Origin of the sequence: Klebsiella sp. LTGPAF-6F (genome assembly GCF_001753185.1) — a bacterium.
Classification (GTDB): Bacteria; Pseudomonadota; Gammaproteobacteria; order Enterobacterales; family Enterobacteriaceae; genus Klebsiella; species Klebsiella michiganensis.
The window spans coordinates 1094539-1325224 of the sequence record NZ_CP017450.1 but is presented as its reverse complement, the minus strand read 5'-3'; the positions used below and the strand labels follow the sequence as shown (position 1 = coordinate 1325224).

At 55.8% G+C, this 230686-nt stretch carries 201 protein-coding genes, 4 tRNA genes, 3 rRNA genes and 3 pseudogenes (1 of these 211 cut by a window edge); 97 read left to right on the top strand and 114 right to left on the bottom strand.

The annotated features are described in order from the left end of the window. The first annotated feature begins 273 nt into the window (after window positions 1–273). Window positions 274–1047, top strand: coding sequence for a Zygote formation protein zyg1 (locus tag BJF97_RS06205; protein ID WP_088168442.1), 774 nt, complete (start codon window positions 274–276; stop codon window positions 1045–1047). Between the two features lie 310 nt (window positions 1048–1357). Beyond that, window positions 1358–1831, top strand: coding sequence for a hypothetical protein (locus BJF97_RS06200; protein ID WP_032693194.1), 474 nt, complete (start codon window positions 1358–1360; stop codon window positions 1829–1831). A 268-nt stretch (window positions 1832–2099) separates the two neighbouring features. Here BJF97_RS06200 and BJF97_RS06195 read toward each other — a convergent pair. The 6 genes and pseudogenes from BJF97_RS06195 to BJF97_RS06175 all read right to left on the bottom strand — a co-directional run bounded on the left by BJF97_RS06195 (window position 2100) and on the right by BJF97_RS06175 (window position 5169). Beyond that, window positions 2100–2449, bottom strand: a pseudogene (locus BJF97_RS06195) (type II toxin-antitoxin system VapC family toxin). Between the two features lie 62 nt (window positions 2450–2511). Next, window positions 2512–2676, bottom strand: a pseudogene (locus tag BJF97_RS34650) (type II toxin-antitoxin system VapB family antitoxin); the annotation flags it as partial. A gap of 27 nt (window positions 2677–2703) precedes the next feature. Further along, a complete protein-coding gene (locus BJF97_RS35015) occupies window positions 2704–3450 on the bottom strand; it encodes an SAM-dependent methyltransferase (protein WP_223226754.1) in 747 nt (248 codons plus the stop codon). 408 nt (window positions 3451–3858) lie between these two features. Beyond that, window positions 3859–4236 (bottom strand): annotated as a pseudogene (locus BJF97_RS35010) (class I SAM-dependent methyltransferase); the annotation flags it as partial. Window positions 4237–4349: 113 nt separating this feature from the next. After that, complete coding sequence (locus BJF97_RS06180) at window positions 4350–4901, bottom strand: GNAT family N-acetyltransferase (protein ID WP_032693191.1); 552 nt, start codon at window positions 4899–4901, stop codon at window positions 4350–4352. A 10-nt stretch (window positions 4902–4911) separates the two neighbouring features. Next, on the bottom strand, window positions 4912–5169 hold the full coding sequence (locus BJF97_RS06175) for a YjhX family toxin (protein ID WP_004110819.1): 258 nt from the start codon (window positions 5167–5169) through the stop codon (window positions 4912–4914). 675 nt (window positions 5170–5844) lie between these two features. On the opposite strand from BJF97_RS06175, the gene uxuA reads away from it, so the two are divergent. The 5 genes from uxuA to foxA all read left to right on the top strand — a co-directional run bounded on the left by uxuA (window position 5845) and on the right by foxA (window position 12868). Beyond that, window positions 5845–7029, top strand: coding sequence for a mannonate dehydratase (gene uxuA / locus BJF97_RS06170; protein ID WP_014228054.1), 1185 nt, complete (start codon window positions 5845–5847; stop codon window positions 7027–7029). A 73-nt stretch (window positions 7030–7102) separates the two neighbouring features. Then, window positions 7103–8578 carry a fructuronate reductase gene (locus BJF97_RS06165; RefSeq protein ID WP_014228053.1) on the top strand — a complete coding sequence of 492 codons (1476 nt, stop codon included), beginning with the start codon at window positions 7103–7105 and terminating at the stop codon, window positions 8576–8578. A gap of 138 nt (window positions 8579–8716) precedes the next feature. Then, complete coding sequence (uxuR, locus tag BJF97_RS06160; RefSeq protein WP_004847986.1) at window positions 8717–9493, top strand: Uxu operon transcriptional regulator; 777 nt, start codon at window positions 8717–8719, stop codon at window positions 9491–9493. Window positions 9494–9645: 152 nt separating this feature from the next. After that, complete coding sequence (locus tag BJF97_RS06155) at window positions 9646–10638, top strand: helix-turn-helix transcriptional regulator (protein WP_014228052.1); 993 nt, start codon at window positions 9646–9648, stop codon at window positions 10636–10638. 121 nt (window positions 10639–10759) lie between these two features. Then, window positions 10760–12868 carry a ferrioxamine B receptor FoxA gene (gene foxA, locus BJF97_RS06150; protein WP_086073898.1) on the top strand — a complete coding sequence of 703 codons (2109 nt, stop codon included), beginning with the start codon at window positions 10760–10762 and terminating at the stop codon, window positions 12866–12868. A gap of 41 nt (window positions 12869–12909) precedes the next feature. Here the strand turns inward: foxA and BJF97_RS06145 are convergent, their stop codons facing one another. Further along, the gene (locus BJF97_RS06145) at window positions 12910–13119 is read right to left on the bottom strand and encodes a zinc ribbon domain-containing protein (RefSeq protein WP_232393372.1); all 210 of its coding nucleotides are present in this window, start codon (window positions 13117–13119) and stop codon (window positions 12910–12912) included. Between the two features lie 267 nt (window positions 13120–13386). Here BJF97_RS06145 and gabD point away from each other — a divergent pair, with 267 nt between their 5' ends. The 13 genes from gabD to BJF97_RS06075 all read left to right on the top strand — a co-directional run bounded on the left by gabD (window position 13387) and on the right by BJF97_RS06075 (window position 28753). Next, window positions 13387–14835, top strand: coding sequence for an NADP-dependent succinate-semialdehyde dehydrogenase (gabD, locus tag BJF97_RS06140; protein WP_014837484.1), 1449 nt, complete (start codon window positions 13387–13389; stop codon window positions 14833–14835). 340 nt (window positions 14836–15175) lie between these two features. After that, complete coding sequence (locus BJF97_RS06130; protein WP_014228048.1) at window positions 15176–16579, top strand: undecaprenyl-phosphate glucose phosphotransferase; 1404 nt, start codon at window positions 15176–15178, stop codon at window positions 16577–16579. Further along, complete coding sequence (locus tag BJF97_RS06125) at window positions 16569–17855, top strand: outer membrane beta-barrel protein (RefSeq protein WP_009654184.1); 1287 nt, start codon at window positions 16569–16571, stop codon at window positions 17853–17855. The genes BJF97_RS06130 and BJF97_RS06125 overlap by 11 nt, the downstream gene beginning before the upstream one ends. Beyond that, complete coding sequence (locus BJF97_RS06120) at window positions 17852–18406, top strand: polysaccharide biosynthesis/export family protein (RefSeq protein WP_004847971.1); 555 nt, start codon at window positions 17852–17854, stop codon at window positions 18404–18406. Before BJF97_RS06125 ends, BJF97_RS06120 begins: the two co-directional genes overlap by 4 nt. Before the next feature lies 1 nt (window position 18407). Beyond that, the gene (locus BJF97_RS06115; protein ID WP_064388562.1) at window positions 18408–20495 is read left to right on the top strand and encodes a GumC family protein; all 2088 of its coding nucleotides are present in this window, start codon (window positions 18408–18410) and stop codon (window positions 20493–20495) included. A gap of 5 nt (window positions 20496–20500) precedes the next feature. Beyond that, complete coding sequence (locus tag BJF97_RS06110; protein WP_014228045.1) at window positions 20501–21718, top strand: lipopolysaccharide biosynthesis protein; 1218 nt, start codon at window positions 20501–20503, stop codon at window positions 21716–21718. After that, the gene (locus BJF97_RS06105) at window positions 21709–23091 is read left to right on the top strand and encodes a hypothetical protein (RefSeq protein ID WP_032693188.1); all 1383 of its coding nucleotides are present in this window, start codon (window positions 21709–21711) and stop codon (window positions 23089–23091) included. The genes BJF97_RS06110 and BJF97_RS06105 overlap by 10 nt, the downstream gene beginning before the upstream one ends. Further along, window positions 23084–24109 (top strand): glycosyltransferase, encoded by a 1026-nt coding sequence (locus BJF97_RS06100; protein ID WP_014837478.1) that lies wholly within the window; start codon window positions 23084–23086, stop codon window positions 24107–24109. Before BJF97_RS06105 ends, BJF97_RS06100 begins: the two co-directional genes overlap by 8 nt. Further along, entirely contained in the window at window positions 24090–25304 is a 1215-nt protein-coding gene (locus tag BJF97_RS06095) for a glycosyltransferase family 4 protein (protein ID WP_032693186.1), read from the top strand. The genes BJF97_RS06100 and BJF97_RS06095 overlap by 20 nt, the downstream gene beginning before the upstream one ends. After that, window positions 25301–26416: a glycosyltransferase family 4 protein gene (locus BJF97_RS06090; protein ID WP_014228041.1), complete on the top strand. Its 1116-nt coding sequence runs from the start codon at window positions 25301–25303 to the stop codon at window positions 26414–26416. Before BJF97_RS06095 ends, BJF97_RS06090 begins: the two co-directional genes overlap by 4 nt. Further along, window positions 26413–26823: a hypothetical protein gene (locus tag BJF97_RS06085; protein ID WP_014228040.1), complete on the top strand. Its 411-nt coding sequence runs from the start codon at window positions 26413–26415 to the stop codon at window positions 26821–26823. The genes BJF97_RS06090 and BJF97_RS06085 overlap by 4 nt, the downstream gene beginning before the upstream one ends. A 2-nt stretch (window positions 26824–26825) precedes the next feature. Next, on the top strand, window positions 26826–28244 hold the full coding sequence (locus tag BJF97_RS06080) for a DUF4832 domain-containing protein (RefSeq protein ID WP_032693185.1): 1419 nt from the start codon (window positions 26826–26828) through the stop codon (window positions 28242–28244). A gap of 2 nt (window positions 28245–28246) precedes the next feature. Further along, a complete protein-coding gene (locus BJF97_RS06075; protein WP_014228038.1) occupies window positions 28247–28753 on the top strand; it encodes a serine acetyltransferase in 507 nt (168 codons plus the stop codon). An 82-nt stretch (window positions 28754–28835) separates the two neighbouring features. Here the strand turns inward: BJF97_RS06075 and crl are convergent, their stop codons facing one another. The 3 genes from crl to gpt all read right to left on the bottom strand — a co-directional run bounded on the left by crl (window position 28836) and on the right by gpt (window position 31101). Further along, the gene (crl, locus tag BJF97_RS06070; protein ID WP_004847949.1) at window positions 28836–29234 is read right to left on the bottom strand and encodes a sigma factor-binding protein Crl; all 399 of its coding nucleotides are present in this window, start codon (window positions 29232–29234) and stop codon (window positions 28836–28838) included. Between the two features lie 57 nt (window positions 29235–29291). Continuing rightward, the gene (gene frsA / locus BJF97_RS06065) at window positions 29292–30536 is read right to left on the bottom strand and encodes an esterase FrsA (protein ID WP_014837474.1); all 1245 of its coding nucleotides are present in this window, start codon (window positions 30534–30536) and stop codon (window positions 29292–29294) included. A 106-nt stretch (window positions 30537–30642) separates the two neighbouring features. Then, on the bottom strand, window positions 30643–31101 hold the full coding sequence (gene gpt / locus BJF97_RS06060; RefSeq protein ID WP_004129200.1) for a xanthine phosphoribosyltransferase: 459 nt from the start codon (window positions 31099–31101) through the stop codon (window positions 30643–30645). 258 nt (window positions 31102–31359) lie between these two features. Between gpt and pepD the strand changes: the two genes are divergently transcribed. Beyond that, on the top strand, window positions 31360–32817 hold the full coding sequence (gene pepD, locus BJF97_RS06055) for a cytosol nonspecific dipeptidase (protein WP_014228036.1): 1458 nt from the start codon (window positions 31360–31362) through the stop codon (window positions 32815–32817). A 102-nt stretch (window positions 32818–32919) separates the two neighbouring features. Here the strand turns inward: pepD and BJF97_RS06050 are convergent, their stop codons facing one another. Both BJF97_RS06050 and dinB read right to left on the bottom strand, forming a co-directional pair. Continuing rightward, window positions 32920–33384 carry a GNAT family N-acetyltransferase gene (locus BJF97_RS06050; protein WP_032693183.1) on the bottom strand — a complete coding sequence of 155 codons (465 nt, stop codon included), beginning with the start codon at window positions 33382–33384 and terminating at the stop codon, window positions 32920–32922. 2 nt (window positions 33385–33386) lie between these two features. Then, a complete protein-coding gene (dinB, locus tag BJF97_RS06045) occupies window positions 33387–34442 on the bottom strand; it encodes a DNA polymerase IV (protein ID WP_014228034.1) in 1056 nt (351 codons plus the stop codon). Window positions 34443–34601: 159 nt separating this feature from the next. Between dinB and BJF97_RS06040 the strand changes: the two genes are divergently transcribed. Beyond that, complete coding sequence (locus BJF97_RS06040; RefSeq protein ID WP_014228033.1) at window positions 34602–35459, top strand: glycerophosphodiester phosphodiesterase family protein; 858 nt, start codon at window positions 34602–34604, stop codon at window positions 35457–35459. Between the two features lie 32 nt (window positions 35460–35491). Here the strand turns inward: BJF97_RS06040 and nqrM are convergent, their stop codons facing one another. The 7 genes from nqrM to BJF97_RS06005 are packed head-to-tail and all read right to left on the bottom strand — an operon-like array spanning window position 35492 to window position 41551. Continuing rightward, window positions 35492–35707, bottom strand: a complete 216-nt coding sequence (nqrM, locus tag BJF97_RS06035) for a (Na+)-NQR maturation NqrM (protein WP_004847934.1) — start codon at window positions 35705–35707, stop codon at window positions 35492–35494. A 2-nt stretch (window positions 35708–35709) separates the two neighbouring features. Then, window positions 35710–36933, bottom strand: coding sequence for an NADH:ubiquinone reductase (Na(+)-transporting) subunit F (gene nqrF, locus BJF97_RS06030; protein WP_004847931.1), 1224 nt, complete (start codon window positions 36931–36933; stop codon window positions 35710–35712). Window positions 36934–36944: 11 nt separating this feature from the next. Next, window positions 36945–37541, bottom strand: a complete 597-nt coding sequence (nqrE, locus tag BJF97_RS06025; protein ID WP_004847929.1) for an NADH:ubiquinone reductase (Na(+)-transporting) subunit E — start codon at window positions 37539–37541, stop codon at window positions 36945–36947. A gap of 6 nt (window positions 37542–37547) precedes the next feature. Then, the gene (locus tag BJF97_RS06020; RefSeq protein ID WP_004099162.1) at window positions 37548–38186 is read right to left on the bottom strand and encodes an NADH:ubiquinone reductase (Na(+)-transporting) subunit D; all 639 of its coding nucleotides are present in this window, start codon (window positions 38184–38186) and stop codon (window positions 37548–37550) included. Further along, entirely contained in the window at window positions 38179–38973 is a 795-nt protein-coding gene (locus BJF97_RS06015; RefSeq protein ID WP_004847924.1) for a Na(+)-translocating NADH-quinone reductase subunit C, read from the bottom strand. Before BJF97_RS06015 ends, BJF97_RS06020 begins: the two co-directional genes overlap by 8 nt. Then, on the bottom strand, window positions 38966–40204 hold the full coding sequence (locus tag BJF97_RS06010) for an NADH:ubiquinone reductase (Na(+)-transporting) subunit B (protein ID WP_004847922.1): 1239 nt from the start codon (window positions 40202–40204) through the stop codon (window positions 38966–38968). Before BJF97_RS06010 ends, BJF97_RS06015 begins: the two co-directional genes overlap by 8 nt. A 3-nt stretch (window positions 40205–40207) precedes the next feature. Then, complete coding sequence (locus BJF97_RS06005; protein WP_004847919.1) at window positions 40208–41551, bottom strand: Na(+)-translocating NADH-quinone reductase subunit A; 1344 nt, start codon at window positions 41549–41551, stop codon at window positions 40208–40210. Window positions 41552–41964: 413 nt separating this feature from the next. Here BJF97_RS06005 and dpaA point away from each other — a divergent pair, with 413 nt between their 5' ends. Continuing rightward, window positions 41965–42705: a peptidoglycan meso-diaminopimelic acid protein amidase gene (gene dpaA, locus BJF97_RS06000; RefSeq protein WP_014228031.1), complete on the top strand. Its 741-nt coding sequence runs from the start codon at window positions 41965–41967 to the stop codon at window positions 42703–42705. On the opposite strand, the gene BJF97_RS05995 is transcribed toward dpaA, so the two are convergent. Both BJF97_RS05995 and lpcA read right to left on the bottom strand, forming a co-directional pair. Beyond that, on the bottom strand, window positions 42676–43443 hold the full coding sequence (locus BJF97_RS05995; RefSeq protein ID WP_004847917.1) for a class II glutamine amidotransferase: 768 nt from the start codon (window positions 43441–43443) through the stop codon (window positions 42676–42678). The genes dpaA and BJF97_RS05995 overlap by 30 nt on opposite strands. 149 nt (window positions 43444–43592) lie before the next feature. Further along, on the bottom strand, window positions 43593–44174 hold the full coding sequence (gene lpcA / locus BJF97_RS05990; RefSeq protein WP_004099149.1) for a D-sedoheptulose 7-phosphate isomerase: 582 nt from the start codon (window positions 44172–44174) through the stop codon (window positions 43593–43595). Between the two features lie 238 nt (window positions 44175–44412). Between lpcA and fadE the strand changes: the two genes are divergently transcribed. Together fadE and BJF97_RS05980 are read left to right on the top strand one after the other, a co-directional pair. Further along, window positions 44413–46857, top strand: a complete 2445-nt coding sequence (fadE, locus tag BJF97_RS05985) for an acyl-CoA dehydrogenase FadE (RefSeq protein ID WP_014837468.1) — start codon at window positions 44413–44415, stop codon at window positions 46855–46857. Window positions 46858–47041: 184 nt separating this feature from the next. Next, window positions 47042–47812 carry an amidohydrolase gene (locus BJF97_RS05980; protein ID WP_014837467.1) on the top strand — a complete coding sequence of 257 codons (771 nt, stop codon included), beginning with the start codon at window positions 47042–47044 and terminating at the stop codon, window positions 47810–47812. A gap of 254 nt (window positions 47813–48066) precedes the next feature. On the opposite strand, the gene BJF97_RS05975 is transcribed toward BJF97_RS05980, so the two are convergent. Together BJF97_RS05975 and dnaQ are read right to left on the bottom strand one after the other, a co-directional pair. Continuing rightward, window positions 48067–48143 (bottom strand) — tRNA-Asp (locus BJF97_RS05975). 132 nt (window positions 48144–48275) lie between these two features. Next, window positions 48276–49007: a DNA polymerase III subunit epsilon gene (dnaQ, locus tag BJF97_RS05970; RefSeq protein WP_014228028.1), complete on the bottom strand. Its 732-nt coding sequence runs from the start codon at window positions 49005–49007 to the stop codon at window positions 48276–48278. Window positions 49008–49072: 65 nt separating this feature from the next. On the opposite strand from dnaQ, the gene rnhA reads away from it, so the two are divergent. Further along, a complete protein-coding gene (gene rnhA, locus BJF97_RS05965) occupies window positions 49073–49540 on the top strand; it encodes a ribonuclease HI (RefSeq protein WP_004129160.1) in 468 nt (155 codons plus the stop codon). Here the strand turns inward: rnhA and BJF97_RS05960 are convergent. Then, a complete protein-coding gene (locus BJF97_RS05960) occupies window positions 49537–50259 on the bottom strand; it encodes a class I SAM-dependent methyltransferase (RefSeq protein WP_014228026.1) in 723 nt (240 codons plus the stop codon). The genes rnhA and BJF97_RS05960 overlap by 4 nt on opposite strands. 32 nt (window positions 50260–50291) lie before the next feature. Here BJF97_RS05960 and gloB point away from each other — a divergent pair, with 32 nt between their 5' ends. Together gloB and mltD are read left to right on the top strand one after the other, a co-directional pair. Continuing rightward, window positions 50292–51047: a hydroxyacylglutathione hydrolase gene (gene gloB / locus BJF97_RS05955; protein WP_014837463.1), complete on the top strand. Its 756-nt coding sequence runs from the start codon at window positions 50292–50294 to the stop codon at window positions 51045–51047. Between the two features lie 71 nt (window positions 51048–51118). Then, on the top strand, window positions 51119–52486 hold the full coding sequence (mltD, locus tag BJF97_RS05950; RefSeq protein ID WP_004129156.1) for a murein transglycosylase D: 1368 nt from the start codon (window positions 51119–51121) through the stop codon (window positions 52484–52486). Between the two features lie 57 nt (window positions 52487–52543). Here the strand turns inward: mltD and BJF97_RS05945 are convergent, their stop codons facing one another. The 3 genes from BJF97_RS05945 to BJF97_RS05935 all read right to left on the bottom strand — a co-directional run bounded on the left by BJF97_RS05945 (window position 52544) and on the right by BJF97_RS05935 (window position 55493). Next, the gene (locus BJF97_RS05945) at window positions 52544–53314 is read right to left on the bottom strand and encodes a class I SAM-dependent methyltransferase (RefSeq protein WP_032693179.1); all 771 of its coding nucleotides are present in this window, start codon (window positions 53312–53314) and stop codon (window positions 52544–52546) included. Window positions 53315–53399: 85 nt separating this feature from the next. Further along, window positions 53400–54197 carry an endonuclease/exonuclease/phosphatase family protein gene (locus tag BJF97_RS05940; protein WP_025108464.1) on the bottom strand — a complete coding sequence of 266 codons (798 nt, stop codon included), beginning with the start codon at window positions 54195–54197 and terminating at the stop codon, window positions 53400–53402. A gap of 105 nt (window positions 54198–54302) precedes the next feature. Beyond that, entirely contained in the window at window positions 54303–55493 is a 1191-nt protein-coding gene (locus BJF97_RS05935; RefSeq protein WP_014228021.1) for an MFS transporter, read from the bottom strand. A gap of 104 nt (window positions 55494–55597) precedes the next feature. Here BJF97_RS05935 and yafC point away from each other — a divergent pair, with 104 nt between their 5' ends. Continuing rightward, window positions 55598–56500, top strand: a complete 903-nt coding sequence (yafC, locus tag BJF97_RS05930; protein ID WP_004847906.1) for a DNA-binding transcriptional regulator YafC — start codon at window positions 55598–55600, stop codon at window positions 56498–56500. 30 nt (window positions 56501–56530) lie between these two features. Here yafC and dkgB read toward each other — a convergent pair whose 3' ends face one another. From dkgB to gmhB, 8 genes are all read right to left on the bottom strand, one after another. Continuing rightward, window positions 56531–57334 carry a 2,5-didehydrogluconate reductase DkgB gene (dkgB, locus tag BJF97_RS05925; RefSeq protein ID WP_032693178.1) on the bottom strand — a complete coding sequence of 268 codons (804 nt, stop codon included), beginning with the start codon at window positions 57332–57334 and terminating at the stop codon, window positions 56531–56533. Between the two features lie 163 nt (window positions 57335–57497). Beyond that, window positions 57498–57574: transfer RNA gene (locus BJF97_RS05920), tRNA-Asp, on the bottom strand. A gap of 55 nt (window positions 57575–57629) precedes the next feature. After that, window positions 57630–57745 (bottom strand): 5S ribosomal RNA (gene rrf / locus BJF97_RS05915). A 200-nt stretch (window positions 57746–57945) separates the two neighbouring features. Then, window positions 57946–60848: ribosomal RNA gene (locus BJF97_RS05910) — 23S ribosomal RNA — on the bottom strand. A 178-nt stretch (window positions 60849–61026) separates the two neighbouring features. After that, window positions 61027–61102, bottom strand: a tRNA-Ala gene (locus BJF97_RS05905). Between the two features lie 107 nt (window positions 61103–61209). Next, window positions 61210–61286, bottom strand: a tRNA-Ile gene (locus BJF97_RS05900). 71 nt (window positions 61287–61357) lie between these two features. After that, window positions 61358–62895, bottom strand: a 16S ribosomal RNA gene (locus tag BJF97_RS05895). Together the 16S, 23S and 5S rRNA genes with 3 tRNA genes alongside form the textbook arrangement of a ribosomal RNA operon. A gap of 366 nt (window positions 62896–63261) precedes the next feature. Further along, window positions 63262–63828, bottom strand: coding sequence for a D-glycero-beta-D-manno-heptose 1,7-bisphosphate 7-phosphatase (gene gmhB / locus BJF97_RS05885; protein ID WP_032694375.1), 567 nt, complete (start codon window positions 63826–63828; stop codon window positions 63262–63264). Between the two features lie 188 nt (window positions 63829–64016). Between gmhB and metN the strand changes: the two genes are divergently transcribed. The 7 genes from metN to BJF97_RS05850 all read left to right on the top strand — a co-directional run bounded on the left by metN (window position 64017) and on the right by BJF97_RS05850 (window position 70471). Then, window positions 64017–65048, top strand: a complete 1032-nt coding sequence (gene metN / locus BJF97_RS05880) for a methionine ABC transporter ATP-binding protein MetN (protein WP_004098793.1) — start codon at window positions 64017–64019, stop codon at window positions 65046–65048. Beyond that, the gene (locus tag BJF97_RS05875; protein ID WP_004098792.1) at window positions 65041–65694 is read left to right on the top strand and encodes a methionine ABC transporter permease MetI; all 654 of its coding nucleotides are present in this window, start codon (window positions 65041–65043) and stop codon (window positions 65692–65694) included. The genes metN and BJF97_RS05875 overlap by 8 nt, the downstream gene beginning before the upstream one ends. Window positions 65695–65733: 39 nt before the next feature. Beyond that, window positions 65734–66549, top strand: a complete 816-nt coding sequence (gene metQ / locus BJF97_RS05870) for a methionine ABC transporter substrate-binding lipoprotein MetQ (RefSeq protein ID WP_004098791.1) — start codon at window positions 65734–65736, stop codon at window positions 66547–66549. Window positions 66550–66657: 108 nt separating this feature from the next. Then, window positions 66658–67065, top strand: a complete 408-nt coding sequence (rcsF, locus tag BJF97_RS05865) for an Rcs stress response system protein RcsF (RefSeq protein ID WP_004098790.1) — start codon at window positions 66658–66660, stop codon at window positions 67063–67065. Beyond that, window positions 67062–67769, top strand: a complete 708-nt coding sequence (gene tsaA / locus BJF97_RS05860) for a tRNA (N6-threonylcarbamoyladenosine(37)-N6)-methyltransferase TrmO (RefSeq protein ID WP_032694377.1) — start codon at window positions 67062–67064, stop codon at window positions 67767–67769. Before rcsF ends, tsaA begins: the two co-directional genes overlap by 4 nt. A 110-nt stretch (window positions 67770–67879) precedes the next feature. Beyond that, the gene (gene proS, locus BJF97_RS05855; protein WP_032694378.1) at window positions 67880–69598 is read left to right on the top strand and encodes a proline--tRNA ligase; all 1719 of its coding nucleotides are present in this window, start codon (window positions 67880–67882) and stop codon (window positions 69596–69598) included. 51 nt (window positions 69599–69649) lie between these two features. Further along, the gene (locus BJF97_RS05850; protein WP_032694379.1) at window positions 69650–70471 is read left to right on the top strand and encodes a YaeF family permuted papain-like enzyme; all 822 of its coding nucleotides are present in this window, start codon (window positions 69650–69652) and stop codon (window positions 70469–70471) included. Here BJF97_RS05850 and nlpE read toward each other — a convergent pair whose 3' ends face one another. The 3 genes from nlpE to BJF97_RS05835 are packed head-to-tail and all read right to left on the bottom strand — an operon-like array spanning window position 70472 to window position 72170. Beyond that, window positions 70472–71194, bottom strand: a complete 723-nt coding sequence (gene nlpE / locus BJF97_RS05845) for an envelope stress response activation lipoprotein NlpE (RefSeq protein WP_025107392.1) — start codon at window positions 71192–71194, stop codon at window positions 70472–70474. It abuts the gene before it with no gap. Window positions 71195–71214: 20 nt separating this feature from the next. Next, a complete protein-coding gene (gene arfB, locus BJF97_RS05840; RefSeq protein ID WP_014228012.1) occupies window positions 71215–71628 on the bottom strand; it encodes an alternative ribosome rescue aminoacyl-tRNA hydrolase ArfB in 414 nt (137 codons plus the stop codon). Beyond that, the gene (locus tag BJF97_RS05835) at window positions 71625–72170 is read right to left on the bottom strand and encodes a YaeQ family protein (RefSeq protein ID WP_014228011.1); all 546 of its coding nucleotides are present in this window, start codon (window positions 72168–72170) and stop codon (window positions 71625–71627) included. Before BJF97_RS05835 ends, arfB begins: the two co-directional genes overlap by 4 nt. A 196-nt stretch (window positions 72171–72366) precedes the next feature. Here BJF97_RS05835 and BJF97_RS05830 point away from each other — a divergent pair, with 196 nt between their 5' ends. Continuing rightward, entirely contained in the window at window positions 72367–72567 is a 201-nt protein-coding gene (locus tag BJF97_RS05830) for a YaeP family protein (protein ID WP_004098778.1), read from the top strand. Beyond that, window positions 72554–72814 (top strand): Rho-binding antiterminator, encoded by a 261-nt coding sequence (rof, locus tag BJF97_RS05825; RefSeq protein ID WP_004098776.1) that lies wholly within the window; start codon window positions 72554–72556, stop codon window positions 72812–72814. Before BJF97_RS05830 ends, rof begins: the two co-directional genes overlap by 14 nt. A 15-nt stretch (window positions 72815–72829) precedes the next feature. Here rof and tilS read toward each other — a convergent pair whose 3' ends face one another. The 21 genes from tilS to rpsB all read right to left on the bottom strand — a co-directional run bounded on the left by tilS (window position 72830) and on the right by rpsB (window position 98530). Then, the gene (gene tilS / locus BJF97_RS05820; protein ID WP_032694440.1) at window positions 72830–74131 is read right to left on the bottom strand and encodes a tRNA lysidine(34) synthetase TilS; all 1302 of its coding nucleotides are present in this window, start codon (window positions 74129–74131) and stop codon (window positions 72830–72832) included. A 69-nt stretch (window positions 74132–74200) separates the two neighbouring features. Further along, entirely contained in the window at window positions 74201–74590 is a 390-nt protein-coding gene (locus tag BJF97_RS05815; RefSeq protein ID WP_014228009.1) for a VOC family protein, read from the bottom strand. 62 nt (window positions 74591–74652) lie between these two features. Continuing rightward, window positions 74653–76791 (bottom strand): lysine decarboxylase LdcC, encoded by a 2139-nt coding sequence (locus BJF97_RS05810; protein WP_014228008.1) that lies wholly within the window; start codon window positions 76789–76791, stop codon window positions 74653–74655. Window positions 76792–76866: 75 nt separating this feature from the next. Next, window positions 76867–78657 (bottom strand): chitinase, encoded by a 1791-nt coding sequence (locus tag BJF97_RS05805; protein ID WP_014228007.1) that lies wholly within the window; start codon window positions 78655–78657, stop codon window positions 76867–76869. 190 nt (window positions 78658–78847) lie between these two features. After that, window positions 78848–79807, bottom strand: coding sequence for an acetyl-CoA carboxylase carboxyl transferase subunit alpha (gene accA / locus BJF97_RS05800; RefSeq protein ID WP_004098771.1), 960 nt, complete (start codon window positions 79805–79807; stop codon window positions 78848–78850). A gap of 12 nt (window positions 79808–79819) precedes the next feature. Next, window positions 79820–83302 carry a DNA polymerase III subunit alpha gene (gene dnaE / locus BJF97_RS05795; protein ID WP_014837451.1) on the bottom strand — a complete coding sequence of 1161 codons (3483 nt, stop codon included), beginning with the start codon at window positions 83300–83302 and terminating at the stop codon, window positions 79820–79822. Between the two features lie 38 nt (window positions 83303–83340). Next, window positions 83341–83937 carry a ribonuclease HII gene (gene rnhB / locus BJF97_RS05790; RefSeq protein WP_014228005.1) on the bottom strand — a complete coding sequence of 199 codons (597 nt, stop codon included), beginning with the start codon at window positions 83935–83937 and terminating at the stop codon, window positions 83341–83343. After that, a complete protein-coding gene (gene lpxB / locus BJF97_RS05785) occupies window positions 83934–85082 on the bottom strand; it encodes a lipid-A-disaccharide synthase (RefSeq protein WP_004098764.1) in 1149 nt (382 codons plus the stop codon). Before lpxB ends, rnhB begins: the two co-directional genes overlap by 4 nt. Beyond that, window positions 85082–85870, bottom strand: coding sequence for an acyl-ACP--UDP-N-acetylglucosamine O-acyltransferase (lpxA, locus tag BJF97_RS05780; RefSeq protein ID WP_004098763.1), 789 nt, complete (start codon window positions 85868–85870; stop codon window positions 85082–85084). The genes lpxB and lpxA overlap by 1 nt, the downstream gene beginning before the upstream one ends. Before the next feature lie 3 nt (window positions 85871–85873). Continuing rightward, window positions 85874–86329: a 3-hydroxyacyl-ACP dehydratase FabZ gene (gene fabZ, locus BJF97_RS05775; RefSeq protein ID WP_004098761.1), complete on the bottom strand. Its 456-nt coding sequence runs from the start codon at window positions 86327–86329 to the stop codon at window positions 85874–85876. Between the two features lie 102 nt (window positions 86330–86431). Further along, window positions 86432–87457 (bottom strand): UDP-3-O-(3-hydroxymyristoyl)glucosamine N-acyltransferase, encoded by a 1026-nt coding sequence (gene lpxD / locus BJF97_RS05770; RefSeq protein ID WP_014837448.1) that lies wholly within the window; start codon window positions 87455–87457, stop codon window positions 86432–86434. Between the two features lie 3 nt (window positions 87458–87460). Then, window positions 87461–87946, bottom strand: coding sequence for a molecular chaperone Skp (gene skp / locus BJF97_RS05765; RefSeq protein ID WP_004098757.1), 486 nt, complete (start codon window positions 87944–87946; stop codon window positions 87461–87463). Between the two features lie 130 nt (window positions 87947–88076). Further along, the gene (bamA, locus tag BJF97_RS05760; RefSeq protein WP_032694381.1) at window positions 88077–90506 is read right to left on the bottom strand and encodes an outer membrane protein assembly factor BamA; all 2430 of its coding nucleotides are present in this window, start codon (window positions 90504–90506) and stop codon (window positions 88077–88079) included. 31 nt (window positions 90507–90537) lie between these two features. Further along, window positions 90538–91890, bottom strand: a complete 1353-nt coding sequence (gene rseP, locus BJF97_RS05755) for a sigma E protease regulator RseP (protein WP_032694382.1) — start codon at window positions 91888–91890, stop codon at window positions 90538–90540. An 11-nt stretch (window positions 91891–91901) separates the two neighbouring features. Beyond that, window positions 91902–92759 (bottom strand): phosphatidate cytidylyltransferase, encoded by an 858-nt coding sequence (gene cdsA, locus BJF97_RS05750; protein WP_014228000.1) that lies wholly within the window; start codon window positions 92757–92759, stop codon window positions 91902–91904. A 12-nt stretch (window positions 92760–92771) separates the two neighbouring features. Then, window positions 92772–93530, bottom strand: a complete 759-nt coding sequence (gene ispU, locus BJF97_RS05745; RefSeq protein ID WP_004098751.1) for a (2E,6E)-farnesyl-diphosphate-specific ditrans,polycis-undecaprenyl-diphosphate synthase — start codon at window positions 93528–93530, stop codon at window positions 92772–92774. 242 nt (window positions 93531–93772) lie between these two features. Beyond that, entirely contained in the window at window positions 93773–94972 is a 1200-nt protein-coding gene (ispC, locus tag BJF97_RS05740; RefSeq protein ID WP_032694383.1) for a 1-deoxy-D-xylulose-5-phosphate reductoisomerase, read from the bottom strand. A 226-nt stretch (window positions 94973–95198) separates the two neighbouring features. After that, entirely contained in the window at window positions 95199–95756 is a 558-nt protein-coding gene (gene frr / locus BJF97_RS05735) for a ribosome recycling factor (RefSeq protein ID WP_004098748.1), read from the bottom strand. Window positions 95757–95961: 205 nt separating this feature from the next. Next, window positions 95962–96687 (bottom strand): UMP kinase, encoded by a 726-nt coding sequence (pyrH, locus tag BJF97_RS05730; protein WP_004098747.1) that lies wholly within the window; start codon window positions 96685–96687, stop codon window positions 95962–95964. Between the two features lie 146 nt (window positions 96688–96833). After that, window positions 96834–97685: a translation elongation factor Ts gene (tsf, locus tag BJF97_RS05725; protein ID WP_004098746.1), complete on the bottom strand. Its 852-nt coding sequence runs from the start codon at window positions 97683–97685 to the stop codon at window positions 96834–96836. A gap of 119 nt (window positions 97686–97804) precedes the next feature. Then, complete coding sequence (gene rpsB, locus BJF97_RS05720; RefSeq protein WP_003856207.1) at window positions 97805–98530, bottom strand: 30S ribosomal protein S2; 726 nt, start codon at window positions 98528–98530, stop codon at window positions 97805–97807. Window positions 98531–98853: 323 nt separating this feature from the next. Between rpsB and map the strand changes: the two genes are divergently transcribed. The 5 genes from map (at window position 98854) to BJF97_RS05690 (ending at window position 107033) form a co-directional block, all read left to right on the top strand. Beyond that, complete coding sequence (map, locus tag BJF97_RS05715; protein ID WP_032694384.1) at window positions 98854–99648, top strand: type I methionyl aminopeptidase; 795 nt, start codon at window positions 98854–98856, stop codon at window positions 99646–99648. Between the two features lie 191 nt (window positions 99649–99839). Beyond that, on the top strand, window positions 99840–102503 hold the full coding sequence (gene glnD, locus BJF97_RS05705; protein ID WP_032694385.1) for a bifunctional uridylyltransferase/uridylyl-removing protein GlnD: 2664 nt from the start codon (window positions 99840–99842) through the stop codon (window positions 102501–102503). A 33-nt stretch (window positions 102504–102536) separates the two neighbouring features. After that, window positions 102537–103361 carry a 2,3,4,5-tetrahydropyridine-2,6-dicarboxylate N-succinyltransferase gene (gene dapD / locus BJF97_RS05700; RefSeq protein ID WP_004098743.1) on the top strand — a complete coding sequence of 275 codons (825 nt, stop codon included), beginning with the start codon at window positions 102537–102539 and terminating at the stop codon, window positions 103359–103361. 107 nt (window positions 103362–103468) lie between these two features. Next, window positions 103469–103858 (top strand): DUF3461 family protein, encoded by a 390-nt coding sequence (locus BJF97_RS05695; RefSeq protein WP_004098742.1) that lies wholly within the window; start codon window positions 103469–103471, stop codon window positions 103856–103858. 196 nt (window positions 103859–104054) lie between these two features. Next, on the top strand, window positions 104055–107033 hold the full coding sequence (locus BJF97_RS05690) for a putative mucin/carbohydrate-binding domain-containing protein (protein ID WP_032694387.1): 2979 nt from the start codon (window positions 104055–104057) through the stop codon (window positions 107031–107033). A 36-nt stretch (window positions 107034–107069) separates the two neighbouring features. On the opposite strand, the gene cdaR is transcribed toward BJF97_RS05690, so the two are convergent. The 3 genes from cdaR to dgt all read right to left on the bottom strand — a co-directional run bounded on the left by cdaR (window position 107070) and on the right by dgt (window position 111507). Beyond that, entirely contained in the window at window positions 107070–108227 is a 1158-nt protein-coding gene (gene cdaR, locus BJF97_RS05685; RefSeq protein ID WP_004098741.1) for a DNA-binding transcriptional regulator CdaR, read from the bottom strand. Between the two features lie 191 nt (window positions 108228–108418). Then, window positions 108419–109858, bottom strand: coding sequence for a serine endoprotease DegP (gene degP, locus BJF97_RS05680; protein ID WP_004098740.1), 1440 nt, complete (start codon window positions 109856–109858; stop codon window positions 108419–108421). A gap of 134 nt (window positions 109859–109992) precedes the next feature. Continuing rightward, window positions 109993–111507 (bottom strand): dGTPase, encoded by a 1515-nt coding sequence (dgt, locus tag BJF97_RS05675; protein WP_014227994.1) that lies wholly within the window; start codon window positions 111505–111507, stop codon window positions 109993–109995. Window positions 111508–111591: 84 nt separating this feature from the next. On the opposite strand from dgt, the gene mtnN reads away from it, so the two are divergent. The 3 genes from mtnN (at window position 111592) to BJF97_RS05660 (ending at window position 113890) form a co-directional block, all read left to right on the top strand. Next, on the top strand, window positions 111592–112290 hold the full coding sequence (mtnN, locus tag BJF97_RS05670; protein ID WP_014227993.1) for a 5'-methylthioadenosine/S-adenosylhomocysteine nucleosidase: 699 nt from the start codon (window positions 111592–111594) through the stop codon (window positions 112288–112290). After that, window positions 112283–113083, top strand: a complete 801-nt coding sequence (btuF, locus tag BJF97_RS05665; RefSeq protein WP_014227992.1) for a vitamin B12 ABC transporter substrate-binding protein BtuF — start codon at window positions 112283–112285, stop codon at window positions 113081–113083. Before mtnN ends, btuF begins: the two co-directional genes overlap by 8 nt. Before the next feature lie 183 nt (window positions 113084–113266). Then, window positions 113267–113890: a TRIC cation channel family protein gene (locus BJF97_RS05660; RefSeq protein WP_009654554.1), complete on the top strand. Its 624-nt coding sequence runs from the start codon at window positions 113267–113269 to the stop codon at window positions 113888–113890. Between the two features lie 99 nt (window positions 113891–113989). Here the strand turns inward: BJF97_RS05660 and erpA are convergent, their stop codons facing one another. Both erpA and clcA read right to left on the bottom strand, forming a co-directional pair. Then, a complete protein-coding gene (gene erpA / locus BJF97_RS05655) occupies window positions 113990–114334 on the bottom strand; it encodes an iron-sulfur cluster insertion protein ErpA (protein ID WP_004098733.1) in 345 nt (114 codons plus the stop codon). 81 nt (window positions 114335–114415) lie between these two features. After that, window positions 114416–115834 carry a H(+)/Cl(-) exchange transporter ClcA gene (gene clcA, locus BJF97_RS05650; RefSeq protein WP_032694441.1) on the bottom strand — a complete coding sequence of 473 codons (1419 nt, stop codon included), beginning with the start codon at window positions 115832–115834 and terminating at the stop codon, window positions 114416–114418. Between the two features lie 180 nt (window positions 115835–116014). Between clcA and hemL the strand changes: the two genes are divergently transcribed. Continuing rightward, the gene (gene hemL, locus BJF97_RS05645; RefSeq protein ID WP_025107379.1) at window positions 116015–117295 is read left to right on the top strand and encodes a glutamate-1-semialdehyde 2,1-aminomutase; all 1281 of its coding nucleotides are present in this window, start codon (window positions 116015–116017) and stop codon (window positions 117293–117295) included. Between the two features lie 205 nt (window positions 117296–117500). Beyond that, the gene (locus BJF97_RS05640) at window positions 117501–118430 is read left to right on the top strand and encodes an Rpn family recombination-promoting nuclease/putative transposase (RefSeq protein ID WP_014227989.1); all 930 of its coding nucleotides are present in this window, start codon (window positions 117501–117503) and stop codon (window positions 118428–118430) included. Window positions 118431–118489: 59 nt separating this feature from the next. Here the strand turns inward: BJF97_RS05640 and fhuB are convergent, their stop codons facing one another. From fhuB to mrcB, 5 genes are all read right to left on the bottom strand, one after another. Then, complete coding sequence (gene fhuB, locus BJF97_RS05635; RefSeq protein WP_064388482.1) at window positions 118490–120472, bottom strand: Fe(3+)-hydroxamate ABC transporter permease FhuB; 1983 nt, start codon at window positions 120470–120472, stop codon at window positions 118490–118492. Next, a complete protein-coding gene (fhuD, locus tag BJF97_RS05630; RefSeq protein WP_014227987.1) occupies window positions 120469–121359 on the bottom strand; it encodes a Fe(3+)-hydroxamate ABC transporter substrate-binding protein FhuD in 891 nt (296 codons plus the stop codon). Before fhuD ends, fhuB begins: the two co-directional genes overlap by 4 nt. Beyond that, window positions 121359–122156, bottom strand: coding sequence for a Fe3+-hydroxamate ABC transporter ATP-binding protein FhuC (gene fhuC / locus BJF97_RS05625; protein ID WP_004098728.1), 798 nt, complete (start codon window positions 122154–122156; stop codon window positions 121359–121361). Before fhuC ends, fhuD begins: the two co-directional genes overlap by 1 nt. Window positions 122157–122201: 45 nt before the next feature. After that, complete coding sequence (fhuA, locus tag BJF97_RS05620) at window positions 122202–124451, bottom strand: ferrichrome porin FhuA (protein ID WP_032694389.1); 2250 nt, start codon at window positions 124449–124451, stop codon at window positions 122202–122204. Window positions 124452–124725: 274 nt separating this feature from the next. Continuing rightward, entirely contained in the window at window positions 124726–127281 is a 2556-nt protein-coding gene (mrcB, locus tag BJF97_RS05615) for a bifunctional glycosyl transferase/transpeptidase (RefSeq protein WP_014837437.1), read from the bottom strand. Between the two features lie 572 nt (window positions 127282–127853). Between mrcB and pulS the strand changes: the two genes are divergently transcribed. Further along, a complete protein-coding gene (pulS, locus tag BJF97_RS05605) occupies window positions 127854–128231 on the top strand; it encodes a GspS family T2SS pilot lipoprotein variant PulS (protein ID WP_004098724.1) in 378 nt (125 codons plus the stop codon). A 28-nt stretch (window positions 128232–128259) separates the two neighbouring features. Here pulS and gspB read toward each other — a convergent pair whose 3' ends face one another. Beyond that, on the bottom strand, window positions 128260–128784 hold the full coding sequence (gspB, locus tag BJF97_RS05600; RefSeq protein WP_014227982.1) for a type II secretion system assembly factor GspB: 525 nt from the start codon (window positions 128782–128784) through the stop codon (window positions 128260–128262). Between the two features lie 71 nt (window positions 128785–128855). Further along, window positions 128856–132128, bottom strand: a complete 3273-nt coding sequence (pulA, locus tag BJF97_RS05595; RefSeq protein WP_014837434.1) for a pullulanase-type alpha-1,6-glucosidase — start codon at window positions 132126–132128, stop codon at window positions 128856–128858. A gap of 352 nt (window positions 132129–132480) precedes the next feature. Here pulA and gspC point away from each other — a divergent pair, with 352 nt between their 5' ends. Genes gspC through BJF97_RS05530 form a run of 13 tightly spaced genes read left to right on the top strand, consistent with a single transcriptional unit; the run spans window position 132481 to window position 144093 of the window. Then, window positions 132481–133320 carry a type II secretion system protein GspC gene (gene gspC, locus BJF97_RS05590; RefSeq protein WP_032694390.1) on the top strand — a complete coding sequence of 280 codons (840 nt, stop codon included), beginning with the start codon at window positions 132481–132483 and terminating at the stop codon, window positions 133318–133320. 36 nt (window positions 133321–133356) lie between these two features. Then, the gene (gene pulD / locus BJF97_RS05585; protein WP_050595145.1) at window positions 133357–135303 is read left to right on the top strand and encodes a GspD family T2SS secretin variant PulD; all 1947 of its coding nucleotides are present in this window, start codon (window positions 133357–133359) and stop codon (window positions 135301–135303) included. Beyond that, window positions 135300–136793, top strand: coding sequence for a type II secretion system ATPase GspE (gene gspE / locus BJF97_RS05580; protein ID WP_025107369.1), 1494 nt, complete (start codon window positions 135300–135302; stop codon window positions 136791–136793). Before pulD ends, gspE (BJF97_RS05580) begins: the two co-directional genes overlap by 4 nt. A 1-nt stretch (window position 136794) precedes the next feature. After that, window positions 136795–138000, top strand: coding sequence for a type II secretion system inner membrane protein GspF (gene gspF / locus BJF97_RS05575; RefSeq protein WP_032694393.1), 1206 nt, complete (start codon window positions 136795–136797; stop codon window positions 137998–138000). 20 nt (window positions 138001–138020) lie between these two features. Further along, complete coding sequence (gene gspG / locus BJF97_RS05570) at window positions 138021–138443, top strand: type II secretion system major pseudopilin GspG (protein WP_004098709.1); 423 nt, start codon at window positions 138021–138023, stop codon at window positions 138441–138443. After that, window positions 138443–138949, top strand: coding sequence for a type II secretion system minor pseudopilin GspH (gspH, locus tag BJF97_RS05565; protein ID WP_032694394.1), 507 nt, complete (start codon window positions 138443–138445; stop codon window positions 138947–138949). The genes gspG and gspH overlap by 1 nt, the downstream gene beginning before the upstream one ends. Beyond that, window positions 138946–139311, top strand: coding sequence for a type II secretion system minor pseudopilin GspI (gene gspI, locus BJF97_RS05560; protein WP_009654631.1), 366 nt, complete (start codon window positions 138946–138948; stop codon window positions 139309–139311). Before gspH ends, gspI begins: the two co-directional genes overlap by 4 nt. Then, entirely contained in the window at window positions 139308–139904 is a 597-nt protein-coding gene (gene gspJ / locus BJF97_RS05555; protein WP_032694395.1) for a type II secretion system minor pseudopilin GspJ, read from the top strand. The genes gspI and gspJ overlap by 4 nt, the downstream gene beginning before the upstream one ends. Beyond that, on the top strand, window positions 139901–140881 hold the full coding sequence (gene gspK / locus BJF97_RS05550; RefSeq protein WP_014227974.1) for a type II secretion system minor pseudopilin GspK: 981 nt from the start codon (window positions 139901–139903) through the stop codon (window positions 140879–140881). Before gspJ ends, gspK begins: the two co-directional genes overlap by 4 nt. Further along, window positions 140874–142067: a type II secretion system protein GspL gene (gene gspL / locus BJF97_RS05545; RefSeq protein WP_032694396.1), complete on the top strand. Its 1194-nt coding sequence runs from the start codon at window positions 140874–140876 to the stop codon at window positions 142065–142067. Before gspK ends, gspL begins: the two co-directional genes overlap by 8 nt. After that, entirely contained in the window at window positions 142060–142545 is a 486-nt protein-coding gene (gspM, locus tag BJF97_RS05540; RefSeq protein WP_032694397.1) for a type II secretion system protein GspM, read from the top strand. Before gspL ends, gspM begins: the two co-directional genes overlap by 8 nt. Next, window positions 142535–143293 (top strand): type II secretion system protein N, encoded by a 759-nt coding sequence (locus BJF97_RS05535; RefSeq protein ID WP_032694398.1) that lies wholly within the window; start codon window positions 142535–142537, stop codon window positions 143291–143293. The genes gspM and BJF97_RS05535 overlap by 11 nt, the downstream gene beginning before the upstream one ends. Before the next feature lie 2 nt (window positions 143294–143295). Continuing rightward, entirely contained in the window at window positions 143296–144093 is a 798-nt protein-coding gene (locus BJF97_RS05530; protein ID WP_032694399.1) for a prepilin peptidase, read from the top strand. 97 nt (window positions 144094–144190) lie between these two features. On the opposite strand, the gene hrpB is transcribed toward BJF97_RS05530, so the two are convergent. Further along, complete coding sequence (gene hrpB / locus BJF97_RS05525) at window positions 144191–146620, bottom strand: ATP-dependent helicase HrpB (protein ID WP_064388485.1); 2430 nt, start codon at window positions 146618–146620, stop codon at window positions 144191–144193. Window positions 146621–146692: 72 nt separating this feature from the next. Between hrpB and thpR the strand changes: the two genes are divergently transcribed. From thpR to BJF97_RS05445, 16 genes are all read left to right on the top strand, one after another. Further along, window positions 146693–147229 (top strand): RNA 2',3'-cyclic phosphodiesterase, encoded by a 537-nt coding sequence (thpR, locus tag BJF97_RS05520; RefSeq protein WP_032694401.1) that lies wholly within the window; start codon window positions 146693–146695, stop codon window positions 147227–147229. After that, complete coding sequence (gene sfsA, locus BJF97_RS05515; RefSeq protein ID WP_014227967.1) at window positions 147229–147945, top strand: DNA/RNA nuclease SfsA; 717 nt, start codon at window positions 147229–147231, stop codon at window positions 147943–147945. The genes thpR and sfsA overlap by 1 nt, the downstream gene beginning before the upstream one ends. 164 nt (window positions 147946–148109) lie before the next feature. Then, entirely contained in the window at window positions 148110–148565 is a 456-nt protein-coding gene (dksA, locus tag BJF97_RS05510; RefSeq protein WP_004098689.1) for an RNA polymerase-binding protein DksA, read from the top strand. A gap of 60 nt (window positions 148566–148625) precedes the next feature. Further along, on the top strand, window positions 148626–149507 hold the full coding sequence (gene gluQRS, locus BJF97_RS05505; protein WP_014837424.1) for a tRNA glutamyl-Q(34) synthetase GluQRS: 882 nt from the start codon (window positions 148626–148628) through the stop codon (window positions 149505–149507). A 51-nt stretch (window positions 149508–149558) separates the two neighbouring features. After that, window positions 149559–150956, top strand: a complete 1398-nt coding sequence (pcnB, locus tag BJF97_RS05500; protein ID WP_071881716.1) for a polynucleotide adenylyltransferase PcnB — start codon at window positions 149559–149561, stop codon at window positions 150954–150956. Beyond that, window positions 150953–151432: a 2-amino-4-hydroxy-6-hydroxymethyldihydropteridine diphosphokinase gene (folK, locus tag BJF97_RS05495; RefSeq protein WP_014227964.1), complete on the top strand. Its 480-nt coding sequence runs from the start codon at window positions 150953–150955 to the stop codon at window positions 151430–151432. Before pcnB ends, folK begins: the two co-directional genes overlap by 4 nt. 119 nt (window positions 151433–151551) lie before the next feature. Beyond that, window positions 151552–152343, top strand: coding sequence for a 3-methyl-2-oxobutanoate hydroxymethyltransferase (gene panB / locus BJF97_RS05490; protein WP_004098680.1), 792 nt, complete (start codon window positions 151552–151554; stop codon window positions 152341–152343). 11 nt (window positions 152344–152354) lie between these two features. After that, complete coding sequence (gene panC, locus BJF97_RS05485) at window positions 152355–153209, top strand: pantoate--beta-alanine ligase (protein ID WP_014227962.1); 855 nt, start codon at window positions 152355–152357, stop codon at window positions 153207–153209. Window positions 153210–153302: 93 nt separating this feature from the next. Next, window positions 153303–153683, top strand: a complete 381-nt coding sequence (panD, locus tag BJF97_RS05480) for an aspartate 1-decarboxylase (RefSeq protein WP_032694402.1) — start codon at window positions 153303–153305, stop codon at window positions 153681–153683. Between the two features lie 319 nt (window positions 153684–154002). Continuing rightward, window positions 154003–154608, top strand: coding sequence for a fimbrial protein (locus BJF97_RS05475; RefSeq protein ID WP_014227961.1), 606 nt, complete (start codon window positions 154003–154005; stop codon window positions 154606–154608). 63 nt (window positions 154609–154671) lie between these two features. Further along, window positions 154672–155394 (top strand): fimbrial chaperone, encoded by a 723-nt coding sequence (locus BJF97_RS05470; RefSeq protein ID WP_014227960.1) that lies wholly within the window; start codon window positions 154672–154674, stop codon window positions 155392–155394. A 45-nt stretch (window positions 155395–155439) separates the two neighbouring features. Beyond that, a complete protein-coding gene (locus BJF97_RS05465; protein ID WP_032694403.1) occupies window positions 155440–157995 on the top strand; it encodes an outer membrane usher protein in 2556 nt (851 codons plus the stop codon). Between the two features lie 24 nt (window positions 157996–158019). After that, window positions 158020–158601, top strand: a complete 582-nt coding sequence (locus BJF97_RS05460; RefSeq protein ID WP_014227958.1) for a fimbrial protein — start codon at window positions 158020–158022, stop codon at window positions 158599–158601. A gap of 22 nt (window positions 158602–158623) precedes the next feature. Then, entirely contained in the window at window positions 158624–159181 is a 558-nt protein-coding gene (locus BJF97_RS05455; protein ID WP_032694404.1) for a fimbrial protein, read from the top strand. 21 nt (window positions 159182–159202) lie between these two features. After that, on the top strand, window positions 159203–159829 hold the full coding sequence (locus BJF97_RS05450) for a fimbrial-like protein (RefSeq protein WP_420914704.1): 627 nt from the start codon (window positions 159203–159205) through the stop codon (window positions 159827–159829). Between the two features lie 14 nt (window positions 159830–159843). Continuing rightward, window positions 159844–160920: a fimbrial protein gene (locus tag BJF97_RS05445; RefSeq protein WP_032694406.1), complete on the top strand. Its 1077-nt coding sequence runs from the start codon at window positions 159844–159846 to the stop codon at window positions 160918–160920. 1 nt (window position 160921) lies between these two features. Here BJF97_RS05445 and BJF97_RS05440 read toward each other — a convergent pair whose 3' ends face one another. From BJF97_RS05440 to BJF97_RS05425, 4 genes are all read right to left on the bottom strand, one after another. Next, the gene (locus BJF97_RS05440; RefSeq protein ID WP_025106512.1) at window positions 160922–162175 is read right to left on the bottom strand and encodes a polysaccharide deacetylase family protein; all 1254 of its coding nucleotides are present in this window, start codon (window positions 162173–162175) and stop codon (window positions 160922–160924) included. A 57-nt stretch (window positions 162176–162232) separates the two neighbouring features. After that, window positions 162233–162673: a PTS sugar transporter subunit IIA gene (locus tag BJF97_RS05435; protein WP_032694407.1), complete on the bottom strand. Its 441-nt coding sequence runs from the start codon at window positions 162671–162673 to the stop codon at window positions 162233–162235. A 121-nt stretch (window positions 162674–162794) separates the two neighbouring features. Further along, entirely contained in the window at window positions 162795–163565 is a 771-nt protein-coding gene (locus BJF97_RS05430; RefSeq protein ID WP_004098668.1) for an ABC transporter permease, read from the bottom strand. Further along, window positions 163562–164488, bottom strand: a complete 927-nt coding sequence (locus BJF97_RS05425; RefSeq protein ID WP_014227952.1) for an ABC transporter ATP-binding protein — start codon at window positions 164486–164488, stop codon at window positions 163562–163564. The genes BJF97_RS05430 and BJF97_RS05425 overlap by 4 nt, the downstream gene beginning before the upstream one ends. Window positions 164489–164595: 107 nt before the next feature. On the opposite strand from BJF97_RS05425, the gene can reads away from it, so the two are divergent. Continuing rightward, the gene (gene can, locus BJF97_RS05420) at window positions 164596–165258 is read left to right on the top strand and encodes a carbonate dehydratase (RefSeq protein WP_004098666.1); all 663 of its coding nucleotides are present in this window, start codon (window positions 164596–164598) and stop codon (window positions 165256–165258) included. Between the two features lie 51 nt (window positions 165259–165309). On the opposite strand, the gene hpt is transcribed toward can, so the two are convergent. Beyond that, entirely contained in the window at window positions 165310–165846 is a 537-nt protein-coding gene (gene hpt / locus BJF97_RS05415; protein WP_014227950.1) for a hypoxanthine phosphoribosyltransferase, read from the bottom strand. 203 nt (window positions 165847–166049) lie between these two features. Between hpt and BJF97_RS05410 the strand changes: the two genes are divergently transcribed. Then, window positions 166050–168440, top strand: a complete 2391-nt coding sequence (locus tag BJF97_RS05410) for a glucose/quinate/shikimate family membrane-bound PQQ-dependent dehydrogenase (RefSeq protein ID WP_014227949.1) — start codon at window positions 166050–166052, stop codon at window positions 168438–168440. Between the two features lie 100 nt (window positions 168441–168540). Here the strand turns inward: BJF97_RS05410 and cueO are convergent, their stop codons facing one another. Beyond that, window positions 168541–170142, bottom strand: a complete 1602-nt coding sequence (gene cueO, locus BJF97_RS05405; RefSeq protein WP_032694408.1) for a multicopper oxidase CueO — start codon at window positions 170140–170142, stop codon at window positions 168541–168543. Between the two features lie 146 nt (window positions 170143–170288). Here cueO and BJF97_RS05400 point away from each other — a divergent pair, with 146 nt between their 5' ends. From BJF97_RS05400 to speD, 5 genes are all read left to right on the top strand, one after another. Then, window positions 170289–170636, top strand: a complete 348-nt coding sequence (locus BJF97_RS05400) for a YacC family pilotin-like protein (protein WP_014227947.1) — start codon at window positions 170289–170291, stop codon at window positions 170634–170636. A gap of 343 nt (window positions 170637–170979) precedes the next feature. Next, complete coding sequence (locus BJF97_RS05395) at window positions 170980–171399, top strand: hypothetical protein (RefSeq protein ID WP_032694409.1); 420 nt, start codon at window positions 170980–170982, stop codon at window positions 171397–171399. Beyond that, a complete protein-coding gene (locus BJF97_RS05390) occupies window positions 171396–173159 on the top strand; it encodes an FKBP-type peptidyl-prolyl cis-trans isomerase N-terminal domain-containing protein (protein ID WP_032694410.1) in 1764 nt (587 codons plus the stop codon). Before BJF97_RS05395 ends, BJF97_RS05390 begins: the two co-directional genes overlap by 4 nt. A 165-nt stretch (window positions 173160–173324) precedes the next feature. Continuing rightward, window positions 173325–174188, top strand: coding sequence for a polyamine aminopropyltransferase (gene speE, locus BJF97_RS05385; RefSeq protein ID WP_032694411.1), 864 nt, complete (start codon window positions 173325–173327; stop codon window positions 174186–174188). A 14-nt stretch (window positions 174189–174202) separates the two neighbouring features. Continuing rightward, the gene (gene speD, locus BJF97_RS05380) at window positions 174203–174997 is read left to right on the top strand and encodes an adenosylmethionine decarboxylase (protein WP_004098656.1); all 795 of its coding nucleotides are present in this window, start codon (window positions 174203–174205) and stop codon (window positions 174995–174997) included. 23 nt (window positions 174998–175020) lie between these two features. On the opposite strand, the gene BJF97_RS05375 is transcribed toward speD, so the two are convergent. The 6 genes from BJF97_RS05375 to acnB form a co-directional block, all read right to left on the bottom strand. After that, a complete protein-coding gene (locus tag BJF97_RS05375) occupies window positions 175021–175791 on the bottom strand; it encodes a DeoR/GlpR family DNA-binding transcription regulator (RefSeq protein ID WP_032694412.1) in 771 nt (256 codons plus the stop codon). A 9-nt stretch (window positions 175792–175800) separates the two neighbouring features. Continuing rightward, window positions 175801–176784: a D-threonate 4-phosphate dehydrogenase gene (locus tag BJF97_RS05370; protein ID WP_014837413.1), complete on the bottom strand. Its 984-nt coding sequence runs from the start codon at window positions 176782–176784 to the stop codon at window positions 175801–175803. Continuing rightward, window positions 176774–178045 carry a D-threonate kinase gene (gene dtnK / locus BJF97_RS05365; protein ID WP_032694413.1) on the bottom strand — a complete coding sequence of 424 codons (1272 nt, stop codon included), beginning with the start codon at window positions 178043–178045 and terminating at the stop codon, window positions 176774–176776. Before dtnK ends, BJF97_RS05370 begins: the two co-directional genes overlap by 11 nt. Then, window positions 178042–178995: a 2-keto-3-deoxygluconate permease 1 gene (locus BJF97_RS05360; RefSeq protein ID WP_025106505.1), complete on the bottom strand. Its 954-nt coding sequence runs from the start codon at window positions 178993–178995 to the stop codon at window positions 178042–178044. Before BJF97_RS05360 ends, dtnK begins: the two co-directional genes overlap by 4 nt. Window positions 178996–179176: 181 nt before the next feature. Continuing rightward, complete coding sequence (gene yacL, locus BJF97_RS05355; protein ID WP_004098646.1) at window positions 179177–179539, bottom strand: protein YacL; 363 nt, start codon at window positions 179537–179539, stop codon at window positions 179177–179179. Between the two features lie 175 nt (window positions 179540–179714). Then, on the bottom strand, window positions 179715–182312 hold the full coding sequence (acnB, locus tag BJF97_RS05350; protein WP_004098644.1) for a bifunctional aconitate hydratase 2/2-methylisocitrate dehydratase: 2598 nt from the start codon (window positions 182310–182312) through the stop codon (window positions 179715–179717). A 355-nt stretch (window positions 182313–182667) separates the two neighbouring features. On the opposite strand from acnB, the gene BJF97_RS05345 reads away from it, so the two are divergent. Both BJF97_RS05345 and BJF97_RS05340 read left to right on the top strand, forming a co-directional pair. Beyond that, window positions 182668–184263 (top strand): DUF3300 domain-containing protein, encoded by a 1596-nt coding sequence (locus tag BJF97_RS05345; RefSeq protein ID WP_032694415.1) that lies wholly within the window; start codon window positions 182668–182670, stop codon window positions 184261–184263. A gap of 10 nt (window positions 184264–184273) precedes the next feature. Beyond that, window positions 184274–185074 (top strand): DUF2950 family protein, encoded by an 801-nt coding sequence (locus BJF97_RS05340; protein ID WP_014227939.1) that lies wholly within the window; start codon window positions 184274–184276, stop codon window positions 185072–185074. A 50-nt stretch (window positions 185075–185124) separates the two neighbouring features. Here BJF97_RS05340 and BJF97_RS05335 read toward each other — a convergent pair whose 3' ends face one another. The 5 genes from BJF97_RS05335 to pdhR all read right to left on the bottom strand — a co-directional run bounded on the left by BJF97_RS05335 (window position 185125) and on the right by pdhR (window position 192793). Beyond that, window positions 185125–185409 carry a hypothetical protein gene (locus tag BJF97_RS05335; RefSeq protein ID WP_014227938.1) on the bottom strand — a complete coding sequence of 95 codons (285 nt, stop codon included), beginning with the start codon at window positions 185407–185409 and terminating at the stop codon, window positions 185125–185127. Window positions 185410–185572: 163 nt separating this feature from the next. Continuing rightward, a complete protein-coding gene (gene lpdA / locus BJF97_RS05330; RefSeq protein WP_032694416.1) occupies window positions 185573–186997 on the bottom strand; it encodes a dihydrolipoyl dehydrogenase in 1425 nt (474 codons plus the stop codon). A 207-nt stretch (window positions 186998–187204) separates the two neighbouring features. Beyond that, window positions 187205–189094, bottom strand: coding sequence for a pyruvate dehydrogenase complex dihydrolipoyllysine-residue acetyltransferase (gene aceF, locus BJF97_RS05325; protein ID WP_014227937.1), 1890 nt, complete (start codon window positions 189092–189094; stop codon window positions 187205–187207). A gap of 14 nt (window positions 189095–189108) precedes the next feature. After that, complete coding sequence (gene aceE, locus BJF97_RS05320; RefSeq protein WP_004098634.1) at window positions 189109–191772, bottom strand: pyruvate dehydrogenase (acetyl-transferring), homodimeric type; 2664 nt, start codon at window positions 191770–191772, stop codon at window positions 189109–189111. 241 nt (window positions 191773–192013) lie between these two features. After that, a complete protein-coding gene (pdhR, locus tag BJF97_RS05315; RefSeq protein ID WP_004098632.1) occupies window positions 192014–192793 on the bottom strand; it encodes a pyruvate dehydrogenase complex transcriptional repressor PdhR in 780 nt (259 codons plus the stop codon). 653 nt (window positions 192794–193446) lie between these two features. On the opposite strand from pdhR, the gene aroP reads away from it, so the two are divergent. The 3 genes from aroP (at window position 193447) to BJF97_RS05300 (ending at window position 197351) form a co-directional block, all read left to right on the top strand. Continuing rightward, the gene (gene aroP / locus BJF97_RS05310; protein WP_086544283.1) at window positions 193447–194817 is read left to right on the top strand and encodes an aromatic amino acid transporter AroP; all 1371 of its coding nucleotides are present in this window, start codon (window positions 193447–193449) and stop codon (window positions 194815–194817) included. 177 nt (window positions 194818–194994) lie between these two features. Then, window positions 194995–196401, top strand: a complete 1407-nt coding sequence (locus BJF97_RS05305; protein ID WP_014227935.1) for a glycoside-pentoside-hexuronide (GPH):cation symporter — start codon at window positions 194995–194997, stop codon at window positions 196399–196401. Next, window positions 196401–197351: a glycoside hydrolase family 43 protein gene (locus BJF97_RS05300; protein ID WP_032694418.1), complete on the top strand. Its 951-nt coding sequence runs from the start codon at window positions 196401–196403 to the stop codon at window positions 197349–197351. Before BJF97_RS05305 ends, BJF97_RS05300 begins: the two co-directional genes overlap by 1 nt. A gap of 30 nt (window positions 197352–197381) precedes the next feature. Here the strand turns inward: BJF97_RS05300 and ampE are convergent, their stop codons facing one another. Together ampE and ampD are read right to left on the bottom strand one after the other, a co-directional pair. Next, on the bottom strand, window positions 197382–198236 hold the full coding sequence (ampE, locus tag BJF97_RS05295) for a beta-lactamase regulator AmpE (RefSeq protein ID WP_014227933.1): 855 nt from the start codon (window positions 198234–198236) through the stop codon (window positions 197382–197384). 9 nt (window positions 198237–198245) lie between these two features. Next, window positions 198246–198797 carry a 1,6-anhydro-N-acetylmuramyl-L-alanine amidase AmpD gene (gene ampD, locus BJF97_RS05290; RefSeq protein WP_014227932.1) on the bottom strand — a complete coding sequence of 184 codons (552 nt, stop codon included), beginning with the start codon at window positions 198795–198797 and terminating at the stop codon, window positions 198246–198248. Between the two features lie 200 nt (window positions 198798–198997). Here ampD and nadC point away from each other — a divergent pair, with 200 nt between their 5' ends. The 4 genes from nadC to hofC all read left to right on the top strand — a co-directional run bounded on the left by nadC (window position 198998) and on the right by hofC (window position 203097). After that, on the top strand, window positions 198998–199891 hold the full coding sequence (gene nadC, locus BJF97_RS05285) for a carboxylating nicotinate-nucleotide diphosphorylase (RefSeq protein ID WP_014227931.1): 894 nt from the start codon (window positions 198998–199000) through the stop codon (window positions 199889–199891). Between the two features lie 183 nt (window positions 199892–200074). Next, on the top strand, window positions 200075–200506 hold the full coding sequence (gene ppdD / locus BJF97_RS05280) for a prepilin peptidase-dependent pilin (protein ID WP_014227930.1): 432 nt from the start codon (window positions 200075–200077) through the stop codon (window positions 200504–200506). A gap of 10 nt (window positions 200507–200516) precedes the next feature. Next, on the top strand, window positions 200517–201902 hold the full coding sequence (gene gspE / locus BJF97_RS05275; protein ID WP_032694419.1) for a type II secretion system protein GspE: 1386 nt from the start codon (window positions 200517–200519) through the stop codon (window positions 201900–201902). Beyond that, on the top strand, window positions 201892–203097 hold the full coding sequence (gene hofC / locus BJF97_RS05270) for a protein transport protein HofC (protein ID WP_032694420.1): 1206 nt from the start codon (window positions 201892–201894) through the stop codon (window positions 203095–203097). The genes gspE (BJF97_RS05275) and hofC overlap by 11 nt, the downstream gene beginning before the upstream one ends. A 29-nt stretch (window positions 203098–203126) precedes the next feature. Here hofC and BJF97_RS05265 read toward each other — a convergent pair whose 3' ends face one another. Then, window positions 203127–204170: a GMP reductase gene (locus BJF97_RS05265; RefSeq protein WP_009654638.1), complete on the bottom strand. Its 1044-nt coding sequence runs from the start codon at window positions 204168–204170 to the stop codon at window positions 203127–203129. 348 nt (window positions 204171–204518) lie between these two features. Here BJF97_RS05265 and coaE point away from each other — a divergent pair, with 348 nt between their 5' ends. The 3 genes from coaE to yacG are packed head-to-tail and all read left to right on the top strand — an operon-like array spanning window position 204519 to window position 206086. Further along, the gene (coaE, locus tag BJF97_RS05260) at window positions 204519–205139 is read left to right on the top strand and encodes a dephospho-CoA kinase (RefSeq protein WP_004098610.1); all 621 of its coding nucleotides are present in this window, start codon (window positions 204519–204521) and stop codon (window positions 205137–205139) included. Beyond that, complete coding sequence (gene zapD / locus BJF97_RS05255) at window positions 205139–205882, top strand: cell division protein ZapD (protein WP_014227927.1); 744 nt, start codon at window positions 205139–205141, stop codon at window positions 205880–205882. Before coaE ends, zapD begins: the two co-directional genes overlap by 1 nt. 9 nt (window positions 205883–205891) lie before the next feature. Then, window positions 205892–206086 carry a DNA gyrase inhibitor YacG gene (yacG, locus tag BJF97_RS05250; RefSeq protein WP_004098607.1) on the top strand — a complete coding sequence of 65 codons (195 nt, stop codon included), beginning with the start codon at window positions 205892–205894 and terminating at the stop codon, window positions 206084–206086. 56 nt (window positions 206087–206142) lie between these two features. Here yacG and mutT read toward each other — a convergent pair whose 3' ends face one another. The 22 genes from mutT to ilvI form a co-directional block, all read right to left on the bottom strand. Continuing rightward, window positions 206143–206544, bottom strand: a complete 402-nt coding sequence (gene mutT / locus BJF97_RS05245) for an 8-oxo-dGTP diphosphatase MutT (RefSeq protein ID WP_032694421.1) — start codon at window positions 206542–206544, stop codon at window positions 206143–206145. 61 nt (window positions 206545–206605) lie between these two features. Beyond that, window positions 206606–209311, bottom strand: coding sequence for a preprotein translocase subunit SecA (secA, locus tag BJF97_RS05240; RefSeq protein WP_004098603.1), 2706 nt, complete (start codon window positions 209309–209311; stop codon window positions 206606–206608). A 62-nt stretch (window positions 209312–209373) separates the two neighbouring features. Beyond that, entirely contained in the window at window positions 209374–209883 is a 510-nt protein-coding gene (gene secM, locus BJF97_RS05235; RefSeq protein ID WP_014837406.1) for a secA translation cis-regulator SecM, read from the bottom strand. Between the two features lie 247 nt (window positions 209884–210130). Then, window positions 210131–211048, bottom strand: coding sequence for a UDP-3-O-acyl-N-acetylglucosamine deacetylase (gene lpxC / locus BJF97_RS05230; RefSeq protein WP_004098599.1), 918 nt, complete (start codon window positions 211046–211048; stop codon window positions 210131–210133). Window positions 211049–211148: 100 nt separating this feature from the next. Beyond that, window positions 211149–212300 (bottom strand): cell division protein FtsZ, encoded by a 1152-nt coding sequence (ftsZ, locus tag BJF97_RS05225; RefSeq protein ID WP_004098597.1) that lies wholly within the window; start codon window positions 212298–212300, stop codon window positions 211149–211151. Window positions 212301–212362: 62 nt separating this feature from the next. Beyond that, window positions 212363–213619 carry a cell division protein FtsA gene (gene ftsA / locus BJF97_RS05220; RefSeq protein ID WP_004098594.1) on the bottom strand — a complete coding sequence of 419 codons (1257 nt, stop codon included), beginning with the start codon at window positions 213617–213619 and terminating at the stop codon, window positions 212363–212365. Then, window positions 213616–214449, bottom strand: a complete 834-nt coding sequence (gene ftsQ, locus BJF97_RS05215; protein ID WP_014227923.1) for a cell division protein FtsQ — start codon at window positions 214447–214449, stop codon at window positions 213616–213618. Before ftsQ ends, ftsA begins: the two co-directional genes overlap by 4 nt. Before the next feature lies 1 nt (window position 214450). After that, complete coding sequence (locus BJF97_RS05210) at window positions 214451–215371, bottom strand: D-alanine--D-alanine ligase (protein ID WP_014227922.1); 921 nt, start codon at window positions 215369–215371, stop codon at window positions 214451–214453. After that, window positions 215364–216839 carry a UDP-N-acetylmuramate--L-alanine ligase gene (gene murC / locus BJF97_RS05205; RefSeq protein WP_014227921.1) on the bottom strand — a complete coding sequence of 492 codons (1476 nt, stop codon included), beginning with the start codon at window positions 216837–216839 and terminating at the stop codon, window positions 215364–215366. The genes BJF97_RS05210 and murC overlap by 8 nt, the downstream gene beginning before the upstream one ends. Before the next feature lie 47 nt (window positions 216840–216886). Further along, entirely contained in the window at window positions 216887–217957 is a 1071-nt protein-coding gene (gene murG / locus BJF97_RS05200; protein ID WP_032694422.1) for an undecaprenyldiphospho-muramoylpentapeptide beta-N-acetylglucosaminyltransferase, read from the bottom strand. Next, complete coding sequence (ftsW, locus tag BJF97_RS05195) at window positions 217954–219213, bottom strand: cell division protein FtsW (RefSeq protein WP_004098587.1); 1260 nt, start codon at window positions 219211–219213, stop codon at window positions 217954–217956. Before ftsW ends, murG begins: the two co-directional genes overlap by 4 nt. Continuing rightward, window positions 219213–220529 carry a UDP-N-acetylmuramoyl-L-alanine--D-glutamate ligase gene (gene murD, locus BJF97_RS05190; RefSeq protein ID WP_025106491.1) on the bottom strand — a complete coding sequence of 439 codons (1317 nt, stop codon included), beginning with the start codon at window positions 220527–220529 and terminating at the stop codon, window positions 219213–219215. Before murD ends, ftsW begins: the two co-directional genes overlap by 1 nt. Before the next feature lie 2 nt (window positions 220530–220531). Continuing rightward, on the bottom strand, window positions 220532–221614 hold the full coding sequence (gene mraY / locus BJF97_RS05185; RefSeq protein ID WP_004098585.1) for a phospho-N-acetylmuramoyl-pentapeptide-transferase: 1083 nt from the start codon (window positions 221612–221614) through the stop codon (window positions 220532–220534). Further along, a complete protein-coding gene (gene murF, locus BJF97_RS05180) occupies window positions 221608–222966 on the bottom strand; it encodes a UDP-N-acetylmuramoyl-tripeptide--D-alanyl-D-alanine ligase (RefSeq protein WP_014837403.1) in 1359 nt (452 codons plus the stop codon). Before murF ends, mraY begins: the two co-directional genes overlap by 7 nt. Further along, window positions 222963–224450 carry a UDP-N-acetylmuramoyl-L-alanyl-D-glutamate--2,6-diaminopimelate ligase gene (murE, locus tag BJF97_RS05175; protein WP_004098583.1) on the bottom strand — a complete coding sequence of 496 codons (1488 nt, stop codon included), beginning with the start codon at window positions 224448–224450 and terminating at the stop codon, window positions 222963–222965. The genes murF and murE overlap by 4 nt, the downstream gene beginning before the upstream one ends. Beyond that, window positions 224437–226203, bottom strand: coding sequence for a peptidoglycan glycosyltransferase FtsI (locus tag BJF97_RS05170; protein ID WP_004098582.1), 1767 nt, complete (start codon window positions 226201–226203; stop codon window positions 224437–224439). Before BJF97_RS05170 ends, murE begins: the two co-directional genes overlap by 14 nt. Window positions 226204–226218: 15 nt before the next feature. After that, window positions 226219–226584: a cell division protein FtsL gene (gene ftsL, locus BJF97_RS05165; protein WP_002888550.1), complete on the bottom strand. Its 366-nt coding sequence runs from the start codon at window positions 226582–226584 to the stop codon at window positions 226219–226221. Further along, a complete protein-coding gene (gene rsmH / locus BJF97_RS05160; RefSeq protein WP_004098579.1) occupies window positions 226581–227522 on the bottom strand; it encodes a 16S rRNA (cytosine(1402)-N(4))-methyltransferase RsmH in 942 nt (313 codons plus the stop codon). Before rsmH ends, ftsL begins: the two co-directional genes overlap by 4 nt. Before the next feature lies 1 nt (window position 227523). After that, on the bottom strand, window positions 227524–227982 hold the full coding sequence (gene mraZ, locus BJF97_RS05155) for a division/cell wall cluster transcriptional repressor MraZ (protein ID WP_009654608.1): 459 nt from the start codon (window positions 227980–227982) through the stop codon (window positions 227524–227526). Window positions 227983–228608: 626 nt separating this feature from the next. Further along, entirely contained in the window at window positions 228609–229613 is a 1005-nt protein-coding gene (cra, locus tag BJF97_RS05150) for a catabolite repressor/activator (protein ID WP_004098577.1), read from the bottom strand. A 180-nt stretch (window positions 229614–229793) separates the two neighbouring features. Continuing rightward, window positions 229794–230285, bottom strand: coding sequence for an acetolactate synthase small subunit (gene ilvN, locus BJF97_RS05145; protein ID WP_004098573.1), 492 nt, complete (start codon window positions 230283–230285; stop codon window positions 229794–229796). Window positions 230286–230287: 2 nt separating this feature from the next. Continuing rightward, a protein-coding gene (gene ilvI / locus BJF97_RS05140; protein WP_025106489.1) for an acetolactate synthase 3 large subunit crosses the window boundary here: on the bottom strand, window positions 230288–230686 show its 3' end. 1326 nt of this gene lie beyond the right edge of the window; only the last 399 of its 1725 coding nucleotides appear in the window; its start codon lies off the right edge, out of view — the gene reads right to left on this strand; its stop codon occupies window positions 230288–230290.

Genomic DNA, 230686 nt, shown 5'->3' with positions numbered 1-230686 from the left:
TTGAGACGAATGCATATTATTTTTTAAAAATCGATACGAGTTATAATATTCATTTAATCAATACACATCATGAATTTATGATTAATGAATCGATCCATTATGATTATATTTGACAACATAATGTGAAACACATCACGGATTTATTAACTTTTCAATTCCATTATGAATTACACCAAATGAAAAATGAAACTTAAAAATTAATTCACTATGTTTTTAAGTTGATTTTTATTGTGTAAGCGCAATTCTCTTCTGTTGATTTATAAGGATATGACTATGCTGACCGAAATGAAAAAAAACAGTCCGGTTTTTAAATTCACCTCACCTGAAAAAACAACACTTTCAGAATATTTACGTATATTCAAAACTCAAGAAAATAAGGATAATGTCGGTGGTGAAACTCCTGTTAATTTCATTATGAATCAGACAGGAAATATATACTATGCCACAACCAGTGAAGTGATGCAGGAAAGAACGAAGGAACTGTTTGACTGTGTGACGGTTTTATTTGCGGCGATGACCCGGGCACTTGCTCTTAGCAACAAAACATTATTTGATTATGATGCGTGGGAAAAAATGATCAGCAGCACTGGTTTTTTTGTGCAGGTCCAGAAGTTCAGCAATACACTGACTATCAAGAGTGGATCTCTGAGTGTGGATACCCAGATTGTTCAGAATTTATTACCCGGCCTGACCGCAGGGCGGTCAATGCAAATAGCAAAAGATGTTCTGAACGCTCTCAGTGGTGAATTCACCCGTTCGCAGGAAGACGATAAAGCAAAAATCGCCCATCTTCTGTTTATCTGTGAAGAACTCTTTGGGGCACCAAGCGTGACGGTAAGGCTCTTTTATGCGACAAAGGAATCTCATAAAAAAGTCACCAGTTCACCGTGCCATAAATCTGTGCAGACTTCTTTTGAGCAACTTCAGGAAGCCAGTACATTCCTTTTTGTCGACCCTGCTGCAATTGCAAAATATGGCGTCATACTCAATCAGGAGCCCGAAGAATATACAAAACTCATTGAAAGATTGAAATCTTACGTTCAATAAATTTATTCCATATTAACCAGTATTGGCCTGGATGTGGGATAACGGGAAAATCGGGGGGCCGGCATAGACCCCCTGTCTGAAACTTTACAACCGGCAGCAACACCGGAGAGCAGTTCAACTGCCCAGTCAGAATAAGCAGACATGTATTATTATCATGTTTATTACTGATATCATCACGTCTGGAAAGGAACTATTATTTAAAATTCAACGCTCCCATCCTTGTATTTGTTGGCATGACCTGAATATATCAGAATTAATTATATGATTCTAAAAAAGTGTTGTTTGAGGGGATTTAATTCCGGAGATTAAAATGAATAAATTATTTTTGTATGATGACGGTTCAGTAACATCCGATACGTTAAGGATTATGCGCAGAAAGGGGTATAGTTGCCAGCCATTAACTGAAGATCCCGATTTTTTTTGGACGTCAATATCGGCATTAAAAAATGGTGATGTTTTCGTGTTACTGAGCCATGGTAACGAGAGGGGGCCTTTGGCGGTGAGAGGTGATGAGGGGGATGACATTGATCTTACAAAGTTCAGTAAAGATATTAGTGAGAAAAACATAAAACTATATCTTCTCTCTTGCCATACTGGACTCCCTCCTTGTGAAACTATCCTGACTGCGAATGGTGTCAATTTTGTCGCCCCTCTGGGACTGGCGGTATTCGAGACAGTTGGTGAGGACATGATAAACATCCATTCAAAAGAGGGTCAAACTAATCCTGGATGGGCTGGCCGGCTTAGCCCGGGTAGAGCAACTAAATCTCTTTTTCTGCCATAAAAAAAGAGTTCTTTCTTCAGATCTCTAAATGTTGGAACAGGCAGCAATAATCTTGGGCCCTGTTATATCACTGGCTGACAGGACAGGGCTGGCAGGGTAATAAAGCATTCCGGTCGTACTTAACGATCGTTAATACTGAGTGTTCACTGCACCAGTAGTATCGACTCAGCCAGCATTTACCGGAAATTAGGTTCCTCACACTGACGGGGATATTGCTCAGAATTTCGTGCCACTCACCACGATACCCTTATCGTGACCTTCACTCATTTTATTTTATCCAATCTTCCAGAACCAGGCCCGGCACCCGCGCAAACTCCCGTGTATTATTCGTCACCAGCACGGCGCCGACCGCGATGGCGTGCCCGGCTATCGCGATGTCGTTTGGCCGATTGGCGTCCCGGCGAGGCGCAGCACCACTTTGATGTCCGTGGTGGCGTCCACCGCGGCGCGGTCCCAGGGCAGGACAGCATCGAGGCGCGCGCAGAACGCGTCGACCAGTTGCACATGGCGCGGCGAGGCCTTCGGTCCGGTGGTGCCGAAACGCATCTCGGCATAAATCAGGGCCGAGACCACGATGCGGTGACCGCGCAGCACTGCCTGCTCCAGGCGCTTCAGCAACGTTGCCGGCTACTCAAGCATGATGAAAGAGCAGATGCAGGTGTCGAGCATCCAGCTCTTCTTCATAGCTCAAACCGTCTTTCATCGCTGACCACGTCTTCACGCTCCGCCATAAATTCCGGATCGGCCCTGTCCAGCTGCACGAACGAGCTCCAGGTCGGCCGGACGGGACGCAGAATGATGCTGTCCCCTTCCCGGACGATCTCCAGCTCGCTGATCCCGGCATAGCCTTCCTGCTATGCCGGGTCTTTCAACTACCGCTTGATTAACGCAAATACGCCCCAGCCAAAGTATTCACGCGTATAAGTCGCATGGCGTTTTGGCGCCATCGTCAGCTCCGCCCGGACTTCTGGCACAAACTCATCATCGGGGTTTTCCTCTAACCAACGGCGCATGGTGAGCCATTTCGCCGCTTCGTAGCGGTCCCAGCCTTCCTGGTCCGCCAGCACCATTTCGACGAGGTCATAACCAAGCGCATCGTAAGAGGAGACCAGATCGGCAAGCGTCAGAAAGTCGGCGAGCGAAGAGGCGCCACAGGCCTGTGCTATCTCTTCCGTTGCCGGTACCTGGCGCCAGTACGGTTCGCCGATCAGCAGCATACCGCCGGGCTTGAGGCTTTTGCTCAGCAGCTCGATAGTCCCGGCGACGCCGCCGGCGATCCAGGTCGCGCCCACGCAGGCGGCGATGTCGCATTTTTCCTCGGCCACATAACCGGCGGCGTCCTGGTGAATAAACGTCACGCGGTCGGCAACGCCGAGCTCTTCTGCCCGCAGCTTAGCCTGCTCGCTGAACAGCGCGCTCATGTCGACGCCGATGCCGCGAATGCCGTGATCGCGCGCCCAGGTACAGAGCATCTCCCCCGACCCGCTGCCAAGATCGAGTATCCGGGTTCCGGCCTTCATTCGCAGCACCCGGCCAAGGGCGGCGTATTTTTCCGGCGTAAACGGGTTATGGATGCGGTGAGCGCTTTCACTAATGGTGAAAATACGTGGGATATCCAATGGTTGAATTCCTTTTATGGGTTTTGCGGAAAGAGAATCGGGAACGTTTTTTTCGGCCAGCAGCGCGTACAGCTTGCCGGTAAAGGTTTCGCTGACCGGCCATTCCGCCTCATCCGGGCGGGTAATGGTGGTCAAACCCGCCGTGCGCAGCAGGTCGAGATAAGCGTCATCGTGCCAGGCGGTCATCCGGCTGCCGAAGCGCGTCACCTTGCCGCTCTCTTCAATCGCCATAAACCGCGTGGAGCTGGTTTGCGCCGCCGGATCCCAGGCGTGCTCCGTCAGCAGCAGGTGCGGAACATCAAGAAACAGCCCCTGCGGACAGCGCTGCCAGCCGGGATCGGCCATTCCCTGACGTTTAACTTCAGCATAGGTATGAACCTCGATGAGTAGCTTTCCCCACGGAACCAGCCACTGCGCGCAGCGATGAACCAGCGAGCGGGCCTCAGCCGCGCTGAACACGTTCAGTTCACCGAAGGTCATCATAATGAAATCAAACTGGGTTTCCGGCGCGTACTCGCGAACGTCCTGCTGGTGATAGGTAATATCCAGCCCGGCCGCCTGCGCCTGCTGCCGGGCCCAGGCGATCGACGCCGGCGAAAAATCCACGCCCGTACAGTAAAAGCCGCGCTCCGCCAGCAGGCGGGTGTAAAAGCCCGGCCCGCAGCCGAGGTCCAGAATGCGCGCGCCGGCGGGTAGCTGTCCGGCAATCCACGCGACCTGTTGTTCGATAACCGCCCGCCTGCGGCTGGCCCAGTCGTGCTCCTGCGACAGGTGGTTCTCCAGCATACGCTGGCTAAAAGCCGGTTCATCCCAGGGGATTTTACGCTCCCGGGATGACAACGCGATATGCCTGGAACCGGTAATAATCGTGCCAATAGTCATCATCATCTCCTTATTGATTACTCGCGCCAGTGCTCGGGTTTCATTAACGCCCGGGCGCACTGTATCTGGCCCGTTCGTCCCAGAGGCTGAGACGAAAGCCGCTGCAGCATCCAGCAGGCTTTATGCGCCTCCGGAATCGGATAAGGCGCCGGATAGCCTTTATCTCCCGCGCATGGCTCAAACCCGTGCCTGGGGTAGTAAGCGGCGTGGCCCAGAACAAATACCATCTGGCTTCCCATTGCTTTCAACTGCTCAATGCCGTGCCGGATAAGCTCTCCGCCAACGCCCACGCCCTGGTATTCCGGCACCACCGCCAGGGGAGCAAGGATGTGCATCATCGGCGAGTCCGGCTCCCCTTTGAACGTCGCCCGGGTGAATAAAATATGCCCAACCGCCTCTCCGTTATGCCTGGCCAGCAGCGATAGCGTCGGGCAGGCGCTCTCATCGTTGAGCAAATCGGCCACCAGCCTGGCCTCTTTGCTGTAGCCGAAAGCCCGGGTTTCGACGTCGAGAATGTCATCGGTATCGCCTTCAGAGGCGACATGAAAAGTGAAGCTATGGTTTGTCATCAGAGGCTCCTTAGCGATTGTCCAGCTGTGCGCGGACGTTATTCAGCCCGGTGGTATTGATGCGGTAGGGCTGTCCGTTGACGGACTTAATCAGCTTTTTGGTTTTGAGTTTTTTGAAAACGGCGAGCGTGCAGTCGCTGAGCAGGAGCCCTTCGCGGCTGTAGCATTCAACAGAGGTGACGCGGCCTGATGCATCGCGGATGTGCGCGATCCGGCCACCTTTAGCGAGAACGTGTAAGGTACGTTGTTCCTGACGGGATAGATTCATACTGAAGAAACCTGTTAATCATCATGCGTAAAAACGAGCCAACACCCGCAGGTGTTCGCGTAAGGTTTAAGCGCAGCGATAACCAGTCCGGCCTGAAAAGGTCGGGAAGCTGATTATCTGATGATGACATTCTCCAGCATCAAAGCCTCGGTGAGAGTTGAAAAGGTATTTACCAGCGGAATGATAACACGTAGTTTTTATATGGAAATCGTAATAATCAAAAAGTGTGATCTGCTGCGAGTCCGTACGCGCTCCGGCCGGTATCAATGACCGCCTCCGTTCTTCTGGTCGATAGGTTTGGCACATTGGTTAACCATTTCGCAACACATCGCTACCCGCCGCGCACTGGCCCTATGCCCATGAAGAATTCCACTTCTCCGGTTCTGAGTAATCTCTTGAAGTACATGAAAAATGCTTAACACTAACGCCAGCAGAATCAGCCCGCGCCCCGTGGCGGTTTAACAATGCCGCCCTGTTTAACGTTCCCTCCCCTTCACGCATCTCCGTCACACTTTGGTTTACCAATTTGCCATTCATGGTTGACATGTTCGACCAATTGGAGGAATTTATACGCCATATCGTCTGGTTTCCCCTCCGTTACGATGGTTGACCGGAACCGACGCTACCATCAAAGCAGCGGCCTGAAGCAGGTCAATAACGTGAAAGAGGTTAAGCATGGAACAGACATGGCGCTGGTATGGCCCTAACGATCCGGTCACTTTAGCTGACGTCCGTCAGGCGGGCGCGACCGGAGTGGTTACCGCCCTGCACCATATCCCGAACGGTGAAGTGTGGACGGTTGACGAAATCCTCAAGCGTAAAGCCATCGTGGAAGCCGCCGGGCTGGTATGGTCGGTGGTCGAAAGCGTACCGATTCACGAAGAGATCAAAACCCATACCGGCAACTACGCGAAGTGGATCGCTAACTACCAGCAGAGCCTGCGCAATCTGGCCCAGTGCGGCATCCGTACCGTGTGCTACAACTTTATGCCGGTCCTCGACTGGACCCGTACCGATCTGGAATACGTCCTGCCGGATGGCTCCAAAGCCCTGCGTTTCGATCAAATTGAATTCGCCGCCTTTGAGCTGCATATCCTCAAGCGTCCGGGCGCGGAAGCGGACTACACCGCCGAAGAGGTCGCTCAGGCGAATCAGCGTTTCGCCGCCATGAGCGATGAAGATAAAGCGCGCCTGACCCGCAACATTATCGCCGGTCTGCCGGGCGCGGAAGAGGGATATACCCTCGACCAGTTCCGCCAGCACCTTGCCACCTATAAAGATATTGATAAAGCCGCGCTGCGCGAGAATTTCGCCGTCTTCCTGAAAGCGATTATCCCCGTCGCCGAAGAGGTTGGCGTACGTATGGCGGTACACCCGGACGATCCGCCGCGCCCGATTCTCGGCCTGCCGCGCATCGTCTCGACCATTGAAGATATGCAGTGGATGGTCGACACGGTGAACAGCATGGCTAACGGCTTTACCATGTGCACCGGCTCCTACGGGGTCCGCGCCGACAACGATCTTGTGGATATGATTAAGCAGTTCGGCCCGCGCATTTACTTCACCCATCTGCGCTCTACGCTGCGCGAAGAGAACCCGAAAACGTTCCACGAAGCCGCTCACCTGCACGGCGACGTGGACATGTACGAAGTGGTGAAAGCGATTGTTGAAGAAGAGCACCGCCGTAAAGCGGAAGGCAAAGAGGATCTTATCCCTATGCGTCCTGACCACGGCCACCAGATGCTCGACGATCTGAAAAAGAAAACCAACCCCGGCTATTCCGCGATTGGTCGCCTGAAAGGGCTGGCTGAAGTTCGCGGCGTCGAGCTGGCGATTCAGCGCGCTTTTTTTAGCCGCTAATTCCTGACTGGCGGGGCCGACGTCCCGCCTTTACCTCTTCGGCCGCCTTTTGCGGCCCACTCTGGAGTTTGCTATGACTGCAACCATTGCCGACAGCAACCTGCCGGTGACGCGCCCCGCGTGGGATCGTTCTCGCCTGGAATCCCGCATCGTTCACCTGGGCTGCGGCGCATTTCACCGCGCGCATCAGGCGCTTTATACCCATCATCTGCTGGAAACCAGCGACAGCGACTGGGGCATCTGCGAAGTCAACCTGATGCCGGGCAACGATCGCGTTCTGATTGAACAGCTGAAAAATCAGCAGCTGCTCTACACGGTGGCGGAAAAAGGCGCTGACAGCACCGCGCTGAAAATTATCGGTTCGATGAAAGAGGCGCTGCATCCGGAAATCGACGGCTGTGACGGCATTCTGCGCGCCATGACGCGTCCGCACACGGCAATCGTCTCCCTGACGGTCACTGAAAAAGGCTACTGCACCGATGCGGCCAGCGGCCAGCTCGATCTCAACAACCCGCTGATTCAACACGACCTCGCCAACCCGACGACGCCGAAATCCGCCATAGGATATATTGTCGAAGCGCTGCGCCTGCGCCGTGAACAGGGGCTTGAGGCCTTTACGGTGATGTCCTGCGATAACGTCCGCGAGAATGGCCACGTGGCGAAAGTGGCGGTGCTTGGCCTGGCCCAGGCGCGCGACCCGCTGCTGGCGGCGTGGATTGAAGCCCATGCCACCTTCCCGTGCACCATGGTTGACCGCATCGTACCCGCGGCGACGCCGGAAACGCTGCAGGAGATTGCCGACCAGCTTGGGGTCTACGATCCGTGCGCCATCGCCTGCGAACCGTTCCGCCAGTGGGTGATTGAAGATAGCTTCGTCAGCGGCCGCCCGGCGTGGGATAAAGTCGGCGCGCAGTTTGTTGAAGACGTCGTGCCGTTTGAAATGATGAAGCTGCGGATGCTCAACGGCAGCCACTCCTTCCTGGCGTATCTTGGCTATCTCGGCGGCTATGAAACCATCGCCGATACCATGACCAACCCGGCCTATCGTGAAGCGGCTTTCGCCCTGATGATGCAGGAGCAGGCGCCGACGCTCTCCATGCCGGAAGGCACCGATCTCCAGGCCTACGCCACGCTGCTGATTGCCCGTTTCAGCAACCCGTCGCTGCGCCATCGTACCTGGCAGATCGCCATGGACGGTAGCCAGAAGCTGCCGCAGCGCCTGCTGGATCCCATCCGTCTGCATCTGCAAAACGGCAGCAGCTGGCGCCATCTGGCGCTCGGCGTGGCGGGCTGGATGCGCTATACCCAGGGCATCGACGAGCGGGGGCAGCCTATTGATGTCGTCGACCCGCTGCTGGCGGAGATCCAACAGATCAACCAGCGTTTTCAGGGTGCAGAACGCGTCGCCGCGCTGCTGGCGTTAAGCGGAATTTTTGCCCACGATCTGCCGGACAATAGCGATTTTATTGCGGCGGTGACGCAGGCTTACCACGCGCTGTGCGAACGCGGCGCCCGCGAGTGCGTTGCGGCGCTCGGCGGCGGCCTGTAACGCTCTGTCCTGCCACGGGTCAACTGCACACCAATGTGGTTGACCCGTTTTCCCACTCTCCGCGCACGGGGAGGTGCCAACCCCCTGGCCAGATGCTATAGTCAGCCACCGGGCTATCGCATCTCACAACATAACATCATGAAATCACAAACTTCTCAGCACAGACCCTATCAGGAAGTCGGCGCGTTGATCCGCAATCTGATCGTCCAGACGCCCTATAACCCCGGCGATCGCTTACCGCCGGAACGCGAAATCGCCGAGATGCTGGACGTGACCCGCACCGTGGTCCGCGAGGCGCTGATCATGCTGGAGATTAAAGGGCTGGTCGAAGTGCGCCGCGGCGCCGGGATCTACGTGCTCGATAACGCCGTCGGAGAAGGCGCGGCGGAGAGCGCGGACATCAATCATTGCAATGATGCCGGTCCGTTTGAACTGCTGCAGGCCCGCCAGCTGCTGGAGAGCAATATCGCCGAATTTGCCGCCCTGCAGGCAACCCGGGAAGATATCATCAAAATGCGCCAGGCTTTGCAACTGGAAGAGCGCGAGCTGGCCAGCAGCGCGCCGGGCGGCTCCGAAAGCGGCGATATGCAGTTTCATCTGGCCATTGCCGAAGCGACCCACAACAGTATGCTGGTCGAGCTGTTCAGGCAGTCATGGCAGTGGCGGGAAAATAACCCCATGTGGATCCAGCTGCACCGCCATCTCGGCGATACCCACTACCGTCAGGAGTGGCTGGTGGATCACAAACGGATCCTCGCCGCCTTAATCAAAAAAGACGCCCGGGCGGCCAAGCTTGCCATGTGGCAGCATCTGGAAAACGTCAAACGCCGCCTGCTGGAGTTCTCCAACGTCGATGATATCTACTTCGACGGCTACCTGTTCGACTCCTGGCCGCTGGACAACGCTGACGCCTGATCCCTGCCGCTGGCGCACGGATAGCGGCCGTCCGCGCGCCTTCTGTGCCGCAGCGCAAAAGTTGATAATGATTCTCATCTTTATTGTCGCCCTGCCCGCGCAGTGATAAGGTGACGTCATCCGATGACGCCCTCTCCGGTGCCGAAAACCGCATGAACAAGACAACTACGCAGAACGAACCCGCCCGCCAGGCGCTGAGGAAAACCTTCTCCGTCAGCGAGTTTATGGCGTTTGGTGAACGATACGGTATCGACTACCGCTTCCCGCAGCTGCTGCAAAAGCCGGAGCCTCCGCACGCCAGCCCGGTGCTGCGGGGAGAAGTGGAAGAGATGACCCTGCCCTGCGGCATGTGCGTCACCCATTCTGATGTTCACGTATTGCAGCCTTATGAGACCACCTCCCGCCACAGTAGCCCGCTCTATATGCTGGTGGTGCTGGAAGGCTGCGTCGCGCTGACCCTCAACGGGGAGCAGCACCTGGTGCGTTCCGGGATGGCCTTCACCTCGCGCCTTAGCGAACATCAGGCCATGCGCGCCCGCCACGATGCCGACAGCCGGCTCCGTACGCTCTCCCTCGGACTCTACCCGGACGGCACCTGGCGCGATGGCCTGCTCGATTCATTGATGCGCGAGTGGGAAAGGTGCCAGACGCCAACGCTTATCTGGCAGATACCGGGTTTTCTGCTGAGCGGATTGCAGTACGCGCAGCAGAGCGCGCTGAGTCGCGTGTCCCGACAGCTGATGCTGGAAGGGCTTATCCTGCAGCTGTTCGGCCATGGGCTGAGCGTCTGTCAGGATGAAAGCGCGAAGCACGTCGCCCCAGCGGGCGGCGAACAGCAGCGGCTGGAGAGAGTTCGCCGCCTGCTGGAGCAGGCGCCGGAAAACGACTACACACTCAATGAGCTGGCCCAGCGGGCGGCGATGAGCTCCAGCAGCTTGCGCAGTAAGTTTCGCCAGGCCTACGGCTGTTCGGTTTTTGACTACCTGCGCGATTGCCGCCTGGCGCGGGCAAGAAGCTATCTGCTGGAGGGCTATAGCGTGCAGCAGGCGGCCTGGATGTCGGGCTACCAGCACGCCACCAACTTCTCTACCGCTTTTCGTCGGCGCTACGGCATCTCGCCCTGCGATGTGCAAAAGCCGGGCTAATCCATTTTTCCCCTTTTTGCGAAAAATAGTCAGCGGCTTTGGCAGCGCGCATACGTATCCTGGCATTGCGCATAGCTATAGACAGCATCAAAAAGGTAATAATTCTTATTAACAATTAGAAATGCCTTTGGAGATGTTCATGTTTGCGAAAACTCGCCTGGCGCTACTGGTAGGATGGGTGACCGGCGGCGTCGCCTTCCCGCTGCTGGCCCAGGAAACAACAAAAAACGAAACCATCGTGGTCACTTCGCAGATGCAGAGCGGCGCGACCAAAATTGCCACCCCGGATATAGAGACCCCGCAATCGGTGTCTATTATCACGCGCGAGCAGTTTGAAGAACAGGGCGCGATCAGCGTCCGCCAGGCCGTGAGCTATACCCCCGGGGTTTACAGCAACCAGATTGGCGCCTCCAACCGCTTTGACTATATCGTCCTGCGCGGCTTCTCCGACGGCAGCCTGGATAACGTCTATCTCGACGGCCTGAAAATGATGGGCGATACCAACTCGCACAGCTCGCTGGTGGTCGATCCGTGGTTCCTGGAAAATATCGAAGTGGTGCGCGGCCCGGCCTCGGTGCTGTACGGCCGCTCTTCGCCCGGCGGCATCGTCGCCCTCACATCGCGTAAACCCTCATTCGATCCCGGCGGAGAAATTAAGCTGTTTGCCGGGAATAACAACCAGCGCGGGGCGGCGTTTGACGTTACCGGGGCGCTGGACGATAACGATCGCGTGGCGGCGCGCTTAAGCGGCATGACCCGCTATGCAGACTCGCAGTTTGATACCTTAAAAGAGCAGCGCTACGCGATTATGCCCAGCCTGACCTGGCGCATCACCGACCAGACGCGCCTTGATTTAATGGCCTATCTGCATCGCGACCCGGAGGGCGGCAGCCACTCGGGCCTCCCCTATGAAGGTACCGTGGTGCCGCACTACGGCAAGAAAATCGCTAACACCTTCTTCGAGGGAGAAGATGACTACGACAAGTACGATCGCCGCGAAAATATGGTCGGCTACAACTTCGAGCATCTGTTTGATAACGGCTGGTCGGTGCGGCAGAAGCTGCGCTACCTGCATACCAAAGTCGAGCTGAATCAGGTTTATGCCGCGGGCTGGCTGAACGAAACCGAGCTGAACCGCGGCTATTCCGGCTCGGACGAAAAGATGAACGCCATCACCCTCGATAACCAGCTCGACGGCAGCGTCGATACCTGGGCCGTTAACCATCGCCTGCTGATAGGGATCGACTATCAGGACCGCAGCAACGACACCACCGGCTACTATGGCGCATTCCCGGCCATTGACGCTTTTAATCCGGTCTACGGCGCGAAGCCGGATTACATCACCATGTACAGCCGCGAGAAGCACAAGCTGCGCCAGACCGGCTACTATTTACAGGATCAAATGTCCTGGGAGCGCTGGCGTTTGACCCTCGGCGGGCGCTACGACCAGGTCAGCGTCTCCAACATCGATAAGCTTAATCAAACGCGCAGCGATCTGGATAAGAACAACTTCAGCACCCGCGCCGCGCTGCTGTATCTGTTCGATAACGGGTTTGCCCCGTACATCAGCTACTCCACCGCCTTTACGCCCACCAGCTTCGCCGACGAAAACGGCAACGTGCTGGATCCGATGAAAGGCAAGCAGTGGGAAGCCGGGCTGAAGTATGAGCCGGAAGGAATGAACAGCCAGTTCAGCGCCTCGGTATTCCGCATCAATCAGACCAATATCGCCACCAAAGAAGAGCCGACCGATCCGTATCGTTCGATTGGTGAAATTGAGTCGAAAGGGGTGGAGCTGGAGGCGATAAGCCAGCTAACGGATAGCTTCCGCCTGCAGGCCGCCTATACCTACACCGACATTCGCTATAAGAAAAGCAGCCCGGAAGAGCAAGGCAAGCGTGCCGTTTACGCACCGCGCAATCAGGCCAGCGCCTGGCTGAGCTATGATGTGAAAAGCGGCCCGCTGGATGGCCTGACGCTGGGTTCCGGCGTGCGCTACGTCAACGGCATTACCAGCGACCGCCTGAATACGCACACTCTGCCGTCCTATACGCTGGTGGATATGGCGATCGGCTATGACCTGTCGAAGGTGGGAATTAAAGGCCTCAGCGCCCAGCTGAACGTGAATAACCTGACCGACAAGAGCTACGTTGCCGCCTGTAACTCGCTCTCTTACTGCTACTTTGGCGCAGAGCGCAGTATCGTCGGCAGCGTCTCCTGGAAGTTCTGATCGCGCTAAAAAAGCCCGGAGTTTGCGCTCCGGGCTGCGGGTTACTCTTCCGCTTTGTGGGCCCACGCGGGCATGGCAGTTAAGTAGCGCATCGCCCGCTTGCGCGCTTCCGCGGGGCCGACCTTCTGCCAGGAATCGAGGAACTCGGCCAGGCCGGAGACGGCGTCCTCCCAGGATTTAAGCTTCCCCTCGTTATCGCAGCACCAGGCGCAGTACTCGTCGCTTGCGCTTTTCGCCTCCCCGGCGGACATCGGCATTCCACAGGCCTGACAAAACCGTTCTTGCTGTGACATAGAGCGCTCCTTTCTTGCGAATTGAGCATAAAAAATACAGCATTGTTTGCACAATAACGTTCTGCCAGTTCAAATATCCGCAAATTATTTGTGGTTATTGTTGTATCACCCAGCATTGCTCCCGGTTCTCTGAACGCGTTCGTCTACACTAAACAGGGACAGGTGTTTGACGCAGCTGATTCAGGCGCATCCACGGTTTAAAACAGATTAAGACAGGACGCAACCATGCAACTTAACGACCCTACCCTTTTTCGCCAGCAGGCGTTGATTAACGGTCGCTGGCGCGACGCCAGCAGCAAAGAGACCCTTGCGGTCACGAACCCCGCCAACGGCCAGCAGCTGGGCAGCGTGCCCAAAATGGGCGGCGCAGAAACCCGCGAGGCTATCGATGCCGCCGCCGGCGCGCTGCCCGCATGGCGCGCCCTTACCGCCAAAGAACGCTCCGCTATCCTGCGCCGCTGGTTTGAGCTGATGATGGAGCATCAGGACGATTTGGCGCGCCTGATGACGCTGGAACAGGGTAAACCGCTGGCAGAAGCAAAAGGTGAAATCAGCTACGCCGCCTCCTTTATCGAGTGGTTTGCCGAAGAGGGCAAGCGCATCTATGGCGATACCATACCCGGCCATCAGGCCGACAAGCGGCTGCTGGTGATTAAACAACCGATTGGCGTAACCGCCGCTATCACCCCGTGGAATTTTCCCTCGGCGATGATCACCCGTAAGGCGGGCCCGGCGCTGGCTGCAGGCTGCACGATGGTGCTCAAGCCCGCCAGCCAGACCCCGTTCTCCGCGCTGGCGCTGGCGGAGCTCGCCAACCGCGCCGGGATCCCCGAGGGCGTGTTTAACGTGGTCACCGGATCGGCCAGCGAAGTCGGCAATGAGCTCACCGGTAACCCGCTGGTGCGCAAACTCTCGTTTACCGGCTCGACGGAAATTGGCCGCCAGCTGATGGAACAGTGCGCGAAAGATATCAAGAAGGTCTCGCTGGAGCTCGGCGGCAACGCGCCGTTTATCGTTTTTGATGACGCCGATCTGGATAAAGCCGTCGAAGGCGCGCTGGCCTCCAAATTTCGCAACGCCGGGCAGACCTGCGTCTGCGCCAACCGCCTGTATGTCCAGGATGGCGTCTACGATCGTTTCGCCGAAAAGCTTCAGCAGGCGGTGAGTAAGCTGCAAATCGGCGATGGCCTGCAGCCCAACGTCACCATCGGGCCGCTGATTGACGAGAAAGCGATCGCCAAAGTACAGGAGCATATCGCCGATGCGCTGGGCAAAGGCGCGCGGATAGTAACCGGCGGGAAAGTTCATGAGCTCGGCGGAAATTTCTTTCAGCCAACGATTCTGGTGGATGTCCCCGGTGATGCCAAAGTGGCGAAAGAAGAGACCTTTGGCCCCCTCGCCCCGCTATTCCGCTTTAAAGATGAAGCGGATGTTATTGCTCAGGCCAACGACACCGAATTCGGCCTGGCGGCCTATTTCTACGCTCGCGATCTGAGCCGCGTCTTTCGCGTCGGCGAAGCGCTGGAGTACGGCATTATCGGGATTAACACCGGCCTGATCTCCACCGAGGTCGCCCCGTTCGGCGGCGTGAAATCTTCCGGTCTCGGCCGCGAAGGGTCGAAGTATGGCATCGAGGATTACTTAGAAATCAAATACATGTGCATTGGGATTTAGCCGATAAACGCGCCAGCCCCGCTGGCGCGGATTTTTTAACGCTCAAGTGCGGATCGGCCAGGAACTGTAGTCATGACGGCCGTTCGTTTGCCGCCCGGGTCTCTCCGCCCCTATTTAATCGTAACCGCCATTTTTATGCTTCAGGCAATGATAAAAATATTATTGCCCGTCAGGAAAAGTTATCTCCTCTCAGTCCGGGGCAGGTTCGACATAAGATTAATCGTAGGCTACAATAATCAACGCCGAGCTAAAGCTTAATTTTTGAATAGATTCATAGACATAAATTCAGCTTTAAAGAAGGACAGGACATCATTTTATTGACTATAAAACGAGCAAAAAGATGACGGATAGCACCATTAAAATTTACAACGCCCGCTATAGTAAGCTGATGAAGCTACTGGATTTTATTGCCGTCAACTTGTTCATTTTCGCTTATTTAAAATACTTTTTCGTCGAACCCTCAACGGCCTCTCTGTTCCTGGGCATAATATATTCACTGATTTTTATCAGAGCCAATGAACACTTTCAGCTATATTCTGGTCAGTTTAAAGGCCAGTATTTAAAAAAATTAACTAAATTGTTTTTCAGCGTCAGTATAAGCGGCTTGTTATCATTTTTATTGTTTGTAAGCGCCGAATTATTACTGAACAATCACGCCAGCACAAACGCGGTGCGATTAGCTGAAATTATTGTGCTGTGCTCGATTGCCATATTTATTAGTATGTTTCTGATTCGCGTTATCTCCAGCCGCTATTTTTTCAAATCCAGACTCAAGGTGGCTATTTTAGGCATAACGCCAGCCGGGCTGGCCATCGAGCAGGCGCTGTTTAAGGAGTATACCCACGACGGGATTGACATCACCTTCTTTGAGGACCGCGCCGTGCAGCGCGACAGTCGCCTGCTCAGCATTGAGAAAAAAGGCAACTCACGAGACCTGCTGGCGCTGGCGAAAGCCGGAGAAATCGATGAAGTCTATATTGCCCTGCCGATGGTCGCCCAGCAGCGTATTCGCCAGTTCTTGAATGAATTTTCCGACACCACCGTAGATGTGTTTCTGGTACCGGACCTGTTTTCCTACAGCTCACATATTTCTCAACTGCGGATGTTCGGCAATATTCAGACGATCAGCATTTTTACCTCGCCGTTTGAAGGCGAAGGCGCGGTACTCAAGCGTATAGAAGATATCGTGCTTGGCGCTTTTTTTACCCTGGTCAGCCTGCCGGTCATGCTGGCGGTGGCGATCGGCATTAAGCTGACTTCGCCGGGCCCGGTGCTGTTTAAACAAAACCGTTACGGCCTGAACGGTAAACAGATCCCCGTCTGGAAGTTCAGAACCATGCGCGTGATGGAAAACAGCGCGGTAGTGACCCAGGCAACGCGTAACGATCCGCGCATTACCCGCTTCGGCGCCTTTTTACGTAAAACCTCACTTGACGAACTGCCGCAATTTTTTAACGTGCTGCAGGGAACCATGTCGATAGTGGGCCCACGCCCTCACGCGGTCGCGCATAATGAGCAGTATCGCGTGCTGGTGGAAAATTACATGATCCGCCATAAAGTGAAGCCCGGCATTACCGGGCTGGCGCAAATACACGGTTTTCGCGGCGAAACCGACACGATTGATAAAATGGAAAAACGCATTCAGTACGATCTGGAATATATTCAGTCGTGGTCGCTGCTGCTGGACATTAAAATTGTGTTTTTAACGTTTTTCCGCGGATTTGTGGGGAAGAATGCGTTCTGAACTCACTTTCCTCGCAGGTTTGCTGGCGATGCCTTACGCATGGGCTGACCTGCAGGCAAAACCACATACCGGTGTGGCTGGCATCGATTTCGAGAGCCAGGTGGGTTATGACGTCGGTTACAATGACAACGTGACCTGGCAACGCTACGGCGGGAATGAAATCGGCTCCGCTTATCAAGGCGTTAAGCCGATTTTCAAAGCCATCGGCGAACGCTACGAGGACCGTTATTTATTGATGTACTCCGGCGATTACCGCCGCTACGCCAGCGATAGCGCAGATAACCGCGACAATCATTTTTTTATGTTTAACGGCAAGTGGCGCTTCGGAAGCATGCACGGGCTGTCGTTGGATCTCGATGAAACGTTCGGCCATGAAGAGCGCGGCCGCGATACCACCGAGGGATTTCTCCCCGAGCAGTTTAAAGAGTTTGGCATTAATAAGCCCATCGCCACGCGCTTCTTTAACAGTGAACTGCGCTATAGCTACGGGGCGCCGGAAGGGCGCGGTAAAGCAGAAGTTGCGCTAATGCATAAGCAGCTGCGCTTTCGCAATCTCGACAGCATTGAGGACGCCAGCGCCGACTTTCATTATTACATGCACGATCAGGAGTGGCATGAAAACAGCCTGGTCGCCGAGCTTTTTGATCAAAAAGCCAAAACGCTGCGCTATCGCTACAGTTTTATTACCAACCAGCGTCGCTATGAGCTCAACCCGTTAAAAGACAGTAATGAATATTATCTGCTGGTCGGCATGAAAAATCGTCTTTCCGGCAAGACCGAGATCAACGGCAACGTCGCCTGGCTGTATAAAGATTTTATCCATAATCCCGACTCGCAGGGATTCAACGGCCTGAACTGGGATATTAACGCCGACTGGAAACCGCTTGAACAGATAAAGCTCAACTTACATAGTTCACAACGAATAAAAGATCCCACCGACTCCGGCGGCTATATTCTGGTATCAAATTTCGGTCTGGGCTATGAGCACCACTGGCTGGTCGACAGGTTCTCCACTCTGGTTGATTACTCTTATATTACAGAGGATTACAAACACCAGACCAACGGACGCAAAGATCGATCAAACCTCGTGTCGCTCACCTTCAACTACGACTACCGTCCATCCGTTAATTTTCAGCTGAAGCTGCAATGGAACACGATGCATTCTAATAAAGAAAAAGATGCCTTTTATATTGGCCCGGACTATGACCATGAGGTCGAGCGCACGCTGGGCTACAACGACTCGGCCATTATTTTTATGACACAGGTACAAATATGATCCTTAGCTATGGAAAACGGGCGGTGATTTCTCTTCTGGCGCTATGGCTGGCGGGCTGTTCGGCGCCGCCGCAGACGATCCGAACGCCGCCGGATGCCGTTTATCATCTGGACCAGGGAGATGAGATCAATATCGCGGTTTCCGGCGAGCAGGATCTCACTATGCGCGTAAAAATCGATAATAGCGGCAGCGTTGATTATCCTTATATAGGCTCCCTGATGCTGAAAGGGAAAACGCCTGAACAGGTCGGCAACGAAATTGCCGATAAGCTGCGCGGTAACTATCTGCAGGCGCCAATGGTGACCGTGAGCATTGCCGAATACCGTAAAATTTATCTGTTAGGCGAAGTCAAAAAACCGGACGGTTACGCCTGGGAACCGGGCTTAACCGCTGAAAAAGCCATTGCGCTGGCCGGCGGCTTTACCGATCGCGCCGATCGCCATGACATCCGCATTCGTCAGTTTCGCAGCGGTAAACTGCTGGAAAACGTCGCCGCCGACTCCGCCGTACAGGCCGGAGATACCATCATCATTGGCATGAGTTTCTTCTGATATGGCTATTTCATTAGTTGAAAATGGAAAGAAGAAAGAAGGCTTTATCGACTTCACGCCTTATTTCAACAAAATTAAGCACAAGCTGATCTGGTGCCTGGTGGTGGTGGTGGTGGCTGCCGCGGCGTCGTGGATCCTGACGCGCTTTATGTCATCCAGCTATACCGCAACCGCGACGGTGCTGTTTAAAGCGCAGTCGCAGGATGTTACCCCCCTGCCGCGGCTGGAAAACTATGATTCCACCCGCAGCGATTACTATGAAACCAAATACGCGCTGATGGGCTCCCGCGTCGTGCTGGAAGCCGCGGTAAAAGCGCTAAAGCTGGATCGGGACCCGGAATTTAACGGCGGGGACAATCTTGATGAGGCCGCACGGGTCAATAATGCGCTGCGCGCCCTGCAAAAAAACCTGACCATCTCCGGCGTGCGCACCACGCAGCTGGTATCCGTTTCGATGGAGGCGAAATCGCCGCAAAAAGCCGCCGATATCGCCAACGGCGTGGCGCAGGCGTTTATCGATTACAGCCTGGCGCAGAAGCAGAAAATCTTACTTCAGGCCCAGGGCTGGAACGAGAAAATGATGGACGATCTGCGCGATAAGCTCGATCGCCAGAAAGCCGACATCGATGATTTTCTCAAACAAAATGGCCTGCTGACCTTTCGCAGCATGGATGGCTACGAGACCGAGCGCCTGGGGATCGTGATTAACCATCTGGCCGACGCCACCCAGCGCCGTCTGAAAGCGCAAACGGTGTGGGACAAAGTGCGCCGTCAGCAGGGAAAAGCGCCGGAAGCCATCATCTCGCTGCCGGAAATTTCCGGTCATCCGCAGATTCAGGATCTGCGTATCGCGCTGATCCAGACGCGGCGTAACTTATCGGAAGCGGCAAAACACTATGGCCCTAAGCATCCGAAATATCTTCAGGCTCAGGCCCAGCTGCAGGTCGTCAACGGGCAGATAGGCCAGGTGTTGGGGGAACTACTTAACGGCTTACGTCAGCAGTATCAGATTGCGCTGGACGATGAGCAGCACTATCAGAAGATGCTCGACGATCAGAAAGCCGACTTCCAGGCGCTGGGCGCCAGGCGCGACAAATACAACACCATGATGACCGCGCTGAACAAAACCGAAGAGCTGTATAAATCGCTGTATCAGCGGGCGAATGAGCAGAAGCTCTCCGAGAGCTTTTCGGTTCCCGATGAAGTGATCTACGATGCCGCCGTGCCGCCAAATCTTCCTTCTAAACCGCAGCGCGGTCTGCTTATCGTGATGGCGACCCTGATGGCGCTGGCGCTGTACATCATGTACCTGATAGTCAGCACCGCGCTCGACAAAACGGTGAACAGCATCAGCGAACTCAAAGCCAAAACGGGCCTTGATGCCAGCGGTGAGTTTCCGCTGTTGCCTCAGGCGAACAGCGCGAAGCTGACGTTCCAGAACCTGCTGTATGCCGATATGCTCCACAGCCTGCGCCTGGCGCTGCTCGGCCAGAATACTCATAGCGGGACGATACTGGTGACCTCGGCGCAGGCAGATGCCGGCAGCAGCCTGATTGCCGAAATGCTGGCGTGGTCCGCCGCTAAGTCAGGTAAAACGCTGCTCATTGATGTGGACTACCTGGCAAGCGATGGGCTCTCCGCGCGCTATCCGCAGCATAAAACGGGCTTTAGCGAGCGTCTTGATGGCCGCAGCGCCGCGCCTCAGGCGGTGGTCTTCCTGGCCGAGACGCTGGATTTTATGCCGCGAGGCGAACTCAGCGACTCAGCCCTGCTGCTGCTCACTTCTGAACGGCTCCCGGCGCTGCTGACGACGCTGCGGCAGACCTACGATTATCTGATTATTGATGCGCCATCGCTCGGGCTAGCCCAGGACGCCCTGCTGCTGGCGCCGCACGTCGATATCAGCCTGCTGGTGGTCAACGCAGGCGAGCAGGCGTCGCGCATCCGCGACGCGCAACATCGTCTGCAAGCCGCCGCGCCAACGCCTGTCGCCACCATGCTTAACCGGGTGCAAGAAGAGAACCTGGAGACGCAGGAGGGCAAACGCCTGCCCGAGCGCGGCATGGGCGAACTGATTTCACCGAAGTAGCGATTATGAACTTAATTAAGAGTATTTCTTCAATTGCCAGCTCCTCGGTCCTCTCGCAGGCGATCGGCGCTTTTTCCGTGTGGCTGATTTCCCATCGCTACGGCATGGCGGAAGTCGGGCACTATGCGATGATCTACAGCAACGTGCTGATTGGCGCGCAGGTTTGCACCTTTGCGTCGCAGCTGCTGATCCCGCGCCAGGAAGAGCATGAGCTGGGGCAGAACGTGGTGTTTTGCCTGCTGCAAAGCCTGCTTCTGGCGCTGCCGTGGGCGGTCATCACCGGACTGATATTCCATCTCAATATTGCGTTTCTCTACCTGCTCACCTTCGGCTATGCGCTGGTTTTGATCGCCGAGAACCTCTCGCTGCGCGGCGGTAACTATCAGTTCCTCACCTTCCAGCGTATCGCCGTGTCGCTGGTGGTGGCGATAGCTCTGCTGGCGATGCCGAATACCACGCTGTTCTATATTGCCTGGATGGCGGGCATTTTGCTGCTGCTCGGCCTCTGCCTGCTGCGTTTGTTTCGCTTCAGCACCCTGACGCCGGCGCACTTTTCACCGCGAGCGAACGGCCTTTTTGCGCGCCAGCACTGGCAGCACCTCAGCCGCGTCGGCAGCGCGGAAGTGCTGGCGATGGCCAGCAATAATCTGCCGACGATGTTGATAAATATCTGGTTTTCACCGCTGGTCGCGGGCTATTTCTCGGTGGTGAGCCGCTTCTGTTTATCACCGGTGATGATTGTCGGTAACGCGGTGCGCAACTCCATCTTTTCAAAATGGTCGATGGATTTTCGCAACGGCACCTTTAACTATCCGGAGTACAAAAAGATTCGCCTGCTGCTGATGGCCGCGGCGCTGATCTGTATCCTTGGGATCTGGATTTTCTATCCGCTGGTCATGCGCCTGGGCTTCAGTCAGGAGTGGCTCAATTCCATTCCGACCTCACGCTATATGCTGCCTTATCTGTTCGCCGCGCTGGCCGTCAGTCCGCTGACCGTTATTGAGCTTATCTTTGGTTCTAAACGCTATTTTTTACGCATTCAGATCGAGCAGCTGCTGATCATTATTGTCGCTTTTATCGCGCTGCCTGAATTGGGCCAGCGCTATGAGATAGCCCTCCTGACGTTCTCCGTGCTGACCAGCATTCGCTATCTGTTCATCCTGCTGAAAATGAACAAACGGGCGCTACAGCTCTCCCGGCAGGAGCAGAAAATATGCAGCTAAACACCGGTCGCTATCTGGAGGTATTCGCGCTGACGACCATCGTCTTCTGCGGCACGATTCAGTATTTCACCGGTGTGGCAGCCGTGCTGTGGCTCCCCTTTTTCATGGTGCTGGTGATGGTGGTCCTGCTGATGATGCAAAGCCGGCCGCAGCCACTGGCGCTTAGCGCGCGCGAGAAGGTGGTGCTGGCGCTGTATCTGACGTTTATCATCCTTAGCCTCTGCGCCACGGTTTTACAATCCGGCATCGTTACCGCCATCGTCGGCTTCAAAAATGAACTGGCCCTGTCGCTGGTGATGTTTTGCATGCTGCTCGGCATGTTTCGCGAGTCGCAGCTGCACCGCCTGACCCGGCTATTTTACTGGCTGTTCTACGTCCAGTTCCCGCTGGCTATCTATCAGGTGCTGGTGGTGGTGCCAAAACGCGTGGCTTTGCGCGGCGAGGATGAAAAGTGGGATTCGGTGGTCGGCACGTTTGGCGGCGACCCGATGGGCGGCGGCAATACCGCGACCATGGGGATGTTCTGCCTGCTGATTATGCTGCTGAAGGTGTCCGAATTTAAGCACGGTATCTGCTCGTTCAAGTCGATGGCGGCGCATATCGTGCTGGCCTTTTTCCTCTGCGTGGTGGGCGAGGTAAAATTCGTGATTCTGCTGTCGCCGTTCTTACTGGCGCTGCTGTGGATCATGCCCGCTTACGTCAGCGGCATCAGCAAAGTCACCCTGCGCTCGTTGATGATTATCGCCGCCGGAATGGTGGTGCTAATTTTTGCCGCTATCACCATTCTGGCGTCCAATTACTCGTCGGCCTTCGGCGGGGACCCGACCAAAAGCGCGCTCTCGGTATTTATCGATTCCCTCGGCTATATCTTTGATACCAATTACATTATGGAAAGCGGCGAGCTCGGTCGGTTTACCACTATTTTCTTCTGGCTCCAGCATAACGAGCTTTTTGGCCCCGGCGGGATGCTGTTTGGCTACGGTCTGAACGCTACCAACAGCGGCAGTACCGTCTCCCCCGGCTATATTGGCGCCTGGTATCATCTGATACTCGACTCCACCGCGCTGAGCATGATGCTGTGGGAAGTCGGTATTATCGGCGTGATCTTATTTATCGCCATGATTGCCGCTATTCTCATCGGCATGCGGCCCAAAGAGACCTTTTCCCGCTACGATCTCAAACGGGAAGATTTACAGCTGCTCAGCTCCGCGCCTGCGTTTTACGTCTTTGCCATTGGCTGTTTGCTCAGCCTTCCCTACAGCCAGATCCTGATGATCATTCCCATGCTACAGTTTTTATTATGGCTGGCCCTCGGGGCGCTTATTGTCATTCATCGTTCCGTCCGTCTGAACTCCGGTACCCAATATGAATAAAACGCCATCAATTACCGTCAGCATTAAGACCCTCAACGAAGCGCAGGGTATTGAAAAAACGATCGACAGCGTCCGCAAACAATTGCAGCCTTACCCGCATCAGATTATCGTCGCCGATAGCCTGTCCACCGACAATACCCGGGAGCTGGCCGTCGCCAAAGACGCGATGGTGGTCTGCCTCGATAACGCGAAAGATCGCTGCTGCGGCGTGGGCCACCAGCTGGGCTGGTTATTCAGCGAAGGGGACTATCTGCTGCTGCTGGACGGCGATATGGAGCTGGAGCCGGGTTTTCTCGACACCGCCGTGGCGTTTCTTGAAACGCATCCCGAATATGCGGGCGTGGCGGGCAGCGTCGAGATGGATGACGCCGCTAACTATGAGTTTAAATCGCGCAAGCAGCGTCTGCATCTTATCTATCCGCAGGGCGATACCGATCATCTTGGCGGCGGCGGCCTTTACCGCCGTTCGGCAATCGAGAAAATTGGCTATCTGACCAATCTTAACCTTCACGGTTATGAAGAAGCCGAATTGGGGATCCGCTTGCAGGCCGCGGGCTATAAACTCCACCGCCTCGCCGCGCCCTATTTTAGCCATGCGTCCTATACCATGCCGACATTTAAAATGCTGACCTATCGCTGGAAGAACGGTTTTTTATGGGCGCCGGGTGAGCTATTACGCAACTGCTGGGGAAAAAAGCATTTCCCCGCCGCGCTTAAGATTGTTCGCAACGAACTGATATTCACGCTGTATATCCTGGTATTGATTATTTGCCTCCTGTCGTTCAATCCCGGGGTGATTATTATCGCCCTGCTTCCGCTGCTGGCGTTTATCGCGCTGAAGGCGATTAAAAATAAGTCGCTGCGCGACGGCGTTCAGAGCGTGATCAACTTATCGTTATTTTCCGCAGGTATGGTGCGAGGCGTCATTAACCCCGTTCGCGATCCGCTGAAACAACCCGCCGTGACCGTCTCCAACCCAAAACATATCCAGACAGAACATGAAAATATTATTCGTTAATAAATTCTTTTTTATTAAGGGCGGAGCGGAAACCGTTTTTTTCCAGGAGCGAGACGCCATGCTGCAAGCGGGCTATCAGGTTGTCGACTTCAGCATGCAGCATGCGGAAAATAAGCCTTCGCCCTGGGAAAGCTTCTTCGTACATAACGTGGATTATCATCAAAGCCACGGGCTGACGGGCAAGTTCAAAGCGGGCATCGACTTTATCTACAACGCTGAGGCCTGCAATAAGCTCAACACCCTGCTGCTGGAGCAGCGCCCGGATATTGTGCACTTTCATAATATCTACCACCAGCTGACGCCCGCATTGATTGGCGTCGCTAAGCGCTTTGGCTGCAAAACCGTACTGACGGCGCACGATTATAAAATCGTCTGCCCATCGTACACCATGCTGCGCGATGGCCACGTCTGCGATGACTGTCTTACCGGTTCGGTGAGCAATGCCTTTCGCCATCGTTGCCAGCAGGGCGATACCTTTAAAAGCCTGCTGCTCTCGCTTGAGGCCTACTGGCAAAAGTTCGCGCAAAATTACGCCATGCTCGATTGCATTATCGCTCCCAGCGAATTTATGCGTCAGACGCTGCTGCGTAAATTACCCAGGTCGCGGATCGATGTGATCGTCAACGGTATTGATGCCAGCACCACGATCCCGGGCGATACGGCGGGAGATTATTTCCTCTATATCGGCCGCTTGAGCCGTGAGAAAGGCGTCGCCACCCTGGCGCTGGCGCAGCAAAAAATGCAGCAGTCCATGCCGCTGAAAATCGTCGGCGATGGCCCTCTCGGCAGCGACCTGCGCGCCCGCTTTAGCGGTCCGGAATTTCTCGGCTATATGCGCCACGGAGACGCGCTCAACGCGTTGATTCGCGGCGCGCGGGCGGTGATCGTCCCTTCCGAATATTATGAAAACTGCTCGATGTCGGTGCTGGAGGCCATGGCGTTCGGTCGCCCCGTCGTCGGCGGCAATATCGGCGGCATTCCGGAGCAAATTCGCGATGGCATTGATGGCTATCTGGTGGAACCCGGGGATGCCGACGCGCTGGCGCGCATCATGGATAGCCTGGCCGTCAATCCGCAGCAGGCGCGTGAAATGGGCATCAACGCACGCCAGCGTTTAGAGGAGAAATACGATCTCGCCCGGCATATGCAGGTTCTGCAGGAACTCTATCAGCAGCTCGTGGGGGAAGCGAAATGAAGCTCAAAGTGACGGTGCTTGGCACCCGCGGTATTCCGAACGTCCAGGGCGGGGTTGAGACCCACTGCCAGAATCTCTATCCGGAAATCTATCACCAGAATCACGCCGATATCTGCGTCATTGCCCGCTCACCGTACGTGGACTATCGCCGTAGCGAATATAAAGGCGTGCGGTTGAAAAGCCTGTGGGCGCCCAAAAGCCGTAAATTCGAAGCCATTATTCACTCTACGCTGGCCGCATTCAGCACCCTGTTTGACGGCTCAAATGTGGTTCACGTTCACGCGGTCGGCCCAGGCCTGGTGGTCCCGCTGCTGCGCCTGCTCGGCAAACGCGTCGTTTTTACCCACCACGGCCCGGACTACGATCGCCAGAAGTGGGGCAAAATGGCGAAAGAGATGCTGCGCCTCGGTGAGAAATGGGCGGTGAAATATGCCAACGAGGTTATTGTTATCTCGGAAGTGATTAATACGCTGATTAAGACCAAACACGGCCGTACCAACGCTAACGTGATCTATAACGGCGTGCGCCAACCGCAGCTTCCCGCCGAAGAGACGCGACGGGCCACGCTGAATCAGTATTCGCTGGAAGCCGGGCAATACGTTGTCGCCGTCGCCCGTTTTGTGGAAGAAAAAGGGCTGCACGATCTGCTTGCCGCCTACAAAGCCTCGAACTGTTCGCTGCCGCTGGTGCTGATTGGCGATGCCGACCATCCCGATGAGTACAGCGAGCGGCTGAAGAAGCAGGCGGCCGAAACCCCGGGAGCGATCATGACCGGTTTTATTAGCGGCGATCCGCTGCACACTTTGTTCTCACAGGCCGGGCTTTTTGTTCTACCGTCTTATCACGAAGGGCTGCCCATTGCCCTGCTGGAGGCCATGTCCTGGTCACTGCCGGTTATCGTCAGCGATATCCCGGCCAACCTCGAGATTGGCCTGCCTGCCGAGGTCTATTTTCCGACGGGCAATGTCGCCGCGCTGGCGCAAAAGCTCCAGTCCTGGCGCGGCGAGGAGACCGCGGATTACAGCCAACTGATGCCCAAATACCGCTGGCCGGACATTGCGGCAAAAACCGCTCAGGTCTATCAGCGTTTAACGAATAAGAGTCAACCGTGACTAAATCAACATCCGACCTGGTCGTCGAGCGCTTTTATTCCGCGCTTGACCCGGAAACAGAAACCTCACTCACGCCGGAGCAAAAGCGCGGTATTGAACAGGCGCTGGTGAGATCGAGCCTGGCCTCGCGCCATCGCATCGATTTTCGCCACAGTTTTCCTTTTCTGCATCGCCGCTATTTCGTGGTCTTTTTATGCGGCCGCGATCTGCGCAAAATTCCGCGAGAGAGTACGCTGCTCGGGCGTATATTCTCCACCCTGGCGATTACCATCGCCGTGCTGTTCGCCATTCTTGCGGTGCTGCTGGCGCTCTATATGCTGAAATCCGCGCTGGGTATCGATGTGTTTAAAAACTTCCACGTCGGTATCTGGACGTGGTTTGTGAACCTCCACGATAAAGTGAATTAACGATGAGCTCTTTTTCGCTGCGCCGCGCCGCGCTGCTTGTGGCGCTACTGCTGGCCGGAGTCATACCCTCAGCGGCAGTGCTGGCTGAACGCACGGTTATCACCCCGCCGGCCTTTACCGGTCTGTTGACGAACCCAGGGATCGGCGTGGCCAGTTTCCACGATGGTTATGGTCAGAAACCCTCTCTGAAAGAGTATCCGGACACCGGGTTTGAATACGATCGCTTTTACTGGAGCGATCTGGAGCCTGAAGAAGGCGTCTATGATTTTGCGCCGATCGATCGTGCTTTCAGCGTCGCCGCCCGGCATAAGCCGGCGATGAACGTCGGATTGCGTTTCATGGCGCTCGATGAACCGCAATCGGGCTCGAAAATCCCCGCCTGGCTTATCAAAAAAGGCATTCAGGGACAATGGGTCGAAAATGGCAAAACCTTTGTGCCGGACCTCAGCGATCCGACCTTTATCGCCTATGCGCAAAAGCTGCTTAACGCCCTCGGCGCGCGTTATGACGGCAATCCGAACCTCGCGTTTGTCGATATCGGCATGGTGGGTTCGTGGGGGGAATGGCACAACTCCAATTTCACTGACGTTGCGCCGTTGCTGGAAAAGTACGCTCCGGAGCAGCTCAATCGCTACGTTGATATGCACTTCAGCAGCTTCCCGAAAACGCCCAAAATCATGTTAATCAGCGGCGGTAATTCGCTGGCCTGGGCCAGCCAAAAAGGCGCGGGGTGGCGCGCGGATTGCTGGGGAGACTGGCATAACTTTTCCGCAGCGTGGAGCCATATGCGCGATGATTATCCTCAACGCCTGGCCGCGGCGCAGACGGCGTGGTCCGGGTTTAATGATAGCTGGCAGCACGCCCCCGTTAGCCTGGAAATTTGCGGTTATATGGCGGAGTGGGAAAGCGTGCAGCACTACACCCGCGAAGAGGTCCAGGCAAGCTTCGACTGGGCATTAGCGCAGCACGCCAGTACCCTGAATCTGAAATCGCGTCCGGTGCCGGCAGCGTATCGCGATATCGTTGATAGCGCGTTATTGCGAATCGGCTACCGCTACCGGGTGGGTCAGCTGGAATGGGATACGCCCGTACGCAGCGGCATGCCGCTTACGCTAAACGTCACCTGGCGTAACGACGGCGTCGCGCCAGCCTATCTCCCGTACCTTGTGCAATGGCGGATAGTCAATGACGCCGGAACGACCGTTACGCAAATCAAAACGGCGGATGACGTTCGCCAGTGGCTGCCCGGCGATCATCACAGCAGCGCTACGCTGCCGCTGCCTGCCGGACTCCCGGGCGGCCAATATCGTCTGGAAGCGGCCCTGACCAATTATCAGGGCCAGCCGCGTATTCAACTCGCTAACGAAGGTAAAACCGGTGATGGATGGTATTCACTGGCTTCGTTTAACCTTAAGGAATAACCATGTTTGAGGCTATCAGGCTGGTCGCCCGGGAAATCAAATCCTGCGGCGGCATAAAAGCGAAAATCGCGGTTCTGCTTTATCGTCTGGCGACGCTCTATCGCAGCCGTAATCCTCTGTGGAAGATCTGCGGTATCCCCTTCGTTATTCTCAATATCGTGATTAACGAGTGTTTATTTTGCATTGAGCTGCCGTGGCGAGCGCGCATTGGCTATGGGCTGAAGCTGTATCATCCGCACTGCATCGTGATTAATCGGGGAACGGTCATCGGCCAGAACTGCACCCTGCGCCAGGGCGTCACGATTGGCAGCGTGACCGACAGTCAGGGCCGTGAGGGCGACAGCCCGCGCATCGGCGATAACGTCGAATTTGGCGCCCACGCCGTGGTGATTGGCGCGGTCACGCTGGGCGACAACGTCAAGGTTGGGGCAGGCACGGTGGTGACCAAAGATCTGGCCGCAGGAATGATTGCCGTCGGTCAACCCTGTCGGGTATTAAACGGTATTTAGCGCGGGTTTGCCTGGGAAGGAAACCCGCGCTGGTCGAAACGCGGGTTTTATTGCGAGCAGGATGACAGCCGCTGACCGGAACTCAGGCTCTCAGCTTAACCGGTTCGCTAAAATCATCGGCGGGCTCCAGCTTAAGACTGAACGTCGCCAGCAACGCTTCGGCTCGTTCGTGAAAACCACGTAGCGTCTTTTCAAGCTTTTCAGTGACTTCAGGATCGTCAATCGCGACCGGACGCCAGACGCCCTCTTTGTCGAACAATCCAAACTGATAGCTATAGGTGAAGCGCGATTCCTGCGCTTCCATCTCCATCCACCATCCCCAGAACTCGCGTTTTTCAGGCGCTGGTTTTACGTTGACGCAAACAGCCAGGCAATCGAAAAAGAAGCGGTTGTCTTCACATTGCTCCTCACGGATGTAAGGGCCAAGCGCCGTGAATTTCTTAATCAGCTTACTCTTCAGGTGTCCACTCGGTAACGTCATTGCGATCTCCTTTAGTGATGCCATGACGTTACCAAATCGATAGAATTTAGCAATATATTAACTAAATCTATGGCTAATCCAGCGGGCGATCTGCCGCAGCGCGTGATCGAAATTGCGATAGACCGGATTGAACGGGATCTCCAGCAGCTTGCCATCGGATGATGATGAAGTAATCAGCCGCGACTCCTCCTCCGGGCTGAACGGATCGTCTTTCCAGAAGCCTGAGAGCATCGGCGTGGGGCAGCGGCGCCCCAGCAGCCCCTGAACCTTCAGGGAATAGCGGTTAAGCTCAACGCGCAGCGCGTCGTCGGAAGCGTCATGCATCCCCAGCCGCGAAGCCAGAACGTCAAGATACATCTCCGGCACCCGCCCCTGATGCAGCGGGTCCACCAGCAGGCCGTGTACCACCGGCCCCAGGCAGGCCACCGCCTTCAGGCGCTGGGACTCAAGATAGCCCAGCCGCACGGCGATATTCGCGCCGAAACGGAAACCAAAGGCGGCCACGCGGGTATGATCGACCCAGGGCACATTAGCCAGATGCTGCAGCACATACTGGTGCAGCAGACTGGTATCCTGGGTCAGCTTGCATTTTGAGGAGAAACCGATGGAAGGCATATCCACGGTCAGCATAGCGATACCCAACGGCGCAAAATAGTTTTCATACAGGTTGTAATAGTCGGTCTGTAGCGCGTCAAGCCCGCCGCACATCAGTACCGTCGGGAACGGCCCATCGCCTGGCGGCATATGCAGGAAACCGGTGATCGGCGCGGCGCCGGGGATAGAGAACTCCAGCTCTCGCAGCTTGCCGGGCAAGCGCTGAGCGGCTTCTTCATAAGCCCGGTATGCCAGCACCTGCGCCTGTTCCGCCAGCTCGTCGCCCTTGATGTGCGGATAGGCGGCAATGCTGTAAAGGTTTGCCGCATGGAGCCAGTGACGACCACTCACGAGCAGATTCGCTTCCTGACCGGCCTTCTGCTGCCAGTCCATCGCCTGTTTGGCCCATTCAAAGATCCAGTTGCCGCCGCGATAGCCAACGACCGTATCGTAAAGCTCCGGGTCGGTTCGCTCGGCATCGCTCATGACGATGCGCGCCTGCACGTCGAGGATTTCCTGCGGCGTCACGCCACGCCAGATCCACATCAGGCGGTTAATCAATCGATACCAGTGATCAACGTGATTACCGCTGAGCGCAGACTGGATCGGTTGCTGCGCTCCGGTATTAAACCGACGCACCAGCGTGGAGGTTTCCGGATGTTTGAATCGGGGTTTAAACAGCGTTTCGCTAAGGTTAGCCTGGGACATGTGCAGCCTCCATCATGTTGCCACTGAAGCTATTGTAACCTGCGCAAGGGTAAAAAAAACCACGCCCGGCAAAACCGGGCGTGGTAATTAGCATTTATGCTGGAAATTAACGACCTGCGATAGGCGGTACGAACACCACGCCCATATCCCACGGCTGTTCAATCCAGGTATCCTGGGGAATATCAACAACATAATCATCAACCAGCGGGCGACCGGCCGGTTTTGCGAAGATAGTGACAAAATGTGCTTTCGGATACATTTCGCGGATGGCTACGGCGGTACCGCCGGTGTCGACGAGGTCATCGATCACGATAAAGCCTTCGCCATCGCCTTCAGCACGTTTCAGCACGGTCAGTTCACGCTGATTATCGTGGTCATAGCTTGAGATGCAAACGGTATCAACATGACGAATACCCAGTTCACGCGCCAGTAGTGCTCCCGGTACCAGACCGCCGCGGCTAACGGCAATAATGCCTTTCCACTGTTCAACCGGCAGCAGGCGTGTGGCCAGCTTGCGGGCGTGAATCTGCAACATGTCCCAGGTGACGACGTATTTTTCGCTCATGTGAAGTGTCCCAGCCTGTGTAATACGGCTTAAATAATGTTCGAGGGGGAAAATGGTTGCGCGAGATTATAGAGATCTGACGCGCTAAAAACCAGCGTTAAGCGGCCACGACGACTCTTTTTACGTGGTTTACACTACCAGAGTACACGGAAAGTGGTATTCTCAACCCCATCGCGCAAGCCCGGGCTTGTAGTGTATTTGATTGCTAACCCCTCGATCTGCAAACGACTTTTGCAGGTGATTGTAAGGAGACTTATCGTGTCTGAACTGTCTCAATTATCCCCGCAGCCGCTGTGGGATATTTTTGCCAAAATCTGCTCTATTCCTCACCCCTCCTATCACGAAGAACAGCTCGCTGAGCACATCATGGGCTGGGCAAAAGAAAAAGGCTTACACGCGGAACGCGACCAGGTTGGCAACATTCTGATTCGTAAAGGCGCGACTGCCGGTATGGAAAACCGCAAACCGGTTGTGCTGCAGGCGCACCTCGATATGGTGCCGCAGAAAAATAACGATACCGTTCATGACTTCGCTAAGGACCCGATTCAGCCGTACATCGACGGCGAGTGGGTCAAAGCGCGCGGCACCACCCTGGGCGCCGACAACGGTATCGGCATGGCTTCCGCGCTGGCGGTACTGGCTGACGACAACGTGGTTCACGGCCCGCTGGAAGTGCTGCTGACCATGACGGAAGAAGCCGGTATGGACGGCGCGTTTGGCCTGCAGGCCAACTGGCTGCAGGCGGATATCCTGATCAACACCGACTCCGAAGAAGAAGGTGAGATTTACATGGGCTGCGCGGGGGGTATCGACTTCACCTCTGACCTGGCGCTGACCCGTGAAGCCGTTCCGGCCGGTTTCCAGAGCTTTAAGCTGACCCTTAAAGGACTCAAAGGCGGCCACTCCGGCGGCGAGATCCACGTTGGTTTAGGTAATGCCAACAAGCTGCTGGCACGCTTCCTCGCAGGCCATGCTGAAGAGCTGGATCTGCGCCTGGTCGATTTCAACGGCGGCACCCTGCGCAACGCGATCCCGCGTGAAGCGTTCGCGACGGTCGCCGTGGCCGCGGATAAAGCGGACGCGCTGAAAGCGCTGGCTAATGAATACCAGGCGATCCTGAAAAACGAGCTGGCGGCCAAAGAGAAAAACCTGACTGTGCTGCTGGAGTCGGTTGCTAACGAGCAGCCTGCGCTGACGGCCCAATCTCGTGATACCTTTGTGCGTCTGCTGAACGCCACGCCAAACGGCGTCATCCGCAACTCTGATGTGGCAAAAGGCGTGGTGGAAACCTCGCTGAACGTCGGTGTGGTGACCATGACCGGCGACAACGTGCAGATTCACTGCCTGATTCGCTCGCTGATCGACAGCGGCAAAAATTATGTCGTGAGCATGCTGGATTCGCTGGGCAAGCTGGCCGGTGCAAAAACCGAAGCGAAAGGCGCCTACCCGGGCTGGCAGCCGGACGCCAACTCGCCGGTGATGCATCTGGTGCGTGAAACCTATCAGCGTCTTTTCAACAAGACGCCGAACATCCAGATTATCCACGCGGGCCTGGAGTGCGGTCTGTTCAAAAAACCGTATCCGGATATGGACATGGTTTCTATCGGGCCAACCATCACCGGTCCTCACTCCCCGGATGAGCAGGTTCATATCGAAAGCGTGGGCCAGTACTGGACGCTGTTGACTGAACTGCTGAAATCCATTCCGGCGAAGTAAGACAACACAGGCCCACTCCGCAGAGAGTGGGCCTTTTCTTTATAAAATGACCGAGCGAAAGCACGCCGTGCCGATTGTGGTAACCGCATCCGGGCATACCTGTCACGCGCTGTATGTGGGGTCGATTTGCCGCCGCATCAAATAATTAAGAAATCGTTCACCCCGCGCCGTCACTTCCTGTGGCTGAATAACCGTGAAGCCGTGACGCGCAAAAAAGGGCTTTGCCGTAATACTGGCCTCTACCCTATAAGCGCGCTCAGGAAGCTGCCTCAATAGCGTATTGAGCAGCGCGCTGGCGACGCCCTGGCGGCTATAGTCGGGAGAGACAAATAGTAAATCGATATAGTCATCCACGGCGGTAATAAACCCGACCGGCGAGGCATCATTTATTGCCACCAGTACGCGTGACGCCGCAAGTTTTTGCCGCCAGCGGGCTTCATCAACCTGCGCCCAGGCGGCAATTTGCCGGGGGGAATAGTCAGCGCTGGCGGTCTCTTTAACGGCGCGTAAAAATAGTGCGCATAGCGCCGGAAAATCCCGCTCTTCGTACATTCTTATCGTTAACATTGTTACAATCCCAAAACGAGTTGCCGCTCCAGCTGCGGATCAAGCAGCGTCACGTGCAGCCCCACCAGCCTGACTCCCCGACCTCCGCGCCGCTCGTGCCAGGCTTTATGCGCGGTAGAAATCAAATCATCTTTATTCAGCCGGGGCCAGACATGTTCCTGGGTGGTGAGCTGAAAATCATTAAACTTCAGCTTGACCCCCTGACGGGCAATCAGCAAATCCGGTTTAACCTTCGCCAGTCGCCGTTCCAGCTCCGGGTAGAGGTTCTCAATAATCGATTCACACTCCACCCATTCGTGGATATCTTCTATCAGGGTTCGTTCAACGCCCACCGATTTGCGCTGGCGCTCGCTGCTGATTTCTCGTTCATCAATCCCCTGGCTGCGTTCCCACAGTATCCGCCCAAATTTACCAAAGCGCTTGAGCAGCATCGCCAGATCGCTGTTCTGCACATCTTCACAGGTCCTCAGCCCCATGCTCTCGAGCTTTGCGGCGGAAACCTTGCCTACCCCCGGGATCTTCGATAGCGGCAACGTTTTGACAAACTCCGCGACCTGATGCGGCGCAATAACAAACTGACCGTTGGGTTTATTCAGATCCGAGGCGATTTTTGCGAGAAATTTTACCGGCGCAATTCCTGCCGAAGCGGTCAAATTTAGCTCACGATGGATGGTCTCGCGGATCTCCTGCGCCATCAGCGTCGCCGACCCCTGACAATGAACGCTGTCGCTAACGTCGAGATAGGCTTCATCCAGCGATAATGGTTCGATTAACGAGGTATAGCGGGAAAAAATTTCCCGGATATGGTTCGACGCCTCTTTATAGGCGTCAAAGCGGCCGGGAAGCAGCGTCAGGTGGGGGCAAAGTTTGAGCGCGGTGGCGGTTGGCATGGCGCTGCGCACGCCGAATTTACGCGCCGGATAGTTAGCCGTACTGATAACACCGCGCTGCACCCGACTGCCGCCAATGGCAATAGGGATGTCGCGCAGTGCCGGGTTGTCACGCATTTCCACCGCCGCGAAGAAGCAGTCCATATCAACGTGGATGATTTTACGCATAGCCAAACCTTAGACTGTACATGCATACAGTATAGCAAAATACGGCGAAATTTAATCTTTTTAAATCCACTATCCTGAAAAACGTGCTACAACATAAAATTGCAATAAATATAAGTTACTTTTCATATAGTTATATGAGCATATAAGGTGAATGCAATCATGAAATCAATACTTACTGCGCTTGGTTTGCTTATTGCCAGCAGCGCCTGCGCCGCGCCGCAGCTCATTGCGCATCGGGGAGGCACCGGCGATGCGCCGGAAAATACCCTTCCGGCGATAAAACTTGCGCTGGAGAATAAGGCCGAGGCGATTTGGATAACGGTACAATTAAGCCAGGATGGCGTTCCGGTCTTATATCGCCCGAGCGATCTGTCCGCGCTGACTGACCATACGGGGAAAATCTCAAGCTTCAGCGCTGCCGAGCTGACCCGTATGGACGCGGGATGGACATGGGGCGGTGAAACTCACCCCTGGCGCGGTAAAAACGCAACCATTCCAACGCTGCAATCGGTACTGGAACAGTGGCCGCAGACCTTCTTTTACATCGATATCAAATCGCCTGATGCAGATCCGGCCATCATGGCGGCGCGTCTTAGCGAAGTACTGCAAAAAACCAATAGCCTCTCGCGCGTACGGGTGTATTCAACGGAAGACCGCTATATCGCGGCGCTGCCAGCATCAATCCCCCATTTCGTCAGCCGGGGCGAAACGCGAACGAAGCTGGCTAATATTTCACTTAGCCACCAGTGCCAGCCAACCGCGGCGTCGGGCAATGAATACTGGTACGGTCTGGAGCTGAAACGCAAGGTAGAAGTAGTGGAGAAGTTCACGCTGGGCGAAGGCGTATCGCCAGCCACGCTCACCTGGGATAAAGAAGCTATGGATTGTTTCCGCTCACAGGGCAAAGCCCATATTGTCTTCTTCGGCATTAATAGTGCCGATGATTTTCGTACCGCAAGCGAGCTTGGCGCCGACGGCGTAATGGTAGACTCGCCGGCGAAAGCGAAAGCCTGGTAAATCAAAAAAGGCCGCACGGTGCGGCCTGCTGTTTATAGGATGCGATCCTGCTTGCGCTGCGCTTCGCGAGCCAGGCGTTTTTTGCGCGCATCGCAGGGCTCGGGACAGTCGCAGACCTTTTCCATACCCAGCGATGAGATCCCGCCGCAGCTGCCCTGAATACTTTTGCGCTTGATCAGATAACCAAGCGACATTCCCAGGATAACCAGCGCGAAAATCACAAAGGTCGCGACAAATACCGTCAGCATCATCAGCCTCCAAAATCGTCCAGCATGATGTTTTCATCCTCAACGCCGAGATCTTTAAGCATTTTAATGACCGCGGCGTTCATCACCGGCGGCCCGCACATGTAGAATTCACAATCTTCCGGCGCCGGGTGATCGCGCAGATAGTTTTCATACAGAACGTTATGAATAAAGCCGGTATGGCCGGTCCAGTTATCTTCCGGCTGCGGATCGGAGAGCGCCACGTGGAAGGTAAAATTCGGGTTTTCCCGCGCCAGCTGCTCGAATTCGTCATCATAGAACATTTCTCGCAGAGAGCGCGCACCGTACCAGAAGCTGATTTTACGTTTGCTGTGCAGCCGCTTAAGCTGGTCGAAAATATGCGAGCGCATCGGCGCCATCCCCGCTCCGCCGCCGATAAAGACCATCTCAGCGTCCGTTTCTTTGGCAAAAAATTCCCCAAACGGCCCGGAAATCGTCACTTTATCGCCCGGCTTCAGCGACCAGATATAGGAGGACATGATCCCCGGAGGCGCATCAGGTACCTGCGGCGGCGGCGTTGCAATACGCACGTTGAGCATGATGATACCCTTCTCTTCCGGATAGTTAGCCATGGAGTAGGCGCGTAGCGTTGGCTCTTTCACGTCAGAGACGTAGCGGAAAAGGTTAAATTTATCCCAGTCGCCGCGATACTCGTCCGGAACGTCAAAATCGGCATAGGCAACCTTGTGCGAGGGGCATTCGATCTGAATATACCCGCCGGCCCGGAACGGAACCGCGTCACCGTCCGGCACGCGCAGCTTCAGCTCCTTGATAAAAGTGGCTTTGTTATCGTTCGAGATAACTTCACACTCCCACTTCTTAACGCCAAAAATCTCCTCCGGCAGCTCAATTTTCATGTTCTGCTTCACCGCGACCTGGCAGGCCAGACGGCAGCCCTCTCTCGCCTCACGCTTGGTGATATGAGACAGTTCGGTAGGCAGAATATCACCGCCGCCCTCTTTCACCGTCACCCGGCACTGGCCGCAGGAGCCGCCGCCGCCGCAGGCGGATGAAACAAAGATACCGTTGCTGGAGAGCGTATTCAGCAGCTTGTCGCCGGCCGGAGTACGAATTTGTTTATCCGCTTCGTTATTGATTTCAATGACCACGTCGCCCGCATTCACTAATTTCGAACGCGCGGCCAGTATCAGCCCCGATAGTACCAGGACGATCAGCGTGAACATCACTACGCCAAGAATTATTTCCATACTTTCCGCCCTTATAGCTGCACACCGGAGAATGACATAAAGCCCAGCGCCATCAGACCCGTGGTAATAAAGGTGATCCCTAACCCGCGCAGACCCGCAGGCACGTTTGCGTATTTCATTTTTTCACGAATGCCCGCCATCGCCACAATTGCCAGCAGCCAGCCGATGCCGGAGCCAAAGCCGTAAACGATGGATTCGGTGAAGTTATAGTCACGCTGCACCATGAAGGAGACGCCGCCAAAGATCGCACAGTTGACGGCGATCAGCGGCAGGAAGATCCCCAGCGCGTTATAGAGCGTCGGGAAGTACTTATCGAGGATCATCTCCAGGATTTGCACCAGCGCGGCAATCACGCCAATAAAGGTGATAAAGTTCAGAAAGCTTAAGTCGACGCCTTCAACCAGCGCACCGTCGCGCAGCACCAGGTTATACACCAGATTATTGATCGGCACCGCCAGCCCAAGTACGACCGTTACCGCCACGCCGAGTCCGAAAGCGGTCGAGACCTTTTTCGATACCGCGAGGAAAGTACACATCCCAAGAAAGAAGGCCAGCGCCATATTTTCAACAAACACGGCGCGAACAAACAGGCTAATATAATGAGCCATAATCGGTTACTCCTTTTCCTGCTGTTCAGGCTTCCAGCTGCGCACCGCCCAAATCAACAAACCGATAATGAAGAACGCACTGGGCGCCAGAAGAAACAGACCATTTGGCTGGTACCAGCCGCCGTTCTGCACCGTTTCCAGCACGGTAATACCGAATAGCTTACCACTGCCGATCAGCTCTCTCAGGAAACCGACGATGATTAGGATCGCCCCGTATCCCAGACCGTTGCCAATACCGTCCATAAAGCTCGCCAACGGCGGTGACTTCATGGCATAGGCTTCGGCGCGCCCCATCACGATACAGTTAGTGATGATCAAACCGACGAAAACCGAAAGCTGTTTCGAGATCTCATAGGCAAACGCGCGTAGCACCTGATCGACGACGATAACCAACGAAGCGATAATCGCCATCTGTACAATGATGCGCACGCTATTCGGAATGTGGTGGCGAATCATGGAGATAAACATGCTGGAGAATGCCGTAACCAGCGTCACCGCAATGGTCATTACAAAAGCGGTCTCCAGCTTGGTGGTCACCGCCAGCGCGGAGCAGACGCCCAGAACCTGCAGAGTGATAGGGTTATTAGCGATAAGCGGCCCCACCAGCACGCGCTTCATTTCTTTCATGTCGCCCAAATCAGCCATTATTCAGCTCCCCTTCACGCACCTTTTGCAGGAATGGGCCAAAGCCCAGTTTGCCCATCCAGAAATCAAAGCTATGCTGCACGCCGTTTGACGTCAGCGTTGCGCCCGACAGGCCATCAACGGCGTGCAGGTCGCCAGGACGCGCGCCGCCTTTGACGATTCTCAGCGCAGGCATCCCTTTATCATCAAGCACTTGTTTACCGACGAACTGCTGGCGCCAGTTGGGATTTTCAATTTCCCCGCCCAGCCCCGGCGTTTCACCGTGATCGTAATAGGTGATCCCTTTGACCGTGCGGCCATCGGTTTCCAGCGCAACAAAAGCGTACATCACCGACCACAGGCCGTTACCGTAAATTGGCAGTACCACTTCCTGAATCTGCTGCTTTTCATCGCGCACCAGGTAAATTTCGGCAATATTACTGCGGCGTTTGATACCGGCAGGATCCTGACTCGCCTCCAGCTGTAGGCTCTGCTGAGGGTCTTTCAGGGCCTGAGCCTGATTAAACTTGCCCGGATCTTTATCCAGCAGCTCACCGCTGGCTAAATCGACTAAACGCGGAGAGATATGGGCCTTAAAAATGTCAGCCACTTCATCTGCGCTCATTCCCTGCTTCATCAGACCGGCAACCGCCAGGATATTGCGCTGTTTATCGAGAGCGCGCTGCTCCTGCTGGCGCGATTTTAGCCCCACGGCAGAACCGGCGACCACGATTGAGCAGACCAGACAAAGCACCAGCACCACCAGCAGCGTTTTGCCGATGCTATCGTTACTTTTATTCTCAGCCACGCGATTTCCTCCGCTTAATATTGGCCCGCACCACCAGGTAATCAAACAGCGGCGCGAAGAGGTTGGCGAAGAGGATCGCCAGCATCATCCCTTCCGGATAGGCCGGGTTGACCACGCGAATCAGGACGCACATCACGCCGATCAGCAGGCCATAGCTCCATTTACCTTTATCCGTAAACGACGCGGACACCGGGTCCGTCGCCATAAACATCATGCCGAAAGCAAAACCGCCGAGCACCAGATGCCAGTACCACGGCATGGCAAACATCGGGTTGGTATCAGAGCCTATAAAGTTAAACAGCGTCGCGGTGGCCACCATGCCGATGAAAACCCCTGCGACAATGCGCCACGAGGCCACGCGACCAAAAATGATGATGGCGCCGCCGATGAGAATCATCAGCGTCGAGACTTCGCCAATCGACCCCGGGATATTGCCGAGGAAGGCGTCCATCCAGCTTACCGGCTGGCCGGTAGAGACGTTAACCAGCGATTCACCGCCGCCGCTTGCCCACTGGGATAACGGCGTCGCGCCGGAGAAACCATCCGCCGCAGTCCACACCAGGTCGCCGGAAATTTGCGCCGGCCAGGCAAAGAATAAAAACGCGCGCCCCGCCAGCGCCGGGTTGAGAAAGTTACGCCCGGTTCCGCCAAAAATCTCCTTGGCCATGACGACGCCGAAGGTAATCCCGAACGCGGCCTGCCATAGCGGCAGCGATGGCGGCACAATCAGCGCGAACAGAATTGACGTCACGAAGAAGCCTTCGTTTATTTCGTGCTTGCGCACGATAGCAAACAAGACTTCCCAGAACCCGCCGACAAGAAACACGGTGATGTAGATAGGCAGGAAAAATACGGCCCCCAGGGTCATCATACTGAGCCAACCGGCGTCAGCGGTGAAGTTCACCCCCAACCACTGCGCGATGCTGTAGTGCCAGTTCCCGGCGATAACCTGCTGCAGCTGCTCAGCGCCGTATAATTTATGCAGTGCCGGAATGGTCTGCAGGCCAACGTTATACATTCCCCAGAACATCGCCGGGAAAACGGCGAACCACACCAGAATCATCATCCGCTTGAGATCGATGGCGTCTCTGACGTGCGCCGCGCCGCGCGTGACCTGCCCGGGGGTGTAGAACAGCGTCGCCGTCGCTTCAAACAGCGGATAGTATTTTTCCAGCTTGCCGCCGTGCGTAAAGTGCGGCTCAATTTTGTCAAACAGTTGCTTTAAGCCCATCACTTATCCTTCCTGCTCTATCTGGGTTAACACGCTGCGCAATGCCGGGCCATATTCGTACTTGCCGGGACATACGTAGGTGCAAAGCGCCAGGTCTTCTTCATCCAGTTCCAGACAGCCCAGCGCCTGCGCGCTGTCGGTATCCCCCGCCAGCAAATCACGCAGCAGCATGGTGGGCAGAATATCCAGCGGCATCACTCGCTCATAGTTGCCAATCGGCACCATAGCCCGCTCGCCGCCGTTGGTATCCGTCGAGAAATTAAATAGCTTACGCTTCATAAAATGGCCGAGCGTGGTGCGGGTGATGGAAAATTTATCTTTCCCGGGCATTACCCAGCCGAACAGCTCCTTCTCACGCCCCTCTTTTACGACGCTTATCTGTAAATGAAAGCGGCCAAGAAAAGCATGGGGCCCTTGAGCATGCGTTCCGCTGAGGACTGAACCAGAAATAACGCGGTTTTCATCATCCAGAAGTTCATCTGCCAGCAGTTCATCAAGGCTGGCGCCAGAGCAGGTCTTTAATAAACGAGGCTCTTTCACCTGCGGGCCGCCGAGCGCAACGATACGTTCGCTAGACAACTCCCCTTCAAGGAACAATTTGCCAACGGCGATAACGTCCTGATAGTTAAGATGCCAGACCTGCTTTTTCAGGCTAACCGGCTCGAGAAAATGGATATGGGTCCCGACCAGCCCGGCCGGATGCGGCCCGGCAAACTGGTTGAAGGTCACCTGGCCCACGGGATGCCCGCCAAGCTTGCCACCGCTGGCCTGGCAGACGTGGACCTTACCGTCGGTCAACCGCGTCAACAGGGTTAAGCCCGCGTCAAAAGCCTCGCGCTGGGCCAGAATGATTGGCTGAGGGTCTGCCGCCAGTGGATTCGTATCTATGGCGGTGACAAATATGGCCGCTGGAACGCTGCCCGGCGCAGGTATTTTGCTGAAAGGGCGGGTGCGAAACGCCGTCCACATCCCCGACTCCACCAGCTGCTGCTGCACGGCCTCGCGCGTCAACGCGGCAAGATCGGCTAATTCATAGCGGGGAAAGTGAACGGCATCATCGCCATCTACGTCAATAACGACCGATTGCAGAACCCGCCGTTCGCCGCGATGAATGGCGCTGATGGTTCCACTCGCAGGGGCAGTAAATCGCACGCCAGGATTTCTTTTATCTTCGAACAGAAGCTGACCTTTTTGTACCCGGTCTCCTTCACGCACCGCCATTGAGGGGCGCATACCGATGTACTCTTCACCCAACAGCGCAACGCGCTTGACCGCAGTCTTCGAAGAAATCTGCTGTGATGGCATGCCAGCTATGGGCAAATTTAGCCCTTTCGTGATTTTAATCATATCGTTAGCAGGTATCCGTTACGTAAACCCCGGCATCAGGCCGAGGCCAGCATAATTAATGGAAAATAAGAGGAAGAAAGGAACATCGTAGTCCTGGTGATTCACAAGACGGGAGAGAAGCATCCTTTCTTACCCTGAGTATTTAGCGGAGCAAGTGTAACATTTCGTGAGCAGCGCCTGTAGACAAACTGCCATTAAGTCGTTCTAAAATGCGAGCTATTACGCAAAGTTCTGACTGCGCTTTACCTGAATATTCGCTATAACGGAAAACTAAAACGTAAACGTGGCACGTCGTGCTTGCGAAAAAATGCCGTGATGCTAATGTGAGCGCTCTAAAACCAGAAAACTCTGATTTCGGGTCTCTCTTGCCGTCCTGGCAATGTGGTTATTTGTTTTATCAAGGAACAAGTAGTATGCGCAAAATCGCATTATTTATTGCGATGCTTCTGTTGCCGTGCGTTTCATTCGCAGGGCTACTTAGCAGTAACAGCTCGACAACGCCGATGAGCAAAGAGTATAAGCAGCAGCTCATGGGTTCGCCGGTCTACATTGAGATCTTCAAAGAAGAGCGCATGCTCGATCTTTACGTCAAGATGGGCGAAACCTACCAGCTTCTCGACAGCTACCGAATCTGTAACTACTCCGGCGGGCTCGGTCCAAAGCAGCGCCAGGGCGATTTCAAGAGCCCCGAAGGTTTCTATAACGTTTCCCGCAATCAGCTAAAACCCGACAGCCGTTTCTACAAAGCGATCAATATCGGTTTCCCGAACGCCTACGATCGCGCGCATGGCTATGAAGGAAAGTATCTGATGATTCACGGTGCCTGCGTATCCGTTGGCTGTTACGCCATGACCGATACCGGCATTGATGAAATCTTCCAGTTCGTCACCGGCGCGTTAGTCTTCGGCCAGCCCAACGTTCAGGTGAGCATTTATCCTTTCCGCATGACCGACGCCAACATGGCCCGTCACAAATTTTCCTACTTCGCGGATTTCTGGCAGCAGCTGAAACCCGGGTACGACTACTTCCGGCAGACGCATAAGCCGCCGGTGGTTTCGGTAGCCAATGGCCGCTACGTGGTGAGCAAACCGCTCAGCCACGAAGTTGTGCAGCCGCAGCTCGCGTCAAACTACTCGGTCCCCGAGGCAAAATAACGCCCACTCGCCTGGCATAATTTTATTCCAGGTTTCGTTGCCGGTAAGCGGCTGAGTGGCGATAACGGAGACCACATCATTCGGTGTGGTCTCGCGTTGAAAGTCAATTTCTACATCCTGATCCAGCAGCGTCGCTACGCCAAACGGCGCCCTTCGCGTAATCCAGTATAAATTCGTCGAGCAAAACGCCATCACGTAGCGCCCGTCGGAGAGCAGCATGTTAAACACGCCTTTTTCACGCAGCGCTCCGGCAAGCGTGGCGATAAATCTGAATACCTCAACCATATCGCCCGGCATTTCCGGATAGCGCTCGGTGATGCTATGCAGCAGCCAGCAGAAGGCCTTTTCGCTGTCGGTCTCCCCGATAGGATGCAGACTTCCCGTCTCGAGGCTCTCATACCCCTCCAGTTGACCGTTATGGGCGTAGGTCCAGTTGCGCCCCCATAGCTCCCGGGTAAAGGGGTGAGTGTTTTCCAGCGCAACGATACCCCGGTTGGCCTGGCGAATATGGGCGATGACCGAGCAGGACTTGATAGGATATTCCTGCACCAGCTTTGCTATGGGCGACTGGAAGCTAGGCTGCGGATCTTTAAATGTGCGACAGCCCTTACCTTCATAAAACGTAATGCCCCAGCCGTCTTTATGTGGCCCGGTTCCGCCACCGCGCTGCACCAGCCCGGTGAAACTGAAGCAAATATCTGTGGGCACATTCGCGCTCATCCCGAGCAATTCGCACATAGTTCACCTCATACCACTTACTGAAACATAAAAGGCGTAATTGGTGCAGCCAGTTTGGACACGGCCAGCGCGCAGAAACCGGAGCGTACTTCATGTACGTGAGGATCTTGAGCACTGCCCGGGTTCAAAATGGCTAACAAAATAGCCTTTTAAGCTTTAACCATCTCTTTTTCGATCAGCATAATCAGGATATGAATCACTTTAATATGGATTTCCTGAATACGGTCGGCGTAGCCAAAATGCGGTACGCGAATTTCTACATCCGCTGACCCCGCCATTTTACCGCCATCTTTCCCGGTCAGAGTAATCACTTTCATCCCCTGGGCGCGGGCGGCTTCAATCGCTTTGATAACATTACCTGAGTTACCGGAAGTAGAGATCCCCAGTAATACGTCGCCTGCACGACCCACTGATTCTACATAGCGAGAGAAAACATATTCATAGCCGAAATCATTGCTGACGCAAGAGAGATGGCTCACGTCGGAAATCGCAATGGCCGGATAGCCGGGGCGATTTTCACGATAGCGCCCGGTCAGTTCTTCCGCAAAATGCATCGCATCGCAGTGCGAACCGCCGTTACCGCAGGAAAGGACTTTGCCGCCAGCTTTAAAGCTATCCGCCAGCAGCACCGCAGCACGCTGAATCGCGTGAATGTTGGCTTCGTCCTGCAGAAAGTTAGCCAGCGTTTCAGCGGCTTCATTCAGTTCGTTACGAATAAGATCCTGGTACATGAGGATAATCCTTCAGTATTTGTGGGATAACCCAGGCAGTTTACCGGATAGCCGACGCAGCGAGAAGCAGCACGCGATGCAATCCCCTGTGCTTTTGATTTTATGTGCCGCATTTCCGTACAACAATGTGAGCAAGGTTGTAATTATTTTGTAAACACATTGCTAAAACAAATTACATCCACTACAACCATATCATCACAAGTGGTCAGACCTCCTACAAGACAGGGAGCATTTCTCTATGATGATTTTGAGTATTGTTGCAACCGTTGTTTTACTCGGTGCGCTCTTCTATCACCGAATCAATCTGCTGCTGAGCAGCGCGATTTTGCTTGTCTGGACCGCCGCGCTCGGCGCTGCGGGGCTGTGGAATATCTGGCTGCTGATTCCGCTGGCGATCGTTTTACTGCCGTTTAACCTTGCGCCGATGCGTAAATCCATGATTTCAGTCCCGGCGTTCCGCGCTTTCCGTAAGGTCATGCCGCCGATGTCGCGCACCGAGAAAGAAGCGATTGACGCTGGCACAACCTGGTGGGAAGGCGATCTGTTCCGCGGCAACCCGGACTGGCAGAAACTGCACAACTATCCGCAGCCGCGCCTCACCGCTGAAGAACAAGCCTTTATTGACGGCCCGGTCGAAGAAGCCTGCCGTATGGCGAACGACTTCGAAATTACCCACGAGATGGCCGATCTGCCGCCGGAGCTGTGGGCCTATCTGAAAGAGCATCGCTTCTTCGCGATGATCATTAAGAAAGAGTACGGCGGGCTGGAATTCTCCGCCTACGCGCAGGCTCGCGTCCTGCAAAAGCTGTCGGGCGTCTCCGGGATCCTGGCGATTACCGTCGGCGTGCCGAACTCATTAGGCCCGGGCGAGCTGCTGCAGCATTACGGTACCGAAGAACAGAAAAACCACTATTTGCCGCGCCTGGCTCGCGGCCAGGAGATCCCGTGCTTCGCGCTGACCAGCCCGGAAGCGGGTTCAGATGCCGGCGCCATTCCGGATACCGGCGTCGTCTGCATGGGCGAATGGCAGGGCCAGCAGGTGCTGGGTATGCGCCTGACCTGGAACAAACGCTATATCACCCTTGCGCCTATCGCCACCGTACTGGGGCTGGCGTTTAAACTCTCCGATCCAGACCGCCTGCTGGGTGGAGAAGAGGAGCTGGGCATCACCTGCGCGCTCATCCCCACCAGCACCCCCGGCGTTGAAATCGGGCGTCGCCATTTCCCGCTGAACGTTCCGTTCCAGAACGGCCCGACCCAGGGGAAAGATATTTTCGTTCCTATCGATTACATTATTGGCGGCCCGTCGATGGCCGGCCAGGGCTGGCGGATGCTGGTTGAGTGTTTATCCGTGGGACGCGGCATCACCCTGCCGTCAAACGCTACCGGCGGCCTGAAATCCGTCGCCATGGCTACCGGCGCCTACGCGCACATTCGCCGCCAGTTCAAAATCTCTATCGGTAAAATGGAAGGGATCGAAGAACCGCTGGCGCGTATCGCAGGCAACGCCTACGTAATGGATGCCGCCGCCTCGCTGATTACCTACGGCATTATGCTTGGCGAAAAACCAGCGGTACTGTCGGCAATTGTGAAGTATCACTGTACTCACCGTGGTCAGCGTTCCATTATTGACGCAATGGATATTACCGGCGGTAAGGGCATTATGCTCGGCACCGGAAACTTCCTGGCGCGGGCCTATCAGGGCGCGCCGATCGCCATCACCGTTGAAGGGGCGAATATCCTGACCCGCAGCATGATGATCTTCGGCCAGGGTGCGATTCGTTGCCATCCGTACGTGCTGGATGAAATGGCGGCCGCGCAGAATAACGACGTTAACGCTTTCGATAAGCTGCTGTTTAAACACATCGGGCACGTGGGCAGCAATAAGGTACGCAGTTTCTGGCTGGGCCTGACCCGCGGTCTCACCAGCAGCTCGCCGACCCGCGATGCCACTCGTCGCTACTATCAACATATGAACCGACTGAGCGCCAACCTGGCTCTGCTGTCCGATGTCTCAATGGCGGTGCTGGGCGGTAGTCTGAAGCGTCGTGAAAGAATTTCTGCGCGTCTGGGCGATGTGCTGAGCCAGCTCTACCTGGCGTCGGCGGTCCTGAAACGCTATGACGATGAGGGGCGTAACGAAGCGGACTTACCGCTGGTTCACTGGGGGGTGCAGGATGCGCTGTATCAGGCCGAGCAGGCGATTGACGATCTGTTGGTGAACTTCCCGAATCGTCTGGTCGCTGGGGCGCTTCGCGTGGCAATCTTCCCGACCGGACGTCATTACCTGGCGCCTTCAGACAAGCTGGATCATAAGGTAGCGAAAATCCTGCAGGTTCCGAGCGCGACGCGTTCGCGTATCGGCCGCGGTCAGTATCTGACGCCGAGCGAGCATAATCCGGTTGGCCTGCTGGAAGAAGCGCTGCTTGATGTTATGGCAGCAGACCCTATCCACCAGCGCCTGTGCAAAGAGCTGGGCAAGAATCTGTCGTTTACGCGTCTTGATGAACTGGCCCGCAACGCGCTGGCAAAAGGGTTAATCAATCAGGACGAGGCGGACATCCTGGTCCGTGCGGAAACCAGCCGACTGCGCAGCATTAACGTCGACGATTTCGCCCCGGATGAACTGGCGACCCGCCCGGTAAAGCTACCGGAGAAAGTGCGCAAGATCGAAGCGGCTTAAAAACGAAAAAATAAACCCATCACGATCGAGGCGGGGACTTCCCCGCCTCTCTTTTTTTCTGACAATTCAGCGGAAGGTATTTCCAGGGCTGTCATTCTTTTACAAAATATTCCCTGAGCCGTCCATCGGCTGATATGGTGTTAAAGTCATTATAATTCCTCTCATCATACTGGAGTTCACCACCGTGCCCGGACTGAAAATTACCCTTTTACAACAACCGCTGGTGTGGATGGACGGTCCCGCCAACCTGCGCCATTTCGATCGTCAACTGGAAGGGATTACCGGGCGTGACCTCATTGTTTTACCCGAAATGTTCACCACCGGTTTCGCGATGGAAGCAGCAAAACAGTCGCTGTCGCAAGAGGAAGTGGTAGCCTGGATGGAGGCTAAAGCCGACCAAACCAACGCGCTGATTGCCGGTAGCGCCGCGCTGCAAACGGACCGCGGTCCGGTTAACCGCTTCTTGCTGGTTGAGCCCGGCGGTAAAATCCATTTCTATGACAAACGCCACCTGTTTCGCATGGCGGATGAACATCATCATTACGCAGCGGGTAACGAGCGGGTCATTTTTGCCTGGCGCGGCTGGAGAATTCTGCCGCTGGTATGCTACGACCTGCGCTTCCCCGTATGGTCACGCAACCATAACGACTACGATTTAGCGCTGTATGTTGCCAACTGGCCCGCCCCGCGCTCAATGCACTGGCAGTCGCTGCTGGTCGCCAGAGCTATCGAAAATCAGGCTTATGTTGCCGGATGCAATCGCGTCGGCACCGATGGCAACGGGCACCATTACCGGGGCGATAGTCGGATAATCACGCCGCAGGGTGAGATTATCGCGACGGCCGAACCGCATCAGGCGACTCGCCTGGATGCTGAGCTTTCGCTGACGTCGCTAAAAGAGTATCGCGAGAAATTTCCGGCCTGGCAGGACGCTGACCCCTTCACGCTCAGCTAAAGCCAGCCTGGCAGGGGAGCCCAGGCTCCCTTTTTATGCCTCAAACCAGCGCTATCCCGCCCGCTCGCCCCAGAGCCCTGCAGGTAAACGCCCGCAGCGCGGAACAAGAATATGAATGCTGTTAACGCCAGGCTCGCGGGCAAACGTTGTCAGCCCGGCGCGACGGATGGCTGGCGAAGACGGGGAAGAGAATGTGTTCTGCAGGCTAAAACGACGAAAGCCTGAATCATTGCTGATTCAGGCTTTCTGAATAGTGGCGGAACGGACGGGACTCGAACCCGCGACCCCCTGCGTGACAGGCAGGTATTCTAACCGACTGAACTACCGCTCCACTTACTGTTCCCTTGGGAACGAGGCGAATATTACGGATTCCCCTCTACTCCGTCAACGCTTTTTCTTCATTTTTGAATCGCTTGCTGCAAAAATCACCCAACAGACTATTTTTAGCGCGTTTATGGGTAAATCAGGCCCGCCACAGGCAGCTTCCGCCTTTCTTTTGCACCAGATCGAGCCGCGACTCGTGGTTCATCAGCTCTTCATCAGAGGCGTAAACCACCCGTAATTTGCTGGCGGCGCGCACAACGCGTTGAATGCCTATTTCTCCGGCCTGCTGCTGCCCTTCCCCTTCCATTGAGAAAGCCATCGTCGTCTGGCCACCGGTCATCATCAGATAAACGTCGGCCAGAATCTGGGCATCGAGCAACGCCCCGTGCAGCGTTCGCTTGCTGTTGTCTATTTCATAACGTGAACAGAGGGCATCAAGGCTGTTACGCTTGCCCGGGAACATTTTACGCGCCAGGGCCAGGCTATCGGTCACCTTACAAAAGGTATCCGTCTTCGGAATGCCGCGATTCAGCTTAGCAAATTCATAGTCCATAAAGCCGATATCGAACGATGCGTTATGGATGACCAGCTCCGCGCCGCGGATATAGTCGAGAAACTCATCGACCACATCACCAAACGCGGGCTTATCCATCAGGAATTCGTCCGCAATACCGTGGACGCCAAACGCTTCAGGATCCACCAGCCGGTCCGGCTTTAAATAGACGTGGAAGTTGTTTCCGGTCAGGCGGCGGTTGATCACCTCCACCGCACCGATTTCAATTATCTTGTGCCCTTCATAGTGCGCACCAATCTGATTCATACCGGTGGTTTCGGTATCGAGAACGATCTGTCGCGTAATTGCAGTGCTCATAGCGGTCATTTATGTCAGACTTACCGTTTTACGTATCGATTTCAATTACAGGAAGTCTACCAGAGATGCTCAAACAGGTAGAAATTTTCACCGATGGTTCTTGCCTGGGAAATCCAGGTCCTGGCGGCTACGGTGCGATTTTACGCTATCGCGGGAAGGAAAAAACTTTTAGCGAAGGCTTTAACCTTACAACGAACAACCGCATGGAGATGATGGCCGCCATCGTCGCCCTGGAAGCGCTGAAAGAACATTGTGAAGTGATCCTCAGTACCGACAGCCAGTATGTGCGTCAGGGGATTACGCAGTGGATCCACAACTGGAAAAAACGCGGCTGGAAAACGGCCGACAAGAAACCGGTAAAAAATGTCGATCTCTGGCAGCGCCTGGACGCCGCGCTGGGTCAACACAAGATAAAATGGGAATGGGTTAAAGGCCACGCCGGACATCCGGAAAACGAACGTTGCGACGAACTGGCGCGCGCGGCGGCATCTAACCCAACCCGGGACGACATCGGTTATCAGGCAGAAAGTTAATTCTCCCCCTTGCGCCACTGACGCGTGGCGCCTACCGCCTGCGGTATCCGTTTTTTTGCTTTGCCCGATTTCATCGGGTTTAGCGTCAATGGGATAGTGCGTTTACGGGCAACAATGAGCTGCAGACATCCCAACGCCGGTAGATGCGTGCTGAGCATTTTCCCCCCGTGGCGCGACCAGGGAAGGACCTGATAGCCCCCGTAGTGCATAACTTCAAAATTCAGCAACCCCAGCCAGTCCATCTGACGCGTTAAGGTGAACATGCGGCTGTTATAGGGGGGCTTATTGCGTAACACCGGCACCAGTTTACGTAACCCCATCAGGCTTACAGGATTAAAACTGGTTAAAATTATCCAGCCATCGTCAATCAGCACCCGGTCCGCTTCCCGCAGCAGTCGATGCGGATCGCTGCACCACGGTAAGGTATGCGCCAGCAGGCAGGCATCTACCGACTTTTCGGCAAAAGGCAAATGCAGCGGATCGGCCTTTACCTGCACAGGATTCCCCTGCAAAGAGACATTCACCTGATGGGAAATCGCGCAGGCTTCGGTATTGATTTCCGCGCTCAGATTGCCAATCTTAAGTAAATGAAAGCCATATAATTTAGCGAGCCACGGTTTCATCTGCCGTTCCAGCGATTCGCGGTAGTATTCGCCCCACGGCATGCTGGACCAGTGCTCTGGCGCTGTAACTGTATGAGGTATCCTTGCCGGCTTCATCGCAACCTTCCGCTACGCATTAGAGGTAATTTATGAATCTTATCAGTATTCCCGCATTTCAGGACAACTACATCTGGGTTCTTAGTGAAGATAGCGGGCGCTGCCTGATAGTCGATCCCGGAGAAGCCGCGCCCGTGCTCACCGCCATCGAACAAAACCGCTGGCAGCCGGAAGCCATCTTGTTGACGCATCACCACCGCGACCACGTTGGCGGCGTTAAACAACTGCGGGAAAAATTTCCGAACCTGGTGGTTTACGGACCGGCAGAAACCCAGGATAAGGGCGCAACCCACGTCGTGAAGGACGGAGATAGCCTCACTGTTTTGGGCCGCGAATTTTCTATTTTTGCCACGCCAGGTCACACTTTAGGACACATCTGTTTCTACAGCGCACCTTATCTATTTTGTGGCGATACAATGTTTTCCGGCGGCTGCGGCAGACTCTTCGAAGGGACCGCAGAGCAGATGTATCAATCATTTAAGAAGATTGGCGCCCTTCCTGACGAAACATTAATATGTTGCGCACATGAGTACACTTTAGCAAACATGAAGTTTGCAATAAGCATCCTTCCCCATGATAGGGAGATAAACGATTACTACCGCAAAGTTAATGAGTTACGTGCAAAAAACCAAAAAACACTCCCCGTAACTCTGAAAAATGAGCGTCTTATTAATTTATTTCTTAGAACGGATGATGATGATTTAATTAAAGAAATAGACAAAGAAACAAATTTGCAACACTCTATTCAGCGATTTGCCTGGTTAAGGTCAAAGAAAGACGACTTCTGATATTTAATTCTTGTCTTCAGACAACTTCACCGTTATCCTTGCTCGTCTTTTAAGCAACTATTGACACACACATGAAGGCACGAGCGATTTTACTCGCCTCTGTCCTGCTGGTGGGGTGCCAGGCGTCTAAGAACGATGGCACCGTACAACAGCACGCACAGAGCCTTTCTGCAGCGAGTCAAGGGGAAGCAAGCAAGTTCACAAGTCGAGCGCGCTGGTTAGATGATGGAACCTTCTACGCGCAAGACCAGGATCTGTGGACTTCAATAGGCGACGAGCTAAAGATGGGAATTCCGGAAAACGTCCGGATTCGCGAACAAAAACAGAAGTACTTAAGAAATAAGAGCTATCTCCACGATGTAACTTTACGGGCAGAGCCGTATATGTACTGGATAGCCGGGCAAGTTAAGAAACGTAACATGCCAATGGAACTGGTATTACTACCCATAGTGGAGAGCGCTTTTGACCCGCACGCAACGTCTGGCGCCAATGCCGCAGGCATTTGGCAGATCATTCCGAGCACCGGGCGCAATTATGGTTTGAAACAGACCCGCAGTTACGATGCGCGTCGTGACATCGTTGCCTCAACCACGGCAGCGTTAAACATGATGCAACGTCTGAACAAAATGTTCGACGGCGACTGGTTGTTAACCGTCGCTGCCTATAACAGCGGCGAAGGTCGGGTAATGAAGGCTATCAAAGCGAACAAATCACGGGGTAAACCCACCGATTTCTGGTCGCTTTCATTACCACAGGAAACCAAAATATACGTACCAAAAATGCTGGCCCTGAGCGATATTCTCAAGAACAGCAAGCGGTATGGCGTAAGGCTGCCGACAGCAGACGAAAGCCGCGCCCTGGCGCGTGTACGTCTCGACAGTCCGGTTGAGATTTCCCAGCTAGCGGATATGGCAGGAATGCCCGTCAGCAAGCTGAAAACGTTCAATGCAGGCGTTAAGGGGTCGACTCTGGGCGCGAACGGGCCGAATTACGTACTGGTACCGCAGAAGCATGCGGCGCAGCTGCGTGAGTCTTTGGCCTCCGGTGATATTGCCGCCGTGCAGCCGACGCTGCTGGCTGACAACAAGCCGTTGACCAGCCGCAGCTACCAGGTGCGCTCCGGTGACACCATCTCCGGCATTGCATCGCGTCTCGGCGTATCAACGAAAGATCTGCAGCAGTGGAACGGTATTCGCGGTTCTAACCTGAAGGTCGGTCAGAATCTGGTGATTGGCGCAGGCAGCAGCGCTGAACGTCTGGCAAACAATAGCGATAGCATTACCTATCGCGTGCGTAAGGGCGACTCTTTGTCGAGCATTGCGAAACGCCATGGCGTGAACATTCGCGATGTGATGCGCTGGAACAGCGATACCGGCAACCTGAAACCCGGCGATCAGCTGACGCTGTTTGTGAAAAATAGCGACAGACCAGAATCCTGATGATTCAGCAGGCATTAAAAAAGGCACCCATGCGGTGCCTTTTGTTTTATCTCTGCGTCAGATGGCCTTATGGGCCTCAAACATAATCGTATCGCTGGTGAAAGAACCATCCTGCTGCAATGCAAAATAGGCTTTGACCTCCGCCGATGCGCTCTCCTGGTATAAACGAATCGCTTCCGTCAGCGCCTCTGGCGTCCGCATCCGCGCGACCCAGGAGCTGAACTCCAGAGGCAGGCGATCGGTCAGCAGATGATTTATCACCAAACCGGCCTCACTCGCCATTGTCAGCCATTCGCCGCTGGAGTAGTTGCGAACATGGGAGGTATCGCGCAGCGCCTCAACCGTCTGCAGCCAGACGTCGCGAACAGGATGGCCGGGCGACATCACATCCATAATAATCATCACTCCGCCCGGTTTCAGCACCCGCTTCACTTCGCGCAATGCCCGGCCGACATCATGCCAGTGATGCGCAGAATAACGGCTGATCGCGACATCAAAGCTGGCATCAGCGAAAGGCAAAGATTCGGCATAGCCCTGCTGCGTGGCAATGTTAGCAAAACCTTTATCCCTTGCGGCCTGAGCCACCACCTCCAGCATCTGGCTGGATAAATCATATGCCGTTACCTGGGCAACCTGCCCTGCCGCCGCAAAGCTGGCGTGTCCGGCACCGCATCCCATATCGAGCACGTGGGCCTGAGGGAAGTCCGCCAGCCGTTCGGCCAGGCGCTGCAGATCGCGCCCTGAAGCGTGTACGGCACTGCTCAGGTAGGCGCTAGCCTGTGAGCCAAACTGTTTTTCGACGTTGTCATGATGAGAGCGTGTTGTCATTGCATTGTCCTTCGGTTTTTTGAGTAATAAAGGCAGCACCATGCATACGCAGGCCTGCCCCCATGGCAGGCCTGACATACCTTAATTAATCAGGCTTGCCGGGACTGAATTCAACTAGTAGCGGGTTGTGGTCGGACGCGCGGGTCACCAGCACGGAAGCATCGTGCACGCTTAACCCCCGGTAGAACACAAAATCAAGCGGGCGGCCAAAAGTACGGCGGCGCTGATCGTCAGAGAAGCGGACTTCGCGCAGCGACATTTCACGCGCAAAGCGATACAAAGCGTTCATTCGCGGACGACTCCAGGCGTTAAAGTCACCCGCCATTATCACCGGCCCGCTGTGATGGGCAATCTGGTCGCCAATCGGCAGCAGCTGCTTGCTGTAGACATCCACGCCAAGACTAAAGTTGACCGCGTGGATATTTACCACCATCAGCAGCCGGGTATCCGGTAACGGGTAAACGGTGACCAACGCTGACTTTGCCAGCCGCAGGATAGGCTCGCGCTCGCGCAGTGGGCAGCAGTAAATGGGGTGGGCGGAAGCTAACGTCATCACGCCGGAAGGATGCTGCGGAAGCACCAGTGCCGGAACCTGGTCAGCGGCCAGATAATTGGAGGTGGCGAATTTCACTAACTCAGGCGTGGTTTGCGCTTCCTGTAATAACACCAGGTGCGCATCTTTACCAAAGTTGTTAAGAACTGATTTCCACTCGGCGCGCTGCTGCTTGAAGATGTTCCACACCAGTACGCGGATTTTTTCATCCGAACTTAACGGTACTCCCGCCGGAAAAGCCGGAGTCATGCCAGCAAACGACCCCGGAGGTAAGATTCTCTCCGCAGGCTGTCCGGCGACGTAGCGCATGGCATAGGTATTCTTTCGCAATTTAGGCATCAAACCTCGATAACAGGAAACCAGCCCGAGACTGCAGCTGGTCCTTCTGTTATAGGGATTTTTGTATACACTTTCAATGCAATTTGCCAGAAACCTTTATCCTTCTACGGAAAGAACCGTAGCACAGCGCTGAGGCTTATCGAGCCGGCCGCTAAGAACCACCAGCAACAGCGCGACCAGAACTATCAGCGCGCCAATCCAGGGCGTCTGATCCAGACCATAATGTTCTACCGTCTGCCCGCCAATCACCGATCCTAAGGCAATCCCGATGTTAAAGGCGGCAATATTCAGGCCTGAGGCAACGTCAACCGCGCCTGGAGTATACTGCTCCGCTTTCTGCACAACGTATACCTGCAGACCCGGAACGTTACCGAATGCGAAGATGCCCATCACCAGTACCGTCGCCAGCGCCGCATACTGAATGCTGGCCGTAAACTGAAAGATCAGCAGTAAAGCAACCAGGGCGGCAAAAATCAGCTTCAGCGCGGGCACGGCGCCATGCTTATCCGCCAGCTTTCCGCCCCATACGTTGCCCACCGCCACAGAAACACCGTAGCCCAGGAGGATCCAGCTAACGGCCGCCGGGCTAAATCCGGCAAGATCCTGCATCATCGGCGCCAGGAAGGTAAAAGCGGTGAATACGCCGCCGTATCCCAAAGCCGTAATGGCATAGATTATCAGTAAACGAGGATGAGTCAGAACCTGGAGCTGAGCGCGCAAACCGGCGCTGACACGACCGGGAATGTTATTCGGCACCAGGATAAGGCTGCTCATTAACGCGATTACGCCAAGGATCGACACGGCAAGGAACGTCTCGCGCCAGCCAAAGTGTTGGCCGATAAAGGTGCCCAATGGTACGCCGGTCACCAGCGCAACGGTCAGACCGCCAAACATAATCGCAATCGCCGAAGCCGCTTTCTCTTTCGGGACCAGGCTGGTCGCAATTGTCGATCCGATCGAAAAGAATACCCCGTGCGCCAGTCCCGTCAGCAGGCGTGCCAGAACCAGAGTTTCATAACCCGGCGCCTGCCAGGCCAGCAGGTTACCGGCGGTAAACAGCGCCATTAACGCCAGCAGCAGTTGCTTACGCGGCATACGCCCGGTCAGCGCGGTGAGCACCGGGGCGCCAATCGCCACGCCGAGCGCGTAGATAGAAACCAACAGCCCCGCTGAGGGTAGCGAAATAGCGAGTTGTTCTGCAATGGTGGGCACCAGGCCCACAATGACAAATTCGGTCGTGCCAATAGCAAAGGCACCGATAGTTAAGGCAAGTAGCGCCAGCGGCATAATGTACTCCGTATCAACATGATTAAGATGACACGTAGTATGAAGAGATGCTTTAATAACAAAAATAGCCAAAGTATCAATAGAATTTTGCCACAGGTGCAATAATGAGAGCTACCTCAGAAGAAATCGCCATTTTTGTCGCCGTGGTCGAGAGCGGCAGCTTTAGCCGCGCAGCGGAACAGCTAGGTCAGGCCAATTCCGCCGTCAGCCGGGCGGTGAAAAAGCTGGAATCAAAGCTCGGCGTGAGCCTGCTTAACCGTACGACCCGTCAGCTAAGCCTGACCGAAGAAGGAGAACGTTATTTCCGTCGCATGCAGGTTGTGCTTCAGGAGATGGCCGCTGCCGAAAATGAACTTCTGGAGAGTCGTACGACGCCAAGAGGACTATTACGGGTTGATGCCGCGACGCCGGTGATACTGCATTTCCTGATGCCGTTGATAAAACCCTTCCGCGAGCGTTATCCAGAGATGAGCCTTACACTGGTCTCGTCCGAAACCTTTATCAATCTGATTGAGCGGAAAGTTGACGTCGCGATCCGCGCCGGCACGCTGACCGATTCCAGCCTGCGCGCCAGGCCATTGTTTAATAGCTACCGCAAAATAATCGCTTCACCGGACTATCTTGCTCGCCATGGCACGCCGCAAAGCGTCGCTGAGCTAAAAAATCATCAATGCCTCGGTTTTAGCGAACCTGTTTCATTGAATACCTGGCCAGTCTCCTGCTGCGATGGCCAGCTGCTGGAAATCGAAAGCGAGATATCTTCCAATAGCGGAGAAACGCTCAAGCAGCTGTGCCTGGCCGGTAACGGAATCGCCTGTCTGTCGGACTATATGGTGGATAAGGAAATTGCTGAAGGGGCGTTTGTCGAACTGCTGGCTGATAAACGGCTGCCGGTTGAAATGCCGTTTAGCGCGGTTTACTACAGCGACAGAGCCGTAAGCACGCGGATCAGAGCCTTTATCGACTTTCTTAGCGAACATGTAAAACAGCTCCCGAAGGAGCTGTAAGAGGGTTGTAGAGTACAGAGGGGGATTAGATTAGTCCCATTCAGGCGCCAGACCGTCCGGGCTAACCAGACGATCGTTGCAGTCCAGGGCGGCGATCGCCTGGCGATCGTCTTCATCAAGCTGCAGATCCTGAGCTTTAAGGTTGCTTGCCAGGTTTTCGCGCCGCGTCGAAGACGGAATTACCGCATAACCTTCGCCCATTGCCCAGGCCAGGATAACCTGTGCCGGCGTGGCATTATGTTTCGTCGCAATACGTGCAATCACTTCATCTTTCAGCGCCTTACCGTAGGCCAGCGTCATGTAAGAGGTGATATGAATACCGTGTTCACGCGCCCAATCAACCACTTTACGATTCTGCAGGTACGGAGAGAGTTCAACCTGGTTGGTCGCGATATTCTCTGCGCCAACGGCGGCAATTGCCCGCTCCATCAGCGGAATGGTGAAGTTAGAAATACCAATCTGACGGGTCAGCCCCTGCTTTTTCGCTTCCAGCAGCGCGGCCATAAACTCTTCGACGGCAACGGCATCGTTTGGCGACGGCCAGTGGATTAACGTCAGGTCGACATAGTCAGTTCGCAGCTTCAGCAGGCTCTCTTTCAGGCTGGCGATCAGCTTGTCTTTGCTGAGATTTTCAATCCAGATCTTGGTGGTGATGAACAGTTCATCGCGCGCAACGCCGCTTTCAGCAATAGCCTGACCCACAGCAGCTTCATTATCATAGATTTGCGCGGTATCAATGGTGCGATAGCCCAGCTCAAACGCCGTTTTTACAGATGCAATAACCACGTCATCTTTCAGACGGAAGGTCCCAAGACCAAATGCAGGGATTGTCATGATTTTCCTCTTTATTCATTCATATCGGTTAACGAGGGTAATTATGACCAACGAGAGGATTGAGAAAAAGAGCGCTAAACGCAGAGGATTTTTGCTAAAAAAGCAATAATAAAGCGACAAGCAAAGAAAAAGCCCTGAGCAAATGCTCAGGGCTTTTAATAAGTGGCGGAACGGACGGGACTCGAACCCGCGACCCCCTGCGTGACAGGCAGGTATTCTAACCGACTGAACTACCGCTCCACCGAATACTTCTGTAACCACCGGATTTATGCACCGGCTTACTACTTAATTTGATGCCTGGCAGTTCCCTACTCTCACATGGGGAGACCCCACACTACCATCGGCGCTACGGCGTTTCACTTCTGAGTTCGGCATGGGGTCAGGTGGGACCACCGCGCTAGTGCCGCCAGGCAAATTCTTTGTGCTCAGTACGCAATTCTTTATCGCATCAGCTGCGTTGCCCGCGCTCGTAAAGTCAGTCACATACCTCAGTATGCTCCTTCCTTTCCTTCGCTTGTCGCCTTGCTGCTGCGCAAATTATTGCGTACTCAACTCTGAATCTAAGCTGAAATTGTTGTCTTCTCAAATCGCCAAAACATCTTCGGCGTTGTAAGGTTAAGCCTCACGGTTCATTAGTACCGGTTAGCTCAACGCATCGCTGCGCTTACACACCCGGCCTATCAACGTCGTCGTCTTCAACGTTCCTTCAGGACCCTTAAAGGGTCAGGGAGAACTCATCTCGGGGCAAGTTTCGTGCTTAGATGCTTTCAGCACTTATCTCTTCCGCATTTAGCTACCGGGCAATGCCATTGGCATGACAACCCGAACACCAGTGATGCGTCCACTCCGGTCCTCTCGTACTAGGAGCAGCCCCCCTCAATTCTCCAGCGCCCACGGCAGATAGGGACCGAACTGTCTCACGACGTTCTAAACCCAGCTCGCGTACCACTTTAAATGGCGAACAGCCATACCCTTGGGACCTACTTCAGCCCCAGGATGTGATGAGCCGACATCGAGGTGCCAAACACCGCCGTCGATATGAACTCTTGGGCGGTATCAGCCTGTTATCCCCGGAGTACCTTTTATCCGTTGAGCGATGGCCCTTCCATTCAGAACCACCGGATCACTATGACCTGCTTTCGCACCTGCTCGCGCCGTCACGCTCGCAGTCAAGCCAGCTTATGCCATTGCACTAACCTCCTGATGTCCGACCAGGATTAGCTGACCTTCGTGCTCCTCCGTTACTCTTTAGGAGGAGACCGCCCCAGTCAAACTACCCACCAGACACTGTCCGCAACCCGGATTACGGGCCCACGTTAGAACACCAGCCATTAAAGGGTGGTATTTCAAGGATGGCTCCATGCAGACTGGCGTCCACACTTCAAAGCCTCCCACCTATCCTACACATCAAGGACCAGTGTTCAGTGTCAAGCTATAGTAAAGGTTCACGGGGTCTTTCCGTCTTGCCGCGGGTACACTGCATCTTCACAGCGAGTTCAATTTCACTGAGTCTCGGGTGGAGACAGCCTGGCCATCATTACGCCATTCGTGCAGGTCGGAACTTACCCGACAAGGAATTTCGCTACCTTAGGACCGTTATAGTTACGGCCGCCGTTTACCGGGGCTTCGATCAAGAGCTTCTCCGCGAGGATAACCCCATCAATTAACCTTCCGGCACCGGGCAGGCGTCACACCGTATACGTCCACTTTCGTGTTTGCACAGTGCTGTGTTTTTAATAAACAGTTGCAGCCAGCTGGTATCTTCGACTGATTTCAGCTCCATGAGCAAGTCACTTCACTTACCATCAGCGTGCCTTCTCCCGAAGTTACGGCACCATTTTGCCTAGTTCCTTCACCCGAGTTCTCTCAAGCGCCTTGGTATTCTCTACCTGACCACCTGTGTCGGTTTGGGGTACGATTTGATGTTACCTGATGCTTAGAGGCTTTTCCTGGAAGCAGGGCATTTGTCACTTCAGCACCGTAGTGCCTCGTCATCACACCTCAGCGTTAGTGACGTTCCGGATTTACCTGGAACATCCGCCTACATGCTTAAACCGGGACAACCGTCGCCCGGCCAACATAGCCTTCTCCGTCCCCCTTCGCAGTAACACCGAGTACAGGAATATTAACCTGTTTCCCATCGACTACGCCTTTCGGCCTCGCCTTAGGGGTCGACTCACCCTGCCCCGATTAACGTTGGACAGGAACCCTTGGTCTTCCGGCGTGCGGGTTTTTCACCCGCATTATCGTTACTTATGTCAGCATTCGCACTTCTGATACCTCCAGCAACCCTCACAGGCCACCTTCAACGGCTTACAGAACGCTCCCCTACCCAACAACACATAGTGTCGCTGCCGCAGCTTCGGTGCATGGTTTAGCCCCGTTACATCTTCCGCGCAGGCCGACTCGACCAGTGAGCTATTACGCTTTCTTTAAATGATGGCTGCTTCTAAGCCAACATCCTGGCTGTCTGGGCCTTCCCACATCGTTTCCCACTTAACCATGACTTTGGGACCTTAGCTGGCGGTCTGGGTTGTTTCCCTCTTCACGACGGACGTTAGCACCCGCCGTGTGTCTCCCGTGATAACATTCTTCGGTATTCGTAGTTTGCATCGGGTTGGTAAGTCGGGATGACCCCCTAGCCGAAACAGTGCTCTACCCCGAAGATGAATTCACGAGGCGCTACCTAAATAGCTTTCGGGGAGAACCAGCTATCTCCCGGTTTGATTGGCCTTTCACCCCCAGCCACAAGTCATCCGCTAATTTTTCAACATTAGTCGGTTCGGTCCTCCAGTTAGTGTTACCCAACCTTCAACCTGCCCATGGCTAGATCACCGGGTTTCGGGTCTATACCCTGCAACTTAACGCCCAGTTAAGACTCGGTTTCCCTGCGGCTCCCCTATACGGTTAACCTTGCTACAGAATATAAGTCGCTGACCCATTATACAAAAGGTACGCAGTCACCCAACCAGTGGGCTCCTACTGCTTGTACGTACACGGTTTCAGGTTCTTTTTCACTCCCCTCGCCGGGGTTCTTTTCGCCTTTCCCTCACGGTACTGGTTCACTATCGGTCAGTCAGGAGTATTTAGCCTTGGAGGATGGTCCCCCCATATTCAGACAGGATACCACGTGTCCCGCCCTACTCTTCGAGTTCACAACCTGTGCGTTTTAGTGTACGGGAGTATCACCCTGTACCCTGCGACTTTCCAGACGCTTCCACTAACACACAAGCTGATTCAGACTCCGGGCTGCTCCCCGTTCGCTCGCCGCTACTGGGGAATCTCGGTTGATTTCTTTTCCTCGGGGTACTTAGATGTTTCAGTTCCCCCGGTTCGCCTCGTTAACCTATGTATTCAGTTAACGATAGTGCAACGAATTGCACTGGGTTTCCCCATTCGGACATCGCCGGCTGTAACGGTTCATATCACCTTACCGACGCTTTTCGCAGATTAGCACGTCCTTCATCGCCTCTGACTGCCAGGGCATCCACCGTGTACGCTTAGTCGCTTAACCTCACAACCCGAAGATGTTTCGTAAAACATCGTCGTGTCGCGAAAATTTGAGAGACTCGAACACACATTAACTGTGTGTCGTTTCAATTTTCAGCTTGATCCAGATTTTTAAAGAGCAAAACTTCGCAGTGAACCTTTTCAGGTACACTCTGAAGTTTTCTTGTGTTGTGCAGTAAAGATGGTGGAGCTATGCGGGATCGAACCGCAGACCTCCTGCGTGCAAAGCAGGCGCTCTCCCAGCTGAGCTATAGCCCCATCGTAGTTAAATCTCATCAACCTTAATTTCTGTTGAGGCAAGGCGTGGTGACACGAAGCATACTAAAGTATGTGAGTGTCGCCGCAACGCAGCATCAGCAGAAATTTGGTAGGCCTGAGTGGACTTGAACCACCGACCTCACCCTTATCAGGGGTGCGCTCTAACCACCTGAGCTACAAGCCTGCAGAGATTTTTTACTGCTACATTTTCATCAGACAATCTGTGTGAGCACTACAAAGGCAGGTTCTTTAAGGTAAGGAGGTGATCCAACCGCAGGTTCCCCTACGGTTACCTTGTTACGACTTCACCCCAGTCATGAATCACAAAGTGGTAAGCGCCCTCCCGAAGGTTAAGCTACCTACTTCTTTTGCAACCCACTCCCATGGTGTGACGGGCGGTGTGTACAAGGCCCGGGAACGTATTCACCGTGGCATTCTGATCCACGATTACTAGCGATTCCGACTTCATGGAGTCGAGTTGCAGACTCCAATCCGGACTACGACATACTTTATGAGGTCCGCTTGCTCTCGCGAGGTCGCTTCTCTTTGTATATGCCATTGTAGCACGTGTGTAGCCCTACTCGTAAGGGCCATGATGACTTGACGTCATCCCCACCTTCCTCCAGTTTATCACTGGCAGTCTCCTTTGAGTTCCCGGCCTAACCGCTGGCAACAAAGGATAAGGGTTGCGCTCGTTGCGGGACTTAACCCAACATTTCACAACACGAGCTGACGACAGCCATGCAGCACCTGTCTCACGGTTCCCGAAGGCACCAAAGCATCTCTGCTAAGTTCCGTGGATGTCAAGAGTAGGTAAGGTTCTTCGCGTTGCATCGAATTAAACCACATGCTCCACCGCTTGTGCGGGCCCCCGTCAATTCATTTGAGTTTTAACCTTGCGGCCGTACTCCCCAGGCGGTCGACTTAACGCGTTAGCTCCGGAAGCCACTCCTCAAGGGAACAACCTCCAAGTCGACATCGTTTACAGCGTGGACTACCAGGGTATCTAATCCTGTTTGCTCCCCACGCTTTCGCACCTGAGCGTCAGTCTTTGTCCAGGGGGCCGCCTTCGCCACCGGTATTCCTCCAGATCTCTACGCATTTCACCGCTACACCTGGAATTCTACCCCCTCTACAAGACTCCAGCCTGCCAGTTTCGAATGCAGTTCCCAGGTTGAGCCCGGGGATTTCACATCCGACTTGACAGACCGCCTGCGTGCGCTTTACGCCCAGTAATTCCGATTAACGCTTGCACCCTCCGTATTACCGCGGCTGCTGGCACGGAGTTAGCCGGTGCTTCTTCTGCGGGTAACGTCAATCGACAAGGTTATTAACCTTATCGCCTTCCTCCCCGCTGAAAGTACTTTACAACCCGAAGGCCTTCTTCATACACGCGGCATGGCTGCATCAGGCTTGCGCCCATTGTGCAATATTCCCCACTGCTGCCTCCCGTAGGAGTCTGGACCGTGTCTCAGTTCCAGTGTGGCTGGTCATCCTCTCAGACCAGCTAGGGATCGTCGCCTAGGTGAGCCGTTACCCCACCTACTAGCTAATCCCATCTGGGCACATCTGATGGCAAGAGGCCCGAAGGTCCCCTCTTTGGTCTTGCGACGTTATGCGGTATTAGCTACCGTTTCCAGTAGTTATCCCCCTCCATCAGGCAGTTTCCCAGACATTACTCACCCGTCCGCCACTCGTCACCCGAGAGCAAGCTCTCTGTGCTACCGTTCGACTTGCATGTGTTAGGCCTGCCGCCAGCGTTCAATCTGAGCCATGATCAAACTCTTCAATTTAAGTTTGATGCTCGTGAATTAAACTTCGTAATGAATTACGTGTTCACTCAGAGACTTGGTATTCATTTTTCGTCTTGCGACGTTAAGAATCCATGTCACTTTGAGTGCCCACACAGATTGTCTGATAAATTGTTAAAGAGCAGTGCAACGCGGCTTTCGCTCACCGTTGCGAGGTGGCGTATATTACGCTTTCCTCTTTCAGAGTCAACCCGTTATTTCAGGATTTTTTCTCTTCAACCGACCCGGTTGTTTGTGAAGTGATTCACATCTGCCGTGTCAGTGGGAGCGCATTATAGGGAGTTATTCGGCGGTGACAAGCGGTAAAATGCAATTTTATTTCAACCGCTCACCTTTTATACATAACGCTTATTTTTGCTGCTTTTTGATAGCATCCGGCAGGTCTGCCAGGCTATTAAGCACCCAATCAGCGGCACTTTCGGCTTCTGGGGTCATCGGCTTGCCGGTGCGCACTAATACTTTCGTGCCGACATTGGCCGCCAGAGCTGCCTGCATATCTTCGACTTTATCGCCAACCATAAAGGAAGCCGCCATATCAATATGCAGATAGTCGCGCGCCGAAATCAGCATACCCGGATGCGGCTTGCGGCAGTCGCAGGTCTGGCGAAACTCTTCAACGGTTCCCTGCGGGTGGTGCGGACAATAATAGATGCCATCCAGATCAACGCCGCGATCGGCCAGCGACCAGTCCATCCACTCCGTCAGCGTTTCAAACTGCTCTTCAGTAAACTTACCGCGGGCGATACCGGACTGGTTGGTCACCAGCACCAGCGCGTAACCCATCTCCTTTAATTGACGCATTGCGTCAATGACACCATCGATAAATTCAAAGTTGTCGATTTCATGGACATAGCCGTGATCGACATTAATCGTGCCATCACGGTCAAGAAAAATTGCGGGTACTGACATTGCCACCGGTTTGCTCCTGATAAAGGCTAATGCGCGTAGTATCGCATGTTTCCGGACGCAAGAAAGTGCTCATTATACAGAGTCAGATTGATTTAGACGTCTGGATGCCTTAACATCCATTTCATTGACAGGCATCGCCTGGACACGGCAGAAGAAAATGCCACGGCAAACGGCTAAACGATAATAAATAACTGATGATTAAACTTTCGAATATTACCAAAGTGTTCCAGCAGGGAAATCGCAGCATACAGGCGCTGAACGATGTCAGCCTGCATGTCCCCGCCGGGCAAATTTATGGCGTCATCGGCGCTTCCGGCGCGGGTAAAAGTACGTTAATCCGCTGCGTTAACCTGCTCGAACGTCCAACGCAGGGCAGCGTACAGGTGGGCGGCCAGGAACTAACGGCGCTGTCAGAAAAAGAGCTCACTCGCGCCCGTCGCCAGATTGGCATGATCTTCCAGCACTTTAACCTGCTTGCCTCACGCACCGTATTCGGCAACGTGGCGTTGCCTCTGGAGCTCGACAATACGCCGAAAGATGAAATCAAGCGCCGGGTGACCGAGCTGCTCGATCTCGTCGGTCTGGGGGATAAACACGATAGCTATCCGGCAAATCTCTCCGGCGGTCAAAAACAGCGCGTGGCCATCGCCCGTGCGCTGGCGAGCAATCCAAAAGTCCTGCTCTGCGACGAAGCCACCAGCGCTCTGGACCCGGCCACTACGCGTTCGATTCTGGAACTGCTGAAAGATATCAACCGTCGCCTGGGCCTGACGATTTTGCTGATTACCCATGAAATGGATGTCGTCAAACGCATCTGCGATTGCGTTGCCGTTATCAGCAACGGCCAGCTGATTGAACAGGATACGGTGAGTGAGGTCTTCTCTCATCCCAAAACCCCGCTGGCGCAACAGTTTATTCAGTCAACGCTGCACCTTGATATCCCGGATGATTATCAGGCCCGCCTTAAACCTGAAGCGCTTCCCGATAGCGTGCCCATGCTGCGCATGGAGTTTACGGGTCACTCCGTTGATGCCCCGCTTCTTTCTGAGACTGCCCGTCGTTTTAATGTGAATAACAACATTATTAGTGCGCAGATGGATTACGCGGGCGGCGTCAAGTTCGGCATTATGCTCACTGAGATGCACGGCACGCAGGAAGATACCCAGGCCGCAATCGCCTGGCTACAGGAACACCATGTAAAAGTAGAGGTACTGGGATATGTCTGAACCAATGATTTGGCTGCTGGTTCGCGGCGTATGGGAAACGCTGGCCATGACGTTTGTCTCCGGCTTCTTCGGTTTTGTTCTCGGCCTGCCGGTCGGCGTGCTGCTGTACGTCACCCGTCCGGGGCAAATTGTCGCTAATGCGAAGCTCTACCGCACGCTTTCGGCGGTGGTGAATATTTTCCGCTCGATTCCTTTTATTATCCTGCTGGTGTGGATGATCCCATTCACTCGCGTGATCGTTGGCACGTCGATCGGCCTGCAGGCGGCTATCGTTCCGCTGACGGTCGGCGCCGCGCCGTTTATCGCCCGTATGGTGGAAAACGCCCTGCTGGAGATCCCCACCGGCCTTATCGAAGCATCCCGCGCCATGGGCGCAACGCCGATGCAGATCGTGCGTAAGGTTCTGCTGCCGGAAGCGCTGCCGGGCCTGGTGAATGCGGCAACCATCACGCTCATTACGCTGGTCGGCTATTCCGCGATGGGCGGCGCCGTGGGTGCCGGTGGTCTCGGGCAGATTGGCTATCAGTACGGTTATATCGGCTACAATGCAACGGTAATGAATACCGTACTGGTGCTGCTGGTTATTCTGGTGTACTTAATCCAATTCTCAGGCGATCGTATCGTCCGGGCTGTGACTCACAAATAACATTACACACAATACAGAATCTTACAGGAAGGAAATAACATGGCCTTTAATTTCAAAACCTTTGCGGCAGTCGGCGCGTTAATCGGTTCTCTGGCTCTGGTGGGTTGCGGTCAGGACGAAAAAGATCCTAACCATATTAAAGTCGGCGTTATCGTCGGTGCGGAGCAGCAGGTTGCGGAAGTCGCGCAGAAAGTAGCAAAAGAAAAATACGGCCTTGATGTCGAACTGGTGACCTTCAACGACTACGTTCTGCCGAACGAAGCGCTGAGCAAAGGCGATATCGACGTTAACGCCTTCCAGCATAAACCGTATCTTGACCAGCAAATCAAAGACCGCGGCTACAAGCTGGTTTCCGTAGGTAACTCTTTTGTTTACCCGATTGCGGGTTATTCGAAAAAAATCAAATCGCTGGACGAACTGCAGCCGGGCTCTCAGGTTGCGATTCCTAACGATCCCACCAACCTTGGCCGCTCTCTGCTGCTGCTGCAACAGGTTGGCCTGATCAAACTGAAAGAAGGCGTTGGTCTGCTGCCAACCTCTCTGGATATTATTGAAAACCCGAAAAACCTGAAAATTGTTGAGCTGGAAGCCCCGCAGCTGCCGCGCTCTCTGGATGATGCGCAAATCGCTCTGGCGGTTATCAATACCACCTATGCCAGCCAGATTGGCTTAACGCCGGCAAAAGACGGTATTTTTGTGGAAGGTAAAGAGTCTCCGTACGTGAATCTGATTGTCGCTCGCGAAGACAACAAAGATGCGGAAAATGTTAAGAAATTTGTTCAGGCCTATCAGAGTGATGAAGTTTACGAAGCGGCTAACAAAATCTTTAACGGCGGTGCGGTGAAAGGCTGGTAATCTTTTCTCAGCGTAATATCATTCAGGACGGGCTTTATGCCCGTCTTGTCATTTATGCAAGCACCTGATTCAATAGCGCCCTGTTTTATTATTTATTGAGGAAATACTATGCGTGCTTTACCGGTCTGTTTGTTAGCACTCATGTTAAGCGGTTGTTCTATGCTAAGCAGATCTCCCGTCGAGCCTGTACAAAGCACCGTAACCCCGCCTGCCAAATCGGAACCGGCAAAACCGAAAGCGACGCGTCCGGCCCCGGTAAGAATCTATACCGATGCAACAGAATTGGTGGGTAAACCTTTCCGCGAACTCGGCGAAGTCACCGGTGAATCATGCCAGGCCTCGAATCAAGACTCTCCGCCCAATATCCCGACGGCGCGCAAGCGCATGCAGATTAACGCGGCAAAAATGAAAGCCAATGCCGTGCTGCTGCACCGCTGCGAAGTGACCAGCGGAACTCCGGGCTGCTACCGCCAGGCCGTCTGCCTTGGTTCAGCGCTTAACGTTACGGCGCAATGAGTGATTTTCAGTTTGCGCAGATAGGCGTTATTCGCTCGCCCTATAAAGAAAAATTTGCCGTTCCCCGCCAGCCTGGGCTGGTTAAAAACGGCGGCGGCGAATTACATCTTCTGCCCCCCTATAACCAGGCCGATGCCGTACGTGGCCTGGAAAACTTCAGCCATCTGTGGATCCTGTTTGTGTTTCATCAGACCATGGAAGGCGGCTGGCGCCCGACCGTGCGCCCTCCCCGCCTCGGCGGTAATGCGCGGATGGGCGTTTTCGCCACCCGTTCGACCTTTCGTCCTAATCCAATCGGTATGTCGCTGGTCGAGCTAAAAGGTATTCGCTGCCAGAAAGAACACGTCGTTCTGGAACTCGGTAGTCTGGACCTGGTGGATGGTACGCCGGTCGTGGATATCAAACCTTACCTGCCCTTTGCCGAAGCGCTGCCGGAAGCCAGCGCGAGCTACGCGCAGCAGGCACCGCAGGCGGAAGTGGCGGTGAGCTTCACGCCAGAAACAGAAGCCCGGCTTTTAGAACTGGAAAAGCGCTATCCCCGACTTAAGATGTTTATTAGCGAAGTTCTGGCGCAAGATCCGCGCCCGGCATATCGTAAAGAAGAAGACCCGGGAAAGACCTACGCCGTCTGGCTGCTGGATTTTAACGTGCGCTGGCGGGTGATTTCGTCCGGTTTTGAAATCTTTTCTCTCGAACCACGCTAATTTTATTTTCCTCTCTTTTGGCATCTTTGCCACACTGGTAAACTAAACCACTTTTTTGTGTCAGGCTGGCTCCCAGTCTGTATCGATCGTCCAAATGGAACCGTAACAACATGCGTACTAGCCAATACCTGCTCTCCACTCTGAAGGAGACACCTGCCGACGCCGAGGTTATCAGCCATCAGCTGATGCTGCGCGCCGGGATGATCCGCAAGCTGGCCTCCGGGTTATATACCTGGCTGCCGACCGGCGTGCGCGTCCTGAAAAAAGTCGAAAACATCGTGCGTGAAGAGATGAATAACGCCGGTGCAATCGAGGTGTTAATGCCGGTAGTTCAGCCCTCTGAGCTGTGGCAAGAGAGTGGTCGCTGGGAACAGTACGGCCCGGAACTGCTGCGTATTGCTGACCGTGGCGAACGTCCGTTCGTACTCGGCCCGACTCATGAAGAAGTGATCACCGACCTGATTCGTAACGAGCTGAGCTCTTACAAACAGCTGCCGCTGAACTTCTATCAGATTCAGACCAAATTCCGTGACGAAGTGCGCCCGCGTTTCGGCGTGATGCGTTCCCGTGAATTCCTGATGAAAGATGCTTACTCTTTCCATACCTCTCAGGAATCTCTGCAGGAAACCTACGACGCGATGTACGCCGCGTACAGCAAAATCTTCAGCCGTATGGGCCTGGATTTCCGTGCGGTACAGGCTGACACCGGTTCTATCGGCGGTAGCGCATCTCACGAATTCCAGGTGCTGGCGCAGAGCGGCGAAGATGACGTGATCTTCTCTGACTCTTCCGACTACGCGGCCAATATTGAGTTCGCCGAAGCCGTTGCGCCGAAAGAGCCGCGCGCGGCCGCCACTCAGGAAATGACGCTGGTCGATACGCCGAACGCCAAAACCATCGCCGAGCTGGTTGAGCAGTTCAATCTGCCGATTGAGAAAACGGTGAAAACCCTGCTGGTCAAAGCGGTAGAAGACAGCAAGTCTCCGCTAATTGCCCTGCTGGTTCGCGGCGATCATGAGCTGAACGAAGTTAAAGCGGAAAAACTGCCACAGGTCGCCAGCCCGCTGACCTTCGCTACCGAAGAAGAGATCCGCGCGCTGGTGCAGGCAGGTCCCGGTTCTCTGGGCCCGGTTAATATGCCCATTCCGGTGATTATCGACCGTACCGTTGCCGCAATGAGCGATTTCGCCGCGGGCGCTAACATCGACGGGAAACACTACTTCGGCATCAACTGGGATCGCGACGTCGCCACCCCTGAAGTGGCTGATATCCGTAACGTCGTGGCGGGTGACCCGAGCCCGGATGGTAAAGGTACGCTGCTGATTAAACGCGGTATCGAAGTGGGCCACATCTTCCAGCTGGGTACCAAGTACTCTGAAGCGATGAAAGCCTCCGTACAGGGCGAAGATGGCCGTAACCAGATCCTGACGATGGGCTGCTACGGTATCGGTGTGACGCGCGTGGTGGCGGCCGCCATTGAGCAGAACTTTGACGATCGCGGGATTCTGTGGCCGGACGCTATCGCCCCGTTCCAGGTTGCGATTCTGCCGATGAACATGCATAAATCCTACCGCGTGCAGGAGCTGGCCGAGAAGCTGTACGCAGAGCTGAGCGCGCTGGGTATCGACGTGCTGATGGACGACCGTAAAGAGCGTCCGGGCGTGATGTTCGCCGATATGGAGCTTATCGGTATTCCGCACACCATCGTGCTGGGCGACCGTAACCTCGACAACGACGATATTGAATATAAATATCGTCGCAGCGGCGAGAAGCAGCTGATTAAAACCGGCGATATCGTGAATTACCTGGTACAACAAATTAAAGGTTAACGCCAAAAGAGGCTCTGGTTTCAGAGCCTCTTTTTTACAGGGATTGTAATCATGGCTAAACAATGGGCAAATTATGTCCTGCTTTTTCCCGCATTGTTTTTACTTTCGGCCTGCACGGTAGACGTCAGCCGGTCCGCGCCTTCCGCTTCCGCTATTAAGCCACCATCGCAGCAATGGGCAGTTAAACTTCAGCGCCAGAGCTCGGTGGCTAATAACACGCTGACTGAAATTAACGCACAAGACCTGCTCCCCGGCGATCTCCTTTTCTCTTCCAGCATTGGCGTGACGTCCCTGGGGATTCGTGCTTTTAGCGCATCCTCCGTTAGCCATGTCGCTATCTATATCGGTGATAACCAGGTTGCAGAGGCAACCGGCGCTGGGGTGCAGATTATTCCGCTCCAGCAAGCGATGCAGCACAGCGATAAGCTGTTTGCCCTAAGAGCGCCTGACCTTACGCCGCAACAAGCCGCCGGCATTAAAAATTTCGCCTATAAAAACAGAAACAGCGGCTATAACTATCGCGGCATCATTGAATTTGTGCCCTTTATGGTAACCAAACAGCTCTGCTCCCTGAATCCCTTTTCGAAGGATTTCCGCCAGCAGTGCGTGAATGGCCTGGCCAAAGCGCAGCTTAGCGATGCCGTTTCCGGGGACAAAAAAATGTGGTTTTGTTCTGAGTTTGTCAGCGATGCCTTCGCGAAGGCCGGACACCCGCTGACCCTGGCTCAACCGGGCTGGATTAGCCCATCAGACCTGCTTCATATGCGTGAGGGGGACGTGGCAAACTTTAAGCCCGAAACACAATTGCAGTATATCGGGCATCTTAAATTGGGAATTTATATCAAGACAAGCCGTCTCGTAGGACTCAATTAACTAACGAGAATTACAGTCTTCTTTTTGATAAAACTTGCCTGGTGAATCCACCGCCAGAACTTTAACCGGCGCTCCCGAATCCGGGTTCGCTTCCAGCGTAAAGTGCCCCTCAACCACCAGCAGCACCGGGCGAGTATCCGTTCCGCGCGCCGCGGCATAATCACGCTCGAGCTGCGCGTTATTCGCGACTGCCACTCGCTTGCCGGTTGCGCAATCGGTAAAGGTCGCGGCATCCGCCATATAGAAGTACATTCCGCGCATCGCCATTGGCGTGATGGGCAGGCTGGATTTGACTGACTCAAGCGTATAGTTCAGCGTAGACTCGATGGGATTACCGTCGCGATCGAGCATTTCCAGCTTGTCGCCCTTCGCCCGATAGTAAGACTTCTCGCCTTTGCTGTCGGTCAGCACCAGCTTATCGGCCGTGCGCGCCCAGGTGCCATAGGAAGCAAAGGAGGAAGGCTCGCGACTGACGCCCTGATACCGCTCGTTCATCACCCAGGTGCCGTCTTTCTCAAGAAAGAGCGAAGTTTCGATACCTTCGCAGTCGGCACACGGCAGCACGCCGCGCCAGCTCTGCTGCATCGGCTTTAGCTCTTCCATCGGCGCCGGTTGTAGCGTGTCCATCTCCGCGCGATGGTTACAGCCGAATAGGGCAAAAAGCGAGCATGCCGCCACGACTGAAAATACGATTTTCTTCACTGTAAATTCCTTATTATCCATTCCACCGGTTCGCCATGCCTTTAATGACGAACTTTCCCACGCAGCGCCTTAACTGAGGATTTTTGCGCCTTTGAGGCAAGCCGGCGCTCTTTTGACGCTCTGGTCGGCCGCGTCTCCCGGCGGCGCTTCTGCACTGCGGTTAATTCTTGTATTAAGGCAACCAGACGCGCAATCGCCGCTTCGCGATTCATCTCCTGGCTGCGATATTCCTGAGCCTTAATGATAACCACACCCTCGGCAGAAATTAAGTGATGGCTGGAGGTAAGCAGACGTTCCTTATAATACTCAGGCAGGCTCGATGCCTTAATATCAAAGCGCAAATGGATAGCCGTCGATGCTTTATTGACATGCTGACCGCCCGCCCCCTGGGCGCGTATCCCGGAAAGTGAGACCTCGTCATCCGCAATCGCCACGCTGCGGCTAATCGTAATCATGCGGATGTTTGCCAGGCCGTTAAATGAATTTCCAGATTATTCTTAGCGTCAGATAACCAGATAGCGCCATCCTGGATAGTCGCCTGTAGCGACATTGTCCGATCGGCAAAAGCACTGAGCTGCGCCAGCTGAGTATCATCTAAATACCATACGGTTAGCTTTGAAAACTGTGCCAATTTGCTTTTATTTTGCTGCCACCAGATTTCTGCCGCCCGGCTATTATAGGCAAACAGCGCCACCTCTTGCGCCCGCGAACAGGCTTTTTTAATCCGCCGTTCGTCCGGCAGCCCCAGTTCGATCCACAGATCAACGCCCAGATGATCGTTTAGCAGCCAGAGTTCAGCTTCATCATCGGAAGACAAACCGCGGGTAAACTGCAGACGCTCGTCGGCGTATTTCATCCACGCCAGCAGGCGCAGCATCATGCGCTCCTGGGTTTCTGACGGATGCTGGGCAAGCGTCAAACTGGCATCCAGAAACTGGTTGCGGTCCAGGTCGGCCACGTTCACCGTCGCTTTATAAATCGTCGCTTTCAGCGCCATGAGGAAACTCCTGATAAAAATGGCGTTCATTGTAGCGAAACTGGTGGCAAAAGGCTGTCAGCAATCGCAGGATCCCCTTTCATCCTGCTGATATTGCTTAAATGACTATGGTATAGTCACCTTGCTAAACAGAGTTTATCTTCGTAGGCTTAAACTTACATCCCACGGTTAAGTCAGAACGCTGACAGGAGGGCATGTGGACAAATATTGTGAGTTAATACGCAAGCGGTATGCGGAAATAGCCAGCGGGGACCTTGGGTATATCCCGGATGCGCTAGGTTGCGTGTTGAAAGTATTGAATGAGGTTGCGGCGGATCAGGCCCTTGCTGAGTCAGTCAGGGAAAAGGCCGCATATGCGGCGGCAAACTTACTGGTGAGCGATTATGTCAATGAATGATACTTATCAACCCATCAATTGCGATGATTATGACAACCTCGAACTTGCCTGTCAGCACCATCTGGTCCTGGCGCTGGAGCTCAAAGATGGCGAACAGCTGCAAGCGAAGGCCAACGATCTTATCTCGCGCAAAAATATCGAGTATCTCGTCGTGGAGCTCGCCGGTGACGTCCGCGAACTGCGCCTGGATAAAATCGCCAGCTTCAGCCATCCGGAAATCGGTACGGTAGTGGTTAGCGAGTCCTGAAGCAAAACGGGTGGCTCAGCCGCCCGTTTTCATCCACATCATCTGCACGCCTTCACCTTCCTGAACTTTCCCATCGACGGTAATAAACAGACCATCGGCTGCGGCGATAAGCGTTTCGCCGTAAAACAGCAGCGGCGTGGTATCGCGCCGCCAGGGCGCAACGTTGAGTTCCTGCCAGATTTTCTTCAGCTTGCGGCCGCCCTGGCGGCCGACGATATGCAGATTACCGCTGGCGCGAAAACGAATAGTGACCGCTTCATCCTGGCGCGGGCCGCGTAACGGGCCGCCGGCCAGGAGCTTCAGTTCGCCAAGGCCGTCGGGTAACGGCAGCGGCCTGGCAATATCGCGCCACGCCAGCACCGTCTCGCTCTGTCCGGGGAGATATTTCACCCAGTGCAGCCGTTGCTGATAGCGACGAACGGCGAATTGGCCAAGGCGCAGACAGGGATACGCATCCTCGCGCGCCATCGCCACTTCACGCCAGATACGCTCCGGCATCTCGCGCGAAGGCATCGGCGCATTGAGCCCAGCCAGCCAGCGGCGCAGCAGCGCGGCCCGACGAGGGGCACTCATGGCCGCCAACGGTTCGATAGTCAACGCGCCATCCTCCGCCACCAGCGTTGCCAGCTCCGCCGCGAGCATTTCATCCAGCAGCTGTTCCTGCTCGCCGCACAGGCTGGCGCTGCGCGCTACGGCCTCGGCGAAGTGCGGCCAGCGAGCGTTAAGCAGCGGAACAATTCGCAGGCGGAGAAAATTGCGATCGTAGGCGTCGTCCTGGTTACTTTCGTCTTCAATCCAGCTGAGCTGATGGGCTATCGCCCACCGGTGCAGGGAGTCGCGGCTTTCGTTAAGCAGCGGACGCAGCAGTTTCGTCCCGGCAAAATCGGACTCGCCGGCCATCGCCGAAAGCCCGGTTGGGCCGCTCCCCCGCTTAAGCGCCAACAGAAAGGTTTCACACTGGTCGTCAAGATGCTGTGCCGTCACCAGCACTTCGCCGGGTAATAGCGCCGAACGGAAAGCCTGATAGCGCGCCTGACGCGCGTGGGCCTCAATCCCCAGCCCCTCATCGGCGAGCGCCACCCGTTCAACCAAAAGCGGTACCTGCCACTGCTGGCATATTTGTCGGCAGTGCGCCACCCAATCGTCGGCGTTCGCGCTGAGGCCGTGGTGAATATGCATCGCCCGCAGCTGAACGGTAGGATCCTGTTCGCGCCAGCAAACCAGGCGATACAGGAGCACGCTCGAATCCAGCCCGCCGCTAAAGGCCACTAAAAAATGGCGGTGCGGCTGTAGCGTTTGCGCCATGTCTGGGATCATCATCATGAGAGTACTAACTGAGGAAAGCGTGTCCGGCACGTTACCCGGCAGAACACGCCCTGACAAGAATTACTGCTGATAAATCTCCAGCGGTAGCCCGTCGGGATCGTTAAAAAAGGTGAATCGTTTACCGGTGAAGGGGTCGATACGAACGTCTTCACAGGCCACGCCGTGGGCCTCAAGATGCGCAACGGCGGCATCGACATCATCAACGCTAAACGCCAGATGGCGCAGCCCGCAGGCTTCGGGACGGCTCGGACGCGCAGGAGGAAACGGGAATGAAAAGAGTTCAATGACATATTCGCCATTCAGCGCCAGATCGCCCTTCCATGAATCACGCTCCTGGCGATAGAACTCGCCCTGCAGGGTGAACCCCAGAATGTCGCAGTAGAAGGCTTTACTCTTCGCATAATCCGTCGCAATGATGGCGATATGGTGAACCCGTTTTAAACCCAGCATGGTACAACTCCTCCAGTTGAAGCCAACAACGTTACTCGTTCAGTTCGTGAGTGCGCAAGCGCTTAGTCATTTTTTAAGACTCGAACCCAGTACACGCCGTCTTCATCGCGTTTCGCGCCGTGGATATCGGTTTCGAAACCCGGATAGTGGCGGCCGATGGAGCACAGCATAAGCAGAAAATTGAGCACCGCGCGGCTCTCCTCGGCGATCATCTCGCCGGGCATCAGCAGCGGCACGCCGGGCGGGTACGGTAGGATCATATTCGCTGAAATACGCCCGACCAGATTCTCCAGTTCAATGGTTTCCACTTCGCCTTTAATCTGCCGCTGCCAGGCCTGATGCGGCGTCATTTTCATCTCCGGCAGGACGTCGAAAGCGCTAAGCATCAGCTGCGAGAGCTGGTGCTGGCGAATCAGACGATGAATACCCTGGGCCAGATCCTGAATACGCATGTTGCGGTAAAAATCCGGATCTTCGGCGTACAGATCCGGCAGCATGTTTTTCACCCGTAAATTGAGATCGTAAGCGCGTTTGAACTCGGTCAATCCGCGCAGCAGCCCCATCGCACGGGTTTTATCTATACCGATACTGAACAGGAACAGCAGGTTGTACGGCCCGGTTTTTTCTACCACCACGCCGCGCTCATCAAGGAACTTCGCCACCAGCGCGGCCGGAATGCCTTCGCTATCCATGTTGCCCTGCTCGTCCATACCGGGCGTCAGAATGGTGACTTTCACCGGATCGAGGAACATATGGTCGTCATCGGCGTCCTGAAAGCCATGCCACCTTTCTCCGGGTGAAACCGGCCAGCACTGCGCTTCCCCCACCTCTTCCGGCTGCCAGATATCAAAAAACCAGCCGTCAGACTCTTCGCGCAACCGCTGCACCTCTTTACGAAAATCCAGCGCCCGCTCAATCGAACGCTGAATCAGTCGTCTGCCGGAGTTGCCGCGCAGCATGGCGGCAGCCGTCTCAATGGAGGCAACGATCGGGTAGCTCGGGGAGGTCGAGGTGTGCATCATAAAGGCTTCATTGAAGGTATCTTCATCATAGCTGCCTTTAATATGAATCAGCGAAGCCTGCGATAGCGCGGCCAGCATTTTATGCGTCGACTGCGTTTCAAAGATCACTTTCCCCGCAATGCGATCGCCGCTCATCCCGCTTTTACCCTGATAGATCGGATGAAAATGGGTATAGGGCACCCAGGCGGAATCAAAGTGGATTGACGGTACGTCGAGGGTCTCTTTGATCCAGGTGGTGTTATACAGCAGTCCGTCATAGGTGGAGTTGGTGATCACCGCATGCACAGGCCACCCGGCGCCGCCTGTCGCATTAACCTTTTGCTGAATACTGTCGCGGGTAAATTCGCGCTTGGGTATGCCGCCGAGGATCCCTAGCGCATTGCGCGTCGGCTTTAGCCACAGCGGCACCACGTCGCTCATCATCAGTAAATGAGCCAACGATTTATGGCAGTTGCGATCGATAAGCAGGGTGCTGCCCGCCGGAGCGGAATACATACCGACAATCTTATTCGACGTCGAGGTTCCGTTGGTCACCATATAGCTCTGTTCGGCGCCGAATGCGCGGGCAATATACTCTTCCGCCTCCAGATGCGGACCGCTATGATCGAGCAGGGATCCCAGCTCCGTCACGGAAATAGAGACGTCGGCCTTTAGGGTATTCCCGCCAAAGAAATCATAAAACAGACAGCCCACCGGACTTTTTTGATATGCCGAGCCGCCCATATGCCCGGGGGTACAGAAAGTATATTTCCCCTCCTGCACATAGTTGAACAAGGCTTTGGTAAACGGCGGGGTTATGTTGTCGAGGTATTCGCGGGTGTATTGACCTATGCGGGTAGCAATCTCTTCCGCCAGCCCCAGCGCGTATTCAAAGAACCATAGCGTCATGCGCAGGTCCTGGCTGCTGACGTCCATCGTCGAATGGGCGTTGATAAATGCGTACAGCGGCAGATATTCATTTAAGCGATTGATATCGCTGCACAGATCAACGCTGTATTCATCCCAGTCAAAAATAACCCCGCAGATCCGCGGATTATGCTCGATAAATTGCAAAAGATCGGCGCTATTTTGCGGCCAGATGGTCTGGAAACCTTGCCGTTGCAGGGCGGCTTCCAGTTCTTTGATCGGTTCGTCTTTATAATAGACGCCGTGGGGACCCATGATCGCAATGATATTCACGCTTTCCTCCTGAATTTACCTAAGGAAAGCATCATATCACCCCGCCAGCGCTAAGCACTGGCGGATTTATCTCTATTACAGCGCTTTCCACGCATCGCCCCAGGCAATGCCTGCGCCGGGCTCATAGTAGGTCGGCGCCACGTTGCACCACGCCCCTTCAGGTAGCGGTTTACACTGATACAGCGCGCCGTGGTTATTAACGATATCGCCCGCTTTCCAGGTCTGGGTACTGCTCCAGGAAGGATAGCTGATGGTGTCGCTGTCTTTGCCATCGGTCGTTTCATCCGCAGCAGCAGCTTTAGCCTTCACGTTCAGGGTGTACGTTGCCGTGCTGGACAAGGTCCCGTCGCTTACCGTCAGGCTCACCACATATTGCGCATCGCGATCTTTTTCCGGAGCGGTAAAGGTGATAACGGCTTTATCCTGTCCGCTGATAGTCTGACCGTCCTGCGACATCCAGGTATAGGTGAGCTTATCGCCATTCGCATCGGTAGAGCCCTCCGCGCTCAAGGAAACCCTGGCGCCCGCTTCGATAGCGCCAATCGGACCGGCGATACGCGCAACCGGCGCCACGTTAGTTTCCTGCGCAGGCGTGGTATCGTCAGGCGTGGCCGGGGTGGTATCCTCGGCCTGGCCGGTGTCGTCGATGATATTGACGTTGAAGTGGCTCTGGACGCACTTCGCATAGTCACCTTGTTTAAAGGCGCTATACGGCGTCTGGTAGCCCACCAGCTGGCAGGCGTTAGTCTTGCCATCAGCGGTGTCCGGGCTCCATCCCCAATCCTCTTCCCAGTAAATCGGTAACGCGCCCGCGCCGCCTTCATCGAACTGCTTCATATTCTTACAACCGAGAACTTCATCATCAGCAATCGGCACTTTCAGGTAGTTTGCGAACTCTTTGTAGTAGGCAATACGGTTCAGAGACTGCGCGTTCTCTTCCGCCCCGCCGCACTCGACGCCGCCGTTGATAATTTGAATGGTGACCCCAAAGCCTTCAACCAGGCCATTCGCTTTATCATGATCGTTTGGTACCCAGGTTCCGTCGATGACGTGCAGCATAGAGGGCTTCGGCGGCTGCGGGTAAACGAAGAAGAACACCGCGCTCGCCAGGTTCATCCAGGTATCCGCCACCCGCTCCGGTTTATCCAGCAGAGGACGAACGTCGCCATCGTACATAGCATCGGAGAACGGACCGTAGTTGTAGTTATAGGAGAGCTGTTTTGCGCCGCGGCCAAAGTAGCTCAGGTAGTCGCCGTCTTTATCTTTACCGCAGGGCCAGGTCTGCCCCTGCCAGATATCCGGGTTACACTCCCCGTTGTAGCCGCCTTTCTGACCCTCAACCCAGCCCACTTCACGGAGATAAACCAGCGCCTGGCGCCACTCGGGAATATCGCGCCAGCTTTCGTGGCCACCGGTTTCCTGAGCAAAGTGGGCAAACATGGTTGCCAGAGATTTACGGCATATGGCATCGCTATCGCGTCCGTCGGTATAGGTCCCGCAAACTGCAGGGAATTTACCAATAGCTTTCAGAAAGTTAGAGTAGGTATATTCTGCCGCGCGCATCGGGAATAGATATTCCCAATCCTTTTCGGACAGAATGCTTTCCACGCGCTTCACGTTTGCCGGGTTGGTCGCCAGACCCGGCTCGATTTTTTCAACTTCGCTGTTCGGCAGCGTTTGAATCGATGATTTTACCGATGTCATGAGCGGAAAGTCGGTTAAGGCTTTTTCTTTCGCGGCCAGGTCACTCGCCTTGATGGTTGTCGCTTCCGTTGCGCCAAGCAACGGTGTGGCCTGTGCGGCCCCCAGGCTTAACATGATCCCTGCGGCCACGGCGCTTAATGCGACGGTTTTGTGCAATGCCATAGTATTTCTCCTTTATCCTTGTTAACGGCCTGCCGGGTCGCAATCCCTGGCAGTTGCTGCAGTTTTAGGGGAGATCGGCATCATCGGCTAATCACATTAGCTCTTATTCATCTCATCTCGTCTCAGTAAACAACACATAAAAAAAGGGCCGGAAAATCCGGCCCTCAGGGATAAAAAATGAGTGAGATAATCAGGCGTAGCCGTAGCTCATCAGACGCTGATAGCGACGGTTCAGCAGATCTTCTTCGCTCAGAACATCGAGGTCAGCCAGATCGGCCAGCAGCTGCGCTTTCAGAGAGGCGGCCATGACTTCCGGATTACGATGCGCGCCGCCCAGCGGCTCAGGAATGATGGAGTCAATCAGCTTCAGCTCTTTCAGACGCGGGGCAACAATCCCCATCGCTTCGGCGGCCAGCGGCGCTTTATCGGCGCTTTTCCACAAAATGGAGGCACAGCCTTCCGGGGAGATAACGGAATAGGTGCTGTACTGCAGCATATTCACTTTATCGCCCACGCCGATTGCCAGCGCGCCGCCGGAACCACCTTCACCGATAACGGTGCAGATAACCGGGACGCTCAGACGCGACATTTCACGCAGGTTGCGGGCAATCGCTTCAGACTGGCCGCGCTCTTCCGCACCGACGCCCGGGTAGGCGCCCGGGGTATCGATGAAGGTGATGATCGGCATTTTAAAGCGTTCGGCCATTTCCATCAGGCGCAGCGCCTTACGATAGCCTTCCGGCGCCGGCATACCGAAGTTGCGGCGAATTTTCTCTTTGGTTTCGCGCCCTTTCTGGTGGCCGATAATCATTACCGGACGCCCGTCCAGACGCGCAATCCCGCCGACGATAGCTTTATCGTCAGCATAGGCACGGTCACCGGCCAGTTCGTCGAATTCGTCGAAAGCCAGGCGGACATAATCCAGGGTGTACGGGCGACGTGGATGGCGCGCCAGCTGCGCAACCTGCCATGCACCAAGATCGGCGAAGATCTTGCGCGTCAGCTCTACGCTCTTTTCACGCAGGCGATGCACTTCTTCATCGATATTAATATCCAGTTTCTCATCCTGGCGGCTAACCGCAGTCAGAGAATCGATTTTCGCTTCCAGCTCTGCAATCGGCTGTTCAAAATCAAGGAAATTCAGACTCATAGTATTCCTGTATTAGTCAAACTCCAGTTCCACCTGCTCCGAGCCGATAAGGCCACGCAGATCGTTAAGTAAACGATCGCTCGGAGAGACGCGCCATGTTGCGCCAAAACGCAACCGCGCGCGTGCATCCGCCCTCTGATAATAGAGGTGTACTGGAATAGTTCCCGAACGGTGGGGTTCCAGAGACTGACGGAGTCGGTTTAAAAGCTGGTCATCAATTTGCCTGTCCGTCAGCGAGATAGCAAGCCCGCGAGCATATTTTTCCCGGGCTTCGTCAATGTCCATGACTTCACGAGCGGTCATTTTAAGCCCCCCGCTGAAGTCATCAAAGCTGACCTGTCCGCTGACGATAAGTATGCGGTCTTTTTCCAGCAGCTGCTGGTATTTATCCAGGGCGTCGGTGAACAACATCACCTCCAGACGCCCGGAACGGTCATCCAGCGTGCAGATGCCGATACGATTGCCGCGCTTGGTGACCATGACCCGCGCGGCAATAACGAGCCCGGCCGCCGTGGTCACTTTACCACGATCGGTCGGATGCATGTCTTTGAGTCGTACGCCGCCTACGTAGCGCTCGATCTCTTTCAAGTACTGGTTAATCGGATGCCCGGTCAGATACAGCCCCAGGGTCTCCCTTTCGCCATCCAGCACGACCTGTTCCGGCCACGGCTGGCAGCTGGCGTAGGACTGTTCGATTTGCTCCGGCTCTTCCGCCAGTACGCCGAACATGTCCGCCTGACCGATAGCTTCGGCTTTGGCGTGCTGATCGGCGGCTTTTAGCGCATCGCCCAGTGAATTCATTAACGCCGCGCGATGCGGCCCGAGGCGGTCGAAGGCCCCGGACATAATCAGTTTTTCCAGCACCCGGCGGTTGAGCTTTTTAATATCCGTACGCGCGCAGAGATCGAACAGTTCGCGGAAATAGCCGCCCTGATTACGGGCTTCAATGATCGCTTCTATCGGACCTTCGCCGACGCCTTTGATGGCGCCGATACCATAAACGATTTCGCCATCGTCGTTAACGTGAAAATGGTACAGGCCGGAGTTAATATCCGGCGGCAGGATTTTCAGCCCCATCCGCCAGCACTCATCCACCAGGCCGACGACCTTCTCGGTGTTATCCATATCAGCGGTCATTACCGCCGCCATAAATTCAGCCGGATAGTGCGCCTTCAGCCACAGCGTCTGATAGGACACTAAAGCATAAGCGGCAGAGTGCGATTTGTTAAATCCATAACCGGCGAACTTCTCTACCAGATCAAAGATTTTAATTGCCAGTTCGCCGTCAACGCCGCGCTTTCTCGCCCCTTCTTCAAAGGTGCCGCGCTGCTTGGCCATCTCTTCCGGCTTTTTCTTACCCATCGCACGACGCAGCATATCCGCGCCGCCGAGGGTATAGCCGGAAAGCTCCTGGGCAATCTGCATGACCTGTTCCTGGTACAGGATAATGCCATAGGTTGGCTCCAGTACCGGTTTCAGGCATTCGTGCTGCCACTGTACGTCCGGATACGATATCTCTTCGCGACCGTGCTTACGGTCAATAAAGTTATCCACCATTCCCGACTGCAGCGGCCCCGGTCGGAACAGGGCCACCAGAGCGATCATATCTTCAAAGCAGTCAGGCTGCAGACGCTTGATCAGATCCTTCATACCGCGCGATTCAAGCTGGAAGACGGCGGTGGTTTCCGAACGCTGCAGCATGTCGAAGCTTTTTTTATCGTCCAGCGGGATAGCGGCGATATCCAGCGGCCCCTCGCCGTTCTTCTCGCGGCGGGCGTTGATCATCTCCAGCGCCCAGTTAATGATGGTGAGCGTACGCAGACCGAGGAAGTCGAACTTCACCAGCCCGGCATATTCAACGTCGTTCTTATCAAACTGGGTAACCGGATGCTGGCCCGCTTCATCGCAGTACAGCGGGGCAAAATCGGTTATTTTGGTGGGCGCAATCACCACCCCGCCCGCATGTTTACCGGCGTTACGGGTGACCCCTTCGAGCTTACGCGCCATGTCGATCAGCGCTTTAACCTCTTCGTCCGCCTCGTAAATCTCCGGCAGCTGCGGCTCGGCTTCAAACGCTTTCGCCAGCGTCATGCCCGGATCGGGCGGTACCAGCTTGGAGATGCGGTCCACAAAGCCGTACGGGTGGCCCAGCACGCGGCCAACGTCGCGAATAACCGCTTTCGCCGCCATGGTGCCGAAGGTAATAATCTGCGAGACCGCATCGCGACCGTACATGTCGGCGACGTGTTCAATCACCTGGTCGCGCTTCTCCATACAGAAGTCAACGTCGAAGTCGGGCATGGAGACACGTTCCGGGTTAAGGAAACGTTCGAACAGCAGGTCGAACTCCAGCGGATCGAGGTCGGTAATTTTCAGCGCATAGGCCACCAGCGATCCGGCGCCGGAACCACGTCCCGGCCCTACCGGCACGCCGTTATCCTTCGACCACTGGATAAACTCCATAACGATCAGGAAGTAGCCCGGGAACCCCATCTGGTTAATCACCTGCAGCTCAATATCCAGGCGTTCATCATATTCAGGACGGCGTTTAGCCCGCTCATCCGGATCGGGGAACAGGAATTCCAGACGCTCTTCCAGACCCTCTTTGGATTTCTTAACCAGATAATCTTCGGTGGTCATATCCCCCGTCGGGAACTGCGGCAGGAAGTACTCGCCAAGGCGCACGGTCACGTTACAGCGTTTGGCGATCTCAACGGTGTTTTGTAGCGCTTCGGGAATATCGGAAAAGAGCTCGCACATCTCCTCTTCGCTGCGCATATACTGCTGCGGCGAGTAGTTGCGCGGACGCTTGGGATCGTCGAGGGTAAAGCCGTCGTGGATAGCCACGCGGATTTCATGGGCGTCGAAGTCGCCCGGCTCAAGGAAGCGAACATCGTTGGTCGCCACTACCGGTAGGCCGCGGGTTTCCGCCAGTTCTACCGCGGCATGCAGGTAGGGCTCTTCATCCTGACGGCCGGTGCGAATGAGCTCAAGGAAGTAGCAATCAGGGAAATGTTGTTCATAAAAATCAACGCACTGATCCACCAGCGCCATGTTTCCGCGCAGCAGGCTACGACCCACGTCGCCCATACGCCCGCCGGAGAGCAAAATCAGCCCTCCTTTTAATTCGATCAGCCAGTCGCGATCGATAATCGGGCCTGCCGCGCCGTAGCCGCGCTGATAGGCTTTGGAGATCAGCAGCGTCAGGTTTTGATAGCCAGTATTATTTGCCGCCAGTACCGTCAGCTGGCTCAGTTCATCGCCAAGCAGATCGCTCTGGACGTGGAAATCGGCCCCGACGATGGGTTTAATTCCGGCACCGTGTCCTGCTCCGTAGAACTTCACCAGCCCGCAAAGGTTGGTAAAATCAGTGATCGCCAGCGCAGGCATGCCGAGCGCGGCCGCCTTTTTTACCAACGGTCCGGTTTTCGCCAGACCATCGATCATGGAATAGTCGCTGTGCACCCGCAGGTGTACGAAACGTGGTTCAGCCATCTTCAGATTCCGCGTTACTTAATTGCTTGCGTGTCGGTTCAGGACGCCAGGCCCAGCGCGCGTTTCACCGGGCCAAAGCTGCGCCGGTATTGCTCGATTACGCCATGTTCCAGCAGCTTTTGCAGATGAAAAGCGGTGGGATAACCTTTATGTTGCGCAAAGCCGTACTGCGGGAACTCCCGGTCCAGTACGGCCATTTCAGCATCGCGCGTCACTTTAGCCAGAATAGACGCGGCGCTGATTTCCGCCACTCGGCTATCGCCTTTGACGACCGCCAGTGACGGCATCGGCAGCGGCGGACAGCGGTTACCATCAATAAGAACAAACTCAGGGGAAACGCGCAAACCGGCAACGGCGCGCTGCATGGCCAGCATGGTCGCGTGCAAAATATTCAGCTCATCGATTTCATGCGGCTCAGCGCGACCGAGGCTCCAGCACAGCGCTTTTTCTTTGATCTCGTCAAATAGCGCAAGGCGGCGTTTTTCGCTTAGCTTTTTTGAGTCGTTAAGACCGACGATCGGCTTTGCCGGATCGAGAATAACCGCGGCGGTCACCACCGCGCCAACCAGCGGGCCGCGTCCGACTTCATCGACTCCCGCAACCAGATGGGTATGCGGATATACGAATTCCATCATTTTGCTAACTCCAGTACGGCATCCGCCGCCTGCTCATCAGCGTTGCAGCGGATCTGCTGATGCAGCGCGCGGAAGGTTTCATGCATATCGTGGCTGGTTTTTCCGTCGGCCAGCAGCGGCTTCAGCGCCTCGGCCAGCGCCTGCGGCCGGCATTCATCCTGCAGCAGTTCTTTAACCAGTTCGCGACCGGCCAGTAAATTCGGCAACGACACATAGTCGGTCTTCACCAGCCGTTTCGCCAGCCAGAAGGTAAACGGCTTCATCCGATAGCCGACAACCATCGGACACTTAGCCAGCATACACTCCAGCGCAGCCGTGCCGGAGGCCAGCAGCGCGGCATCGCTGGCGATCATCGCATCGCGCGCCCGGCCGTCGAGCAGGTGGACGGCAAGATCCGGCGCCGTTTCCGCTTTGATGCGCTCGAACTGTTCCCGCCGCTTCGCGTTGACCAGCGGAACAACCACTTCCAGGTCGGGATAATGGTCTCGCAGGAGCTGCGCCGTTTTCAGAAAATCAGCGCTGAGCATCTCAACTTCCGCCCCGCGGCTTCCCGGCAGCAGCGCCAGGCAATGCACGTTACGATCGATCCCCAGACGGTCGCGCGCCGCGCCTTTATCCGGGTCCAGCGGCATCGCATCCGCCATCGTGTGGCCGATAAACCGGCAGGGAACGTTGAATTTGTCATAAAACGCTTTTTCGAAAGGCAGAAATGCCAGTACCAGATCGGTGGATCTGCCAATTTTGAAAACGCGTTTTTGCCGCCATGCCCACACCGAGGGGCTGACGTAATGGATGGTTTTGATACCCTGCTTCTTCAGATTACCTTCGAGGGTGATATTGAAGTCAGGCGCATCAATGCCGACGAATACGTCTGGCTTAAGCTCGGTCAATCGACGGGTGAGATCGGCGCGAATATGCAGCAGACGGCGCAGGCGACCCAGCACTTCCACAATGCCCATCACCGCCAGCTCTTCCATCTCATACCAGGCTTCGCAGCCTTCCGCCTGCATCAACGGCCCGGCAACGCCGACAAAGCGGGCATCAGGTATGCGGGCTTTGAGCGCGCGGATAAGACCGGCACCAAGAATATCGCCGGAGGTTTCTCCGGCGACCAGGGCAATCGTCAGGGGACGCAATTCAGCCATTAACGAATCAGGCCGCGCGTGGAGCGGGCAAAAAAGTCGGTAAAGGTCTGCACTTCGGGATACTGCGCCGCCAGCTCGGCAATTTCAGCTTTCGCTTCGTCCAGCGTTTTACCGCTGCGGTACAGCAGCTTATACGCGTTACGAATCGCAGTGATCGCCTCACGGCTGAAGCCGCGGCGTTTCAGCCCTTCGATGTTGACGCCAAACGGCGTCGCGTGGTTGCCCTGCGCAATCACGAACGGCGGAACGTCCTGCGCTACGCCGGAGCAGCCGCCCACCATCACGTGTGCGCCAATAATGCAGAACTGATGCACGGCGGTCATGCCGCCGATAATAACAAAATCATCCAGCGAAACGTGGCCTGCAAGGGTCGCGTTATTGGCCAGAATACAGCGGTCGCCCAGCGTACAATCGTGCGCCACGTGGGCGTTGATCATCAGCAGGTTATCGCTGCCCACCTTCGTTAATCCACCGCCCTGTACTGTGCCACGATGAATGGTGACGCTTTCGCGGATGCGGTTGCGATCGCCAATTTCCACGCGGGTCGGTTCGCCAGCATATTTCAGATCCTGGTTAACTTCGCCGATGGAAGCGAACTGATAGATCTCGTTATCGCGGCCAATTTTGGTATGGCCGTTGATGACAACGTGAGATTTCAGTACGGTACCTTCGCCGATTTCGACGTTAGCACCAACAATACAAAACGGGCCAACGTGGACGTTAGCGCCAATAACGGCGCCTTCTTCTACAATGGCGGAAGGATGAATAAAGGCGGTTTTATCAATCACGTATCAGGCCTCCCGGCTACGGGCACACATCATCGTTGCTTCGCAAACCACTTTTCCGTCAACGGTTGCAACGCCTTTAAAGCGAGTCAGACCGCGGCGGGTTTTTTCAAAAGTGACTTCCATAATCATCTGATCGCCAGGCACGACCGGACGTTTGAAACGCGCTTCGTCAATCCCGGCAAAATAATACAGCTCGCCCGGTTCCAGTTTTCCAACGCTTTTGAATGCCAGAATGCCGGTGGCCTGGGCCATAGCTTCGAGAATCAATACGCCCGGTAAAATCGGCTTACCAGGGAAATGCCCCTGGAAAAACGGCTCATTTACAGAAACATTTTTAACTGCGCGTAGAAAACGACCTTCTTCAAAATCCAGCACGCGATCGACCAGCAGGAACGGGTATCGGTGAGGCAGAAGTTCCAGAATCTCTTCAATGTGCAGAGTATGAGTGTCAGTAGTCAAAATACTCTTCCTGTCTAAATATCCTAAAAGGCAATAATAACACGGCCTGCGGCAATCTCATGAATGCAACAGGCCGAAAATTTAATGTGGCTGGACGCAGCACTAATCTTGTTGATTAACCTTGCGCTCAATGGCTTTGAGGCGCTTGCTCATATCATCAATATTCAGTACCAGCGCAGCGGTCTTACGCCAGACCTTATTCGGCTGCAGCGGGATACCTGAAGAGTAAACCCCTGGCTCGGTGATAGGACGCATAACCATTCCCATCCCCGTGACGGTGACTTTATCGCAGATTTCCATATGGCCGTTGATCACGCTGGCTCCGCCAATCATGCAGTAGCGGCCGATCTTCAGGCTGCCCGCCATGATGACGCCGCCAGCAACCGCGGTGTTGTCGCCAATCACCACGTTGTGCGCGATTTGACACTGGTTATCAATAATCACGCCGTTACCGATGACGGTGTCGTCCAGCGCACCACGGTCAATGGTCGTGCAGGCGCCAATCTCCACGCGATCGCCAATAATCACGCGACCCAGCTGTGGGATCTTAACCCAGTTGCCGCGATCGTTCGCGTAGCCGAAGCCATCTGCGCCAATCACCGTGCTGGACTGGATCAGGCAATTCTCGCCGATCTCAATGTCGTGGTAAACGGTGACGTTGGCCCATAAACGCGAGCCGGCACCTATTTTCGTATTTTTCCCAACGAAGCAGCCCGCGCCGATAACCACGTTATCACCGAGGATGACGCCCGATTCAATCACGGCGTTTGGGCCAATCGCCACGTGGGTACCCAGCTTCGCCGTCGCATCGATGACCGCGCTGGGCGCGATATCCTGCGCCGGCTGCGGCGTGGTATCAAGAATTTGAGCCATGCGCGCGTAGGTCAGGTAGGGATTACGCACTACCAGCGCGGCGCTATGAGCAAAAGGTAAATCATCCTGCGTCATCACGACGGCAGATGCCTGGCAAGCGGCCAGGTGTTCACGGTACTTAGGATTTACCATGAAAGTAATATCGCCCGCTTGTGCGGACTGCATGGACGCAACGCCGGTGATGACGATATCGCCATCACCGTGTAATTCTGCATCCAACTGCTGGGCTAAATCAGCCAGTCGAATTGAAGGCATTACTTATTTAACCTGTTTCAGCACATCAGCGGTGATGTCTTTTACATCGCTGCTGTTGTATGCAACGGCATTAGAGTCAACAACCAGATCGATGCTCTGATCTTTAGCCACGCTCTGCACGGCGCTCTGAATACGAGTCACCAGCTTGCCGCGCTCTTCGTTAGAACGACGTGCACGATCCTGTTCGAAAGACTGCGCTTTCTGGGAGAAAGTCTGGCGCTGAGCCATCACGTCTTTTTCCAGTTTGGTACGGTCAGAGCCCGCTTTCATGGACTGCAGACGCTGCATTTTAGACTGCAGGTCGCCTTCCATACGCTGCAGCTCGCTCGCGCGGCCTTTAAACTCGTTTTCCAGCGTGTTAGAAACGCCTGTTTTCTGGGCAACCTGTTGGAAGAGGCTGTTCATGTTAACCATTGCAATTTTATCTGCCGCCTGAGCGGAAGTTACCATTGCTAAACCCAGACCTGCAGCTAATAACCACTTTTTCACAATTAACTCCTTACCATCCCATGAGTACCCAGGGGTACCGTTATTTGCGTGGCCAGGCGACAACCTCAGTTATCGCCAATAGTCAGCGCTATACTGCAACTGCACTTACATTCCATTGTAGCCAATACCATTACCAGGTTTTACCGATGTTAAACTGGAACTGTTCGGCTTTGTCTCCATCGTACTTTTTAAACGGCTGAGCGTAGGAGAATACCAACGGCCCTAACGGCGACATCCACTGTACTGCGATACCCGCAGACATACGGATATTGCTTGGATCGCTGTAGTCCGGGTAACCCCCATATGCGGCTGAATCCCAGTGAGTATCCCACACGGTACCCATATCCCAGAAGACGGAAGTACGGACCGAGTTCGCATATTTATCGCTAATAAACGGCGTCGGGGTGATCAGCTCGAGGCTGGCAACCGCCATGGCGTTACCGCCCACCGCATCATCAGACTTACACGGTGCGGACTCGCTGCTCTTACATTCGTTATCGTAGCTATCATCATCGTCATGACGGCTGCTGGCCGGGAAATAAACCGCTTTCGGACCAATAGTGTTGGACTGGAAGCCACGCACGGTGCTTGAACCACCGGCATAGAAGTTCTCATAGAACGGCATCTCTTTACCGCCCAGACCATCGCCATAACCAAAGCGGGTACGACCCAACATCACCCATTTATGATCGTCATCGATCGGTACATAGGTCGCGGTATCGAGCGTCGCTTTGTAGTATTCGTTATCCGATCCCGGAATCGTTACTTTACCATTCAGGTTGACCCGTGAGCCTTCGGTCGGGAAGAAGCCACGGTCGAGCTTGTTATACGTCCAGCCGTAGTTGAAGGTGAAGTCGTCAGCGCTGAACGAGTTCCTGTCGTTGGTGTTGTCCGGATACTGCCCCATCGAATTCAGATAACGCCACATGGATACCTGAGGCTGCATGTTGGACAGCTTGTTATGCACATAGCCCAGGCCCGCACGCAGCGTATTGTATTCGTTAACCGGGAAGCCCAGCGTGATGTCTGTACCATAGCTTTTGTTGGTATAGTCAGACAGGTCCGCATCGTTAGCGTCGAAGTCGTTATAGAAAACACGACCGCCGAGGCTGACGCCATCCACGGTAAAGTACGGGTTCGTCACCGACAGTTCAGTATAGGTCTGATAGTCGTTTTTGGTGCCGTTAATCCCAACGGAATAGCCGGTACCGAGCCAGTTATCCTGTTGAACGCCGGCCTGGAAGCTGACGCCGCTTTCCGTACCGTAACCAACGCCGAAGTTAAAGCTACCGGTGTTACGCTCTTTAACCTTATAGACCACGTCAACCTGATCCGGGCTACCCGGTACGCGCTGCGTATCGGTATCAACCGTTTCAAAGTAGCCTAAACGGTTCAGACGATCTTTACCCTGATCGACCAGGTCGCTGCCCAGCCAGGCGCCTTCCATCTGACGCATTTCGCGACGCAGAACGGCATCTTTCGAGGTATCGTTGCCTTCGAAGCGAATTTTACGCACGTAGTAGCGGTTACCCGCATCGACATTCACGTGCAGCTTCACGGTCTTATCGCTATCGCTGATTTCCGGCTGGGACTGAACGCGCGGATAGGCATAGCCGTAGCGACCGAGGAGTTTCTTAATGTCATTCTCCATTTTGGTCACTTTGGTGCCGTTATACAGCTCGCCCGGCTCCACTTTGGTCAGCGCTTCGATTTCTGCCGAATGCCCCGCCAGGTCACCCGTCACCTGCACACCAGAAAGCTTGTACTGATCGCCTTCGGTAATGTTGATGGTGATGTAGATACCTTTTTTGTCCGGCGTCAGGCTAACCTGCGTGGAGTCAATGTTGAAACGAGCATAGCCGCGATCCAGATAGTAGCTGCGCAGCGTTTCAAGATCTCCCGCCAGCTTCTGTTTCTGATATTTACGATCGCCCACCACGTTCCACCACGGCACTTCATCGCGCAGCTGGAAGGTAGAAATGAGTTCATCGGTGCTGAATGCGTGGTTACCGACGATATTGATCTGCTGGATTTTCGCCGAGACGCCTTCCTGGAATACCAGCTTCAGGTCGACACGGTTACGCGGCAGCGGCGTCACGACAGCTTTAACGCTGGCGCTGTACTTACCGACGCTGTAGTAGAAATCCTCCAGCCCCTTTTCGATATCAGCCAGCGTGGTGCGATCGAGGGATTCCCCTACGCGTACGCCGGATGCCTCAAGGTTTTGCTTGAGCATGTCATCTTTCACCGACTTGTTACCGGAGAAAGTGATGCTGGCAATCGTTGGACGCTCTTTCACCTGCACCAGCAGGGTATCACCATCGCGCAGTACGCGGACGTCCTCAAAGTTGCCGGTGGCAAACAGAGCACGGATGGTGTTACTGATATCATCATCGGTTACGGTATCGCCAGGACGCACTGGCATACTGAGGAGGGCCGCACCAACAGCGACTCGCTGAAGGCCTTCGAAATGAATGTCCTTCACCACGAACCCGTCAGCACCGTATACGGTTGCGCTGCTAAACAGCAGCGACGCTATGAGCAACTTTTTCATCGCCATCGTTATTATGCGTTCTTCCTAACAAACTCTCTTACAACCGAGAGAAATCATTGAAAAGTGCAAGCCCCATTAACAGCACCAGCAATATTGAGCCAATGCGATAACTAAAGTCTTGAACTCGCTCGGATACCGGCCCGCCTTTCAGCTTTTCAATCGCCAAAAACAGCAGATGTCCCCCGTCGAGAACGGGAAGCGGGAACAGGTTGATTATGCCGAGGTTCACGCTGATCAGCGCAAGGAACATCAGATAGTAAATCAACCCAAATTCCGCTGACATCCCAGCCCCCTGGGCGATAGAAATCGGCCCGCTGAGGTTGTTCAGTTTGACATCACCGGTTATCAATTTGCCCAGCATTCGGACCGTTAACGACATCAGCTGCCAGGTTTTATCCGTGGCTTCAGCGATGGCGGCAAACGGCCCGTACTGACGCACTGTCTTATATTCATCAGGCAGCGGGATGACCTTAGGTACGACCCCTGCAAACCCCTCCGCTTTGCCTTTGGTAGACTTCGTATCCGGCGTCAAGGTCACCGACAGGGGACTACCCTGCCGCTCGATGTCCAGAACTAATGCCCTACCCGGATTATCACGCACCAGATTAACAAACGCCATCCACTGCGTTAACGGTTGACCATCGACTTTAACGATCCTGTCGCCCGCTTGCAAACCCGCCTTCTGCGCCGCCGAGTCAGATTGTACTTCAGCCAGGACGGTATCAATCTGCGCGCTGCGAGGCTGAATGCCCAACGAGGCAACCGGATCTTGTTTATCCGGCTCAAACGCCCAGTGCTGCAGATCGAGGATTTTATCCTGACGTTGATTGGTCCCGAAAGGGGCGACCGTAACTATTGTTTGCCGATCGCCTATCTTCGCCACCAGCGCCATACGTACTGCATCCCAATCAGGCGTTTCGATGCCATCTATCGCTTTAAGTTCCGTTCCTTTTGCAATTTGTGCTTGCGCGGCGATCGAGTTGGGCGTTATGTCGCCAACGACCGGACGCACGCCTGGCACGCCGATAATAAACACCAGCCAGTAGGCAAAAATGGCAAAAAGGAAGTTCGCGATTGGCCCCGCGGCAATAACGGCGGCGCGCTGGCCGACGGTTTTGTTGTTAAACGCGGAGTGACGCATCTCTGGCGCCACGGGCTCAACGCGTTCGTCGAGCATTTTGACATAACCGCCCAGCGGAATAAGGGCGATAATAAATTCCGTACCTTGCTTATCAAAACGGCGCCACAGCGCTTTGCCAAAGCCGATTGAGAAACGCTCAACGCGGATACCGCAGCGGCGAGCAACCCAGAAATGGCCAAACTCATGGACGGTGATCAACACGCCCAGCGCAATAATAAAAGCAGCCAAATTCCAGAGAACGCTCAGCATAAAACCTTCCGTCAAATCGTCCTGAAAACCAACAAGAGTAGGCAAGCAAACACGGGCACCGCGGCCGTCAGGCTATCGATACGATCGAGGATACCGCCGTGTCCGGGAATCAGATTTCCGCTATCTTTAATGCCAGCTTCGCGTTTAAACATGCTTTCGGTCAGGTCGCCGAGTACCGAAGCCAGGGCCGCGACAATAGAACACACCAGCAGCACCATCGGCGTAACATTCAGATGGGCCCACCAGCCGTAAGCCCAGGAGATAACCGCTGCCGTTAACAGACCGCCGAAAAAACCCTGCCAGGTTTTACCCGGAGAAACCTTCGGCGCCAGCTTATGCTTACCGAACATTTTTCCGAACATGTAAGCGCCGGAATCCGCGCCCCAGACCAGAATCATTACGTACAACAACCACAGCGCACCGCTATAATGGTCATCGGTATAATGCCAGGCCCGAAGCGCCAGCATGCCCCAAAAAAACGGCACGATGGTCAGGACGCCAAAAATCAGACGGAGCGTTTTTGAATTGCGCCAGAAAGCCGCTGAAGCGGGGTAAGTGAGCACTAAAAGCAGCGCGACGACCCACCAGCCTAATGATGCCCATAGCGCGCCCTCAACCAACGGTTGATGAACGTCATAATGGTATTCCGGCATCAGGAATAGCATCAGCGCCAGCAGCAGACCGCAAAGCACTGACAGCCAGACTCTCTGGGTAGTTGAAGTGAAACCGCTAAATTGCCCCCACTCCCACGCGGCGAGCATACAGACGACTAGCGTAACGATGGCAAAACCCGCGGGCGGCAGTAAAAAAAGCGCCGCAATAACAACGGGTATTAAGACGAAAGCAGAAATCAGGCGATACTTCAGCAAAAGTGACCCCCATCAGGCATTGTTGCCGCCCGGCTCAGTGCCGCCGAAGCGACGCTCTCGATTAACAAAGGCATGGAGTGCACCTTCAAAGTCCTGTTCAGCGAAATCGGGCCAAAGAACATCCGTAAAGTAAAGTTCGGCATAGGCAATTTGCCAAATCAAAAAATTACTAATGCGATGCTCTCCCCCGGTCCTAATAACTAAATCTACGGGAGCCAGTTCATGCATGCAGACCTGCTGGCTCAGCATCTCTTCTGTGATTTGCTCGGGCTGAAGCACCCCGTCTTGCACCTGTTTGGCCAGATGACGAACGCCCTGTACGATATCCCAGCGACCGCCGTAGTTCGCCGCAATATTCAGGGTCAAACCGGTGTTGTTCTCAGTCAGCGCCTCCGCTTTGCGAATACGCTCCTGGAGACGCGCATTGAAGCGCGTGGTCTCGCCGATAATACGCAGACGCACATTATGCCGGTGCAGACTTTTCACTTCGCTATCCAGCGCCCAGACAAACAGCTCCATCAGCGCGCTGACTTCCTGCGCCGGGCGATTCCAGTTTTCACTGCTGAACGCGTATAACGTCAACGCTTCAATACCATTATTCGCCGCGAAAGAGACGGCGCGACGAACAGATTTAGCGCCGGCTTTATGGCCAAAGGCGCGGATCTTTCCTTGCCGTTTTGCCCAACGCCCGTTGCCATCCATAATAATGGCCACATGACGACAGCCATGCGCAGGCAACATTTCGCTGACAGTTTGATTAGCAGACAACATAACGCGTTTTAAGTCCATAATAAGGATTAGCTAAGCTACTAAACACGGGCCACCGGTCAGCGCTGGATACGCATTTTTATCCGGTGCCGGAGCTACGGCCAATCGCAGAGAACAACCAAAAGCTTTACGCAAAAAAGCCGTGTCTTGCCACGGCCACCGTAATCTTTCACACCAAAATGCAACGATCGGATGGCGCAGACTATATCACTGAAGCACAGCGCCCACAAATATCACAACGCGTATCAGAATTTGCGCCACGCCGTCAGGAGCTGGCCTGCGCTTACCCGGGACATCGCATCAATAGCCAGCACTTCATCAATACTTTGCGGCTCATTTAACGCCTGTTGATCCAGCACCGCCTGATTTATCGCCGCAATATCGGTAAAGCGAATATCCCCGTTCAGAAACGCCGCGACCGAAACTTCATTTGCCGCATTCAGCGCCGTGGTCGCCGCCTGGCCGACATCAAAAGCCTCCATGGCCAGCTTCAGGCAGGGGTAACGGCCGTAATCCGGCGCCGAGAAGCTCAGAGTGCTCAACTGACAGAAATCCAGCGGTTTCACCCCAGAATTAAGGCGTTTTGGCCAGCCCATCGTGTGGGCAATCGGCGTACGCATATCCGGCTCGCCGAGCTGCGCCAGGACGCTGCCATCCTGATAACGTACCATCGAGTGAATCACCGATTGCGGATGGATCAGGACTTCCATCTGCTGCGCCGAGGCGTTGAACAGCCAGCGGGCTTCGATATACTCCAGCCCTTTGTTCATCATGGTGGCCGAATCGACAGATATTTTGCGCCCCATCGACCAGTTTGGATGCTTGCATGCCCGATCGGGGGTCATCGCCGCCAGTTCAGAAATCGCCGTTTCCCGGAAGGGACCGCCGGAGCCAGTGAGCAGAATCGACGCCACGCCGTTCTGGGTTAAATCAGCGTATCCCAGATTATGTTGAATTGTTTCCGGCATACTCTGAAAAATCGCATTATGCTCGCTATCAACCGGCAACAATCGTGCGCCGTACTGCTGCACGGCATCCATAAACAGACGGCCGCAGGTCACCAGCGACTCTTTGTTCGCCAGCAGCACCGTTTTACCCGCACGAATGGCTGAGAGCGTCGGCACCAGGCCTGCTGCGCCGACAATCGCCGCCATCACCTGCTCAACCTCGTCGAGCGCCGCCACTTCTGCCGCCGCCTGCTGGCCGCTCATGACTTCCGTTCGGCAGCCCTGCTCGCGCAGTTGCGCACGCAGCAGCTCCGCGCTGTGCGCATCGTCCATTACCGCGTAACGAGGGGAGAATTCCAGACATTGTTCAACCATACGGTCGACATTTTTCCCGGCGACCAGCGCGGTGATAGAAAAGCTATCAGGATTATGGCGCACCACATCCAGCGTGCTGCAGCCGATAGAACCGGTCGAACCAAGAATGGTTAATTGCTTCATGAGGCGTCCAGAATAATGAAGACAGGATAAAAAGCAAAACGCCGCCAGCAAACCCTTATGCATCAATTATCGGTTGACAGAGCGGAGGCGCAAGGCCTTTGACATGGCGCCAAAGGCTACAAGGCCAGCCGTCTAAACGCAATCCCGAAAATTGAGCGTACGGTCTCCTGTACGGCGTTTCAGATTTTACGCAGGCCGATCGTCAGACCTGCGTGTCGGCAGAGAATCAGAACTGCATCAGTTCCGCTTCTTTATCCGCCAGCGCCGCATCAACTTTCTTGATAGCAGCATCAGTCATTTTCTGCACATCTTCCTGAGAGCGGCGATCGTCATCTTCGCTGATCTCTTTCTCTTTCAGCAGCGCTTTGACTTTGTCGTTGGCATCGCGACGGACGTTACGTACGGCAACGCGCGCCTGTTCAGCTTCGCCACGCACGATTTTGGTCAGATCTTTACGACGCTCTTCGGTCAGCGGCGGCAGCGGAACGCGGATATCGCTGCCCGCAGAGCTTGGGTTCAGACCGAGATCGGAAGCCATAATCGCTTTTTCAACGGCCGGGCTCATGGAGCGATCGAAGACGTTGATCTTCAGCGTGCGCGAGTCTTCTACCGTTACGCTAGCCAGCTGACGCAGCGGAGTCGGCGTGCCGTAGTATTCCACGATAATGCCATCCAGCAGGCTGGGAGAAGCACGACCCGTGCGTATTTTGCTGATTTGGGTTTTGAACGCTTCAACGCATTTGTCCATGCGTACTTCAGCATCTTTTCTGATATCGCTAATCACGTTACGAATCCTTGAAAACTTGTCTCAGACAGACCAGACGGTCGCCCACTGCAAAAGTGAGCTAAGTATAGTCATGTTTATGCTCAGCGTCTTTCAGGCTACGGGTCAGCCGCAGCATTCCGTCCACAGAGCATGTTGAAAACCATCGGGTCAAAAACCCGAAAAAGTAAGGCCGAATATTACCCGTATTTGACGCTAACGGGAATTACTCAGTAATTAATGTGCCTTCTTTTTCACCCATCACCACGCGGCGCAGCGCGCCAGGCTTATTCATATTGAATACGCGAATCGGCAGTTTGTGGTCACGCGCCAGGGTAAAGGCCGCAAGATCCATCACTTTCAGCTCTTTATCCAGTACTTCGCTGTAGGTCAGTTGATCGTACATCGTTGCGGAAGGATCTTTGGCCGGGTCGGCGGTAAATACACCGTCGACTTTGGTGGCTTTCAGTACCACATCGGCTTCAATTTCAATGCCGCGCAGGCAGGCAGCGGAATCGGTGGTAAAGAATGGGTTGCCGGTACCCGCGGAAAGAATCACCACGCGGTTGTTACGCAGCAGGCTGATAGCTTCCGCCCAGCTGTAGTTATCGCACACGCCATTCAGCGGAATCGCTGACATCAGGCGGGCGTTCACATAGGCGCGATGAAGTGCATCACGCATTGCAAGGCCGTTCATGACCGTTGCCAGCATGCCCATGTGGTCGCCCACAACGCGGTTCATACCCGCTTTCGCCAGACCAGCACCACGGAAAAGGTTACCGCCACCAATCACTACGCCAACCTGAATACCCAGCTCAACCAGTTCTTTGATTTCCTGAGCCATGCGGTCAAGTATGCTCGCATCAATACCGAAGCCTTCTGAACCTTGCAGAGCTTCGCCACTTAACTTAAGCAGAATACGTTTGTAGACGGGTTTTGCATTGGTAGCCATGTTTCTTTCCTGAGACTGTCAACGAATGAGATGAATTAATTCTGGCGACATTGTACGTCGCTTTTCAGCGTGCCCACTATAGCGGTTGGCTGAATTTACACATTAGGCGCAAAAAGAAGCCGCCCTCAGGCGGCTCCTTTTGAAAATTAAGACTGCTTGGACATCGCAGCAACTTCTGCTGCAAAGTCAGTCTCAACTTTCTCAATGCCTTCGCCCACTTCAAAGCGGATGAAGCCAGTCACGTCAGCGTTGTGCTCTTTCAGCAGCTGAGCAACGGATTTGCTCGGGTCCATAACGAACGGCTGACCGGTCAGAGAAACTTCGCCGGTGAATTTCTTCATGCGGCCTTCAACCATTTTCTCTGCGATTTCTTTCGGCTTGCCAGACTGCATGGCGATGTCCAGCTGAACCTGGTACTCTTTTTCGACCACTTCAGCGGAAACGTCTTCCGGCTTAACGAATTCAGGCTTGCTTGCAGCGATGTGCATAGCCAGCTGTTTAACCAGCTCTTCGCTCGCGCCTTTAGCGGCAACCAGAACACCGATACGCGCGCCGTGCTGGTAAGAGCCCAGAACTTCGCCTTCCAGGGAAGAAACGCGACGGATGTTGATGTTCTCACCGATTTTAGCAACCAGCGCAACGCGTTCTTCTTCGAACTGTGCTTTCAGAACTTCAACGTCGGTGATTTTGCCTGCAACAGCTGCATCCAGAACTTTGTTTGCAAACGCCTGGAAGCCACCATCTTTAGCCACGAAGTCAGTCTGGCAGTTAACTTCCAGAATGATGCCGTAGGTGCCATCGATTTTAGTGATGATCACGCCGTCAGCGGCAACGTTGCCCGCTTTTTTCGCTGCTTTAATAGCACCGGATTTACGCATGTTTTCGATTGCCAGCTCGATGTCGCCGTTCGCTTCAGTCAGCGCTTTTTTGCAATCCATCATGCCTGCGCCAGTACGCTCGCGCAGCTCTTTTACCAGGGATGCGGTAATTTCAGCCATTCTTTATTCCTCGGGAGATGTGATCGGCCCGGTTCCAGAAACCAGACAGATTTGAAAGTGAAAAAGGGGCCGCTAAGAGGCCCCTATTTATACACGGTACTAAATAAGGGTATGCCTTATTATTCAGCTTCTACGAAGCTTTCTTCCGCCTGAGAAGCCAGATCCTGAGAACGGCCTTCACGAACGGTAGCAGCAACAGCGCTCAGGTACAGGCTAACTGCACGGATTGCGTCGTCGTTACCCGGGATAACGAAGTCAACGCCGTCCGGATCGGAGTTAGTATCAACGATAGCAAATACCGGAATACCCAGGTTGTTTGCTTCTTTGATTGCGATGTGCTCGTGGTCAGCGTCGATAACGAACAGCGCGTCCGGCAGGCCGCCCATGTCTTTGATACCGCCCAGGCTGTTTTCCAGCTTGTCCAGCTCACGAGTGCGCATCAGCGCTTCTTTCTTGGTCAGCTTGTCGAAAGTACCGTCCTGGGACTGAGTTTCCAGGTCTTTCAGACGTTTGATAGACTGACGAACGGTTTTCCAGTTAGTCAGCATACCGCCCAGCCAGCGATGGTTCACGAAGAACTGGTCGCAGCTGTTAGCAGCGTCTTTTACCGCTTCGCTTGCAGCGCGCTTAGTACCAACGAAAAGGATTTTGCCTTTGCGAGAAGAGATCTTGTTCAGTTCAGCCAGAGCTTCGTTGAACATCGGTACAGTTTTCTCAAGGTTGATGATGTGAACTTTGTTACGCGCGCCGAAGATGAAAGGCTTCATTTTCGGGTTCCAGTAACGGGTCTGGTGACCAAAGTGAACACCAGCCTTGAGCATGTCGCGCATGGAAACAGTTGCCATGTTTAAAACCTCTATAGATAAAAGTTGGGGTTATGCCTCCACGTATCCCATATTACCGACCCCAAAGGGCACCCCGGAATATGTGCCGATACGTGTGTGTTGTTACACAAAGTGAGATTTGTCGCTTCAGTCCATCTTGTGTATCTGAGAATGGAACAGAAGTCCGGCGCGCTTTATACCACAAAACAGGAGCAGACACCAACTGTTGTTGACGTCGCGTGCTGCTAATGATTCTCAATTTGGCAGCAGGACGCCCGGACTGTTAACATTGTTCAGACATAATCTATTATTGTCGAAAAAATCGACACTGCTGGACACAATCCATGGCTATTTCTATCAAGACATCTGAAGACATCGAAAAAATGCGCGTTGCCGGCCGCCTGGCCGCTGAAGTGCTGGAAATGATCGAACCCTACGTAAAACCGGGCGTCAGCACCGGCGAACTGGATCGCATCTGCAACGATTATATTGTTAACGAACAAAAAGCCGTATCCGCCTGCCTGGGCTACCACGGCTTCCCGAAATCCGTCTGCATCTCTATTAATGAAGTGGTGTGCCACGGGATCCCGGACGACGGCAAGCTGCTGAAAGATGGCGATATCGTCAACATTGACGTCACCGTCATTAAAGATGATTTCCACGGTGATACCTCGAAGATGTTTATCGTCGGTAAACCGACCATTCTGGGCGAGCGCCTGTGCCGCATTACCCAGGAAAGCCTCTATCTGGCCCTGAAAATGGTCAAACCGGGCGTTAATCTGCGCGCTATCGGCGCGGCTATCCAGAAATACGCTGAAGCTGAAGGTTTCTCCGTCGTGCGCGAGTACTGCGGCCACGGTATCGGCCGCGGTTTCCATGAAGAACCGCAGGTGCTGCATTACGACTCTCCGGAAACCAACGTGGTGCTCAAACCCGGCATGACCTTTACCATTGAGCCGATGGTCAACGCGGGTAAAAAAGAGATCCGCAGTATGAAAGACGGCTGGACGGTAAAAACCAAAGACCGGAGCTTGTCTGCGCAGTATGAGCATACTATTGTGGTGACAGACAGCGGCTGCGAAATACTGACGTTACGCAAGGATGACACCATCCCGGCGATAATCTCGCACAACGAATGATGAAAAGCCGGCGCCAGCCGGCTTTTTTATGACGGGCACCCTGTGGGCCGCCGCAAGCGACGTTAAAAATCGCTCCCGGCGATTTTTTATGACGGGCGTCCTGCCCGTCACCCTATGGGCCGCCGCAAGCGACGTTAAAAATCGCTCCCGGCGATTTTTTATGGGTGATAGTTTTTTATTATGGTGGCGCGATGAGCAACTCTTTATCTGATACTGTCTCCCCTGCCCTGGCCGACCAGCCGGCGAATCCGGGCCGCTGGCCGCAGAGCGACTTCAACTGCGCGGCTATCAAGGCGCACATCGACGCTTTTCAGCGCTGGCTGGGCGAAGCGTTTGACCACGGCATCGCCGCAGAGAGATTGATTGAGGCGCGCACCGAATTTATCGATCAGCTGCTTCAGCGGCTATGGGTCGAGTACGGGTTCGGGTCGATGAACGACATCGCGCTGGTCGCCGTCGGCGGTTACGGCCGCGGCGAACTGCACCCGCTTTCCGATATCGATCTGCTTATCCTGAGCCGTAAAAAGCTGCCCGATGAGCAGGCGCAGAAGGTCGGCGAGCTGCTGACGCTGCTGTGGGATATCAAGCTGGAAGTCGGCCACAGCGTGCGCACCCTCGAAGAGTGCCTGCTGGAGGGGCTGTCGGACCTCAGCGTCGCCACTAACCTGATTGAATCGCGTCTGCTTATTGGCGACGTCGCGCTGTTCCTTGAACTGCAAAAGCACATATTCAGCGACGGCTTCTGGCCATCGGAAAAGTTCTTTGCGGCAAAAGTCGAAGAGCAGAATGTACGCCATCAGCGCTATCACGGGACCAGCTATAACCTCGAGCCGGACGTGAAAAGCAGCCCCGGCGGCCTGCGCGATATTCACACCCTGCAGTGGATCGCGCGCCGCCATTTCGGCGCCACCTCGCTTGATGAAATGGTCGGCTTCGGTTTCCTGACCGAAGCCGAGCGCAACGAGCTTAACGAATGCCTGCATCAGCTGTGGCGCATTCGCTTTGCGCTGCATCTGGAGCTCAACCGCTACGATAATCGTCTGCTGTTCGACAGGCAGTTCAGCGTCGCCCGCCGCCTGCGTTACGAAGGCGAAAGCAACCAGCCGATCGAGCACATGATGAAGGATTTCTTTCGCGTCACCCGCCGGGTGAGCGAGCTGAACCAAATGCTGATCCAGCTGTTCGAAGAGGCGATTCTGGCGCTCACCGAAGATGAGAAGCCGCGGCCAATTGACGATGATTTTCAGCTGCGCGGCACGCTAATCGATCTGCGCGATGACACGCTGTTCATCCGCGAACCGCAGGCGATTCTGCGCATGTTCTTTATGATGGTGCGCAACAGCAGCATCACCGGCATCTACTCCACCACGCTTCGCCATTTGCGCCACGCCCGTCGTCATCTGACGCAGCCGCTTTGCTATATTCCGGAAGCGCGGACCCTGTTCCTCAGCATGCTGCGCCATCAGGGCGCGGTCAGCCGGGGGCTGCTGCCGATGCACCGCCATAGCGTGCTGTGGGCCTATATGCCGCAATGGTCGCATATTGTCGGTCAGATGCAGTTTGACCTGTTTCACGCCTATACCGTTGATGAACACACGATCCGCGTGCTGCTTAAGCTTGAGAGCTTCGCCAAAGAAGAGACCCGCAGCCGGCATCCGCTGTGCGTTGAACTGTGGCCGCGCCTGACGCATCCGGAGCTGATCCTTATCGCCGCCCTCTTCCACGATATCGCGAAAGGGCGCGGCGGCGACCATTCGATTCTCGGCGCGCAGGACGTGCTGAAATTCGCCGAGCTTCACGGTCTTAACTCGCGCGAAACCCAGCTGGTGGCGTGGCTGGTGCGTCATCATCTGCTGATGTCGGTCACCGCCCAGCGTCGCGATATTCAGGATCCGGAAGTGATCAAGCAGTTTGCCGAAGAGGTGCAAACGGAGAACCGTCTGCACTACCTGGTCTGCCTGACCGTCGCCGATATCTGCGCCACCAACGAAAACCTGTGGAACAGCTGGAAGCAGAGCCTGCTGCGTGAGCTCTATTTCGCCACCGAAAAACAGCTGCGCCGGGGGATGCAAAACACGCCGGATATGCGCGAGCGGGTGCGTCACCACCAGCTACAGGCGCTGGCGCTGCTGCGGATGGAAAATATTAATGAACAGGCGCTGCACCAAATCTGGAACCGCTGCCGCGCCAACTACTTTGTGCGCCATACGCCAAACCAGCTCGCCTGGCACGCGCGTAATCTGCTGCAGCACGATCTCAGCAAACCGATGATCCTGCTCAGTTCCCACGCCTCGCGCGGGGGCACCGAGATCTTCATCTGGAGTCCGGATCGTCCTTACCTCTTCGCCGCCGTTTGCGGCGAGCTGGATCGACGTAATCTAAGCGTTCACGATGCGCAGATCTTCACCACCCGCGATGGCATGGCGATGGATACCTTTATTGTTCTTGAGCCGGACGGCAGCCCGCTTTCCGCCGACAGGCACGAAATGATCCGCGTGGGCCTGGAACAGACCATCAGCCAGCGCAGCTGGCAGCCCCCGGCGCCCCGTCGTCAGGCGGCGAAGCTGAGGCATTTTTCCGTGCCGACGGAGGTGAATTTCCTGCCGACGCATACCGACCGGAAATCCTTTCTTGAGCTGATTGCTCTCGACCAGCCGGGTCTGTTAGCGCGCGTCGGCCAGGTATTTGCCGACCTCGGAATTTCGCTCCACGGCGCGCGAATTACGACAATTGGTGAGCGAGTAGAAGATTTATTTATAATCGCCACCGCAGACCGGCGCGCCCTTAATAATGAGCTACAGCAAGAAGTGCAACAACGGTTGACAGAGGCCCTCAATCCAAACGATAAAGGGTAACGTATTTTTTTAAGTAAATGGAAAGAGTAAACAATGCAGCAATTACAGAACGTTATTGAGTCCGCTTTTGAGCGTCGCGCCGACATCACGCCGGCAAACGTGGATACCGTAACCCGCGAAGCGGTTAACCAGGTGATTTCTCTGCTTGATTCCGGCGCGCTGCGTGTCGCTGAAAAAGTTGACGGCCAGTGGGTCACCCATCAGTGGCTGAAGAAAGCGGTTCTGCTCTCTTTCCGTATTAACGATAACCAGGTTATCGATGGTGCGGAAAGCCGCTACTTCGATAAAGTCCCAATGAAGTTCGCGGATTATGATGAAGCGCGTTTCCAGAAAGAAGGTTTCCGCGTCGTTCCGCCGGCGGCGGTTCGTCAGGGAGCGTATATCGCTCGCAACACGGTTCTGATGCCGTCCTATGTGAACATCGGCGCCTACGTTGACGAAGGTTCGATGGTTGATACCTGGGCGACAGTGGGTTCCTGCGCGCAGATCGGCAAAAACGTCCACCTGTCCGGCGGCGTTGGCATCGGTGGCGTACTGGAGCCGCTGCAGGCTAACCCGACCATTATCGAAGATAACTGCTTTATCGGCGCGCGTTCGGAAGTCGTTGAAGGCGTCATCGTCGAAGAGGGTTCCGTTATCTCCATGGGCGTCTACCTCGGCCAGAGCACCAAAATCTACGACCGCGAAACCGGTGAAGTGTTCTACGGCCGCGTTCCGGCGGGATCCGTCGTTGTCTCCGGCAACCTGCCGTCAAAAGATGGCAAGTACAGCCTGTACTGCGCGGTTATCGTCAAAAAAGTCGATGCCAAAACCCGCGGCAAGGTTGGAATCAACGAACTTCTGCGTACCATCGACTAAGCAGCATGAAAAGCGGGAGGCATCCCGCTTTTTTTATATATTGAGCTGGCGAAGATGGATTTTTTCGTTAATTATTCAAAGATTACGATGATATCAAAGGTACCGTTATGTACGATAATCTGAAAAGTCTTGGTATTACCAATCCTGATGAAATCGATCGCTATAGCCTGCGGCAGGAAGCCAACAACGACATTCTGAAAATCTACTTTCAGAAGGATAAAGGCGAGTTCTTCGCCAAGAGCGTCAAGTTCAAATATCCGCGTCAGCGCAAAACCGTGGTCGCCGACGGCGTGGGCCAGGGATATAAAGAAGTCCAGGAGATTAGCCCTAACCTACGCTATATCATCGACGAGCTGGATCAAATCTGTCAGCGCGATCGCACCGAAATCGATCTGAAACGTAAGATCCTCGACGATCTGCGTCACCTCGAAAGCGTGGTGACGAATAAGATCAGCGAAATCGAATCCGATCTGGAAAAACTGACCCGCAATAAGTAAGCCTGATACGGGCCAGGTGCTGGCCCTGTTTCCCTCTGCCTCACCCTCTTTTTTCTCACTCATCCCCCACCGGCAGCATCAGCGAATATCAGCTATTCCTCTCTGATATCATTTCATCTCATATCCCTATCTACATGAATGACATAATAAAATAAGTCGCTGTATGTTCAATTTCCACCTGAAAGGAGATCATACGATGACACAGGAAATTGAACAAAAATTTTATACCCTACAATCTGCGCCCTGGCTGGATAAGGCCGGCTTTGAAAAAGGACGGCTGCACGATCGCCAGCCGCTGGGCTTTATTCTGCCCGCCAATACGCCGCTGCACATTCGCCAACCGGATATCAGCAACGGCAACTCGATTCTGCGCCTGCTTTGCAATGATACCGCGCTAGAGAGCACCTGCACGATCGCCACCGGCTGGAAAACGGTCTGCGCAACGGTCGACACCGTTCCTTTTGTCGATACGCTGTTTACCGACCAGCCCTGTGAATTTACCGTCATCTACCAGCAGCCTGCCGCAACTAAACCGCTGCCGACCTGGAAAGCGGGCCAATCCGAGGATGAATTTTTCCTCAGCTGGGAGAAAAATCAATCCGCACTCGCGCTGCTTGATTTAGATGTGATTACCCTGCTGCTGCCCTATGCCGACCGCGATAATGCGATGAAAGCGGGCTTACCGGCACTGCACCGTTTTTATACCCACCTTTTCAAATGCTATAACGACTTGGCTGGGCTAAGCGATAATCCTGACGCACCGTGGAACCAGGATGTCGCCAACCGCTACTTTGTGCGGGCAGATAAACATGGCTTCGGCGCAGCCTATTATTTCACCAGGTGGTGCGCTCATACATCATCAACGTTAGGTGAAGGCTGGCTGGATAACGTTGCGACGCAATGGGTTATTCTCCATGAAATTGCGCACGGGTATCAGGGTAAGTTTATGCAGTCGACCACTCTGCCCGTCAACGAAGTGTGGAACAATATTTACGCCGCTTTTTACCAGCAGCTCACCCTGAGTCAGGATAATCATCTTTATGTTGATGGCTGGCTCTATAACTATGGTCAGCAGGCCGTGCAGGAACTCCAGCTGATGACCTATATTCGAGACCAGGTTTCGGTCACCAGCTGGGGCCTGCGTCCGCGCCTGCAATTCCTGATGCTGATGTTGCTAAAAGCAGGAACCAAAGCCTTCCGCAGCTTCAACCAGAACTATCGCGAACTGGCCAACGGCGATAGCTTCCGGCCGTCCGATCATCAGCTTGTCGATATGCTGGCTACCGCTATCGCCACCGCCGCAGGGTATGATGTGACCCCATTTATCGAGCTATGCGGCTTAACGCTGGAAATTACCACTAAGGGAGATATCGCCGCGCTGGCGGCAAAACCGCTCTATCCGCTGTATCTTTTCCTTCCGCAAAGCGAATGGGATAGCGCGCGGCGGCAGCTGGGGCTGGACTCCTTCGTGTGGCTGGTGGATAACAGCGAACTGGCGGCATTAGGCAAAACGGGGACGCTATCCCTGACGTTCAATATCGACCAGCTGGAACAAATTTACGGGCGAACGCTGACGATTAAAGATAATTGTGGCACGCATTATTCACTGATCGTTAATGATGACACGTTGATCCTGAATGACATACCAATCGGCATTTACCAGATCGATCTTCCGAAAGGTCGTTCACAAAAATATCGTCCGGATATCAGCTACCTCGTCGTAAAAGAAGGGACAAATGCGGCTACCATCAACTACACCCGACAACGCGATTCCCGCGGGCGTAACGTAACGATGAGCTTTTTAGGTATTGGCGACACGCCGTTTGCATATCTGGATATCGATTTCGAAAATCAGCAGCTTACGCTGAATATTACCAGCGCCACGCCGCACAACAACTACCCTGACGCGCTCTATGCCGGCGTATGCGTACTTTCCGCCAGCGGCGAAAAAGTATTCGAGCGCAATATGAACGGAACGAACTGCGCCACCGGTAAGGAGGTTATTCCCTTCGGTCCTCACTATCACTTATATATTACTCACGTCGAGCCGGGGCGGCTGAAAACCTCTCCGGAGTATTTAACGCTGGTAGCGGGTGAGAAATGCCAGCTAATGCGTATTGATGAGAGTGGGCTTTACAACTTTATTCTCAACAATAATCCGGCAGAGGATTTACTGGCTATTTTCGAGCATGACGCTCAGGCAATGCGTAAGCAGCCCTCGCTATTAGCGCAGGAAGAGAGCGTATGTAAAAACGATCTCTGGCTGATGCTCCCCCATATTGAAGAGCCCCAGCGCAGCAGGCTGCTTAAAGAGTATGCCGACGTCCTGCCTCAGGATAATAGCGAACCGGGCGAACTGACGGGCAAAAGCGTTACCCTCAATCTCAGAGGGCAAGGCAATAAAGATTTTTGCCAGATCGTTATCGATAATCAGCAGCACGCCATGACGGTCGCCACGCGTACCGGCGCGCCGCACCCGTATTATGTTTCCCATACCTATGCCAGCATTACGGTAACCGGAGCGGACGAAACGGTGGTTTATCACCGCAGCTATGCCGGAGCGACCAACAACCTGGCAAACAGCGAAACTCTCGCGCTCGCTGAAAACATGATCATTGAGGTTTACCATGATGAGCCATTCCGCTCCAGCGCCAGCAATGATACGACGCATCGCGCCATTACGCTGAAGCAACGCAACCGCTGGCGGGTAGTGAAGGATGGGCTGGAGGCCTGTTCGCTGGTGCCAGATCCGGAGGATAAAGAAACCACGGATGCTCAGGACGAGGCAACAGAGCTGTATGGCGATCTCTTCTCCTGGCAGCTACTTGGCAATGATAATATTCGTTTTGCGACGATGGAGATGGATATTGGCCGCGGCGCGCTCACCTTTACCGCCAGCCCCGTGGTGCCGAATAAGCACTTTACGACGGCCTATGCCGCGGTGAATATCTACAATACGCGCGGCTCGGTGGTTTATCGCCAGTCCATTAAAGGTTCAGCGCAGCTTGGCGACTATATTGATACGGCAATACTTGATGAAGGCTATATCATCGAAGTCTTCCATGCCGAAGCCGGCGATCGCTCCGTCATTATCAACCCGCAAAACGGTAACGCCTGGCCACAGCCTCATACCGTCTCCTGGCAAGTCACGGCCAGCGGGCTGCAGCGCCTGTAATTCCCGTCCCCACTCCCGCCTGCGGCGGGAGTGTTTTTAGCGCTGCTCATCGAGCTGTAGCGCAATATACAGCAGCAGACGATCGTCAAAATTACCCAAATCCAGCCCCGTCAGCTCAGAGATGCGGTTTAAACGGTATTCCAGCGTATTGCGGTGGATAAACAGTGCTTTCGACGTCGCCAGCGGCTGCACGTTATGACGAAACCAGGCCTGTAAGGTGCGACGCAGCAGGCCGTTGTTATCCATCGCCTTCAGGCGAACCAGCGGGCGCGCCAGCTCATTGGCCTGCCAGCCGCCGCGCAGGCTATCCAGCAGTACCGGCAGCATCAAATCCTGGTAAAAATAGCTACGGCTCTCCGGCATCCGCTGTTTACCGACCATCATGGTGGTTCTGGCGGTGCGATACGAGCGAGCAATGCTGCCCGGTCCGGTAAAAAAGTTTCCCAGCGCCACGCGAAAACGCAGCTGACCGTTCTCTTTCATCCTGCTAATGAGCTGCTCGACCCGTTTGCAGTGATCTTCCGCATCCCAGCGGCCAAAGGCGTTCAGCGCGGGCTTCAGTACCACCATTTCGGTCAGCGAGACAATGGCCACCAGATTATTACGGTCCGGCGTGGTCAACGCGGTCTGGAGCTGCTGCAGCTCCGCCATCGCGCTGTCTACGCCCAGCTGGCCGCTATCCACTTCAATCATCGCCACCACGCGCGGTTGGTTGAGATCGATCCCCAGACGCTGGGCCCACTCGGTCAGCGCCGGGGTGTTCTCTTCCGCCTGAATCAGGTTCATCACCAGCTCTTCGCGCAGACGGCTATCCTGGGCCAGGAGATGCATCAGCCGCGATTGTTCCAGCATCATCTCGGCGGTCATACACACCAGTTCACCGTATTTACGCAGCGACTCCGGTTCGCCGGTCAGGCCGATAACGCCGACGATCTCCCCTTCCAGACGCAGCGGCAGGTTGATCCCCTGGCGCACGCCGTGCAGATGCCGGGCAACGGCATCATCAATATCGACAACGCGCCCCTGGGAAAGCACTAATAGCGCGCCTTCGTGCAATTCACCAATTCGCTCGCGGTCTCCGCTACCGATAATGCGCCCGCGGGCATCCATTACGTTAATATTGGTATCAATGATGCGCATCGTACGCGCCACGATATCCTGAGCCATTTTGGTATCAAGATGCCAGCCAGCCATGTAACCCTCCCGTGAGCAGGCTACCAGCATAAAAGAGTTGGCAACACGCCGCATTGTGCATTTGCACAAAGCCGGGCTAAGAAATATGGAGTTGTGGAAGATATCACAGAACGAAAAATGGAAGGGGCGGCAGAAATAAAAAAGCCCCTCTCCTCCGCAAGGAGAAAAGGGGCTTTGCGAACCGTCAGGGATTACTGCATCAGCAGATAAATCGACGTATCACCGCGCTGGATATTCAGCGCCAGAACCGACGGTTTGGCATCAAAAATTTTGCGCAGGTCGGCAATATTTTTCACCGGCTGCTGGTTCGCGCCAACGATAATATCGCCTTTCTTCAGGCCAATCTGCGCCGCCGGCGTTCCCGCTTTCACGTTACTCACCACGACGCCTTTATCCTGACCTTTGTTGCTCATTTCCGCACCTTCAATACCGTTGAAGATGGTGCTGGAGTCAACCTGGTTCTGATTGCTCTGCTGCAGCTCAACGGTCACCGTCACCGGCTTGCCGTCACGCAGCAGGCCAAGCTCGACTTTGCTGCCGATCGGCATGGTACCCACCTGGGCACGCAGCGCGGCAAAGCTGCTGATCGATTTACCGTTCAGCGTGGTAATCACGTCGCCGGCTTTAATCCCCGCCTTAGCGGCCGCCGAGTTCGGCATCACCTGGCTGACGAACGCGCCGCGCTGAGCGTCAACTTTCATCGCTTTCGCCAGTTCGGAATTCAGCTCGGTCCCCATGATGCCCAGCTCACCGCGCTTAACCTGGCCAAATTTGACCATCTGATCGGTCAGGTTTTTCACCATGTTGCTCGGAATAGCGAAGCCGATACCAATGTTGCCGCCGTCCGGCGCCAGAATCGCGGTGTTGATACCGATCAGCTCGCCGTTCAGGTTAACCAGCGCGCCGCCGGAGTTACCGCGGTTGATCGCCGCATCGGTCTGGATAAAGTTTTCATAGTTTTCAACGTTCAGGCCGCTACGGCCCAGGGCGGAAACGATCCCCGAGGTCACGGTTTCGCCCAGGCCAAACGGGTTACCGATCGCCACGGTGTAATCGCCGACGCGCAGGGCGTCAGAGTCCGCCAGCTTAATCGCGCTCAGGTTTTTCGGATCCTGGATTTGAATCAGCGCAATATCAGAACGCGGGTCTTTGCCGACCACTTTCGCGTCGAACTTGCGGCCATCGCTGAGCTGGACTTTGATAGTAGTCGCGTTATCCACGACGTGGTTGTTAGTCACGACATAGCCTTTAGCGGCATCAATAATCACCCCGGAACCGAGGGCCATAAATTTCTGCTGCTGGCCGCCGTCGCTACCCGGCGCGCCGCCCTGCCCGCCGCCCTGACAGAACGGAGAGCTCTGGAACGGAGAACCATCCTGACAGAACGGCGAATTGTCGCCAAAGAACTGCTGGAAGTTACGCGGCATCCGCGGCGTATTAACGGTGGTGCTCCCCTCAACGTTAATGCTCACGACCGACGGCATCACTTTTTCCAGCATCGGCGCCAGGCTTGGCATCTGCTGCGCATTAGTCGCCGAAGAAGCTGTTTCCGCCGCGCTCGCAGAGAGAGGGGACAACGCCAGACCTAAACTCAGAGCCAGGGCACTCATTGCTAACGTGGTTTTTTTCATAGGTTTCAATCTCAATTTCAGATAACGAATAGTTGCTGTGTTGGTGACTATCAGAGTCATTTTATAGCGCGAAGTTCCGGAATGAAGTTTTGGTAAAAGTAAAAATTTATTGTCCGTCTTTACAAAACTCACCCTTATTCTACGGCCATCAATCGTCGATATTCATCCCATGCATACAAGTCGGTCATTCCGCTGATATAGTCCTGAATGAGACGACAGCGATAATAATATTCCATCACTGGAAACTCCGGATTATTGCGCGAAATCTTATTTACGGCTTCTATGTAAGCTAACCGATGACGAGTTGAAAGTTTCTGAAAAAGACGTGATGCAATCGGTAAACTTCGCACCCGCTCTTTTTCCACCAGCAAACTGAACTCATCCAGCGATAATTTTAACAGCGGCTGGTATATATCTAACAGACCGCTGATCACGCGGTAGCCCTGCAGCTCCAGCTGCTCGACATCAGGATGGCTAAACACATGTTTTACCGCAACATTTTTGTATAGTTCAAGCAGCTGACTGCAATCGCTATCGTCCTCAAGCAGCGCGTGATTAAAATCGCCGCTAAAAATCTTCGCCAGGTTATCAATAAACCGCCGCGCCGCGTACGGTACCAGTCTATTGAGCGTATTAACCCGTAAATACATAAAAAACTGATCTTCAGTACTCCGGCTCAGAGAATTCGCACGCGATTTCTCCCAGGCGTTTTCGACAACCTGATTAAACAAGGAGCCTTTTTCGTGAACGCCCCAGGCTTCATAGAGATGCTGATAAAGCTGCTCTACGCTGAAGATGCGTTTTTCTACCGCATCTTCAAGGTCGGCGACGCAATATGAGATATCATCCGCGGCTTCCATAATCCACGTTAATGGGAAGCGATTGTAAGGAGCCAGATCCAGTTCTTTACGCAACCTCGCAACATAGCCCTCTTCGGCTAAATAATAACCAGGTTTTTTCATTAAATAATTGTGGCTGGCCGGCGCTTCCCCGCGCCACCATGCCGGACGCGTATATTTTAGAATACAGCCCACCTGCGCCCAGGTGAGATTCATGCGCATCAGCGTATGCACTAAGCGAATACCCTGCGCATTGCCTTCAAACCAGCATAAGTCCTGGCGAACCTTACGCCGCAGCTCATTCAGCTGGCTATCGCCTTCCTGCAGGCGCAGCGCCGCAACCACGCAGCGATCGTCGGTTAACGGCTGGCTGGCCGCATCGCCGGGGAAGAGCCGCTGGCTGAACCAATCATTAATTGCCGCCTCGCCAAAATGGCCAAATGGCGGATTGCCGATATCGTGCATCAGGCAGGCCATTTCAACAATGCTCTCGAACGGCCCGGTAAGCTCATCCAGCCCGTAGCTTTCCAGCAGCTTCTGCTCTTTCAGACGACTCAGCACCTCTTTGGCGATGTAGCGGCCCACCTGCTGAACTTCCAGAGAGTGGGTCAGCCGCGTACGCACCGCGGCATTGCGCTCCAGCGGGAAAACCTGGGTTTTTTGCTGCAGCCGGCGGATCGCCGGCGAGTTGATGATGCGTCCGCGATCGCTTTCGAAAATTCGCAGGATTTCACGCTCCGTCTCAACGCCCTGCGGTGAACGGTAGCGGCGACGCCAGTTAATCTTGTTGCGAAAATCGATCTTAGCCATGATCTCCCCCGAGCGAGCAATAACGTTTCCTTCTAAGCGCATGATAGACTATGCCGCTAAAACCCACACATCGCGAGTAAATCTATGAAAATCGGTATTATTGGCGCAATGGAAGAAGAAGTTACCCTTCTGCGCGACAAAATCGACAACCGCCAGACCATCACTATCGGCGGCAGCGAAATCTACACCGGCCAGCTGCAGGGCGTTGATGTCGCTTTGTTGAAATCGGGCATTGGCAAAGTCGCCGCCGCCATGGGCGCCACTCTGCTGATGGAGCACTGCAAGCCGGATGTGATTATTAACACCGGTTCTGCGGGCGGCCTCGCGTCGACCCTGAAGGTTGGCGATATCGTCGTCTCCGACGAAACGCGCTATCACGACGCGGACGTCACCGCGTTTGGCTATGAGTATGGCCAGCTGCCGGGCTGCCCTGCCGGTTTCAAAGCCGATGATAAGCTGATTGCCGCCGCAGAGACCTGCATCAGCGCGCTGAATCTTAACGCGGTTCGCGGACTCATTGTCAGCGGCGATGCATTCATCAACGGTTCCATTGGTCTCGCCAAAATCCGCCACAACTTCCCGCAGGCCGTCGCGGTAGAAATGGAAGCCACCGCCATCGCGCACGTCTGCCACAACTATGGCGTACCGTTTGTTGTCGTTCGCGCCATCTCCGATGTTGCCGATCAGCAGTCGCATCTGAGCTTCGACGAGTTTCTCGCCGTTGCCGCGAAGCAATCCACCCTGATGGTGGAAAACCTGGTGCAGCACCTGGCTCGTGGCTAAGTCGCTCAACGCGGCGCTTGCCGTCCTGATGCTGCTTGCCCCGGCGTGGCTTTTCGCCGCGCCGCGGGTGATTACGCTCTCTCCCGCCAATACTGAACTGGCGTTTGCCGCCGGTATTACGCCGGTTGGCGTCAGCAGCTATTCCGATTATCCCCCGGAAGCCGCAAAGATAGAGCAGGTCTCCAGCTGGCAGGGGATGAATCTGGAACGCATCGTCGCCCTTAAGCCCGACCTGGTGCTGGCGTGGCGCGGCGGTAACGCTGAACGCCAGGTGAATCAGCTAAGCTCGCTCGGGATAAAAGTCATCTGGGTCGAAACATCGACTATCGAAGAGATTATCGCAACGCTTCGCCAGCTGGCGCAGTGGAGCCCGCAGCCGGAAAAGGCGCGGCAGGCGGCGCAGAAAATGCAGGACGCCTACCAGGCCTTAAAAACCCGCTACGCGAGCGGGCCGAAAAAACGCGTTTTTTTACAGTTCGGCGCCAACCCTCTCTTTACCACCAGCAAAGGCTCGATTCAGGATCAGGTTCTGACGCTGTGTGGGGGAGAAAACATTTTTGCCGCCAGCCGGGTTCCCTGGCCGCAGGTGAGCCGTGAACAGGTGCTGGCAAGGCAGCCGCAGGCCATTGTTATCGCCGGCGACCCCAGTCAACTTCCCGCCGTTGAGCGCTATTGGCAGAATCAGCTAAAAATTTCTTTTATTGCGCTACATGGCGACTGGTTTGAACGCGCGAGCCCACGTATTATTCTCGCCGCAAAACAACTCTGTACTGCGCTCGAGCAGATAAAATAATCACCTGCTAATCCAGGTGCAAAAAGGCTATCCCACCAGGCGCAATTGTTGCAGCCAGTTTGGACACGGACAGCGCGGAACACCCGGAGCGTACACGCGGTACGTGAGGGCGGTGAGCACTGCCCAGGGCCAAACTGGCAAATAAAAAAGCCTAATGGGATAGACTCAAAGTGGGAACTGACGATGCTTGTCTATTGGCTGGATATCATTGGCACCGCCGTGTTTGCCATCTCCGGCGTTCTGCTGGCTGGAAAGCTGCGCATGGACCCTTTCGGCGTGCTGGTATTAGGCGTGGTGACCGCGGTAGGCGGTGGCACCATTCGCGATATGGCCCTTGCTAACGGCCCGGTATTTTGGGTTAAAGACCCTACCGATCTGGTGGTGGCGATGGTCACCAGCATGTTCACTATCCTGCTGGTACGCCAGCCGCGCCGGTTACCCAAATGGGTGCTTCCGGTGCTGGACGCCGTCGGTCTGGCGGTATTTGTCGGTATTGGCGTTAACAAAGCCTTTCTTGCCCATAGCGGACCGCTGGTGGCCGTCTGCATGGGCGTCGTCACCGGCGTCGGCGGGGGGATCATCCGCGACGTGCTGGCGCGTGAAATCCCGATGATTCTGCGTACGGAAATCTACGCGACGGCCTGCATCGTTGGCGGCATCGTGCATGCGACGGCGTACTACACCTTTCAGGTTCCGTTAGAAAACGCGGCGATGATAGGTATGGTGGTCACGCTGGTCATCAGGCTGGCGGCCATCCGCTGGCACCTGAAGCTGCCAACGTTCGCGCTTGATGAGAATGGACGGTAATAAAAGCAAAACGGTAACCTTAACGTTACCGTTTTTAGCGTTTGCGCCCTCTCGCTGTATGAGAGGGCGGGGGAGAAGAGGCTCCCGGGCGCACTATCTTTAGACGCTGAACGAGGAGCCGCAGCCGCAGGTGCTTTTCGCATTCGGGTTGGTCACGATAAAACGCGAGCCTTCCAGACCTTCGGTATAATCGACGGCGCCGCCGACCAGATACTGCAGGCTCATTGGGTCAACCACCAGGCCGACGCCCTGCTTCTCGATAGTCATATCGCCTTCGTTAACCTGATCGTCGAAGGTAAAGCCGTACTGGAAACCGCTGCAGCCACCACCGGTGATGTACACGCGCAGTTTCAGGTTCGGATTGTCTTCATCCGCAATCAGGTCTTTTACTTTAATCGCCGCGGCTTCGGTAAACTCCAGCGGCAACGCTACGTCATCACTCATTTTATGCTCCCATTGATACTTCTGACCGGTTAAAGAATAACCCGACCTTTTGAGCCATTATCCAATACCCGAGTAAATCGTTCAAGTATTCTCCCCGCCGACCGGCTGCGCCTTTGCTTCCTGTTCCGCCTTTTGTTTTGCCAGGGTGCGCTGCAGAATAGTCGAGTATAAAGGCTTACCGCCGAGGAATTGTGCCAATAGTGTTGCGCCGAGACAGGTAATAATCATTGGCAAAATGAGCTGATAGTTATCGGTCATCTCCAGCACCAGCACGATGCCGGTCAACGGCGCGCGAACCGAGGCGGCTAGCAGCGCCCCCATCCCGGCGATGGCAAAGGTGCCGGCATCCAGATGATAGGCCGGAAACAGCGGCGTCGCCGCCATGCCAAACGCCGTGCCCAGCAGCGTCCCCAGCGCCAGCATCGGCGCAAAGATACCGCCGGGCGCGCCGGAAGAGAAGCAAAGCAGCGTGGTAATCACCCGCGCGATAAAAATAAACAGCAGCAGGCCGACGGAAAAATTGCCCGCCGCGGCGATGGGAATCAGGTTAAACCCGCCGCCGGACGCCGCCGGCTGAATCAGACCCAGCACGCCGCAGCTTCCGCCGATCAGGCCGCCAATCAGCACCCATTTTTTAATGTTGCCGCCGTGGAGCCGCTGAAACATATCCTGGGTGCGCAGCACCAGCGTATTAAACAGCGGGCCAACACAGCCAAAAATCATCCCGAGGATCAAATACAGCCACAGGGTGTTGACCGGCGCATTGCTGAGCTTACCGACCTCGATAACCGCTTTATCGCCGTTGAAGATACGGAAAACGATGGTGGCCATAATGACGCCGGTAAACACGGCTTTAATGGAGATCAGGTTGTAGCGAAACTGCGGGCGCATCTCTTCAATAATAAACAGAATCCCGGCCAGCGGCGCGTTAAAGGCGGCGGAGAGCCCCGCCGCGGCGCCGGTCGCCAGCAGCGTATGGCGCGCTTCCGGACTGCGCATGCGAAAAACGTCCACCACCATGCGCCCAAGATTGCCCCCAAGCTGCACCATCGGCCCTTCGCGCCCCAGCACCATGCCCGCACCCAGCGTCCCCATGCCGCCGATAAACTTCACCGGCAGTACGCGCCACCAGCGAACGGGACGCAGCTCCTCCAGCGCGCCTTCAATTTCCGGGATCCCGGAGCCGCCTGCTTCCGGCGCAAAACGACGGACGAGAAAATAGCCCACCATCGCCAGCAAAGCGGAGAGGATAAAGGCCAGCGGCCAGACCAGAAACCAGTGGTCCGCCACCTCTACCAGCGCGCCTATGCGCAGGTTCTGCACCCAGTTGACGCTTTTTTCAAACGCGACGCCGATCAGCCCCGCCAGCGTGCCGACAACGGCCGCCATTAATAACACCGCCAGCGGCGTTTTATCACGCTGAATCAACCGACGCACGGCATCGCTGCGGCGAACGCGTACGAACTGATGTGCTGAAGAAGAGGGGTTTTCTGCTTTCATGCCATTATCAATAATAAGTAATACAAATAGAAAGAAGGTCATTCTAGCCAACCGGACAGACTCCGTCGTCAAAAAAATGCGCCGTGACCCCATTGTTTCAATTGGGCAAAACTTTCATAACCTTCCTGGAATAACTTAGAATAGTCGACAAAACATTTTTCACGAACCAGGACCCTGGCAATGAGCAAATCTGAAAATCTGTATAACGCTGCGCGTGAACTTATTCCCGGCGGCGTGAACTCTCCGGTACGTGCGTTCACCGGCGTCGGCGGTACGCCGCTGTTTATCGAGCGCGCCGACGGCGCTTACCTTTACGATGTTGATGGTAAAGCGTATATCGATTATGTCGGCTCCTGGGGCCCAATGGTGCTGGGTCATAACCATCCGGCCATCCGCAACGCGGTCATTGAAGCCGCCGAACGCGGCCTGAGCTTTGGCGCGCCGACGGAGATGGAAGTTAAAATGGCGGCGCTGGTCACCGAGCTGGTCCCGACCATGGATATGGTCCGCATGGTGAACTCCGGTACCGAAGCCACCATGAGCGCCATTCGCCTGGCCCGCGGCTTTACCGGCCGCGACAAAATTATCAAGTTCGAAGGCTGCTACCACGGCCACGCAGACTGCCTGCTGGTAAAAGCCGGCTCAGGCGCGCTGACGCTCGGCCAGCCGAACTCGCCGGGCGTGCCGGCGGATTTCGCCAAACACACCCTGACCTGTACCTATAACGATCTGTCCTCGGTTCGCGCCGCGTTCGAACAGTATCCGCAGGATATCGCCTGCATCATCGTTGAGCCTGTGGCCGGTAATATGAACTGCATCCCGCCGCAGCCGGAGTTTCTGCCGGGCCTGCGCGCGCTGTGCGACGAGTTCGGCGCGCTGCTGATTATCGATGAAGTCATGACCGGCTTCCGCGTGGCGCTGGCCGGCGCGCAGGATTACTACGGCGTTGTGCCGGATCTGACCTGCCTTGGCAAAATCATCGGCGGCGGTATGCCGGTTGGCGCATTCGGCGGTCGTCGTGAGGTGATGGATGCCCTGGCGCCGACCGGCCCGGTTTACCAGGCAGGCACCCTCTCCGGCAACCCCATCGCGATGGCGGCAGGTTTCGCTTGCCTGACCGAAGTGGCGCAGCCCGGCGTGCACGAGACGCTAACCGAGCTCACTAACCAGCTGGCCCAGGGTCTGCTGGACGCCGCGCGCGATGCCGGTATTCCGCTGGTGGTGAATAACGTCGGCGGCATGTTCGGCATTTTCTTTACCGACGCGCCAACCGTGACCTGCTACCAGGACGTGGTCAAATGCGATGTCGAGCGGTTTAAACGCTTCTTCCACCTGATGCTGGAAGAGGGCGTCTACCTGGCGCCGTCGGCGTTTGAAGCGGGCTTTATGTCCATCGCCCATAGCGAAGAAGATATCGACAACACCGTCGCCGCCGCGCGTAACGCCTTCGCTAAGCTGTAACCTCAACGCCGGGGCCCCCCTGCCCCGGCAATACGCATCTTGTTTAAAAGCATCATTTTGCGTCGGCCCACGCATAACAAGATGCAAACGCGATCGCCTCGAAAGATTGTCATCATCCCGCCTCGTAGAACCCAAAATCGTCGGCAGACAATGGGCAGGCAAAAGCAGATTCTCAGCGGAAACTCAGCCGCAAGGATTGCTCAGAATGACAACACAATCGTCCCCTACACCGCATGACGCCATTTTTAAACAGCTACTGGCCCATATCGATACCGCCAGAGACTTTATTGATATCCATCTTCCGGCAGACCTGCGCTCGCTGTGCGATCTCAACACGCTTCAGCTGGAATCAGGTAGTTTTATTGAAGAAGATCTGCGGGCTTACTATTCCGACGTGCTGTACTCATTGGAAATCAATAATAAGACGGGCTATATCCATGTGCTTATTGAGCATCAAAGCTCACCGGACAAGCAGATGCCGTTTCGTCTCATGCGCTATAGCGTCGCCGCCATGCAGCGCCATCTGGAAGCGGGAAATACACATCTCCCGTTGGTTGTTCCCATTTTGTTTTATCAGGGCAAAACCTCGCCCTACCCCTTCTCAATGAACTGGTACAGTATGTTCGACTTGCCGGAGTGGGCAAAAATAATCTACAACCGCCCTTTTCCGCTGGTCGATATCACGGTGATACCTGATAACGCGATTATGCAGCATCGGCGTATTGCGATCCTGGAGCTCCTGCAAAAGCATATTCGCCAGCGGGATCTCATGTTGCTGCTCGAGCAATTGGGGATTCTGCTTAACGCGGGATACACTACCGCCGAGCAGCTAAAAGTGTTATTTAGCTATATGGGGCAGCGCGGTCACACCGAAAACCCTAAGGCTTTTTTCAATGGACTGGTAAGTCATATACCGCAGGAGGAGTCGATGGAAACGCTGGACGAATGGCTGGAAAAAAACGGCAAAGAGCTTTTTATTGAATGGGGCCAGGAAAAGGGTGAGGCAAAGGCCCGACTAAAAATTGCCAACCGGATGCTGGAAAACGGCATGGAGCGATCGCTGGTTATCCAGCTCACGGAAGTGACGGAAAACGAATTAGAGCAGTTGCAGAATTCCGCAGTTAGTCCTAACTGAATCCGGGCAAAAAAGGGGATAACATCGCGACGCCCGCCGGGCATCGCGATGGTGAAACGCTACCGGCTCTGCTTTCTCAACAGATAGATAAAGTACGGCGCGCCGATAAACGTCGACAGCAATCCTGCCGGGATTTGGTAGGGGAACATCAGCATCCGGCCGCACCAGTCGGCAAACACCAGCAGCGCTCCGCCAATCAGGCCGGAGATCGCCATATGCGGCATCGTACGCCGGAATCCCATCATACGCGCAATATGCGGCGCCATTAACCCCACGAAGCTGAGCGGGCCAATCGTTAGGGTTGCGGCCGCGGTCAGACATGCCGCCAGCAGCAGCAGCCCGATACGTGACGGCGTCAGCGCCATCCCGACCGCCCTCGCCGCCTCGCCGCCCAGCGGCAGAATCGTCAACCAGCGTCGGCAAAGCGGAGTCAGCGCCAGCAGAATAAGCATCACCGCGCCGCTGCGCATCACGAGCTCCGGCGTGGCGCTGTAGGTTGAGCCGGAAATCCACGTCAGGATCTGCGCCATTCGCGGATCGCCGCTGGCCTGCAGCATCATCAGCAGCATGGTAAACGCCGTGCTCAGCGCCATCCCCGCCAGCAGCATGCGATGCGGCGAGAACCCGCCGCGTCCGGCGGCAATCAGAATGACCAGCAGCGTCGCCGCCGCGCCGAGGCTACCGGCGGGCAGCAGCCAGCCAAAGGCATTTCCCGGCACGAAGAACAGCATCACCACCACGCCAAACGCCGCGCCCGAGCTGATCCCGAGCACTTCCGGACTGGCCATCGGATTACCGGTTAAGCGCTGGATAATGCAGCCCGCTACCGCCAGCATCACGCCAGCGAACAGCGCCGCCAGAACGCGCGGCCAGCGCCAGGGCATTAGCTCATCCAGTAGCGTACCGCTGGCCCAGTGCCAGCCCTGCGCGTCGCGGCCGAAAGCCAGCGCCGCGACGATGGCCAGCAGCAGAATCGCCAGCCCGCCCAGCGCGAACCACAGCACATGTTGCCGTTCAGCCAGCACGCTATCTCCACCGTTCATCACCGGCGCGCTAATGCTGCGCAGGCGCGGCAGCAGCCATAGCAGCAGCGGCGCGCCAATCAGCGCGGTCACCGAACCGGTGGAGATCTCCATCCACACCCGGGCCAGCCAGAGGATAACCTGATCGGAGAGCCACAGCAGCAGCGCGCCAATCAGGGCCGCCAGCAGCAGGCGCGAGAGCAGGCGACGCGCGCCCAGCATCTTCGCCAGCAGCGGCGCGAACAGGCCGATAAAGCCAATAATCCCCACCGCATTCACCAACAGGGCGCTAATGATAATCGCCAGGGTCAACGCCCCCAGCCGCGCCAGCGAGAGCGCCAGTCCGAGGTTGCGCGCCACGCCGTCGTCCAGCCCCATCAGGGTCAGCGGACGCAGCAGCAGCAGCGTTAAAATCGCTCCGCCCAGCAGCTGCGGCCACAGCCGCTGCACCACGCTCCAGTCGGTCTGCGTCAGGGTACCGGTACTCCACAGGAACATACTTTGCAGCCGATCGTGATGGAAAATAGCCATTAGTTGATTAAGCGCGCCGCAGTACAGGCTCACCACCAGCCCTGCCAGAATCAACGTCACCGGCGAGAGGCGTTTGCCCCACGACACGCCAAACACCAGCGCGCCGACAATGCACGCCCCGGCCAGCGCGGCGAACTGCGACGCCAGCACGCCAGGAATCGCCCACAGCGTGGTGACCGTCATGCCCAGCTGCGCCCCGGTCGCCACGCCGAGCGTCGTCGGCTCCGCCAGCGGATTACGTAGCACCTGCTGGAACAGCACGCCCACCAGCCCCAGCCCGGCGCCGACCAGCAGCGATATCGCCAGCCGCGGCAGCAGGCTGTAGTGGAACAGCATCTGAGCGATATTATCGATATTCGGCTGCCACAGCGCCTGCCCCCATTCGCTTCGCGGCAGCGCCACGTTGAGGTTGAACAGCGTCAGCGCAGCAGCGACGAGAAGGAGCGTCAACAGCAGTGATGTCGCCAAAGGCGAAATTCGCGATCTCATGCCGGGCCTCCCTGAGCGTCGGCCAGCACGCGGGCAAAATGCATCGCCGATAGCGTCGCGCCATAGAACCACACCGCCGGGACGCGCTGAAAACGCCCTGCGCGAACAAACGGCATCGCTCGCCACAGCGGCGTCGCCATAAGCTGCGCCATCTCCCGCGCATTGCCGTGATCGAAGCAGATAACGTCGGCGTCTCTGTAGGCCGCCAGCCGGTCAATACCGACGGTGACGCTGCCCCAGAAGGTGGTTTCGCCCTGCCAGGCATTTTTGATGGCAAAGCGGTCGAGCACCTCCTGGAACAGGCAGTTTTGCGCAAAAACCAGCACGTGACGGCTATCAAGCAGAGTAATCATCAGCAGCGGACGATCGCCGCGGCGGGCAAAGCGCGGTCGCAGGCTCTCCATCAGCGCGTCAAATTCCGCCAGATGGCGCTTCGCTTCCCGCTGTCTGCCGATCAGATCAGCCATTTCGCCAAGCGACTGCTGAGCCATCATCAGCGGGCGCTTGCCGTCGCTGAAGGTGAATCCTCGTCCGGGCGCAATACGCGCCAGCTTTTCCGCCGACGGGCCGTACCCCGCCGACCAGACCAGAAACGACGGCTTCATCTGCGTCAGCAGCTCCAGATTGGGCTCGGTACGCAGCCCGACGTCAATCACCGAATCAGGTAGCGCCGGTTCATTGACCCACAGCCGGTAGTTAGGGATATCGGCAACGCCGTAGGGCGTAACGCCCAGCGCCAGCAGCAGCTCTACCGGCAGCCATTCGAGCGCGACAATACGCTGCGGATCCACTTCCGCCGCCCGCGCGCCGCGCATCTGCCACAGCAGCGGCGACAGCGCCATTGCGGTCAGCAGGCGCCGCCGCGTGATGAATGTGAGGTTTTCCATCAATAGACAAAACTTACCGGCGCTGCGCCAGCCGGATGCGGCAGGATCCCCATCGGGATGCCGTAAATTTGTTCCAGGGTTTCGCTGCGCATCAGCTCCGCGGGCGTTCCCTGAGCGATCATCTCACCGCCGCGCAGCGCAACCAGATAGTCGCAGTAGCGCGCCGCCATATTGATATCATGCAGTACGGCGATCACCGTCAGCCCGCGCTGCTGGCTGAGGCGATGGACCAGCGCCAGCACATCCACCTGGTGGGCGATATCCAGCGCCGAGGTAGGTTCATCGAGCAGCAGGCAGCGGCTATCCTGAGCCACCAGCATGGCAATCCACGCGCGCTGGCGTTCGCCGCCGGAGAGGCTGTCCACCAGCCGGTGGGCCAGCGGTTTTAGCCCGACCAGCGCAATCGCCTCTTCCACTTTCTCCCGATCCGCCGCGCCAAAACGCCCCAGAGCTCCGTGCCACGGGTAGCGGCCGATCGCCACCAGCTCACGCACCGTCATGCCTTCCGCCGGCGGCAGCTGCTGCGGCAGATAAGCCACTTTGCGGGCAAAGGCTTTACTGCCCCAGCTGTCGAGCGGCTGACCGTCGAGCAAAACCTCCCCGTCTGAGGGCGCCTGATGGCGGCCAAGCATTTTCAACAGCGTCGATTTGCCGGAGCCGTTATGGCCAATCAGGCCCGTGACTTTTCCCGCCGGGAAGGTTAACGACAGAGGATGCAGCAGCGTTCGGCCGGGCACGCGGAAGGTCACGCGGTCCAGTGAAAACGTCGTATCGGAGTGCGGAGTGATTTCCTGCATAACGGAACCTGGTCAGAGGCGCGGCGAACCGCGCCCGTTAAGTGGTTAGAAACGGAAAGTCGCGGTCGCCACAACCTGGCGCTCAGCGCCCCAGAAGCAGCCATAAGTATTAAAGCAGCTTGCCACGTACTCTCGGTCAAACAAGTTGTTCACGTGAAGCGCCACGTTAGAACCCGCCATACCCACGCGGGCCAGGTCATAACGGACTAATGCATCAACAACCGTGTAACTACCCACCTTAAAGGAGTTCGCTGGATCACCATAGCTGGAGCCAGTGAAACGTGCGCCAGTACCCAATGTCAGTCCAGAAAGCGGGCCGTTAAATAAGGTGTAGTCCCCCCACAGTGATGCCATATGTTTTGGCACCTGTGCTGGCGTGTTACCTTTGTAGGTAGTATCCGTAGTGTATTGCGCATCGGTATAGGTATAAGAACCGACAACGTTGACGCTAGCTGAAAGCGCAGCTTTGGCTTCAATCTCCACGCCGCGCGAACGAATTTCACCACCTTCAACCGAGAAGAACGAACCTGCAGGATCGGCCATCAGGTTATTGGTTTTGGTCAACTGATAGAGGGCACCGGTAATCACAATAGGACGATCGTTGGGTACGTATTTCACACCAGCTTCGTACTGTTTACCTTTAGACGGAGCAAAAACATTACCGCTTGCGCCGGTCTGAGAGGCTGGCTCAAACGATTCGCTATAGCTGAAATAAGGCGTTATACCATTATCGAACAGGTAGTTAACACCACCGCGCCAGGTAAATTGTTTATCATTTCTGGAACTCTGCGTCGCGGTAACACGGTTCAACGAATCCTGTTTCGCCCAGTCGTAACGACCACCCAGAGTAACCAGCACTTTATCCCACTGCGCCTGGTCCTGTACGTAAAGACCAGTCTGTTTCTGTTTATTCAGCACTTGATAAGCACCTGATGGCCCTGGGTGCGAACCAAAATCAAAATCGCTGCGATCGAGATTATAGATATCGGATGGCGTCACTGACCCCGCATAGCCAAACCAGGAATCGATATCGTTACGCATCCGCATGAAATCAACGCCAGTCAGCAGGATATGATCTACTGAGCCGGTCGCGAACTTGCTTTGCAACTGGGTATCGACAGAGAAATTCTGTAATTTTTCATTATCAATTACGTACTGTCGGGTCAGCGTATGGCCCCATTGTGACTGAGGAACACTGGCGCAAGGGCTGGTGGCTGGGTTGCTCGAATAAAGTGGGTCAGAACACATCCCATAGCCGTAGACACTGTTCTGCGAAACTTTATTTTGCGCGTAACGCAGGTTCTGGCGCACGGTAAAGGTATCGTTGAATTCGTGGTCAAAGCTATAGCCAACCATTTTCTCATTACGTGAGTAAGTGTTGTTGTTGGCGCCTTCGTTGAAGTCGGTTGGGAGACGATTACCGTTCGGTAACGGTGACACCGTTCCCTCTTTCGGCAACCAGCCGTAGTAACCAGTCTCCGGTTCATTCTGAAAATAGGAGAGGAACGTAAAGTTGGTTTTGTCATCCGGGCGCCAGCTAAAAGCGGGTGCAATCGCGTAACGTTGCTCCTCAGCGCCTTTCTGCTGTGCATTGGCAGAGCGCGCCAGACCAGTCAGGCGATAAGAATAAACGCCGTCCTCGTCAATCGCATCGCTGAAGTCAAAACCGGTCTGCCATAGATTATCGGTGCCCATTTTAAACTGGACTTCTTTTAGCGGCTCCGTTGTAGGACGTTTGCTGACCATATTCAGCAAACCACCCGGGCTGCTCTTTCCGTAAAGTACGGAAATCGGACCGCGCATGACTTCCGCACGCTCCAGCATATAGGGATCAATCACCGCATCATTATAGAAGTTACCCTGCATTTTCAGGCCATTCAGAAAGTTGTTCTGGCTTTGGCCATCAGCAGCGAAACCGCGGATGATCAGATAGTCATAAGTATTAGAGGCACCACGCGTTCCCACGGCAACGCCAGGCGTATAGCTCAGTGCTTCTTTAACGGACTTCGGTTGATGTAGCGCCATCTCCTCGGCGGTCACCACGGAAATAGACTGCGGCACCTTTTGAATAGGAGTATCTGTTTTGGTACCGGTGGCCGATTGTCGCGCCGCGATGGTCGCTGCCGGTCCCCAGGCGCTCTCCTGCGGGGCCGGAGCGGCGGTGACGGTAATGGTTTCTTCTTTCGGTTCAACTGCCGCCTGTGCATAAACAGACATGCCGCTAACCGCCGTGGCTACTACAACTGCGATTTTACGCAGCGAGTGATTTGGCTGAGCAGTTTTAAGACGCGCCATGGGTATATCTCTAATAGAAGTGAATGATAACGTAAACGAGAATTATTATTATAACGAGTGACATAATAGGCGAAACGCGCGCGGCAAGGCAAGAAATATGCCCCCTGTGAGCGATCAAAGGATGAATAAATAACCAGACGGTAAGTGTGGGGTTAAACGGCTGTTAATTAAATGACAGAGATAAAAAGGCCCTCTACTACCGGAGTAGTAGAGGGCCTATATTTCCGCCTCCATTCAACCGACAAAGCGCCGGTTTACAGGATGCAACGGCGGGTTAATTGCTGCCGAACATATCCTTAATCCAGCCCGCTACGCCATCGCTCTTCTCCTGCTTCGGCGGTTGCTGCTGCTGATTTTGCTGCTGCGGCTGCTGCCCGGACTGATTGAACGGGTTATTCGCCTGCTGCTGCTCAAGCTGCTGCTGTTGGATCTGTTCGCCCTGGCGGCACAGCGCGTCCGGCGAGGTCGTCCATACCGGCAGCGAGCGCATGCCGCCGCTGCAGACAAAGTTACCGCTGCCATCGACGCCCATATCCACCACGTCTTCAGGCGGAGTCAGCACCAGCGGCGTCGGCGTCTGGTTAGCCAGGTAGCGCTGATAAATTGACATCGCGCCGCTGGCGCCGTACAGCTTGGTCGGCTGGTTATTATCGCGACCCACCCAGGTAATGGTCACCTGACCGCCGTCAATACCGGCAAACCAGGTATCAACGTTGTTGTTGGTGGTCCCGGTTTTACCCGCCAGATGCAGGCCCGGATACTTCGCGCCCAGCTGGCGACCGGTACCGCGCTGCACCACCTGCTGCATGGTCCATAGCGTCATATACGCCGCCTGCGCCGGCACCGCGCGTTCCGCCTGCGGATAGCTCTGATAGAGCACGGTACCATCTTCAGCGATAACGGAACGCAGCGCGGACAGCGGTGCGCGGTTACCCCCGCTGGCAATGGTCTGGAACGCCTGCGCCACTTCAATCGGCGTCAGGTTCAGCGCCCCCAGCAGCATAGACGGCACGGCGTTCAGCTGATTCTTCGGCGCGCCCAGCTTAGTCCAGGTATCGACCACCGCCGGCAGACCCAGCGCCATCCCAAGGTTCACCGTCGGCACGTTCATTGAACGCGTCAGCGCGTCAACCAGCATCACTTTACCGCTATCGCTGTAGCGACGATCGTCGTTCTGCGGCGACCACGTCTGGCCGTTGGACAGGCGAATCGAGATAGGCGCATCGGCAATCCAGGTATTGAGACGATACTGGTTCGGCTGGCTTAGCGCGGTCAGATAGGTCGCCGGTTTTGCCAGTGAACCAATTGAACGACGCGCCTGCATCGCGCGGTTATAGCCGGCAAACTGCGGCTCCGCGCCGCCGACCATCGCCCGCACCTCGCCGGTGAAGCGGTCGACCACCACCATCGCGGTTTCCAGATCCGGCAGCTTACGCTGTTTCTTCAGCGCCGGAATACCTTCCGTCGCCGCTTTTTCCGCCGCGTCCTGCGCGACCGAGTCGAAGGTGGTAAAGATCTTCACGCCGGAGAGATCTTTCACTTTGTCGCCCAGTTTCGCCTGCAGCTCCTGGCGTACCATCTGCATAAACGCCGGCTGCGGAGAGATCACCCCGCCGCGCGGCTGTACGCCCAGCGGACGCGCGCTGAGCATGTCATACAGCTCCTGATCGATAACCTGCTGCTGCTGCAGCAGACGCAGCACGAGATTGCGTCGCTCCAGCGCCAGCTTCGGGTTACGCCACGGGTTGTAGACCGACGCGCCTTTTACCATCCCCACCAGCAGCGCCTGCTGATCGAGGCTCAGCTCTTCCACCGGACGACCAAAGTAATAGAGGCTCGCCAGCGGGAAGCCGCGGATCTCGTTATCGCCGCTCTGACCGAGGTACACCTCGTTCATGTACAGCTCAAGGATACGATCCTTGCTGTAGCGGGCATCGACGATCAGCGCCATATAGGCTTCGTTAATCTTGCGCCAGTACGAACGTTCGCTGGAGAGGAACAGGTTCTTCACCAGCTGCTGGGTCAGCGTACTCGCGCCCTGCACCGTACGCCCGGCGGTCAGGTTCGCCAGCACCGCGCGGCCAATCGAGTAGAGGCTGATGCCGTCGTGTTCGTAGAAATGGCGGTCTTCCGTCGCCAGCAGGGTATCGACCAGCAGATCCGGGAAGCCGTTGCGCTTAACAAACAGACGCTGTTCGCCGTTGGCCGATTGCAGCATGGTGATCAGGCGCGGATCGAGACGGAAGAAACCGAACTGGCGGTTGTTATCCATATTCTCGATAGTGTCCAGACGATCGCCATTAAAGGTCAGACGCGCGCGCACCTGCCCTTCTTTACTGTCCGGGAAATCGAACGGACGGCGGATCATCTCGATACTGTTGGCCTGTACCGTGTATTCGCCCGGGCGCGTCATCGCGCTCACCTGACGATACTGCGTGGCGTTGAGCAGGCGCACCATTTCGTTTTTGCTGATCTGCATATCCGGCTCAAGGTTGACCATCCGGCCATAAACCGCCGCGGGCAGATCCCAGACTTTACCGTCGATGCGGCTGCGGATTTTCTGATCGAGGTAGACGCCATAGGCGGCAATCAACACCGCGCAGACGACCCCAATCTTAATCAGCAGCCATAGCCAGGCGCGTTTACGACGAGGGGGTTTACCGCCTTTGCCTTTTCCTTTCCGCGGCATCGGTTTTTCATCCTCATAGTCATCATCATCGTAATCGTCGTCGTAGTCCTCTTCCCGGACCCGACGGCGAGTTACCTTTTGTTTTGCCGGGCGCGAGGGTCTCCCCTTACGTCCGATCGGCTCGCGGTCATCTCCCGCCATGCTTTTTCTCCGCAACTTACAGGCGTAAAGGCCTGATTCTCAATGTTTCCCCGATTGGGGGAAAGAAGAAATCTCTCAAATTGACGCCCGACCGTTTTGGCTTTCAGGCGACCATTTATGAACTGCGCGACGCGTTATCATGTCGCTCGCATGATTTTCACTTTAAAAATTCACCATACAAATCACATTGTTACCGGCTTCATCGACAGAATAGTTCGGGACACGGTACTTGTTGTCCAGGCGATACAGGATAGCACTAAACCGCGACATTCTTAACCAGCATTTTACATGCTCATCAGGTAACAAAAGGGAAATTATTATGTTTTTTAACAACATAAACATGTCCGTCCGTATCCTTCTACATGCCGCCAAAAGAAAGCGGAACGGCAACGCCGGAAAATAGTATTTCCGCCATAAAAGAAAAATCATGCAGGTGAAAGAAAAACAAATTTAAAAGACGACAATGATAAAAAAGCGAGCCGCTTAACATTGATAATTTGGCAGATTTTCTGATGACTGCGGACAAATATTTGTTAAACTGTCAGCCAATTAATTTTTCCGATTAATATATTATGCGCAACTTTATTCTATTCCCGCTTATGGCGGTCGCCCTGCTCTCAGGCTGTCAGCAAAATCGTTCGACAACCCTCAGTCCTGCCGTGAGCGGTCAGGCCCAGCTTGAGCAGCTCGCCTCCGTCGCCGCCGGGGCGCGCTATCTGAAGAATAAATGCAACCGCAGCGATCTGCCCGCCGATGAAGCGATTAATCGTGCGGCAATAAACGTGGGTAAAAAACGCGGATGGGCGAATATTGACGATAATCTGCTAAGCCAGCGCAGCGCGCAGCTATATCAACAGCTCCAGCAGGACAGTACCCCGGAAGCCACAAAATGCAGCCAGTTTAATCGCCAGCTGGCGCCATTTATTGATAGCCTGCGCGGCAATAAATAGCGCTTATTTTTATTCCGCTCGCACTATTTTATTCAGCCTGCGGACTCTCCTCAATCGCCCCGCCCGGCCAGTCATCCAGCGCCGCGAGGGTAAACGTTTTACCGTTGAAGCTAAATACGGTGAGATCCTGCTGAATCTGCTCAATAACCAGGTTCGGCAGCGGCGAGTCGCCCTCCTTCCAGGACTGTCCGTTTAATACAATGCTGCGTTTCTCCGCCAGCGAGGCGTAGACGTGCGCGCTATAGCGCAGAGGCGGCAGAGTATCTTCATCGATCGCTATTTCTGGTTCAGCCTTCATTTCTGGCTCGGCTTTAACCGCCGTCACGGCAGTTTTGACCGCCGGTTGATTCAGCGGCACTAACGCCGCATGCGCTACCGGCTGCCTTATCGGCTGCGGCTCGGGCTTATTCCGCCACTGCTCGCCGCCGAACCAGCCGAGCGCAATCAGCAGCGCGGCGTACAGCGGTACGGTCACATAGGGGATCTGCACCATTTTTCCAACTACCGTCGGGGGCGCGGACTGCGGGTACGGCTCTTGCTGACGAACAAGCACGGGCTTCTCCTTAATCAAGACACGCCATCCCGGCCCGTGGTTATGACGCCGCGGGCCGGGAGGTTCAGGTCTTACTTGCTGCTGACCGGCAGCCCGGCGCCCTGGGCATCGCCCTGCGGCATTTCCAGCACCGCCACCGACCATGCCGGCAGCGTGACCGTGCCGTCAGCGGCAATCTGCACGCCGTTTGCCAGCGAATTTTCGCCCGCCGCCTGCTGGATCGCGCTCAGCTGCAGCGTTTCACCGGCAAACTCATTCAGCGTACGGCTTTCCGGCGCGGCGTTAATCACCACCACCAGGCCGTCAAGACGGCTATCCAGGCTGGCGCCCGCTTTCACTCCGTCATCCACGGTCATAATCAGCAGACCGGCCTGCTGGTCTGAACCGGTATTACGGAAATCAACGCGCTTCATCACCGCGCTGCCGTCGCCTAAGGTGAACAGCGGGGAGGATTTACGCAGCTCGGTCAGCTCCTGGTAGAACGCGGTCATCTGCTTCAGCTCCGCTTCGCCCGGAGTGGCAACCATCTCTTTGACGCGAGTAATCACGTCATAGTTGCTGCCGTCATCGCTGATGCGCGGCATCCCAACGTTGTAGTTGTTATCCTGCAGGGAATAATCCACGCGGTTGAACCAGTCGCCGGAGTCGTAGGAGTCGCGGGTAAAGGATTTCGAGCGCAGCAGTTCAGAACCTTGCTGGTCGAAAGCGATCCCCTGCCCGAGCATCACCGTCGCCAGCGAAACGGCCTGCATGCGAACGCGGGTCGCCAGGTCGGCTTCCTGGGACGCTTTATAGCTGATCATGTCCCACAGCGTCTGGTTGTCGTGCTTCGAAACATAGTTGACGACTTCCGTCGGGTCTGCGGCATAGCCGCCAGGCGCGCCGTTATAGTCAATTTCGCTGCCTTTCTTCACCGCACCGTCTTTGTCGATCATCACAAAGTCAGCGAGGTTACCGGCCATGCCCAGACGGGTCAGATCGGCCAGATGACGCACCTGGTCATCGCTCAGGCTGGCGAGTTCGTTTGGCAACACGCCCGCGCCGCTGCCGACGCCCTGGTTCTGACGCAGCGCATCGCCGGAATCGAACGGGCCGCCGCCGCGCACGGAGTCGCGCAGGCGATCGGAGAACGTGCCGATGCCGGTACCTTTCAGGTTGATCTGCGAGGCGATTTCAAAACGGTCGCTCTGGTTCGAGTCCCAGCCTTCGCCGAAGAAGTAGATATCCGGGTTCAGGGCCTTAATGCGCTCCCACGCCGAGAGAATTTGCGCTTTCGGGTGATAGCCCATCAGATCGAAGCGGAAGCCATCGATTTTATAGTCCGTGGTCCACACCGCCAGCGAGTCAGCGATCAGCTTGGCGAACATCCGATGCTCCGGCGCAGAGTCGGAACAGCAGGTGGCGGATTCAACGCTGCCGGTCATTTCATTCAGACGCTGATAGTACCAGGGTACGATCTTATCCAGCACCGACGTGCGGTCGGTCGGGCCCGCGGCGTTGGTGTGGTTGTATACCACATCCATAATGACGTTCATCCCCAGATCCTGCTTGATCGCCTGAATCATGGTGCGGAACTCTTTGATGCGCGTCGTGCCTTCCGGATCGGTCGCGTAGGATCCTTCCGGAACCGTGTAGTGGAACGGATCGTAGCCCCAGTTGTAGGAGTCGGTCTGCGCCACCAGCGTATTCAGCGCCTGCACCTGAGGATTATCCTGGCTATCGCTCTGCTTAAGCTGATTCAGCACCTCTTCCACGGTGGAACCGCTGTCGCAGTATCCGGCGAACTCGCTGCTTTTCACCGCGCTGTTCACTTCACACAGGCGGCTGAACGGCTGCTGAATATCGGCGACTTTGTCGCTGAACTCGTTCACCGTCGCCAGATCGAAGACCGGCAGCAGTTCGACGTGCGTGACGCCTGAAGCGGAGAGCTTCTTCAGATGCTGCACCATATTGCTGTCGCCGGCGGTCAGCGCAAGGTATTTACCGCGCAGTTCGGCCGGAACGGTCTGGTCCCAGGCGGAGAGATCGCGAATATGCGATTCATGAATCGTCATCTTCGCTAAATCCGCTTTTGTCTTCTGGGCATGCGGCATCGTCAGGCTATCCCAGCCGTCAGGCTTCAGGGCGCTGTCGTTGAGATCGACCACCTGGCTGTACTCCGAGTTGGTCGACAGGCTATGCGCATACGGATCGGTGACTTCGTACTGTTCAACCTTGCGCGACTGCGGGTGATAAACCGTCATCGCATAGCGGTAGAACGCGCCTTTCAGATCGCTACCGCCCTGCCACGACCACGCGCCGGAAGCGCTGTCGCGGGTCATCGGATGGCTGCCAATCACTTTTTTGTCCGCGCTGTAGACCACCACATCCACTTGCTGAGCGGTCGGCGCCCAGACGCGGAAGGTGACGCCGCCGTCGGCCAGCTGCGCGCCGTAGCTCAGGGCTTCCGCCGCTTCGGCATAGGTATCATCCAGCACGCCCGCCGTCTGTACCTGGGTAGCGGAAATCAGGATCCCGTCCTCTGCGGCAGCAATGGCGACCGTTTCGCCCTGCAGCAGCTCGTCAACGTTGGCGTTGTCCGGCAGCTTAAAGGCCGCATAGCTGGAAAGGTGCGGGAAGCGCATGCTGACCTGCTGGCTGACGGTAGTCGGCGTCAGTTTCAGGTAGCGGTCGGTAAATTTGCCTTCGCCGTCGGCCGCCACTTTACTGCTGTGGCTGTAGTAGAGGCGCACGAGGGGCTTATCCTGCCCGCCCGGCCACAGCAGCGTATTTTTATCGACCCAGTGGGCTTCGGCCAGCGCGACGCCAAAAGCGGCGCGGAAGGCGTCGGCGCGGGAGTCATAGACCGCGCTGTTGCCGGCGATCACCGATACCGTACGATCGGTAAAGTCGCCAAACGACACCCGCAGGTCGCTATCGATCAGCTTATCGGTGCCGTCGCGAACGATAACGTTAATACAGCCGCTCTCTTTGTTGAGCGGGATCACCCAGTACGGGCCATATTTATCGCTGCCGCTCGGCGTGGTGCTGACGTCATTCCAGTCCGCTACCGGCGCGCTCAGCGCGTCGCAGGTTTCGTTGTTCCATAAGTAGAGGTTTTTACTGCTGTAGTCCGCAGCGCTACTGCTGGTGATGCCGGCGATATCCACCAGGTGAATGACCGCCTGCTTTTCTGTCGCCGTGGCCGCTTCGCCGGGTACGGCAACGTCAGGTAAACGTACAACCACATCCTGATTACCAGGAGTATCGGGATTTCCAGAGGAAGAAGAAGAGGATCCGTTATCGCAGCCGCTAAGTAAAACCAGCGATCCCAGAACCAGGGCATTACGGGTATATCTGAGCATTCGATAGTCCCTATACATGCTGATTAAATTATATGAAGTGTTATATACGCGAAACTATTCCTGGCGCACTTAAGCACCATAAAAAAATAACGAGCATATCTTTAAAGCGCCGATAATTAGATATTCTTGCTCTCTCCGGTTCAATCATCCATTCGCTCATTACGTGGGGGCGTAGGCGGCCGGAGGAGAAAAAATAAAAAGGGAATGACGACCGCAATAGCCAAACTCTTTATGATTCGCAGCGACCTACGCAGATTCCCGCAATAAGCACGCTCACAATAAAAAATGCCCCACCAATATCGGTAGGGCGGTACCTTTTGCTGAGGGAAATAGAATGAGCAAAGGAATAAAAATGCATAATTCCGTGATGAGATTAACAATATCAAATAAAAAAATAATTAATTACGCGCCTCATATTGTGACGTCCATCATATTATTTTTTATCTGCCAGCAGCTCGCCCAATTAACCTGGAAAATAATTCTCCCGGTAAACTTTACGGATAACGCCTTGAGCCCTGCCGATATGACGGCGCCCGCAACCCCCTCCCCGGAAACGGCGCTGCCGCGCTTTACGCTGTTTGGCCTTGCGGAGAAAACCTCCGCCTCCGCGCACGGCGGCAACCTCGACCAAGCGCCCGTATCGGCGCTCAAACTGCGCGTTACCGGCCTGCTCGCCAGCACCGATCCCTCTCGCGCCATCGCCATCATGATGAAAGGGAATCAACAGGTTAGCCTCGGGATTGGCGATAGCACGCCGGGCGGAGAGGCGAAAATCGTCGCCATTTTCCCCGACCGCCTGATTGTTAATTACCGCGGCAGAAATGAGGCTATCCCGCTGTTTAACGACCCGCCCGCCGCCGGCAAAAATAGCGCCGCGCCGCCAGCCCGCCAATTGGCGCAGGAGCTCCGCGCGCAGCCGCAAAATATTCTTCATTACCTCAATATTTCGCCGGTCATGGTTAACGACAAGCTCAGCGGATATCGTCTGAATCCGGGCAAAGACCCGGCGCTATTTCGCCAGGCGGGTCTCAAGGAAAACGATCTGGCGATAGCCCTGAACGGCCTGGATCTCCGCGATAAAGAACAGTCCCGCCAGGCATTAGCCCAGCTACCGGAATTAACTGAAATAACTCTTACCGTTGAACGCGACGGCCAGAAACAAGATATTTATCTAGCCCTGAGGGATGAATAATTGATCATCGCCAACGTCATTCGCCCATTTTCCCTAATGCTGCTGGTATTCGCCGCGCTGTTATTCAAACCGGCCGCGGCGGAAGAGTTTTCCGCCAGCTTTAAGGGCACCGATATTCAGGAATTTATCAATACGGTCAGTAAAAACCTGAATAAAACGGTCATTATCGATCCCAGCGTACGCGGCACCATTACCGTGCGCAGCTACGATATGCTCAACGAAGAGCAATATTATCAATTCTTCCTCAGCGTCCTCGATGTCTATGGCTTCGCGGTGATTAATATGAATAACGGCGTCCTGAAAGTCGTTCGTTCGAAGGATGCGAAAACCGCCGCGGTGCCGGTGGCGAGCGATGCCGCGCCGGGCATTGGCGATGAGGTCGTCACCCGCGTCGTGCCCCTGACCAACGTCGCGGCCCGCGATCTGGCGCCGCTGCTGCGCCAGCTTAACGATAACGCCGGCGCGGGCAGCGTGGTGCACTATGAACCCTCCAACGTCCTGCTGATGACCGGCCGCGCGGCGGTCATCAAGCGCCTGCTAACCATCGTCGAACGCGTCGATAACGCCGGAGACCGCAGCGTGGTGACCGTTCCCCTCGCCTGGGCCTCCGCCGCCGATGTGGTCAAGCTGGTGACCGAACTCAACAAAGACACCAGCAAATCGGCGCTGCCCGGCTCAATGGTCGCCAACGTGGTGGCCGATGAACGCACCAACGCGGTGCTGGTCAGCGGCGAGCCGAACTCCCGCCAGCGGATCATCGCGATGATTAAGCAGCTCGACCGCCAGCAGGCGACCCAGGGCAATACCAAAGTGATCTACCTGAAATACGCCAAAGCCTCCGACCTGGTGGAAGTGCTGACCGGCATCAGCAGCACGATGCAGAGCGAAAAGCAGGCCGCGAAGCCGGTGGCGGCGCTGGATAAAAATATCATTATCAAAGCGCACGGTCAGACCAACGCCCTGATTGTCACCGCCGCCCCGGACGTAATGAACGATCTGGAACGGGTGATCGCCCAGCTGGATATCCGCCGCCCTCAGGTGCTGGTCGAAGCGATTATCGCCGAAGTGCAGGACGCTGACGGTCTGAACCTCGGCATCCAGTGGGCCAATAAAAATGCCGGGATGACCCAGTTCACCAACAGCGGTCTGCCGATATCCACGGCCATCGCCGGGGCCAACCAGTACAACAAAGACGGCACCGTCAGCAGCTCGCTGGCGAGCGCCTTAAGCTCCTTCAACGGCATTGCCGCCGGCTTCTACCAGGGCAACTGGGCGATGCTGTTAACCGCCCTCTCCAGCAGCACCAAGAACGATATTCTCGCGACGCCGAGTATCGTCACCCTCGACAACATGGAAGCCACCTTTAACGTCGGCCAGGAGGTCCCGGTGCTGACCGGCTCGCAAACCACCTCCGGCGATAACATCTTCAATACCGTCGAGCGCAAAACCGTCGGCATCAAGCTAAAGGTGAAGCCGCAGATCAACGAAGGCGATTCGGTTCTGCTGGAGATCGAACAGGAGGTCTCCAGCGTGGCGGACGCCGCCTCCAGCACCAGCTCGGATCTCGGCGCGACCTTCAATACCCGTACGGTCAATAACGCCGTGCTGGTCGGCAGCGGCGAAACGGTGGTCGTCGGCGGACTGCTGGATAAAAGCGTCTCAGACACCGCCGACAAAGTCCCTCTGCTCGGCGATATTCCGGTGATTGGCGCGCTGTTCCGCTCCACCAGCAAAAAGGTCTCCAAGCGCAACCTGATGCTGTTTATCCGCCCGACGGTGATCCGCGACCGCGACGAGTACCGTCAGGCTTCATCCGGGCAGTACACTGCGTTTAACAACGCTCAGAGCAAACAGCGCGGCAAAGAGAACAACGACGCGATGCTGAGTAACGATCTGCTGGAGATCTACCCGCGCCAGGATACCGCCGCGTTCCGCCAGGTCAGCGCCGCCATCGACGCCTTCAATCTGGGAGGCAATCTATGACCCCCGCCGCTGAACGACGCCCGCTGCTCCCCTTCGGCTACGCCCGCGCGCACAACGTGATGCTCCTGAGCAACGGCGAAAGCTGCGAGGTTTTCTGCCTCGCCGCCACCGCGCCGCAGGCGCTGCTGGAAGCCCGCAGGGTGGCCGGGATGCCGTTCAGCCTCGAGCGACTGGAAGCGGAGGCGTTCGAAAAGCTGCTGGTGCTGAGCTATCAGCGCGACTCCGCCGAGGCCCGGCGCATGATGGCGGATATCGGCAACGAGCTGGATCTGTACACCCTTGCCGAAGAGCTGCCGGACACCGACGACCTGCTGGATAGCGAAGACGACGCGCCGATTATCCGCCTGATTAACGCCATGCTCACCGAGGCTATCAAAGAGAAAGCGTCGGATATTCATATCGAAACCTATGAACGCCACCTGCAAATTCGCTTTCGCGTCGACGGCGTACTGCGCGAAATCCTGCGCCCCCAGCGCCGCCTCGCCGCGCTGCTGATCTCGCGCATTAAGGTGATGGCGAGCCTTGATATCGCCGAAAAGCGCATTCCTCAGGACGGTCGCATGGCGCTGCGCATTGGCGGACGCGCCGTCGACGTGCGCGTCTCCACCCTGCCGTCGAGCTACGGCGAACGCGTGGTGCTGCGTCTGCTCGATAAAAACAGCGTCAATCTCGACCTGCTGACCCTCGGCATGTCGCCCGCGCTGCTTCAGCAGGTGGATGGACTGATCGCCCGCCCGCACGGCATTGTGCTGGTGACCGGGCCGACCGGTTCGGGAAAAAGCACCACCCTCTACGCCGCGCTGAGCCGCCTCGATGCCCGCGAGCGCAACATCATGACCATTGAAGATCCTATCGAATATGAGCTGGAGGGCATCGGTCAGACCCAGGTTAACGCGAAAGTCGATATGACCTTTGCCCGCGGGCTGCGCGCTATTTTGCGCCAGGACCCTGACGTGGTGCTGGTGGGCGAAATTCGCGACGGCGAAACGGCGCAGATCGCCGTTCAGGCTTCGCTAACCGGTCATCTGGTGCTCTCAACGCTGCACACCAACAGCGCGCTGGGCGCCATCTCGCGCCTGCAGGATATGGGCGTGGAGCCTTTTCTGCTCTCCACCTCGCTGCTGGCGGTGATGTCGCAGCGGCTGGTGCGCCGGCTCTGCCCGCACTGTCGCCAGCAGGAACCGGCCAATGCCGACACCGCCCGCCAGATGGAGATCGCTCCCGGCACGGCGCTCTGGCAGCCCCGGGGCTGCGCCGAGTGCGGCTTTACCGGCTATCGCGGACGTACCGGCATTCACGAACTGCTGCTGGTGGACGATCGCGTGCGTATGGCAATCCACCGCGGCGAAAACGAGGTGACGCTGATCCAGCAGCTGGGGGCGGACTATATCACCCTGCGCCACGCCGGACGGGACAAGGCGCTGGCGGGGATCACCAGCTGGCAAGAGGTGCTGCGGGTTAGCGAACAGCAGATCGCGGAGGCCTCCTGACATGGCGCTTTTTCGCTATCAGGCCGTTGATGAAAACGGTAAAACCCGCCGCGGTGTCCAGCAGGCGGACTCCGCCCGCCACGCTCGCCAGCTGCTGCGGGAAAAGGGCTGGCTGGCGCTGGACATCTCCCCGGCAGCCGGCAGCGGTGGGCAACTGCGCTTTATCCGCCGCACCAACGCCCGCGATCTCGCCCTCGTTACCCGCCAGCTGGCGACGCTGGTCGCCGCCGCCATCCCGCTGGAAAAAGCGCTCGACGCGGTGGCCCAGCAGTGTGAAAAAAACCAGCTGAAAACCCTGATTGCCGGCGTGCGCGGCAAAGTGCTGGAAGGCCATTCGCTGGCGGAGGCGATGCGCGGCTACCCGGGCTGCTTCGACGCGCTCTACTGCGCGATGGTCGCCGCCGGAGAAGCCTCCGGCCACCTCGACGGCGTGCTGAACCGGCTGGCGGACTATACCGAACAGCGCCAGCAGCTGCGCGCCCGGCTGCTGCAGGCGATGATTTACCCCATCGTGCTGACCCTGGTGGCGGTCAGCGTGATCGTCATTCTGCTGTCGACGGTGGTGCCGAAGGTTGTCGAGCAGTTTATCCACCTTAAGCAGGCGCTGCCGTTTTCCACCCGCCTGCTGATGGCGATGAGCGATGTGCTGCGCGCCGCCGGTCCGTGGCTGCTGCTGGCCGCCATGCTCATCGCTCTGCTGCTGCGCTACCTGCTGCGGCAGCCGGCAAAGCGGCTGGCCTGGCACAGGCTGCTGCTGCGCCTGCCGCTGATTGGCCGGGTCGCGCGCAGCGTTAACAGCGCCCGCTACGCCCGCACCCTGAGCATTCTCAACGCCAGCGCCGTTCCGCTGCTGCTGGCGATGCGCATCAGCGCGGAAGTATTAAGCAACGCCTGGGCGAAGCGCCAGCTGGAAGCCGCCAGCGACGCGGTTCGCGAAGGCGTCAGCCTGCATCGCGCGCTCGAAATGACCCAGCTGTTCCCGCCGATGATGCGCTACATGGTCGCCAGCGGCGAACAGAGCGGCGAGCTCAACGGCATGCTGGAGCGCGCGGCGGATAACCAGGACCGGGATTTGAGCGCGCAAATTCAGCTGGCCCTCAGCCTGTTTGAACCTCTGCTGGTGGTGGCGATGGCCGGCATGGTGCTGTTTATCGTCCTCGCCATCCTGCAACCGATACTGCAGCTCAATACCCTGATGAGTATGTAATTGTTCTAATGGAGAAAAATATGCAACGACAGCGCGGATTCACCTTACTGGAAATCATGGTGGTGATTGTTATCCTCGGCGTGCTCGCCAGCCTCGTGGTGCCCAACCTGATGGGCAACAAGGAAAAGGCCGACCGGCAAAAAGTGGTCAGCGATCTTGTGGCGCTCGAGGGTGCGCTGGACATGTACAAACTGGATAACAGCCGCTATCCCACCACCGAGCAGGGGCTGCAGGCACTGGTCAGCGCGCCATCGGCCGAGCCGCACGCGCGCAACTATCCTGAAGGCGGCTATATTCGCCGTCTGCCGCAGGATCCGTGGGGCAGCGATTACCAGCTGCTGAGCCCCGGCCAGCACGGACAGGTGGATATTTTCAGCCTCGGGCCGGACGGCGTACCGGAGAGCAATGACGATATCGGCAACTGGACGATCGGGAAGAAATAGTGCGACAGCGCGGCTTTACGTTGCTGGAGATGATGCTCATTTTGCTGCTGATCGGCGTCAGCGCGGGCATGGTGATGCTGGCCTTCCCCGCCTCGCGCGACGATAGCGCGGCGCAGGCGCGCTTTGAGGCGCAGCTGCGCTTTGTCCAGCAGCGAGGGCTGCAAACCGGCCAGTTTTTTGGCGCCTCGGTGCATCCCGATCGCTGGCAGTTTCTGGTCTTACAGCCCCGCGAAAGCAACGAACCGCCCCCGGCCGGCGACGACTGGAACGGCTATCGCTGGCTCCCCCTGCGCGCCGGACGCGTCGCCACCTCGGGCAGCGTCGCCGGGAACACGCTGCATCTCACTTTTCCGCAGGGCGAGGCCTGGACGCCGGGCGACAATCCCGATGTGCTGATCTTTCCCGGCGGTGAGATGACGCCGTTCCGGCTGACCGTCGGCGAGGGACCGGGTATCGCGTTTAATGCGCGCGGCGAAAGCCTGCCCGAACCGCAGGAGACGCCATGAAAAAGCAGGCCGGTATGACGCTGATTGAAGTGATGGTCGCCCTGGCGGTCTTCGCCCTCGCCGGGCTGGCGGTGATGCAGGCCACGCTCCAGCAAACCCGCCAGCTGGGTCGTATGGAGGAGAAAACCCTGGCCGGCTGGCTGGCGGATAATCAGCTGGTGCAGCTACGGCTGGAAAATCGCTGGCCCGCGCTGAGCTGGTCGGAAACCACGGTGCAGGCGGCGGGCGTCAGCTGGCACATTCGCTGGCAGGGGGTGGAGACCGACCTGCCGCAGCTGCGGGCGCTGGACGTTGAAGTCCGCCGCGCCAAAAGCGATAAAATGCCCGTCTCTTCGCTGCGCACCTACGTGACGCCGCCATGATCCAGCGCGCTCGCGGATTTACCCTCGTCGAAATGCTGCTGGCGCTGGCTATCCTCGCCGCGCTAAGCGTCGCTGCGGTCACGGTGCTGCAAAACGTGATGCGCGCCGATACGCTCACCCGCGATAAGGGCGGGCGCATGCAGGCGTTACAGCTCACGTTCAGCCAGATGGCGGCGGACTTTAGCCAAATCATTCCCCGCCGCAGCCGCGACAGCGCGAGCCTCTTTTTTGCCGGACGTTTTCAGCTCGGCAGCGACGACTGGGCGATCGCCTTTAGCCGCAACGGCTGGCCCAATCCTTTGGGGATCCTGCCGCGCTCGGAAATTCAGAACGTCGGCTACCGCCTGCGCGGGGATCGGCTGGAGCGTCTGAGCTACGACCAGCAGGACCCGCTGCCCGGTAGTCTGCCCACGGTGACCGTTATGCAGCGCGGCGTCCAGGCGTTTCGCCTGCGCTTTTACGCCAGCGGCCGCTGGCAGGATGAATGGCAGCAGACGCAGACGCTGCCGCAGGGGCTGGAAGTCACCCTGACGCTGGAGCAGTCCGGCGAGATCCGCCGGCTGTTTCTGCTTACGCCGGGAGGCAGCCAATGAATACCCGCCAGCGCGGCGTCGCCCTGCTTATGGTGCTGCTGATCCTCGCTCTGATGATGGTGCTGGCGAGCGCCATGACCGAACGCAGCGCGCGGATGTATCAGCAAACCGCCACTACCCTCGATAACCTGCAGGCTAAATGGTACGCGCTGGGGGCGGAAACCCTGGCGGCGGCGCTGCTGCAACGCGACGCGCTCGACTCGCCGAACCAGACCCATCTGGCGCAGAACTGGGCCCAGCAGGGGCGCCGCTTTGCGGTCAATGATGGCGAGATCTACGCCACGATTACCGACGCTCAGGCCTGCTTCAACCTCAACGCCATTAACCAGCTCAGCGGCGACGAAAGCGTTGAAATCCCTTATCCCGCGCAGGTTTTTACCCGACTGCTGGAGAACCTCGGCAGCGAGCCGCTGCGCGCCTTACAGCTAACCGCCGCCCTGCGCGACTGGGTGGATAGCGATCGCCAGGCGCTGCTGAACGGCGCGGAAGACGAAGTCTATATGGCGCAATCCCCCGGCTATCTGACCGGCAATCAGCCGCTGCAGGACGTCAGCGAGCTGCGTCTGCTGGCCGGGATGGACGCCGCGCTCTATCAGCGTCTGCTGCCCTACGTCTGCGCCCTGGCGGACGAGACGCTGCAGGTGAACGTCAATACCCTGCAGCCCGCTCAGGCCGCGCTGCTGGCGGCGCTCTTCCCCGCTGAACTCACCCTCGTCGAAGCCCGGCAGCTGCTGCAGGCCCGCGCGACCACCGGCTGGAGCAGCGTCGCCGCCTTCCTGTCGCAGCCGCTATTACAAAAAACCGATACCGCCGCCGCGCGTCCGTGGCTGGCGGTGCACAGCGAGCGCTTTATCGCCACCTTCAGCGTGGTGATGGGCAGCGCCCGCTATCAGCAACGCAGTCTCCTGCAAAAGCAGGGGCGAACCTTCAGCGTCGTCCAGCGGCGCTACGGAATCTATTGGGTAGCCGATGAATAACCACCATACTTTTTCCGCCGCCGTGCTGATTATTCGCCTCAATCCCGATGCCGCGACGGCGATATGGCGGCTGGCCGCGCCGGGCGACGCGGCGCAGACTGGCGAGTGGCATCCTGACGCTGGCGACCCGACGCTCAGCCTGCTGGCGCAGCGTCATCCGGCCTGGGTGCTGGTGCCCGCCAGCGACTGCGCGTTTCATCGCGTTACCCTGCCCGCCGGCGCGCGCCGAAATGCGCAGCAGGCGCTGGCGTTTTTACTCGAAGAACAGCTGGCAACGGAGATCGAAGAGAGCCATTTTGCCCTGATCCACCGGGATAAAAGCGACTGTGCCGTGGCGGTGGTCGGGCGGGAGAAGATGCGCGCATGGCAGGCCTGGTGCGAGGGGCTCGGACTCAACGTGCTGGCCCTGACGCCGGATGCCCTTGCCCTGCCGCAGAACCCGGCCGGCTGGAGCGCCGTACGCTGCGGCGAACAGTGGCTGTTTCGCTGCGAGACGAGCAGCGGTATGGCGGTGGAAACCCCATGGCTCGGCGAACTGCTGGTTCACTGGCCTGACCTCGCGCCCATCGCCTGCTACTCGCCGCCGCCGGATATCGCCGCGCCGTGGCAGCCTCGCCCGGCGCAGGATTTGCTGGCGCTGGCGGCGAGCAACCCGCAGGCGCGCAAAATCTGCTTACGCCAGGGCAATTTTGCCGCGAAACGCCGGCCGCCGACGCCCCGACGCTGGCGGCCGACGATTGTCGCAACCCTGGCGCTACTGCTGCTGTGGAGCGGAAATCGCCTCCACGACCATCTCGCCCTGGCGCGTCAGGCCGACGCCGCCGTGCAGGCCAGCCGTGATTTTTACCGCCAGTGGTTCAAAGCGGAAAAAAATCTCGTCAATCCACGCCTGCAAATGCAGCAGCATCTGCGCCGTCTGGAAAGCGTGAGCGCCCGGCCGGCGCTCATCTCACGGCTCGGCGCCCTGCAGCAAATCATCGCCGAAACGCCGGGCATTCGTCTGCGCGCCCTGAGCTTTGACGCCGCGCGCAACGCGCTGCAGCTGGAGATATCCGCCGTTTCATCGCAGGCCCTGGCGCAGTTCAGCCAGCGGGCGCGGGCGGGGTTTCGCGTGCAGACCGGCGAGATGAAGCCGCGCGCCGACGGTATTGAAGGGCGTCTGACGCTGGAGGGGAACGATGGATAACCTGCTCGCCTTATGGCAACAGCGTACGCGCCGCGAACGGCATCTGCTGCTGGGGATGGGCGTCATGCTGATTATCGGCCTGATTTATTACGCCTTCTGGCAGCCCTGGCAAAATCGCGAGGCGCAGTGGCGGCAAACGCTGGCCAGGGAGCAGTCCAGCCTGCGGTGGATGCGCCAGCAGACCCCGCTTCTCCAGCAGCTTAACCAGCGGAAACCTTCTGCCGCGCCGGAAGAACCCTCGACGGTGATTATGCGCGAAGCCGGCCGCCACGGTATCGCTATCGTTCGCCTGCAGCCGCAGGGCTCCCGCCTTAGCCTTACCGTACAGCCCGCCGATTTCCAGGCGCTGATGGCATGGCTGGACGCGCTGGGGCAGGCGGGGATGACTACCGCCACCCTGGCGGTGACCGCCGTGGCGCAGCAGCCCGGTTGGGTGACGATTAATACGCTGGTGCTGGAGCGCAGCGATGAAAAATAAACTCACTATCGCCCTGCTGCTGGCGGCGGTCTATCTCTTCTGGCTGCTGTTTAGCGCGCCGGCGCGGCTGCTCACTCTGGCTCTACCGGACGGCGCGCGGCTCGGCGAAACCACGGGCACCCTGTGGCAAGGAGAAGCCCGTCAGGCCAGCTGGCTCGGTTTTGACATCGCCCATTTACGCTGGGAGTTTGGCTTTTCGTCGTGGCTTCCCGGCTGGCATATCGCGTTTAACGACCCCTCCGGCCTGCGCGGCCGGGCCTGGCTGCACGGTCTGAACGACGTTGTGGTGCGCGAGGGGCGACTCGCGGCGCCGGCCCGTACGCTCGGCCAGCGGTTAGCATCCGGCATACCGCTGGAGGCTCGCGGTCAGGTTGTGCTGACGCTGCCCGAGGCCCGCTTTAACGCCGGCGGTTGCCGACAGATGACCGCCAGCACCGTGCAGTGGCGGGATGCGGCGCTCAGCTCCCCCGCCGGGTCGCTCGAACTGGCCCAGGTCAACGGCAAATTAAGCTGTACCCCGGCGGGCGCGCTGACTGTCGCCCTGACCCAGGACTCCCGCCAGCTTAGCCTCGCAGGACAGGGCGTTCTGACGCCCAACGGGCGCTATACGTTTAACGGTACGCTGCAGACCCGCCAGACGGCTCCGGCGCTGCTGACGCTGCTGCTCGCGCAAAACGGCCGCAAAGATGAGCAGGGGCGCACGCCGTGGCAGTGGCAGGGGCAGTGGCGCTCCGGGGAGAAAAAATAGAGATGGAAAATATCGCGCTGTTACCCGAGTTCGCCGCGCAATTCCCGTCAATCTGGGGCGGCTTTTTATTCCTGTCCGGACTGGCGTTCGGCAGCTTTTTTAACGTCGTTATCCATCGTTTACCGCTGATGATGGAACGCGCAGAGGGGGTAAATCTCTGCCTCCCCGCCTCGTTCTGCCCGCAGTGCCGTCAGCCTATCGCCTGGCGGGACAATATCCCGCTGCTGAGCTTTTTATGGCTCAGGGGGCGCGCGCGCTGCTGCGGGCAGCCGATCTCGCGTCGCTATCCCCTGATGGAGCTGACGACCGGCGCGCTGTTTGTACTCGCGGGGTACCTGATGGCTCCGGGCATGCCGCTGCTGGGCGGGCTAATTTTCGTGTCCGTACTGCTGATCCTCGCCGCCATCGACGCGCAAACGCAGCTGCTGCCTGACAGGCTGACGCTGCCGCTGCTGTGGGCCGGGCTGCTGTTCAATCTTTCCGATACCTTCGCGCCGCTGGCGGAGGCGGTCATTGGCGCGATGGTCGGGTATTTGTCGCTGTGGTCGGTGTACTGGGTGTTCCGTCTGCTGACCGGTAAAGAGGCGCTGGGCTACGGCGATTTCAAGCTGCTGGCAGCGCTCGGCGCGTGGCTCGGCTGGCAGCCGCTGCCGCAGACGCTGCTGCTGGCTTCCGCCAGCGGTCTGGTCTGGACGCTGCTGCAGCGTCTGGTAACCCGTCGTTCGCTCGAACAACCTCTGGCCTTCGGCCCCTGGCTGGCGCTGGCGGGCGGCGGCATCTTTTTGTGGAGCCAGGTATAAAACATCCCCTGCTCGCGCTGCGCTTAGCAGGGCTACTGGCGGTACTGGTCCGGTAGCCCCGATAAGGCGTTTACGCCGCAACCCGGGAACTCTCCGGCTACGAATACTTTTTGGTGCGCCGGGTCGGGGCGGTATTGGCCGGATCGTCGGGCCAGACGTGCTTGGGATAGCGCCCTTTCATCTCTTTTTGCACCTCGCGGTAGCTCCCCTGCCAGAAGGCGCCTAAATCGCGGGTGATCTGCAGCGGGCGCTGCGCCGGCGAAAGCAGCTCCAGCACCAGCGGCACGCGCCCCTGGGCGATAGTCGGAGTGGTCGCCTCGCCAAACATCTCCTGCATCCGCACCGCCAGCGCCGGCGGGTTTTCATCGTGATAACGAATCGCGATGCGGCTACCGGTCGGCACCGTATAGTGCGTGGGCAGCTCGCTGTCCAGCTTCTGGCGCAGCGGCCACGGCAGCCAGTTTTGCAGCGCCTGACGCACGTCCAGCGCCTTCAGGGCGCGCAGCGAATGGACGCCCGCCATCTGCGGCAGCAGCCACTGTTCAAGCGAGGCCAGCAGCGACGCCTCGTCAACGGCCGGCCACGCCTCCTCCGGCAGCCACCGCGCCGCGCAGTGTAGCCGCAGACGCAGCTGCTCCGCCTCTGGCGTCCAGGTTAGCACGCTCAGTCCCTTCTCGCGGATCCCGTTGAGCATCGCCTGGTGCAGCTCCTCTTCCGACGGCTTCGCCAGCGGCTGGGTCTTAATCACCAGGCGTCCGATACAGGTGCGCCGCCAGGCCTTCAGCGTTCCTAACGCCTCATCCCACTCGACGATATCGGAACGCCGGGCCAGGGCCGGACACTGCTCAATCAACGCGTGAATATCGACCGGCAGCGCCAGCAGGATCCGCGCGTCCGGCGATGCGCTTCCCTGCAGCAGCAGCGGCGCAATCAACCATTCGTGGCGGCCCAGCGCATCGTCGGCGTCGAGCATCGCCCCCATCCCGTTAGCCAGCTGGTAGCGCCCCTCCTGGCCGCGACGATGGGCGATACGGTCGGCAAAAGCGGAGGCCAGCAGCGCCGCGATGCTGTCGGCGTCGGGCTGACCGCCGCGAACCGCCAGCCTTTTCATCAGCTGCTGCGCCCGCTGCTGCCAGTTACCCTGCTGACGGGCAAACGCCGCGCTAAGATCGCTATTGCCGCCGCGCGGCGGCTCTTCAAGGATCGCCGCCAGTTTAGCCGCCGTGGCGGCGCCATCGGCATCCTCCGCCGCGGTCAGCATCGCCGCCAGGCGCGGATCGTTGCCCAACGCCGCCATTTTGCGCCCGCGCGCCGACAGCCGCTCGCCTTCCAGCGCAGAAAGGTCTGTGAGCAGACGCCGGGCCGCCGCCAGGTTGGTCGCAGGCGGCAGATCCAGCCAGCTGAGCTGGGCCGGGTCCTGGCATCCCCACTGCAGCAGCTCCAGCAGCAGCGACGACAGATCGCTTTGCAGAATTTCCGGGTCGCCCTGCGCCGCCGCGCGCTCGGCCTGCTCTTTAGCCAGCAGATGCAGGCAGATACCCGGCGCCAGGCGCCCGGCGCGTCCGGCGCGCTGGGTCATTGAGGCCTGGCTGATGCGCTGCGTCACCAGGCGAGTGAGCCCGGTGCGGGCGTCAAAGCGGGCGACGCGCTCCTGGGCGCTATCCACCACCAGCCGAATCCCCTCGATGGTCAGACTGGTCTCGGCGATATTGGTCGCCAGCACCACTTTGCGCATCCCGGCGGGCGCGGGCAGTATCGCCTTACGCTGCTCGCTCAGCGGCAGCGCGCCGTACAGGGGGCAAAGGATCACATCGCTCGCCACCCGCTCCGCCAGCCGCTCCTGAACGCGCTGAATCTCTCCCACCCCGGGCAGAAACAGCAGCATTGAGCCATTTTCGCTGCGCAGCAGCTCCGCGGCGGCCACCGCCACCGCCTCGTCAAAGCGCTGATGGGCCGGCAGCGGCAGAAAACGCCGCTCAACCGGAAACGCGCGCCCTTCGGAAACGATAACCGGCGCCTCCGGCAGCAGCCGCTGCAGGCGTTCATTGTCCAGCGTCGCCGACATAATCAGCAGTTTGAGATCGTCGCGCAGCCCCTGCTGAACGTCGAGCAGCAGCGCCAGCGCCAGATCCGCCTGCAGGCTGCGTTCGTGGAATTCATCGAGGATCGCCAGCCCCACGCCGTTCAGCTCCGGATCGCGCTGGATCATCCGCGTTAAAATACCTTCGGTCACCACTTCGAGGCGCGTGTTCGGCCCGACGCAGGTCTCCGCGCGCATGCGATAGCCCACGGTCTCGCCGGGCTTCTCTCCCAGCAGTTCCGCCAGCCGCTGCGCCACGTTACGCGCGGCCAGCCGCCGCGGCTCCAGCAGGATTATGCGTCCGTTGATGTTACCTTCGGCGAGGATTTGCAGCGGCAGCCAGGTGGATTTCCCGGCGCCGGTTGGCGCATTAAGCAGAACCTGCGGCGCATGCCGCAGGGCAGAAAGAAGTTCAGGGAGGACGGCGGCAACCGGCAATGAGGACACGAAACGCTCCGGAGGTTAACATTTGCGGGCAAGCATTGTAGCATCCCGGTAATTCATTACCGAGTCTCTATCATGTCCGAGCCGAAAAGGCTGTTTTTCGCCATTGAACTTCCCGGGGACGTTCAGCAGCAGATCGTGCACTGGCGCGCCGTCAGCTTTCCCGGCGATGCGGGGCGACCGGTGGCGGCGGCTAACCTCCATCTGACGCTGGCGTTTCTTGGCGAGGTGAGCGCGGACAAGCAGCGGGCGCTGTCAGCGATGGCCGGACGGATCCGCCAGCCGGGCTTTACCCTGACGCTTGACGATGCCGGGCAGTGGCTGCGTTCGCGGGTGGTGTGGCTGGGCACCCGTCAGCCGCCGCGCGGAGTGCTGCAATTAGCGAATATGCTGCGCGCCCAGGCCGCCCGCAGCGGCTGCTATCAGAGCCCGCAGCCGTTTCATCCGCATATCACCCTGCTGCGCGACGCGCGCCACGCGGTGCCGATTCCGCCGCCCGGATTTAGCTGGGCGTTTGCGGTCAACGAATTTGTGCTCTACGAATCCAGCTTTAGCCGCGGGCGCACCCGCTATCAGGCGCTGGAACGTTATCCCTTCGACAAGGAAAGCTGATGCTGTTCACTCCTCCCCTGCAGTCCGCCACCCTGGTTAAACGTTACAAACGGTTTCTCGCCGACGTGGTCACCCCCGACGGTCGCGAGCTGACCCTGCACTGCCCCAACACCGGCGCCATGACCGGCTGCGCCGCGCCGGGCGATACCGTCTGGTATTCCACCTCAGATAATCCTAAGCGCAAATATGCCCACACGTGGGAATTAACTGAAACCGTAGAGGGCGCGACAATTTGTGTTAATACTCTACGTGCTAACACGTTGGCAAAAGAGGCGATTCTGGCAGGAAATATTCCCGAGCTTTTGGGCTATAACGCGCTGAAAAGCGAAGTGAAGTATGGTGATGAAAGCAGCCGCATTGATATTCTGTTACAAGCAGATGACCAACAAAACTGCTATATTGAAGTGAAATCGGTTACGTTGGCGGAAAAGGAATACGGTTACTTCCCCGATGCGGTTACCGCACGCGGTCAGAAGCACTTGCGGGAGCTGATGAGCGTGGCGGCAGCGGGCGATCGGGCGGTGATTTTGTTCGCCGTGCTGCACTCGGCGATAGACCGTTTCTCACCCGCGCATCATATTGATGCCAGATACGCACAGCTATTGATTGAGGCGCAAAACAAGGGGGTGGAAATTCTCGCCTACAAGGCGGAACTTTCTACCGAGATGATGACTCTGAATAAGCCGATTACCGTGGTGTTAACCCCCGGTAAATAAACGGCTAAATAGTATTCGGGTCGCGAGCGCAAATACGCTTTTCCTCACAGGGTTGTCAAGTGTAACGTTTAGATAATTGCTATCCGGAAAAGCATCTGCTATTTATAGCGGCCTGATTTTTCCCCCAACACGGGGATCGATAGTGCGTGTTAAGGAGAAGCAACATGCAAGAAGGGCAAAACCGTAAAACATCGTCCCTGAGTATTCTCTCCATCGCTGGGGTGGAGCCGTACCAAGTGAAGCCGGGCGAAGAGTATATGAACGAAGCCCAGCTGGCGCACTTCAAGCGCATTCTTGAAGCGTGGCGTAATCAACTTAGGGATGAAGTGGATCGCACCGTAACGCATATGCAGGATGAAGCTGCTAACTTCCCGGATCCGGTAGACCGTGCCGCTCAGGAAGAAGAGTTCAGCCTGGAGCTGCGTAACCGCGACCGCGAACGTAAACTGATCAAAAAGATCGAGAAAACGCTGAAAAAAGTCGAAGACGAAGATTTCGGCTTCTGTGAATCCTGTGGCGTTGAGATTGGTATCCGTCGTCTGGAAGCGCGTCCGACCGCCGACCTGTGCATTGATTGCAAAACGCTGGCGGAAATTCGCGAAAAACAGATGGCAGGCTAATCACTTCGCTGACGCATCTCTGGCGGGAGCTTTCTCCCGCCCTGATGCTTTAGTCATACGATGACAGATTCCCACTACATCGGGCGCTTTGCCCCCTCACCTTCCGGCGAACTCCACTTCGGCTCATTGATTGCCGCGCTTGGCAGCTATCTCCAGGCTCGGGCGCAGAACGGTATCTGGCGCGTGCGCATTGAAGATATCGATCCGCCGCGTGAAGTCCCCGGCGCCGCCGAGACTATTCTTCGTCAGTTAGAGCACTTCGGCCTGCACTGGGACGGAGAGGTACTCTGGCAGTCAAAACGCCACGAAGCCTATCGTGAGCGCCTGGCCTGGCTACGCGAGCAGGGCCTCTGCTACTACTGCACCTGCACCCGCGCGCGTATCCACGCTATTGGCGGCCTTTACGACGGCCACTGCCGGGATTTACGCCTCGGCGCGGAAAACGCCGCTCTGCGCCTGCGGCAAACGCGTCCGGTCCTTGAATTTTATGACCAGCTACGCGGCACCATCGTCGCCGACGAGCCTCTGGCGCGTGAAGATTTTATTATCCACCGTCGCGATGGGCTGTTCGCCTATAATCTGGCGGTGGTGGTGGACGATCATTTTCAGGGCGTCAGCGAAATCGTCCGCGGCGCCGATCTTATCGAGCCGACGGTGCGGCAAATTTCGCTCTATCAGCATTTTGGCTGGCAGGCGCCGGACTATATCCATTTGCCGCTGGCCCTCAACGCGCAGGGCAATAAACTGTCGAAGCAAAACCACGCTCCGGCGTTATCTACAGGCGATCCGCGCCCGGAAATTGTGCGGGCGCTAACGTTTCTTAATCAGGATGTCATTCAGGAATGGCAGACGCTGAGCATTGAGGATTTACTCAAGTACGCGGTAGCGAACTGGCGGCCGGAGCAAATCCAGCATTCTCAAATGCGTTCTGCTGAGCTATGATTAGCCGCTATTTTTTTGTCCTGAAGTCCGTCTGACACTACGAGGTGTACCATTTTTACCCGAGTCGCTAATTTTTGCCGTAAGGTGCTAAGCCGTGAAGAGCGCGAGGCAGAAGCCGCCGTCGAACAACTACATATGACGGTTATCCCGCGCGAGCAGCATGCAATTTCCCGCAAAGATATCAGTGAAAATGCCCTCAAGGTCATGTACAGACTCAATAAGGCGGGCTACGAATCGTGGCTGGTCGGCGGCGGCGTACGCGATCTGCTGCTGGGCAAAAAACCCAAAGATTTTGACGTCACCACCAACGCCACGCCGGAGCAGGTGCGTAAGCTGTTCCGCAACTGCCGTCTGGTCGGCCGTCGCTTCCGCCTGGCGCACGTGATGTTCGGGCCGGAAATTATCGAAGTCGCGACCTTCCGCGGCCATCACGAAGGCCACACCACCGATCGCGTCACCTCCCAGCGCGGCCAGAACGGCATGCTGCTGCGCGACAATATCTTCGGTTCGATTGAAGAAGACGCCCAGCGTCGCGACTTTACCATCAACAGCCTCTATTACAGCGTGGCGGATTTCACCGTCCGCGACTACGTCGGCGGCATGAAAGATCTGCAGGATGGCGTCATCCGCCTGATCGGCGATCCGGAAACCCGCTATCGCGAAGATCCGGTGCGCATGCTGCGCGCGGTGCGTTTTGCGGCGAAGCTCAGTATGAGCATCAGCGAAGAGACCGCCGAACCGATTCCGCGCCTGGCGACGCTGCTGCACGATGTGCCCCCGGCGCGCCTGTTTGAAGAAGTGTTAAAGCTGCTGCAGGCCGGCGACGGCTATCAAACCTATCTCCTGCTGCGCGAATATAATCTGTTCCAGCCGCTGTTCCCGACCATTACCCGCTACTTCACCGAGCGCGGCGATAGCCCGATGGAGCGCATCATCAGCCAGGTGCTGAAGAATACCGATAACCGCATTCGCAACGATATGCGCGTTAATCCGGCGTTCCTGTTCGCGGTAATGTTCTGGTACCCGCTGCTGGAAACCGCGCAGAAAATCGCCCAGGAAAGCGGGCTGGCCTACTACGACGCCTTCGCGCTGGCGATGAACGACGTGCTGGACGAGGCCTGCCGTACGCTGGCGATCCCGAAACGCATCACCACCCTGGTGCGCGACATCTGGCAGCTTCAGCTACGGATGTCCCGCCGTCAGGGCAAACGCGCGTGGAAGCTGATGGAGCATCCCAAATTCCGCGCCGCCTACGATCTGCTGGAGCTGCGCGCCGGCGCAGAGAACAATAGCGAACTACAGCGCCTGACCAAATGGTGGGGCGAGTTCCAGGTCGCCGCGCCGCCGGCTCAGAAAGATATGCTGGATGATTTAGGCGACGATCCGGCTCCACGTCGCCGCCACCGCCGTCCGCGCAAACGCGCGCCGCGTCGCGAAGGTAGCGCATGACGCTCGCTTATATCGCTATCGGCAGCAATCTGGCCTCGCCGCTGGAGCAGGTTAACGCTGCCGTCAACGCGCTGTCGGAGATTCCTGGCAGCCGGGTGATAAGCGTTTCCTCTTTCTACCGTACGCCGCCGCTGGGGCCACAGGATCAGCCTGACTATCTCAACGCCGCCGTGGCGCTGGAAACGACCCTGGACGCAGACGCGCTGCTCAATCACACCCAGCGCATCGAACTGCAGCAGGGCCGCACGCGTAAAGCTGAACGCTGGGGACCGCGCACGCTGGACCTCGACATCATGCTGTTTGGCAATGAGGTGATTAACACCCCGCGCCTGACCGTACCGCACTACGATATGCAAAACCGCGGTTTTATGCTGTGGCCGCTGTTTGAAATCGCCCCTGAGCTGCGTTTCCCCGACGGCCCGGCGCTGCGCGACGTGCTGGCCAATCTCGGCGCGGAAAAACCCGCCGCCTGGTAATACCCCTTCATTTTTTAGCAATTACGGCGATCGTGGTAATCGGTTGCCTAAAACCATTGCCCCCCTGAATGCGGCTGCTAGAATGCCGGTTAAAATGACTTTCATCATCAGGAAACGTTATGAAACCGACCACTATCGCCCTGCTGCAGAAATGCAAACAGGAGAAGAAACGCTTCGCCACTATCACCGCCTACGACTACAGCTTTGCGAAGCTGTTTGCCGATGAGGGTATCAACGTGATGCTGGTCGGCGATTCGCTGGGCATGACGGTGCAGGGCCACGACTCCACCCTGCCGGTGACCGTAGAAGACATTGCCTATCACACGCGCGCGGTGCGCCGCGGAGCGCCCAACTGTCTGCTGCTCGCCGATCTGCCGTTTATGGCTTACGCCACGCCGGAACAGACCTTCGAGAACGCCGCCATCGTGATGCGCGCGGGAGCCAATATGGTCAAAATCGAGGGCGGCGCATGGCTGGCGGACACCGTGAAAATGCTTGCCGAGCGCGCGGTGCCGGTGTGCGGGCACCTCGGTCTGACGCCCCAGTCGGTGAACGTCTTCGGCGGCTATAAAATTCAGGGCCGCGGCGATGCCGGGCAAGTTCTGCTGGATGACGCGCTGGCGCTGGAAGCGGCGGGCGCACAGCTGCTGGTGCTGGAGTGCGTACCGGTCGAGCTGGCGAAACGCGTCACCGAGGCGTTAACCATCCCGGTGATCGGCATCGGCGCGGGCAACGTCACCGACGGGCAAATCCTCGTCATGCATGACGCATTCGGCATTACCGGCGGCCATATTCCCAAATTTGCCAAAAATTTCCTGAGCACAGCGGGCGACATGCGCGCCGCGGTACGGCAATATGTTGCCGAAGTGGAGTCCGGCGTCTATCCGGGCGAAGAACACAGTTTCCATTAAGGAGTGTTGTTGTGCTGATTATTGAAACCCTGCCGCTGCTGCGCCAGCATATCCGTCGTTTACGCCAGGAAGGCAAGCGCATTGCGCTGGTTCCCACCATGGGCAACCTGCACGATGGTCATATGAAGCTGGTTGATACCGCCAAAGCCAGCGCGGATGTGGTGGTGGCCAGTATCTTCGTCAACCCTATGCAGTTCGACCGCGCCGAGGATCTGGCGCGCTATCCGCGTACCCTGCAGGACGATTGCGAAAAGCTGAACAAGCGTAAGGTCGATTTTGTCTTTGCCCCTGCCGCGGCGGAAATCTATCCGCACGGCCTCGAAAATCAGACTTACGTGGATGTTCCGGGGCTGTCGACGATGCTCGAGGGCGCCAGTCGTCCGGGCCACTTCCGCGGCGTTTCCACTATCGTCAGCAAGCTGTTCAACCTGATCCAGCCGGACGTCGCCTGCTTCGGCGAAAAAGACTTCCAGCAGCTGGCGCTGATCCGCAAAATGGTGGCCGATATGGGCTACGACATCGAGATTATCGGCGTACCGATTATGCGCGCGAAAGATGGGCTGGCGCTCAGTTCACGCAACGGCTATCTCAGCGCAGATCAGCGCAAAGTTGCGCCGGGGCTGTATAAGGTGATGAATGGCGCGGCGGAGAAGCTGGCGGCCGGCGAGCGCAATCTTGACGAGATTATCGCGATTGCCGCGCAGGAGCTGAACGAAAAAGGCTTCCGCGCCGATGATATCCAGATCCGCGATGCCGACACGCTGCTCGACCTGACGGAAAACAGCCAGCGCGCGGTGATCCTGATGGCGGCATGGCTCGGCGAAGCGCGTTTGATCGACAACCAGATAGTGGCGCTCGTTCGGTAGACACGGGTTAAAAATCGGGCAATACTGCCTGGAATTTCCTCAAGGCGGGCGTCACGTCCGCTTTGTTATCGTTAAGCTTTAAAGGTAGACGTTATGATTCGTAATATGCTGCAGGGCAAACTCCACCGCGTAAAAGTCACGCAGGCCGACCTGCACTATGAAGGCTCCTGCGCTATTGATCAGGATTTCCTGGATGCGTCCGGCATCCTTGAAAACGAGGCAATTCATATCTGGAACGTGACCAACGGTAATCGTTTCTCCACCTACGCCATCGCCGCGGAGCGCGGTTCGCGAATTATCTCCGTGAACGGCGCGGCGGCACACTGTGCGAGCGTCGGCGATATTCTGATTATCGCCAGCTTCGTCACCATGCATGACGAAGAAGCCCGCACCTGGCAGCCGAAAGTGGCCTATTTCGAAGGCGAAAACGAAATGAAGCGCCAGGCCAAAGCGATTCCGGTGCAGGTTGCCTGATATTATCAATAGCTCCGGAACTCTATCCGGAGCTATTATTTTTTTTGATTTATATTATTCTTCGATATAATATGATCATTGTGATCAATATTACCCCCCCCCGCTACCTTTCTCAATCACATCATTAGATTATTTAAAAATAGACTTACCCCCTTATCACACATAGAAAGCAAAAATCAATCCGTCATTACTTACATTATTTTGTAAAAATATTAAGTATTAGCCCTCATCTAAAAGAATAGAATCATTGGCACCTAAATATTATTTAGGCTGCTCCCACGCGTTATGGGAAAGTTTAATTTTATATGGATGTTTATCTATGAATAAGTTAACCATTGCTGCCGCATCAATTATTCTGGCTTTGGGCTCCGCTTCCGCATTTGCTGAAGATACGGTAACTACAATCGGTAACGACGTTGGTCTTATCACATTTGATGGCGCAGTTTCTGATACCACTTGCACCATCACCACTAATAACGGCATTAATGCAAACAACGTCACCATTAGCATGCCGGTGGTAAAAAAATCAGAAGTTGAAGGTACCAGCGTTGATGCAGGCGTTGGCTCAAAAGAGTTCGAACTGCACCTGAGCAGCTGCCCGGACACGCTGACCAAAGCATCCGCGACCTTTACCTCTCAGCAGTTTGCCGAACTCTCTAACGGCACGCTGAAAACCGATCCGAGCGTCACCGGTCATGCCGATAACGTGAGCCTGGCGCTGTTTAACAACAGCACCACCGACACCAGTCGCATTCAGGTTGGCCTGCCGAATAACAACACGCAGGTCGCCACCCTGAAAGGCGGCGAAGGCGTACTGGCTTATCGCGTTGCCTACGTTCCAGGCGCCGATTGGGTGAAAGGCACCAACGATATCACCGCGGGTAAAGTGACGAGCAACGCGACGTTTACTATGTCTTACGAGTAATCGTAACGTAATGGATTGTGCGTCTGCGGCTGAAAGCAGGCGCATTGCAGGGAGCTGATGGTTATGGATCGTTTTACCCAACTTACGCTGACATCGCTGGTATGCGCCAGCGCGGCGTTCAGTACGCTTAATGCCCGTGCGGATATCGTTATTTCCGGCACCCGTATTATCTATCCCCAGTCGTCCAAAGACGTCACCGTTAAAATGGAAAATCGCGGTAATAACCCGCTGCTGGTACAGTCGTGGCTTGATGACGGTCGCGATACCGTTAATCCTCAGGAGCTGAAGCTGCCGTTTGTCGTCACGCCGCCGGTCTCGCGCATCGACCCGTCGAAGGGGCAAACCGTACGTATTACGTGGACCCAACAACCTCTGGCCCAGGATCGGGAATCGCTGTTCTGGTTTAACGTCCTTGAGGTGCCGCCAAAAGCAAAAGATGCTGATAGCCAAAACGCATTGCAGCTGGCGTTTCGCACCCGCATTAAGATGTTTTTTCGCCCGGATGGTTTGCAGGGCGATCCGGCGGTTGCCGCCGGTAATCTGCAATGGACGCAGCAAGGAACCGCGTTAATCGCCAATAATAGCAGCCCTTATTATATATCAATGGCTAAAGCGACCATTACCGTGAAGGGAAAAAAAATAGAGGTCGATTCTCACACTATTCCTCCGCTCTCTCATGAAACGATCCCCGTTAAAAATGCGCCAGCATTACAGGGAGGGGGAATTGAATATATCGCTATTAACGATTTTGGTGGTACCGAAAAACATCAAGCCACCATCAATTAATTGTTACTGCTGAAGGACCTCAGCCTTTACAAGAACAGGGACAACATGTTTTTTCGTCGATCGTTATTGTGTACAACGCTATATATTGCACTGCCGTCCTCAGTAATGGCGGAACAAGCGCTTTCAGCGGCTTCAGATGAAGTTGAATTTAACGATCAGTTTTTATTCAGTACCGGTAGCAATATTGACGTCAGCCGTTTTTCTAAAGGGAATCCGGTGCCGCCGGGCACCTATAAGACGCAAGTTTTACTGAATAATCAGCCGAAGATGCTGGTGGATTTTACCTTTAATGATAACGGTACGCCTCGCGCAACGCCCTGCTTCACCGCAAAGCTGCTGGCGCAAATTGGCGTAAAAACGGTGGGAATGGATCTCGAATCCGCGGCCTGTATCGATATTGCGCAACAGTATCCGCAATCGACGTGGAATTATGATATCGGCACCCAGGAGCTCTCGCTCTCAATGCCGCAAATTTACACCCTTAAACACCCTAACGGTTACGTCGATCCTTCACTCTGGCAGAACGGGATTAACGCCGCGATGGTTTCTTACGATCTCAACGCCTGGCATAACGAAAGCGACAGCAGCAGCTCCGATTCGGTTTATGCCGGATTGAAGTACGGCGTGAATGTCGGCGCTTGGCATCTACGGGCCAGGGGCAACGCCAACTGGGATGAAGACTCCGGTAGCGATTACACCAGCCAGGATATTTATCTCCAGCGCGATGTCGCCGCATTACGCTCGCAGTTTCTGATCGGCGACTCTTATACCCGCGGTGATGGCTTCGATTCGTTCAGCCTGCGCGGCGTACGTTTTTACAATGACGATCGCATGCTGCCCGGCGGCGCCTCAACCTACGCCCCGGAGATCCGCGGCGTGGCGAAAAGTAATGCGAAGATCGTGATTAAGCAGAACGGTAATAAGATTTATGAAACCACCGTCCCACCGGGGCCCTTTGCTATCACCGATCTCAGCACTACCGGCTATGGTAGCGACCTGGATGTCTCCATTGAAGAAGCGGACGGCAGCATCCGTACTTTCTCGGTACCCTACTCATCGGTCACTCAAATGCTCAGGCCCGGATATGGACGCTGGGATATCGGCGCCGGGGAACTGCATGATGACGGTTTACATGACAGGCCCAGGTTAGGTTACGCCACGGGATATTACGGCTTAAACAACACCTTCACCGGCTATGCTGGCTTTCAGTATATGGATATCGGCTACTACGCCGGGTTAGCAGGTATCGCGACGAATACGCCCATCGGCGCGTTCGCTTTTGACATCACGCATTCAACAACCGCTATGGATAATCTGGAGACCCTGACGGGCCAGAGCTATCGCGTGACGTGGAGCAAACTACTCAGGGAATCAAACACCTCATTCAACATTGCCGCCTGGCGTTTCTCCACCGAAAACTATATGTCGTTACGCGACGCGGCCACCTTAAATAGCAACGTCAAACGTCATGATAATGCGTCGCAGCAGGAGTACTCCCGTTTTCAGCGGATGAAAAATCAGTTCCAGGTCAATGTGAGTCAGCCGATATCCCTTTGGGAATCCAGCAGCGGCAACCTGTATGTAAGCGGTAGCTGGGAGGATTACTGGAACAAAACCTCCTCTACCTCCCAGTACTCTATCGGTTATAACGACGCATTTTCATGGGCCAGCTATAGCGTTTCACTCCAGCGTTCCTATAACGAATATGGCGATAAGGACGACAGCGTTTACCTCAATCTGAGTATTCCGCTGGAAAACCTGCTGGGACACAACAAACGGCCGCTCGGTTTTTCAACCATCAATACCAGCCTCAACAGCGACCTGAAGTCGAACAATAACATCTCCACCAGCGCCAACGGCAATACCGACGACTATCGCTTCAGCTACAGCCTTAACACCAGCGCCAGCCGGTCAGATGGCTCGTCAATCAACCAGGTTGGCGGTTACGGCAGCTACAGCAGCCCGTGGGGGCCCTTAAGCCTGTCGGCTTCTGCTTCCGATGATGACAGCCGCCAGTACTCCATGAGCTACAGCGGCGGCATGCTGCTGCATTCCGGCGGCTTGACTCTGGCCCCGGGCAGTATTGGCGATACCGATACCCTGGCGCTGGTGCACGCCTCCGGGGCGGAAGGCGCTCGTTTAACGAATGGCGACGGGCGTATTAATCGCTTTGGCTATGCCATTCAACCTTACTTATCCGCCTATCGGGAAAATAGCGTCGGTCTCAACATCGACACAATGGAAGAAGATGTTGAAGTGAAGAATACCAGTACGGTCGTGGTCCCCCGCAGTGGCTCCGTTGTGCGGGTTGATTTCGAAACCAACGAAGGGCGCTCACTCCTGCTGGAGCTTCAGCGCTCCGACAAGGGGTTTATCCCGCTCGGCGCGGATGTGCAAAACGAACGGGGCGAATCTATCGGCACGGTCGGACAGGCCGGTATGGCCTATGTTCGCGGCGTCACGGAAAGCGGAACACTACAGGTTATCTGGGGAAGCGGCCGCGAAGGACGCTGCACCGTTCATTATCAGCTCGCTGATAGCGGTGCCGATAGAAAAGTGGGGCTTACCCGTCTACTGAGTCATCAACGCTGCCAGATGTAACGGCACTTTTTTACAGGGAACAGAATGAAGATAATCAGTTTTAGAAAACGCTGCCTGCTGGGCTGTAGCGGCATTTTACTCGCTACCGCGTTACCGGGTCAGGCAACATCGCTGGATGTCACCTTTACCGCTAACCTGCGCGAAACGACCTGCGATATGGCCATTGAAGGCGGCAGCGGCGATGGCAAAAACAACACCATTCCTGTCGGCGCGAATGGCATAGTGAGCCTGGATAAAATTATCAGCGGCGACAGCGCGGCGCAGGCAACCTTTAAGCTGAAAATCACGGAATGCCCGAGCAGCCTGCAGTCGCTTAAAACCACCATCAGCGGGACGAAATCGGCGGAAAAAGAGACGGTGATTCTGAATGGTAACGCAACGGCAGATGCTGCGGGAGCCCTTGGGATCACTATCGCCAGAGCTTCCGCCACCGATGCCCCTTTCGTGATTAATGCGGGCTCGGACACGGGTAGACTGGTATGGACCAGCCAGGAAATTAACAACAAAGAAGTTCCTCTGGTCGCGACGCTGGTTGAAACGCAGACGGGACAAGGCACGACGGGTGCCTTTAGCGCTTTGGCCACTTTCAACTTCACCTACGAATAATCATCAGAAAAGGAACCTCTTGATGAAAAAAATCTCTTTTCTGGGCGGTGTTGTCGGCACGTTGCTTTTTTCTGCGCCCTCTATTGCCGAGATAACCGGAACCAGCAGCATTTCCGCCACTTTTACCTCGACAATTCAAGCCGGTACCTGCACGGCGCAGATTCAGAACGCCAGCGGTCAGCCCATGAGTACGCTGAATTTCGGCGATGTATTTAAATCCGATCTGGTTAAGCAAAGCCGCAGCGAACCGTTCAAGGTAGCCTTTAGCAACTGTTCTGGGGTGAAATCCGCCAAATATCAAGTCATTCCCGGCAGCGGTGGCGGCTGCTCGGGCCCAAGTTCGAACGGCGACTCTTTTGCCGCAGGCAACTCAACGGCTTTTGAAGTGTGGCAAGGGGGGTCCGGAACGGGAACGTTGCTTAGCTGTAATAACAAGCCCTCACAAACGCTCAGCATCAGCGGTCGTTCGCTCAGCGTCAGTTTTGCTTCGCGCATTGTTATCGCTAAAGATAGAAAAATAGCCAACGTCACAGCGGGTAGCGTCAGCTCTCCCGTCACGTTTGTTATCACCTATCAGTAAGTTAAAAGGAGCAGCACCGCTATGTCATTCTGTATCCGTCTAATCGGCCCAGTTGGGAAGGCGTTGCTGGTTGTGGGAGCGGCAGGCGGGCTGTGCATGGCTCCTTATTTTGCGGATGCCGCGGATGAAAATAAAGAAGGGCTGGACGTCACCCTGACAGCCAATATTGTGGAAAATACCTGCCAGATTTCCATCTCTGGCAATGGAACCGTTCATCTACCTACGGTTTCCCGCCGTTGGTTTTATAACGATGACGGCACTTCGCGTTTGCAGCCCGGCGACCCTGCCAGCGGGACGCTATTTAGCGTGAACGTTGAAAGCTGCTCAGGCGATGCCACGACGGTCAATACTCTCACCTTTGGCTTTAAGCCACAAAATGGGATCTGGCCCGTGGAAAGCCAGCAGGTATTTATCAATGAAGCGCCAGCCGCCGCAGGCGGGGCGGAGAACGTCGGGATTGTCATTTTTTCTACCCACGATAACCGTAACGTTGTGAATAGCGACGGTAGCTCCGCCGTGGTTATTGATGTTTCAAAAGCGGATAACTATCTGGCCAGCTACGATTTTTATGCCCGCTATCAAAATACGGGCACCGTTACCCCAGGGAAAGTTAACAGTCATGTCCTGGTAGACGCTATTTACCAGTGATCAGGGAGGATGAGATGATCAAATTGATGGTATACCCATTCGCGCTGCTGGCTCTGAGCTTTGGCGCCAGCGCCAAGGAGTGCCATCTTGACGATGGCAGAAGCGGCTCGTTAACGCTGAACAACGGTGTAACCACCTATCCAATAACATTCAAGACAGCATTAGGTGACCAGGGAAGCAAGAAACCCGAGCTGCTTACCTTCGACATTCAGTCCAGTTACGCTCTCCGGACCGAATGCGATGCGGGAAACGATGGATTTGATTTTTATGCAAAAACCAACCCAAGCGCCACGCCGACCACCGTAGACGGCAGAGCACTTTTCCCTACAAATATAGAGGGTATTTATTATGCGGTAAGAATATACACCCAGGCCGGCGGCGGCGGATATTTGCCAGAGGCCAGCAGCAAGGACTGGGTTTGGGTCAGCGGCGGCAATCAGTCGTACTGGAATAACCAGCAATTAAAGTACTCTGTGACCTTGTATCAGGACGTCCCTTTTCAAGGAAACCTCAACCACGACATGAGAATTTACCCTAAAGATTCAAGAACATTGGGTCAAATCCGCGTCGGTTCGGCAGATTCAGATGACAATAACCCGTGGACGATTAACGTCAATCCCAGCAGCTTTAGCATACTGGTCATGGCCGCAACGTGTTCTTCCGCCATGGTCAATAACGGCACCAATAACGTGAACTTCGGCGACGTCATGTTCTCATCTTTCCGGGAAGGCTACTGGCCGAGAACACCGTTTACGTTAAGGTTAAGCGGATGCAATAACACCGTCTGGGTACGTATGAAGCTTGCCACACCTAAATCAGAATTGAGCGCGACCGGCGGCGTGACGCTAATGACCAATACGCTCACCGGCAGCGATGCGGCAACTGGCGTAGGAGTAGGGTTAGCGTCGAACTTCACTACCGCCGATGGTTTCAACCTGCAGCCCGGTTTAGAAATATGGTCGCCGTCAACAAGCGTCAGCAATTCGTCATCATATGACTATAGCTTTGATGCCTGGCTTTCCCGCGCATCCGGTGAGCTAAAGCCGGGAAAATTTAAAGCGATAGGCACGTTTACCATCGATTATTTCTGATCTACCCCTGCGGCTGGTTGCTTATCAGCCGCGACATCGTCTCCAGCGAATCCGTTCTTAATATATACAGCCTTTTCAACAAGAACGGATTATCGCCCGGCTTTACCTTCCCCCTCACCGTGGTCACCGCCAGATGAAAACCGGCGTCGTTGGCGGCCTGGACCGCCTTAGCGTTATAGCCGCCAAACGGGTAAGAGAGATACAGTACGTGGGGATTAAACTGCGCCAGCGCCCGCCGCGAATGCGCAAAATCAAACAGAATATTGTGATAGCTGCGGCTGAGGAGGATCGGATGACGTTCAGCATCAACCCGATGCAGGAAATGGGTATGCGACTGCACGTCAAAGACGTCCTGGATCTGTTTTAGCTCGGAAATGCTCATAAACTGCAGCGATTTCGGCGCCCATTTCTGCGGATGGCGCTTGATGCGCGACGAGATAATAAACGCCGTGGCGTGAAAGCCATACTGCTTGAGGATCGGGTAGGCATAGCGGTTGACCGACTTCAGCCCATCGTCAAAGGTGATCGCCACCGCACGCGCCGGAAGATTCACTTTATTACGCAGATAGCCTTCCAGTTGATACATGCTGAGCGTGGTATAGCCCTGGTCGCGTAGCCAGGTCATCTGATTGCTGAAGGCGCGCACGGAGGTCGTCGTTGAGGTATGGCGAAAGCGGGTATTTTCTTCATCACGCAGGATATGGTGATAAGTCAGTACAGGGATGCCGTTATCTTCTTGCGCATCCAGACTGCTCACCCACGCCAGGCGGTTGCCGATACGAATCTGAAACCAGGTTTGATTAAGCCGATCTTTGAGTTTGCTGATAATCGGATAACGCAGATTATTCGCCAGGGTGCCAAATGGCGCGCTGCCCACGGCGGGGGCATCATAGATTGGCGTATCTTTCCAGGTAATGAGGTTTTGGTTGCTCAGAGGCTTATGCAGATCGCCCAGGCTATCCTCCACCCGCTGCTTACCCTGTACCGGCCCCAGGTGGCCTTTATCGATAAAGCCGGTCGCAAAGCCAAAATTAAACTCATAGTAATCCGCCGCCGTCGGTACTACCGCCAGAATTTGCCCTGCCCGCACGTTACCGACGCTCACCACCTGATTGCCAACCTGCGCCCAGATATCCGCATCTTCGGTCGTTTGCATATAACGTGCCGGCACACCCTGCTGGCTTAACAGGCTGGCGGAGGCGCTTAGCGCCGTGAACAGGAGGAGTAAAGCAAGAATTCGGGCAAACATGCGCATCGAGCCGGTAGACAAGAACTGCCGTCATTGTAACAAAAGCCTCATCAATACCAATGCCTAATTCCCGTACGGCTCATGCAGTAGTCGAAAAGGTGGATTTTTTTGCTGCTGATGCCAGAGGCTGCTCACCGCCGGGCCTCCGGCGGTGACAATGGCGTGTCGGAAGGCTTCGCTGCTCAGACTCTGACGCAGCAAATACATACATTCCAGTAATGAATAGTCGATCCCGGAAATCACTTCACAGTGGGTGTGCTTATGGCTCAGCAGCGCCGCCACGCGATAAGGCGCCGCGCCGGTTTTATCGGTCAGAAAAATGACCCCGTCTCCGCCGTCCGTCTCGTGCAGCGCATCGCACATCATGCGGCTCAGCATATTGCTGCTGAGATTACGCCAGTAGTTGACCGCCCGACACTGCGTCAGCGGCCCAAACTTTTTCTCCAGACGATCCAGCATCTCCTGCGCCAGTTCGTCATGACAGGTAATCACCCAACCTAACATCGCCCACCTCCTTAGCAGGCAAACAATGTAGCAAGGGAAGAGATGAATATCGGTGATGACAATCAAAATTGTTTGCCGGCGCTTCGCTGAACGGGGCAGCGAAGCGCCGTGGTTGGCTAAATTAGCTGCGAAGCCCGCGTCCGCGCTGGATCAGATACCAGCACAAGAGATAAAACGCGACGATAAACACCACCAGCACGCCGAAGGTGGTGGCGAGCGGAACATCGTTAATGCCGAGGAAACCGTAGCGGAAACCGCTGATCATGTAGACGATCGGGTTCAGATGCGACAGCCCTTGCCAGAACGGCGGCAGCAGGGTCAGCGAATAAAAAACCCCGCCGAGATAGGTCAGCGGCGTCAGCACGAAGGTCGGAATAAGGCTGATATCGTCAAAGGTTTTGGCAAACACCGCATTCAGCAGACCGGCCAGCGAAAATAGCACGGCGGTCAGCACCAGGGTCAGGGCGACGAATATCCATGAGTGAACCTGGAACGGTACGAAAAACAGCGAAATCGCCGTCACCAGAATCCCGACGCACAGACCGCGGGCAACGCCGCCGCCCACATAGCCGGCGATAACCACGTGGGTGGGAACCGGCGCGACCAGCAGTTCTTCAATATTGCGCTGAAATTTCGCGCTGAAGAACGAGGACGCCACGTTGGCGTAGGCGTTGGTGATCACCGCCATCATAATCAGGCCCGGCACGATAAACTGCATATAGGTGAAACCGTGCATTTCACCGATGCGCGAGCCGATCAGATTGCCGAAAATAACAAAGTAGAGGGTCATAGTTATGACCGGCGGCACCAGCGTCTGGATCCAGATACGCATAAAGCGGTGGATCTCTTTGGTCCAGATGCTTTTCAGCGCGACCCAATAAAGCTGCATCATGCTGATTCTCCTTTCCGGTCATGGACCAGCGTGACAAACAGCTCTTCCAGACGGTTAGCTTTGTTACGCATACTTAATACCTGTACGCCCTGCGCGCTTAACTGAGTAAATACGCTGTTAATCCCCTGCTCACGCAGCACCTCAACCTCCAGCGTCGACGTATCAACCAGACGATACTGATAGCCTTCCAGTACCGGTAATGGGCTCTTAGGTGCCAGATCGAGAATAAAGGTTTCCGATTTCAGTTTGGAAAGCAGCGCCTTCATCGAGGTGTTTTCCACCAGCTCACCGTTCTGAATAATGCCAATATTGCGACACAGCATCTCGGCCTCTTCCAGATAGTGGGTAGTGAGGATAATCGTCGTGCCTTTATCGTTGAGATCTTTCAGGAAGCCCCACATCGAACGACGCAGCTCGATATCCACTCCCGCCGTGGGTTCATCAAGAATCAGCAGCTTCGGCTCGTGCATCAACGCGCGGGCAATCATCAGGCGGCGCTTCATGCCGCCGGAGAGCATCCGCGCGCGTTCGTTGCGTTTTTCCCAAAGATCGAGCTGTTTAAGGTACTTTTCGCTACGGGCGATCGCTTCTTTGCGCTCGACGCCGTAGTAGCCCGCCTGGTGAATCACAATCTGCTGCACGGTTTCAAACGGGTTAAAGTTGAACTCCTGCGGCACCAGGCCGAGCTGGCGCTTGGCGTTCACCACATCCTTTTGCAGGTCATAGCCAAACACGTTGACCTCGCCGGAGGTTTTATTCACCAGCGAACTGATAATGCCGATAGTGGTGGATTTTCCCGCGCCGTTTGGCCCCAGGAGCGCGTAAAAATCGCCCGCCTCAACCTGCAGATCGATTCCGCGCAGCGCCTGAACCCCGCCGGGGTAGGTTTTTTTAAGCTGTTTTAATTCCAGAGCAATGGTCATTAAATGTCTCTTCTCGTGTCGTGACACGCGATGGGTTGTTTTAAAAAATGTGAGGTTAACCTATATTAGCGCAACGCACTTACTTGGTTACAGGCCCGTAAACATCCATGAACGATATAGATACACTCATCAGCAACAATGCACTATGGTCAAAAATGCTGGTGGAGGAAGACCCCGGTTTCTTTGAGAAACTGGCACAGGCGCAGAAGCCGCGCTTTCTGTGGATTGGATGTTCCGATAGCCGCGTCCCCGCTGAACGTTTGACCGGCCTGGAACCTGGCGAGCTGTTTGTACACCGTAACGTCGCCAACCTGGTGATTCATACCGATCTGAACTGTCTTTCCGTCGTGCAGTACGCGGTCGACGTACTGGAGGTTGAACACATCATCATCTGCGGCCACTACGGCTGCGGCGGCGTGCAGGCGGCGATTGAAAATACCGAGCTTGGCCTTATCGACAACTGGCTGCTGCATATTCGCGATATCTGGTTTAAGCACAGCTCGCTGCTGGGGGAAATGCCCGAAGAGCGCCGCCTTGATACGCTGTGTGAATTGAATGTGATGGAGCAGGTTTACAACCTTGGCCATTCAACGATTATGCAGTCGGCGTGGAAGCGTGGACAGAAGGTGACGATTCACGGCTGGGCCTACGGCATTCACGATGGCATGTTACGCGATCTGGACGTGACCGCCGTCAGCCGCGAAACGCTGGAGCAGCGCTATCGCCAGGGCATTTCCAACCTTAAAAGCAAGCACGTCAATCACAGGTAATTCACGCGCCCCTCTTAACTATCCCGGATAAGCCGGGATAGACACTCCGCGTTACTCGTCCAGCAGCGTCACTTTGCCGATATACGGCAGGTGGCGATAGCGCTGAGCATAGTCGATACCGTACCCCACCACGAACTCGTCCGGGATCGCAAAACCGACAAACTCAACCGGCACCTTCACTTCGCGGCGGCTTGGCTTATCGAGCAGCGTACAAATCGCCAGCGATTTTGGTTCACGCAGGCTGAGGATTTCACGCACTTTTGACAGCGTATTGCCAGAGTCGATGATGTCTTCCACGATCAGCACATCTTTACCGCGGATATCTTCATCCAGGTCTTTGAGGATTTTGACGTCACGGGTGGTGGACATGCCGCTGCCGTAGCTCGAGGCGGTCATGAAATCTACTTCATGGGGTACCTGAACCTCACGGCACAGGTCGGCCATAAACATAAATGAACCGCGTAATAGCCCCACCAGCACCATTTCGCTGCCGCTATCTTTGTAATGTTCATTAATTTGACGACCGAGCTCAGCGATACGGGCTTTGATCTCAGTTTCCGGGATCATCACTTCTACAGTATGTTTCATAAAACTAACCATTTGATTCTTAATGTAAATCATCAAAGCCGCTGCGATTGCACCGACGTTGACCGGCAAGCCACGCAGTATACCAGTAAAAAGAAATATGCGATGCAGTGATTAATAAAGCCCATTTTGTGATTCCGATCACACTTGTTAAATCCTATACTTAATTGCAGTTAAAAAATTAACAAACAAACGAGTGTCCTTCTATGGCAGAAACAAAATCTCAACAATCACGGCTACTCGTGACGCTGACGGCTCTTTTTGCAGCGTTCTGTGGCCTGTATCTTTTAGCGGGCGGGGCCTGGCTGGTCGCTCTTGGCGGCTCATGGTACTACCCTGTCGCAGGCCTGGTCATGCTGGGCGTCACCGTCATGCTGTTCCGCGGCAAGCGTTCTGCGCTTTGGCTGTACGCCGCGCTGCTGCTTGCCACTATGATCTGGGGAGTATGGGAAGTTGGTTTCGACTTCTGGGCGCTGACCCCGCGTAGCGACATTCTGGTCTTCTTCGGCATCTGGCTTATCCTGCCGTTTGTCTGGCGCCGCCTGCCGATTCCCTCCTCTGGCGCCGTTGCCGGGCTGGTTGTCGCCCTGCTGATTAGCGGCGGTATCCTGACCTGGGCCGGCTTCAACGACCCGCAGGAAGTCAACGGTACGCTGAGCGCTGATGCAACGCCAGCGGCCCCCATTTCCGACGTAGCCGATGGCGACTGGTCGGCGTATGGCCGCAATCAGGAAGGCCAGCGCTACTCGCCGCTGAAGCAGATCAACGCCGATAACGTGAAGAACCTGAAAGAAGCCTGGGTCTTCCGTACGGGCGATCTCAAGCAGCCTAACGATCCGGGTGAAATCACCAATGAAGTCACGCCGATTAAAGTGGGCGACACGCTTTATCTGTGTACCGCTCACCAGCGCCTGTTCGCGCTTGACGCGGCCACCGGTAAAGAAAAGTGGCATTTCGATCCGCAGCTCAACGCTGACCCCTCTTTCCAGCACGTGACCTGTCGCGGCGTTTCATATCATGAAGCCAAAGCGGATAACGCGCCGGCGGATGTGGTTGCCGACTGCCCGCGTCGTATCATTCTTCCGGTCAACGATGGTCGCCTGTTCGCCATCAATGCCGAAACCGGTAAGCTGTGTGAGTCCTTTGCTAATAAAGGCATTCTCAATCTGCAAACCAACATGCCTGTCACTACGCCGGGTATGTATGAACCAACATCACCGCCGATTATTACCGACAAAACTATCGTCATTGCCGGCGCCGTGACCGATAACTTCTCCACCCGCGAGCCGTCGGGCGTTATCCGCGGCTTTGATGTGAATACCGGTAAACTGCTGTGGGCCTTTGACCCGGGCGCGAAAGATCCCAACGCGATTCCTGATGATGAACATCATTTCACGCTGAATTCACCAAACTCCTGGGCGCCAGCGGCCTATGACGCGAAGCTGGATCTGGTCTACCTGCCTATGGGCGTAACCACCCCGGATATCTGGGGCGGCAACCGTACGCCTGAACAAGAGCGCTATGCCAGCTCCATCGTGGCGCTGAACGCCACGACCGGTAAACTGGCGTGGAGCTACCAGACCGTTCACCACGATCTGTGGGATATGGATATGCCGTCGCAGCCGACGCTGGCGGATATCGACGTCAACGGTAAAACCGTGCCGGTGATTTACGCTCCGGCAAAAACCGGTAATATTTTTGTCCTCGATCGCCGCAACGGTGAACTGGTTGTCCCGGCACCGGAAAAACCGGTTCCGCAAGGGGCGGCGAAAGGTGACTACGTCGCGAAAACTCAGCCTTTCTCCGACCTGAGCTTCCGTCCGAAGAAAGACCTGACCGGCGCGGACATGTGGGGCGCCACCATGTTCGACCAGCTGGTGTGCCGCGTTATCTTCCATCAGCTGCGCTACGAAGGGATTTTCACCCCGCCGTCAGAACAAGGCACGCTGGTATTCCCGGGTAACCTGGGGATGTTCGAATGGGGCGGCATCTCCGTCGATCCGAACCGCCAGGTGGCGATTGCTAACCCGATGGCGCTGCCGTTTGTCTCAAAACTGATCCCTCGCGGCCCAGGTAACCCGATGGAGCAGCCTAAAGACGCCAAGGGTTCCGGTACCGAAGCCGGTATTCAGCCACAGTACGGTGTCCCTTACGGCGTTACGCTTAATCCGTTCCTGTCACCGTTTGGTCTGCCCTGCAAACAGCCAGCCTGGGGCTATATCTCCGCGCTGGATCTGAAAACCAACGAAGTGGTGTGGAAAAAACGTATCGGTACGCCGCAGGATAGCCTGCCGTTCCCGATGCCGATTAAGCTCCCGTTCACAATGGGTATGCCGATGCTGGGCGGTCCAATCTCGACGGCCGGCAATGTGCTGTTTATCGGCGCGACCGCGGATAACTACCTGCGCGCGTACAATATGAGCAACGGTGAAAAATTATGGCAGGCACGTCTGCCGGCGGGCGGCCAGGCGACGCCGATGACCTATGAAGTGAATGGCAAGCAGTACGTTGTCATCTCTGCGGGCGGTCACGGTTCGTTTGGCACGAAGATGGGCGACTATATCGTCGCTTATGCTTTACCGGACGACGCGAAGTAAAAAACAGAAGGCCCGGTTTCCGGGCATTCTCTCTATGGTACATCTCTCTCTTTTCTATCGAAACAAGCCACACACCTCGCCCTTAGACGGGAAGCGAATTCTACACCGTAAAACCCAGCATCATTCCCGTATCTTCATGCTCCAGCAGATGGCAGTGCGCCATATAGGCATGTTCTTTCGGCGCATCGTGATCAAATTTCACCAGTACTTCACTGACATCGCCTTCAACCCTGACGGTATCTTTCCAGCCGCTCCTGTGGGGTGCCGGCGCTTTGCCGTTTTCGGACAAAATACGGAACTGAGTGCCGTGAATATGGAACGGATGCAGCATCATGTCGCCTTTGCCAGAAATCACCCACCGCTCATACTGCCCTTTCGCCGCCGCAAACAGGGGAACATTCATATCAAAGGCTTTACCGTTGATCCGATTCGCATTATGGAAATCAAACTCCTTATTGCCGTGCTTCATCTGCGCCGTGCCGCCATGATTCATGCTTCCCATGTCACCGTGGTTCATATTGTTCATATTCCCCATCTCTCCGTGATTCATCATCATGCCATGGTCCATGCCGGACATGGCCTGGTCGCCATATTTTTGCATCAGCGCCTGCATGCCCATCATATCGAGCATCGGATCCATCGAGAGCTGCAAAGTACGCTGAGTCAGGCCCTGAAGCGAGGGCAGCGCTGGCATAGCGGCCAGCACATCCGGCAGATTACCGGAAGCCTGGATAGTCAGCGGCTGCACGCGTAACACTGGCTGCGGCCGATCAAACGGAGCGATCGCCATCCCCATCTGGTTGACCGGGAGCGTAATTAAATCGAAGGGCTTCCCGTCAGTGGTATCCACCAGCACTTCGAAACGCTCGCCCATCAGCACCGGCAGCGCGTTAACTTTCACCGGCTCAGCCAGAAGACCACCATCGCTTGCCACGACGTACATGGGCCGCTTATCGCTGGTGGCGAAATTCAAAGAACGCGCATTACAGCCGTTCAGCAGACGTAAACGTAGCCAGCCGCGAGGCGCAGCGTGCTCCGGGTACAGCGCGCCGTTAGTGAGTAGCGTATCGCCAAACCAGCCCACGGCTGCGCTCATAATATCGAGCTGATAATCAATCTCTCCCGCTGAGGTGAATTTTTTATCCTGCACAATCACCGGGACATCATCAATTCCCCACTGCTTTGGCAGGAGCAGCTTTTCGCTTTCTGCATCAGAAATCAGCACCAGCCCTGCCAGCCCCATCGCGACCTGTCTGCCGGTTTTGCCATGCTGATGGGGATGGAACCAGCAGGTCGCCGCCCGCTGCGTTGGGGTAAAGGTCACCGTGCGGGAGCCTCCGGCGGCAATCACGCCCTGGGGACCGCCGTCCACGGCGCCGGGAACCTCCAGACCGTGCCAGTGCACGGTGGTCTCTTCCGCCAGACGGTTATGAATATCGATGGTCGCCTCCTCACCCTGCTTAAGCTGTAGGGCCGGGCCCAGCAGATTGCCGTTATAGCCCCAGGTGGTCGCCAGATGCGGACCGAACTGCGTTTTTCCAGCCTGAATGATTAACGAGATGCGATTGCGCGCGTCGGCGGTAAGCAGTTCGGGTACAGGCAAAGATGGGCGGCTGGCGGCAAAAACCGAGCGGCTCCATAGCGGCAATGCGCTGGCCACGCTGACCGCAGCGGTTAGTTTAAGAAACTCACGACGTTGCATTTTCACATCCTTTTTATTCTGCTGGTGAATAATTGAGCTTAAACCCTCCCCCAACAGGAAGGTCAAGCAGAAGAGTAAGAATAAAGCTCGGCGCACTGTAACGAAGTGTGCTAACTTTGTTTGTCCGTGATTCAATGGTAGAAAAAATGAAGACGCTTTTCAGAACAATAGTGCTTGGCAGCCTGCTGACTCTCTCCGCCAATAGCTATGCATTAAGCGAGTCCGAAGCGGAAGATATGGCTGATTTAACGGCAGTATTCGTCTTTCTGAAGAACGACTGCGGTTATCAAAATCTGCCTAACACGCAGATTCGCCGTGCCCTGGTCTTTTTTGCTCAGCAGAATCAATGGGATTTAAGCAATTACGACAGCTTCAATATGAAAGCGCTCGGCGAAGATAGCTACCGGGACCTTAGCGGAATCCAGATTCCCACCACTAAAAAATGCAAAGCGCTGGCCCGCGATTCGCTTAGCCTGCTCGCTTACGTGAAATAACCCCCTTCATTTCAGAAAACGGTAGCCGTGCGAATACGGCTATGGCGCCGCGTAATAATAACAATTCAATTAACAATAGCACTTAATTTATATCTCAATTCATAGAATTCAATGATAATTCATTAAGCATTCAACATATTAATATATACCCTAAATAATTAGAGTTACTTGAAGGCGACAAGGGGTGAGCGAGCGTAGCCAACGCATCAGCAGCGTGAAATATGACGGGTATAACTAATATTAAAAGTACGCCATCAAAAATCATAAACTCTATTATTGCAATCTTCTTTTTCGCACACTATTATCGCCCGATAACACCTCTTTTTATCAATGGAATGAAACCTTGAACAGATCCTTATTTACAAGCATAGCGCCTCTGGCCCTCATTTTATTAGCGGGTTGTAATTCAATACAATCCAGGCAATCCGCCGGATTAGTGAAACCCTTATCTGAGTCGACATTAAGCCAACAGCAAACCGAACAGCAGAGAATCGCCGATGAGCAAGCGCGTTTAGACACTTGCCGTAAAGCGCTGGAGTCGCTGAAAGAAGTGAACCCCAAACAGGCGGACAAACTCGGCAATGAGTTCACTGCCCTGCTTAGCGCGGCATCACAATATAATTCTGTGCGCAGTAAAGTGGCAGAACCGACAAAACAGGGGATCGATTCGATGTACCAGTTCAAATCAATCAAGCTGTGCGCTGATATTGAAAAGGAGCTGATCGATAGCCTTGTTAAACGTGGTGAAAATGTTCAGCCATGAACGGGAAAATAGCCAAAAACTTCAATCCGGTATCGCTGGCAGCAGTTTTTGTGCTGGCGCTATCGCCGGATGTCTATGCGGAAAAAGATGCCCTTATTAGCGTCACGGCAAGCTCAAATAGTGATGCTTCAGGCCCGGCATTTTTAAATTATGCTAAAGAGCATCAGGCGCAAAAAATCAGCGAGCCGGTAAAGCCCGTTGAGGAGAAAAGCAATAATACAAAAACAACGAATAAAAAAACCGTCCTGAATACCCATGAAGTTTCCCGTCAGGCTGCAATAATTGCTCAAAAAGATAAACTCATCCGCCAACTTCGGCAGCAGCTTGATGCGAAGCCGGCCATGATGAACGCCGAAGCAGACAACCAAAAAGCGCTGAAGGATAAAATTCAGCTGCTTGAGAAAAAGTTAGCGACTGCCGTAGCCGAAAAACAACAATTAATAGATAACGCGCTATCCGCCGCGGCTGAAATAAAACAGATCGAGGGTCAGCGTAATGCCACAGAAAATAAAACGCTGCAGCAGGAAAAAAGAGTGGCATTAATAGAATCCGCGAAACAAAAAGTTGAGCGTCAGCTGGCTGAGGCAACCGCCGAAAAGCAATCCCTGCAGCAGAAGCTCGCAGCGCTGGAAACAGAAAAACAGGATACGCTCTCAAAGCTGGCGGCGGCCGCAGCAGAGAAACAAGCGCTCACCGGTAAGTTCACGACAGAGGCGAAAGAGAGGCAAGCCCTCGCAACAAGGCTCGCTGCTGCAGAGGCAGATCAGCAGGAAATGCTGACAAAACTCGCCGCGGCTGACGCCGCACAGCGGGCGCTGCAAACGAAACTCGATGCGTCTCAAGCCGAGCAGAAAGCAGCGATAGCGAAGCTCGCCGCCAGTGAAGCGGAAAAAACAGATTTAACGACAAAGCTGGCGGCCGCGGCAGTAGAAAAACAGGCGCTCACGGCTAAACTAGACGCCGTTATCATCAGTAAGCCCCAGCCGTCCCTTCAGGCGGATGCTGTCCGTCAGCAGGCCGATCAAGACCACGCCCTACAGCAGGCCAGCGCCGATGAAATTACCCGGCTAAAGGCCAGGCTTGCTGACGCCGAGGCGAAAAAGCCGCTGGCTATCGACTTTGCAAAAGAGCCTCTGCGGCAGGCTTACGCTATCGGCGTATCGATGGGCGAGGAGGTGCTGCAGCTCTTATCTACCCGGGCATCTCAGGGCGTAAAAACCAGTAAAGATACCGTTTTACAGGGGATTATGGATTCTTTTTCAGGGGATATCGCCCTTGATGAGAAAGCGCGCAATAAAGCCTTATTCGATGTGTCTAAAAAAGTCTTTCAGAACCTAAAGAAGCTCGAACAGCAAACCCTTAGCGAAGGAAAGAAATATCAACAACACTTCGCGAAGCAAAAAGGGGTGGTATTGAAAGACGGCATTTACAGTCGCATAGATTATGCCGGCAAGGGCAAGATTCTCGACAGCGATATCGTTACCGTCACCATCAAGGAAACGCTTACCGACGGAACCGTCATTAACGATATGGAAGCGGAGGGGAAAGTCTGGTCCCAGCCTCTGAAATCTTATCCTCCCATCTTCCTTGGGCCACTCAAGCGGCTGGGAAACCACGGAGCGATAACGGTCGTGATCCCTCCCAATCTCGCCTACGGCAGCGAAGGCAAGCCGCCTAAAATCCCGCCGGGAGCGACCATGGTATATACCGTCAGAATCGTTGACGCCACTGCGGCGGAACCACAGGTTAAAAAACCCTGATCCTGGTGCCTCCCACCGGGGAGGCGTTTTCCCCTCTTTGTGAACGGGTAATGTTCCACGCTTCATTTGCTGAAATATCCACCGTGCATCATCTTCTATAGTTGGCTATGATGTTGCGCTCATTTTTAATGGGTGTAACAGGTGTTAACAAAGGAGGATCTGCCCGTGGCCGATAGCAATCTGTGGCATGAAACGCTGCACGACCATTTTGGTCAGTATTTCAGCGTTGATAACGTTCTGTATCATGAGAAAACCGAGCATCAGGATTTAATCATTTTCGAAAACGCAGCCTTTGGCCGCGTGATGGCGCTGGACGGCGTGGTACAAACCACCGAACGTGATGAGTTTATCTACCATGAAATGATGACCCATGTTCCTCTGATGGCCCACGGCCAGGCGAAACATGTGTTAATTATCGGCGGCGGCGATGGCGCCATGCTGCGCGAAGTCTCCCGTCACCGCAGCGTCGAAACCATCACCATGGTAGAAATTGACGCTGGCGTGGTTTCATTCTGTCGCCAGTACCTCCCCAACCATAATGCGGGTGCGTACGACGACCCGCGCTTTACCCTGGTGATTGACGATGGCGTCAATTTTGTTAACCAGACGGCGCAAACGTTTGACGTCATTATCTCCGACTGCACCGATCCTATTGGTCCCGGCGAGAGCCTGTTTACTTCCGCCTTCTATGAAGGCTGCAAGCGCTGCCTCAACCCAGGCGGGATCTTTGTCGCTCAGAACGGCGTCAGCTTCCTGCAACAAGATGAGGCCGTCGATAGCCATCGCAAGCTCAGCCATTACTTTAGCGACGTAAGCTTCTATCAGGCGGCGATTCCCACCTACTACGGCGGCATCATGACCTTCGCATGGGCCACGGACAACGAAGCGCTGCGCCATCTTTCCAGTGAAATCATCCAGGCCCGTTTTCACAAGTCGAACCTGAAGTGCCGTTATTACAATCCGGCCATTCACGCGGCGGCATTTGCTTTACCGCAGTATTTACTGGATGCGCTATCCACCGTTAAGTAAGGAGGTGATCTAAATTGAAAAAATTGAAGCTGCACGGCTTTAACAATCTGACCAAAAGCCTGAGTTTTTGCATTTACGATATCTGCTACGCAAAAACGGCAGAGGAGCGCGATGGCTACATCGCCTATATTGACGAACTCTACAACGCCAACCGCCTGACGGAAATTTTGTCAGAGACCTGTTCGATTATCGGCGCCAATATTCTTAACATTGCCCGCCAGGATTATGAACCGCAGGGCGCCAGCGTGACGATCCTGGTCAGCGAAGAGCCAGTCGATCCGCAGCTTATCGATCAGACAGAACACCCGGGTCCGCTACCGGAAACCGTGGTGGCGCATCTCGATAAAAGCCATATCTGCGTTCACACCTATCCGGAAAGCCATCCTGAGGGCGGACTGTGCACCTTCCGCGCCGATATTGAAGTCTCAACCTGCGGGGTCATTTCACCGCTGAAGGCCCTGAACTATCTGATTCACCAGCTAGAATCCGATATCGTCACGATTGATTATCGCGTTCGCGGTTTTACCCGCGATGTGAACGGCATGAAGCACTTCATCGATCATGAAATTAACTCCATTCAGAACTTCATGTCCGAAGATATTAAGTCTTTGTATGACATGGTGGACGTGAACGTTTATCAGGAAAATATTTTCCATACTAAGATGTTGCTTAAGGAGTTCGACCTTAAGCACTATATGTTCCACACGAAGCCGGAAGATTTGAGCGAAGAGGAGCGTAAGGTGATTACCGACCTGCTCTGGAAAGAGATGCGCGAAATCTACTACGGACGTAATATACCGAGCGTGTAACACCGTATCGGCTGGCGGTATCCTTAACGTTCAGGCTGTACCAGCGTAAGGGCAACGGACTGCGCTTTCAGCTCAGCCTGAACGGGAAGAGGCAGACTCACATCGGTAATAATGTCAGTGAAGCGGCCCAGCGGAGCGACGTTGAACAGCGAGTGGGCGCCATATTTGCTGCTGTCGGCCAGTAAGATCTTACGCTGGGCGTTGGCAATGATCTCCTGCTTCAGCCCCGCCTTTTCTTCCGTCGGCGTCGTCACGCCCTCTTCCACGCTCCAGCTGTTACAGCTCATAAAAGCGATATCGGGATAGACGCTACGTAACATCTTACGACCAAACTCGCCGATACAGGACTGGCTGCTGTCATCAATGCGGCCACCGACGATGGTCACTTCTATCTGCCGGAACTCGGATAAAAACAGAGCGATATGCAGATCGACTGTGATCACCCTGAGCGGAAGATGGGTCAGGCATTTTGCCAGCTCCAGCATGGTGGTGCCGGCGTCCAGTACCACCGCGTCGCCCGCCTGCACCATCGAGGCGGCAAAACGCGCAATCGCCCGCTTTTCCGCAGGCGATCGTAGCTGCTTTTCATTGGTGGTAGGCTGAGAAGGCTCAAAGCGCCGCAGGGCAACACCGCCGTGGCTGCGGCTGATCACGCCCTGCTCATCCAGTTTGATCAGATCGCGTCGTATCGTTGCAGGCGATGCTTCTACCGCATCCACCAGCTGTTCCACGGTCACCAGCGTATGATTTTTCAAATACGCTACAATCTTATCCAGACGGTGTTGTCCTTTCATAACAGGAAATTACGCCAGTTGCATTGCCAGTTTAATCGATACGGCCATGCTCTCAGATTTTGCTTTTCCCGTCCAGGCTATATCAAACGCGGTGCCGTGATCGGCAGAAGTGCGGATGAACGGCAGACCCGCGGTGATATTCACCCCATCGTAGAAGCCAAGCAGTTTGAGCGGAATATGTCCCTGATCGTGGTACATCGCCACCACCATGTCATATTGCCCCTCGTATGCCTGTAGAAACACGGTGTCCGGCGGGCAGGGCCCGTAAACATCGATTCCCTTCGCTTTCATGTTTTCAATGGCCGGCGACACAATGCGTATTTCTTCATCGCCAAACAGACCGTTTTCGCCCGCATGGGGATTGACCCCGGCAACGGCAATGCGCGGCTGGGTGAAGCCGACGCGTTTCAGGAAGCGATCCGCGATGCCGATGACCGTCTCCACGCGCTGGCCATTAAGCGTATCGAGGAACTTACGCAACGCAATGTGGGTCGAGACATGAATGACCTTCAGCTTGTCGGTGTAGAGCACCATGGCGTAATCGCGGCTTTCAGTCAGCGTCGCCAGCAGCTCGGTATGACCAGGATAATTGTGCCCGGCCAGATGAAGCGCTTCTTTATTCAGCGGTGCGGTCGCGATGGCGTGTACGTCGCCTTTCATCGCCAGCGCCGTCGCCCGCTTCACGCAGCGGTAGGCCAGATCGCCCGCCTGGGCCTGCACTTTACCCGGCTCCAGCGCGTCCGGCTGGGCCAGCGGCTCGTCGATGACATGAATCACGCCAGGAGCAAATCGCGCCTCCGCGACCTCGGCGATCGCGCGAAAGGTGACGCCTTCGGCCAGCCCTTTGTCCTGCAGATGTTTCAGGGTTTTCAGACACCCGACCACCACCAGCGGCGCGCCGTTGAGCTCGTCTTCACAAAGCGCTTTGACAATAATTTCCGGACCGATGCCCGCCGGGTCGCCCATCGTAATCGCAATTGTTTTAGTTACCACTGTACATCTCCTCAATAAAATAAAGCGCATCACAAAGGGTGCTGTCTGAACCGAATCCGCCGGCTTTAGTGATAACCGGCAGATCGTCGATTTCACTGTTAACGAACGTCCCACAGGGAATACAGGGCGCCACCTCACTCTGAATGCGATAGCCTTCCGCCCCGAGCGCGGCGGCGACCGCGGTGGCGATATCTCCTCCGGTCAGGAAGAGCCCGCCAATACGAGCCAGTTCGATAATGCGCAGCGTAATCATCCCGAGGCGTTCGCTAAGCATCTCACCGAGCTGCTGGCGGCTTACGCCAGCCTGAGCGCACAGGCCGTCGATCATCTGCCGATCGTCCGCACTCCGGCTGGTACGTAAAATGGTGTGCTGCTGGCGACCGAGCAGCGCACAGGCCTGTTCAACCGCCGCGGCCATTTCCTGCTCGTACTGGGCCGAGGCCAGCCGCGAGGCATCAATATCCACGACCCTGGCGCGCGCCTGGCAGAGCGCTTTTTCAACCTGCCGCCGCGTGGCCTCGCTCATCGATCCGGCCACCACCAGTACCGGTAGCTCCTGCTTTTCCTGCATGAAGGTGCTGACCGGTAGCGCGTTCGCCAGCCCGGCAGCGCCCACCAACAGCGGCATCTCTTTTTGTTCACAAATAGCCTGGGCAATCAGCAACAGATCGCGATCTTCCACGGCATCCACCACCACCATGCACTCACCCTCGGCTGAAAAAGCCGTCAACAGGGCGCTCAATTGCCCCCGACGAACGTCTTCGAGCGACACTTCATGAACCGGGATATCGCTTTGCAGGGCGATCAACGTCGCAATACGCGAGGAGATAATGGGCGTTTTCGGATCGCTGGCGAATTCGGTTTCCAGCAGTGGCGTACCGTTGACCAGGCATAATCCGTCGCGGGTGGTACGCCCGGCTGCGGGGATAGCCGCCGCAATTACGGCCAGCTTCCGGTTTGCAGCACGCATTGCCGCCGTCACTTCAGCCCCCACGTTACCGCGGAAAGTGGAGTCGATTTTCTTGTAAACCAGCGGACGCGCATCACCATCGCACCACGGCGCTAACGCCTGCGCTACCGCTTTCCCGGCCTCAGCTGCAGGCATCGCGCGGCTTTCGGTGTTGATCACCAGCACATCAGCGCGACGCGAAGGTTTTTGATCCGGCGTTAGCATCACTTCCGTGCGCGCCCCCTTCTTTGCCAGCTGCACGCCGGTATCGTTAGAACCCGTAAAGTCGTCGGCGATAACGATCATTTTCATGCTTTTTTCTCCTCTGCAACCTGACGCGCTTGCTTCTTAGCCACCCATGAGGTGAGGACCGGCGTCAGAATCGCGGTGGTGATCACCGATGCGGCAATCAGCGGCGCGGCCGCGGCGGCAACCTCTGCCAGAGAGGGATCGGCCTGGGCAATCGCCAGCGGCGTCGCCACGGCGTTTCCGGCGGTACTGGACGCCGCCGCGCCGGCAATCCCGGTTCCGCCCACCAGACGGTCGGCACGAATGTTAAAGAAACCGCCGATGAAGGTCGTCAGCACGCCGAGCAGAATGCCCGCCAGACCGCCCTGTAGCAGCATTTCAAGGTTGATCCCTGCGCCCAGCGCAAAAGCGAAGAATGGGATCAACAGCGGGCCGCCTTTGGTCAGGAAGTCGCGCATGTTGGGATCGAGGTTACCCAGGATCATTCCCACCACCAGCGGCACCAGCACGGCGACCAGCGCCATAATGGGAATGTTGGCCATCCCCGCCGCGCCCAGCGCGATCATCGTAAAGAATGGCCCGTCATTCAGTGACAGGATGGAGATCGCTCCCACATCACGCTCGTTACCAAACTCGCCAACCAGCGCGGCGTAAAGCCCGCCATTCGAGTTACTCATCGCGGCGATGATCGCCACGCCGCTTAAGCCGAAGATCCCTTCAGCACCAAAGAGCTGTTCCACGCCGAGGCCAATCGCAATGGCGATCAGGAGTTTGGTCAGCGTAATGGTACCGCCCTGCAACAGCGCCTGTGGCGCTGCCTTGACGCTAATTCCCGCCCCCATACAGAGCAGGAAGGCGCCAATCAGCGGCGCTGCGCCGTTTTTAAACAGCGCGGTGGTGAACCCGCCGATCTCAAGCGCTTGCGGGGCAAAGGTATTGATAATGGCGCCGATCACCAGTGGCACAACCATCATGCCGCCAGGTACACGTTCTATAGCCTTTTTGATGTTCATGGTCTTCCCGCCTGTTGTTATGCTGTGATTAAATAAAATCACAAAGATTATATTCAATCAAATAAACTTCACAAACGCGCCAGATCACAGTTTTAAAATGATTAATAAAAATCAAACCAGGCCGTTAAGGCTAAAAAAAAGCCGGACATAACTGTCCGGCCGTGGAAATGATTAACGTTGCTCAGGATTGACCTACAAATTTTCGATAGGCGTTGACGACCTGAAGAAAGTCTTCCACGCCGCATAGCGAGAGGCTTTCTTCGTCATAGTAGCTCATCCCCTCTTCTATCTCATCGCCGGAAAAATCCAGTTGGTTAGCGCGGATCATCACTTCTTCGCCGTCCAGCCATAGCGTGTATTCATGGCCGACGCGTTGCCAGGACCGTTCACTGCCTTTAACGGTGCGCGCGGCCTGCTCGACTTCGTCCAGCAGGGCAAGGTTATCTTTAACCTCTTCGTTGAACCAGTGGCCGATCGCCTCATGATCCATCGACATTCGCACCTTTACCACTCCGGTAATATCGCGCAGAAATTCGTAATCCATAGTCTTTTCCTCTGCAAGGGCAGTGCGTCACCGCTGCACTGTACCCATACAGTCATTATCGCAGCAGTGGAAGAGAAAAAAAGCGTGGTGGACGGAGGGACGGGAAATAAAAATGCCCGGTGACGCAAAGTTCACCGGGCATTGGCGGGATTATGTACAGCGCTGAGTTAGCGCATTACACCGCGGTCTGGAAAATAACCCCGTCGGCCTTCTCGGTGTACTGACCGAGCTGGTCGAAGTTCAGATAACGATAAGTATCCGCTGCGGTCTTATCCACCTGAGCAACATAGGTCTGATACTCTTCCGGCGTCGGCAGTTTACCGATAAGCGCGGCCACGGCCGCCAGCTCCGCAGAGGCCAGGAAGACGTTAGCGCCGGTACCTAAACGGTTCGGGAAGTTACGGGTTGAGGTAGAGACCACCGTCGCACCGTCGGCAACGCGCGCCTGGTTACCCATGCACAGGGAACAGCCAGGGATTTCAATACGCGCACCGCTCTTACCAAACACGCTGTAGTAGCCCTCTTCAGTCAGCTGCGCGGCGTCCATACGGGTTGGCGGCGCCACCCACAGACGAGTCGGCAGCTGGCCTTTGTGGTTGTCCAGCAGCTTACCGGCCGCGCGGAAGTGGCCGATGTTGGTCATGCAGGAACCGATAAACACTTCATCGATCTTCTCGCCCTGCACGTCGGACAGCAAACGCGCATCGTCCGGATCGTTCGGCGCGCAGAGGATGGGCTCTTTGATATCGGCCAGATCGATATCGATCACCGCCGCATATTCCGCATCCGCGTCGCCTTCCAGCAGCTGCGGATCCGCCAGCCATTTTTCCATGCCCTGAACGCGACGCTCCAGCGTACGGCGATCGCCGTAACCTTCGGCGATCATCCACTTCAGCAGGACGATGTTGGAGGTCAGATACTCAACGATCGGCTCTTTGTTCAGCTTAATGGTACAGCCCGCGGCGGAACGCTCGGCGGAGGCATCGGTCAGCTCAAACGCCTGCTCAACTTTCAGATCCGGCAGACCTTCAATTTCCAGAATGCGGCCGGAGAAGATGTTTTTCTTACCTTTCTTCTCCACGGTCAGCAGACCCTGTTTGATCGCATACAGCGGGATGGCGTGTACCAGATCGCGCAGGGTGATGCCCGGCTGCATTTTGCCTTTAAAACGTACCAGTACCGATTCCGGCATATCCAGCGGCATGACGCCAGTTGCGGCGGCAAACGCCACCAGGCCTGAGCCTGCCGGGAAGGAGATACCGATCGGGAAACGGGTATGAGAATCACCACCGGTACCCACGGTATCAGGCAGCAGCATACGGTTCAGCCAGGAGTGGATAACGCCATCGCCCGGACGCAGCGATACGCCGCCGCGGTTCATGATGAAGTCCGGCAGCGTGTGGTGCGTGGTGACGTCCACCGGCTTCGGATAGGCGGCGGTATGGCAGAAGGACTGCATCACGAGGTCGGAAGAGAAGCCCAGGCACGCCAGGTCTTTCAGCTCATCACGGGTCATCGGGCCGGTGGTGTCCTGAGAGCCTACGGAGGTCATCTTCGGTTCGCAGTAAGCGCCCGGACGAACCCCGGCCACGCCGCAGGCGCGACCCACCATTTTCTGCGCCAGAGAGTATCCGCGGCTGCTTTCCGCCACGTCTTTCGCCTGACGGAACACATCGCTGTGCGGCAGGCCCAGCGCTTCACGCGCTTTGGTGGTCAGGCCACGGCCGATGATTAGCGGGATACGGCCGCCGGCGCGCACTTCGTCGATCAGCACGTCGGTTTTCAGCTCGAAGGTCGCCAGCAGTTCGCCGGTTTCGTGGTTACGGACTTCACCTTTGAACGGATAAACGTCGATCACGTCGCCCATGTTCAGGTTGTTTACGTCCACTTCAATCGGCAGCGCGCCGGCATCTTCCATGGTATTAAAGAAGATAGGCGCAATTTTGCCGCCGAGAACCAGACCGCCGCCGCGCTTGTTCGGCACGTGCGGAATATCGTCGCCCATAAACCACAGCACCGAGTTGGTGGCGGATTTACGCGATGAGCCGGTACCCACGACATCGCCGACGTACGCCAGCGGGAAACCTTTTTGCTGCAGTGCTTCAATTTGTTTAATCGGGCCAACGGCGCCGGGCTGATCCGGGTCGATGCCTTCGCGGGCGTTTTTCAGCATTGCCAACGCGTGCAGCGGAATGTCCGGGCGGGACCAGGCGTCAGGGGCCGGAGACAGGTCATCGGTGTTGGTTTCGCCGGTGACTTTAAAAACGGTCACGGTGATTTTGTCAGCCAGTTGAGGACGGCTCAGGAACCACTCAGCGTCGGCCCAGGATTGCATAACCTGTTTGGCGTAGGCATTGCCCGCCTTGGCTTTCTCTTCTACATCGTAGAAGTTGTCGAACATCAGCAGGGTGTGGGACAGCGCTTTCGCGGCGATCGGCGCCAGTTTTGCGTCGTCCAGCGCGTCAATCAGGGGATGGATGTTGTAACCGCCCTGCATGGTGCCCAGCAGTTCGACAGCTTTTTCACGGGTAACCAGTGGAGAAGTCGCTTCGCCTTTGGCGATCGCGGCAAGGAATCCGGCTTTAACATAGGCGGCTTCGTCGACGCCCGGCGGTACGCGGTTAATTAACAGGTCTAACAAGAATTCTTCTTCACCCGCTGGCGGGTTTTTCAGCAGTTCTACCAGCGCGGCCATTTGGGTTGCATCTAAGGGTTTCGGTACAATCCCCTCGGCGGCACGCTCAGCTACGTGCTTACGGTATTCTTCTAGCACGACGGTTCTCCTCGCTCTCATTGTAAAATGCGGTAGGCGATTCTCTTCACGCTCCTGTGAGACAGCAGTTTGTAGGGTAAATGCCCGATACCGCGTCGGCAGCATAGCAGGATTTTGGCGGGGTGTTAATCTGTTTACAAAAAAGCAACATTAAAAATTAGCTGAATCGTTAAGGGCAGAATAATGCAGGTTTTCTGTCAATTTAGCGGTATATAAAATTAATTCTGTTACACATAATTGAGCGAAATCCCAACTAAAATCAAAAACGCAAATACGCGCTCTCTATACTCAGGCAATCCCCCGCTTTTCGACAATACTCTGTCAAAACGGGCCAATTATTGTGCCGGGAGTTCTCATGACACTGCCTTTCAAACCCCATCTGCTCGCGCTGCTCTGTAGCGCCGGGCTATTAGCCGCCGCGGGTACGCTCTACGTTAAAAGCCGGGAGCCGCAAACGGTTCCCGAGCCCCCCGCCGTTGCGCAAACGGCGCAGGCAACCGCCGCCGCCCAGCCGGTGACCACAACCTATACACCCGCGCAGATAGACCAGTGGGTCGCGCCAATCGCGCTCTATCCGGACAATCTGCTGTCGCAGGTGCTGATGGCTTCGACCTACCCGAGTAACGTTGTCCAGGCGGTAGAGTGGTCGCAGGATAACCCCACAATGAAGGGCGATGCGGCGGTGCAAGCGGTGGCAAATCAGCCCTGGGATCCCAGCGTAAAATCGCTGGTCGCCTTCCCTTCCCTTCTCGCGTTAATGGGAGAAAATGCGCCGTGGGTGGAAAACCTGGGTAACGCCTTTCTCGCCCAGCCGCAGGCCGTCATGGATTCGGTGCAGCGCTTACGCGCCATCGCCCAGCAGACCGGAACGTTAAAATCCACGCCGCAGCAGAAAGTCATCACCGCCACCCGCTCCGCGGCACCGGCTCCGGCAACGTCCACGGCCACCGCTTCCCGCAGCAGCAGCAGCGCCGTGACATCCTCCGCCCCGGCGCAGGTGATTAAAATCGAATCCACCAATCCAAATGTGGTGTACGTGCCGGCCTATAACCCTTCAGTTGTTTACGGCGCCTGGCCTGACACCGCCTATCCGCCGGTCTACCTGCCGCCGCCTCCGGGGGAGCAGTTTACCGACAGCTTCGTCAAGGGGTTTGGCTATAGCCTCGGCGTCGCCACAACCTACGCTCTGTTCAGCAGCATCGACTGGGATGATGACGATCATCACCACCATGACGATGACGATCACCATCACGATGATGATCATCACGGCGGCTACGCGCACAACGGCGATAACATCAACATCAACGTCAATAATTTCAACCATATTACCGGGCAGAACCTGCCGGGAAACCACGCCAGCTGGCAGCATAATCCGGCCTACCGCGGCAATATTCCCTATCCGAACAATACGATTGCGCAGCATTACCATCAGACCAATGTTCCCGGCGGCCTTAGCGCGACCCAACATCAGCCCGCCGATCGCAACGCGCAGCGTCAGGCGGCCATGACGCAGCTACAGCAGCGTACCGGGCCTGCGGATAACGCGCTTAATCACGCGCCTTCCCGCGATGCCCAGCGCCAGGCCGCGTCGCAGCAGCTCCATCAGGTGACCCAGCGCAATAACTATCGCGGCTATGACGCCACGCCGGCGGTAAAAAATAGCGCCGTACAACAGCAGCATCGGGAAGCGGTCAAAACGCAAATTCAGCATCCGACGGCGCAGCAGCAACAGCGCCGTGAACAGTTCCGGGCCGCAACGCCCGAACAACGTCAGCAGAAGCTAAATAATCTGCACGCCAATGCCCTGAGCGGTAACGATATCCGCTCTCCCTCCTGGCAGTCTCAGCAGGAGCGCGGCCTGCAGAGCCGCCATATCTCGGGTTTAAGCAGCGAGCAGCGCAGCGCGGCCAGAGAACATCTTTCCGAACACCGTGAACTGCGCCGCCGCTGAGGATAATCAGATGAAAAAATTATTAAAAATGACGCTGCTGGCGCTGGCCCTGACGCCCGCCATGGCGCTGGCTCAGCAGCAGTTTTCCTCTCCGGAACAGGCCGCAAGCGCGCTGGCTGAGGCAATCGGCAGGCATGATGAATCTGCCCTCAACGGGCTGCTCGGCGATAGCTGGCAGCAATTTTTACCGCCGGAGGGCATCGACCCTGACGCCGTCGCTCGCTTTCAGCGCGACTGGAAAGTAAGCCATCGTATCGTTCAGCAGCAGAATAGCGCCTGGCTGGAGGTGGGACAGGAAGCATGGCGGCTACCGATCCCCATCATTAAGGATAAGAGCGGCTGGCGTTTTGATATGGCCGCTGCTGAAGATGAGATCCTGACTCGCGCGATTGGCCGCAATGAGCTGTCAGCCATTCAGGCGATGCACGCTTACGTTGATGCCCAACAGGATTTTTATCGGCTAAACCACACCTGGGCGCAGAGGATTATCAGCAGCGATGGTAAGAAAGACGGCCTCTACTGGCCTGCCGCTCCCGGCGAAGCGCCCAGCCCGCTAGGGCCCGCGTTTAGCCCCGCCGAACCCGGAGAAGGCTATCACGGCTACCGTTTTCGCATCATTCAAGATGGCGAGGGTCAGGGCTTCGCCCTGCTGGCGTGGCCTGTGGAATGGGGAAAAACCGGCATCATGAGCTTTATGGTCAACCAGAATGATGAGGTTTATCAGGCTAATTTAGGGGATGAGACGCAGAGCAAAGCGCGCGCAATTTCGCAGTTTTCGCCGGATTCAGCCTGGCAGGCCATCAATCAATAGAAAAAAGCCCGGCGTGCGATAACGCCGCCGGGCCATATCTGTGTGCTGATTTAGCCCTGATGGGGCATCAGAGACGGGTCACCCGCAAAAGCCGGTTTAGTGCTGGTCAACGCCGCTTCATCAGAGCTGATGCTGCCGGAATTCGCCGCCCATACCCCTTCGCTGGTCTTTGTTATCTGCTGATGCTGCATATTCAAATCCTGGCCCATCGCCGCAATATGGGTGCTTTCGGTCCCGCCGCTGTTATCAGCCCAGGGAATCGCGGCATCGGCCGCGCAGGCCATACCCGAGACCAGCGTTGCTGCCAGCAGCGTCGTCGTTAAAACTTTTTTCATCACACACCTCACATATAGTTAACTACCTATAAGTTTACTGAGTAACTATTTTTCAAGTATTAATAAGATATGCAATTTTATTAACGGCGACACAGTTCTAAACATCACCGATAAAAAAAGCGGCTCACTGAGCCGCTTTTTGGATTTTGCCTGAAAGAAAAATTTACTTTTTCTTCGCTTTCGCGTTTGGCAGGTCGGTGATGCTGCCTTCGAAGACTTCTGCTGCCAGGCCAACGGACTCGTGCAGAGTCGGGTGAGCGTGGATGGTCAGCGCGATGTCTTCAGCGTCACAGCCCATTTCGATCGCCAGACCGATTTCACCCAGCAGCTCGCCGCCGTTGGTGCCGACAATCGCCCCGCCGATAACGCGGTGAGATTCTTTGTCGAAAATCAGTTTGGTCATACCGTCAGCGCAGTCGGAAGCGATGGCGCGGCCAGAAGCAGCCCACGGGAAGGTGGCGGTTTCGTAGCTGATGCCTTTCTCTTTCGCTTCTTTCTCAGTCAGACCAACCCACGCAACTTCCGGCTCGGTATAGGCGATGGACGGGATAACTTTCGGGTCGAAGTAGTGCTTCATGCCGGCGATAACTTCGGCAGCAACGTGGCCTTCGTGAACGCCTTTGTGCGCCAGCATCGGCTGACCGACGATATCGCCGATAGCGAAGATGTGCGGCACGTTGGTACGCAGCTGTTTATCAACGCGGATAAAGCCACGCTCGTCAACTTCAACGCCTGCTTTACCGGCATCGAGGTTTTTACCGTTCGGCACGCGGCCGATAGCTACCAGCACGGCGTCGTAGCGCTGCGCTTCAGCCGGGGCTTTTTTGCCTTCCATGGAAACGTAGATACCGTCTTCTTTCGCTTCAACGGCGGTCACTTTGGTTTCCAGCATCAGGTTGAATTTCTTACTGATGCGCTTGGTGAAGACTTTCACCACGTCTTTATCGGCAGCCGGGATAACATGGTCGAACATTTCAACCACGTCAATCTCTGAACCCAGCGCATGGTATACGGTACCCATTTCCAGACCGATGATACCACCGCCCATAACCAGCAGGCGTTTTGGTACGGTTTTCAGCTCCAGCGCATCGGTGGAGTCCCATACGCGCGGATCTTCATGCGGAATGAACGGCAGTTCGATCGGACGGGAACCCGCCGCGATGATAGCGTTGTCGAAGTTGATGACGGTTTTACCGTTTTCGCCTTCCACTTCCAGGGTGTTAGCGCCGGTAAATTTACCCAGACCGTTAACCACCTTCACTTTACGCCCTTTGGCCATGCCAGCCAGACCGCCGGTCAGCTGAGTGATGACTTTTTCTTTCCAGGTGCGAATCTTGTCAATGTCGGTTTTCGGTTCACCGAAAACGATGCCGTGTTCGGCCAGCGCTTTCGCTTCTTCGATAACTTTAGCAACGTGCAGCAGTGCTTTAGAAGGGATACAGCCGACGTTCAGGCAAACACCGCCGAGGGTGCTGTAACGTTCTACGATGACGGTTTCCAGACCTAAATCAGCGCAACGGAAGGCAGCAGAATAACCTGCGGGGCCTGCCCCAAGTACCACGACCTGAGTTTTGATTTCAGTACTCATCATGACCTCTGTTATTTGTATCCGGCGGGTCTGACGCTATTGTTTTTACGCCCATGTCCACCGGGACGTTCTATCCGCAAGCATTTTACAAAATTGTTAACAATTTTGAAACAACAAACGGCAAACGATTTTGTCCTTTATTGCTGGTAACTTCAAAACGCAGAAGAGATTACCAGAAAAAAGCCGGCCGTCAGGCCGGCTTTTTGCTTACATCACCAGGCGGCGAATGTCGCTCAGCATATTGTTGATGATGGTGATAAAGCGCGCACCATCAGCACCGTCGATCACGCGGTGGTCGAAGGACAGAGAGATCGGCATCATCAGACGCGGCACGAACTCTTTGCCATTCCATACCGGCTCCATCGCGGACTTGGAGACGCCGAGGATAGCCACTTCCGGCGCGTTCACAATCGGTGCGAAGTGGGTGGTACCCAGGCCGCCGATGCTGGAGATAGTGAAGCAACCGCCCTGCATTTCGCCAGCGGTCAGCTTACCATCACGCGCTTTCTTGGAAATCACGGTCAGTTCACGAGACAGCTCGGTAATGCTCTTCTTGTTCACGTCTTTGAAGACCGGAACAACCAGACCATTCGGGGTATCAACCGCCACACCGATATTGATGTATTTCTTCAGCGTCAGACGCTGTGCATCTTCAGACAGGGAGCTGTTGAAGCGCGGCATCTGCTCAAGCGCCGCGGCAACGGCTTTCATGATGAAGACCACCGGAGTGAATTTCACGTCCAGCTTACGCTTCTCAGCTTCGGCGTTCTGCTGTTTACGGAACGCTTCCAGATCGGTGATATCGGTTTTGTCGAAGTGCGTAACGTGCGGGATCATCACCCAGTTACGGCTCAGGTTAGCACCAGAGATCTTCTGGATGCGGCCCAGTTCAACTTCTTCCACTTCACCAAACTTGCTGAAGTCCACTTTCGGCCACGGCAGCATGCCCGGGATACCGCCACCGGTAGCAGCAGGCGCGGCTTCAGCGCGTTTAACCGCTTCTTTCACGTAGGCCTGAACGTCTTCGCGCAGGATACGGCCTTTACGACCAGTTCCTTTCACTTTCGCCAGGTTTACACCGAACTCGCGCGCCAGGCGACGAATCAGCGGGGTAGCGTGAACGTAAGCGTCGTTTTCAGCGAACTCAGATTTGCCTTCTGCTTTTGCAGCAGGTGCAGCTGGTTTAGCAGCCTGAGCCGGTGCAGCAGCTGGTGCTGGGGCAGCCGCGGCAGCCGGAGCTGCGGCAGGCGCGGCGCCTTCCACTTCGAAGACCATAATCAGGGAGCCGGTGGAGACTTTGTCGCCGGTGCTGATTTTGATCTCTTTCACGGTACCCGCGAACGGCGCAGGCACTTCCATGGAAGCTTTGTCGCCTTCAACGGTGATCAGTGACTGTTCAGCGGCAATTTTATCGCCCACTTTCACCATCACTTCAGTCACTTCAACTTCATCGCCGCCGATATCCGGCACGTGAACTTCTTTAGAACCTGAAGCTGCCGGTGCAGCAGCAGCCGGAGCGGCTTCCGCTTTCGCCGGCGCCGCGGCAGGCGCTGCGCCCGCCACTTCGAAGATCATGATCAGGGAACCCGTGGACACTTTGTCGCCGGTGTTAATCTTGATCTCTTTCACGGTACCGGCGAACGGCGCCGGCACTTCCATAGAGGCTTTATCGCCTTCTACGGTGATCAGGGATTGTTCAGCGGCGATGGTGTCGCCCACTTTTACCATGATTTCCGTGACTTCAACTTCATCACCGCCGATATCCGGTACATGAACTTCTTTCGCGCTGGCGGCTGCCGGTGCTGCGGCGGCCGGAGCGGCTTCTTTCTTCTCTTCCTGCGCAGGTGCAGCGGCTGCTGCACCATCGGCGGAATCGAAAATCATGATCAGTTTACCGGTCTCGGTTTTGTCGCCGACGGAGACTTTGATCTCTTTAACGACGCCAGCCTGCGGAGACGGGACTTCCATAGAGGCTTTGTCGCCTTCTACGGTGATCAGCGACTGTTCAGCTTCAACTTTGTCGCCCACTTTGACCAGAATCTCGGTGATTTCAACTTCATCAGCCCCGATGTCCGGTACTTTGATTTCGATAGCCATTATTCTTTTACCTCTTACGCCAGACGCGGGTTAACTTTATCTGCATCGATGTTGAATTTAGTGATGGCTTCCGCAACCACTTTCTTATCGATTTCGCCACGTTTAGCCAGTTCGCCCAGCGCTGCTACCACCACGTAGGAAGCGTCAACTTCGAAGTGATGACGCAGGTTTTCACGGCTGTCAGAGCGACCGAAGCCGTCGGTACCCAGTACGCGGTAATCATCGGCCGGTACGTAAGTACGAACCTGCTCAGCGAACAGTTTCATATAGTCAGTAGATGCGACTGCCGGAGCGTCGTTCATCACCTGAGCGATGTACGGAACGCGCGGCGTTTCCAGCGGATGCAGCATGTTCCAGCGTTCACAATCCTGGCCATCACGCGCCAGTTCGGTGAAGGAGGTGACGCTATAAACGTCAGAGCCTACGCCGTAGTCTTTGGCCAGGATCTGCGCTGCTTCACGGACGTGACGCAGGATAGAACCGGAGCCCAGCAGCTGAACTTTACCTTTGCTACCTTCAACGGTTTCGAGTTTGTAGATACCTTTACGGATACCTTCCTCGGCGCCTGCTGGCATTGCCGGCATGTGGTAGTTTTCGTTCAGCGTGGTGATGTAGTAGTAAACGTTCTCTTGTTTCTCACCGTACATACGCTCCAGACCATCGTGCATGATGACCGCAACTTCGTACGCGTAAGACGGATCGTAAGAGATACAGTTCGGGATGGTCAGAGACTGAATGTGGCTGTGGCCATCTTCGTGCTGCAGACCTTCGCCGTTCAGCGTGGTACGACCGGAAGTCCCGCCGATCAGGAAGCCGCGAGCCTGCTGGTCGCCTGCCTGCCAGCACAGGTCACCGATACGCTGGAACCCGAACATGGAGTAGTAGATGTAGAACGGGATCATCGGCAGGTTGTTGGTGCTGTAGGAGGTCGCAGCAGCCAGCCAGGATGCACCGGCACCCAGTTCGTTGATACCTTCCTGCAGAATCTGGCCTTTCTCGTCTTCTTTGTAGTAAGCAACCTGCTCACGGTCCTGCGGAGTGTACTGCTGACCGTTCGGGCTGTAGATACCAATCTGACGGAACAGGCCTTCCATACCAAAGGTACGCGCTTCATCGGCGATGATCGGCACGAGGCGGTCTTTGATGGATTTGTTCTTCAGCATCACGTTCAGGGCACGAACGAACGCGATAGTGGTAGAGATCTCTTTATTCTGCTCTTCCAGCAGCGGACCGAAATCTTCCAGGGTCGGCAGCTCCAGCTTCTCATCGAAGTTTGGCTGACGGCTCGGCAGATAGCCGTGCAGTTTCTGACGCTGGGCGTGCAGATAGGTGTGCTCTTCAGAACCTTCCGGGAAGGTCACGTACGGCAGTTTTTCGATATCAGCATCGGCAACCGGCACGTTGAAACGATCGCGGACGTAGCGAACGCCGTCCATGTTCATTTTCTTAACCTGGTGAGCGATGTTTTTACCTTCAGCGGTGTCACCCATGCCGTAACCTTTAATGGTATGGGCGAGGATTACGGTGGCTTTGCCTTTGGTTTCCTGTGCTTTTTTCAGCGCAGCGTAGACTTTCTTCGGATCGTGACCGCCGCGGTTCAGGGCCCAGATCTGCTCGTCAGTCCAGTCGGCAACCAGCGCTGCGGTTTCCGGATATTTACCGAAGAAGTGCTCACGCACGTAAGCGCCGTCTTTGGATTTGAAGGTCTGGTAGTCGCCGTCAACGGTCTCTTCCATCAGCTGGATCAGTTTACCGCTGGTATCTTTACGCAGCAGCTCATCCCAGCGTCCGCCCCAGATAACCTTGATAACGTTCCAGCCAGCACCGCCAAAGATGCCTTCCAGTTCGTTAATGATCTTGCCATTACCGGTAACCGGGCCGTCAAGGCGCTGCAGGTTACAGTTGATAACGAAGACCAGGTTGTCCAGCTTCTCACGGGTCGCGATGGTGATCGCGCCTTTGGATTCCGGCTCGTCCATCTCGCCGTCGCCGAGGAAAGCGTAAACGGTTTGTTTGGAAGTGTCTTTCAGGCCGCGGTGTTCCAGATACTTCAGGAACTTAGCCTGATAAATCGCACCGATTGGGCCCAGACCCATAGAGACGGTCGGGAACTGCCAGAATTCCGGCATCAGTTTCGGGTGCGGATAAGAGGACAGACCTTTACCGTGAACTTCCTGACGGAAGTTGTTCATCTGCTCTTCAGTCAGACGACCTTCCAGGAAAGCACGCGCGTAGACGCCCGGAGAGATGTGGCCCTGGAAGTAAACCAGGTCGCCGCCGTCCTGCTCGTTGCGTGCGCGGAAGAAGTGGTTAAAGCACACTTCATAGAAGGTTGCGGAAGACTGGAAGGAAGCCATGTGGCCGCCCAGTTCGAGATCTTTTTTCGATGCGCGCAGAACGGTCATAATCGCGTTCCAGCGGATCGCAGAACGGATACGACGTTCCAGATCCAGATTACCCGGGTATTCCGGCTCATCTTCAACGGCAATAGTGTTCACGTAACCGCCGGTCGATGCGCCAGCAGCCACTTTCACCCCGCCTTTGCGGGCTTCAGAAAGGAGTTGGTCAATAAGATACTGAGCGCGCTCAACACCTTCTTCACGGATGACCGATTCGATCGCCTGTAGCCAGTCGCGAGTTTCGATCGGATCCACGTCATTTGGTAAACGTTCTGACATGGGGGGTATTCCTTATCTATCTAATCGTTGATTAATCTGGAACCTGTCCCATTGCGCTCTTTGTTCTTCATACTTCTGGCTGTCTCTTTGTTGGCTTCGCTTCCTCACCCCAGTCACATAGTTCACTATGCTCCCGGGGATTCGCGCGCTTGCCGCCGCGATACACCCAAAATTATTTTGAACAACTAAAAGTGCAATAAGACAGGTTCTGCGTTTAGTTGCCGCGCTCTAAAAATGGCGCTTAAGAACCGGAGTTCTCATCTTTTCGTTGCTGTAAACGACGCAGTGAGCGTTCACGACGGCTCTGCTCACGGCTACGATCCAGCAAAATTTCCTCAATGAACGCCAGGTGACGATGCGACGCTTCACGCGCCTGCTCCGGTTCCCCGGCGATTATCGCCTCAAAAATGCGAGTACGATGATTGCTGACCTGCGGGAGCATCTCCCGACGGGCGTACAACAATTCAAAATTCTGGCGAACGTTCTGGGCCAGCATCGGCTCCATACAGCGTAGTAGATGGAGCAGCACCACATTGTGCGCCGCTTCGGTGACGGCGATTTGATACTGGACGACGGCATCGGATTCGGCGTCGAGATCGCCGGACTGCTGAGCCCGCTCAATGGCCTGATGCAGCTCGCGAATGCGTTCGCGGTCTTCATCATTGCTGCGCAGCGCCGCGTAATAAGCCGCGATGCCTTCAAGCGCGTGACGGGTTTCCAGCAGATCAAATTGGGATTCAGGGTGGTCGGACAGTAGCTCTACCAGCGGGTCGCTGAAGCTCTGCCACAGGCGGCTTTGTACAAACGTTCCGCCCCCCTGGCGACGAAGCAACAAGCCCTTAGCTTCGAGGCGTTGAATAGCCTCACGGAGCGAGGGACGGGAAACGTCGAACTGTTTTGCCAGTTCACGTTCTGGCGGGAGTTTTTCACCGGGGCGCAACGTCCCCTCAAGGATTAAAAACTCCAGCTGCTGCTCTATCACATCGGATAGTTTTGGTTGGCGGATCTTGCTGTAGGCCATATTCCCTGTCTCTGCCATTAGCCCGGAGTCAATTGGTCTTACCAATTCATAGTTCGTATCGCTAAAGTAACAAAGTATTCACCTTCTGTCCATACAGGTTTTGATTGAAATCATTAAACCCGGCACGTTTTAACAACCTTACAGAAATAACATTTCAAAAATGTAACCTTGCACAAATGTTGTGTTTACTCACAAAGAGGTAGCGTTAACGTAATAGAAACGAAAAATTACGCTATCTGAACCGATTCAACGCCTTATTAAGTGAATATAAATTCAATAAATTTGCATGGATGACAAATAATGGGTGGGCACTGGCGCATGGGGGTGGGATTTACAAATGGCGTCTTTTTGCTCGCTTCGTCATCATCCCTTCATAAAGCAGGTGCATTCAGCGGCGCTTATCACTATTCTCCATGATACGAAAGGCCTTTTCATGAATTCCCTCTCCGCCTTGCGTAAAGAAATAAGTACATCTACGGAATTTGATAATTACACAAACACAACAATATGTGCGCTACATCACTCGGGGCAAAACGGGCCGCAGGCTCAGTGAAATTTCGCTGACTATGCTATCAGGCAGGGATGGACAGCGAAGAAGTCACCTGATGGATGACGCGGACAAACATAATAACCATAACCACACACGAGGTTTCATGATGGAAGGTCAACAGCATGGCGATCGGCTAAAGCGCGGCCTTAAAAACCGCCATATTCAGCTTATTGCGCTGGGAGGCGCTATCGGTACCGGTTTGTTTCTGGGTAGCGCATCCGTCATCCAAAACGCGGGTCCCGGTATTATTCTGGGCTACGCAATTGCCGGTTTTATTGCTTTCCTGATTATGCGTCAGCTGGGCGAAATGGTCGTCGAAGAGCCGGTAGCCGGTTCATTTAGTCATTTTGCCTACAAATACTGGGGCGGCTTTGCAGGCTTCGCTTCCGGCTGGAACTACTGGGTGCTTTACGTGCTGGTCGCGATGGCCGAGCTGACCGCGGTCGGGAAATACGTCCAGTTCTGGTGGCCGGAAATTCCTACCTGGGTTTCTGCGGCCGTTTTCTTTATCGCTATCAACGCCATCAACCTGACGAACGTCAAGGTGTTTGGCGAGATGGAGTTCTGGTTCGCGATCATCAAAGTCGTCGCCGTCGTGGCGATGATCCTATTCGGCGGCTGGCTGCTGTTCAGCGGCAACGGCGGCCCGCAGGCCACCGTACGCAACCTGTGGGAGCAAGGCGGATTCCTGCCGCACGGCTTCACCGGGCTGGTAATGATGATGGCGATTATTATGTTCTCTTTCGGCGGGCTGGAGCTGGTCGGTATCACCGCAGCCGAAGCGGATAACCCGGAGCAGAGCATTCCGAAGGCCACCAACCAGGTCATCTACCGCATCCTGATTTTCTATGTGGGCTCGCTGGCCGTTCTGCTTTCGCTGCTGCCGTGGAGCCGCGTAACCGCCGATACCAGCCCGTTCGTCCTGATTTTCCACGAGCTGGGCGATACCTTCGTCGCGAATGCGCTGAATATCGTGGTATTGACCGCGGCGCTCTCCGTTTACAACAGCTGCGTATACTGCAACAGCCGGATGCTGTTCGGTCTGGCCCAGCAGGGTAACGCGCCAAAAGCGCTGATGAGCGTCGATAAACGCGGCGTGCCGGTTAACACCATCCTCGTCTCCGCGGTGGTCACCGCGCTGTGCGTACTGATTAACTACTTCGCGCCGGAATCCGCGTTTGGTCTGCTGATGGCGCTGGTGGTTTCAGCCCTGGTGATAAACTGGGCGATGATTAGCCTGGCGCACATGAAGTTCCGTCGCGCTAAGCAGCAGCAGGGCGTGGTCACCCGCTTCCCGGCGCTGCTTTATCCGCTGGGCAACTGGATCTGCCTGCTGTTTATGGCGGGAGTGCTGGTGATCATGCTGATGACCCCTGGCATGGCGATTTCCGTCTACCTTATCCCGGTATGGATTGCCGTTCTCGGCGTCGGCTACCTGTTTAAACAGAAAACCGCCAGCGCCATTAAAGCATAATCCTGCATCTCCACAAGCTGTGTCCGCCCGCCGCTGGGCGGACACAGCGCATTGTTATCTGCTTCACACTTTCCCCCTGATAACCGATTTATCCATATCGTTAACCCTATCCTGCAACGCATTAGTCCATTACCCGGCTAATAATTCTCTCCATACCGCCACGGGGAGATCGCTGCGATGAATGGCAATAAGCTTTCAGTTAAAGAAAAAATAGGCTACGGGATGGGTGATGCCGGATGCAATATCATATTCGGCGCCATCATGTTGTTTGTTAACTATTTTTATACGGATATTTTTGGTCTCGCGCCGGCGCTGGTGGGCGTTTTGCTGCTTTCCGTACGCGTTATTGATGCCGTCACCGATCCGATTATGGGGGCGATGGCCGACCGTACCCGCAGTAAATACGGGCGCTTTCGCCCATGGCTGCTGTGGATTGCCTTCCCGTACGCGCTGTTCAGCGTGCTGATGTTTACCACCCCGGAGTGGTCGTACAATAGCAAGGTTATCTATGCTTTCGTCACCTACTTCCTGCTCTCGCTGACCTACACCGCGATCAACATCCCCTACTGCTCCTTGGGTAGCGTGATTACGAATGACCCGAAGGAACGCGTGGCCTGCCAGTCCTATCGCTTCGTGATGGTCGGTATCGCCACGCTTCTGCTCTCCCTGACGCTGCTGCCGATGGCGGACTGGTTCGGCGGTGAGGATAAAGCCAAAGGCTATCAGATGGCGATGACCGTGCTGGCGATTATCGGTATGTGCATGTTCCTGTTCTGCTTTGCCACCGTTCGTGAACGCGTAAAACCCGCCGTCCAGACCAACGACGAGCTGAAAAAAGATCTGAAAGACGTCTGGAAAAACGACCAGTGGGTTCGCATCCTGCTGCTAACGCTGTGCAACGTTTGTCCGGGCTTTATTCGCATGGCCGCCACCATGTACTACGTCACCTGGGTGATGCAGCAAAGCACCCACTTCGCCACGCTATTTATCAGCCTCGGGGTAGTCGGAATGATGATCGGCAGTATGCTGGCTAAAGTCCTGACCGACCGCTGGTGCAAACTGCAGGTGTTTTTCTGGACCAACATCGTGCTGGCGATTTTCTCCTGCGCCTTCTACTTCTTCGACCCGCACGCCACCATGATGATTATGGTGCTCTACTTCCTGCTGAACATTCTGCATCAGATCCCCTCGCCGCTGCACTGGTCGCTGATGGCCGACGTGGATGACTACGGCGAATGGAAGACCGGCAAACGCATCACCGGCATCAGCTTCTCCGGCAACCTGTTCTTCCTGAAGGTCGGTCTGGCCATCGCCGGCGCGATGGTTGGCTTCCTGCTCTCCTGGTACGGCTACGATGCCGGTGCGAAGCAGCAAAGCGCCTCCGCGATTAACGGTATCGTATTGTTATTCAGCGTTATCCCCGGCATCGGCTATCTGATTACCGCGGGGGTGGTGCGTATGCTGAAGGTAAACCGCGAATTTATGCGGCTAATTCAGTCCGACCTCGAGAAACGCCGGGTCAACTACAGCGAGCTCAACGACTATCAGGAACTGAAAACCGGCGAACAGGTAAGGAAAGCGTAATGAAAAACTGGCCGAATCCATTTATTGAACAACGCGCGGACCCGTATATTCTGCGCCATCAGGAGAGCTACTACTTTATTGCCTCGGTGCCGGAGTATGACCGTCTGGAAATCCGCCGCTCAGCAACCCTTGAAGGTTTACGCGACGCGCAGCCGGTGGTCGTCTGGCGTAAACCGGACAGCGGCCCGATGAGCCAGCTCATATGGGCCCCGGAGCTGCATGAGATTGACGGCAAATGGTATATCTACTTTGCCGCCAGCCACACCCACGATCTGGATGCGCAGGGCATGTTCCAGCACCGCATGTTCGCGCTCGAATGCGCGGAGAGCGACCCGTTAACCGGGAAATGGCAGGAAAAAGGCCAGATTAAAACGCCGCTTGATACCTTTGCGCTGGATGCCACCACCTTCCACCATCAGGGTAAACGGTGGTACCTGTGGGCGCAAAAAGATCCGGAAATTAAGGGTAATACCAACCTCTATCTGGCTGAACTGGCAAATCCGTGGACGCTAAAAGGTCAGCCGGTCATGCTGAGTCAACCCGAGTTTGACTGGGAGTGCCGGGGTTTTCTGGTGAACGAAGGCCCGGCGGTCCTGTTCCACGGCGACAAGCTGTTCGTCAGCTACTCCGCCAGCGCCACCGACGAAAACTACTGCATGGGATTATTGTGGATAGACGTTAACGCCGACCCGCTGCGGCCGGAAAACTGGCATAAAGCGCCGCAGCCGGTGTTTCGTACCAGCTATGAGAATCGTCAGTATGGGCCCGGACACAATAGCTTTACGCAAACGCCGGAGGGAGAAGATGTGCTGGTGTACCACGCGCGCAACTACACCGAAATCGAAGGCGACCCGCTGTACGATCCGAATCGCCATACCCGCCTGAAGCTTGTCCGCTGGGACGAAAACGGGATGCCTGATTTTGGCATCCCGGCAGCAGATACGGATTAAAAGCGAAACCTGCCCCCAGCGGGCAGGTGCTTAAATCAGCGTACCGTAAATCGTCAGCAGCGCCATAATCACCACCACCACCAGCGATGTTTTTTTCGCCATGGAGACCGCCGCCTTCGGCGTCGCCACTTTATCCACGTGCGGCTCGCGCGCCAGCGAATACTGCGCCAGGCGCGTCAGCACCTGATACTGCGAAGAGTGGAGGTCGCCCAGCGAGGCAAACCACGCAGGCAAAGCCTTTTCCCCGTGCCCAACCAGCGCGTACACCACGCCGACCAGACGTACCGGAACCCAGTCGACCACGTGCAGAATGCCGTCAATACCCGACTGTAAGCGATGACGCGGCGTCTGATAACGCGCCAGCCAGGTCTGCCAGGCCCGCAGCGTACAGTAGGCAATCAGGGTTAACGGTCCCCACGGCCCGCCGACAACGAACCAGAACAGCGGAGCGAGATAGTAGCGGTAGTTAATCCACAGCAGCGCGTTTTGCAGCTCGCTCAGATATTCACGCTGGTCGCAGCCGGGCGGCACGCCGTGGATCAGGGTGAGCTCGCTGGCCATGGCGTCGCAGGCGCGGCTATCATCGCGCGCCGCCGCCTTCAGGTAGGCGTGATAGTGCAGACGGACTTTGCCCGCGCCGATGCACAGCAGGCCCAGCAGGATCCAGAACACCAGCAGAGGAATGTTAAACAGCTGCCCCTGCAGCAGGCGCTGAATAATAAACACGACCGCCGCCGCCGCGACCGTCATCAGTAGGGTGGTGAGCAGGGAATAATGCTTTACCCGGCGAAACAGCACTTCCAGCCGGTGATCGAGCTGCCAGTGCTCGCCCAGCTTAAACAAACGCTCGGCAATGAGGACTAACAGCGTAGTGAACAACGTCATGGCATCTCCTTATTCTGACGACGGGGTTAACAGACCGCGAAATTTGACCCAGTCAAAAGCCGGGCCGGGATCCGTTTTACGCACTGGCGCAATATCGCTATGGCCGGTGATATTGTCAGCTATCGCCGGATAGCGCGAGATAAGCTGACGGGTAACGGCAACCAGCTGCTGATACTGCGCGTCGGTATAAGCCAGCTCGTCGGTCCCTTCCAGCTCAATGCCTATCGAAAAATCATTACAGCGCTCGCGCCCGTGATAGCTGGAAACCCCCGCGTGCCAGGCGCGCTGGTCGAAAGGCACATACTGCACGATTTCACCGTCGCGGCGAATCAGACAGTGTGCCGAAACGCGAAGATGCGCGATTTCAGCAAAAAAAGGGTGCGCATTCGGATCGAGCGTACCGGTGAACAGGGCATCAATCCATGGCCCGCCAAATTCGCCGGGCGGCAGGCTTATATTATGCACCACCAGCAAAGAGGGGGTTTCATTATCCGGGCGGCTATCGTGGTGCGGCGAAGGAACCCGACGCGCCTCTTCCAGCCATCCCCCGTTCAACTGCATGTTGAGTCTCCTTTTACTAGCTTATGCATTCGCGGCACCGTGACCAAACAATCCCCGGCATCATACCCACGCTTGCTCGGTTGGCTAACGCTATAACTTCACGCTGGCGCCGCCGGCGAAAGGACGCGGATGTGGTACAGAAACGTTGTTCAGGTTAGCATGTTTCCCACTTCTGAATCTTATCTATCTGGAGCTTTATCATGACGCCTCGTCGCTACAATCCCGACCGCCGCCGTGACGCGTTGCTGGAGCGTATTAATCTTGATATTACCGATGCCGTCGCTCAATCCCTGCGGGAAGATTTAGGCGGTGAAGTGGATGCCAACAACGATATTAGCGCGCAATTATTGCCGCAGGATGCGCGCTCGCATGCCGTCGTCATCACCCGTGAAGATGGCGTGTTTTGCGGTAAACGCTGGGTAGAAGAAGTCTTTATTCAGCTTGCGGGCGACGACGTTAACTTCACCTGGCACGTTGCCGATGGCGACGCGGTAAAAGCCAATCAGCCGCTATTCGAGCTGGAAGGCCCTTCGCGGATCCTGCTCACCGGCGAACGTACCGCTCTCAATTTCGTGCAGACGCTCTCCGGGGTGGCCAGCGAAGTCCGCCGCTATGTCGACCTGCTGGCAGGCACCAAAACTCAGCTGCTCGATACGCGCAAAACGCTGCCGGGCCTGCGCACGGCGCTGAAATATGCGGTCCTGTGCGGCGGCGGGGCCAATCATCGCCTGGGCCTCTCCGATGCCTTTCTGATTAAAGAGAACCATATTATCGCTTCCGGCTCGGTACGGCAGGCGGTTGAAAAAGCGTTCTGGCTGCACCCGGATGTGCCGGTTGAGGTGGAAGTCGAAACCCTTGAAGAGCTGGATGAAGCGCTGAAAGCCGGCGCTGACATCATTATGCTCGACAACTTCACTACCGACCTGATGCGCGAAGCGGTCAAACACACCAACGGCCAGGCGGCGCTGGAAGTCTCCGGCAACGTCACATTCGAGACTATTCGAGAATTTGCTGAAACCGGCGTCGATTACATCTCCGTTGGCGCGTTGACCAAGCACGTCCGCGCTCTCGATCTCTCTATGCGCTTCCGCTAATCCCCCTGCCCCGGTTCGTCGTTGATGCCGGGGCGCACTTTTGCGAGCCGGCTCGCACGCCAATAATCCCTCAATGCAACCCGCAAAAAAAGCCTGGAAGCGTGCTTCTCCAGGCGCGATCTGCCGCTCGTATCGCTAAACAAACCCCGGCAAAGTGCTCCCGAAGATAACAAGGAGCAACTTATGGACAAACAACGCGGCTTTACCCTCATCGAACTTATGGTGGTCATTGGGATCATCGCCATTCTCAGCGCAATCGGCATTCCGGCTTATCAGAACTATCTGCGAAAAGCGGCGCTTACCGATATGCTGCAAACCTTCGTCCCGTTCCGCACCGCCATTGAGCTGTGCGCGCTGGAGCACGGCGGATTAACCACCTGCGATGGCGGCAGCAACGGTATTCCCTCGCCCGCCACAACCCGCTACGTCTCGGCTATGACCGTCGCCACAGGCGTTGTCACGCTCACCGGGCAGGAAAGCCTTAATGGCTTAAGCGTCACGCTGACGCCGACCTGGGATAACGCTAACGGCATCACCGGCTGGCAGCGAGTGTGCAACATTACCGGCGATAGCGCACTCAAGCAGGCCTGTGAAGACGTGTTCCGTTTTAACTGAGGGCGCGGCAATGAAAACTGAACAATTGATACCTCTTTGCCAGCGCTATCAGGCCTTACTGCTCGATAGTAATGAACACACCATCGCTATCGCCGTGGTTGACGCCCCCGCCCCGGAGCTGCTGGAAGCGTTACGTTTCGCGACGCAGAAAAGGATTGATATCGAGTGCTGGAGCCAGGACCAGATGGACAAGCGGCTGCAGACGCCGGGAATATCAACCCTCACCCCGCCTGTTGAAGCCTCGGCCAGCATCGTTGAACAGGTAAATAGCCTTCTGGAACAGGCCCTGCGCCAGCGCGCATCGGATATTCATATTGAACCCGGTGACGATCGCCTGAGAATTCGCCTGCGGGTAGATGGCGTACTCCATTCTCTTGCGCCGCTTGCGCCGGAACTCGCCGCCCCCATCACCGCCCGACTTAAAGTGCTCAGCAATCTGGATATCGCTGAACACCGGGTACCGCAGGACGGTCAGTTTACCCTCACGCTCGCAGACCGCCCGATCTCGTTTCGGATCGCCACGCTTCCCTGCCGCGGCGGGGAAAAAATCGTCCTTCGCTTATTACACCAGGTCGAACAAGCGCTGGACCTCGAAGCGCTGGGGCTATCGTCTCAGCAGCTTGCCGCCTTTCGCGCGGCGCTTAACCAACCTCAGGGGCTGATGCTGGTCACCGGCCCGACGGGAAGTGGGAAAACCGTCACTTTGTATAGCGCACTGCAGGCGCGGAATCGCGACGAGGTCAATATATGCAGCGTTGAAGATCCGCTGGAGATCCCCATCGTGGGGATGAATCAGACGCAGATTAATCCGCGGGCGGGCTTAACCTTTCACAGCGTACTGCGCGCCCTGCTACGCCAGGATCCTGATATCGTGATGGTCGGGGAGATACGCGATGCAGAAACCGCTGAAATTGCGATAAAAGCAGCGCAAACCGGGCACCTGGTTCTCTCAACGCTGCACACCAATTCAACCAGTGAAACGCTGGTTCGCCTGCAGCAGATGGGCGTTGCGCGCTGGATGATCTCATCCGCGCTTTCTCTGGTGGTTGCTCAACGCCTGGTACGCAAACTGTGCCCGCACTGCCGCCAGGAAACCGGCAGTTCGGCCGATGTTCCACACAGCCTGTGGCCGCGGGCGCTTCCTCGCTGGCAGGCTCCGGGCTGTCAGCACTGCTATCACGGCTACTACGGTCGCCTGGCGCTATTTGAGCTGCTCCCCGTCACCACCGCGTTACGGCAGGCGATTACTCAGGGTCTTAGCGCCGGAGAGATCGAGTCCCTGGCGCGCGAATCCGGCATGATGACGCTGTTTGAGAGCGGCTGTCTGGCCGTCGAACGTGGGATGACAAGTCTGGAAGAGGTCGTTCGCGTGTTGGGGATACCGCATGGCGACTAAACGACTGTGGCGCTGGCGCGGTCTCTCTCTCCAGGGCATTCCCTGCCAGGGAACGCTCTGGCAGGATAATCGCCCTGAGGCATTGCAGGCTCTGCAGCGGCAGCGAATTATCCCGCTGACGCTGCGCCGCTGTAGCGTGCAAAGCGCCCTCTGGCATCCGCGCTACAGTGGCGAAATCATCCGCCAGCTGGCCGCGCTTCTTCAGGCCGGTCTCCCCCTGGCCGAGGGGCTGGAACTGCTGGCGCAGCAGCAGCCCAATGCGCAATGGCAGGCGCTGCTGCAAACCCTGGCGGAGGATCTGGCGCAGGGCATTTCGCTTTCAGGCTCCCTGGAAAAATGGCCTGAGGCGTTCCCTCCGCTCTATCTGGCCATGATTCGCACCGGTGAACTTACCGGTAAACTGGAACTTTGCTGCGCTCAGTTGGCCAGGCAGCAGCGAGAGCAGCTGCTCCTCACCGAAAAAGTGAAAAAAGCGCTGCGCTACCCGTTGATTATCTTATCCCTGGCGCTGCTGGTGGTGATGGGAATGCTGTGCTTTGTCTTACCGGAGTTCGCCGCTATATATCAAACCTTCAACACCCCGCTGCCGTGGCTGACCCGCGCGGTAATAAGCATTGGCGAAGGGTTAACTCGCTGTTGGCCACTGCTCGCTGCCCTGGGTATTTTACCTGCAATACTCAACCGGCTGATTTGCCAGCGGCCAGGCTGGCTGCTGTACCGTCAGAAGCTGCTCCATACGCTGCCGGTGTTTGGCAAACTGCTATGCGGCCAGCGGCTTAGCCAGATTTTTACCGTACTCGCATTGACGCAAAGCGCCGGAATCAGCTTTCTGCAAGGCCTGCAAAGCGTGGAGGAAACCCTGAGCTGCCCGCTATGGCGGCAGAGGCTCCAGCAGGTTTGCCGGCAAATTACCCACGGCGATCCCATCTGGCAGGCGCTCGCCAACGGCGGAGGCTTCACGCCGCTTTGCCTACAACTGATCCGTACCGGTGAAGCCTCGGGTTCGCTGGATACCATGCTGGAAAATCTGGCTCGTCACCATAGTGAGCAGACGCATCAGCAGGCAGATAATCTGGCGACCTTGCTGGAACCGATGATGTTGGTAGTGACCGGAACGATTGTCGGCGTGCTGGTGGTGGCGATGTATTTACCCATTTTTCATCTGGGCGACGCCATTAGCGGAATGGGGGGATAACGCTGGCGCAAACGCGCCAGCGAACGGCATTACAGGCTGTTGAACACGCGGTTCTCTTGTTCCTGTACGCGAATAAAAGTCGTGCGTTTAGTCAGTTCTTTCAGCCGTGAAGCACCTACGTAGGTGCATGCGGAACGCAGGCCGCCAAGAATATCGCGCGCGGTGTTTTCAACCGGGCCGCGCAGAGGCAGCTTAACGGTTTTGCCTTCAGCCGCACGGTACTGGGCTACGCCGCCAACGTGACGGGTCATCGCCGACTCCGAGCTCATGCCGTAGAACAGCATGAATTTTTCGCCGTTTTCTTCAACCACGGTACCGCCGCTCTCTTCGTGACCGGCCAGCATACCGCCAAGCATCACGAAATCCGCGCCGCCGCCGAAGGCTTTAGCCACATCGCCCGGCATAGTACATCCGCCGTCGCTGATAATCTGCCCGCCCAGGCCGTGCGCCGCATCGGCACACTCAATCACTGCGGAAAGCTGCGGATAGCCGACGCCGGTTTTCACGCGAGTTGTACATACGGAGCCTGGACCGATACCCACCTTAACGATATCAGCCCCCGAAAGAATCAGCTCTTCGCACATTTCGCCGGTAACAACGTTGCCCGCAATAATGGTTTTCTGCGGCCAGGCTTCGCGGGCTTTCGCGACAAACTGCACGAAGTGCTCTGAATAGCCATTCGCCACGTCAATGCACACAAAGCTAAGCTGCGGATTTTGGATCAGAATCTGTTTTGTTTTTTCAAAATCCGCATCGGAGGTGCCGGTAGAAACCATGACGTGCTGCACGACATCTGCCGATACGCTCTGAACAAACGCCTGCCACTGTTCAACGCTGTAATGCTTATGTACGGCGGTCAAAACGCCAAATGAAGCCAGGGCTTTAGCCATGGCAAACGTGCCAACGGTGTCCATGTTAGCAGCAATGATCGGCACACCAGACCAGGTCTGGCCAGAATGTTTGAAAGTGAATTCACGTTCCAGCTGTACGTCAGAACGGCTTTTGAGGGTAGAACGTTTCGGACGGATAAGAACGTCTTTAAAACCAAGCTTCAAATCTTCTTCAATACGCATGTGCGAATTCCTGGGGTTAATTGCATTATTGTGAGAGCACAACTCCAGTGACGTTATCATACGCACGAATCATGGCCGCGCAAGACTGCGATTTTCACTTTTTTTACGCTACAATCGTATAAATTTACCTGGTGAACAGCCAAAAGCGAATTTGCGATATCCCATCGCAGGCGTATCATTTTTAACCATTTGATTTACATGCGCAAAAAGAACCAGGGTACGTGGTGACAGCCATTTATTGGTTGATATCACGTCGATAAAGCCACTATCGCAGTGGCGTCGTCGCGTCGTAAATCACGGCTCTGTTATTGAAAAATGTGCATGTAGTCAGTTTCAGGATTGAGGTGTATGACATACACGGTAGCGTTAACAGGCGGCATCGGTAGCGGTAAAAGTACCGTAGCCGACGCATTCTCACACCTCGGGGTTAACGTTATTGATGCTGACATTATCGCGCGCCAGGTGGTCGAGCCCGGCACCCCGGGGCTAAACGCAATTGCTCAACGCTTCGGTCCGCAGATCCTGAACAAAGATGGCACCCTTAACCGTCGCGCTCTGCGTGAACATATTTTCGCTCATGCAGAGGATAAGAACTGGCTAAACGCGCTGCTGCACCCGCAAATTCAGCAGGAAACGCGTCGTCAGATGCAGCTTGCCACCTCGTCTTATATTCTCTGGGTTGTACCTTTACTGGTCGAAAACCGTTTGTCCGCCAAAGCCGATCGGGTCCTTGTTGTCGATGTGCCGAAAGAGACGCAGATAGCGCGCACGATGCTTCGCGATCGGGTCAGTCGGCAACATGCGGAACATATTCTTGCCGCTCAGGCAACGCGCGAGCAGCGCCTTGCCGTTGCGGATGATGTTATTGAAAATATGGGTTCACCTGATGCCATCGCATCAGCTGTCGCCCGCCTGCATGCAAAGTATCAACAGCTGGCAGCGCAGGCCGCCTCACAGGAAAAACCGTAATGTCTACCCCTGTTCTATTTGAACATCCGCTTAATGAAAAAATGCGCACCTGGCTGCGTATTGAGTTTTTGCTTCAGCAGCTGACCGTACATCCTGCTATTACCAGCCATGCGGATGCGCTGCATTTTTTCCGCAATATCGGCGATCTTTTAGATGTTTTTGAACGCGGTGAAGTACGTACCGATCTGATGAAAGAGCTGGATCGCCAGCAGAGGAAGCTGCAATCCTGGGCGGAAGTCCCTGGGGTTGATCAGGATCGTATCAACGAACTGCGTCAGCAGCTGAAGCAATCAGGCAGTACGTTAATGTCGGCGCCGCGTATCGGCCAGTACCTGCGAGAGGATCGCCTGATCGCCCTGGTACGCCAACGCCTGAGTATCCCGGGCGGCTGCTGTAGCTTCGATCTTCCGACGCTGCACATCTGGCTGCATATGCCGCAGGAATATCGCGATGAGCAGGTCGGTAAGTGGCTGGCCAGCCTGGAACCGCTGACGCAATCGCTGATGCTCATTCTCGATCTCATCCGTAACTCGGCCCCCTTCCGTAAGCAGACCAGCCTGAACGGTTTTTATCAGGACAACGGCGAAGATGCCGATCTGCTGCGTCTGCGGTTGGATCTTGCCAGCCAGCTCTACCCCCAAATATCAGGCCACAAGAGCCGCTTTGCCATCCGCTTTATGCCGCTGGACAGCGAGCACGGCATCGTGCCGGAGCGTTTTGATTTTGAACTGGCCTGCTGTTAAGGAGTCAATATGTCAGAAGAGATAACCGTCAACTGCCCAACCTGCGGCAAAATTGTGGTCTGGAATGAGCAGAGCCCGCATCGCCCGTTCTGCTCCAAACGCTGTCAGCTTATCGATTTAGGCGAATGGGCAGCGGAAGAGAAACGTATCCCGAGCAGCAGCGATCTGTCAGATAGCGACGGCTGGAGCGAAGAAAAAGAGTAACGGATTTCGGGCGGGCATGTGCAGGCCCGCCCTGATTTGCCGGATGCAGGCGCACCCTACCCGATCTGAGAACCTTGAATTAACTTCGTAATGACGGGTTCGTTTGCCGGCGGGAAATCCTCAGCAACGAGCGCGCTCTGCGCAATCCAGCATCCCGGCTGCCCTTCTTTCCCCCACGGCTCGCCTTCCCAGCTGTTCACCAGCCAGAACCACAGCGTGATATGGCGATCGGGAAACTGGTACTCCAGCTTATCAAACAGGCTGTAAGCTTTAGCTGTAATGCCGACCTCTTCCTGCAGTTCGCGCACTAAGGCCTGTTCGGACGACTCGCTCTCTTCAATTTTACCGCCCGGGAATTCAAGCTTGTTCGCCATATGCGCATCGGCGGCCCGCTGAGTGATAAAAATCTCCCCTTGCGAATTACGGATAATACCCACTGAAATTTGCAGCGTTTTCATTGTCTTCATTCCATAAAAAAGGCGCAGATATCTGCGCCCTGGTATTCAATATTGTAAAAGCTTAGCTCAGGCGACCGTGGCACTGCTTGTATTTTTTGCCAGAACCGCACGGGCAAGGATCGTTACGACCCACTTTACGCTCGCCGGTTTGTTCAGCCAGCGCGGCCGCGGCTGCGCTATCATCGTCCTGATGGCTCAGCTGCTGCATCTGCGCCAGACGCTCAGCTTCTTCACGACGCTGCTGCTCCATCGCTTCAACCTCTTCCGGCATCCGCACCTGAACTTTGCTCAGGGTACTGATCACTTCATATTTCAGGGATTCCAGCATTGAAGCGAACATGGAGAAAGATTCACGCTTATATTCCTGCTTCGGATCTTTCTGCGCATAGCCGCGCAGGTGGATACCCTGACGCAGGTAGTCCATCGCCGCCAGGTGCTCTTTCCACAGGGAGTCCAGCGTTTGCAGCATGACGCCTTTTTCGAAGTGACGCATCATCTCAGCGCCAACCACTTCTTCCTTACGCTGATAGGTTTCAATGGCGCTCTGCAGAATGCGCTCACGCAGCGTTTCTTCATGAAGCTCAGGCTCTTTATCCAGCCATTCTTTGAGCGGCAGCTCGAGGTCGAAGTCATTTTTCAGACGCTCCTGCAGGCCTTCAATATCCCACATCTCTTCCAGCGACTGCGGAGGAATATGGGCATCGATGGTCGCTTTAAATACGTCTTCACGAATGCTGTTAATCGTCTCGCTCACGTCGGTCACGTCGAGCAGCTCATTACGCTGGGTGTAAATAGCGCGACGCTGATCGTTAGCCACATCGTCATATTCCAGCAGCTGCTTACGAATATCGAAGTTGCGGCTCTCGACTTTACGCTGCGCGTTGGCAATCGCTTTGGTCACCCACGGATGCTCGATAGCCTCACCCGGCTTCATACCCAGTTTACGCATCATGCCGGACACGCGGTCAGACGCGAAGATACGCATCAGGGCATCTTCCATCGACAGATAGAAACGGGAAGAACCGGCGTCCCCCTGACGGCCTGAACGACCGCGGAGCTGGTTATCAATACGGCGGGATTCATGGCGTTCGGTACCGATGATATGCAGACCGCCCGCAGCCAGTACCGCATCGTGACGAACCTGCCAGTCGGCTTTGATCTGCGCAATCTGTTCCGGAGTCGGGTCTTCCAGCTGGGCGACCTCGGCCTGCCAGCTACCGCCAAGCATAATGTCGGTACCACGGCCGGCCATGTTGGTCGCAATGGTTACCGCAGACGGATAGCCCGCCTGCGCAACGATGTCCGCTTCGCTGGCGTGGAATTTCGCGTTCAGCACGTTGTGCTTGATGCCCGCCTTCGTTAATTCATTAGAGACCACTTCTGATTTTTCGATAGAAATGGTACCCACCAGCACCGGCTGACCCGCGGCGGTACGCTGCTTAATATCTTCGATAATGGCCTGAATTTTTTCCGCTTCGGTCATATAGACCAGGTCCGCCATGTCTTTACGAATCATCGGACGGTTGGTCGGAACCACAACGGTATCCAGCTTATAGATTGAGCTAAATTCAAACGCTTCGGTATCGGCGGTACCGGTCATCCCTGCCAGCTTCTCGTACAGGCGGAAATAGTTCTGGAAGGTAATTGAAGCCAGCGTCTGGTTCTCGTTCTGAATATCAACGCCTTCTTTCGCTTCAACGGCCTGGTGCAGGCCATCGGACCAGCGGCGCCCCTGCATCGTACGGCCGGTGTGTTCGTCGACGATGATCACTTCGCCATCTTTCACGATGTAATCAACATCGCGGGTGAACAGCACATGCGCGCGCAGCGCGGCGGTCACGTGGTGCATCAGCATGATATTGGTCGGTGAGTACAGCGACTCGCCTTCTTCCATAATACCTTCATTCACCAGCAGCTCTTCAATCAGCACCAGGCCGCGTTCGGTCAGGTTTACCTGACGCGCTTTCTCATCGACGGAGAAGTGCCCTTCGCCGGTAAAGGTTTCGGAGTCTTCTTTATCCTGACGCACCAGGTGCGGAATGATCTTGTTCACCTTCTTGTACATTTCCGAGCTGTCTTCAGCCGGGCCGGAAATAATAAGCGGGGTACGCGCTTCATCGATCAGAATGGAGTCGACTTCATCCACCAGCGCATAGTGCAGTTTGCGCTGTACGCGCTCTTCAGGACTGAAGGCCATATTGTCGCGCAGATAGTCAAAGCCGTATTCGTTGTTGGTACCGTAAGTAATATCGGCTGCGTAGGCTTCACGCTTGGCAGGCGCAGGCAGGCCGGACATATTAATGCCAACGGTCATCCCCAGGAATTCAAACAGCGGGCGGTTGTTCTCGGCATCACGCTGCGCCAGATAGTCGTTGACGGTCACCACGTGAACGCCTTTACCGGTCAGCGCATTCAGATAGGCAGGCAGAGTTGCGGTCAGCGTTTTACCTTCACCGGTACGCATTTCTGCAATACAGCGGTCGTTGAGAACCATGCCGCCCAGCAGCTGAACGTCAAAGTGACGCATGCCGAAGACGCGTTTACTGGCTTCACGCACGACGGCAAAGGCTTCCGGGATCAGGCTCTCCAGGGCTTCGCCTTTTTCCAGGCGAGCGCGGAACTCAGCGGTTTTCCCTTTCAGTTCGTCGTCGGACAGTTTTTCCATGGACGGTTCCATGGCGTTGATCACGTTGACGGCTTTGCGCATACGACGCAGCGTACGGTCGTTACGGCTACCGAATACTTTAGTTAATAATTTGATTAGCATAATAAAATCTCAAACGCCCCGCGGTGCGGTGTCACAAAAAAATAGAATGGTCCGTTTTTGGTTTAGCTGAGACGTTGAGGCCCTGCGCGTATGCCGGCCACCTGGCTAATCCAGGTACAGACGCGAAACGCGCAGTGGGAAATAGAGGGGTTATATGCCGCCAGATGAACAATGGCCGGAGGTTTACTCTCCTGCGTCAACAGCGCGCTAAGCGTGTCGAGAAGGGCCAGATGCTGCGCCTGAAGCGGTGAAGACTCTTCCGCTACCGGCAGCGCCTGCGGGGCCATCGCAAAAGAGAGGTGGCGAATGACCGTACGAATGGCGTGCTGATGCCAGTAATCAACCGTGAAATTGGGCCGACGACTGGAAGATTCCAGCAGCGCTAGCTGAGAAAAATTAACTTTAGCAGGATTATGGTTGCTGGACGTCGTTTTAGCGGGCGACGCGGTCTCATGCTCATGACCATTGCTAAGCGCAGGCAGGCCGAGGCTAGCCGCGACCATCCCCAACAGGAGATGCGGCCAGAAATACCGTCTGCCAAACTGTCGCCAGCGCGTCAGCAATCCACTCACTTACGTTACCTTTTGTTGGTAGCAACCCTAAGAAATATTTTGCGTCCAAATACTAACATTAATACGCCGTCACGGCAGCAGGAATGAGGTCTCAGGCGGGGGAAAAACGTTTAAAAAAGGAACGAACGCGCAAAAAATGCAGTTAAAAATCAAAGCAGGACGCAGCGGGAATATAAAAAAGAAAACGACTGGCTCCCTGGCCGGAGAGAGTACCAGGTTACCAGTCGAATTTACTGCCGGGTCTGACTTATGCCAGAACCAGCGTCGGGGCGCGGAACGCCAGCGGCATTTCTGCGTCGTCCTCGAAGGTCACATACTCCCAGGCTTCCTGTTTTGCCAGAACAGCCTGCAGCAGTTTGTTATTCAACGCGTGACCGGATTTGTACGCCGTAAATGCGCCGATAATGTTGTGACCACACATAAAGAGGTCGCCAATGGCATCCAGCATTTTGTGACGGACAAACTCATCTTCAAAGCGCAAACCGTCTTCGTTCAGTACGCGATAATCGTCAACAACGATGGCACAATCGAAGCTGCCGCCCAAGCACAGGCCGCGGGACTGCAGATATTCGATATCACGCATAAAACCGAAGGTACGCGCGCGGCTAATCTGGCGCATAAACGCATCAGCCGAGAAGTTCATTGCGTAGCGCTGGCTGCTGGAGTCAATCGCCGGATGGTTAAAATCAATGGTGAAGTCCAGTGAAAAACCATTGTACGGTTTGAATTCGGCCCATTTATCGCCATCTTCAACGCGAACTGTCTCTTTGATACGCACAAATTTCTTAGCGCAGTTCAGTTCATCGATGCCGGCATCCAGCAACAGATAAACGAACGGAGCCGCACTACCGTCCATAATTGGGACTTCCGGCGCATCGACTTCAATAATAATGTTGTCGATACCCAAGCCAGCCAGCGCGGCATTGAGGTGCTCAACCGTCGATATCCGCACGTCATGCTCATTGACCAGGCAAGTACAGAGCATGGTATCACGCACAGATTTGGCATCAGCCGGAAAATCAACCGGTGGATTCAAGTCGGTGCGACGATAGATGACCCCGGTATTTGCCGGCGCAGGGCGTAACGTCAGGGTGACTTTCTTGCCGGTATGCAAACCGACGCCAGTCGCCTGAACGATACGTTTAAGAGTCCTTTGTTTGATCATCGTATAATCTCGCCAAGTTACCTATCCAACCGAAGTGTACTATACATTCGGCAGGCCAGTTTAGCACAAAGAGCGCAGATGCCCAACTTCCAGCCAATTCTTAATCGGCTTGCTTACGCAGGAAGGCTGGAATATCCAGATAATCTGGCTCTTTCGCGGCCTGCGGCGTATTGTCGTTGACCACTTTTGCGGCCGGTTTCTGCTCTTGCGTCAGTGGAGACATACCGTGCTGCTGGTAACGATCCATCACCGGCTGCTGCACCTGTTTGTTGGTGACCAGGGTGATTTCCGGACGTTTGTCCATACCGATACCGGTAGCAACGACGGTTACGCGCAGCTCGTCGTTCATATCCGGGTCCAGAGAGGTACCGATAACCACGGTGGCGTTATCCGAAGCAAATGCGCGGATAGTGTTACCTACGGTCTCGAACTCATCCAGACGCAGGTCGAAGCCCGCAGTGATGTTGACCAGAACGCCACGCGCGCCGGACAGATCGATATCTTCCAGCAGCGGAGAAGAGATCGCCATTTCAGCCGCTTCTTCCGCACGGTCTTCACCGCTCGCCACGCCGGAGCCCATCATGGCGTAGCCCATTTCAGACATCACGGTACGCACGTCCGCAAAGTCGACGTTCATCAGGCCTGGGCGGGTGATCAGCTCAGCGATACCCTGCACCGCGCCTTTCAGCACGTCGTTGGCCGCACCGAAAGCGTCGAGCAGAGAAATGCCGCGGCCGAGAACCTTCAGCAGCTTGTCGTTCGGGATGGTGATCAGCGAATCCACATGCTTGGACAGCTCGGTGATGCCCTGCTCAGCGAACGCCATGCGCTTCTTGCCTTCAAAATTGAACGGCTTAGTCACCACGGCAACGGTCAGGATACCTAAATCTTTTGCAACTTCAGCCACCACTGGCGCAGCACCGGTTCCGGTACCGCCGCCCATGCCGGCTGCGATAAACACCATATCGGCGCCGTCAAGGGCGGCACGCAGCGCTTCACGGTCTTCATCCGCCGCGTTACGGCCGACTTCCGGGTTTGCGCCTGCGCCCAGACCTTTGGTAATACCGCTACCGATCTGGATAGTCTGGCCAACAGCCGTTTTGCGCAGAGCCTGCGCGTCGGTGTTCACCGCGAAAAATTCAACACCCTCAATGCGCTCGCGCACCATGTGCTCAACGGCGTTACCGCCGCCGCCGCCGACGCCGATGACTTTAATCACCGCGTCGTTGGTCAGTTCCATAGGTTCAAACATAATTTCTCTCTCCGTTGTGCCTGTCGCCTGAGAACGCTAATTTTCTGCGTTCTCTTAAAAAATTAAAACTCTTTTCGCAACCAACTGTTGAGTCGTTTGATCCACGACCCGACCGTTACGCGTTTTTCCACCTCTGCTTCACCACTGAGATGAGATTCCTTCCCGTAGTGCAGCAGCCCAACCGCCGTCGAGTAATACGGCTCCTGGGCATAATCCGTTAATCCGGTAATATTCAGCGGCGCGCCAATTCTCACCTGCGTATGGAATACGCGCTGCGCACAGGCGGCAAGTCCTTCAATTTGCGCCGCACCGCCGGTTAATACAATGCCAGCCGCCAGGTGGTGCTTCACACCTTGTTGACGGAGCTGTTCCTGCAGCTGCAGGATCTCTTCATTCACCAGGTTGAGCAATTCGGTATAACGTGGCTCAATCACCTCGGCCAACGTCTGACGCTGCAGACTACGAGGCGGACGCCCGCCCACGCTGGGGACTTCCACGTTCTCGTCTTTACCAACGATGGAACCCAGCGCACAGCCGTGACGCACTTTAATGGCTTCTGCGTCGCTCGGCGGCGTACCGAAAGCGTAGGCAATATCGCTGGTCACCACGTTGCCCGCGTACGGGATCACTTTGGTATGACGCAGCGCGCCGCCGGTATAGACCGCAATATCCATTGTACCACCGCCGATATCCACCACGCAGACACCCAGTTCACGTTCGTCTTCCGTTAATACGGAATAGCTGGCGGCTAAACCGGCGAAAATAAGCTGGTCGACTTTCAGACCGCAACGCTCCACCGCTTTGACAATATTTTTTGCCATATCGTTATGGCAGGTAATCAAATGCACTTTCGCCTGCATGCGTACGCCAGACAGTCCTACGGGGTTTTTAATCCCCTCCTGGTAGTCGATGGCGTACTCCTGCGGGATAACGTGCAGAACGCGATGCTCGTCGCGCACGCGAACCGATTTCGCGGTATGTACCACGTTCTCTACGTCGTCCTGCGTCACTTCTTCTTCAGAAATCGGCACCATACCGATTTCATTTTGACAGCTGATATGTTTGCCTGAAAGCGCCAGATAGACTGACGAGATCTGGCAATCCGCCATCAGTTCGGCCTGGTCAATGGCGCGCTGTACGCATTTCACCACGGATTCCAGGTCGTTCACTCCGCCTTTATCCATACCACGCGATGGGCAACTGCCCACGCCAATGATATTAATCATACCGTCGGGCAGAACTTCCCCTACTAAAGCGGCAACCTTAGCGGTGCCAATCTCCAGTCCAACTACCAGTTTTCTGTCCGTCGCCTTGATCATTGTTGTTCTGCCTGTGCCTGATTCTGTTGTTGTTGAGTTTCCTCTACAGGAGCCGGTACCCAACCGACTGCCGCTCCCGAGTCATAACGCAAATCAACGTAGCTTATCCGTTTGCCGTCGGTCTGCGCCTGCTGCTGAAGAACCGGGTAGAGTTCCATAAAGCGCTGAAGCCGTTTCATGGTGTCACCCCGACCAAGGTTGAGCTTAATGTCGTTATTAAGCGTCAACTGCCAGGAGCGACGCGCGGTCATTGCCGCTACTTTCAACGTGAATTTATCCTTCGCCAGCACCTGCCCCATGTCGCGGTATCCCTGAAGGACTTCGTTCTCACTGCCTTCCGGGCCGTACAACATCGGTAAATTCTGTTTACTGGTGCGATCTGACGGCACGCTGAAAGAATTTCCGTCCACGTCTACCATATGCTGATCATTCCAGCGCGCTATCGGCACATATTCAACCAGATGAATCTTCAATTCGTCCGGCCACTGCTTTCTGACGCTCGCCTGCTTAATCCACGGCAGACGTTCAATCTGGCTTTGAATAATGTTGACGTCCTGCGTCATAAAGGTGCCCGGCGACCCCAATGCCAGAATCGCCTGACGGATATCATCGTTGCGCGTGTAATGACGCTCACCGGTGACCACCATCTTTGACAGCGGTAACCGCTGTGCATCTTCCATCCAGCCCAGAACCATCCATCCGCTGACCAGCACGGTACAGAGCACCGCCAGCAGGAAGAAGATACCCGCCAGACGAGAGCCATTACTTCGACGCGAAGAGGTTTCGTCTTCCTCTTCGTGGTTCCGCGTATTCAGCGCAGCCTGCGACATATCACCCCGCCAGGTCCAGAATTCGTACAACAAGCTGCGAGAAGCTCATCCCTGCCTGACGCGCCGCCATGGGCACCAGACTATGGCTGGTCATGCCAGGAGAGGTGTTTGCTTCCAGCAGATAAAACTGGCCATCGCTGTCCAGCATCACATCAATTCGCCCCCAGCCGTAACAGCCAAGACTATCCCAGGCTTTTTGCACCAGAGCCTGCATTTCTGCCTCGCGCGCGGAATCTTCCAGGCCAGGGCAGAAATATTGCGTTTCATCAGAGAGATACTTTGCTTCATAATCATAGAAGGTTCCAGCCGCCTGGATACGTATTGACGGTAAAATTTCTTCTCCGACGATAGCGACGGTAAATTCCGGCCCACTGAGCCATTTTTCAATCAGAACTTCGTCATCATGCTGAAAAGCCAGCGCCAATGCATTTTGTAATGCACAACTTTCGCTGACTTTGGACATACCGACGCTGGAGCCTTCGCGACTGGGTTTAACAATCAACGGCAGTCCGAGGGCGGAAATCTGCTGTTCTACCTCAGCGGAAAGCCCCGCGGTGAACTGTTTACGCGTCAGCGCAACCCACGGCGCAACCGGCAGCCCGGCGCCCTGCCACAGCAGTTTGCTGCGCAGCTTATCCATTGAGATAGCGGAAGCCATCACGCCGCTGCCGGTATAGGGGAGTTGAATCAGCTCCAGCAGACCCTGCAACGTACCATCTTCACCGCCGCGACCGTGCAAGGCAATAAACGCTTTCTGAAAACCCATATTTTTCAATTGGGTAATATCCACGTCGCGCGGGTCGACCGGGTGCGCATCGACCCCGGCTTCGCGCAGGCCGGCGAGCACCGCCGAACCTGAATTGAGAGAGACTTCACGTTCAGCGGAGGTTCCGCCAAAGAGGACCGCGATTTTATCAGCCATGGCGCTCCTCCTGCGATTTTTGCGGCTGCAATTTGATTTCCGCCAGGTGACGGGCGATTTTACCAATGTTTCCCGCCCCCTGAACCAGCACCAGATCGTTGCCGGTCAATACTGAAGCCAGCATCTCTGCCGCCTGCGCCGGGTCGGAAACCAGAATCGGGTCGACTTTACCGCGGCCGCGAATCGTACGGCACAGCGAGCGGCTGTCGGCGCCAGGAATAGCGGCTTCGCCCGCGGAATAAACGTCCAGCATCAGCAGCGCGTCAACCTGGGTCAGCACGTTGGCGAAATCATCGTACAGATCGCGCGTACGGGTAAAACGGTGCGGCTGAAACAGCATCACCAGGTTTTTATCCGGCCAGCCCGCCCGCGCCGCTTTGATGGTGGCATCCACTTCCGTAGGATGATGACCATAATCATCGATCAGCATCGCGGTACCCTCTTTACCGTTAACTTCAGCTAAGGGGTATTCGCCAAGGAAATCAAAGCGACGGCCGGTGCCCTGGAAGCTTTCCAGCGCGCGCAAAATAGCGTCATCATCAATGCCCTCTTCCGTGGCAACGGCCACCGCCGCCGCCGCGTTCAGCGCGTTGTGGCGACCCGGTGCGTTCAGCGTCACCTGAATGACCTCTTTATCCTGGCGAACCAGACGGAAATGGCCCTGAGCGCCAACCTGACGATACTCTTCCACGCGAACGTCGGCATCATCGCTAAATCCGTAGGTGGTGAGCTGGCGGCCAACGCGCGGCAGCAGTTCACGAATCACCGGATCGTCCACGCACATCACCGCGCGTCCGTAGAACGGCAGATTGTGCAGGAAGTTAATAAACGTCTGCTTCAGGTTTTCGAAGTCGCCGTGGTAGGTATCCATATGATCGGCTTCGATATTGGTCACGATAGCGACCATCGGCTGTAAATGCAGGAACGAGGCGTCGCTTTCGTCCGCTTCGGCAATCAGGTAACGACTATGGCCAAGGCGCGCGTGCACGCCAGCGGCTTTGACCAGACCACCGTTCACGAAGGTAGGATCCAGCCCGGCTTCAGCGTAAATGCTCGAGACCATCGCCGTGGTTGTGGTCTTTCCGTGCGTGCCGGCAATGGCAATGCCGTGGCGAAAACGCATCAGCTCCGCCAGCATCTCGGCGCGGCGAATAACCGGAATACGCGCTTCGTGGGCGGCGACGATTTCCGGGTTATCCGCAGAAATCGCGCTGGAAACCACGACAACGCTCGCATCGCGCACGTTTTCAGGGCGATGGTTGAAATAAATCGTGGCGCCAAGCTGAGTCAACTGCTGGGTCACCGGATTCGGCGCCAGGTCGGAGCCGCTAATCTGATAACCTTCGTTGGCCAGAACTTCGGCAATACCGCCCATGCCGGCACCGCCAATGCCAACAAAGTGAATGTGCCGGACGCGACGCATCTCGGGCACGATAGAACGCAGTTTTGCCAGATCTTGTGTATTCATTCTTTACGCCATCAACTTCTTTATTCGGACGGTGATCATCACCGCGATTAACGCGCCAGTGCTGCGGCGCTCACTTCTTCTGCTACCCGTTCGGTCGCGTCCGGAATCGAGGCTCTGCGCGCTCGCTCCGCCATATCCAGCAGCGTCTCGCGATCCCAACCCGCCAGGGTTTGCGTGACGGCCTCCACGGTAAACTGCGGCTGCTCAAGGATCTTCGCTGCCCCTGCCTTCTCTAACGGCAGCGCATTCCAGTACTGCTGACGATCTTTGTGCTGAAAAGGCACAAACAGCGCCGGTAAACCCGCGGCGGCAATTTCGCTCACCGTCAGCGCCCCGGAACGACATACGACAACATCGGCCCAGGCATAAGCCGCCGCCATGTCGTCAATAAATTCGGTGACTTTGTGCTGCGGCTGGCCGGCGTCGGAATAGGCCTGCTGTACGCTCTCCTGGCCCCCTTTACCGCTCTGGTGCCAGATGGTGACAGCAGAACCCAGCTTCGCCGCCACCTGCGGCATCGTCTGATTGAGCACGCGCGCGCCCTGCGAGCCGCCGACGACCAATACGCGAATCGGCCCCTGACGCCCGACTAACCGCTGTTCCGGCAGCGCCAGCGCCAGCACATCGGTACGAACCGGGTTGCCAACAACGTCGGCATGCGGGAAAGCGCCGGGAAATGCCTGCATGACCTTTTTGGCAATTTTCGCCAGCCATTTATTCGTCAGGCCGGCAATCCCGTTCTGTTCATGCAGGACAACCGGGATCCCCAGCGACCATGCCGCCAGACCGCCGGGTCCGGAAACATAGCCGCCCATGCCCAGCACCACGTCCGGCTGAAAACGCTGCATAATCGCTCGCGCCTGACGCCAGGCGTTGAAAATACGCACCGGCGCCAGCATCTGCGCCTTCAGGCCCTTGCCGCGCAGGCCGGATATCTGAATGAAATCAATTTCAATGCCGTGCTTCGGCACTAAATCCGCTTCCATACGATCCGCGGTACCCAGCCAGCGGACCTGCCAGCCCTGGTCCATTAAATGGTGCGCAACCGCCAGTCCCGGGAACACGTGTCCGCCGGTACCGCCTGCCATCACCATTAAGCGCTTTTCCTGACCGCTCATCGAACACCCCGTGTAAACGCCTGGGCTTTTTCCAGACGCGTTTCATAATCAATTCGTAACAGCAACATGATCGCCGTCGACATAATCAGCAGGCTCGAACCGCCGTAACTGATCAGCGGCAGCGTCAGGCCTTTGGTTGGCAGCATCCCCGCCGCCGCGCCGACGTTAACCAGCGCCTGAAAGCTAAACCAGATCCCAATGGCGCAGGCCAGAAATCCGGAGAAACGGTGGTCAATCTCCAGCGCTTTGCGGCCAATGGACATGGCGCGAAAAGCGACGAAGAATACCATTAAAAGTGCGAGTACCACACCGATATAACCGAGCTCTTCACCGATAATGGCGAAGATGAAATCGGTGTGCGCCTCGGGCAAATACTCCAGCTTCTGGACCGAATTGCCCAGGCCCTGCCCCCACATTTCGCCGCGACCAAAGGCCATCAGCGACTGGGTTAGCTGGTAGCCGCTGCCGAACGGATCTTCCCACGGGTTCCAGAAAGAGGTCACGCGGCGGATACGGTACGGTTCAGCCAGAATCAGCAGTACGACCGCCGAAAGCCCCATCCCGATAATGGCGATAAACTGCCACAGCTTGGCTCCCGCCAGGAACAGCATGGCCAGGGTGGTCACAAACAGCACGACGACGGTACCGAGGTCAGGCTGCGCCAGCAGTAAAATCGCCAGTACGAAAATCACGCCCATCGGCTTTAAGAAGCCGCGCAGGTTGTTACGCACTTCGTCGCCTTTACGCACGAGGTAGTTGGCGATGTAGCAAAACAGCGACAGCTTGGTAAACTCCGCAGGCTGGATACGCAGCGGCCCCAGCGCAATCCAGCGCGACGCCCCGTTAACCGAGCTACCGACCACCAGAACAATCAGCAGCATGACGATAGAGGCGATCAGCATCGCGGTACTATGGCGCTGCCAGAACTCCATCGGCAGGCGCAGCGTCACCATCGCCAGCCCTAGCGCCAGCAGAATGTATAAGCCATCGCGCTTGGCAAACAGAAACGGATCGTTCGCCAGACGCTGGCCTACCGGCATCGACGCCGAGGTCACCATAATGAAGCCGATTGCGGCCAGGCCAAAGGTCAGCCACAGCAGCATCCGGTCATACATCACCAGGCTATCGGTATCTTTTTGCCGCGAGCCCATCACCCAGCCTTTCAGCGCGGCGAACAGCCATGCGAAAATAAACATTCCCGGCAGACGCGGCAGTCTCAGCCGTGGCATTTTCAGGCGCGGGAGTGATAAACGCATCAACCTAACTCCTTCGCCAGGCGAGCAAAGATGTCGCCGCGTTGTTCAAAGTTTTTAAACTGATCGAGGCTGGCGCACGCGGGAGACAGCAGCACCATATCGCCCGCGACAACCTGCGGCGCAATCTGGCGCATCGCCTGCTCCATGGTTTCCGTTTGCACGGCGACGTCCGGGCGAAGGGCCGCCAGCTGCGCGCCGTCGCGGCCGAAGCAGTACAGGCGAACGTTGTCGCCGGTCAGGTAACGGCTTAACGGCGTGAAATCAGCGGATTTCCCATCGCCGCCCAGCAGCAGATAGAGCGTTCCATCAAGATGCAGCCCATTGAGCGCCGCTTCAGTACTGCCGACGTTGGTGGCTTTAGAATCGTTGATCCAGCGCACGCCGTTGTGCTCCAGCACCAGCTGGAAACGATGCGCCAGCCCGGTGAATGTGGTCAGCGCTTTCAGGCTACTGGCGCGCGGCAGACCCGCCGCATCCGCCAGAGCCAGGGCCGCAAGCGCGTTACTGTAGTTATGCTGGCCGCTAATCTTCATCTCTTTGACGTTGAGCACTTTCTCGCCTTTGACGCGCAGCCAGGTTTCTCCCTGCTGGCGGTTCAGGTGATAGTCACCAACGTCAACGCCGAAGCTGATGCAGCGATCGTCAGCGCCGCGTACCGGCATGGTTAACGCATCGTCGGCATTAACGATACAGGCCCGGGCGTTCTCATAAACGCGCAGTTTGGCGGCGCGGTACTGCTGAAGCCCCAGCGGATAGCGGTCCATATGATCTTCGGTGACGTTAAGGATCGTCGCCGCGGCCGCCCGCAGGCTGGAGGTGGTTTCCAGCTGGAAGCTGGAAAGCTCCAGGACATAGAGTTCGCGCTCAGCATCCAGCAGCATCAGCGCCGGCAGGCCAATATTGCCCCCGACGCCAACGTTCAACCCCGCCGCTTTCGCCATTTCTCCCACAAGGGAAGTCACGGTGCTTTTACCGTTGGAACCGGTGATCGCAATAATCGGCGCCTGCGCCTCGCGGCAGAACAGTTCAATATCGCCGACAATTTCTACCCCCGCATCCGCCGCGGCGCTCAGGGAAGGATGCGCCAGCGCGATGCCAGGGCTGGCGACAATCAGGTCCGCCGTCAACAGCCAGTCTTCGTTCAGACCGCCGACATAGCGCTCAACGGCTTCCGGCAGCTTGTCCAGCCCCGCCGGCGCAACGCGGGTATCCATCACCCGCGGCGTCACGCCGCGAGCCATGAAAAAGTCCACGCATGACAGGCCGGTCATACCCAGCCCAATAATGACGACTTTTTTACCCTGATAATCTGCCATGATTAACGTACCTTCAGCGTCGCCAGGCCAATCAGCACCAGCATCAGCGAAATAATCCAGAAACGCACGATAACGCGCGGTTCCGGCCAGCCTTTCAGTTCATAGTGATGGTGAATCGGCGCCATGCGGAAGATGCGCTGACCGCGCAGCTTGAAGGAGCCGACCTGCAGAATCACCGAGAGCGTTTCCACCACAAATACGCCGCCCATAATCACCAGCAGGAATTCCTGGCGCAGCAGCACGGCGATAATCCCCAGCGCGCCGCCGAGAGCCAGCGAACCCACATCGCCCATAAAGACCTGTGCCGGATAGGTGTTAAACCACAGGAAGCCCAGGCCCGCGCCGACAATCGCCGTACAGACGATCACCAGTTCACCGGCGTGACGCAAATAAGGGATATGCAGGTAGTTGGCGAAATTCATGTTCCCGGTCGCCCAGGCAACCAGCGCGAAGCCGGCGGCAACGAATACGGTTGGCATAATCGCCAGCCCATCAAGGCCGTCGGTCAGGTTGACCGCATTACCGGTCCCGACGATAACAAAATAGGCCAGCAGGACGTAGAACAGGCCCAGCTGCGGCATCACGTCTTTAAAGAACGGCACCACCAGCTGAGTCGCCGGCGTATCTTTACCCGCCATATACAGCGCAAAGGCGACGCCCAGCGCAATCACCGACATCCAGAAGTATTTCCAGCGGGCAATCAGGCCCTTGGTATCTTTGCGAACCACCTTACGGTAGTCATCAACGAAGCCGATGATGCCGTAGCCCACCAGTACCGTCAGCACGCACCAGACGTAGGGGTTAGATGGATAGGCCCACAGCAGAACGGAGACAACAATGGCGGTCAGGATCATGATCCCGCCCATGGTCGGCGTACCGCGCTTACTAAAGTGAGATTCCGGGCCATCGTTACGTACAACCTGGCCAAAGGAGAGTTTTTGCAGACGGGCGATCATGCGCGGGCCCATCCACAGAGAGATGAACAGCGCGGTCAGCAGGCTGACAATGGCGCGAAACGTCAGGTAGGAAAAGACGTTAAAGCCTGAATAATATTTGACCAAATGTTCGGCCAGCCATACTAACATGTTCCGTTCTCCTGTAATGCGCGTACTACCACTTCCATGGCGGCACTACGTGAACCCTTCACTAAAATGGTCATAATTTTATGTTCTGCGGTGAGCTCGCGCAGGCGGGTCACCAGCGCGGCCTTCTCGCTAAAATGTTCGCCAACGCCGCTGGCGCCGCTGATCTCTGCGCTCAACGTACCGACGCTCAGTACGCGATCGAGCCCGGCCGCTTTTGCCGCTTCGCCCACCTGACGATGGCACGCCTGGCTTTCCGCGCCGAGTTCGGCCATATCGCCAACGACCAGTACCCGGTAGCCCGGCATCTCAGACAGCACCTGTACCGCAGCGGTCAGCGAGCCGACGTTGGCGTTATAGGAATCATCCAGCAGCAGCTGGCTGTCGGTCAGCTGAATCGGGAATAACCGCCCCGGTACCGCTTTCAGATCTTTCAGACCCGCTTTGATCGCCTCATGCGTCGCCCCCACCGCCATTGACAGCGCCGCGGCAGCCAGCGCGTTGGCGATGTTATGGCGCCCCGGCAGCGGTAGCAGTACATCAACGCTGCCCGTTGGGGTCTGCAGAGTAAATTCAGTCCCGTGCGACGTCACATGAACGTTGGTTGCCGTGAAATCGCTGTGGGCGGCGTTCGGCGAAAAACGCCAGGTTTTACGCTCGCCAATCACGCTTTGCCAGTTCAGCCAGTCATTATTGTCGGCGTTCATAATCGCGATGCCGTTGAGCGGCAGACCGGTGTAAATTTCGCCCTTGGCTTTCGCCACGCCTTCCAGAGAGCCAAAGCCTTCCAGGTGCGCGGCGGCCAGGTTATTCACTAACGCGGCTTCGGGACGGGTCAGGCTAACGGTCCAGGCAATTTCCCCCTGGTGATTAGCGCCTAACTCGATGACCGCGTAGTCATGTTCTTTGGTGAGACGCAGCAGCGTCATCGGCACGCCGATATCGTTGTTCAGGTTACCTGCGGTATACAGCGTATTGCCGCACTGGCTCAGAATCGCCGCGGTCATCTCTTTAACCGAGGTTTTTCCGGAAGATCCGGTCAGCGCGACCACGCGCGCCGGCACCTGCTGACGCACCCACGCGGCCAGTTCGCCAAACGCCAGACGCGTATCCTTCACCACCACCTGCGGTAGATCGCAGGCCAGCTGACGGCTGACCAACAGTGCGCCCGCGCCGGCAGCTTTCGCCTGTTCGGCAAAGTCATGCGCATCAAAGCGCTCGCCTTTTAGCGCCACGAACAGGCAGCCCGCCGTGATTTTACGGGTATCGGAGGTGACGTCATCAATCGCCACATCGCGGCCGTGCAGCTCGCCATGCGTGATGCCGGCGAGCTGGCTGAGAGTCAAGCGAATCATGCTACCGCCCCCAGCAGACGCGCCACGGTGACGCGGTCAGAGTAATCGAGTCGGCGATTGCCGACGATTTGATAGTCCTCGTGGCCTTTGCCCGCCACCAGAACGACGTCGTTTTCTTTCGCCTGCATCACCGCATTAGTGACCGCTTCCGCACGACCTTCCACCGCCCTGGCATGGCCCGCGTCCAGCATGCCGGCCAGAATGTCGTTGATAATCGCCCGCGGCTCTTCGGTGCGCGGGTTGTCGTCGGTGACAACCACGATATCGGCAAACTCTTCGGCGATAGCGCCCATCAGCGGACGCTTGCCTTTGTCGCGATCCCCGCCGCAGCCAAATACGCACCACAGTTTACCGCGACAGTGCAGACGCGCCGCCTGCAGCGCTTTTTCCAGCGCATCAGGCGTGTGGGCGTAATCAACGACCACGGTCGGTTTACCCGGCGCGGCGAACACTTCCATACGCCCGCATACCGGCTGCAGGCGCGCGGCGGTTTTCAGCAGATCGGCAAGCGGATAGCCCAGCGCCAGCAGGGTGGCTAAGGCCAGCAGCAGATTGCTGACGTTAAAGGCGCCCATCAGGCGGCTTTCGATCTCGCCGTTCCCCCAGCTGGAGGCAAACTGAATGGTGGCGCCGCTATCGTGATAGCTCACGGCGGTCGCTTTGAGCCAGCGGCCCCGGCAGTTCGGGTTAATGTGATCTTCCATCGATACGGCAACCGCATCCGGCAGCTTCGCCAGCCAGCGGCGACCGACTTCATCGTCCGCATTAACAATCGCCTGCCCGCAATGGTGGGTTGAGTAGAGCAGCCATTTCGCCGCTTCGTAATGTTCCATATCACCGTGGTAATCGAGGTGATCGCGGCTCAGGTTGGTGAAGACCGAGGCGGCAAACTGCAGCGCGGCTACGCGATGCTGCACCAGCCCGTGGGAAGAGACTTCCATCGCGGCGAACGTCGCCCCCTGCCCTGCCAGGCCAGAGAGTACGTGTTGAACATCAACGGCCGAACCGGTGGTGTTTTCCGTTGGGATAACTTTCTCCAGCAGGCCATTGCCTACGGTTCCCATTACCGCGCTGGTTTCCCCCAGCAGCTGCGCCCACTGCGCCAGCAGCTGTGTCGTGGTGGTCTTGCCGTTAGTCCCGGTGACGCCCACCAGGCGCAGTTGTTCCGAAGGCTGATGGTAAAAACGCCCGGCCAGCGCGGATAAGCGCTCGTTGAGTTGGCTCAGATAGATAACCGGCACACCGTGCATTTCACGGATTTCGCCGTCATGGGCCTCATCTTTGGCCTCAGCAATAATGGCAGCAACACCTTGCGCTATCGCCTGCGGGATATAACGACGCCCGTCCGCCTGATGACCTAAAACCGCGATAAAAAGATCGCCAGAAGCAGCCACCCGGCTGTCCAGCGTCATTTCTCGCAGAATTCGCTCCGGCGCATTTGGCACCCACGGAGCGAGAAGGTCGCGCAAATTACGATCTGCCACCTGTTCCCTCGCCTTGATTAATCACTAATTCACTTTTTTCAGCCGTTGCCAGCGCATCCGGTTCAATGTTCATGGTGCGCAGTACGCCGCCCATGATGGCACCGAAGACCGGCGCGGAAACGGCGCCGCCGTAGTATTTACCCGCCTGCGGATCGTTGATCACCACCACCAGCGCAAAGCGCGGATGGCTGGCGGGCGCAACGCCTGCGGTGTAAGCAATGTATTTGTTGATGTAGCGGCCGTCGGGCCCTACTTTTTTCGCCGTACCGGTTTTAATGGCGATGCGATAGCCTTTGATCGCCGCCTTCACGCCGCCGCCGCCGGGCAGCGCCACGCTTTCCATCATATGAACAACGGTACGAACGAGTGATTCCGGGAAGACGCGCTCGCCCGGAACCGGTGGATCAACTTTGGTAATCGACAGCGGGCGATAGATGCCGTAGCTGCCGATCGTTGCGTAGACTCGCGCTAACTGTAACGGGGTTACCATTAGCCCATAGCCGAAAGAAAAGGTGGCCCTCTCTATGTCAGACCACCGTTGTTTTTGAGGGTATAAGCCACTGCGTTCTCCGACCAACCCCAAATTGGTCGCTTTTCCGAGTCCAAAACGTGAGTAAGTATCTACTAACGCTGAGGACGGCATCGCTAACGCCAGCTTAGAAACACCGACGTTACTCGACTTCTGTAGTACCCCGGTCAGGGTCAATTCGCTGTAGCGCGCCACGTCTTTGATTTCGTGGCCGTTAATTCGATAGGGAATGGTGTTCAGTACGGTATTTTCGTTAACAATGCCGCGCTGAAGCGCGGTCATCACCACCATCGGCTTCACCGTTGAACCCGGCTCAAACACGTCGGTAATGGCGCGGTTACGCATCGTATCTTTGGAGGTGCCCGCGAAATTATTCGGGTTGTACGACGGGCTGTTGGCCATCGCCAGCACTTCGCCGGTGTTAACGTCGACCAGAACCGCGGTACCTGACTCCGCTTTGTTGAACGCCACCGCATTATTCAGCTCGCGATACACCAGCGCCTGCAGGCGTTCGTCAATGCTCAGCGCCAGGTTATGCGCGGCCTGGCTATCGGTGGACGAAATATCTTCGATTACCCGACCATAGCGGTCTTTACGCACGATACGCTCGCCGGGCTGGCCGGTAAGCCACTTATCAAAGCTCTTCTCTACGCCCTCAATCCCCTGGCTATCGACGTTAGTGAAGCCAATGAGGTGAGCGGTTACTTCGCCAGACGGATAGTAGCGGCGGGACTCTTCCCGCAGATGAATCCCCGGCAGCTTCAATTTGCGGATGTAGTCGGCCATATCAGGGTTCACCTGACGCGCCAGATAGATAAAACGCATCCGTGGATTGGTATTGATGCGCGATGCCAGCTGATCCAGCGGCATATTCAGCGCATCGGCCAGCGCCTTCCAGCGGTTGTCCAGGGTCACGCCCCCGGCTTCATGCAGCTCTTTCGGGTCAGCCCAGATAGCTTTTACCGGCACGCTCACCGCCAGCGGGCGGCCGGAACGATCGGTTATCATTCCGCGCGCGGTAGAGACTTCCTGCACGCGCAGAGAACGCATATCGCCCTGGCGTACCAGCATGTCCGGGCTAATCACCTGTAGCCAGGCCACGCGGCCCAGCAGGAAGCCCAGCGCCAGCAGAATACAGCCGCACAGCAACGCAAAACGCCAACTGATAAAGTTGGCCTGTTCTTCCTGACGTTTTGCTTTTGGCGTTTTCGGCGCTGCTTTCATGCGTCGCAATAATCCTTATTTCTGTACAACGATATTTTCTTGTGATGGATCGACGTGCTGCATCTGCAGCTTCTCGGTCGCGATCCGCTCAACCCGACTGTGATCGCCGAGAGCATTTTCTTCGAGGATCAGGTTGCGCCATTCAATATCCAGCGCGTCGCGTTCCAGCACCAGCTGTTCGCGCTGCGCGGTTAAGAGGCGAGTATGGTGCGCCGTTGTCACCACCGTAATCGCCGTAATAATGATGCAAATGAACAGGCAGAGTGGCAGCTTCCCAAACCGCAGGAGGTCGTCTCCGATCACGCCAGGCAAAGCATGGCGCTCGTTGCTTCCTATCGACCCTTTCACCTTGCTTAGAGCTTCTGTCACTCTGCCGATCATGCGTTCGTCCTCTCTGCAATACGCAGAACTGAACTACGGGCACGAGGATTTTCAGCTACCTCTTTTTCGCCCGGCATCAACTTGCCTAATGCTCTTAGCTCACGGCCGCCCAGTTTTTTAAGCTGCTCTTCGGTCATCGGTAACCCTGCCGGAACCTGCGGACCGCGGCTTTGCTCGCGCATAAAGCGCTTCACAATACGGTCTTCCAGCGAGTGGAAACTGATGATTGAGAGCCGCCCGCCCGGGGCCAGCACGCTGAGCGAGCTTTTTAGCGCCTGCTCTATCTCCTCCAGTTCACTGTTCACCCAAATGCGCACCGCCTGGAAGGTACGGGTCGCGGGATGTTTGAATTTATCTTTCACCGGCGTCGCCGCCGCAACGACCTCCGCCAGCTCTTTGGTACGCGTCATCGGTTCGACGCGGTTGCGTTCGACGATGGCGCGGGCAATGCGTTTACCAAAGCGCTCTTCGCCGAAGGTTTTGATGACCCAGGCGATATCGGCTTCGTCGGCGGTTTGTAGCCATTCAGCGGCTGACTGGCCGCGCGTCGGATCCATGCGCATATCCAGCGGACCATCGCGCATAAATGAGAAGCCACGTTCAGCGTCATCCAGCTGCGGTGAGGAGACGCCAAGATCGAGCAGAATACCGTCGATCTTGCCGGTTAGATTGCGCTCGCCAACATAGTCGGCCAGCTGAGAAAAAGGACCATGAACGATGGAAAAGCGGGGATCATCGATAGTTTTCGCGACGGCGATAGCCTGCGGGTCGCGATCGATCGCCAGCAGGCGTCCCTCCGCTCCCAGCTGGGAGAGAATCAGGCGCGAGTGACCGCCGCGGCCAAAGGTACCATCAATGTAGATACCGTCAGGACGAATATTCAGGCCGTTAACGGCTTCATCCAGAAGTACCGTAGTGTGTTTATAATTTTCCATCATTTTACAAAGACAAATCCTGCAGGCGCTCCGACAGTTCCCCGGAAGCGGACTGCTCAGCGTCGATATCTTCCTTGACCCGTTGATACCAGGTCGTTTCGTCCCACAGCTCAAACTTATTGAACTGCCCGACCAGCATCACTTCTTTTGTCAGCCCGGCGTGTTGCCGCAGCACCGGGGCGATTAATAGCCTCCCGGCGCTATCCATCTGACATTCGCTGGCATGTCCCAGAAGCAAACGCTGTACGCGCCGCTCGGTGGGGTTCATGCTCGATAAACGCGATAATTTTTGCTCGATGATTTCCCATTCAGGCAAAGGGTAAAGCAGCAGGCACGGGTGATGGATGTCAATGGTGCACACCAATTGACCGGAAGCGTTCTCGATCAGCCCGTCGCGGTAGCGCGTCGGTACGGCCAGACGGCCTTTGCTGTCGAGATTGACTAACGTTGCCCCACGGAACATGCCAGCCTCACCCTTTTTCGCCACTTTACCCCACAAATTCCCACAAGAAGGAGTTTACGGAGCGGAGGAAAAGCTTGTCAAGCCAGCACGAATGCCAACAGAGCTCAAAAACCCATTATTTACAGCCGATATTCGCCCTGAGGAAAAATCAACCAACAAACGAGGCAAATTAACGTTATGAATATCGGTAAGAAAACAACCAACAAACTTGTAACGGTTAAAGCAGCAAAATATCTTCTAAGGGAAAATATAAAGTGTCAGTTTGCGACGCGAGCGGCATTTTAGGCCATTCTGATGACCGTTAACAGCACCAGTTTTCACAGGAGAGGCACTCTTACTGCGGGGTACAGCGCTTATCGCTACCATAATAGCGAGGAAATGAGTGTTAATTCAGCAACTCACCCGCTGAATGTAACAAAATAATACAAATAAATACGCTAATCCTTTTATGGGCTAATTAAACCGCGAAATAAATGGCGCGAAGAATAGAATTAAAAGAGATGTCAGGAAGATTAAGGATTTGTCTGAAAGATCCTTAACCCTGCAATTTTTACGTCATCTCAGCGGATTATCGCCAGACGCGTCTCCGTCTGGCGAATACTCTACGAATAATCCTGGTCACGCGCTTAGCGTCGATTCAGGCTGCCGCGACGATAAAGATTGCGCCGGATACGGCTTAACCCAGGTTTCGGCTTACGCGGTTCATCAAGGCTGGCGAGCACGATCTCCAGCACGCGCTCCGCCACGTCGCGGTGGCGCTGGGCCACGGCTAAAACGGGACACTGGAGGAAATCCAGCAGCTCATTATCGCCAAAAGTGGCAATAGCCAGCTCGGAAGGCAGCTTCCCTTCCCGGCGCAGCGTGACGTCCATCACGCCCTGCAGCAGCGGAAACGAAGTCGTAAACAGCGCCTGAGGCATTGGATGCGTTTCCAGCCACTTTTCAAAGAGCTGCGCCGCGGCTTCGCGCTCGTAGCTGTTTGCATAGAGGAAATGCACCTCTCGCGGATCGTCCTTCCATGCCGTACGGAATCCCTGCTCGCGCAGGAAGCTCACCGAAAGCTCCGGCAGCGCGCCAAGGTACAGCACCGTTTCAGCCGGAAACTTACGCAATTCCGCCCCGAGCATTTCAGCATCGTCCTGATCGGCACCCACCACGCTGGTGAAGTGCTCTCGATCGAGCGCGCGGTCAAGCGCGACAATCGGGAACGGATCGTTAGCCCAGCGCTGATAGAACGGATGTTCAGGCGGTAATGAGGTGGAAACGATTATCGCGTCGACCTGACGCTGCAGCAGATGCTCAATGCAGCGCATTTCGTTATCCGGCTGATCCTCGGAGCAGGCGATCAATAGCTGATAGCCGCGCTGGCGCGCCTGACGCTCCAGGTAATTAGCGATGCGCGTATAGCTGGTGTTTTCCAGGTCCGGGATAACCAGACCAATGGACCGCGTACGTCCTGCACGCAAGCCTGCAGCAACCGCATTCGGATGATAGTTGTGCTCACGAACCACCGCCATCACCTTTTCAACAGTTTTATCGCTAACGCGATACTGCTTCGCTTTCCCATTAATCACATAGCTAGCGGTCGTTCGCGAGACACCGGCCAGCCGGGCGATTTCATCCAGTTTCACAATTGCCCCTTGGGTAATAAGTACAGAACATAACCATTCTTCAGGTATGGATTCGTTTTTATAACATCTAAGCGCAGAAAAGTAAGCGCAGCAACCGCTTTAGTCCACAGTTCCCACCGATTTCGCAAAAAAATAGCCCGACAGGCTGTGTCGGGCTATTTTTACGTCGGTTTCAGCGGCTCAGCGCATGATTTTGTCGCCGCGCGACAATCCGACTACGCCCGAGCGGGCGACTTCAACAATTCGCGCCACGTCGCGCAGCGAAGCCAAAAACGCATCCAGCTTATCGCTGGTTCCCGCCAGCTGAACGGTATAGATAGACGGCGTGACGTCGATAATTTGCCCACGGAAGATTTCCGTATTGCGCTTGACCTCATCGCGTCCATAGCCGCTGGCCTGGACCTTTACCAGCATAATTTCACGCTCAACGTGCGCGCCTTGTCCAAGCTCGTTAACGCGCAGCACGTCGACCAGCTTGTGCAGCTGCTTTTCTATCTGCTCAATCGCTTTCTCATCGCCAACGGTTTGAATCGTCATTCTGGATAACGTCGGATCGTCCGTCGGCGCTACCGTCAGGCTTTCAATATTATAACCGCGCTGTGAAAAGAGGCCGATCACGCGGGATAGCGCGCCCGATTCGTTCTCCAGTAATACTGATAATATCCGGCGCATAATCAGGTCCTCTCCGTTTTGCTCAGCCACATCTCGTCCATACCGCCGCCGCGAATCTGCATGGGGTATACATGCTCACTGCCGTCAACCGTTACATCAACGAAAACCAGTCGATTATTACGCACCTGCTCCAGCGCCTCAGCGAGCTTCGCTTCCAGCTCCTGCGGGTCGCTGATACGAATCCCCACGTGGCCGTAGGCTTCCGCGACGCGAGCAAAATCAGGCAATGATTCCATATAGGATTGTGAATGACGGCCAGAGTAAAGCATATCCTGCCACTGCTTCACCATCCCGAGGTAGCGGTTATTGAGGTTCAGCACCAGCACCGGCAGCTCGTACTGCAGCGCGGTGGAGAGCTCCTGAATATTCATCTGGATGCTGCCATCGCCGGTCACGCAAAT

Excerpts from the sequence above, each read along its gene's own strand:
- BJF97_RS06205 (WP_088168442.1), top strand. The coding sequence starts at position 274 with ATGCTGACCGAAATGAAAAAAAACAGTCCGGTTTTTAAATTCACCTCA.
- BJF97_RS06200 (WP_032693194.1), top strand. The coding sequence starts at position 1,358 with ATGAATAAATTATTTTTGTATGATGACGGTTCAGTAACATCCGATACG.
- BJF97_RS06180 (WP_032693191.1), bottom strand. The coding sequence starts at position 4,901 with ATGACAAACCATAGCTTCACTTTTCATGTCGCCTCTGAAGGCGATACC.
- BJF97_RS06175 (WP_004110819.1), bottom strand. The coding sequence starts at position 5,169 with ATGAATCTATCCCGTCAGGAACAACGTACCTTACACGTTCTCGCTAAA.
- uxuA (WP_014228054.1), top strand. The coding sequence starts at position 5,845 with ATGGAACAGACATGGCGCTGGTATGGCCCTAACGATCCGGTCACTTTA.
- BJF97_RS06165 (WP_014228053.1), top strand. The coding sequence starts at position 7,103 with ATGACTGCAACCATTGCCGACAGCAACCTGCCGGTGACGCGCCCCGCG.
- uxuR (WP_004847986.1), top strand. The coding sequence starts at position 8,717 with ATGAAATCACAAACTTCTCAGCACAGACCCTATCAGGAAGTCGGCGCG.
- BJF97_RS06155 (WP_014228052.1), top strand. The coding sequence starts at position 9,646 with ATGAACAAGACAACTACGCAGAACGAACCCGCCCGCCAGGCGCTGAGG.
- foxA (WP_086073898.1), top strand. The coding sequence starts at position 10,760 with ATGCCTTTGGAGATGTTCATGTTTGCGAAAACTCGCCTGGCGCTACTG.
- BJF97_RS06145 (WP_232393372.1), bottom strand. The coding sequence starts at position 13,119 with ATGTCCGCCGGGGAGGCGAAAAGCGCAAGCGACGAGTACTGCGCCTGG.
- gabD (WP_014837484.1), top strand. The coding sequence starts at position 13,387 with ATGCAACTTAACGACCCTACCCTTTTTCGCCAGCAGGCGTTGATTAAC.
- BJF97_RS06130 (WP_014228048.1), top strand. The coding sequence starts at position 15,176 with ATGACGGATAGCACCATTAAAATTTACAACGCCCGCTATAGTAAGCTG.
- BJF97_RS06125 (WP_009654184.1), top strand. The coding sequence starts at position 16,569 with ATGCGTTCTGAACTCACTTTCCTCGCAGGTTTGCTGGCGATGCCTTAC.
- BJF97_RS06120 (WP_004847971.1), top strand. The coding sequence starts at position 17,852 with ATGATCCTTAGCTATGGAAAACGGGCGGTGATTTCTCTTCTGGCGCTA.
- BJF97_RS06115 (WP_064388562.1), top strand. The coding sequence starts at position 18,408 with ATGGCTATTTCATTAGTTGAAAATGGAAAGAAGAAAGAAGGCTTTATC.
- BJF97_RS06110 (WP_014228045.1), top strand. The coding sequence starts at position 20,501 with ATGAACTTAATTAAGAGTATTTCTTCAATTGCCAGCTCCTCGGTCCTC.
- BJF97_RS06105 (WP_032693188.1), top strand. The coding sequence starts at position 21,709 with ATGCAGCTAAACACCGGTCGCTATCTGGAGGTATTCGCGCTGACGACC.
- BJF97_RS06100 (WP_014837478.1), top strand. The coding sequence starts at position 23,084 with ATGAATAAAACGCCATCAATTACCGTCAGCATTAAGACCCTCAACGAA.
- BJF97_RS06095 (WP_032693186.1), top strand. The coding sequence starts at position 24,090 with ATGAAAATATTATTCGTTAATAAATTCTTTTTTATTAAGGGCGGAGCG.
- BJF97_RS06090 (WP_014228041.1), top strand. The coding sequence starts at position 25,301 with ATGAAGCTCAAAGTGACGGTGCTTGGCACCCGCGGTATTCCGAACGTC.
- BJF97_RS06080 (WP_032693185.1), top strand. The coding sequence starts at position 26,826 with ATGAGCTCTTTTTCGCTGCGCCGCGCCGCGCTGCTTGTGGCGCTACTG.
- BJF97_RS06075 (WP_014228038.1), top strand. The coding sequence starts at position 28,247 with ATGTTTGAGGCTATCAGGCTGGTCGCCCGGGAAATCAAATCCTGCGGC.
- crl (WP_004847949.1), bottom strand. The coding sequence starts at position 29,234 with ATGACGTTACCGAGTGGACACCTGAAGAGTAAGCTGATTAAGAAATTC.
- frsA (WP_014837474.1), bottom strand. The coding sequence starts at position 30,536 with ATGTCCCAGGCTAACCTTAGCGAAACGCTGTTTAAACCCCGATTCAAA.
- gpt (WP_004129200.1), bottom strand. The coding sequence starts at position 31,101 with ATGAGCGAAAAATACGTCGTCACCTGGGACATGTTGCAGATTCACGCC.
- BJF97_RS06050 (WP_032693183.1), bottom strand. The coding sequence starts at position 33,384 with ATGTTAACGATAAGAATGTACGAAGAGCGGGATTTTCCGGCGCTATGC.
- dinB (WP_014228034.1), bottom strand. The coding sequence starts at position 34,442 with ATGCGTAAAATCATCCACGTTGATATGGACTGCTTCTTCGCGGCGGTG.
- BJF97_RS06040 (WP_014228033.1), top strand. The coding sequence starts at position 34,602 with ATGAAATCAATACTTACTGCGCTTGGTTTGCTTATTGCCAGCAGCGCC.
- nqrM (WP_004847934.1), bottom strand. The coding sequence starts at position 35,707 with ATGCTGACGGTATTTGTCGCGACCTTTGTGATTTTCGCGCTGGTTATC.
- nqrF (WP_004847931.1), bottom strand. The coding sequence starts at position 36,933 with ATGGAAATAATTCTTGGCGTAGTGATGTTCACGCTGATCGTCCTGGTA.
- nqrE (WP_004847929.1), bottom strand. The coding sequence starts at position 37,541 with ATGGCTCATTATATTAGCCTGTTTGTTCGCGCCGTGTTTGTTGAAAAT.
- BJF97_RS06020 (WP_004099162.1), bottom strand. The coding sequence starts at position 38,186 with ATGGCTGATTTGGGCGACATGAAAGAAATGAAGCGCGTGCTGGTGGGG.
- BJF97_RS06010 (WP_004847922.1), bottom strand. The coding sequence starts at position 40,204 with ATGGGCTTAAAGCAACTGTTTGACAAAATTGAGCCGCACTTTACGCAC.
- BJF97_RS06005 (WP_004847919.1), bottom strand. The coding sequence starts at position 41,551 with ATGATTAAAATCACGAAAGGGCTAAATTTGCCCATAGCTGGCATGCCA.
- dpaA (WP_014228031.1), top strand. The coding sequence starts at position 41,965 with ATGCGCAAAATCGCATTATTTATTGCGATGCTTCTGTTGCCGTGCGTT.
- BJF97_RS05995 (WP_004847917.1), bottom strand. The coding sequence starts at position 43,443 with ATGTGCGAATTGCTCGGGATGAGCGCGAATGTGCCCACAGATATTTGC.
- lpcA (WP_004099149.1), bottom strand. The coding sequence starts at position 44,174 with ATGTACCAGGATCTTATTCGTAACGAACTGAATGAAGCCGCTGAAACG.
- fadE (WP_014837468.1), top strand. The coding sequence starts at position 44,413 with ATGATGATTTTGAGTATTGTTGCAACCGTTGTTTTACTCGGTGCGCTC.
- dnaQ (WP_014228028.1), bottom strand. The coding sequence starts at position 49,007 with ATGAGCACTGCAATTACGCGACAGATCGTTCTCGATACCGAAACCACC.
- rnhA (WP_004129160.1), top strand. The coding sequence starts at position 49,073 with ATGCTCAAACAGGTAGAAATTTTCACCGATGGTTCTTGCCTGGGAAAT.
- BJF97_RS05960 (WP_014228026.1), bottom strand. The coding sequence starts at position 50,259 with ATGAAGCCGGCAAGGATACCTCATACAGTTACAGCGCCAGAGCACTGG.
- gloB (WP_014837463.1), top strand. The coding sequence starts at position 50,292 with ATGAATCTTATCAGTATTCCCGCATTTCAGGACAACTACATCTGGGTT.
- mltD (WP_004129156.1), top strand. The coding sequence starts at position 51,119 with ATGAAGGCACGAGCGATTTTACTCGCCTCTGTCCTGCTGGTGGGGTGC.
- BJF97_RS05945 (WP_032693179.1), bottom strand. The coding sequence starts at position 53,314 with ATGACAACACGCTCTCATCATGACAACGTCGAAAAACAGTTTGGCTCA.
- BJF97_RS05935 (WP_014228021.1), bottom strand. The coding sequence starts at position 55,493 with ATGCCGCTGGCGCTACTTGCCTTAACTATCGGTGCCTTTGCTATTGGC.
- yafC (WP_004847906.1), top strand. The coding sequence starts at position 55,598 with ATGAGAGCTACCTCAGAAGAAATCGCCATTTTTGTCGCCGTGGTCGAG.
- dkgB (WP_032693178.1), bottom strand. The coding sequence starts at position 57,334 with ATGACAATCCCTGCATTTGGTCTTGGGACCTTCCGTCTGAAAGATGAC.
- metN (WP_004098793.1), top strand. The coding sequence starts at position 64,017 with ATGATTAAACTTTCGAATATTACCAAAGTGTTCCAGCAGGGAAATCGC.
- BJF97_RS05875 (WP_004098792.1), top strand. The coding sequence starts at position 65,041 with ATGTCTGAACCAATGATTTGGCTGCTGGTTCGCGGCGTATGGGAAACG.
- metQ (WP_004098791.1), top strand. The coding sequence starts at position 65,734 with ATGGCCTTTAATTTCAAAACCTTTGCGGCAGTCGGCGCGTTAATCGGT.
- rcsF (WP_004098790.1), top strand. The coding sequence starts at position 66,658 with ATGCGTGCTTTACCGGTCTGTTTGTTAGCACTCATGTTAAGCGGTTGT.
- tsaA (WP_032694377.1), top strand. The coding sequence starts at position 67,062 with ATGAGTGATTTTCAGTTTGCGCAGATAGGCGTTATTCGCTCGCCCTAT.
- proS (WP_032694378.1), top strand. The coding sequence starts at position 67,880 with ATGCGTACTAGCCAATACCTGCTCTCCACTCTGAAGGAGACACCTGCC.
- BJF97_RS05850 (WP_032694379.1), top strand. The coding sequence starts at position 69,650 with ATGGCTAAACAATGGGCAAATTATGTCCTGCTTTTTCCCGCATTGTTT.
- nlpE (WP_025107392.1), bottom strand. The coding sequence starts at position 71,194 with ATGGATAATAAGGAATTTACAGTGAAGAAAATCGTATTTTCAGTCGTG.
- arfB (WP_014228012.1), bottom strand. The coding sequence starts at position 71,628 with ATGATTACGATTAGCCGCAGCGTGGCGATTGCGGATGACGAGGTCTCA.
- BJF97_RS05835 (WP_014228011.1), bottom strand. The coding sequence starts at position 72,170 with ATGGCGCTGAAAGCGACGATTTATAAAGCGACGGTGAACGTGGCCGAC.
- rof (WP_004098776.1), top strand. The coding sequence starts at position 72,554 with ATGTCAATGAATGATACTTATCAACCCATCAATTGCGATGATTATGAC.
- tilS (WP_032694440.1), bottom strand. The coding sequence starts at position 74,131 with ATGATCCCAGACATGGCGCAAACGCTACAGCCGCACCGCCATTTTTTA.
- BJF97_RS05815 (WP_014228009.1), bottom strand. The coding sequence starts at position 74,590 with ATGCTGGGTTTAAAACGGGTTCACCATATCGCCATCATTGCGACGGAT.
- BJF97_RS05805 (WP_014228007.1), bottom strand. The coding sequence starts at position 78,657 with ATGGCATTGCACAAAACCGTCGCATTAAGCGCCGTGGCCGCAGGGATC.
- accA (WP_004098771.1), bottom strand. The coding sequence starts at position 79,807 with ATGAGTCTGAATTTCCTTGATTTTGAACAGCCGATTGCAGAGCTGGAA.
- dnaE (WP_014837451.1), bottom strand. The coding sequence starts at position 83,302 with ATGGCTGAACCACGTTTCGTACACCTGCGGGTGCACAGCGACTATTCC.
- rnhB (WP_014228005.1), bottom strand. The coding sequence starts at position 83,937 with ATGATGGAATTCGTATATCCGCATACCCATCTGGTTGCGGGAGTCGAT.
- lpxB (WP_004098764.1), bottom strand. The coding sequence starts at position 85,082 with ATGGCTGAATTGCGTCCCCTGACGATTGCCCTGGTCGCCGGAGAAACC.
- lpxD (WP_014837448.1), bottom strand. The coding sequence starts at position 87,457 with ATGCCTTCAATTCGACTGGCTGATTTAGCCCAGCAGTTGGATGCAGAA.
- bamA (WP_032694381.1), bottom strand. The coding sequence starts at position 90,506 with ATGGCGATGAAAAAGTTGCTCATAGCGTCGCTGCTGTTTAGCAGCGCA.
- rseP (WP_032694382.1), bottom strand. The coding sequence starts at position 91,890 with ATGCTGAGCGTTCTCTGGAATTTGGCTGCTTTTATTATTGCGCTGGGC.
- ispU (WP_004098751.1), bottom strand. The coding sequence starts at position 93,530 with ATGTTGTCTGCTAATCAAACTGTCAGCGAAATGTTGCCTGCGCATGGC.
- ispC (WP_032694383.1), bottom strand. The coding sequence starts at position 94,972 with ATGAAGCAATTAACCATTCTTGGTTCGACCGGTTCTATCGGCTGCAGC.
- pyrH (WP_004098747.1), bottom strand. The coding sequence starts at position 96,687 with ATGGCTACCAATGCAAAACCCGTCTACAAACGTATTCTGCTTAAGTTA.
- tsf (WP_004098746.1), bottom strand. The coding sequence starts at position 97,685 with ATGGCTGAAATTACCGCATCCCTGGTAAAAGAGCTGCGCGAGCGTACT.
- rpsB (WP_003856207.1), bottom strand. The coding sequence starts at position 98,530 with ATGGCAACTGTTTCCATGCGCGACATGCTCAAGGCTGGTGTTCACTTT.
- map (WP_032694384.1), top strand. The coding sequence starts at position 98,854 with ATGGCTATTTCTATCAAGACATCTGAAGACATCGAAAAAATGCGCGTT.
- glnD (WP_032694385.1), top strand. The coding sequence starts at position 99,840 with ATGAGCAACTCTTTATCTGATACTGTCTCCCCTGCCCTGGCCGACCAG.
- dapD (WP_004098743.1), top strand. The coding sequence starts at position 102,537 with ATGCAGCAATTACAGAACGTTATTGAGTCCGCTTTTGAGCGTCGCGCC.
- BJF97_RS05695 (WP_004098742.1), top strand. The coding sequence starts at position 103,469 with ATGTACGATAATCTGAAAAGTCTTGGTATTACCAATCCTGATGAAATC.
- BJF97_RS05690 (WP_032694387.1), top strand. The coding sequence starts at position 104,055 with ATGACACAGGAAATTGAACAAAAATTTTATACCCTACAATCTGCGCCC.
- cdaR (WP_004098741.1), bottom strand. The coding sequence starts at position 108,227 with ATGGCTGGCTGGCATCTTGATACCAAAATGGCTCAGGATATCGTGGCG.
- degP (WP_004098740.1), bottom strand. The coding sequence starts at position 109,858 with ATGAAAAAAACCACGTTAGCAATGAGTGCCCTGGCTCTGAGTTTAGGT.
- dgt (WP_014227994.1), bottom strand. The coding sequence starts at position 111,507 with ATGGCTAAGATCGATTTTCGCAACAAGATTAACTGGCGTCGCCGCTAC.
- mtnN (WP_014227993.1), top strand. The coding sequence starts at position 111,592 with ATGAAAATCGGTATTATTGGCGCAATGGAAGAAGAAGTTACCCTTCTG.
- BJF97_RS05660 (WP_009654554.1), top strand. The coding sequence starts at position 113,267 with ATGCTTGTCTATTGGCTGGATATCATTGGCACCGCCGTGTTTGCCATC.
- erpA (WP_004098733.1), bottom strand. The coding sequence starts at position 114,334 with ATGAGTGATGACGTAGCGTTGCCGCTGGAGTTTACCGAAGCCGCGGCG.
- clcA (WP_032694441.1), bottom strand. The coding sequence starts at position 115,834 with ATGAAAGCAGAAAACCCCTCTTCTTCAGCACATCAGTTCGTACGCGTT.
- hemL (WP_025107379.1), top strand. The coding sequence starts at position 116,015 with ATGAGCAAATCTGAAAATCTGTATAACGCTGCGCGTGAACTTATTCCC.
- BJF97_RS05640 (WP_014227989.1), top strand. The coding sequence starts at position 117,501 with ATGACAACACAATCGTCCCCTACACCGCATGACGCCATTTTTAAACAG.
- fhuB (WP_064388482.1), bottom strand. The coding sequence starts at position 120,472 with ATGAGATCGCGAATTTCGCCTTTGGCGACATCACTGCTGTTGACGCTC.
- fhuD (WP_014227987.1), bottom strand. The coding sequence starts at position 121,359 with ATGGAAAACCTCACATTCATCACGCGGCGGCGCCTGCTGACCGCAATG.
- fhuC (WP_004098728.1), bottom strand. The coding sequence starts at position 122,156 with ATGCAGGAAATCACTCCGCACTCCGATACGACGTTTTCACTGGACCGC.
- fhuA (WP_032694389.1), bottom strand. The coding sequence starts at position 124,451 with ATGGCGCGTCTTAAAACTGCTCAGCCAAATCACTCGCTGCGTAAAATC.
- mrcB (WP_014837437.1), bottom strand. The coding sequence starts at position 127,281 with ATGGCGGGAGATGACCGCGAGCCGATCGGACGTAAGGGGAGACCCTCG.
- pulS (WP_004098724.1), top strand. The coding sequence starts at position 127,854 with ATGCGCAACTTTATTCTATTCCCGCTTATGGCGGTCGCCCTGCTCTCA.
- pulA (WP_014837434.1), bottom strand. The coding sequence starts at position 132,128 with ATGCTCAGATATACCCGTAATGCCCTGGTTCTGGGATCGCTGGTTTTA.
- gspC (WP_032694390.1), top strand. The coding sequence starts at position 132,481 with ATGCATAATTCCGTGATGAGATTAACAATATCAAATAAAAAAATAATT.
- pulD (WP_050595145.1), top strand. The coding sequence starts at position 133,357 with ATGCTGCTGGTATTCGCCGCGCTGTTATTCAAACCGGCCGCGGCGGAA.
- gspE (WP_025107369.1), top strand. The coding sequence starts at position 135,300 with ATGACCCCCGCCGCTGAACGACGCCCGCTGCTCCCCTTCGGCTACGCC.
- gspF (WP_032694393.1), top strand. The coding sequence starts at position 136,795 with ATGGCGCTTTTTCGCTATCAGGCCGTTGATGAAAACGGTAAAACCCGC.
- gspG (WP_004098709.1), top strand. The coding sequence starts at position 138,021 with ATGCAACGACAGCGCGGATTCACCTTACTGGAAATCATGGTGGTGATT.
- gspI (WP_009654631.1), top strand. The coding sequence starts at position 138,946 with ATGAAAAAGCAGGCCGGTATGACGCTGATTGAAGTGATGGTCGCCCTG.
- gspJ (WP_032694395.1), top strand. The coding sequence starts at position 139,308 with ATGATCCAGCGCGCTCGCGGATTTACCCTCGTCGAAATGCTGCTGGCG.
- gspK (WP_014227974.1), top strand. The coding sequence starts at position 139,901 with ATGAATACCCGCCAGCGCGGCGTCGCCCTGCTTATGGTGCTGCTGATC.
- gspL (WP_032694396.1), top strand. The coding sequence starts at position 140,874 with ATGAATAACCACCATACTTTTTCCGCCGCCGTGCTGATTATTCGCCTC.
- gspM (WP_032694397.1), top strand. The coding sequence starts at position 142,060 with ATGGATAACCTGCTCGCCTTATGGCAACAGCGTACGCGCCGCGAACGG.
- BJF97_RS05535 (WP_032694398.1), top strand. The coding sequence starts at position 142,535 with ATGAAAAATAAACTCACTATCGCCCTGCTGCTGGCGGCGGTCTATCTC.
- BJF97_RS05530 (WP_032694399.1), top strand. The coding sequence starts at position 143,296 with ATGGAAAATATCGCGCTGTTACCCGAGTTCGCCGCGCAATTCCCGTCA.
- thpR (WP_032694401.1), top strand. The coding sequence starts at position 146,693 with ATGTCCGAGCCGAAAAGGCTGTTTTTCGCCATTGAACTTCCCGGGGAC.
- sfsA (WP_014227967.1), top strand. The coding sequence starts at position 147,229 with ATGCTGTTCACTCCTCCCCTGCAGTCCGCCACCCTGGTTAAACGTTAC.
- dksA (WP_004098689.1), top strand. The coding sequence starts at position 148,110 with ATGCAAGAAGGGCAAAACCGTAAAACATCGTCCCTGAGTATTCTCTCC.
- gluQRS (WP_014837424.1), top strand. The coding sequence starts at position 148,626 with ATGACAGATTCCCACTACATCGGGCGCTTTGCCCCCTCACCTTCCGGC.
- folK (WP_014227964.1), top strand. The coding sequence starts at position 150,953 with ATGACGCTCGCTTATATCGCTATCGGCAGCAATCTGGCCTCGCCGCTG.
- panB (WP_004098680.1), top strand. The coding sequence starts at position 151,552 with ATGAAACCGACCACTATCGCCCTGCTGCAGAAATGCAAACAGGAGAAG.
- panD (WP_032694402.1), top strand. The coding sequence starts at position 153,303 with ATGATTCGTAATATGCTGCAGGGCAAACTCCACCGCGTAAAAGTCACG.
- BJF97_RS05475 (WP_014227961.1), top strand. The coding sequence starts at position 154,003 with ATGAATAAGTTAACCATTGCTGCCGCATCAATTATTCTGGCTTTGGGC.
- BJF97_RS05470 (WP_014227960.1), top strand. The coding sequence starts at position 154,672 with ATGGATCGTTTTACCCAACTTACGCTGACATCGCTGGTATGCGCCAGC.
- BJF97_RS05465 (WP_032694403.1), top strand. The coding sequence starts at position 155,440 with ATGTTTTTTCGTCGATCGTTATTGTGTACAACGCTATATATTGCACTG.
- BJF97_RS05460 (WP_014227958.1), top strand. The coding sequence starts at position 158,020 with ATGAAGATAATCAGTTTTAGAAAACGCTGCCTGCTGGGCTGTAGCGGC.
- BJF97_RS05455 (WP_032694404.1), top strand. The coding sequence starts at position 158,624 with ATGAAAAAAATCTCTTTTCTGGGCGGTGTTGTCGGCACGTTGCTTTTT.
- BJF97_RS05450 (WP_420914704.1), top strand. The coding sequence starts at position 159,203 with ATGTCATTCTGTATCCGTCTAATCGGCCCAGTTGGGAAGGCGTTGCTG.
- BJF97_RS05445 (WP_032694406.1), top strand. The coding sequence starts at position 159,844 with ATGATCAAATTGATGGTATACCCATTCGCGCTGCTGGCTCTGAGCTTT.
- BJF97_RS05440 (WP_025106512.1), bottom strand. The coding sequence starts at position 162,175 with ATGCGCATGTTTGCCCGAATTCTTGCTTTACTCCTCCTGTTCACGGCG.
- BJF97_RS05435 (WP_032694407.1), bottom strand. The coding sequence starts at position 162,673 with ATGTTAGGTTGGGTGATTACCTGTCATGACGAACTGGCGCAGGAGATG.
- BJF97_RS05430 (WP_004098668.1), bottom strand. The coding sequence starts at position 163,565 with ATGATGCAGCTTTATTGGGTCGCGCTGAAAAGCATCTGGACCAAAGAG.
- BJF97_RS05425 (WP_014227952.1), bottom strand. The coding sequence starts at position 164,488 with ATGACCATTGCTCTGGAATTAAAACAGCTTAAAAAAACCTACCCCGGC.
- can (WP_004098666.1), top strand. The coding sequence starts at position 164,596 with ATGAACGATATAGATACACTCATCAGCAACAATGCACTATGGTCAAAA.
- hpt (WP_014227950.1), bottom strand. The coding sequence starts at position 165,846 with ATGAAACATACTGTAGAAGTGATGATCCCGGAAACTGAGATCAAAGCC.
- BJF97_RS05410 (WP_014227949.1), top strand. The coding sequence starts at position 166,050 with ATGGCAGAAACAAAATCTCAACAATCACGGCTACTCGTGACGCTGACG.
- cueO (WP_032694408.1), bottom strand. The coding sequence starts at position 170,142 with ATGCAACGTCGTGAGTTTCTTAAACTAACCGCTGCGGTCAGCGTGGCC.
- BJF97_RS05400 (WP_014227947.1), top strand. The coding sequence starts at position 170,289 with ATGAAGACGCTTTTCAGAACAATAGTGCTTGGCAGCCTGCTGACTCTC.
- BJF97_RS05390 (WP_032694410.1), top strand. The coding sequence starts at position 171,396 with ATGAACGGGAAAATAGCCAAAAACTTCAATCCGGTATCGCTGGCAGCA.
- BJF97_RS05375 (WP_032694412.1), bottom strand. The coding sequence starts at position 175,791 with ATGAAAGGACAACACCGTCTGGATAAGATTGTAGCGTATTTGAAAAAT.
- dtnK (WP_032694413.1), bottom strand. The coding sequence starts at position 178,045 with ATGAAAATGATCGTTATCGCCGACGACTTTACGGGTTCTAACGATACC.
- BJF97_RS05360 (WP_025106505.1), bottom strand. The coding sequence starts at position 178,995 with ATGAACATCAAAAAGGCTATAGAACGTGTACCTGGCGGCATGATGGTT.
- yacL (WP_004098646.1), bottom strand. The coding sequence starts at position 179,539 with ATGGATTACGAATTTCTGCGCGATATTACCGGAGTGGTAAAGGTGCGA.
- BJF97_RS05345 (WP_032694415.1), top strand. The coding sequence starts at position 182,668 with ATGACACTGCCTTTCAAACCCCATCTGCTCGCGCTGCTCTGTAGCGCC.
- BJF97_RS05340 (WP_014227939.1), top strand. The coding sequence starts at position 184,274 with ATGAAAAAATTATTAAAAATGACGCTGCTGGCGCTGGCCCTGACGCCC.
- BJF97_RS05335 (WP_014227938.1), bottom strand. The coding sequence starts at position 185,409 with ATGAAAAAAGTTTTAACGACGACGCTGCTGGCAGCAACGCTGGTCTCG.
- lpdA (WP_032694416.1), bottom strand. The coding sequence starts at position 186,997 with ATGAGTACTGAAATCAAAACTCAGGTCGTGGTACTTGGGGCAGGCCCC.
- aceF (WP_014227937.1), bottom strand. The coding sequence starts at position 189,094 with ATGGCTATCGAAATCAAAGTACCGGACATCGGGGCTGATGAAGTTGAA.
- aceE (WP_004098634.1), bottom strand. The coding sequence starts at position 191,772 with ATGTCAGAACGTTTACCAAATGACGTGGATCCGATCGAAACTCGCGAC.
- pdhR (WP_004098632.1), bottom strand. The coding sequence starts at position 192,793 with ATGGCCTACAGCAAGATCCGCCAACCAAAACTATCCGATGTGATAGAG.
- aroP (WP_086544283.1), top strand. The coding sequence starts at position 193,447 with ATGATGGAAGGTCAACAGCATGGCGATCGGCTAAAGCGCGGCCTTAAA.
- BJF97_RS05305 (WP_014227935.1), top strand. The coding sequence starts at position 194,995 with ATGAATGGCAATAAGCTTTCAGTTAAAGAAAAAATAGGCTACGGGATG.
- BJF97_RS05300 (WP_032694418.1), top strand. The coding sequence starts at position 196,401 with ATGAAAAACTGGCCGAATCCATTTATTGAACAACGCGCGGACCCGTAT.
- ampE (WP_014227933.1), bottom strand. The coding sequence starts at position 198,236 with ATGACGTTGTTCACTACGCTGTTAGTCCTCATTGCCGAGCGTTTGTTT.
- ampD (WP_014227932.1), bottom strand. The coding sequence starts at position 198,797 with ATGCAGTTGAACGGGGGATGGCTGGAAGAGGCGCGTCGGGTTCCTTCG.
- nadC (WP_014227931.1), top strand. The coding sequence starts at position 198,998 with ATGACGCCTCGTCGCTACAATCCCGACCGCCGCCGTGACGCGTTGCTG.
- ppdD (WP_014227930.1), top strand. The coding sequence starts at position 200,075 with ATGGACAAACAACGCGGCTTTACCCTCATCGAACTTATGGTGGTCATT.
- gspE (WP_032694419.1), top strand. The coding sequence starts at position 200,517 with ATGAAAACTGAACAATTGATACCTCTTTGCCAGCGCTATCAGGCCTTA.
- hofC (WP_032694420.1), top strand. The coding sequence starts at position 201,892 with ATGGCGACTAAACGACTGTGGCGCTGGCGCGGTCTCTCTCTCCAGGGC.
- BJF97_RS05265 (WP_009654638.1), bottom strand. The coding sequence starts at position 204,170 with ATGCGTATTGAAGAAGATTTGAAGCTTGGTTTTAAAGACGTTCTTATC.
- coaE (WP_004098610.1), top strand. The coding sequence starts at position 204,519 with ATGACATACACGGTAGCGTTAACAGGCGGCATCGGTAGCGGTAAAAGT.
- zapD (WP_014227927.1), top strand. The coding sequence starts at position 205,139 with ATGTCTACCCCTGTTCTATTTGAACATCCGCTTAATGAAAAAATGCGC.
- yacG (WP_004098607.1), top strand. The coding sequence starts at position 205,892 with ATGTCAGAAGAGATAACCGTCAACTGCCCAACCTGCGGCAAAATTGTG.
- mutT (WP_032694421.1), bottom strand. The coding sequence starts at position 206,544 with ATGAAAACGCTGCAAATTTCAGTGGGTATTATCCGTAATTCGCAAGGG.
- secA (WP_004098603.1), bottom strand. The coding sequence starts at position 209,311 with ATGCTAATCAAATTATTAACTAAAGTATTCGGTAGCCGTAACGACCGT.
- lpxC (WP_004098599.1), bottom strand. The coding sequence starts at position 211,048 with ATGATCAAACAAAGGACTCTTAAACGTATCGTTCAGGCGACTGGCGTC.
- ftsZ (WP_004098597.1), bottom strand. The coding sequence starts at position 212,300 with ATGTTTGAACCTATGGAACTGACCAACGACGCGGTGATTAAAGTCATC.
- ftsA (WP_004098594.1), bottom strand. The coding sequence starts at position 213,619 with ATGATCAAGGCGACGGACAGAAAACTGGTAGTTGGACTGGAGATTGGC.
- ftsQ (WP_014227923.1), bottom strand. The coding sequence starts at position 214,449 with ATGTCGCAGGCTGCGCTGAATACGCGGAACCACGAAGAGGAAGACGAA.
- BJF97_RS05210 (WP_014227922.1), bottom strand. The coding sequence starts at position 215,371 with ATGGCTGATAAAATCGCGGTCCTCTTTGGCGGAACCTCCGCTGAACGT.
- murC (WP_014227921.1), bottom strand. The coding sequence starts at position 216,839 with ATGAATACACAAGATCTGGCAAAACTGCGTTCTATCGTGCCCGAGATG.
- murG (WP_032694422.1), bottom strand. The coding sequence starts at position 217,957 with ATGAGCGGTCAGGAAAAGCGCTTAATGGTGATGGCAGGCGGTACCGGC.
- ftsW (WP_004098587.1), bottom strand. The coding sequence starts at position 219,213 with ATGCGTTTATCACTCCCGCGCCTGAAAATGCCACGGCTGAGACTGCCG.
- murD (WP_025106491.1), bottom strand. The coding sequence starts at position 220,529 with ATGGCAGATTATCAGGGTAAAAAAGTCGTCATTATTGGGCTGGGTATG.
- mraY (WP_004098585.1), bottom strand. The coding sequence starts at position 221,614 with ATGTTAGTATGGCTGGCCGAACATTTGGTCAAATATTATTCAGGCTTT.
- murF (WP_014837403.1), bottom strand. The coding sequence starts at position 222,966 with ATGATTCGCTTGACTCTCAGCCAGCTCGCCGGCATCACGCATGGCGAG.
- BJF97_RS05170 (WP_004098582.1), bottom strand. The coding sequence starts at position 226,203 with ATGAAAGCAGCGCCGAAAACGCCAAAAGCAAAACGTCAGGAAGAACAG.
- ftsL (WP_002888550.1), bottom strand. The coding sequence starts at position 226,584 with ATGATCGGCAGAGTGACAGAAGCTCTAAGCAAGGTGAAAGGGTCGATA.
- rsmH (WP_004098579.1), bottom strand. The coding sequence starts at position 227,522 with ATGATGGAAAATTATAAACACACTACGGTACTTCTGGATGAAGCCGTT.
- mraZ (WP_009654608.1), bottom strand. The coding sequence starts at position 227,982 with ATGTTCCGTGGGGCAACGTTAGTCAATCTCGACAGCAAAGGCCGTCTG.
- ilvN (WP_004098573.1), bottom strand. The coding sequence starts at position 230,285 with ATGCGCCGGATATTATCAGTATTACTGGAGAACGAATCGGGCGCGCTA.